This is a genomic window from Streptomyces sp. Ag82_O1-12 (assembly GCF_900182715.1).
Lineage (GTDB): Bacteria > Actinomycetota > Actinomycetes > Streptomycetales > Streptomycetaceae > Streptomyces > Streptomyces massasporeus.
The window spans coordinates 56,051-280,113 of the sequence record NZ_FXUW01000001.1; the positions used below are offsets into that span (position 1 = coordinate 56,051).

Below are 224,063 nucleotides of genomic sequence, written 5' to 3' on the forward strand. Positions count from 1 at the left end.
AAGGACCTCGACGTGATCCTCATGGGCGGCGGGGCGACGGTCGGCTCGGCGCTGGAGGCCGGCCTGGCCGACGTGCTGTCGCTGCACCTCGCGCCCGTCGTGCTGGGCGCCGGGACGCCACTGTTCACTGGTGGAGCGCCGCGCACGCTGGTACAGCGAAGCGTGATCTCGACGTCGACCGCCACGCACCTGACCTACGACGTCTCCGGGTGATCCGATGACCACGGTCAACGCCCAGGGAATCACCTTGGGCATCGAATCGTTCGGTGACGACAACGCGCCACTGGTCCTGCTCGCGGGCGGGACGACGATGCTCTCCTGGTCCGACGCGCTGTGCGAGCGCCTGGCCGCCGGCGGGCGCCACGTGGTGCGCTACGACCTGCGCGACAGCGGGAAATCCACGACAACGGATCCGCAGGCGCCGGCCTACACCCTGCGCGACCTCGCCGCCGACGCGGCGGCCCTTGCCGACGCGCTCGGCAGGGGGCCCGCCCATCTCGCCGGGATCGGCGTCGGTGGGATGGTCGCCCAAGTGGCCGTCCTTGACCACCCGAGCGCGTTCTCGGCGCTCACCCTGGTCGGTACCCGACCGGTTGCCCCTGGTCCGCCCGACGACGACCTCCCCGACCATGACCAGGCGACGATGAGCCGCCTGTTCGCACGCCCCATGCCCGACTGGGCCGACCGCGAGGCGGTTGCCGAGTTCGCCGCCGCCGGCGCTGAGATCCTGGGTGACGACCCCGTCGCCGCGCGGGCAATCGCCGCGCGCGTCTGGGACCGCACGCCCGGCACCGCTCCCCCGGTCCAGATGGCCAACCAGATGGGCATGGTGTTTTCCAGGCTCGGCTGCGCACCGCGCTGGCGCGAGCGCCTGCCCGAGATCGAGGTCCCCACGCTCGTCGTCCACGGCCGCCGCAACCGGTTCTTCCCCGTCGGCAACGGCGAGGCGATCGCGCGTGTGATCCCCGGGGCACGGCTGCTCGTCCTCGAGGAGGCCGCCACCGCGGTCCCCGATGCGGCGGCCGGCGAGGTCGCCGAGGCGATGCTCGCGCTCGGATAGTTGACGGCGGTCCTTGCGCGCTCAGCATCGTCGTCGTCTTCGCGATGCTCCACCTCGCGGCGGGACTCGTGATGCTCGCGCTCCCGAAAACCGCAGCCGAGCACGGCGATCCGTGAACCCACACGGGGAGAAGTGCACCACTCAGGTCGACTGACCATCCCCATCGTGTTCAGCACTGCCGGGCAACGACGTTCCAGTGACTTGCTAGCGTGGCACAGCAATTGCCTACTGAATCTGTGTCCGTCCGGGGGGAATCATGCGCCATGTCGCTGGAGCAGCTGTGCTCGCCGCAACCTGTCTGAGTCTTGCTGCCTGCTCTGAGGGTGACGGCACGAGTGATCCGCAGCCGAGCCCGCGCACCGCGCTCAGATTCGGGAAGACCGCCGACACCGTCGGCGCCGACGGGAAGGGCACCGCGCAGATCACCCCCGAGACCGTCGTCTACGTCGACAAAGCCGGCGCCGACGCTCCAGAGCACGGGCTCTTCGCTGTGGTCACGTTCAAAGCCGGAAATCGGGCCGAGGAGTCGGTGACGACCACTGCCGATCAGGGCGGCTTCCGGTGGAAAACGCTCGACGGGAAGACCATCAAGGCCGGAAACAGCAAAGGGGCACGAAGTGTCGCCCCCGTCGGCTTCAACGATGGCGGTGGCAAGCCAGCGGTGCGGGCCGACACCTACCAGGTCAACACCGTTGCGTTCGACATCGCCGGCGTCGAGAAGGGCGGCACCCTCGTCTACGTCGACGGCGACGGCGTCGCATTTCGTTGGAAGGTTCCGTCCACGGATTCAGGGCCCACTGCGAAGGCCCTGAAGTCCGCGTTGGAGTAGGTCGTCCCCGCCGAGGAGTCCTTGCGGCAGGCGGCAAGCCCACGTGGGCTGGACATCACCAGCAAGGCTGTCCGCCGGCCACCCAGGGCCCGTCCGGCGAGGGGTGCCCTCACGTCTCGGCGCGGTGGAACTTACGGTTTGTGGGTCACCCAGAGCAGTTCCGCCGGCCAGCGGTGTGCCCAGTCGGGTGGGTCGGTCTCGTTGTAGCCGTTGGGTGTGCCGCGTTCGGGCCGCGGCTCGATGAGGTCGTCGATGATGAGACCCGCGCCGCGCAGGACCTTGACCCAGTCGCCGTAGGTGAGCTGATAGCTGGTCGCGCCGCCGTCTTCGGCGATGGTGTTCAGCCCGAAGTAGTCCTGCTGCAACGTCGTGGTCACGCGGCCGGCGGCTTCGTCGTAGCAAGCTTCGAACCATGGGCTGGCGACGTTGAACACCAGGCGCCCGCCTCGGCACAAGACGCGTGCGGCCTGCGGGACGGCCAGGTGCGGAGGCGCCCAGCTGAGCCCACCGAAGTCGCAGAACACCAGGTCGAAACTGTCGGCGGCGAAGGGGAGTTGTTCGGCGGCGCCTTGCACCAGCGGGTAGCGGGCCCTTCCCATCGCGTCGGCCGCTGCGGCGAGTTGGGCTTCGGACAGGTCGAGCCCGACCACGCTGGCGCCCTCGGCGGCGAGCGCCCTGGACCACTGGCCGGCGCCGCAGCCGAGTTCCAGGACGCGCTTGCCGGTGACGTCACCCAAGGCGTGCAGGTGCGCGTCGGGGATGGAGTACATGCCCCACAGCCGGGGTGCGGCGCCGATGTGCGGGTCGTGCTCGTGCTGGTAGGCGCTGCTGATCCGGTTCCAGAACCGCCGGTTGGCGGGGATGCTGTCCACTTGCAGACTCCAGCACTGGCTGCCGCGGCGGTCAACCCGATTAGGGCTGCCCTCCGCCACTGCCGCGATCACGGCGCCTCCGGGAGAGGAGCTGATCTCTGATCATCTCGCCGCCGTAGCCCGCTTGACCGAGTCACCACGCACCCCGCCATGATGGACGGCCTGGTCACGATTCGTCCTCCCGCACCACCCGGCGGGGCGTGGGTACCAGCACGCGACACAGCGCCTCGCCCACGCGCAGCCGCCGGCCCTGCCGGCTGTCCTCCGCAAAGGCCGGTAGCTCGCTCGTGTCCACCAGCAGGCTCGGCCACTGACGCGACCTTGCCGACAGTGATCTTCTCTCCGGTGCCGTCCACGGACGCCGACGCTCGCACGGCATCCGGCACGCTTCCCCCGCACTCCGGCACCGCACGCTCCAGCCTGCTGTGGTCCGGGGCGCTCGCGGATCGGCACACCTGACGTCCCAGCAGCTTGGACAGCCGGGCATCCAGGTCGGGATCCCCAGCCGTGAAGGCAGTTCCGTCCGGCTGTTCGACCTCGACGGTGTCGTCCTCGGCCTCCCGGCTTCGACAGCCCGGTAAAGGCCCTGCGGTGTTTCCGGCTCAGCCGTTCAGGATGCCGCCGACCTCGGAGACGGGGACCGTGTCCGCGGACCGGGGCACCGTCACGCGGACCGGCTCACCTATGTCCGAAAGAGCCATGGTCAGCGTCGACCGGGCACCAGACATGTTCACGCTCATACGGGTCTGCACCAGCCGTCCCCGGCCGTCGACCCACGCGTCGGCGAAGACCGGGAGGTCGCTACCCAGGGTGTTGCGAGCCTGGTTCATCATCTTACGGAGTCACGCACAACAGTACGAAGCAGAACCAGGCGTCGGATGCCCGGTCCCTACCGCAGGCGCTGCGCTTGGCGGCGGAGCACGGCGGGATGGTCCCCCCTCCAGCCCGGAAGCCGCCTCGCTGTGTGCGCATCGGAGGCACTACAGCGAAGCCCAGTCCCGGACCAGCCATGTCAACGGTCGCCGCTGCGGTGTCAGTCTGCTGACGTATCCTTCCCGTCACCGCACACCGACTTCGAGGACCAAGAGAATTGACCGGCCTGTCTGCTTTCCCCTTGCCCTTTCATAGTTCCCGTTCGATAGCGTTCGCGACACCCCGCACGCTTCGGGAACTCCAGATGATGCAGTGCAGCGCACACATCCGGGCGAAGCCGGGGTGGGTCGAGAAGATGAACGATCCGGACATCGTCGCGAGGTGGACACGAGAAGCGGTCGCCCAGGGTCTCACCGAGGCGCAAGTTCGCTACGTACTTGCCGAACTCGTGCACTATGCCGCGCTGCGGGACGCGCAGACCGGCGTAGAGGTGTCCGCCGTCGACGGGGTATGGCAGTCGGACACTCTGGTCGACGACGAGCTCAGATCGCGACTGCGCAAGGCGGTTCAGGTTCTGGAGCAGGTCCCCGAGGCGGAACTGGACTGGCATCCCGGATCCGACCGCCAGGTGCTGGATTTGGTTCATCCCTCATTGTTCTGTCTGGTGAGAGAGGTGAGCGACGCACCCGAGCGAGCGTGGCAGAACCCGACGAACCACTACTCGAAGTACGAATTCTCGGAGAGGTTTCAGTGGCTGCCCACTGACGTCGACGTCAATGACGACGGCGATGTCGCCTTCCGCTCGTACGTCAACAACGTCCACCCCGACACTCATCGCGAACTGGCTTCCGTCCTGCCGGACTTGTTCGCGCGTATGCGCCCGCTGCTGGAGAACGTGCTCACCGATCTGCGTCATCCGCGGCCCCTGCGGATCGAGGCCGATCCCTACGGCTGGTACGACTCGGAGCCGGAGTATCCGGAGAAGTCATCCTACGGTGATGACGGGGCCTACGCAGAAGCCCTCCGTGCTTGGGAAATCGCGCAGGACGACTGGTGGGAAAACCGCCGGCCGATCATTCCGGACGCCCCGGCCTTCACTTCGCCCGAGGTGCCGGATGAATCCGCCCGAGTCGATCTGCGCGGCCGGCGTCTCCAGGTCATCGTCAAGCTCGCGACCATTCACCTCACGCCCGACAAACCCGAGTACACCGGTGGTTCCTGGCATGTCGAGGGCATGTTGAACGAGCGGATCGTCTCCACCGGCATCTACTACTGGGATAGCGAAAACATCACCGAAAGCCGGTTGAGCTTCCGAGCGGCACTCGACGACCCGCACTACGAACAGAACGACGACAACGGCCTTCGTGACGTCTACGGCCTGGAGGACGAAGACGCACTGAACCAGATGCTGGGATCGGCATCTACACCGGCGGGCCGCTGCCTGGCATTTCCGAACATTTTGCAGCACCGTGTCGACCCGTTCCGCCTCGTCGACCCCACCCGCCCGGGGCACCGCAAGATTCTCGCGTTCTTCCTGGTCGACCCTTCGGAAAGGGTCGTCTCGACCTCTGATGTGCCACCGCAACAACCATGGTCCGGCACCTCGACCATGACGCTTGAGCAGGCCAAGAACTTCCGCGAACAGCTCATGCAGGAACGCAAGTTCTTCGTCGCTGAACACAACGAGCAGCTCTACGAACGAGAGTTCTCACTCTGCGAGCACTGAGTGCGTATCCACCGGCTGATGATCCACACAGAGGAGCCCCGGCCGGGTCTCGGTGAGCGGCCGGGACGCACGGTGGATGCGGCGTCGCAGCGTGCAGCCGCCGCGGCGGGCCATCTGTTCCGTCGCGGTCAGCCGGGATGTCGCACGGACTCGTCGCGCGGCGCGCAGGCCATCCAGTCCACGATCTGTACCGCCGCCCCCGCGGCCTCCATGCCCCGGCAGTGGGTGTGGTGCCTGCGGGCGATGCCGTCCAGGTCGAGGTGGGAGCCGAACGCGGGGTGCGCCGCCAGCCGCCGTGCGTACGCCCACACGTGGGGGTGACCTGTGATGTGGTGCACCGCGGCGGCGTCGAGGTGGTGGCGGTGCACGGTGTCCAGTTGCACCAGCGACACCCACAAGTGGACGTCTGCGAGGGTGAGTTCGTCTCCCAGCGCGCACTCCTGGGAGGCGAGCCGCCCCTCCAGCAGGTCGAGCGTGCGCAGCAAGGTGGCCAGCGCGGCATCGCGCGCCGCCGAGTCCCCACCGGATTGCCCGGCACGCTGGGCGGTCCAGGTGATGCCCTGCTCGCAGAGCCGCCCGACGGTGTCGATGGCCTTCTCGGTAGCGCGGGGGTAGAGATCACGGCCCTGTCCGTCGAACCGCCGGGCCAGGTCCCGCAGGATGTCGGGAGTGTGGGTGCTGACGATCGTTCCCGTCCAGTTGTCGCTCAGGACCGGTGCCACGGCCGGTCCTGAATGCTGGTGCGAACTTGCTTCGTACAGCGGGCCCAGGGCCACGTGCCCGCCGTCCGGAGCGTCGGGCACAGCGGGCAGCAAGACCACTTGGAGGACGCGGTCGAGGCCGAGCAGACTGTGCGTGACGGCGATCTGCAAGGAGTCCGGACAGGACAGTGAGAGGTGGAGCCGGTAGCGCTGCGGCGCGGCGTAGAATCCGCCGCGCGTGTCACAGCCGATCCTGCTCCGGAAGGACGGGACAGCAGTCGGGGATGAGGCGGACATGCGTCTCCCTGGGTGCTCGGTCACAGACGTACGGGCATACGGGGACGGCGGCTCGTGGCGGCTTCGGCACGGCCGTAATCCGGTACTGGTGTGAGGATCAGGCGCGGGTGGACATGCATTCACCGCGCGGGGAGCTCGCCGCACTGCATACGCGCAGAAGGTCGATGTGGCGGCGGGACGTCAGCAGGGGCAGCATCCGGACGACGATGCGGACAGCCCGACGGCCGAGGTCCAGCACAGTGCAGCCCATCTTTCCCTACCGATTCACTAGGACTTCCTGTACTCGAGTGTCGTGTCGCGAACAGGCCTCGTCAAGAGTGGGGGTTACGCCCTCGCCGGAGCGTCTCATCACGTGAGAAGACCCGCAGGTGGAAAGGCAACCAGTGACGGGCCTATCCGAAGCGCTCTGCCTGCTGAGTGACCGGTGATGCCGGGCTCACGGGGCCCCAGGCGAAGGGTGGATCCGGGATCTCTCGACGCAGCACTGGGGCAACCTCGCACTGGAACAGCTCGAGGGAGGCACGGTGTTGAGCGTGCGTCAGCCCTGCGGCATCAGCGTGCAGGTGAAGCACGGTGTGCCCGAGCTGCTCGTGATAGCGGTGTACCTTTTCGATGACCTGTTGCGGGCTGCCGATCAGTGCGGAGCTGCGTGTGACGAAGTCCTCCAAGGTCTCGAAGACCACGGGGAGGCCCGCCTGCCTGGAGAACGCCAGGTTGGCCTCGAAGATGGGCCGATAGGCGGCCAGGGCCTGCTGGGAGGTCGGGGCCACGTGGATGCCGGCCGTGCCGGCGCCGACCGCGATCCGTGCCGGGTCACGGCCGTAGGACTCCCAGCGCTCGCGGTAGTACTGGATCAACTCGGCGTACGGCTGGATGGGGTTGGTGACGTTCGCCGAGAACAGCGGGTCGCCGTAGCGAGCGGCCAGGTCGACCGACTCCTTGCTGGTGGCGCTGCCGTGCCAGACCCGGATCGGCCGTTGATACGGCCGTGGCCACACCTCGGCGTCGGTCAGCGGGGGACGGAAGCGGGTGTCGGCGGTGACCTTGTCCTGGCGCCAGATGCGCCGGAAGACCTCGTAGCTCTCGGCGTTGCGGTCCCACTGGTCCTCGGACGTGACGTGGAACAACTCGCGCTGGGCGGTGCCGTTGCCCTTGCCGATGATCAGGTCGAGGCGCCCGTTGGACAGGTGGTCCAGGGTCGCGTAGTCCTCGTATGCGCGGACCGGGTCCAGCAGGCCGAGCGTCGTGACGGCCGTGAACAAGCGGATCCGCTTCGTCAGGGCGGCCACATGACTGAGCACGACGGTGGGGGACGAGGAGATGAACGGCCGCTCGTGCCGCTCCCCCACACCGAAGCCGTCGAACCCCAGTTCCTCGGCCAGCAGCGCGCTGTCGAGGACCTCACGGAAGCGCTCATGGGTCGGCTTTCGCACCCCGGTGATCGGGTCCGGGCGGTGCACGATGAGTGTGATGGCGAGGAACTTCACGACGCCACCCCCCGCTCACTCTGCGCGTCGTCCGGGTGGGCGAGGCCCAGATGGTGGCGGAGCGTCGGTCCCTCGTACTCGGTGCGGAAGACGCCCCGTTCCTGGAGCAGCGGGACGACCTTGTCCGCGAACTCGTCGAGACCGCCCGGGGTGATGTGCGGGACGAGGATGAAGCCGTCACTGGCGTCGCCCTGCACCAGCTCGTCGATGGTGCGGGCGATCGTGTCCGCCGAACCGATGAAGTTCTGCCGGTTGCCGGTCTCGATGACCAGGTCGCGGATCGACCAGTTGTGGGCCGCGGCGAGCTCGCGCCACTCGCGGGCGGTGGCCAGCGGGTCGCGGTACATGCGGACCTGGGCACGGCCCTTGGAGATGTGATCCTCGCCGATGTCGGGGTCGATGTCGGGGAGCGGCCCGTCCGGGTCGTACGACGACAGATCCCGGTTCCAGACGAATTCCAGGTGCTTGATGGCGGTGGCGCCGCTGACCTGCTGCCGGCGCACCTCCTTGGCCAGTTCCTCGGCCTCTTCGTCGGTGTCGGCGAGGACGAAACTCGCGGCGGGCAGGATCAGCAGCTGGTCGTGGTGGCGACCGTACTTGGCGAGGCGGTTCTTGACGTCCGTGTAGAAGGCCCGGCCCGCCTCCAGAGTGGCGTGCCGGCTGAAGATCGCGTCGGCTTCGGAGGCGGCGAACTCGCGGCCCTCCTCGGAGTCGCCGGCCTGGAAGATGACGGGGCGGCCCTGCGGTGAGCGTGGGACGTTGAACCGGCCGTGGATGTCGAAGTGCTGCCCGGTGTGGACGAAGGCTCCCGCCTCGGCGTCGCGCAGGAACGTGCCGGTGTCCTGGTCGGCGAGGATCTCGTCGCCGAGCCAGGAGTCGAAGAGCTCGTTCGCCGTGGCGAGGAACTCCTTGGCGCGGGAGTAGCGCTCCTCCTGCGGCAGGAAGCCTCCGCGTCGGAAGTTCTCGCCGGTGAAGGCGTCCCAGGAGGTGACAACGTTCCACGCGGAGCGGCCACCGGAGAGGTGGTCGAGGCTGGCGAACTGGCGGGCGACCTCGTAGGGCTCGTTGAAGGTGGAGTTGATGGTTCCGGTCAGGCCGAGGTGCTCTGTGACGGCTGCGAGCGCGGCGAGGATGGTGAAGGTGTCGGGGCGGCCGACGACGTCCAGGTCGTAGATCTTCCCGCCCTGTTCACGGAGCCTGAGCCCTTCGGCGAGGAACAGGAAGTCGAACTTGGCGCGTTCGGCGGTCTGGGCGAAGTGGGCGAAGGAGCTGAACTCGATGTGGCTGCCGGCTCGTGGGTCGCTCCACACCGTGGTGTTGTTGACGCCGGGGAAGTGGGCGGCCAGATGGATCTGCTTCAGCGGCTTGCTCATGGTGATCGTCTCTCCGTCCGGCTCAGGCCGCGCGGTAGCGGTTGGCGGGGCGGGCAAGGCCCAGCAGTCCGCGCAGGGTGTCTGCCTCGTAGGTGCGGCGGAAGGCGTCGCGGCGCTGGAGTTCGGGCACCAGGCCTTGCGTGATCATCGGAAGGTCATGGCCGGCGACGGCCGGTCGCAGCCGAAAGCCGGTCAGGCCCGCGGTCTGCAACTCGCCCAAGTGGTCGGCGAGTTGGGAGGGCGTACCGGTGAAGATCGGGGCGTCGCTCGTGAACGTCTGTTCCGCGAGCGCGTCGAGGCGCTCGCGGCGGGCTGCGGCCTTCGCGGGGGCGTCGTCCAGGAAGACCACGAGGTCGCCGAAGATGTGCAGCGGTTCGTCGACACGGCCGGTGGCCGCCTGCTCGGCGCGGATCTCCGCGACGATGGCACGGGCCTGGTCGGTGTCGTGCGGGGTGACGTAGCCGACGTCGGCGGCGCGGGCCACGAGCCGGTAGGGAATGGTGTCGTGAGCCAGGGCGGTGACGATCGGCTGGCCCTGAGGCGGCCGGGGGGTGATGGACGGGCCCTTGACACTGAAGTGGCCGCCCTCGAAGTCGATGTAGTGCAGCTTCTCACGGTCGATGAAGCGGCCGGTGGCGGCATCCCTGATCTCGGCGTCGTCCTCCCAGCTGTCCCAGAGACGGCGCACCACCTCGACGTAGTCGGCCGCCTCGTCGAAGAGGTCGGTCATCACCTCGCGGGCGGTGGGGCTGTCGTAGGCCTGGATGCGCGGGATGGTGCGGCGGCCGAAGTGCGCGGCCTCGTTGGGACGGGCGGTGATCTGCACGCGCAGGCCGGCGCGGCCGGTGCTGATGTAGTCGAGGGTGGATATCGCCTTGGAGATGTGGAACGGCTCCGTGTGGGTGGAGACCACGGTCGGCACCAGGCCTATGTGCCGGGTCGACGGTGCCACGCGGGAGGCGATGAGCACGGCGTCGAGCCTGCCGCGCACCTGGTCGGTGCGGCCGTCCGGGTCCAGCCAGTGGGAGGACTGCGGGCCGAGCCCGTCCTCGATGGTCACGAAGTCGAGCAGTCCGCGCTCTGCCTCGGCTACCAGGTCCGCCCAGTATCCGGCGGTGAACAGGTGCCGGGGCCGGGCCACCGGCTCGCGCCAGGAGGCGGGATGCCAGCCGGTGCCGTCCAGTGCCACGGCGAGGTGCAGGGTTGGAGGAGGAGTTGAGGACACGAGTCAGCGCCTTCCTGGAAGTCCGCAACGAGAACGCCGGATCCCCGTACACAAGGGTGCCGGCGGTGAAGGAACGGGTCAGGGGCAACAGAGCGCGGCGGCGACACGCTGGAGATCGATGTGGGGCCGGGAGTGGAGATGGACGGTGTGGAAGACGTGCGTCACGTCCGCAGCCTCCATCCGTCGGGGCGCGCGGCTCAGCGTCCCGCGCGTCTGGCCGTGCGTCACAGTGCCCTCACCTCGCGCGGTCTTCCCGGGCTGCGGACCAGGACGTCGTCGGGTCCGAGTCCTACCGCTTCCGGGGCGGGCTCTGCCCGCAGGGCGGTCTCCACGAGCTGGACTCCCGGACCGCCGCCCACGACGTCCCCTCCGCAGGGCACGTCGTCGACCCGCTTGAGCCGTACGGCGGCTCCGGGATCGACGGGCTCACGCAGATCGGCCCAGGCGGCCGGGTCGGTCGGGTCGGCGAGGGCGGCGAGGGCGGCGAGGGCGGCGAAGTCATAGACGTCGGCGGGGTAGCGGGCGGCGCTGCCCAGTCGTTCGGCGAAGCGGGCGTGCGGTCCGTTCAGTGCTGCCCAGACAGCGTTGCCCAGAGGCTGGGTGCTCCGGTCGGCCGGGGCTTCGCCACCACGAACCTCGATCGAATGCGTCACAGGGGGTGGAGTCCTTTGGGGTCGGCGGGCTGCCGCACGGCCACGGCCTGCGGTGCGGCACCTCAAGAGGTCGCCCCACCATGTCTAGCAGGCAGTTGACGCAGAGATCATTGCAGGTGCATGAATTTCAGGTCCGGCCCTCACGAGCTTGCATGTACGTCGAAACGCTCACCGCGATCCGCGACGGCAACCAATAGTTCGGCTACCACCTCGCCCAGCGCAGGCAGGGCCGCGGCAACCTGTGGGATGGGAGGTGGTCACCGAACTGATTCGACGGAGCACCCGGTGGTACGGACGCCCGAACACGTCGCACGCAATCGATGGCCGCCGGGCGGCGTGGCCCTGTGGGACAACCGCAGCACGGCCCACTACGCCAACCCTGACTACGGCGACCAGCATCGCGTCATGCACCGGATCACGCTGCGTGGTGACACTCCGGTCGGCCCCGCCTGCACGGGCCGCTGACTCACGCGTCACGCGGGTCGCCTGCATGCCGAAGGCGACCGCCCTTCATGCTCGGGCGGTCGCTGGGCCGACAGCGGCGGGACGACATCAGCGAGGGTGAGGGAGCCCCCTAGGCGATCACATGCGTCATCGGGGGGCTCCCGTGCCGGCGAACGGGACCTGGGCCGATGCCACGGCCTGTGGGAAGGGATGCTGCCACAGGCCCTGCGCCTCGAGCCTCGGCAGGACGCCCTCGCCGAACCAGTAGGCCTCCTCCAGGTGCGGGTAGCCGGAGAGGACGAACTCCTCGATGCCCAGCGCCGCGTACTCCTTGATGCGTTCGGCGACCTCGTCGTGACTGCCGACCAGGGCGGTGCCCGCGCCGCCGCGCACCAGGCCGATGCCTGCCCACAGGTTGGGGTGGATCTCCAGGGCGTCCCGGTTGCCGCCGCCGTGCAGGGCGAGCATGCGCTGCTGCCCCGCGGACTCGCTGCGGGCGAGTCCGGCCTGCACGGACGCCACCGTGTCCGGGTCGAATCCGTCGAGCAGCCGGTTCGCCTCCGCCCACGCCTGCTCGGCGGTGTCCCGGGTGATGACGTGCAGCCGGATGCCGAACCGGATGCTGCGCCCCTGCTCGGCCGCCAGCTTCCGGATCCAGGTGATCTTCTCGGCGACCTGCGCCGGCGGTTCGCCCCAGGTGAGGTACACGTCCACGTGACGGGCGGCGACCTCTCCGGCGATCGGCGAGGAGCCCCCGAAGTAGACCTCGGGGACCGGGTCGGGCACCCGGGCCAGCGTCGCGTCCGCCACCTGGAGGTGCTCGCCGTGCAGGTCGACGGTCTTGCCCTCCCACAGCGCCCGCACGATCTGCAGGAACTCGCCGGTGCGGCGGTACCGGGCGTCCTTGTCGAGGAAGTCACCGTAGGCGCGCTGTTCGTGGCTTTCGCCGCCGGTGACGACGTTGAGCAGCAGTCGCCCGCCGGTCTGCCGCTGGAAGGTGGAGGCCATCTGCGCGGCGAGCGTGGGCGAGACGAAGCCAGGCCGGAAGGCCACCAGGAATTTCAGACGTTCGGTGTGCTGGGCGACCATCGCCGTCGTCAGCCACGCGTCCTCGCACCACGCGCCGGTGGGCGTGAGCGCCCCGACGAAACCGAGGTCCTCGGCAGCGCGGGCGATCTGGCTGAGGTAGGCGACCGTCGGCGGCCGGTCCCGGCCGGACGCGGTGGCCGGGGTGCCGTGACCGCCACCGACGACATGGCGGCTGTCGCCGTTGGTGGGCAGGAACCAGTGGAACGTGAGGGACACGAGGGTCTCCGATCGTGAGGTGGGCGTGGTCAGAGCAGTCCGTGCCGGGGCGGTCTGGTGCCGTTGAGGACGTAGCGGCCGATGTGCTGGACCTTCCAGCGGACCGGGTCGTGCAGGGTGTGGGTGCGGGCGTCACGCCAGTGGCGGTGCAGCCCCAGGGAGTCGAGCGCCGAGCGGGTGCCCGCGACCTCGAAGAGGGCGCTGCCGACCTCGACGGCCGTCTCCGCCGCGGTCACCTTCGCGGTGGCCACCGCGATCGACGCCTCGGCGGCCGAGTCGTCGTTCAGGTCGTCCCGGGCGGCGTCGACCGCCCGGGCGGCCTCGCGCAGCAGAGCCTCGGCCGCGCGCACCCGGATCGCGAGCTCGCCGAACCGCTGGATCAGCAGCGGATCCTCCGCGGCCGTCTCCAACCCGCTCTCGAACCAGGGCCGGCTCTTCGTGCGGACGAACTCCACCGCCTCCGCCAGCGCGCCGGAGGCGATGCCCGCATCGATGGCGGCGTGCAGCAACTGGGCTATTGCTCCGTGGAGTTGGGGCCCCTGAAAGGTGAGGTGGTGGGGTACGACCCGGTCGGCGGGGACAGGCACCCCCTCCAGGCGGACGGTTCCGCTGGCCGTGGTGCGCTGCCCCATACCGTCCCAGTCGTCGACGACCGTCAGGCCGGGGGCATCGTGCGGTACGTACGCCACGTGCAGGGTGTCGTCGTCGGCGCGGGCCAGGACGGGTATCCAGTGGGCGAACAGCGCGCCCGTGGAGTAGTGCTTGACGCCGTCGAGTACGTACGAACCGTCCGGGCGGCGCGCGAGCCTGGTGCGGATGTCCTGCACATGCTTGGTGCCCGCCTCTGACTGGGCGTTGCCGAACCGCCGGCCACGCAGCACCTCACCGAAGAAGAACCTCTGCTGGGCGTGCGTCCCCTGGCGGCGCAGCACGTTGACGTAGACGAAGTGGCTCTGCGGGATCTGAGCGAGGCTGGCGTCGGCGGCGGCCAGCAGCCGGAAGATCTCGGCGAGCGTCCCGGCCCCGACGTCGGCGCCGCCGAACTCGGCCGGCACGCTCACGGCCGGCAGACCCGAGACGGACAGCCGTTCCAGCTCCGCGTGCGGCAGCCGGCGCCGGGCGTCCCGTTCGGCGGCCTCCTTGCGGAACTCCGCGGCCAGTTCGGCGGCGACGGCGAGAGCCTCGGCGTCATCGGCGATGACATGGACCGCGCTCATCCGGTCGCCGCCAACAGTGCCGTACGGCCCCCCAACGCGGCGGAGAACTGGTCCGTGACCTGGGCCAGCGCCTCGGCCGAGCCGGGTGCGACGGTCAGGGAGCCGTCGTCGCAGGCGGTGATGTCCTTGTCGAGGGTGAACCAGCCCGGGACGATGTGCGCGGCACCCATGGAGCTCAGCACGGGCCGCAGGGCGTAGTCGATGGCCAGGACGTGGGCGGTGGAACCGCCGGTGGCCAGCGGCAGGACCGTCTTGCCGGCCAGCGCGTACTGCGGGAGGAGATCCAGAAGGGACTTCAGCAGCCCCGAGTAGGCGGCCTTGTAGACGGGGGTGCCCACCACCACCCCGTCCGCCTGTTCGACCAGGGCGGTGGCCCGGACGATCTCGGGATGCCGGAAGTCCGCCCCGAGGAGCGCCTCGGCGGGGATGGTGCGGACGTCCAGCGGGATCACTTCGTGTCCCTGCGCGGTGAGCCGGGCGTCGAGGTGGCGCAGCAGTCGCTGGGTGCGGGAGGTGGCGGAGGGGCTGCCGGACAACGACAGGATGGTGGCCATGCGAGGACTTTCCCTTCGTGGACTGTTCGCGGGTGGGCGGCGTTCAGGCGTGGGCGGTGAGGGGCTCGGACTGCGGCTCCTGTGCCTCCAGCTCGCGTATGAGAGGGAGCACGCGCTTGCCGAAGTACTCGACTTCCTCGTGGTAGTGCAGGAAGCCGAGGAGGAAGAGGTCGACGCCGAGTCGCTTGTAGGCGACGATCCGTTCGGCGATCTGCTCGGGCGTGCCGATGAGCCCCGTACGGAAGCCGTCGTTGTACTGGACCAGGTCCTCGAAGCTGGAGTCCTGCCACATGCCCTTGCCGTCGGCGGTGGACGGCCCGGCCTGCCGGACGGCGTCGCGGAAGCCGTGGACGGCCTCGGTGTTGGCCTTGGCGACGATCTCGCGGAGCGTGTCGCGGGCCTCGGCCTCGGTGTCGCGGGCGATGAGGAAGCCGTTGAGACCGAACTTCGGTGGCGTACGGCCCGCTTGGGCGGCCGAGGCCCGTACGTCGTTGATCTGCTCGGTGACGCCGTCGAAGTCCTTGCCGTTGCTGAAGTACCAGTCGGAGACACGGCCGGCCATGGCGCGGGCGGCGGTGGAGTTGCCGCCCTGGAAAATCTCCGGATGCGGTCGTTCGGGTGTGCTGAGCGGCTTGGGCTTGAGGGAGAAGTCGCGCACCCGGTAGAAGTCACCGGCGAGTTCGGCGTGGTCCTCGGTCCAGATGGTGCGCAGAGCCGTGATGAACTCCTCGGCACGCCGGTAGCGTTCGTCGTGCTCCAGCCACGGCTCGCCGAGGGCGGTGAACTCGCCCTTGAACCAGCCACTGACGACGTTGACGGCGAAGCGGCCGCCTGACAGGTGGTCGGCGGTGGCGCCGAGTTTGGCGAGGACGCCCGGGTGCCACAGGCCGGGGTGGACGGCGGCGATGACCTTCAGCCGCTGGGTAGCGAGCAGCAGGGCGAGGCTGAAGCTGGTCGACTCGTGCTGGAACTCGGCACCGTAGCTGGCCATGTAGCGGACCTGGCTGAGGGCGTAGTCGAAGCCGTTGTTCTCGGCGAGGACGGCCAGTTCGCGGTTGTAGTCGTAGCCCCAGTCGGTGCGCTGCTCGATGGTGCTGGTGACCAGGCCGCCGCTGACGTTCGGCACCCAATAGGCGAAGCGGACGGGGTCGGATACGGGCGGTACGGACATGGAGGGACTCCTGGGGAGAGCAGAAATCGCGCGCGAAGAACGCAGGCGTCGGCACAGGAAGGTGCTCGCCGGAGGGAATTCAGGCGCGCCGGAGCAGCAGTGCCGGAAATGCCGTCAGCGGGACGGAAAGGGTCCGGGACCGCAATTCATGATCGGAGGAGGCGCAGAAGGCGAGTGGGAGGGTTTCCCTCGGATGCGCTGCGCTCAGACGCGGCAGCGACAGCAGGAGCTGCAGACACGCGCGAGGTCGACGTGGCGTCGTCGCGTGAGGTCCTGTCGCTTCATGTCAACAATCCAACCAAGCGTGAGTCCGACCGGTCAAGCAGAGCCGGAGGAGAATCCACATGGTGAGAGTCGGTATTCACGAGGTTGTGACAGGGATTCCCTTGAACCCGGCCCGCGGTCGGCACAGTCTCCTGTCGTGCGCATAGAACAACTGGAATACATCGCCGCCGTCACCCGGTTCGGTTCGCTGCGGCGCGCCGCGGAGGAACTGCACCTGTCACAGCCCGCGTTGAGCGAGACCGTGCGCAATCTGGAGCGGGAGCTCGGCGTGGACCTGCTGGAGCGCAAACGGTCCGGGGCCAAGGTCAGCGACGAGGGCAGGGAGCTGCTCCCGCACATCATGACGGTGCTGGACGCGGTGGACCGGCTGCGTGGCGCGGCCGGTGACCAGCACCGCATCAGCCGCATGGTGCGGCTCGGCACGGTCAACACCGCCACCGTCCCGCTGCTCATCCCGACCGTGCGGGAGTTCCGGTCCGCGCACCCGGCCACCCAGGTCGAGGTGGTCGGCGCGCAGCAGGCCGACATCCAGCGCGGACTGCTGGAGGGCGCCTTCGACCTGGGACTGGTGAACTATCTGCGGGGCGACGACGTGCCGCCCGGCTTCGACACGACCGAGCTGCTACGCGGGAGGCCCGTGGTGTGCGTGCGTCCCGACAGCCCGCTGGCGGCCCTGGACGCGGTGGATGTGGACAGCCTCCTGGCCGAGCCCCTCATCGTGATGCGGTCCGGCTATGTCATGCACCGCTTCGTCCACCGGCTCCTGCGCGGCAGGGCACCCTCCTTCTCGTACTCCACCGACGGCGCCGAGATGGGCAAGCTGATGGTCGCCGAAGGGCTGGGGGCCACGGTGCTACCCGACTTCAGTGTCATCGGCGACCCCTTGGAGCGGCGCGGCACCATCACGGTGCGGCCACTCGCGGAGGACGAAACCGACGTGCTGCTGGTGCTGCAACGCCGCCACGCCGTCTCCGTCCCCCGGGCCGTGCGTGATCTGCACGCGTTGTTCGTACGCAATGCCGGACGGCACCGAACGGAGTAGGACGAACACGATCTGCTCGCGGACCGGATCGGCCACTCCAGCGTCGTCTTCGTCCTGGCGCTCCTGCTCACCCTCGGCGTGAAGACCCTGGCCGGGCCGGTCCGCGACGACGGTTCCTGCGGCGGGCCCGTCCCTGAACGGCAGCGCCCTGGCCGCGGCCCTCGCCTGGACGGACGTGCCTCACGAGCAGGAGTGGCAGGCTACTTCGAGAAGGTCGCGCGCTTCCCGGACGAAAGGTGACCGATGAGCTGATCGTGGGCGGAGGCGGCCCGGCAGGCGCCGTCGCGGCCCTCGTACTGGCCGGCACCGCGACCGGACCCGGTTCGACGCGCTTTTGCGCGGGGCCGCCGAAGCGGCGGGTGCCGGGCCGAGGTCGTAGCGCATCCCACACGCACGGGCGACCGGCGCGTACTGATCCGCGCAGGCGGACGGCTCGGAGAGGAGCGCGGCGACTGGCTCGTGGACGCCACCAGCCGCCGCGCCGTGGTCGGCCGCCGGCAAGGCCGCCGCCACAAACAGGACCGGCTCGTCGCCGTGTGCACCCTGTTCCGACGTCGACTCTTGACGAAACCTTGCGCCTGCTCACCCTCTCCGCCGCTGAGGGAACTTCGCCCCTGCGGGGTTGGCCGCCGGTCGTGCCCTGCTGGATGGCCTTCCCTACTGTCATGACGCGGTCCGGCCTTCGGTCGGCCCCACGTGCTGCGGCGCACGATCGAGGGCGCTGCCCACTTCCCCCGGGTCGAAAACCCCCGAGCGGTTCGCGCGGCGTTCGCAGAGCTGACCGCTTCACCGAGCCGTGGCAGGTGACCGAGCGCCGCGCGGGCGCTTCCGGGCCCGCCAGCAGGCGACCCCTCACCGCCGCCGGCCCTGCGGAGTACGGGACGTGGGGCTGCTGTCCGCCATGGGGCAGCAGCCCCGGCCGCCGGGCTGGGCGGCGCGTTGCCGCTTCAGGCGTTCGTGACGAACCGCTCCCACGCGCGGTGCTTGGACATCGGCTCCTGCAACTGCTCCAGAACGGAGGTGCCGTTCTGGCCGACCACGACGCCCGGCGCGTCGGCGGGGATCCCGGCCGCTTGAAGAGCCGCGTCGCCGCCCGACCAGGCGCCGATCGCCTTGCCGTGGCGGAATGCCTCCGACAGCAGCAGGCTCACCCTCGGGTCGACCGCCCCGGGCGCACCGGTGGGCTGTGCCTTGGCGTCGCGGGAGCCGTAGGCGTCACTGCCGGCGGCGGGTGCCCCGGCCACGAGCAGAGCGTCGAACTCGATGGACCGGGCGGTCGCGAACGTGCGCTGTACGGTGACCGCGTCCTCGCCGCTGCCGAGCTTGCCGCCCGTGGGGGCGATGATCAGGGGCACCATGTCCGCGCCGAGCACCGCCTCGCGCACCGCACGCACGCCATCCAGGTCCCCGTCCGGGCCGGTGACGATGCCGATGAGGCGGCCGTCCGTGGGCCAGGACCGCCCGACCTGGGACAACGCCGGGCTCGGTTCGACCTCGGCCAGCGGCACGGTCGGCTCAGGGGCCGGCAGTCCCAGGCCCTCGGCGACGCGCGCGCACAGCTCCGCGTCGACGTTGGCCAGCACCTGCAGGGCCCGCTCCTTGATGGCCTGTTCGTAGCACTTGCCCAGCTCGAAGGTGTAGGCGGCGATGATGTGTTCCCGCTCCACCGCGCTCATGCTCAGCCAGAACCTGCGCGGCTGGCTGAAGTGGTCGGAGAAGGACTCGGGAGCCTCCCGGACCTTCGTCGCCTCCGGCACCCGTACCGGCGTTTCGATGTACGCCCCGGTGTCCGCGCCGGCCAGGAACGGGCAGCCGCCGTCGAGCGAGTTGGGGCGGTACGGTGCGACACCCCGGTGCACGGCGTCCTGGTGGAAGCCGTCCCGCAGCATGTCGTTGACCGGCGAGTGCGGCCGGTTGATGGGGATCTGGGAGAAGTTCGGGCCGGCCAGCCGGGTGATCTGGGTGTCCAGGTAGGAGAACAGCCGTCCGGCGAGCAGCGGATCGTCGGTGATGTCGATGCCGGGCACGAGGTGACCGACGTGGAAGGCGACCTGCTCGGTCTCCGCGAAGTAGTTCGACGGGTTCCGGTTCAGTGTCAGCAGCCCGATCGGCTGGACGGGGGCGAGCTCCTCGGGGACGAGGTTGGTCGCGTCGAGCAGGTCGATGCCCTCGAAGGTCTGGTCGGGGGTGTCGGGGAAGGTCTGGATGCCCAGCTCCCACTCCGGGTACGCGCCCGCCTCGATGGCGTCGGCGAGGTCGCGGCGGTGGAAGTCGGGGTCGACACCTCCTGCGATCTGTGCCTCCTCCCACACCAGGGAGTGCACACCGAGCTTCGGCTTCCAGTGGAACTTCACCAGCGTGGTGGAGCCGTCGGCGGCCACCAGGCGGAAGGTGTGGACGCCGAAGCCCTCCATCGTCCGGTACGAGCGCGGGATACCCCGGTCGGACATGTTCCACAAGGTGTGGTGGGTGGCCTCGGTGTGCAGCGTGACGAAATCCCAGAAGGTGTCGTGCGCGCTCTGGGCCTGCGGGATCTCCCGGTCCGGGTGCGGTTTGCCGGCGTGGATGACGTCCGGGAACTTGATGGCGTCCTGGATGAAGAAGACCGGGATGTTGTTGCCGACCAGGTCGAAGACGCCCTCTTCGGTGTAGAACTTGGTCGCGAACCCGCGGGTGTCCCGCACCGTGTCGGCGGAGCCCCGGGAGCCCAGCACCGTGGAGAAGCGCACGAACACCGGGGTTTCCGCGCCCGCCGCCAGGAACGCCGCCTTCGACACGGTGGCCGCGGTGCCGTAGCTCTTGAAGACGCCGTGGGCCGCGGCGCCGCGGGCGTGTACGACCCGCTCCGGGATGCGCTCGTGGTCGAAGTGCATGATCTTCTCGCGCAGGTGGTGGTCCTGCAGCAGTACCGGCCCGCGTGGGCCTGCCTTGAGCGAGTGATCGGTGTCGTACAGGCGCGTGCCCTGAGCATCGGTGAGGTAGGCGCCGGACTGGGCCATGCGTGCCTGGGCCGCGCCGGTGGCCTGCCCGGTGGGTGACATCGTGTCCGGGCCGCTCTGGTCGGGCTTCGGAGGCAGGGGCTCGCGCGGTTCCGTGGGCTCCGCGACGCCGGGGGATTCCGGGGCCGGCTTGCCCGGGATTCCTTCCTCCGGTCCCGTACCGGCGCTCTGAATGGCTTCGGTGACCTTGTCCGCCGCCCGCTTGATGGGATTGGGCTGGCTCATCGTTATCGTTCCTCCGCGTCTGACCGGCCACGGCCGGCGCGGCCATGTGCATGGGGGTGCCGTGAGATCCGGCGCCGGGTACCCGGTTGTGCCGTACTAATCACCGGTCGGGCTGGATGGGCACGGTCATCGCAACGGTTCCACGCGGCCGCGCCCTTCGCACCCGGCGGGTGTCAGGGGGGTGAGGGCGCCGTGCTGTGGGTGGGCCGGTGGTTCCTGCCGCTGCAGCGCAAGGCGGGCACGCCGCATCAGTCACCCGTCTGGAGCGCCTCGCGCATGGTGCGCAGCCGGCGGTGCTGGAGGTTGCCGTAGAGGGCGAGCCAGATCAGGAAGACTCCGGCGAGCACGGTCATGCCGAGGGTCTGCCTCAGGCCAGCGGTGAGGGCCATGAGGACCACGAGGGTCGCCCACATGACGGCGAGGACGATCTGGGCCGCGACACGGTGGCGGGTGCGGTGCAGACGTTGATCGACCAGGTCGCGCATGGCGTGGCGTGCCTGCGGATCGGTGGGCACCTCGCCCCGGCGCAGCATCCTGTCCAGCGACACGAGGTCGTCCGCCGAGCCACCTGCGGCGCGTTTCTCCTTCCTGCGTACGACCAGCAGAACGACGACACCGCCCAGGGATGCGACGGCCACGCGGGGCACGACCGAGACGGGCGAGCGCTCCGGGAACAACAGCCAGACCACGGCGCCGGCGACAAGAACGGACAGGAGGACCTGGAGCCACAGGTGCTTGCCGAGATAGGAGTTGACGCGTTCCATGAGCGGGCTCCCTTCCTATATCCGGGCCCGGCGGCGGACGACCACGACCCGCATCGCCAGTGCGACGGCCAGCAGCACCCAGGCTCCGACGCAGTAGCCCCACGCCGTCACCCCGCGCACGACGCCGACGGAGGCCCAGACTGCCCACAGGGCGACGAGGACCCACAGTGCGGTCCAGGCGATGTCGGCGATACGACTGGGCAATTGGGCGCGCTGTCTGGTACCGGGTTCGAGGTTTCCGAGCTCCGATGGCTGCGGCGTTTCCCGTCGTGTCATTGCTGGTTCCTTCGGGTGAGAGAGTGCGTCTCTGGGACAATTTCGAATTCCCCGAGGGTGATGCGGCATGCTGCCGCATTTGGTCCTCTATACGGAATATGAGGCTCCGTAGCGTACGCATGTCGTCTCAGTGGGACCTGGAGGAGATTGACAAGGTGTCCGGTACGCGAGCTCGGCTTCTCGACGCCGTGTCAATGGTCCGGTTGTGAACGGGCACGGCATGCTGCCGCCATGCCCCTCAAGACGAACCCTCCGCTCTCCCGCCGCACGTTGCTGCGCGCGCTGGGCTCCGGTGCGGCGCTCGGCGGACTCGCCGGGTGTGGTGTCCCGGCCGCGTATGTGCGGCCCGGCGACCGCGCCGCCGCCGATCTGTCCTCCACCGAACAGCGGCTCAACTGGGCGAACTGGCCGCTGTACATCGACACCGATGACGAACACCCCTCGGCGCGGCCCACTCTGGAAGCCTTCGAGAAGCGCACGGGGATCTCGGTCGAGTACGTCGAGGAGATCAACGACAACGACGAGTTCTTCGGCAAGATCAGCCCGGCACTGATGAACCATCAGTCCACCGGCCGCGATCTGATCGTCATGAGTGACTGGATGAGCGCGCGGTTCGTGCGGCTCGGCTGGGTGCAGGAGATGGACCGGGCCCGGCAACCGAACGTGACCCGGTACCTCGACCCGCAGTTGCGATCGCCCGCATTCGACCCCGGCCGCACATGCACGGTGCCGTGGCAGTCCGGCATCACCGGCATCGCGTACAACCGGCGCAGGACCGGCCGGGAGATACGGCAGGTCTCGGACCTGTGGGCGAGCGACCTGAAAGGCCGGGTCACACTCCTGTCCGGTCTGGACGAGGCGTTCGCGCTGCTGATGCAGGGCAACGGCGTCGACATCACCCGCTGGACGGCCGACGACTTCCACACCGTCTGTGACCAGGTGGAGAAGCAGGTGAAGGGGGGACAGATCCGACGCTTCACGGGCAACGACTACATCAAGGACCTGTCCAGCGGTGACGTCCTGGCCTGCCAGGCGTACTCGGGGGACGTGATCCAGCTCCAGGCCGACGACCCGGACATCGAGTTCGTCGTCCCCGACGAGGGCGCCGAGCTGTGGGCCGAGTCGCTGATGATTCCCAACCTCGCCCGCCACAAGGCGAATGCGGAGCGGCTCATCGACTACTACTACGATCCCGAGGTCGCCGCCGAGCTGGCCGCCTGGGTCAACTACGTCTGCCCGGTGCCGGCCGCCCGGGATGTCCTGGCCTCCGCCAGGGACGAGCAGAGCGCCGCCCTCGCCGAGAACCCGTTGATCTTCCCCGACAAGGCGATGCGCAGCCGGCTCGCCATCGCGCGGGACATCAACTCGGACGAGCGGGTGGAGTTCGGCAAGCGGTGGAATCAGATCGCGGGACTGTGAGGGCGGTGGCGGGCGAGGGTGGGAGAGATGCGGTTGTCGTCGGCCGGAAAGAGCCTCTTCCTGATGCTCATGGGGCAGAACGGAGATCGGGGCCTTCCCGGCTATACCGCTCCGCCGACGGTGAGCAATCTCGAGTACCGGGCTGCATGAATGCCTGGCTCTGTGCGAGCGAGAAGGAGTCGACCCGCGGGCTGCATGCCGGACGCACGTGGCGCACAGGACAGTGTGATTACGCGCGGAGATGACGAAGAAGCCCCGTTTCGGTGAGCGCGTCGCCCAGCCCCGTTCAGCAACGGCCTTCAGCCGAGATCGAAGGCATTCGGCAGCCCCAGGAGGTAGCGCGTGCGGTCATGGCGTCTGAGGGGCTCCAGTTCGGGGGCTCGGTACAGGGGGGTCACAGTGCAGCGTTGTGCCGTGGATCCGGATCGGTCCAGGAGGGCGTTGACGGCTTGCCGGGCCGAGGAGTTGGCGCCCTCCATGGTGGCGAGGTCGATGGGCACGGCCACGTAGTCGCCGGCCAGGAAGAGGTTGGGGATCTTCGTGGCCGACCGCGGGCGGTGGTGGAAGGTGCCCACCGGGTGGATGAGCAGCTGTTCGTCGTTGACGGGATGCGGCGTGCCGAGGCCGTCGACAGCGGGGTCGAGGAACCAGGAGTGCAGCACCGAGTCCTTCAGGACCGTACGGCCGCTGTCGTTGAGCGACGCCTTGAGCTGAGCCCACACCTCGCGTGCTACTTCGGTACGGGTGCATTGCTTGGCCGTCTTGCCGTACAGGACGCCCGGCCGGTCCCACTCGGAGACGTCCACGGACAGGCAGTCCGCCACCGTGCCGTCGCCGTAGTCGGCCTGGAAGTCGCGGCCGGGCCAGTGCTGGGCTTGGGCGATCGCGGTCAGCGACCACGGGGAGTCGATGAGGTCGAGATGGCCGTGCAGGATCGGCGTGCGTTCGGTCAGGTAGAATTGGATGCCGGTCATCCAGTCCGTCTCCAGCCGGTCGCACTCGGCCAGCTGGGGGTCGGCTGCGCGGACGGCGGAGTTCCATGTGCGGCGGGCGTGTTCGACGGGCATCGCCGAGATGTAATGGTCGGCGGTGACGGTCCGGCGCCCGCCTGAAGGGTCCTCCACGACGGCTCCGGCGATCGCCCCCGCGTCCAGGGTCAGGTCCCGTACGGTCCAGCCGACGCGGAACTCCACTCCCAGTGACTTCAGGTAGGCCACCCAGGGGTCGATCCATGCCTCGTTGGTGGGCGCGTTGAGGATCCGGTCCAGGGGGCCGTCCGCGCCCCGCCCCAGGAGGTTGAAGGCGAAGGCCTCCAGCAGCGTTCCGACCGTACGGGTGCTGGCCTCCTCCGCCTTGGTGGCCACGATGTTGCGGGTGACGCCGACGGCAAGGACGCGCTGGTAGTCGTAGGACATCTGTCCGGCCCGCACGAAGTCCCACCAGGGCGTCCGCTCCCATACGGCGTCGCGGCGCTGGTCGCAGCTGGTGAGGAAGACCAGGATGCGGTTGGCGAAGTAGAGGGCCTCGTGGAGAGGGAGGTTGAAGGCCGTGTCCAGAACGGCGGTGAGGGCGCGGCGGATCTCGTCGGGGGTGAGTTCGGCCGGTGTGCTGTCGGGCCAGGGCAGCGGGATCCGGATGTCCTCGCGGCCGCCCGCCCTGGCGAAGAGCATCTCCTTGGGGGCGACGAGGTTGTCGTGGACGCCGCCCGGGTTGCCGGGGAACGGGATGCGCCGCATCGTGTCGGGCAGGTTGTGGTAGATGCCGGGGATGAAGCGGAAGCCGTGCTCGCCCGGCAGGGGGCGTCGGCCGCCGGTGGCACTGTCGGGTACGTTCATGCTGCGGGCCTTGCCGCCCAGGGCCTTGCGTTCGTAGACCGTGACCCGGAAGCCGCGCTCGGCGAGTTCGTGGGCGGCCGTGAGCCCGGCGACGCCGCCGCCCAGGACCGCCACGGTCTGCGGTGTGGAGTTGTTCTCGGCCGAAGCCCGTCCGGGTGTTCCGAGGGCCACCCCGCCACCGGCGGCCGCGGCAGTGCCCAGGAACCCTCTGCGCGTGGTGCCGCTCATCGCCACCCCTTACCGTCGGTAACATCGGCCGCACGAGGATATGGGCGAGGCAACGATCCCGGAAGGCAGCCGACGCAACTTGGCCTGATGCACGCCACTTGGCTCGCTCACGGCGCGCCGGCGACCTGCCCTGGTGAATCGAGGTCACTCGGGAGGCCGTGACCATCCCCGGGAGTCCTGCTGATGCCGCCCTCCGCCGCCCGCAACTGGGTCAAGGCCTTCGGCACCGCCGCCAAGCGGGACGTGACCGCGGACTTCTACGACGAGGGTTCCGTGCGGCAGGTCGTGGTCCTGTACTTCGCCAAGAGCGGCCAGGTCAAGGAGATCGAGGCCCTGACGGCCACCTTCCCCGCTCCGCCTCTCGAGGACCGCACTCCGACCAACCGGGGTGCGGTCCTCCGCACTGTCTTCTCACCACTCATCGGAGGCGTACGAGGCGACCGCAGGCGGTCGTGGAGGGCCGCGAAGGCCGTGGAGGTGAGGGGGAGCGTCACGGCGGCGGCGACAGGACGCCGACGAGGACGGGCGTGAGGATCCCGGCGCAGTACGCGGCGAAGAAGTTGCCCGTCGCCTGTTCGAGATGGGGCGTACGAGGGGGTGCAGTGGCAGGGAACGTTCTGAAGGCATGCCTTCTGCACGTTCCGGGTCTGTTCCCGCGAGGACGCCGGCCTGACCGGGCAGGGCCTCTCTCGCAACTCGTGCCGCATCAGACAGTGTTTGCCTCGTCTGCCAGACTGCTCGGGTGATCGTCAGACTCGCGCAAGAGCAAGACTTCGCTGGCTTTACTGGCTGGCAGCTCAGGTCGAGCACTGGTTCGGTCCGATGGTCGGAGATCCCGGCTTCCATAGCGTCGTGGACAAGCATATTGGCCGGTCCACGGCGCTTGTCGCCGTCTCCTCGGGGTCGGATCTCCTCGGTGGCCTGTTGTTCGGTGCCAAGGCGCCGACTTACCACGTCCACTGGCTCGTCGTCTCTGAGAAGGAACGCGGGAAGGGCGTCGGTTGCGCGCTGATGGCGGACGCAACACGAAGGTTCGTGCGCGGCCCGGGCAGCATTGAGGTGGTCACCTTCGGGGCCGACCACCCGGGCGCCGTTGTCAGCGGCGCACGCGTCTTTTACGAGTGTCTCGGTTTCGCCCCTGCCGAGGCCGTGGATCCGGGGCCGGAAGGCGGTTCACGGCAGGTCTATCGCCGGGCCGTCACTTGATCCAAGCGACGTTGGCCCTGGCGACAACCTTGCGCAGGCGTTCATCGGGGGTGTGCTTGTTCCGCCGGGTGACGTAACGGCAGATCATGCTGCCCTGCTCTCTGTGGCTGGCGTGGTCGGTGCCGTCGAGGGTGAAGCAGCGCAGGGCGGTGAACTGGGCCTCGATGCGGTTCAGCCAAGAGGAGTCGGTCGGGGTGTAGGCGATCTCGACGTTGTGGGCCGACTGGCCGACATCAAGGCCGCTCAGATCCTGGTCGAAGCGAATGGGCCCGTCGGGTTGGACGCCGCGCCGCCGACCACCCGATGCCATCCTGGCCGACGGCGCTACGACTCCGCCGCCTTCCGCGAGTGGCTGCGCAAACGGATCGAACCGACCATTCCGCAGTGTGGGCGCTAGAAGATCATCGGACTCCGGCACCGTTCGCTGGGTGGTCGAACAGTCCATCGCCCACCTCCCCAGTTCAAGCGCCTCGCAGTCTGCTGGAACCGCCACCTGCTCATGCATGATGACTTCGTCAAACTCGCCGCGAACCTCGTCTGTTGGCGGCGCCTTGCCCTCAGCGTTCTACGCTTACGCCCTGAGCCAAGTGGCCCAGGTCGGCATGACCTCGCGCATCATGGCCATAGCGTTCACCGATTCCCTGAGTCTCTGAGTCTCTGCGTCTCTGAGCGAAGCCTTGCCGGCAGTCAGATTGAGGGCCCGCACCCCAGGGTGAGGGCCCTCAACATGTCCAAGCGCTTCACCTGGTCCTTGCGCCGCCACTGTTCCGGCGCGATCACGCGCAATGAACCGGCGCCGGTTCAGTCCGAGGGCGAGCAGAAGCCGCGATACGGTGCGACGGCTGAGCGAGTGCCTCTCGGCCTGGAGCTCAAATGCGATCCGGGATGCCGACCACTTCTCTGCCCGACGGAGTGCCTCGATCGTGGCCACGACGTGGGAGCCGGTCGCCGTCGGCCGGCGTCGAGGCGTGGAGGAACGGTCCAGCAGACCGAGTTCACCGTGCTGGCGGTGCGGTTGACCCATTTTGACGCGCAGGCACGGGAAATGGCCATTTCTGCGGCGACATGAGCGACCGGCCGTGTCTGGCACCGCTCGATCAACCGGCGCCTACCCTCTACGGACAGCGGTGCGTTCGCATGGGTCATGTATTGATTCGCCTTCTATATAGGTCGGGGCTTCGCGGGACAGGACGAGGCAGTTACACGAGCACGTCTCGTTGCGTGTCGGCGGCTGCGTGTCGGTTGACGGCCCAGATCGTGAGTGCGCAGAGGGCGAAGGCGGCGCCGAGGAGGCTGGATCCAGCCCACCCTGTGGCGGAGTACACCGCGGTGGTGCCGGTTGCTCCGACGGCTGAGCCGAAGGAGTAGAAGAGCATGTAGCCGCCGATGACGCTGCTCGTCTGGTGTGAATATGCGGCCGTGAGCAGGTGTTGATTGCTGACGTGTACTGCCTGCACCGCGAAGTCGAGGACGATCACGCCTACGACGACCGCCCAGAGCGACCAGGACGCTTGTCCGGTCGCCAACCATGAAACGGTCAGGAGCACAAGTGCACCTCCTGTGATGAAGCTGGCGCGGCCGGCGTCAGCCCCCCGCCCAGCTCGAGAGGCGCCCAACGCCCCGGCGAGCCCGGCGATCCCGAAGAGGCCGATCTGGGCCGTGCTCAGATGCCATGGCTCGGCTGCGAGCGGCAGAGCCAGGCCGCTCCACAACACGCCGAAGGAAGCAAACAGGAAGAATGCAATCAGTCCCCGTGAGACGAACAGGCGCTCACGGAACAGGCGACCCAGCGAGATCAGCACCGCGCCATAAGTGGCCCGGACGTCGTGCGGGTCGGATGGTAGGAGCTTCAGCACGAAGCAGGTGAGCGCGATGAGGAGCACGGCGAATACCACGTAGATGCTTCGCCATCCCCAGAGCGCGGCGAGACTGCCCGCGAGCACGCGCGCTCCGAGAATGCCGATGGTGACACCCGAGGTAACGGCGCCGAGTGTGCGGCCGCGTTCCGCTGCCGTGGACAGGTCGGCGGCGAAGGCCACTGTGGTCTGAACGACGACCGCGAACAAACCTGCGGTGGCCAGCCCGGCGAGCAGCAGCCATAGCTGGGCAGCGACTGCGGCCAGGGCCATGCCAACCGCGGCGAGGAGAAGATGCCCGGCAATGAGCTTGCGCCGGTCGAACATGTCCCCCAGGGGGACAAGAAGGGCCAAGCCGATCAGGTAGCCGAGCTGCCCCGTGGTGACGATCCATCCCAAGTCGGCTTCCGGCAGGCCCAGGTCGTCGCCGATCTGGGCCAGTACGGGCTGCGCAACGTAGATCGTCGCGACCGCGACCGCGCAGATCACGGCGAACAGCATCCTCCGGCCAGGCGTAAGACTCACCAACACCCTCCAATCAGTAGCACATTGCAACCAAAATGAAGGTACGGCAGAATGGTTTCGATCCGCAACTCTTCAGGAGGAGTGATGGCTCGCACAGCGCCCCGCGCCGAGGGGATGTCCTGGACAGACCCCGCCTGCCCCGTCGCGCGCACCCTCGACCTGGTCGGAGATCGATGGAGCCTGCTGATCATTCGCGACGCGATGGACGGTGCGCGAGCATTCACCGACTTCCAACACCGCACCGGAATCGCGCGCAACATCCTCACCGACCGGCTGCGTCGCTTGGTCGACCGAGGCATCCTCGATCGGCGGACCGCCCCGACAGGGCGGCGACAGAACTACGTCCTCACAGAGGCGGGCCGAGACCTCTTCACCGTCATCGTGGCTGCGCGTCAGTGGGGCGAACGGCACGCCTTCGCGCCAGCTGAAACTCACTCAGTTCTCGTTGATGACAGTGGCCTCCCGCTCCCCGAGCTGCGTCCCACCGACTCGGACGGCAGGCCCGTGGATGTCGATACGACCTCTGTGCTGCACGATCGCTGACCACAAAGGAAGCCACTGACACTTCCGGCTGCCGGCGACGTGTTCGGCCATCAACGCCGGGACAACCGCGAGAAGGTGGGTAACGCCTCTCGGTGGGTCACGGCGCCGTTGGCGCAGAGCAAGCCCGACTGCTGCGGCCCCGTACGGCCAGCGTCAACCACCTCCTGGCCCGCAACAGCTAGTCGACCAGTGCGCGCAACGTGAGGCAGGTGTATCCGCTGCGAACCGGTCAACTTTCAAGCCGTCGCGTCGATCACCTGGCGGTGATCACGCCACCGCCCGACCCGCCTCGGCGTCCGATCCGGCAACAACGGCTCTATGCGCCCACTGCGCGTCAGTCAACGGCACGACCGGACCAACGATCCGATGATCGGAGTGGCGGTCATCAGGCCGGGAAGATTCGGCCACACTGGTGCGATGAACTTCGGGGCGGGGCTTGGCGAGGGTGGCTGGGACGACGACGGATCTCTCCGGGCCGCGCTAGGGCGTACGGCCGAGGGGCTTGAGCTTGCCTTGCCCGAGTCGGTCGGGAAGTGGGGTCGCCTCGCAGAGTACGTCGACGCGAGGAGCGGTCGGCGCGTGATGGTCTATCCGCCCGGCGAGAGGCGTCGGACTTTCCAGGTGAACCTCCAGCACAACGGCACACCCTTGGCCTGTGGGTGGACCGCAGACCTGGCCGAAGTGGTCAGGGCGACGGCTGCGTGGACGGGCGGCGCGGGCCTCGAGGAAACCAGGACGCGCGCCCCGTTCATCCGGTTCAGGCCCTGGGCCCTCGTCCACGAGCGGGAGCCGTTCGGTGTCGTCGAGTTGAGGTGGCGCGTCAAGCTCGACCGCATCCACATGCCGCCGCACGACCGGCACCCGCGCCCCCACGCGGTGTTGGCAGCGGCGTACACCCAGCCGGTTCTCCGCCAGCTGATGCCGGTCAACAGTCACTTCAACCTCTGGTTCTCCACCAGTGTCGAGGAGTTCTGGAAAACGCGGGTCGGGTACACCATCTGCCCCTACGACGAGGGGCACTACGGGGTGCGGAACGAAGGCAGGCTGATTGCGCGCACCGAGACGCCGGAGGAAGCCGTCGCTTTCGTGGTGGCCGCCCTCCCGGCGGGGTTAGGGCCAGCGAGCTGAGGCTAGTGCCGCATCAGGCAACGTTCGCCCTGTCGACTACGGCCCGTAGCCGTTGATCGTCGGCGTGACGGTTTCGCCAGATGATGTAGCGACGGATCATGCTGCCCTTTGCCGTCAGGGTCGCGCAGCTCAATCTCACGCGCCCACGGAGCGTCCTTTGCCTGCACACCGAACTTGGAGGCAATGGCCTCGACACCACGAATGCGGAGGTAGACCAACGTGTCGGGACGGGGGCGTCGCCCTTGTGCTCCGACAAAAACAACCGCACCCCGCCGCGGGAGACCTCGACGAACGCGGGAAGTCCCGGTTCGAAGCGGTGTTCCCACTGCTTGGCGAAGCCCGGTCGCTCGTACCACGCGACCGCCGCCGCAGCGTCCTCGACGCGAAGAATGGGGATGACTTCGTCGTCCATGGAGTCATCGTCGCAGACCGCCCAGGGCGAACGTTGCCTGATGTGGCACTAGGTTTCCTGAGGCAGTGCCGCTGCGCATTCGGCGAGCAGCCCGCGCAGCCACTTATGCCCCGGGTCGCTTTCCCGCGCCGCATCCCACCAGAAATGTTCGGCGAGTTGCGGCAGCGGGCGGGGCAGCGAGAAGGTCTTGAGCGGAAGCGGCGCCGTGTCGGCGAGCCGGGAAGGAACGACAGCCACGAGTTCCGTGCCCGCGATGATTCCGGGCAGCGACGTCATGCTCTCCACCACGAACATGCCGCGGTCGCCCAGCCAGAAACTGCTCCAGGCCGGGTCGCCCACCACCACTTCGAACTGCTCCCGATAGCTGCGGACCCAGCGCAGCTCCCGCATGGCGGAGTCGTCCAGGGATCCGTCCACGGCGGCATTGTCGCGGTCGGCCACGCCCACCCACCTGTCGGTGAAGATCTCGGCATTGGACGTCATGCCCAGAATCCCGGGCGGCAGGATCAAACCATCGGTCTCGCGCAGGAGTTCACCGGCGCGGTCCGCGTCGACCCTGGGTGCGTTCAGCAGTTGGAGTTTCACTGCCGGGGCTCGCTCCATCAGTGATTTGAGCAGCGGTCCGCCCAGGACGTGCAGGACGTAGTCGGATGTCATGACGGTAAACTCGCGGCGTGAGGTTTCCGGGTCGAATTCAGCCGGAACACCCAGTACTTTCCCGACCCCTTCCAGGGCGCTGACGACAGCTGGATGGATGTCCGCCGCGAACGGCGTCAACCGGTAGGAACCTCGTTGCCGCACGAGCAATTCGTCGTCGAAGAGGCGGCGTAGTCTGCCGAGCGCGGCGCTCAGCGTCGGTTGCGAGCGGCCCAGCTTGCTCGCGGCACGCGAGACATTGCGTTCCGACAGAAGCGCCTCGAGCGCCACCAGCAGATTGAGATCGATATCGGCGAGACGACGTGACTTCCCCATCCCGCCACTATAGATGGTGTCAATAGTGAGTATCGGAAGATTGCTGTTGTGTCGATACCTCGCGGTGCCCAGACTGAGGCGGCAAGATCAAGAAGTGAGAGTGGGAAGGCAATTTCGTGCCTGCTGTGCAGCATGTACTCGTGATCGGCGCCGGCCCCGTCGGCCTCACCGTCGCCGCCCTGTTGGCGGACGAGGGTGTCGCCGTCGATGTGGTCGAGAAGCGTGAAGCCATCAGCGCCGTGGGCGCCGGACTGCTCCTCCAGAACAACGCGTTGCGAGTGATCAAAAGGGCCGGCTTGTTCAGCCGGGTGACAGAGGCAGGGCATGTACTGAACACCTTCACGATCCGTCGCGCTGATGCTGAGGGATCCGTGGTGATGCGGGAACCGTTCCCGCGTGCGTCCACGGACGCCGCCGTGCCGGGAGCGGTGGCCATCTCCCGTCCGCGATTCGCGCGGTTCCTGCAGGAACGCGTCGGCGAGGCGGGCGTCAAGCTGCGACTCGGCTGCACCTTCCGCTCCCTGCACCAACGAGGAAACAGCGTCCGGGTCGAACTGACGGACGGCTCCCACGGTGACTACGACCTGGTCATCGGCGCAGACGGAGTGGGCTCGGCGGTACGCGACGCAGCCGGCATCACCGGCGAGCGCATCACCATCAACGCGATCATCTGGCGTTTCCTCGGACCTCCCGTCGACGGCGTCGACGATCTCGACCAGATTCACGGCAGCCGAGTCGGAGGACTTCTCCCCATCGGAAAGGACGTCCTGTATGGCTTTGTGGGCGACAGCGCCACCGCACTGCCCAACTGGGCAAGCCTGAGTGCGGACGCCGCGGTCGACCGGGTCATGGGGATCATGGACGAGTTCCACGGGCCGTGGGACGAGGTGAGGCGGACTTTCGACCGCGGTTCACTGCGGCCCATGCTGCAGGACGCCTACCTGGCGGATGCACCGTGGAACCGGGGCCGGATCGTCGTCATCGGCGACGCCGCGCACAACAGCCCGCCCACCTTCGCGCAAGGGGCGGCGCAAGGCCTCGAAGACGCCTTGGTACTCGCCGAATTGCTGACGGGCAGGTCCTGTGTGGACGAGCACCTCTGGGCGGAATTCCACGCTCGGCGTGTCGACCGGGCGCGCACCGTACTGCAGGCGTCCGTCGCACGCGCCAAAGCCCCGGCCGGCCGAGGTCCGGAGGGGTTCATGGACGACGAAGCCGTCGCGCACATCATCGCGACCGCGACGTAGCTGTATTGCCCCGGACAGCCGGGGCGGCGACTGGGCCGCGGCCAACAACGTCGAGTTCGCCTACACACCTACGAACAGCTCGTGGCTGAACCGCATCGAGGCCCAGTTCACCGCCCTGCGCTAATTCACCCTCGACGGCACCGACCACGCCAGCCACAGGGAGCAGGGCAGCATGATCCGTCGCTACATCATCTGGCGAAACCGTCACGCCGACGATCAACGGCTACGGGCCGTAGTCGACAGGGCGAACGTTGCCTGATGCGGCACTAGGTCGACCGCACCCGGCAAGGCACAGCCCACCTCGTCGGCGCGATGGGCGGGCCGTGTCCTGCCGGGTCTCGTCTAGGGCCTGTCGTTTGGATCAGGTCGCAGACGCGGGGCCTGGCACGCGCATCTGCCGCGTTGTCGTCAGTCGCCGACTCCCCCACGCTCGGCTGCGCTCGCGCGGGAGGGACCCCCATCGCGTCGACTCCCTCCTCCGCCTTGCAGCTACACGCACCAAGCCCCGCTCACCGGCGTCGAGAAGCACCGCCGATTCCCTGCGACCTGATCCGAACGACAGACCCTAGCGGTCGTTCTTGGCTCAGCCGCCGCTCTTGCGCCGGAAGGACCGCTGGTTGGCGGCCGGGCCGTGCGCGCCGCGGATCTTTGACGCGTGGGGATTCGCAGCGAGGTCGGCGGCCTCCGCCTGCATGCCGCGCTTACGGGCCAAGGCCTCCCGGAACTTGCGCTTCAGATCGTATTGTCCGTCGGCGTCGGGCGTGAGGGCAGGGCTCTCGGCGTCAGCCGACTCCGAACCTTCTGGTGATGGAGACTCTGCGGCCATGGTGACCTCCTGGGCTCGGACGTTGGAGAGCACAGCTTGTCATGCCGAGTACCGCATGAGGCACCGCCGACTGGCATTGCCCGTCACTCCGGCTCACAGCCGGGGCTCAGCGGTAGGCGTCTCAGCCACGGCGAACCGCTCCGAGGTGGGCGCGGTGCAGGCCTGGCGCGGTGAACCGCTGTGCCACCGCGCGCAGGACTCGATCCATCGCCTGGGCGGGTGGGGTGGCGGGGCGGGCCGTGGCGCGGGCGAGGAGGATGCGGCGGGTGGGGGCCGGGACGTCGGACGCGAAGGGCAGGAGGCGTACGTCGCTGCGCCGACTGGTGAGGGCCAGGCGGGGGGCGAGGGCGATACCGAGTCCGGCGGCGACCATGGCCTGCGCCTCCTGGTAGTCGTGCGAGGAGTAGGCGATCCGCGGTTCGAATCCCGCCTGGCGGCAGCTGCGACGAAGGACGTCGGCGACGGGGTGGTTGTCGGCGCGGATGATCCACTCCTGGTCGGCGAGGTCGCCGAGTCGTACGGCGGGATGGGTGCGCAGGGGTGAGTCGGCGGGGACCACCAGCACCGTGGGGTCGTCCAGGAGGTGCGTGAGGGAGAGTGCCGGATCGTCGAGGCGATTCCACTCGTAGTCCCAGAGCAGCCCCTGCTCCACCTCCCCGGTGTGCAGCATCTCCCGCAGCTCCGCGAGGACCCCGGCACGCACCTCGATGCGGATTCCGGTATGGCGGCGTCGGAAACGGGTGAGCGCGAGCGGCAGCAGGGACGCACTGGCCGTGGGGAAGGAACCGAGCCGCAGCGTGCCCTGATCGAGGGCGGTGAAGGAGTCCAAGTCGGCCTGTGCGGCGCGTAGTTCACGGCGGATCGCCTGACCGCGCTCGGCCAGCGCGGCGCCCGCCGGGGTGGGGCGGATACCGCGCGGCAGCCGCTCGATCAGGGGCTGCCCGGCCTCCTGCTCCAGCAGGGACATCTGCTGTGAGGCGGCGGAGGTGGTCATGCCCAGTGCCTCGGCCGCGGCGGTGAGCGAACCGCGTTCGGTGGCTTCGGTGAGCAGCAGCAGTCGGCGCACGTTCAGCATGCCTGTGACTTTAGCTGAGCTAAAGCCATGTGAAGCGAACTGCGATTGTTCCGAAGTCACGCCTCTGCGAAGGTCTCCGCAATCGCCGAGCGGTTCACCGGCACGCAATGCGTCCTTCACCACCGACTCGGCCCCTCCCTCCCTCGCTGCCTCAAGGAAGAGCCTCAGACGTGCACACTCCCGCGACCCTGGTGCGTGGCGGCACCAGCAAGTGCTGGCTGTTCAATCAGGTCGACGTGCCCGCCGGCCGTGGCGAACTGGAGAAGCTGCTGGTCTCCGCGTACGGCGCGACCGATCCCGTGGAACTCGACGGCGTGGGCGGGGCGACCCCCACCACCTCGAAGGCCGCGATTGTCAGCGCCTCCCCCGAACCCGGCGTGGACGTGGACTATCTCTTCGCCCAGGTCGGCATCGGCACGGGCTCGGTCGAGTGGACGAGCAACTGCGGCAACTGCGCCACAGGGGTCGCCCTGTACGCGGTCGCGAAGGGCATGGTGGCGATCACCGGTGATCGGACTCGTGTCGTGATGCGCAACACCAACACAGGCGCGGTCCTCGAAGGGCTCGTGGGCACCACCGGTGGCGTCGTACACCACTTCGGCCGCCAGACCGTGCCCGGAACGCGTGCCGGCGGGGTCGCCGTCGGTCTCACGTTCCGCGATCCGGCCGGTGGCACCACCGGTTCACTGCTCCCCACCGGGCGGGCCGCGCAGGACCTTCCGGTCGCTGCCGCCGAACCGGTACGGGTGAGCATGGTGGACGCCGGAGCGCCCATCGTCCTCGTCGACGCCCCCGAAGCCGGCCGCACCGGCGCCGAGCCCCTGGAAAGGGTCAGCGCGGACGTGCCCTGGCTGCGCGCCGTGCGTCATACCGCCGCACCGCTGATGGGACTGCTCCAGCCGGGCGAGGAACCGGGCGACGCGGTGCCCAAGGTGGGCCTGGTGGGCCCGCCGGTGCCGTACACCACCACCCTCGGCGAACAAGTCGCGGCCGGGGACTACGACATCTCGGTGCGCATGCTCAGCATGAACGCCCCGCATCCCGCGATCGGGCTGACCTCCGCCGTGGCCGTCGCGGCGGCCGGGCTCGTCGAGGGCTCCGTGGTCTGCCGGATCACGGGCGGCCCGACCGACGAGTGGCTGCGGCTCGGCACACCCGCCGGCATCGTCGCGGTCCGCTGCACCGACGTACGGGACGGCATGCCGCGGCGGGTCACCGTGCAGCGCGCGGCACGGCTGCTGGCCGACGCCCGTATCTACGTCCCGGAATCAGGCCGTACGCAAGCCGCCTGAACCGGGACGGACATCACCTCGGTCGGCCGGTCCCCCAGCCGCACGCACCGGAATATCCTCGCGCCCTCGGGGCGCGCCCCTCCCTCATCGCACCAAGGACAAAGATGTCTGCTGAAGTGATCTCCATAGGCGCGCTGTTGGTGATGTTCGTGGTCGGCACGGTGCTGCCGATCAATCTGGGCATCCTCGCCTTCGTCGCCACCTTCGCGGTCGGCACCGCTTCGCTCGGCCTCACCGAGGACGAGATTTTCGAGGGGTTCCCGGCGAAGCTCTTCGTCACCATCGTCGGGGTCACCTACCTGTTCTCCGTCGCCCGCCGCAACGGCACCATCGACTGGCTCGTCGCGGCCGGGGTACGGCTGGTGCGCGGCAAGGTCGCGCTCATCCCCTGGGTGCTGTTCCTGGTGGCCGCCCTGCTGACAGCGTTCGGCACGTTCACTCCCGCCGCGGTCGCGATCCTCGCGCCGATCGGTATGAACTTCGCCTACCGCTACAAGCTCAATCCGCTGGTCGTCGGCATGATGGTGATCAGCGGCGGTCACGCGGGCGCCTTCTCCCCGCTCGCCGTGTCCGGTGCGCTGGTGCTCGGCCTGGTCGACAAGACCGAACTGCAGGTCTCCGCGGTGACGCTGTTCAGTGCCAGCTTCCTGATCAACCTGGTGCTCTCGGCACTCACCTACGCGCTGCTCGCCAAGCGTCCCGCCCCGCTGGCCGAGGGCTCCGAGGAAACGGCCGCGGACGAGGGCCTCGCCGTGTCCGGCAGGCCCGACTGGCGTCAGTGGCTCACCCTCGCCTGCCTGGTCGCCCTCGTCGTCGGCGCTCTCGGCTTCCACCTGGAGATCGGCTTCCTGGCTCTCGCGGCAGGAGCGCTGCTGGCCCTGGTGGACATGAGGCGGCAGGAGAAGGCCGTGGACGGCGTCAGCTGGTCCACCCTGCTGCTGGTCGCGGGCATGATGACCTACATCGCCATGCTGGAGAAGGCCGGGATCATCGAGAACGTCTCCGAGCACGCCGCGGGCCTGGGCGCACCGGTCGCCGTCGCCCTGCTGCTGTGCTTCACCGTGGCCATCACCTCGGCCTTCGCCTCCTCCACAGCGATCCTCACCGCGATCATCCCCATCGCCGTGCCACTGCTGCTCTCCAGCCACCTCAGCGCCGCCGGGCTGATCGCCGCGCTCGCCGTCTCCACGACGATCGTCGACACCTCGCCCTTCTCCACCAACGGCGCACTCGTCCTCAGCAACGCCCGCGGGGTGGACGGTCGTCGCTTCTACCGCCAGATCATCGGCTACACCGGTGGGATCGTCGTCCTCGGCCCTGTCGTCGCCTGGGGCGCTCTGGTCCTGCCCTGGTCGTAGCCGCACGGCAGATCACCGAGACCACTCCCCCGCCGTGGTAGCGCCGGCCGCCACCGGGCGCTGTACGCCCTGAGTTCACCAGGTGCCGCGCCGCCGGAGGCCGGGGTCGGCGTCAGGTCGGGCGGATCACACCCCTGATCGCCGACTGGCCGGCGTAGAACACCGACTCCTCACAGATGCGTGCTCCCGGGCCCGGTGCGTGAATCATCGTGCCGCTGCCGCTGCAGATACCGACGTGGCGGAGGTCGTCGTGGAAGAAGACCAGGTCTCCGACCTGAACGTCGGCGAGCGCGACCTGCGTCCCGGCCCTCCACTGGGCCTCGGCGGTCCGGGGAAGCGTGACGCCCGCGGCCTTCCACGCGGCCTGGGTGAGACCGGGCGCGTCGTACGATCCCGGCCCGACCGCGCCCCATACACAGGGCCGACCGATCTGCGCTCGGGCGAAGGCGATCACCAGCTCTGCCTGAGTCCTGTGGGCGGTGTCCGGGGACTGCCAGGATCCTCCGTAGGTCGCCGATGAGGCGGTGATGGAGGTGGTTTCCCAAGCCGTGGAGGTGACTTGCGTCGCCGGCATGGCAGCCGCTGTCGGCACCGCGAGGGCGGGTGCGCCGGTCGGCTCGGCGGGCCGTGCCGGAGCAAGTACCGTCGCGGCAGGCGTCGCAGGGATGTCCGGCAGACCGGTGCCATAGGTCGCGGTGAGGTCTGGACCGGTGGGCAGCGCCGCGGCGGGCTGTGGGGCGAGCACTGGGCCGGAATCCAAGACGGGAGATGGCTCAGGCTCGTACACCGGCCAAGGCGCCACCGCGCCGACGGAGGCCGCCCGCTCATCGGCACGCCAGGCGCTCTCGTCCCCTCGGGATTCGCCTGCGGCGCCCGGTGCGGCGGGCCGGACGGAGAGCTGTGGGAGGGGAGCAGTCGGCAGTGGTGGCAGAGCTGATCCGCCGGTCAGTCCCCAGGCGACGTCGGTGTGCGCCTCGGGCACCTTGGGCGTCCTGGGCGCTTCGAGGGCGAGGGGCTCCGCGGGCCGTTCGGCCGGGCGCACGGGGCGCGCCGCTCGCGGTGCGCGGTCAGGAACGGCCGGCAACCTTCTGTCCGGCAGCGACGCCGGCACCGTCGGGCCCAGCTTGGCGCGGGCTGCGTCGAACCACTGCCGGGCAAGGCCTCCGAACGCAGGCTCCGCGTCCTCCCGGGAACGGTCGCGGGTGGTCGTGCCCCGCTGGCGCGGGATCCCGGCGGCGCGGGTCGCGTTGAATCTGCCCGTGTCGCTCTCGGCCCGGTCGTAGAGGCTGTCGACATACCGCCGAATCTCGTCAGGGCTCGGCGCCTCGCTCTCAGTCGTCAACGCGGTCACCAGCAGACTGCGAGAGTCGGACCTCGACGGTGAGGGCCTCCGGGGCAAGGGAGTTGGTCCTGTCCGCGAAGCCGGTCACTCCGGGGCGCGAGGTTCGTTCCGACGCCATGAGATGGGCGCTCCTTTCATCCGTCAGTGCACAAGTCCACCTGTCGATCGATGGAACTCGTGCAGACAGTGACCAACTTAGCCACCTTGTGATCCTCTCGTGAAGATCGAAGCCGCAAATGCCCGATATACTTTTGTGACCTTGGTCCCTTGCTCAGCACGACGTCCCGCTGAGGCTTCGCCTCCCTCCGGGTCTACGGTGCCGCACTCGCCCTCGGCGCGCGCGATCTATCGCACAAGCTGCGCGCCACTCGCAGCCGTTACTCCCGTGGCAGTTTCAGTTTCAGCGGGCCGCAACCGAGGCGGGCAGCCTCGGCCTCGACGTATCGTCGAAAGAGGGCACGCACGTCCGCGGCCTTCCCGCTCTCGTCGGTCTGTACGAGGAACACTGTCGAGCCCGCCTGGCAACGGGCATGGAGGACGCCGAGATTGGGGCCGAGACCGCCGTAGCCGGCGGCGGAGCGCACTCGGTTGCCCTCATTCAGGGCCATCCTGGTGAAGATCGCGGCCAGCCGCGGGTCCTCGACGGTCATCAGTCGCTGCTTCGGCTGCGAACCGGTGATGTCGCGGTCGCAGGTGCGCACCGGGCCGTGTCCGTCAGTGATCATGGGGTAGTGGTACGGCTTGCGCTTCTTGCCCAGGGCCAGCCCCTTGATGCCGCAGAGCGCGTCCGGCTTCTCCGTGCGGGTGTAGTGGGCGGCCTTCGGGAGGCGTTCAACCGGATCGGCGATCGTGCCGGCGCAGTCGAGGTCCGCGCTGACCTTGTTGACGAGCTTCACGACCATGCGGGCCATCCCGTCCCGCTGCTCGGTACGCGGCTCCAAGTCGGTGATCCAGCGGCCCTGGGCGATGTCCACGACGGTCGGCCCGTCGACGTCGCTCGGGCGGCCCAGGCAGCCGTCCGGGATGGCGAGCCAGGCGCGGTTGTCCGAGGCCATGCCCAACAGGCCGCCGCCGAGCGGGGTGAGACGGGCGGAGAGGAACTCATCAGCCCACTTGCCGTCGTCGCCGGCCCAGTCGTTCAGCTGGTGCACCCGGGCGGTGAGCGCCCATCCGTCGCCGTCGCTGTTCGTCAACTGGCAACTGCCGGCGGGGCCTTCAGTGGAGCGTCCGCTGTGCAGCACGGGCGCCTCGACCGCCTTGACGTCCTCGGGCTTGCGGAACGTCGCAGCGAGGTCATCGCGGGACAGCGCGCCCCAGCACACCTCATCCGGCGCGAACGGCCCGGCCTGCGTCTGCCAGGCCATGCCGCCGACGCCGAGCAGCACCCCGGCAAGGCCTGCGGCCAGCAGCGGCCGGACCCGGCCACGCAGCAGTCTGCGCCAGTGCCACCGGCGCAGACGCCGCTCGCTGAGCAACTCCCGCTCGGCGGACAGGGGCTGCTCAGATCGGGTCGGCTCGTCCGCAGTGCTGCTCACCGGGCGGCTCCCTTGGGGGCGATGGGGGCGCAGCGCAGGCGGGCGGTGGCTGCGTTCGCGAAGGCGGCGAGGTGGCCGAGGTCGGTGGAGGCGCCCATCAGAAAGGCAGTGGGCCGGCCGGCGCAGTCGGCTCGTACGATCACGTGCTCCTCGCCGATGGTGCCCGTGCCGCGCCAGCCGCGGGCCGCGGGGCGTTCGCCCGCGATGTCGTCGAACACCGCGGCCAGCCGGGGCTGCGCGACCATCGCCAGCTCCAGATACGGCACGCCGTCGCGATCTCCACGGACGCTGCACGTCTGCAGGTCGCGGGTGACAGCGCCGGTCTGGTACTCGATGTCCTCCGTGCCGAGGTGCAGGCCGCGGATGCCGCAGACGTCTTCAGAGGTGCTGAAGACGCGCTCCCGGTCGCCCGGCAGGTCGTAGACGGGTGAGCTGACCTTGAGGGGCTCGTCCGGCGCGCAACCGGCCGCCGCCATCCCACGGTTGGCCGCCGCGACGAGCAGCTCCGCCGCCTGACGGGCGCCGCCCAGATCGGCCGGGTCGTTCCGGACGTACGAGGGCCCGCTGGTGTAGGTGCCGGACGCTTGCATCGTTACGACGGTCGGCCGACCGTCCTGTGTATCGCAGGACTCGGGTAGCACCAGCAAGCCACCGCGCCCGTTCACCGTACCCGGCAGCCCGTCCGGGAGCGGGACCATGTCGCCGCCCAGGAAACCATCATGGACCATCGCGAGCCGGGCTTCCGCGGCCTTGGGGACCGGGCCGTACTCGACGGACACCTGCTGGTCGGTGGAGACCTTGTCGCCGTCGTAACTGCTCTTGTAGTCGCTGGCGATGGTGACATCGCACCTGCCGGTCGGGCGCTCGCGGGTGGGCGCCGTCTGTTTGCCGGTGCGTGACCCGTTGTCATCGTCGTCGAAGGCCTCGTCGCTGAGGAAGCCTGGGCCGCTGTCTTCCTGCCACGCCCCCCAGCAGTAGCGGTCCTTCGGCCACGGCCAGGTGTCCGCCGCCCACGTGCCGAGCCCGGTGCCCGCAAGTACGAGCACCAGCGCGGATATCAGCAACAACCGGCCGCGCCTGCTGTGCGGCAACGCTCGGCGCAGCCGGCTGGGCGCCGCGGGCGCCACCAAGTCTGCCTCACTCACCCCGTGATCCCCTCCGGCGCAGGAGTCTATCTCCCGTCGTCAGTAAGGAGCAGGCCTACCCGTCCATGGGGATCTTGCCGTTCAGCAGGTAGTCGTCCGCGGCGGGCATCATCAAGTTGCCGTGGCTGTACGCGCTCCCGGCCCATGGCGCGGCCGTGGCAGGCCAGTCGTCCAGATACCTCCAGCACTCGGCGTGGCTCCAGGATGGCCAGTTGCCGGGCCAGCTGTCCCGCTCGAGGTGTGCGGGCAGGTGCTGGAGCTGGAGCCGGGCGGTGGCCAGCGGTTGGCGGGCGCGAGCGGATGCCGGCGAACGCTGCGGTGGCGTCTGCGTCGCGGGCGGTGGCCCGGCGGCCGCAGGCGTCCTGGTCGAAGGGCCAGCCGTCCAGGTCCGTGTTGAACTCGGTGAAGGTGTCCCAGGACGCCGGGCTCATCGGTGACGGCTTCGGCCAGCCGGGCGATGACGTGGGCCTGCGGTCCGGAATCCAGGGGCGGGACGGTCATTCGGTGCTCCTCAGGGTTCCCGGGCAACGGTTCCCGGTGTCGTCACGGGGAGACAGTCCGCGGTGCGAGAACTCATCGCTCGGACCCATTCCCGTGGTGTCCGGCCCCCTCCCAGGCACCACACCGCGATCACCGGGTCGCAGATCGCGCATCCCAGCGATGAGCCATGGGCGAACGGGACGATCGGGTTCCCCTTGATGTGGTGCACGACGTCCCACGCGGTGTGCAGCAGCCAGCCGATCCCGATGAACGTCCATGAGTCCAGGCCCCGGTAGGCGACGTACGTGGCGACCACGGTGAACGCGAACTCCCAGCCGCCCAGCCCTCCCCCACTGAGATAGGCGGCCCCCGCGCCGCCCACCATGACGGCGTTCAGACGGCGCCGGTGCGGTTCGCGTACGAGGCTCATGAGGAGGACGTAGGCAAGGCCGATGAAGATCGGCGCGACGTAGATCATGCCCCGACGCTAGATCGGCCGTCTCGTCCGTCCCAGCGGCATTACCGACAGGCTCCAACGGGTTCCCGCCGCCGCACGCGGATCTGCGGGGCATCTGCCCCATCCCGGCACCGGGGCCTCAGAGCTCGTAACACGATGTTGTCGAGGTGTGCTGGCAGGGCGTGACCGCTCCGATTTCACCACCCTGTCAGCTGGGCCCACTTCGTGAGGCCACGGGCCTGAAATGCGTATGTCAGGCGTCCGTCGCGTACCGCCAGAACTCCCGGATCACCGGTGCCGGCGTCGGACCCATCGCTGCCACCTGAGTCAGCAGGATGGTGACCGTACCCGTGGCCGGGATGATGTGCGCCGCTGTGCCCGTGCCGCCGACCCAGCCGTAGCGGCCGGGGACATTCCACGGGTTGGTCCGCTCGATGTCGACCGAGCCGCCGAAGCCCCAGCCTTGGCCCTCCAGGAACAGCCGGCCGATGTCGCGCTGCGCCGAATTCGTCTGGTCGCTGGTCATCATGCGTACGGAGTCGGCCGACAGCACCCGGCGGCCGTCGGCCGCCACCCCACCGGCCAGCAGCATCCGGCTGAAGGCCAGCCAGTCGTCCGCGGTCGAGGCCAGCCCGCCGTTGCCGAACGGTAGCGCGGGCGGGCTACTCCATTCGCCGTCCGGGCCGTCGGCGAGCTCCAGGCTGCCGTCGTCGCTTGGCCTGTAGAAGCTGGTGAACCGGTCCCGCTTGGCGGCCGGCACTTCGAAACCGGTGTCCGCCATGCCCAGCGGCCTGAAGATCCGCTCCGTCAGGAACTCAGGCAGTGGCTGTCCGGTGGCCCGCGAAATCAGCACCCCCTGCAGTACGGAGCAGGTGTCGTACAGCCAGGCAGCGCCCGGCTGATACAGCAGCGGGATGCGCTTGAGCGCCGCCATCCACTCGTCGGCCGGCGGGAAGTTGCTCGGCACCCGGCCGTCCTTTTGCACCGTGAACAACTCCTGTACCGCCGGCGGGGTGAAGTCGGAGGGGAATCCGTATCCGGCCTGGGAGGCCAGCAGGTCGAATACGGTGATGGGCCGGTCGGCCGGCACCACGTCGTCCACCGGGCTCGCCGGCGTGCGCACGACCATCGGCTTCCCCACCTCCGGCAGCCACATGCCGATCGGGGCGTCCAGCGCGACCCTGCCCTCCTCCACGAGGATCAGCAGTGCGGCGGCGGTGACGGACTTGGTGATCGAGGCGACCCGGAAGATGGAGTCTCTCGCCATCGGGGTGCCGTCACCGGCGTCCTGCGCGCCGACGGCCACCACCTCGACCTGGTCACCCCGGGCCACCAGGCCCACCGCTCCCGGCAACGTACCGGCACCGACGTGGGCTTCGAGCAAGTCGAGCAGGGGAGTCATGAGGCCACCTTCCAGGAGATCGCTGTCGAAGGTCAGACTCCCGCACGGGCCGGGAGTCATCGGCGTCGACAGGTCTGGTGGGCGGAGTCTCGTCGCAGGACGCCCCAGACCTCCTCGGTAACAGCATCCTGGCTGAGAGGGACTACCGCCCGCTGTTCCCCGGGTGGCCCTGCCTCACTTCAGGTGCCGGTCGAGGAACCGGCACCCGTCCTCCAGCTCGAACCACGGGGTGCCGGTGTGCCCTCCCAGGTTGGCGTGCAGCGTCTTCTCCTTGCTGCCGAAGGCGTCGAACAGGTCCAAGGCCCGCTGCCGCGGGTTGCCTTCGTCGTCCCACTGCAGCAGGAACAGCAGCGGAATGGTGACCTGCCGGGCTTCTTCCCGCTGGGCACGGGGCACGAAGCCGCCGGCGAAGAAGCCGGCGCTCGAGGACTCCGTCGTCGAGGCGCTGTTCGGAAGTGAAGTGCACGGTCGTGCCTTTCGGGAGGGCGCTGGAACGGCGCTCCCGGACGACCTATCGCCCGACCGTGACCCCGGAGGGGAGCACCCATGTCGATACTGCGTTCACAGGTACCACCTCCTCGTTCTGTCGCACGGCCTTCGGGAGGCTAACAGCGGTCGCCCTGGTCGGCCAACGGGTTTTCGCAGCGCCTCTGCGGTGTCTGGTTCACCTGAAAGGGTCAAGGGATGGCGTAGAAGGTGGCCGGGATGAATACTCCGCCACCAGCCGGTGAGACATTCGGCATGACCGAACCCTTACCGGACAGCCCGATTCCGGCGCTCGGCGTACCACTTTCCGCCCCGGTCGTCTTCACGGCCGACTTCACCTCCACCACCCAATGGGTCGCGGGCCGTTCGTGGGCCTATCCCGGCGGAGGCCCGGTCAATCCGCGCGATGACAAGCTCGACTACTTGGTTTCCGACGCCGCGTACAGCCGGACAGGCGTCCTCCGCGCCAGGCGACGACCGGACGGCCGGTGGAACACCGGGCTGCTCACCACCGAGGGAAGCGAGGAGGGATTCACCGTCCGCCCTGGGGACGTGCTGGAAGCCCGGGTACGGCTTCCCGAGGAAATCGGCGCCTGGCCGGCGATCTGGACCTGGCGGGACGGCGACCAGGAGATCGACATCTTCGAGTACCACCCGGACAACCCGGACCTCCTCGAATTCACCAACCACGTGCGCGGCGCCAACCGTTACCACCACGACGAGGCGGTCCGACCAGGCGCACAGGTGAACCTGCGCACCGTGTTCGGCTCCCGATCGGTGGAATGGTGGCTCAACGGCAGGCGGGTCTTCGCCGACGGACGAGGGGTGGGCCGCAACTGGTACGCCTACCTCATCGTCAACCTCTCCGTGTGCGCCGGGCGTTACCACCCACCACCCCAGCCGGAAACGACAGAGATGTCATACGAGGTGAGCCACCTGGTCGTGCGGCGGCCCACGACGTCGGGCACGCACGCCGGCGAGGATTAGTCGTTGTTTCGCGCTCGTCGCTGTCCCCCGCAGCCGGCAGGCCCCGGGATACACTGCTCCGCTCCCTCTGACTGGAGGTCAGCTGAGTGTTGCCAGCACGGATACTTGCCGGTGCTCCGTTGGCGCTGGTCATTCTCGCTCTTTCCGGCTGCTCTACCCCGTGGGGCTGCACCGACACGACTGCGGAGCGCGGTGCGGCAGATGTCAGGGTGCACGTCGAGGACACGTCCGGGCGGCCTCTCGGGGTCACCGCCGAAATCGTCGACTGGCGCCTCGAGCCCCACCCGCAGGTGCCCTCCGAAGGTGACCGGGTCCACTTCCACTACCGCTTCGACGGCGCCGACGAGACATCGGGTCCTGCGGTGGACGCCTGCGCGGTCGATGAGAAGCGCGTGGCGTTGGGGTGTCAGACGCTCTATTCGTCCCAGGCGTTCGGGCCGGGTGGTGACCGCACGGGTGATGAATGGCTCGCCGTCGAGCACCCCGGGCAGGTCGCCGGAGTGCTCCTGATTCCCAATGACCAGTCCTACGACCGAGGAACCTGCGAGCAGGACATCAAGGACGGTGGCGGGCTGCATCCTCCGGAACCGGTCGCCAGGGGGGACCAACTGTAAGCCGGCGGTCCGTCGTTTCAGTCTGTGAGCCGGTGGTCGCGCATGAGGGTCGTGGCGACGGCAGTGACAAGGACGGCGTCCTAGAACAACCGCCCCTGATACCCATGCCGGACGGGACGCGACGTGGGTCCGTCTGTTCCTGCCGGTACCGGATCGTCGCCGAAGAGAGGCGCCGTACCGCACTCGTCCAGCTCGGCGGGGATCCGTCCGTCCGCCTCCGGGCGGGGCGGCGCATCGCAGTCGAAGTCGTCCGGAGTCATGCACACCCAGTCGCGGCCGCCTTGCTCACCCACTCGTCGTCACCGCCTCTCCCCCAGGCCTTCCCCAAGAAGGCTTCCCTGGATCAAGTGTTGCCCATCCTTGATCAGTTCCACCATCGGGGCACCTACCCACCGCCTGGAGCCGGGGCGGATCCGCCGCGGGTACGGCACGATGGAGACGTGCGGATGCGACCAGTGCTGATCTTCGACGGAGACTGCGGCTTCTGCACCATGTCGGTGGACCTCGTCCAGCGTCTGGTGCGGCCCCGCTGCGAGGTTGTGGCATGGCAGCACGCGGACCTCGAGTCGCTCGGCGTCACTGAGGAGCGGGCCCGCCACGAGGCCCTGTGGGTGACACCCACCGGGCGGGTGTACGGTGGCGCGCAGGCCGTGGCGAAGGTCCTGCTGAGCGCGGGCGGCGTGTGGTCCGTCTTAGGTGCGGTCCTCACCCTGCCGCCCGTGCGCTGGGTCGCCCATGGCGTGTACCGGCTCGTGGCCGACAACCGCGGGCGACTGCCGGGAGGGACGGCGGCGTGTGCGGTGCCTGGTGCGAAGACTCGCAGGGAGTAACCTGCGACGTCACGACGTCCATGCCGTCCACGCCGTCCACGCCGTCCTCAGCGTCTCAGGAACCGCGGGATGGCTGGGTCGCGACGAGACGAGACGGGCGGCCTGTCGCGGGGCCTCCCGTCACGCCGCTCCGGCGTTGTCCCGTTGCAGTGCCGCACGCAGCCAGTCGTCCGCGGAGCCGGGCGTCGGCTGGGGGCTGCTGCCCGGCGGAGTCAGGACGACGGCGGTGAGTTCCCAATAGCGGTCCAGGCGCGGATCGGCCGACAGGCGGGTGTCGAGCAGGCGGCGGAAGTCGGGGGTGTCTCGGCTGCGGTAGGCGCTCGCGTATGCCGCGACGTAGGCGTCCAGGGCCTCGCCCGGATGCGGGTCGCGCGCCCTTCGCACATGGGGGGCGGCGAGTTCGAATGCCTCCACGAGGCCCGCGTACAGCAGGGCGGCGCCGCCGGCGCCCGCTGCTCGGTGCACTTCTGGTTGGGGCTGACGGTCGCCTGGGCAGGGAGCCGTCGTCATCGCGTGCAGCCGGGCGAAGGCGAGTGCCTGGGACGGGTGCGGTTCGTCGGGCGGCTGAGGAACGGCCACCTCCAGGAACGCCGCGGTTGCCCGGCGCGACATCCGTGGTGGCAGCCAGGTGCGCCAGAACCTGGCCAGTGGTGCGGTGCTCGGCGGGGTGTTCAGCGTGCCGAGCAGCCTCAGCCGGCCGGCGCGCTGGGCCGGCGGGCAGTCCCGCACCAGTTGGAGTGCCGCTTCCCGCCAGCGCAGGGCCTTCAGCTCGCTGCCGAGCTCGCACAGACGGCTGTCGACGGCGTCCTCCAGCGCATGGCCGGCTGCGTCTTCGTCCTCGAGGATGCGGCGGACCTCGGGCAGGGGCAGGTCAAGGGCGCGCAGGGAGCGGATCAGCTGCAGTCGTTCCAGCGCCTGGGGGCCGTAGCGGCGGTGTCCGCCACTGCTGCGGGCGGCTTCGGGGAGCAGGCCTTGATCGGAGTAGAAGCGGACGGTCTTCACCGTGGCACCGGCGCGCTCGGCGAGCTCCCCGATGCTCCACAACAGTTCGTGCGACGCGGACAGTTGAACCTCCCTTAAGGGGAGTTCCTACGGTACCGGTGCGCGGGGCAGGGCAGGTGCCGTGGCCCCGCGGAGGATGGCGTACGCGATCGGCGCGACGTCATGTGACGAGTCCGGGGAGGCTGTTGTGCAGGTGTTCATCATGGTGGCGGGTGTGTTCACCGGGGCCCATGTCTGGCAGGAGACGGCCGAGCGGCTGGTCGCGGCGGGCAGCGCGGCGCACGCGGTCCCGCTGACGGGCATCGACCCGGCCCGGCCCGCCACGTCGGCGCACGTCGGTCTGGAGACGCACATCGAAGACGTGATCGCGGCGATCGACGCGGTGGACGCGACGTCCGGGCCGGAGATCGTGCTCGTCGGTCACGACTACGGGATCCACCCGGTGCTCGGCGCCGCCGATCGGCGGGCAGAGCGCGTGGCACGCGTCGTGTACCTGGACTCCGGGATGCCGCAGAACGGTGTTCCGGCGCTGGCCGCCGTTCCGGACCAGGCGCTGCGTGCACAGTTGGCCGAACGTGCCGAGGCGGGTGAGCGCGAGGGTGTCCTGGCGCCGCCGGGTCTCGACGAATGGGGACGTTGGGGCAGTACCGCCGGTGTCGGCGAGGCGGCACTGAAGCGGCTGACCGCTCTGGCAGCACCGCAGCCGCTGGGCACCCTGTTCCAGCCGTTGCGGCTGACCGGAGCAGTGGCCGCGGTTCCCGTGACCGGCGTGCTGTGCACCCAGAACGGCGCCCGCATCGAGCTGGTGCAGAGACTCGTGGATTTCGGTGACCCCGCGCTGGCCGTCCTCACCGAACCTCAGGTCACCTTCTTCGAACTGCCCACCGGGCACTGGCCGATGCTGTCCTGCCCCGACGCACTGGCAGATGTCCTGCAGCGGGCGGCGACCGGTGAGGGGCACCGCCTGCGGCCTGCCGGCGACGGTGCGTCGGCGCCCGCCCACCTGCGCCCGTTCCCAGTGGACGTGCCCGAGTTGCCTCGCGACCGCCGAGGGCATGTCGATCTGTACGTTCCCGACGGCGATGGCCCGCGACCGGCCGTGGTCTTCGTGCACGGCGGACCGGTGCCCGCCGGAGCGCGGCCGCGCCCCCGTGAGTGGCCGACCCTGGTGGGATACGCCCGTATGGCGGCCGCCGAGGGCATGGTCGGCGTGACGCTCGACCACAGCCTGCACGACGTCGCGGACTACGACCGCGCCGCCGCGGACATCGCCGCCGCGGTGGAACTGGTGCGGGCCGACACCCGGGTGAACTCGGACCGGATCGCCCTGTGGTTCTTCTCCGGCGGCGGCCTTCTCACCGCGGACTGGCTGGCACGGCCACCCGCCTGGCTGCGCTGCCTGGCCGCCTCCTACCCTGTCCTGGCCCCCCTCCCCACCTGGGGGATGGCCGGCAGCCGCTTCCACCCCGCCAGGGCGGTCGTTCAGGCGGGGTCCCTGCCCGTCATCCTCCTGCGCGCCGGGCGAGAGGCACCCGAGTTCGCCGCGACCGTCGATGCGTTCGTGAGCGCGGCCAAGGGGTGCGCAGCGCGACTGGAGTTGGTCGATGTCCCGGGCGGCCACCATGGGTTCGAGACCATCGACCCACCGGAGGAGACGCGGCCGGCGATGCAGCGGGCGATGCGCTCGGTGGTCACCCACCTGACCAGCTGAGGGCCTGGCTGCGGTGTTCCCCCCACAGCATGGTGGCGCCAACTCCACCTCAGCTGGGGGGTGAACGCCATTCTGCCGCCGGAGAATGATCTGGATACTGAGCTCCATGAGCAAATCCATGGCGCTTCCGGTGAACCCGTCGATGCAAGGAGGACGACAGGAGAAGAACAGAGGAAGTGACTACTCCGAATTGTCTCGGCGTATAGCCGAGGCCGGGCTTCTCCGGCGTCGCCCTTTGTATTACACGGTTCGATTCGGACTGGTCGCCCTCGCCCTCGCAGGGTGCGTCGGCGCGTTTGTCGCACTGGGGGACAGCTGGAGCCAGCTGTTTGTCGCCGTCGCTCTGGCCGTGGTCTTCGGCCAGCTCGGACTGGCTGCCCACGACCTCGCCCACCAGCAGGTCTTCTCCCGGCGGCGGCCCAGTGAGGCAGGGGGACTGCTGGTCGCCGACCTGTTGCTGGGCATGAGTTACGGGTGGTGGATGAACAAGCACACCCGGCATCACGCGAATCCCAATCACGAGGGAAAGGACCCGGACGTCTCGCCGGACATTCTCGTCTGGTCGCGTCGGCAGGCGCGCCAGGCCCAGGGTCTGCCGCGTTTCGTCGGAAAGCATCAGGCCGTGCTCTTCTTCCCGCTGCTGACCCTGGAAGGTCTGAATCTGAGCTTCAGCAGCTTCCGCGCTCTGAAGAGTCCGTCGGTGAAGAGGCCCGCACTCGAGTGCACGCTGCTCGTGGCTCACTTCGTGGTGTACTTCGGCGGCCTCTTCGCCGTCCTCTCCCCGGCCAAGGCGCTCCTTTTCCTCGCAGTCCACCAAGGCCTGTTCGGCATCTACCTCGGTTCGGTGTTCGCGCCCAACCACAAGGGGATGCCGATGATCGAGGAGGGGACCCGGCTGGACTTTCTGCGCCGCCAGGTCCTCACGTCGCGCAATGTCCGCGGCGGTGCTCTGGTCGACGCCTTCATGGGCGGGCTCAACTACCAGATCGAGCACCACCTCTTCCCCAGCATGCCGACACCTGCACTCGCCAGGGCGCAGGTCATCACCGAGCGGTACTGCGCGGAGCTGGGCATCCCGTACCACCGGACGGGGCTGATCGCCTCGCACCGGGAGGCGCTGCGGCACCTGCGGAGTGTCGGCGAGCCGCTGCGCGCTCCGGCCCAGGGCTGAGCCGGAGCACGGTCCGGCAGGCACCGGACGGCCCCTGTGGCACCGCGCCGTCCCGGGGGGCGCGGTGCCGGTGCTCACCGGGCCGGCGGCGAGCCGAGGCCGTGTCGGATCGTGCTGTGGGCGTCAGTGCAGCGGCTTGTCCAGGACCGCCTTGCGGTGGCTGAAGGTCTCGATGGAGTAGCGGCCGTGATAGTTGCCCATGCCGCTCTCCCCCACCCCGCCGAACGGCAGGTCGGAGACGGTGAGATGGGCGAGCGGAAGGCCGTGACCGAGGCCGCCCGAGGAGGTCTCGGCGGCGAACCGGCGCCGCGTCCCGTCGGACTCGCTGAAGACGTAGAGGGCGAGCGGCTTGTCCCGGTCGTTGATGAAATCGATCGCCTCGTCGAGACCGGGGACGGTCACGATCGGCAGGATGGGGCCGAAGATCTCCTCCTGCATGACCGGCGCGTCGGGGTCGACGTCGGCCAGGACGGTGGGCGCGAGGTACTTCGCCGTCCGGTCGCTCGTACCGCCCACGACGGTGCGGCCGGAGTCGAGCAGGCCGGTGAGCCGGTCGAAGTGCCGTTCGTTGATGATCCGCCCGTACTCGCCGGAAGCGGCCGGGTCGCTGCCGTACAGCGCCTTCACGGCGTCCGCGAGCAGCGGCTCCAGGGCCGCCGCGGTCTCCGGGTCGGTCAGGACGTAGTCGGGGGCTACGCAGGTCTGTCCGGCGTTGAGGAACTTGCCTTGGGACAGCCGCTCCGCGACGACGGACAGGTCGGTGTCGCGGTCGACGAACGCCGGTGACTTGCCGCCGAGTTCGAGGGTGACCGGGGTGAGATGCTCGGCGGCGGCGCGCAGCACGATACGGCCGACCGTGCCGTTGCCGGTGTAGAAGATGTGGTCGAAACGCTCCGCCAGCAGGGCCGTGGTCTCGGGAACGCCGCCCTCCACCACGGCGACCGCGTCGGCGTCGAGGTAGGCCGGCAGCAGCCGGGCCAGGGTGGCGGAGGTGGCCGGGGACAGCTCGCTCGGCTTGGCGACCACCGCGTTGCCCGCGGCCAGGGCGCCGACGACCGGGGCGAGCAGAAGCTGGGCCGGATAGTTCCAGGGCGCGATGACGAGGACGACGCCCAGCGGGTCGTACTGCGTCCAGACCGTCGCGTCCGCGCCGAGGTGGGCCGGGGTCGGGGCGGGCTCGGGACGCAGCCAGTCCGCGAGGTGATCGAGTGTGTGGTCGATCTCACGGACGGTGAAGTCGATCTCCGTGCGGTAGGCCTCGGTGGCGCTCTTGCCCAGGTCGGCGTGGAGGGCGGCGGCCAGGTCCGCGCCGTTCTCCGTGAGCATGTCGCGCAGCCGGCGCAGCTGAGCCGTGCGCCACTCGACGGGCTTGGTACGGCCGGTGCGGAAGGTGGCGCGCAGCCGGGCGACGACGTCGGCGGGCTGCTCAGGGGCGGAGTGGTTCACGGGTTCCTCGCAGAGTCACAGTCGGATGTATATACCAACCTTCTGGCCGCTGCTCTGGATTCCACTGTTCCTGAATCACCTTCGTGCCGTGTGTCACAGCGGGTCGATCCAGGAGGTAATGAACAGACACGGCCTTGACGCTGCCAGGCGAGGGTGCCCGAGCAGGGCCATGGGCGGGATGGCGGATGTCAGCACAGCCATGCCCGCCCTACGACCTCCCGTCAGCCGGCGGCGAGGAGCTGCAGCGTGTCGATCACGCGATTGGAGAAGCCCCACTCGTTGTCGTACCAGGCGACCACCTTCACATGGCGGCCGTCGACACGGGTGAGGGCCGAGTCGAAGATGGACGAGGCGGGATTGCCCACGATGTCCGAGGAGACCAGCGGGTCGTCGGAGTACTCGAGGATGCCGGCGAGCGGCCCCTCAGCCGCGGCACGGTAGGCGGCGAGCACGTCGTCGCGGGTCACGTCACGGGCGACCGTCGTGTTGAGTTCGACGATCGAGCCCACCGGCACCGGTACGCGGATCGAGTCGCCCGACAGCTTGCCGTCCAGGCCGGGCAGGACCAGTCCGATCGCCTTGGCGGCGCCGGTCGTGGTCGGCACGATGTTCACGCCGGCGGCCCTGGCGCGACGGGCGTCGCGGTGCGGACCGTCCTGCAGATTCTGCTCCTGCGTGTAGGCGTGCACGGTCGTCATGAATCCGTGCTCGATGCCGGCGAGGTCGTCGAGCACCTTCGCCAGCGGGGCGAGCGCGTTGGTGGTGCAGGAGGCGTTGGAGACGATCGTGTGCAGGTCGGGGTCGTAGGAGTCGGTGTTGACCCCGAAGGCGAGGGTGACGTCGGCGCCGTCCGACGGCGCGCTGACCAGCACCTTGCGCGCGCCCGCGTCGAGGTGGGCGCGGGCGGCCTTGGCGGAGGTGAAGCGGCCGGTGGCTTCCAGGACGATGTCGACGCCGAGTTCGGTCCAGGGCAGCTGCGCCGGCTCGCGCTCGGCCAGCACCTTGATCCGGCGGCCGTCGACGACGAGGACCTCCCCCTCGACGGTCACCGGACGCCCGAGGCGGCCGGCCGTCGAGTCGTAGGCGAGCAGCCGGGCGAGCGTGGCGGGCTCGGTGAGGTCGTTGACGGCGACGATCTCGAGGGCGGTGTCGCGCTCCAGCACGGCGCGCAGCACGTTGCGCCCGATGCGGCCGAATCCGTTGATGGCGATGCGAGTCATGAGTGATGTCCCTTCGTTATCGCCCCCAGGCTCGCTCGCAGCTCACGCCGCCGACAGTGGCGCGATCGCCACGGTTCAAAAGGATCCCGCCAATCGGCCGACGGGCGGGGGCACCGGTGGACTGGACAGTGCCGGGAGGGCTGGCCGCCGCGCCCGCCACGGATCGCACCACGGATTCCTCCACCGGCTCCACCACGGATCCCGTCACGGATCCCGTCACGGATCCCGTCACGAATCCGGTCACGGATCCCGTAGCGGCTACTCGCCCCGAGTGAAGGTGCGTCGGTACTCGCTCGGTGTGGTGCCCAGGATGTGCTGGAAGTGCAGGCGCAGGTTCGCGCCGGTACCGAGCCCGACATCGGCGGCGATCTGTTCGACGCTGCGCTCGGAGCGCTCCAGCAGTTCCCGGGCCCGGTCGATACGGGCGCGCATCACCCACTGCATCGGCGTGTAGCCGGTCTCCTCGACGAAGCGCCGGGAGAACGTGCGCGCCGAGACTCCGGCCTGTCGCGCCAGCAGGTCGAGGGAGAGTGACTCGCCGAGCCGGTGCAGCGCCCACTCGCGGGTGGCGCCGAAGCGCTCGCCGAGCGGCTCGGGCACGCTGCGCGGCACGTACTGGGCCTGGCCGCCGCTGCGGTAGGGGGCCGCGACCAGACGACGGGCCGCGTGGTTGGAGGCGGCCACTCCCAGGTCGCCGCGCAGGATGTGCAGGCACAGGTCGATGCCTGAGGCGGCGCCGGCCGAGGTGAGCACGCTGCCCTCATCGACGAACAGCACGTTCTCGTCGACCTGGACGCGCGGGTGCCTGGCCGTGAGGGCTCGCGTGTAGTGCCAGTGCGTCGTGGCGCGCCTGCCGTCGAGCAGGCCCGTCGCGGCGAGCGCGAAAGCCCCGGTGGAGATGGCGGCCAGCCGCGCGCCGCGGGCGTGGGCGGCGATCAACGCGTCGACGACGGGCTGCGGCGGGTCCTCGAGGTCCGGGTGCCGGTAGCCGGGGACGAAGACGATGTCGGCCCACGTCAGCGCGTCCAGGCCATGGGCGACGTGGTACGCGAGTCCGTCGCCGCCGGTCACGAGGCCGGGCGTCGCCCCGCACACCCGCACCTCGTACGGCATGCTCGCGCGGGTCGTGAAGACCTGAGCGGGAATGCCGACGTCGAGCGGCTTGGCACCCTCGAGCACGAGGACGGCGACGCGGTGGAGACGGGAGGACGGCACGGAAGAGAGGCTACGGGGAGCGGGGCGCCGGAACGCCCACTGCCCGGGCCGAGCAGTCGACACCGTCCGCGCCGTCCTTTCTCGGCGCACTCCACACCCTGCCCCACCACCGCCCCGGCTGCCGCAGTGCGCAGGGCGTCGTCGGCGTTTTGGCCACCCCCGGTCGCAGCCTCGCCCTTTGCACGGCAAGGGTCGGTGCACTGCGCATGCTCCGCCGGGCGCTCAACCGCAAGGTTTCAGGTCCGTCCGAAACACAGGTGTTCGAAAACCTGGCGGGGTCGTTGAGCCACGTGACCAGCCGCGACGAAGGGGGAGCCACGTTGACTTCAGCTGAATCTCACAGGCAGCAGGACACCGCGCCGCCGCCGTTTCCACCGCCGGCGGAGATCACCTACAGCGGGCAGTATGCGGTCAACCCGCTGGCCGAAGTGTCCTTCGGGCGGATGTGCGCCCACATTCCCAAGGTGCTCGGCAGGATCGCCCGGTTGTCGTGGCGGACCGACCGGCGTGCGGTGCAGCTCCTGTTGGGCTGCCAGGTGATCACCGGTGTCTCGGCCGCCGTCCTGCTGACCGCGACCGCCGAGGCCATGGAGTCGCTCCTGTCCGACGCCGCCGTCACCGACCGGCTGCGCGGTGCCCTGCCCGCGCTCCTGGTGCTGGCGTTGGCCGCCTCGCTCGGCCGTGGGGCGGGCTCGGTGGCCACGTATGCCGAGCGGCGTATCACCCCCCGCCTGACGACGGAGACGGACAGCGCCCTCGTCGAGGCGGTGTGCCGGGTCGAGGCCGCCGCGTATGCCGTGGACGGCTTCTCGGACCGTCAGGAAGCCGCCGAGATGGGGGTGATCCGTACGCACGTGATGGTCACCGACGCCCAGCGATTCGTGTCCGCCCTGATCCGTATGGTCACCGCCGGCAGCGTCCTGTCGGTACTGAACGTGCTGATGCTGCCGTTGCTGCTGCTCGCCGTGCTCCCCGCCGGCATCGGAGCCGTCATGACGGCGCGGGTGGACTACGAGACGCACTACGCCAACGTGGCCGACCGCAACGTACGCGGCATGATGCGCTGGTGGGCCACCACCTCGAAGTACGGCGACGAAGTCCGCGCCAACTCGATGACCGACTACCTGACCTACTGGTACCGAGCCCTGTCGGACCGCTGTGACCGCCGCACCCTCGCCGCGACGCCACGGACCTTGCGGATCTCCCTGCTGTCCTCGCTGGCCGGCGGCTTCTTCCTCGTCGCCACGTGGGGAGCGCTGGCCTGGCTCGCCGTCAGCGGACGCATCAACCTCGCGGTCGCCGCCACCGCCGTCGTCGCCGTACAGACGACGCTCGCGGCCCTGTCCCAGGTCGTCGTCAACGGTGCAGCCGTCTTCCACACCAGCCTCTACCTCGGCGACACGCAGTCGTTCCTCGACGACGCCGCGGACCGCGCTCCCCGCCGCGGCCCCCGCAGCGTGACCGCCCCGATCGAGGAGATCACGCTCGAGGAAGCCGCCTACCAGTACCCGGGCAGGGACAAACCCGCCGTGGACGGCGTCTCCCTCAGGCTACGGCGCGGCGAGATCCTGGCGATCGTCGGAGCGAACGGCTCCGGCAAGTCCACCCTCACCCGGCTGATCACCGGGATCTACCTGCCGGACAAGGGCAAGGTCTGCTGGAACGGTACGGACCTCGCCGAAGTCGCCCCCGCCACCGTGTGGGCGAACACCGGCCTCGTGCCTCAAATTTTCGCCCAGTGGCCGCTGCGCCTCCGGGAAAACATCACGCTCGGGCAGCCACGCACCCATGACGACGCGGCCGTGTGGGAGGCCGTCGACGCCGCCGGCCTGCGTGAGGCCGTCGATGAGCTGCCTGCCGGCCTGGACACACTGCTCGCCCGCGACATCTTCGGTGGATCGGAACTCTCCGGCGGCCTGTGGCAGCGCGTCGCCTGTTCCAGGGCCCTGTACCGCAAGCCCGGGCTGCTGATCCTCGACGAGCCCACCTCCCAGATGGATCCGCGCGGTGAACACGGCATCTTCGAACAGATCAAGGCCATCGCCGCCGACCGCATCACCATCGTGGTCACGCATCGCCTGGAGAACACCAGGATCGCCGACCACATCATCGTGATGGAGCACGGCCGCATCACCGAGCAGGGGAGCTACGACGACCTCGTCCACGGCGGCGGGACCTTCTCCGAGCTCCTGGAGCTGTCCCAGGACCGCTGACCCGCGAGCTGGTCGAGTACACGCGGGGGACGGGGCCGCAGGAAGGTCCTGGACGAGGAGTCAAACGCGCGGCGGGTGTTCACACTCTGACCCTTGCGGGTCGGCGGCCGCGTGGCAGGCCCCGCCGAGCGATTGTCGCACTCATGATCTAGAGTCACCCTGCTCTTCCGGGGAGGGGATGACGCATGGTGCGTGGGGGTAGTCGGGTCGTGTGGTGCGCTGCCGTGGTGGTGGCGCTGGCGGCAGGCTGCGGGCGGGCGGAGGTGCCGCCAGAGCGGCGCCCGGCGTTCGAGAGTACGGAGGACCTGCCCGAGAAGCTCGGTGCGGACGGCACCACCATCATGGTCGGCGATCCCGACGCGAAGGTGAAGGTGCACCTGTACGAGGATCTGCGCTGCCCCGTCTGCGAGCAGTTCGAGACCTCGGGCGGGGGCCCGCAGTTGCGCAAGGCGATGCTCGACCGAACCGCGACAGCGCAGTACACCCTGGCCTCCTTCCTCGACGACGGCGTCGGCGGCAGCGGTTCCAAGAAGGCGGTCAACGCACTGCGTGCGGCGCTGAAGGAGGGCAAATTCCTGGAGTACCACGAGGTGCTCTACCTCAACCAGCCCGAAGAGAGCGTCGACGGCTACACCGACGCCTACCTGCTGAAGCTGGCCGGCCAAGTGGAGGGCCTGCGCAGCACGGCGTTCGACGCGGCCGTCAAGAACATGAAGTACCGCGACTTCGTGGCCGCTTCGCAGAAGGCCTACGAGAAGGCCGGAGGAGCGGAGGAGCCCGAAGGGCCGGGCACACCCACCGCGGTGATCAACGACAAGCGGATTCCTGCGGAAGTCAGCGGCGTTCTTCAGGACGGCACCGCCTTCACCCAGCTCCTGCAACAGATCCACGCCAATCCGTCGGAGTGGGACGCCACCACCTTGTGACCTCAACGCGGGTGCGAGCAGGTCCTACTTGCGCTTGCGGATCTGTGCCGCGCCGAGGATGACGAGAGCCAGGACGGCGATCCCGGACAACAGCCAGAGAGGTACACCGTCGAGCCCCTTGTAGGCCATTACGGTCGCATCAGTGGTTGCTGGCACGAGACCTCCCCGCCTCTCGCCCGTCGTCATGACGTTCAACGTGCCCCCGGGTCCGCGGTTGAAGCCCATGAAGACGCCGGTCCGCACGGCTGGCTGCGCAGGGCGTCGCTCCTTTCCCTGCGCAGCCAGGAACGCCTGCTTGAAAAGCGTAACGGCGGGGCAAAAGGATCCTCTGGAACAGGGAGGATGCCATGACCATGACGGATCGACCCGTCGAGCCGGAAGGCGAGAGCAGCGCGTGCTGCGCGCGGCACGACAGCCCGGGTGCGAGACCCGGCACCGAGGAGCCCGAGACACCGCGGGAGCGAGTCAACCGGCGCTGGAACGAGATACTGCAGGAAACACGCGTCACGCAGACGGGCGTGCAGATCCTCTTCGGCTTTCTGCTCAGCGTGGCCTTCACCCCACTGTTCAGGGAATTGGAGACGCTGGACCGCGCCATCTACGTCACCACCGTGGTGCTCGGGGCAGCGGCCACCGGAGCGCTCATAGCCCCCGTCTCCATCCACCGTTTCCTGTCCGGTCAGCGCATGAAGGACGACGTGGTCGAAGCCGCCGGCCGTCTGATGATGTGCGGCATGGTCCTCCTCGCCCTGACCATCGGCTGCACGCTCCTGTTGATCCTCCGTTTCGTCGTTCCCGGCGTGCTCGCCGAAATACTCGTCGCCGGGGTCATGCTGTGGTTCGGCCTCTGCTGGTACGCGCTGCCGCTGTATCTGCGTCGTCGCGGCGACCGGCGCTCCCGCACCACGGACGCGTAGGGGGTGAGAGCGCCGTGGTGCGCGGTTCTCGAGGGCCCCTACGCCGCCGCCATGCCGTTGTCTTGTCGGCCTACACCGTGTAGGGCACCGGACGCACGAACCGCTGCCACCCCGCCTCGTCACGCACCGGCGTGCACCCGGCAGCCAGTAGCCGCTCGGCCAGTTTCGCGCGCCGGGTCGTGTTGATCCTGAGTGCCCCCAGCAGGAACGCCGGGGTGAGGACGGCGAGGGGCAGGAGAACGGCGTACTTTCCGGTCAGCACGGCCAGCAGCAGGAACAGCACCGGCCCAGCCCACGCCATGGCCAGCAGTTGCTTGCGGTTGACGGCGGCGCCGGCCGCGTCGTAGCGGATGAGCGTGGTGATCAGGTCGACGTCCGCCTGCGCCTCGGGGACCGGCGTGAGCGAGCCCAGGTACATGCCCGGCACCGGGCGCCCGGGGCCGGGGTCGGGGAAGGCCGCGAGGTTGGCCGCCGCGCGCTGCTGCGCCTGTGGGTTCGTGTCCCGGACGAGGTGGATGTGCGCCACCTTGTGCTTGCCGACCAGGCGGACGTCGGCGTACCGGAATCCGTAGCACTCGGCGATGTACGCGAGCGCGCCGAACGTCTGCCACTCCGCGAAGGGGTGGACGAGTTCGATCATGTCCTGGGTCGCGATCTGCCGCATGAGGGCTGTGATGTGGCGGTCGGCGAGGCTCAAGGTCACTCCTGGCTGGAAAGCACTGCTGAATTTCTGGTTCCGCACACCAGACTGATCAAGCGGCCCAAGGGTTGCCCTCCTGATGGCAGAGAAACGTGTCCCCCGTCCTCCGTCCCAGCCTTTGCTTCACCTATCGAGATTCGATAGATTCCCATCGTGCGTCGATGGAAGGATGAGCGATGGGGAAACTGACACTGGGTGCGTTGCGTGCCGTGCTCGCGGTGGTGCTCGTCGGCACCGTGTTCGTGCAGGCGTCGATGGTGTGGGCGTTGGCAACCGACCCGGAGGACGGGTCGCTCCCGCTGACCCCACTGCGTGTGATCACGATCCTGGGCATGGTCGCGGCACAGGTCGCCGCGGTCTGCGTAGGACGGCTGGTGACGATGGTGCGACGCAGAACCGTCTTCTCCCTCGCGGCCTTCCGGTACGTCGATGCCGTGATCGGCGCGATCGTGACGGCCGCCCTCCTCTGGTTCGCCGTCACCATCATCAATGCGCCGGGGCAGCGGGAGGATCCGGGCGTCACCCTCATCATGGGCGGGATCGGCGTGGCCATCCTGGGCGTCGCGCTCATCGTGCTCGTGCTGCGGATGCTGCTCGCCCAGGCCGTCTCGCGTGATGTCGAAGCGTCACGGATGGAGGCGGAGTTGGACCAGGTGATCTGAGGGTCCACTTACGCCTGGCGCATCTTCGTGCGGGGTGCTGGACTTGCCGTCGAGGAAGTCGTCCAGGAAGGTCATGGGCGAAGGTTGGGCGGCGCAAGGGGGAGGCGCGTGGAACAGAGCGAGGATCAGATCCTGGTGGAGGAGCTTGCCGCGCTGGGTGCCATGAGTGGGGGCAGTGGTCGCTTGACCGGGCTCGTGGCCCGGCTGTTGAAGAAGAACGCCCACGAGATCGATCTTGTCGTCCCCTTGCCGTTCGACGATGCCGTGCAGCGCGTCGCCGGAGTCCTGGAGGGGGCAGGCCGGCCTGGGAGGTGCGCGCATATCGAATCGGGCAGGGACCAGGAGATGATCCGTGTCGTGGCCGGTGGCGGTGCCGGCGGGATGAATCCCGTAGTGGTCACTGCTCTGGTGGCAAGGGGCACGGGGAACCGCACGGAGGTCAAGCTCCGTGCAGCCGCCAAGGAAGGCCTGGTCAAACAGCGAGCGGGAGAGAAGACGGCGGCCCGTCTCGCTGCATTGCTGAATCAGTAGGAAGCAGCCTTCACACTCCCCCTCGTGTCTTCTTCGAGCCGACTGACATGACTCAGGTGGTCGGCCGGCGGAGCCTGTTCCGCCAGGTGATGAGTGGCTGGAGCGGGCGGGCGCCGTGGACCGCGGACTTCATCAGCTGCTTCACCGCGTGGACGTACTGCTCCGGAACCTGGTTCCCGCGATGAGTGCCATCACATTGGCCCGTTCGTCCTCCAGCCATTGCACGGCGTGCGCGCGGTCCCGGAAATCGTCCGGCAAGGGCCCGTCGTCATAGGTGTGCAGATGCGCGTTCGCCGCCTGCACGAGCTTTTGGCAGTGGTTCAGCAGACGGGCGAAGGCGGTGCTTCGCCACTTGGCGCTGTCGCTTTCGACCAGCCCGGCCGCGTAGACGCGCAGGAGGTCGTGCATGCGCCAGCGCCCCGAGCCCACCGGCTGCTCGGCCAGCAATCCGGCCTGGGCGAGCGCGGCGAGGCCGTTCCGCGTCCGGGCACGCGGCTGTCCCCAGAGTGCCGCCGCCGCGTCCGTGCTGGTGTCCGGTCCGGGATTCAGCGCGAATAGCCGGAACAGCTGGCGGTGGTGCGGAAGCAGCCGCTGGTAGGAGAGGTGGAAAGCCGCCTGGACCGCTGTGGTGTGTCCGCCGTCCTCGTAGCGCAGGACGTCCAGGCGGGTGTGAGCATCGGCGAGTTCGGCGACGAGTTCGACGATGGGCCGGCCGGGGTCGGTGGTGAGCAGGGAAGCGGCGATCTGCAGGGCGAGTGGATGGTGTCCGCAGTGCCCGGCGAGTTCGGCGATCGCGTCGGTCTCGCGCAGTCGTGGATCGTCGGGCCGGGCATGCCTCAGCGCCTCGGCGATCAGGTCCGCGGCGCCGCGAGGTGCCAGTTCGTCCAGGCCGAACAGCCGGGCTTGGAAGGAGGGTCCGGTGAGCAGGTGACGGGAGGTCACCAGCAGTCGGTGTGCGGAGCGAGCGGGCACGAGGCGTTCGATCTGCGCGGCGCTGGACGCGTCGTCGGCGATCAGCAGGACGGCCCTGCCCTCGTCGGCGAGCCGGTTGAGCGCCGCCTGGCACAGGCCCGTCTGCTCGTCCGGTGTCACAGCGTCGTCCACGCACAGGGCCCGCGCCAGCGTGCCGACGGCCTCCTCCGCGCCGACCGGACCGGCCGGGTCGTGGCCCCGCAGGTGAAGGAAGAGGGCACCGCCGGGGAACCACCCCCGCGCCACGGCCTGATGGGCGACATGAAGGGCCAGGGCTGTCTTGCCGATGCCGGGCAGTCCGGACAGCACCGAGACGACGGGGGTGGCACGCGCCCGGGACGAGGGAGCGAGCAGCGCCAGTACCGCCTCGGCTTCCTTCTCCCGGCCTGCCAGGTGCGTCGGCTCCGCGGGGAGGCGCAGCATCGGCGTCGGGTCCTCGGGGCCCGACGCGCAGACCGTATTGCCGTCGCCACTGACCTGGATCACATGGCCGTGTCCGGATGCCGTGGCGGCCTGGGACCGCGCGGCCCTGCTCCTACCGATCCCCACGTACGGGACCTGTCGTTCCGTCACTCCCGCCGACCTGGGTGATGTCGGCCCGGCCCGATGCCGTCGCGCGCTGCGTCACCCTGTCGGGGCGCTCCTCGGGACCGGCGTGTGCGGGATTTCGGTGCCCCGTGATCTGTGTGACCCTGCCGGCGTCCGACGCCGTCGCACTCTGCCGCACCCGGATTCCGGACCGGGGCGGGCCAGAGGTCTCCGGGGGGCGGTTATCCGTGGTGACGGTGCCGGGTCGCCCCCTGTCCCCCGCCCACCAGGCCGCCGCCGCTCCGACCAGCGTGGTCACCGTCGTCGCGAACGTCGTCGCCACCACCCATCGGTCGGCCTCCGCTCTGGGCAAGAATCCGAAAGGTGCGGCCCGGGCCGACCACAGACAGAGCACGAACGAGCCCGCCCCCGCGAACACCGTGACCGCCCAACGCCTTGCGCGCTGCATGCGTCCCCCCTTGTCTCGACGCGTGATGTCAGAGGTACAGACGGAAACCAGTCGCCCGGAGCAAAACGTGGAAAGCAGGGACAGATGCTCGCGCTTCGGCTATCGCATGCAACGAGGTGCTTTCCCAGGCAGGGGAGCAACGGCCCCGGGCCGGTCCGGAAGGATCTCAATCCCTTTCGGCCGTACGTCAGTTGGGGACGGGCACCCGTGCGCATAGGCATAGACCTTTCCATGATCACGGGCTAGGCTCTCCCGCGCGTATCCGAGAGCGCTCTCAAGCTCTGCTGTTCCACCCCCACTCTGCTGGAACAACGAAGGGGCATCCCTTGAGACGCACCACGACCCTGCGCACCGGACTGTCCGCGCTGCTGCTGCTCGGCACCTGGGCGACCGCCGGCGCCCTGCCGGCCTCCGCCGCCGACGCTCCCCCGCGCTCCACCGAAGCACCGGCCTCCTCGGCGCTCCTCTCCGCGATGCAGCGCGACTTGGGGCTGACCCGGGACGAGGCCGTAGCGCGCCTGGCCGCGGAGAAGACCGCGACAGCCGTCGCGCCCAAGGCGCGGAACGCCGCCGGTCCGGCCTACGGCGGCTCCTGGTACGACGCCGGCAGCGGCAAACTCACCGTCGCCGTGACCCGCGCCGCACACGCCGACGCGGTACGGGCGACCGGCGCGGCCGTGCGGCTCGTGCGGTTCAGCGCGCGGCAGCTCGACGCGGCGAAGAAGAGCATCGACGCGCTGTCCGCGCCCGCCGGGGTCGGGAGTTGGCACGTGGATCCGAAGGCCAACAAGGTCGTCGTGGACGTCGTCGCCGCGCGCCGGGACGACAACGATGTCCGGGCCTTCCTCTCCCGAGCCCGCGAGGCCGGTCCCGTCGCAGTGCGGGAGACCCCGGCCGCACCGCGTACCTTCGCCGCCGGCACCGTGGGCGGCGACCCGTACTACACCGGCAACGTCCGCTGCTCCATCGGCTTCTCCGTGCACGGCGGCTTCGTCACCGCCGGGCACTGCGGCTCGCCCAGTGCGGCGGTGTACGGCTGGGACCGGTCGTACACCGGCAACTTCCAGGGGTCGTCGTTCCCGGGCAACGACTACGCCTGGGTGAACGTGGGCAGCGGCTGGTGGACCGTGCCGGTCGTGCTCGGCTGGGGCACGGTTCCCGACCAGCTCGTCCGCGGCTCCGCCGAAGCGCCGGTGGGCGCCTCCGTCTGCCGTTCCGGTTCCACCACGCACTGGCACTGCGGCACCGTGCTGGCGAAGAACGAGACGGTGAACTACAGCCAGGGCGCCGTCCACCAGATGACGAAGACGAGCGTCTGCGCCGAGCCCGGTGACTCCGGCGGCTCCTTCATCAGCGGCGACCAGGCCCAGGGCGTCACCTCCGGCGGCTGGGGCAACTGCGGCAGCGGCGGGGAGACCTGGCACCAGCCCGTCAACGAGATCCTCAACCGGTACGGGCTGCGACTGCACACGGCCTGAGCACTGATCAGCACACCGAGCGGGCGCCGTACGCCACTTCGGCCTACGGCGTCCGCCCGGACTCCCGCTGACGGCCGGGCGGCACACCGACAGGCCGGTGACCGGCGGGTGGGTGACGAGCCTCCCGACGCACACCGCCAGGCGTCCGGGCGCGGGACGCAGAGCGCGAGGATCGCGGCGGCTCTGCGAACCAGGGCCCGGCGGACGTCCTCGGGGGACAGGACTTCGGCGTCGGGCCCGAAGGCCAGGAGTCTCTCGGCGCCCCGCGGCGAGCGGAAGCGCGGCTCGACCCTCGTCCAGCCCGGTTCGTCCTCCGCCTCGACCAGGGGCCGACCCGGTGTGGGATCGGCGAGATCGGGTGCGTGGGCGCGGAGGGACCAGGCCGGCACCTCGTCGCGGACATGGGCGGTCACGGTGAGCGGGGCGGGAATGTCGTCGATATGGTTGTGAGCGACCGGACAGCCGGTTGAGCCGACGGCTCCGGCCCGGCCGGCCGGGTGCCGCCCGAGGTGAGTCGCCTGTGCGGCCGGGCCGTCGCCGTCGTGGTCGCAGGAGGACTCCTTCACCGTCCCGGACGGTGCCGAACGTGTCATTCCGTGGTGCAGTCGGGTCATGGCATCTCCGCCCGCGGACGACCAGGGCTCCCCGGCGCCTGCCCGGCGTGAACGCCCGTCCCGACTGATCGATGTCGGCCTTGCCGTGCTGCTCCTGGTCGCGGACGCGGTCATCGTCGTTGTCGCCGGGTTGCTGTTCGTCGCGGTCGGGATGGGGGCCGCCCACGCGCCGCACTCCTCACGCCCCGTGCAGTCGAGCGACACCCCCGTCCTGGTCTGGTTCGTCGTCTGGGGCGTGCCGGCCGTGGCGGCGGTCGGCGCCTTCGTCTACGCCCGGCTGAGGATGCCCGTGACGGCCGTGGTGCAGAGCCTGTTCACACTCGTTTGCGGACTCCTGGCCGTCGCCTGGACGCGCATGCTGCTGTCCTAGGCCGGCGCCGGAACCAAGATCGATTGTCAGTGGTGGGTGAGAGGATTGGAGCATCAAGTCGGAACAAGGGGGAGCTGTGATGTCCGGAACCCAGAATTACATCAATCACGTTGCTCTAGTGCTGGATGCGAGCTCGTCGATGTCCCATCTGAGCCGGAAGGTCGTCGAGGTCGCCGACCAGCAGATCGCTTATCTCGCGCGCCGTTCCAGGGAATTGGACCAGGAAACCCGCGTCACGGTGTATGTCTTCGCCGACAAGGTGGAGTGCGTCATCTACGACAAGGACGTGCTGCGCATGCCGTCGCTGAAGCAGCTGTACCGGACCGGTGGAATGACGGCCCTCCTGGCGGCCGCACTGAAGTCGCAGCGGGAGCTGGCTCAGACGGCCCAACTGTACGGCGACCACAGTTTCCTGACGTTCGTGCTCACCGACGGGCAGGAGAACGCGAGCCACCGCTGCCCGGACTCCCCCGTCAGGAATCCACGCCAACTGGTCCAGGCCGTGGCCGAGATGATCGAGCGGCAGCAGGACAACTGGACGCTGGCCGTGCTGGTGCCCGACCAGATGGGCAAGCGGGAGGCCATGCAGTGCGGCTTCCCCAAGGACAACATCGCCATATGGGACGCCACCAGCACGCAGGGTCTGGAGGAGGCCGGGCAGGTCATCCGGCAGGCCACCGAGAACTTCATGATGGGCCGCACCCAGGGCATCCGGGGATCGCGTGCGGTGTTCTCCACCGGGGCGGAAGCGGTCAACGAGGACACCATCAAGGCGGCCGGCCTCACCCCGGTCGATCCGTCGAAGTACCAATTGATCCCGGTGGCCCGCAATGCGGGCATCAAGGAGTGGGTCGTCGAATGTGGACACACCTACCGGACCGGTGGGGCGTTCTACGAGCTCAGCAAGTCGGAGAAAGTTCAGGCACAAAAGCAGATCGCGGTGCTGGAAAAGAAGACGGACCGCGTCTATACGGGACCCGAGGCCCGATCCCTGCTCGGCCTGCCTGACACGGAAGTCCGCGTCAAGCCGGACCACAACGACCACTTCACCATTTTCGTGCAGAGCACCAGCGTCAACCGCAAACTCGTTCCCCACACGCGGCTGCTGCTCATGCTCTGACGATTCACGAAGCCGATGGGGTGCCGGAGGCTTCGCCGCCCCCGCTGTCCCCCTCACGGGTCCGTTCCACGGCACCGCCGGCAGGTCGTGTGCCCTCAGCGCATGGGCGGCGACAGACCGAGTTCCCGCTCACCGAGCGGGGTGAAGAAGCGCTCGACATCGGCGTCGGTGACCTCGCGCAGGGTCTTCGGTGACCAGCGCGGCCTGCGGTCCTTGTCGACGACCTGGGCGCGGATTCCCTCGACCAGGTCGGGTGTGTCCAGGGCCGCGCAGGAGACGCGGTACTCCTGGTTCAGGACCAGCTCAAGCGCGCCGAGCCTGCGGGCGCGGCGCAGGGAGGCGAGGGTGACCTTCAGGGCGGTCGGCGACTTGGCGAGCAGGGTCTCCGCGGCCTCCTTGGCGCCGGGGTCGCCGTGCGCGAGCAGCCGGCGCACGATCTCCTCGACGGTGTCGGCGGCGTAGCAGGCGTCGATCCAGTCGCGCCGGGCGGCCAGGGCGCCCTCCTCGGGGGTCCGCACGGAGCCGGCCAGGGCCTCCCCCACGGGCGACTCGGCAAGGGCGTCCAGGAGATCCGGCAGTGCGGCCGTCGGCACATAGTGGTCGGCGAGCCCGCACAACAGCGCGTCGGCGGCGTTGATCTGAGCGCCCGTCAGGGCAAGGTGGGTCCCCAGCTCCCCCGGGGCCACGGTGAGCAGGTGGGTGCCGCCCACGTCCGGCACGAAGCCGATACCGGTCTCCGGCATGGCGACCCGGGACCGCTCGGTGACGATACGGACGCTGCCGTGGGCCGAGACACCGACACCCCCGCCCATCACGATGCCGTCCATCACCGCGACGTACGGCTTGGGCCAGCGGGCGATGCGGGCGTTGAGGCGGTATTCGTCGCGCCAGAACGCGGCGGAGGCCGTGCCGTCACCGTCACGGGCGTCGTCGTGGATGGCGCGGATGTCACCGCCGGCGCACAGGCCGCGCTCCCCCGCGCCGGTGATGACCACGGTCTCCACGGCGGGGTCCCGTTCCCAGGCGGTGAGCGCCTCGTCGATGCGGCGGACCATGGTGTGGGTGAGGGCGTTGAGTGCGCGAGGCCGGTTGAGCGTGATGCGGGCGGCACGCCCCTGGGTGTGGAAGAGGACGGGTTCGCGCTCTTCGGGTCGGCTCATCGGGGCTCCTCCCCCGGGCCCGGCACGGGTTCGCGCGTGGGACGGAGCACCATGAGCGAGTCCTCCAGGGCCGCCACCATGGCGAAGGGGAACCGGTCGAGCTCGAGACAGAGTGCGACGTCGTCGGGGTGGGCTCCTTGACGTATACCCTCCGTCAGCTCGGCGGCGGCGTGCGACTCTCCGGCGCGGCGGAGGAAGTCGGCCGCGTCCGTCCGGGGCTCGGTGGCTCTCCGGGCGATGTACTCGGCGCACGCCAGGTCTTCGTCGGCCCGCCCGTCCTCGCCCGTGACCACGAACGTGACACTGCCGCCCGTACGCGTCCGCAGCAGCCGAGCCGTTGCCTCCGCCACCACGAAGCCGGCGCACAGCACCAGCGAGGCCTCCTTGACCGCCAGGGCGCCGACCGTTCCTGCCGTCGTCTTCTGCACGACGGTCCGTCCGGTGAGGTCGAGAGACCGCAGCAGGCCCGGCGAGTTGACCGTGTCGAACCCGGGCGCGGGCGGTCCGTCCTTGAGTGCCACCCAGTCCGGGTGGCGAGCCTTGAGGGCCAGGGCTTCGTCCAGCGACTCGGCGAGAACGATCTTTTCCGCGCCCTGGCCGAAGGCCCAGGCAGCGACCGTGAAAGCACGCATGACGTCGATCACGACCGCCACGGAGGGAGTTTCGGTCAACTCGATGATGCCGAGGAAGCGAGCGTCGTCCATCCCGCCATGATCGCGCATGCCCCGGAGGACGCGGTCAGGCAGTGACGCGCATCACCTCGACCGCCGACGGCGCCTCTGTGTCCCATCGCCAGTGATTCTTCACGCCCTCGCCCTGCGATCCGTCGTTCCATCGCCGGTGTTCCTCCGCGCCCTCGCCGGTGATCCTTCGCGGTGAGCCGGGCGCCGTTCGGCGGGCGGCGCGGGTGCGCTACATTTTGCCTCTCTTTGACCGCGATCACTCATGATCTCTACGCTTCGGAGTTGGCAACCCCATGAGCGACATCGTCAACGGACTCGGGCGGGCCACTGCATACGGCGGTCTGGGGCTGGTTCTGTTGGTCCTCGGCATCGTCCTGGTCGACGTGCTGACGCCCGGAAAGCTCGGCCGTCAGATCTGGGAACAGCGCAATCGCAACGCCGCCACGGTCCTCAGCTCCGCGCTGCTCGGTATCGGCGGCGTCGTGTTCACGTCCATATGGACGGCGTATGAGGACTTCGGCAAGGGACTGGTCTCGACCGCGGCGTTCGGGCTGCTGGGACTGGTGATGATGGCGGTGGCGTTCCTGGTGGTGGACCTGGTCACTCCCGGGCGTCTGGGGGCGACCCTGGTCGAGGAGGAGCCTCATCCTGCGGTCTGGGTGACGGCCTCCTGCAACCTCGCCGTGTCCGCCATCATTTCGGCGTCCATCGCCTGACCGGCCGACAGGTCCTGCGCGCCACCGGCTCGACCACAGTAGTGTCGGCGCATTCGCAGGGAGTAACTCTCGCCGCACAGTGAACGCACAGCCATCGTCCCTCCTCTTGCAGGGCGGATCCCTCCAACTGAGAGGAACGTGCTGTGCGTTCACGTAGACGTATGCGGTCGCGTCTGTACCCGGCCGGGTCGGTGGTCCTGGCCATGGCTGCCGCAGGATCGGTGCTGGCCGGGCCGGCCGGCTCCGCCTTCGCAGCCGACGCAGACGGGCGCGCGGATCTGCGGGCGGATGTCAACCGCGACGGGCGGATCGATGTCGCCGGTGGCAGTGACAGCACCGGCGAGGACGGCTGGTCCGTCGAGCGTGGGGCCGTGTATCTGCCCAACATCGATGACGACAGCAAGCGGTGTCCGGTGACCGGGCCCGGTGGCGCACCGCTGTCCGACGCCAAGTTGGCCGCCTGCAACGACGGCACGGACACGAAGGTCAACGGCGCCGAGGACGCCGCCGACCTCGCCCGAATCCGTTCCGTGCCCCTGCCGGGTCTCCCCGCCAACGCCACGGGCAGCCTGAAGATCGCCACGGGTGGCGCACACGCGCACCTCTTCCTCAAGCGCGCCGGGAAGTGGACCCTCGTGACGTCCGCGACCAGGTTGACGGCGGCCGAGCTGCGTTCGGGTGTGGAGTTCGGCGTCGAGGCCACCGATGTCGTCCGGGACAGCGCGAAATGGGACGGCCGCGCCGTGGTCCGCCTGACGGTGACGTCCGGGCGGAAGTCCACCTCCGACGCGGTCACCCTGCGCGTCGCGCCGCTGCTGACTCAGCATCACCTGCAGAACACACAGCAGGTGATGGTGTCCAAGGTCCAGGGCGATGGCCCGGACAGCCGCCTTCAGCGGGAGTTCGTCACGGCGCTCGGGAAGGAGGTCGAGAAGGCGGGGATCACCACGCCGCTGATCACCTTCGAGAAGTACGCCGACCGCTGGGTCCAGGACTTCGTCGAGCCGGCCTACGTCAGCATGACCGGGCCGGGTGGCGGGCGGCATGTGATGCGCGTGATGCTGCGTTCCGCACAGCCGGACCGGGACGCGGGCCGGGAACTGTTCGAGCGGGTGCGCGGCCGGGACGTCGGCGTCGTGCAGGTGAACGACCCGGCGGAGCCCGACGACTGGTCGCTCAACTCCATGGGAAACCTGGAGACCATCCCGCCCCACGCGCACGGCGGTCGCTCCTTCCCGGCGGGGCGGATCATCATGGGCGAGCGCAAGGACAGCGGGGCGCGTCCGTCGAAGGTGATGCGGACCCTGCTCAAGTCCCAGGGGATGCAGGACCCGCTGCTGCTGGACACCTCGTGGCTGAGCGTGGGACATGTCGACGAGTTCGTGCAGTTCCTGCCCGCCGACACCCCGCGCGGCTGGCGCATCGGGGTCGCCGATCCGCAGGCGGGGCTGCGGATGCTGCGCGACGCCAAGCGCGACGGACACGGCAACACGAAGATGTTCTCCGTCCCGGGCCGCAGTGACACCCCGGCGCCCAAGGAGACCATCGACCAGGCGCTCGCCTCCCGTCACCTGGTGGCCGACAACGAGATGGCGGCCCGGCGCATCGCGGCCAACCTGGACATCCTCAAGCGACAGACCGGGGTCACCGACGAGGAGATCGTGCGGGTGCCCGCGCTGTACACCCGGGGCTCGGACGCTCTGAGCGCCGACGGGCAGGAGATTCCCGTGCCCCGCCTGACGCGCATGGGCGCGGCCTCCGACCTCGTGGACGGCCTCGGGGACCATGGCCAGCAGAAGTGGCTCGCCGGGAACCCTGCCCCGCGGGCGGCGGCTCCGGCGACGGTGACGACCGGTGCGTACGTTCCCGGTGCGGTCAACGGCCTGCTCCTGGGGCGCGACCGCTACCTCGCGCCGCGCCAGTGGGGGCCCGTCGTCAACGGCAAGGACATCTTCACGGAGGCCGTCACCGCCGTCTACCAGCGGGTCGGCATGAAGGTGTCGTACATCGACGACTGGTACACCTACCACCTCGGCATGGGTGAAGTGCACTGCGGCACCAACACCCTGCGCGACGCGAGTGCCGCGTGGTGGCAGAACCCGGTGGTGAACCGCAACGAGTCGTAGACAGCGCCTTCAGCCGGCACGTCGGGTTACCTGCTGCGGGTGGGGGGCCGTCGTACCGCTGGTCGGTGACAGGCACGGCCCACCGGGTCTCCGGGGTGGCGTCGCCGGTGCCCTCCCACAGGGCGATGTGGTCCACGAAGCGGTCGGGGGCGGCACCGTGCCAGTGCTCCTCCTGGAGGGGACCTGTTCGCCGACATCGCCGTCGCCATCCTGCGCACCGAGGCCGGCCGCAATCCGTACGACAAGAACCTGCATGATCTCGTCGTTGAACTGTCCACCCGCAGCGAGGAGTTCCGCACCCGCTGGGGCGCCCACAACGTCCGCCGCCACGGCAGGGGGACCAAGCGCTTCCGGCACGAGGCGGTCGGAAAGCTCACACTGGCCTTCGAGGGCCTGAAGCCGGCCGCCGACCCCGGCCCGACCCTGACCGTCTACGCCGCCGAGCCCGGCTCACCATCCGAACACGCCTTGCACTTGCTCGCGTCCTGGGCCGCCACCGACGTCTCTGCCGCTCCGAAGGAACGCCAGAGTACTTCCTCGTCTTCGTCGACCCAGCCTGGGCCTCCGACCCTGCTGGTCCAGACCCGCAAGGGCGTGACCTGCGGCTCGCCGGCGGCCAGGAACGCCTCGACCACCGGGGCAAGGTCGTCGCAAACCATGGAGGCGTTGGTGAAAGGCCGGTCACCCGGCTCCGGTGTCGATGTCTCGTCCGCCACTTCGGCGATCCACGTCAACAGCACCAGACCATCCTCTCCCCTCCGAGGAAAGGCGGTGCTCAAGGGGAACAACCTGCTTCGTCGGTCCGTACCATCGCTACATCGAGGCAACTCGCGGCACATACGGCGTCCTACCGGGCCGCCGGGCCTGCCTCCCGGACAGGCAACCATCCGCAGTACGCCTCCAACGCCGAGGAAAGGCAAGCAGCATGTCCGAGACGACAACTCCCGCCACCGAACTGGCATCTCAGTACATCGCCCAGGTGACCGGCGACCTCGACGCGAACGTCAAGGAGCAGGAACGTGTCAGTGCGGAGATCGCGTCGCTGCAGGAGCAGCTTGCCGCTCTGCAGCGCGACCACGGCGTGCTGGTGAGCATGCACCAGGCACTCGGCATCACCGCGCCGCCGACCGAGTCCGCCTCCGACTCCCCGAGTGCCGTGGTGCCCTCTCCACGGCGGAAGAAGGACGGTGCCGCGGCCGGCGGGAAGCAGAAGGCACGCACGTCCGCCGCGCCGGCCAAGCGGGCAGCCAGGAAGTCCGCGGCCAAGACGACGAGCAGCGCCAAGGCAGCGGGTACCACCAAGGCGGCAGCTACCGCCAAGTCGGCAGATACCACCGAGACGGCAGGTTCCACGAAGACGGCGGCGGGCGCCGCCAAGTCCGGCGAGCCCACCCTCGTCGAGCTCATTCGCCGCCACCTCGCGGCGCAGAAGGAACCGCGCTCCGCTGCGGAGATCTCCACGGCGCTCGGCCAGGCCCACCCCCACCGTGACATCGCGGCCAAGGTCGTACGCGTGACGCTCGAGGGGCTCGTTGCCAAGAGTCAGGCCGAGCGTTCGAAGCAGGGCAGGTCGGTCTTCTACACCGCGCCCGCCGCACAGTCGGCGGCCGCGCCGGAAGCCGGGGCACAGACCGAGGACTCCGACAGCTGACGAGGCGGGGGCATGCCCGGACCCCGCCGGCTACGACGTGCCGGGAAGCCGGACCGTGACGACGAGACCGCCGGCGGGGCGGGCGACGAGGGCGAGGGTCCCGTCATGGGCACGGACGACGCTGCGCACGATGGCCAGGCCGAGCCCCACACCGGCATGCTCGTCGGTGCGTACGCGTTCCGTGCCGCGCTGAAAGGGTTCGGTGAGGGTCGGCACCAGTTCCGGTGGCACCGCCGGACCCGTGTTCTCCACGCGCAGCACGCTCGCGCCGTCCCGCGCCTCGGTATGGACGGACACGGTGCCGCCGACGGGGACGTTGTGAACTACGGCGTTCTGGACGAGGTTCGTCACCATCCGCAGCAGGAGCTCCCCGGAGCCGCTGGTCGGGGCCGCCCCGCCGGTGACGCCGAGCGTGATCCGGCGTTGTTCGGCGAGGGGCAGCAGCGTTTCGGCGGCCTCTTCGGCGACGAGGGAGAGGTCGACGCTCCCGCGGGCGAAGGCCCCGCCGTCGCTGCGGCTGAGCAGCAGGAGGGCCTCGATGAGGTCGATCGCCCGCGCATTGACGACTTGCAGGCGTTCGAGGAGTTCGTCGCGGTCGCGTGTGGGGTCCTTGCGCGCGACATCGAGCAGCGTCTGCGAGATGGCCAGCGGAGTGCGCAGTTCGTGGGAGGCGTTGGCGGCGAACCGCCGCTGCTCGGCGACATGCGACTCGAGCTGTTCGAGCATGGTGTCGAAGGTGTCGGCGAGTTCACGGAACTCGTCCTGGCGGCCCTCCATGTGGATCCGGTGGGACAGCGACCCGCTGCCGGCCGTCCGTGCCGCCTCGCTGATCCGGGTGAGCGGTGCGAGCATCCGGCCGGCGAGGAACCATCCGCCGACGAGGCCGAACACCAGCAGGAAGCCCATCGCCACGGCGGCGGCGCGACCGAAGATGCGCGAGAGGAGGAACCGGTTGGGGGAGATTCCGAGCAGGCCCTGGGAGTTGTCGGGCACGTAGCGCAGCAGGAACAGCCACACCACGGCCAGCAGGACGGTGCCGGTGACGAGGACGAGTCCGGCATAGCTGAGGGTGAGTTTCAGGCGGGCGCTGAGTCCCGGGCGTCTATTCATGTTCATGGGCACTGCCGGTGTCGATGCGGTAGCCGACGCCCGGCACCGTGGCGATGATCCACGGCTCGCCGAGCCGTTTGCGCAACGCGGAGACGGTGATGCGGACGGCGTTGGTGAAGGGGTCGGCGTTCTCGTCCCAGGCCCGCTCCAGCAGCTCTTCGGAGCTGACGACACCGCCTTCGGCGGCGACGAGGACTTCGAGCACGGCGAACTGCTTGCGGGTGAGCGCGACGTAGCGTCCGTCTCGGAAGACCTCCCGGCGGAAGGGGTCGAGGCGCAGGCCGGCGATCTCACGGACCGGGGGCCGGGCGTACGCGCGCCTGCGGTCCAGCGCGCGCAGCCGCAGGACGAGCTCGCGCAGCTCGAACGGCTTGGTGAGGTAGTCGTCGGCGCCGAGCTCGAAGCCGGACGCCTTGTCGTCGATCCGGTCGGCGGCGGTGAGCATGAGGATCGGGATGCCGCCGCCGGAGGCGACGATGCGCCGGGCGACCTCATCACCGGAGGGACCGGGAATGTCGCGGTCGAGGACCGCGAGGTCGTAGGAGTTGACGCTGAGCATCTCCAGGGCGGCGTCGCCGTCGCCCGCGATGTCGGCGGCGATCGCCTCCAGCCGCAGCCCGTCCCGGACGGCTTCGGCCAGGTAGGGCTCGTCCTCCACGATCAGTACACGCATGTCCGAAGCCTAGGCAGCGCCGCATACCGCCGACGTATGCAAAGACGAGGCACGGCGGACACACGACTCAGCGTGCCCCTACCGGCGTGGGCTGAGGCCGGTCCGCCGGTGCCTCCGTGGTACGCCACCAGCGGCGCGACGCCAGCGCGGCCAGCACGGCGCCCGTCGCGTTCACCAGGACGTCGTCCACGGAGGACACCCGGTCCAGTCGCAGGACGTACTGCGCGGTTTCGACCAGCACCGAGCAGCCCGCCCCGAGGGCCAGGACCCGCGGCACGGAGGCCGACGCCGCGAACCGCATGGGAGCGAAGAAGCCGAGCGCAGCAAAGACCAGCAGGTTGCCGCCGATGCCGATCGGACCCATCGTGGCCAGATCCCGCAGTGGTACCAGGCTCACCCGGGCGGGCACGGTGCCGGCCCCGCCGCCCGGCATCAGGGTCATCCACAGGAACGGCGCCGTCCCGTAGACCATGCCCACCTCGGCCATCGAGATCCGCCATGCCGACATGACACCGGCGGCACGCCGGTGGCGCGCCAGTGCCCAGACCACGAGCGCGGCCAACGGCAGCGCGGCCAGGGTGAGGAGCACGACACCGTTGAACGTGTCGAAGCAGCCGTGCCACCGGCCTGCCATGCACGCCGGGGCGGACATCATCAGCGGCCGCCGCACGACGAACACGGCGCACGCCAGGACGAGGGTCGCCAGGACGAAAAGCATGATGCCGCGCGTCCGGCGGGCCGGTGACGGCAGGGATGCGTTGGAGGTCATGCCTCCATTGCATGCGGAGGGCCGTTGCGGTGGCGTATGCGGCTTTCGATACGCCGGCGATACCCCACGCCGAGGCGGAAGATGACCGACACGCTTCGATCGCGGCCGCCCAGGGCTAGCGTGGGCCCATGATCGTATGGCTCAACGGCACCCACGGCGCAGGCAAGACGACGACCAGTGCACTCGTGCAGCAACTGATCCCGGATTCACGGGTGTTCGACGCCGAGAAGGTCGGCGAGACACTCATGGACATCAAGCCGGGGCTGCCTTCGACGAACAACTTCCAGCACTGGCCGCCCTGGCGGCCACTCGTGGTCGAGACGGCCCGTCGCGTGCTCGACTACACCGGCGGCACTCTGGTGATGCCCATGACCGTCCTGGTCGAGCAGTACTGGCGCGAGATCAGCGCGGGCCTCGCCGAGCATGCCATCGAGGTACGGCACTTCGTCCTCCATGCGGACCAGGCCACGCTCCGCCGGCGCATCGAGGGGGACACCGTTCTGGGCCCCTCCTCGTTCCGACTCGAATACCTTGAGCCCTACGCCGAGGCTGCCCGCACCTGGCTGCACGGCGAGGCCGAGGTCATCGACACCACACACCTCACGCCGACGCAGGCCGCCCTGGAGATCGCGGAGTCCGTCAAGAACGGCTGAGCACCGGGGACCCCGGCTCGGCGCGGGTGGCCGTTGACTCCAGGCGCAGCATGGCCGTCTCGTCCGGCGTGCCGGGCGCTGCCTGGTAGACCACCATGCGCTGGCCACCCGTCCGGGCCAGCCGCATGACCTCGTAGGTCAGGGTCATCGGGCCGACCTTGGGATGCCGGAAGGACTTCTGCCCGCCGCCGCGTTCGCAGACGTCGTACCGCTCCCAGAGGCGGGCGAACTGCGTCGACTTCAGCATCAGTTCGCCGACCAGTGCGGTCAGTTCGGGGCTGTCGGGGTCGGCCCCGCCGACCGCCCGCAGATGTGCGACCGACAGGGCGACGGTTTCCTCCCACGGCTCGTAGAGCGTCCGGCCTACCGGGTGGAGGAAGACGTAGCGCGTGAGGTTGCGCTGGTCCTCCGGCCAGTCCCAGAGACCGGGCATGAGCCGTCGCCCTGGCGGGTTCGCGGCCAGCACGCGGTTGTACCGGCTCACCACGTAGGCGGGCAGCGGGCGCACCGACTCCAGCATCCGCAGCACCGAGTCGCGCACGGTGTGGTCCGAGCAGGCCGGTAGCTCGGTGGGGCGGCCGGAGGCCAGTTCGGCCAGTTCGTGCAGGCGCTCGTATCCGTCGCCGCGCAGTCTGAGGGTGCGGCCGAGGGCGTCCACGACGGCGGGCGACGGGTTGGTCTCCCGGCCGCGCTCCAGACGGATGTAGTAGTCGACGCTCACTCCGGCCAGTGCGGCCAGCTCTTCGCGGCGCAGTCCGGGAGTGCGGCGCAGGCCCGCTCCGGCCGGGAGACCGACATCCTCCGGGCGTACCTGCGCTCTGCGGGCCTTCAGGTATCGCCCGAGCTCCGTGCCCCTCGCATCCGCTGCTGCTGTCATCCGGTCATTGTCTCAGGCGGTCAAGAGGTGTGGGGGGCCGTGTCAGGGCCTGGAACGCCGCACCCGGGGCAGAGCGCGGTCTGCCGTGCGGCGGCGCGCGAGCGCAGAGTTGATGCCGGAGCGGGCGGCCCGGCCGCCGGGGCCCAGGGGGTGCACGACACCGGACCGCGGCCCGGTGGTTCGCGGCCGCCCGCCCGATTCCCTCTTCCACGACCGTTCTTGCAGTTTCCGGGAGTTCACCATGCCGGCCACGCCTGCCTCGCCTCCGTCCACCGCCTCCACCCCCGGTCACGAACCGGAGCCGTCGACACCTGAGGGGCGAAAGACGCCTGATCCGGCGCGACCTACGCCGGCCCCGGTGGGACCGAGCGTGCCACCCGCCGAGACCGTCACCGGGCCGCGGCGAAGCGGCCTCGCGCTGGTCGCCTCGCTCCTCGGCTTCACGGTGATCACCGTCGACGTCTCGGCCGTGAACATCGCGCTGCCCGCGATCCGGGACTCCCTCAGCAGCGGAATGTCCGGTCTGCAGTGGGTGGTGGACGCATACACCCTGATGTTCGCGGCCTTGATGCTCTCGGCGGGCGCTCTCTCCGACCGCACGGGCGCCCGCCGCGCCTACGCCTGGGGCATCGCCCTGTTCACCCTCGCTTCCCTCGCCTGTGCGCTCGCGCCCGACATCGGCGTGCTGGTCGCCGCGCGGGTGGCGCAGGGCGCTGCCGCGGCGGTCGTGATGCCGGCCTCGCTGGCGCTGATCCGGCAGGCCTACGGGGATGCCCGGGCGCGTGCCCGGGCCATCGCGCTGTGGACGGTCGGCGGCTCGGTGGCGATGGCCGCGGGGCCGGTGCTCGGGGGGCTGCTCACCGACTCGGCCGGCTGGCGGGCGGTCTTCCTGCTCAACCTCCCCGTGGGGGCGGTGATCCTGGCCCTGTTGATCCGGGTACCGCGCTCCCCGCGCCGGCCCGCCGCGTTGGACGTCGGCGGTCAGCTCACCGCCGTACTGGCCCTGGCCGGTCTGGCGTTCGCCGTGATCGAGGGCGGCCACATGGGCTGGACCAGCGGGCCCGTCCTGGGCGCCGCCGCACTCGCCCTCGCCTCCGGGTGCGCCTTCCGCGTGGTGGAGGCCCGGCACCGTCAGCCGATGGTCCCGCCGGCCCTGCTGAGGGACCGCCGGGTGACCGCCTCACTCGCGGTCGGTTTCGCCGTCAACGCCGCCTTCTACGGCGGGATCTTCCTGCTCGGGCTGCACTACCAGCAGTTGCGCGGCATGTCGGCGATCGAGGCCGGGTTGATGTTCGTTCCCATGTCCGCGGTGGTGACGGCGACCAATCTGGTGTCGCCGCGACTGGCCGAGCGGGTCGGGCGGCGCCCGGTGATCGTCGCCGGGCAGCTGATCTTCACCGGAGCGATGCTGGCCATGCTGCCGCTGGCCGCGCACACCCCGGTGTGGCTCGTGCTCGTCCTGTTGCTGCCGCTGAGTGTCGGCGGGGCACTCGCGGTACCGGCGCTGACCGCGCTGCTCATGGACAGCGTTCCGCACGAGCGCGCGGGAACCGCCTCCGGCCTCCTCAACTCCCTTCGTCAGACCGGTGGCGCGCTCGCCGTCGCCGTCTTCGGCAGCCTGCTGGCCGGCCCCGCCGGGGCCTTCTCCCTCCCGGGCATGCGCCTCGGCCTCCTCATGGTGGCGGCCCTCCTCCTCGCCACCACCGTCCTGGCCCGCCTCCTCCTGCCTCGCGGCTGACGTGTGGTGCGACAGGATGAGGTCGTCAACCAGGAGGCTGTGAAGATGAGTTACGACCTGCGGGCAGTGATCGCCGGCCAGGACGTGCTGCGTGTCGGCACCCGGGATCTGTCCGTCGCCCGGCTCGCGTCGATCGGACAGGGTCTGTCGTTGATGCCGATGACATACGCGCTGTTCGAAGCCGTCACGGACGGCAGTGGTGACGGCACGTGGGGATTCCGGTGGTTCCCAGGAGGGTTCGAGAAGGTGCTCGCCGGCTGGTCGGCCGGGGGGCCGGTGGCGTACGTGGAGGCCGAGTACTTCGGCGGCGTCGGCGAGCAGCGGGCTGCCGTGTGGGACGCGGGCACCATGGCGCTCGCGCCGCTCCACGTGGACGAGGGCGAGCCCTTTCCGCCGGCGGGCAGTCCTGTCTCGCAAGCGCTTCGGAGATTGGGGGTGGTGGCAGGCGCAGCCGGGGACGAGTTCTCTGCCGTGGGGTTGGACCGGCATCGGCACAGCGAAGCGTGGGTCTCCTGACGCGCCCTGGTCGCGGCCGTAAGAGAGGTCGCGGCCCTCAGGTATCGCTGCCCGGGCCGTCGGCCAAGGGGATGCGGGCGGTGATGCGTTTGCCGACCGCCTCCCGCTGCACCGCGAAGTCCTCGGCCACGGCCTTCACGATCTCCAAGCCGTGCTGCCCGATCCTGTGGGGGTCGGCGGCCCGGGCCGCGGGCATGGTGGGGTCGCTGTCCCAGACGCTGACTTCCACGACGCGGGCGGTGACACGCAGGTCCAGCAGGACGGGGCCCGGAGCGTATTTGCGGGTGTTGGTGACGAGCTCGCTGACCACCAGCGCGGTGAGGTCTCTCGCTCGGGCGGAGACGGGCAGGTGCTGCTCGGCGCTCGCCCGGTCGAGGAAAGCGGCGGCGTGACGGCGGGCGTCCGCGATACAGCTGTCGTCTCCGTCCAAGGCATACCCGACGCGCATGAGATGCTCGTCAGGCGTAGTACAGCCGTCACCGTCGGCATCAGGTTTCACTGGCCTCGCCCTCACTCCCCGTTCAAGCGCGCCGGTACCCGTTTCGCTGCCCTACATGCCAAGAGGGTGCTGTTCGGCACAGCCGCCCGGGTGCATCCGGCCGGGGCGGTGGGGCACAATCGACTGCGCACATTCTGACCGGGCAAGCCTAAGCACAATCGAGGAGACGGTGTCCCAGCTCGAGGAAGCGGACCGGCCGGGCCGGCTCCACGCCGAACACCACATGACCGGAGGCGTCCGTGTCGTGACGCTTCGGGGCGAGATCGACCATGACGTCCGGCACGTGCTCAGCGAAGCCCTGCTGATCGAGGACGGGGCGGACCCGCCGCGGATCGTCGCTGATCTCAGCGGCGTGACGTTCATGGACTCCAGCGGCATCAACATCTTCGTCGCCGCCCACCAGCAGGTGAGCCGGGCAGACGGCTGGGTGCGCATCGCCGGAGCCCAGGAAAGCGTCCTGCGTGTTCTCCAACTGGTCGGCGTCGACACCCTCATCCCCTGCCATCCCACCACGGAGCAGGCCCTGATCACCTGACGCGTACGGGCAGCCCGGACCTCGCCAGGCTCCCCATGACTCGGACTGACGGGCATCAGACGGGTTCCGCCCGACCGCCGCGCTCCTCGACACTCCGCCAGAAGTCGAGCGGCGCGCCGTCACGAGAGCCTCGGGTGCCTCTTCGGCCCTGTGATGGCCGGACTCGATCGGGCCCCTCGAGGCGGTCGCCGGTCCAGTCGCGCCACACGGCCAGGACGTCGCCGTAGAGGTCGGCCATGTCGTCGCAGCGCCCGAGGGCCTCCCCGATCGGAACGGCGTCCAGCACCGTGACGCCGGAGACGGCCTCCGGATGGTCCCGGGCGAGCCGAGTGGCCACGTACGCGCACCGGTCGTGCCCGACGACGGCGAAGCGCTCGTGCCCGAGACGGCGCATGACCGCCAGTGGGACATGGCAGTTCTCGCGAGCCACCCCTCTTCGAGACGTCCCGCACCGATTCCCTCGCGGCCGCCGAATCCCACGCCAGGAAGCTGGCCATGCGTACCGCTGCGTAGTGTTGTGACCCCGGCTGACCACAACCCCGCGGCCCCCGACCCCCGGCCGGGGGTCGGGGGCCGCGGGGTTCAGAACCAGTGCAGGCAGTGCGGGGCGCGGTCGCTGCGGAAAAGGGCGTCGGCGAGGGTGGCCGCGTCCGGGCGGTGGGCCCGGACGCGGCCGGCGTGGACGAGCGTGGTCGGGGCGGTGCCGCCGAGGTAGACCGATCCCAGGTCCCGCACGTCCAGGGACAGGTCCGGCTCCCGGTCCGTCGGAACGCAGTCGGCCTTGCCGTCCCGGACGGTCAGCAGATGGCGGCCGTGCTCGCCGAGGAACGGATCCTCGACGTCGAGGACGAGCTCGCCGTCGGCGAACCAGCCGCGCGCGGTCAGCGCACGCGGGACGTCCAGCAGACGCACCCAGAGCCAGTCCATGTCGCCGCTCACCTCGCCCGCGCGGAAGTCCGCGAGCTGCCAGCGCAGCGGGTGCTGGGGCGGGACGTGCTTGAACACGACCCGCGAGACCAGGTCGTGGTTGAGCACGAACCGGGCCAGGGCCGTGAAGACGGCAGCGTCGGTCGCGATGGTCTCGTCGACCGTCAGAGTGGTCTCGGGCTCGCCGAGCGAGTAGCTGGCGTACCCGTCCGGGACGCCGTCGGCGTCACGATGGACGGCGACGTAGCGCGGCGCCGGAGAGATCGGGGGCTGCCCCGCGCGCAGGTCCCACCAGCGGTGCGGGCGGGACAGCGCTCCGGGCTGGGCGCGGCGGTACCGGTCGTAGATCTCTTCCAGGATCTCGCCGCACCCGGCGCTACGCAGCACCTCGACCGAGCCGTTGTCCGCACCGGTGTCCGGTGCGTCGGCCGTTGCGGACGCCCGGGGTGGAGCGAGGGCGGCCCGGTGGCGCGGCACCGTCAGCTCCTGAGTGTAGGTAGCCGGTCCGTAGCCGAACCTGCCGTAGATCGTGGCCTCGGAGGCGAGCAGCACCGAGAGGAACTCCCCGCGGGCCCGCAATTCACCGAGCTGATGCCGCATCATCGCGCTGAGCACGCCCTGGCGCCGGTGCGAGGGCAGGACGCCGACGGCCGTCACCCCGGGGGCCGGGACGATGGTTTCGCCGGGCAGGGTGAGCTCGAAGGAATGCGCGCCGGCGGTGCCGACGGGCCGACCGTCCGCCGTCAGGGCGAGCAGGCAGCGGTCCATTTCGAGCGCCGACCACCACTGCCCGCCACCCTCGACCGGGGTATCCGGGAAGCGCCCGAACGCGGCGTGGACGGTGTCTACGAAGACTTCGAGGTCCTCGTCGGTCGTGGGACGTATTTCCATCGCTGCCGCTGCCTCCTCGGGCCATCGGCACCACGGACGGTGGTGCCGATAGCAGCGTGCAGCGTCAACCTGTGGTGGAGGCAAGCGAATTAACGATCGCCCCACGCCCCCCACGGCCCGTCCCTCACGGCCCGTCGGGCACAGCCCGGTCAGGGCAGGATCTCGACGTACCCGTCGCTGCCGTGCACACGGATCCGCTGGCCGTCCCGGATCAGCCGGGTGGCCCGGTCGACGCCCACGACGGCCGGCAAGCCGTACTCGCGTGCGATCACCGCGCCATGGGTCATCAGGCCGCCCACCTCTGTCACCAGGCCCGCGATGCCGACGAAGAGGGGTGACCAACTGGGGTCCGTGAAGGCCGTGACCAGGATGTCGCCGGGCTCGAGATCGGCCTGCCCCATGTCGAGGATGACGCGGGCCCGCCCCTCGACGGTCCCGCCGGAAACCGGTAGGCCGATCAGGGCGCCGTCCGGCACGTCGTCGCGCCGGTACGCCCCGTTGACGGTCTCGCCCTCCGACGTGAGCACCCGGGACGGGGTGAGCGCGTGGTACGTCTGGAACGTCTCCTTGCGCTGGCGGACGAGCGCATCGTCCACCCGGTGCGAGCGAACGGCCTCGCGCAGCTCCTGGAACGTGAGGTAGAAGATGTCCTCCTTCTCCGGGAGCACCTTGGCCCGCACGAGGCGTTCGGCCTCCGCAAGCAGGGCCTGCTTGTAGACGAAGTAGCGGCTGACGATGTCGTACTTCGGGTACTCCCGGTAGCCGATGAAGGTGCGGACCCGCTCGATCATCCGCTGTGTCTCGTCGGCTTTGCTCTCCCCGTCGGGCAGGGCCCGCAGGCGGGTCAGCACGTCCTGTTCCTTCTTTGACGCCTCCTGCCGGCCGTGCTCGAAGCGCCGCTGGGCGGCGCCGGGTTCGAAGTTCCTGACGTTGTCGAGGATCGCCGGCACGAGTGTGCTGGGGCTCTCGCGCCACCGGGGCCTCGTGATGTCGATCTCGCCTGCGCAGCGCATGCCGTAGCGGTCGAGGTACTCCTCGATGGCGTCACGCGCTGTGGTCCCGCCCGCGTGTTTCGGCAGTTCGTCCAGGAAGTTGTCGTCCTCGACGCTCTGCAGGAACGTCACCACCTCCGGATGGGGGCGGATCACGTCCGCGACGTCGAGGAGCGCCAGGCCCATCTCCGACGTGACGTTGCCGGGGGCGGACAGGGTGAGCGTGTCAGCCGCGTTCTTCTCCCCCAGCCACTCGTGCAGCTTGTCGTTGAGCCACCACGTGGCTTCCATGCCCGCCATGATCGCCTGATGGCTGAGCGGATCGGTGAGGACTCGTTTGTGCTCCTGGAAGGCCTCCGTCAGGAAGTCGAACAGGGCAGGTCCGGTCTGCGTGGCGATGTCGCGCCGCAGTGCGGCGATGGACGCCTGGCTGCGCTCGATCAGCCCGTCGACGATGGCCGGATCGGTCTCGATCGGGGCGGGCGGGCCGCCGGCCGGGGATCCGCCGGGAGCCGGGTCCGGGAGCAGGGGGAGGAAGTCGTCGCGGTCGAGGACGGTCTCCAGCGCGTCCCGGGTCAGTGGATCGCCCCTTCCCACGAGGTCCAGGAGGCCGGCTCGGCCCTTGGGTGTGGACAGGGCTCGCGTGGCGTCGACGAACAGTCTCCCGCCGGCCTCGGTCATCGGCGCCATGGCCGTCAGCTTCCACATGGACAGCCCGAGGGGCTTCATGGGGTCGGTCATCATCTGCTGATGACCGACCGAGACGTAGATGCGATTCCCCTGGTCGGCGCCCTCTGGGATGGGGAACAGGGTCGTGATGGGCCGGCTCTGCACGATCTGGAAGTCGTCGTCGACCAGGCACCATTCGATGTCCTGGGGATGGCCGAAGTGTTCCTCGATCCGCCGCCCGAGATGGACGAGCCGCACGACCTGCGCATCTGTCAGTGCCGGCTGCTCCTGCCGCTGCGCGTCGATCTCCACCTCCTGTGTTCCGCCGGTCGGCAGGGCGTGGACGGCGCGCTGTTTGGCGGCGATCGTCTTCGCGACGACTTCGCCGTGACGCACCTTGAAGACGTCCGGGTTCACCAGGCCGGAGACCAGGGCCTCACCAAGACCGAAGCCGGCGTCCACGGTGGCGACCTTGCGGTTGCCCGTGACGGGGTCGGCGGTGAAGAGGATGCCCGACGCGTGCGGGAAGACCATCCGCTGCACGACCACGGCCATGTCGACCGTACGGTGGTCGATGCCGTTGTGCTGACGGTAGGTCACGGCCCGTTCGGTGAACTGCGAGGCCCAGCACCGGCTGACGTGCCGGAGGATCGCCGTGGGCCCCACGATGTTCAGGTAGGTGTCCTGCTGGCCGGCGAAGGAGGCCGTCGGCAGGTCCTCCGCCGTCGCGCTGGAGCGGACGGCGCAGGGGGTCTGCTCGCCGAGTCGGGAGAGCGCGCCGGTGATCGCCGCGGCGAGATCGCCCGGGATGGTGATCCCTTCGATGGTCCGGCGGATCTGCGCGCTGAGTGTGCGCAGTGCCTCCCGGTCGTCGGGGTTCAGGCGCGACAGCCGATCCAGCAGTTCCTCGACCGACGGCGCTTGCCCCATGATCTGCCGGAAGGCGTGTGTCGTCACGCAGAAGCCGCCGGGCACGCGGATGCCGTCGATCCTCGCCAGCGCGCCCAGGTGCGCGCCCTTGCCGCCGACGAGCGCGAGCTGCGTCTCGTCCACCTCTTGAAGGTCCAGCACGTACTGCTCGGTCATCGCGATACCTCCGGTTCTGCCGTACCGCTGGTCGAGCAGGTCTCAATCTCCGACACACGCACCTCGTGTCCCCGTTTCCGCAGGTTGTGGCTTCGGCCGATGATTCTGCGCCGAGACCCGGGCCTTGCCGCAAGCCCCCCGGTGCGCTATAAGTTAGGAGAGGCAAGGAGAGATCTCCTTGCCTTTGTGCTTTCCGGAGCGCCGGACCAGAGCGCTCGACGGGACCACTGGCCCGGGCGGCTGGAACCGAGCGGTTGCCGGCGCGGCGGCTGTTACTGTGCCAGCGACGTTGACCTTGTATCGAGGAGTCACAGACGTGGTGGGTGAAGACGACATCTCGGGGTGAGACCCGGATCTGACGGCCGCCGGGCGCGCTGAGGAAGCGCCGCCGAGGTGGCCGGTTCGTCGTATCTCCTTTCCCACGTCTGCCCAGGGCAGAGCTCTCTCTGTCCGTAGTACCCCGAGGTCATCTCCATGCCGGACGCCTCCGTCGTGTGCTCGAGTCTGTCCTTCTCCTGGCCCGACGACACCCCTGTCTTCAGCGATCCGTCCTTCACCGTCACGACCGGCCGTACGGGCCTGGTCGCCCCGAACGGTGCGGGCAAGAGCACGCTGCTCAAGTTGATCGCCGGTGAACTCCGGCCCCGTACCGGCTTGCTGTCGGTCGACGGGACGCTGGACCACCTTCCGCAGAGCCTCCCCCTGACGGGCAGCCTGGTCGTCTCCGAGGTGCTCGGCGTCGACGCTGTGATCCGCGCCCTGGACGCCGTCGAGTCCGGGGACGTCAGCGAGGGTGAACCGCCGGCGCGTCCGGCGGACGGCACGCTCACCGGGACGGGAGTTCCCGAGGTGTGAGCCGTCGGCGTGTGCAGTGGCCCGCGTCTGCGGCCGTGCGCCCGGCGGGCCGACCACCGATCACTCCTGGACGGATACCTGTGCCCCAGCATGCCCTGCTCGCCCACGACCTCGTCCGCTCCCTGGGCGGCCGACGTGTCCTCGACGGTGTCTCCCTGACCGCCTCCCCCGGCCACCGGATCGGCCTCATCGGGGAGAACGGCGTCGGCAAGTCCACTCTGCTGAGGTTGCTCGGCGGCCTGGACGAACCCGATGCGGGAACCGTCTCCCGCCCCGACGGCCTCGGTTTCCTCCACCAGGAGATGCCGTTCGACGCCGCGGCGACCATCGCCGCGGTGCTGGACGAAGCCCTGCGCGAGGCTCGCGAGGACCTCGCGGAGCTGGAACGGCTCGGCGAGGAACTCGCCCGGGTCCCGGAGGACGACCCCGGTCACCGGGCACTCCTCGACGCCTACGGCAGGCGGCTGGAGCAAGCCCAGGACCGCGAGTCCTGGGACGCCGACCGCCGCGCCGTCCTGGTGCTGGACGGCCTGGGTCTCGGCGCGCTCGGGCACCACCGCACGCTCGGCTCGCTCTCGGGTGGTCAGCGGGGCCGGCTGGCCCTGGCCGCCCTGCTGGTGCGGCGGCCTCCGGCGCTGCTCCTGGACGAGCCGACCAACCACCTCGACGACAGTGCTGCCGCCTTCCTCGAGGAACAACTCCGCGCTCTTCCCGGGGCCGTCGTGCTCGCCAGTCACGACCGTGCCTTCCTCGACGCCGTCTGCACCGACCTGATCGACCTCGACCCGGCGGTGGACGGCCCGGTCCGCTACGGCGGCGACTACAGCGCCTACCTGGGCGAGAAGCGCGCGGAACGGCAGCGCTGGGAGCGGCGGTACACCGAGGAACAGGAGGAGTTGGCGGAGCTGCGGCACTCGGCGGGGGTGACCGCGCGCCGCGTCGCCCCGGACCGGGCTCCGCGAGACAACGAGAAGATGGGCTACGGGCACCGGGCGGGCCGGGTCCAGAGCCAGATCTCCCGCCGTGTGCGCAACGCGGCCCGTCGGCTGGAGGAACTGGAGCGCGCCCAAGTCGCCGAGCCGCCCCGGCCGCTGCGCTTCGCGGCCGGGGAACTCGCCGCGCGTGCGCAGGAGAGCGAGCGCCCCCTGGTGTCCGTACGAGACGTGCGGGTGGCCGGCCGGCTCGCCCTGGACGGCCTGGCGGTGGCAGCGGGCGACCGGCTCCTGGTCACGGGCGGCAACGGGGCGGGCAAGTCGACGCTGCTCGCCGTACTCGCCGGGCGCCTTCCGGCCGAGGGTGAGGTGCACAGGCGGGCCGGGCTGACGGTGGGGCTGCTCACTCAGGACACCGAGTTCGAGCGACTCGACCGCACGGTCCGGGACACCTACGCGCTGGCGGTGGGGCCGGAACGGGCCGAGAAGGTGCCGATCGGCTCGCTCGGTCTGATGCACGAGGCGGACTTGGCCAAGCCCGTCGGGCACCTGTCCGTGGGGCAACGCCGCCGTCTGGCCCTGGCGCTGCTCGTGGCCCGCCCGCCGCACCTGCTGTTGCTCGACGAGCCCACCAACCACCTCTCCCCACGGCTGTGCGATGAGCTGGAGGAGGCGCTGGGCACCGCGGGCCCGGGCGCGATCGTGGTCGCCAGTCATGACCGCTGGCTGCGCCGACGGTGGCGGGGCCGGGAGCTGCGTCTGGGGCCGGATCGTGAGGAGCAGGAGGAGGTCCGGTACTGAGCCGGGGCAGCCTTCACGTAGCCCTACAGGCCACGTGACGCATTCCTCCAGGCACAGGTCGAGCGCGAGGCACGAGGAGTGCTTCCATGGGCCTTCGGGGCCGTACGCGTTCGCTCCGCCGCCCTGTGTGGCGTTGGCCCCTTCGACCGTGCCTTTGCCCGTCGCGCGTCACCTGTCCAACCGGTGACGCTTCCCCGTGAGCACATCAGACGGTGATGGTCTTGTACTCGGTGCAGGTCCCGAGGCCCACGGCGCCGTACCCGCAGATAGGCGTCGGCTGCCGAATCAGGCCCGCCGGCCGGCCCGGGTGAACCATCCCGCCGAGCCGTTCTCCTGGGAGATCAAGTGCGCGACCTGTCCGCGTCCTCCTCGCGCAGCGCGCTTCCTCCGGATCAGGGCGAGCGTTGCGACCATCCATCTGCCACATTGATGTATCACTTAACGTGGGCACTGCCACACGGATGCGCGATCGACGGCACGGAAAGCAGCTGAAACGGCACGTGGCCGGGGAGGGGTGTCACCCTCCCCGGCCACGTCGGCGTTCAGGACTGGCCGCGCCTGGGCAACCGCCAGTTCGGGCGCGGGAAGTGGCAGGTGTAGCCCTCCGGATAGCGCTGGAGGTAGTCCTGGTGCTCCGGCTCGGCGTCCCAGAACGGCCCTGCCGCCACCACCTCGGTCACCACCGGCCCCGGCCACAGACCGGACGCCTCGACGTCGGCGATGGTGTCCTGCGCGACGCGGCGCTGCTCGTCGTCGAGGTAGAAGATGGCGGAGCGGTAGCTCAGGCCGATGTCGTTGCCCTGCCGGTTGCTCGTGGTCGGGTCGTGGATCTGGAAGAAGTACTCCAGGATCGCGCGATAGTCGGTCGCGGTCGGATCGAACACGATCTCGATCGACTCCGCGTGCCGTCCGTGGTCACGGTAGGTGGGGTGCGGCTTGTCGTTGTCACCGCTGTAGCCGACCCGGGTGCGGATCACGCCGGGGAGCGACCGGATCAGCTCCTGCATGCCCCAGAAGCACCCACCCGCCAGCAGTGCCCTCTCCTCGACATCACTCATGGCGCATCACCTTTCCTGCCCGTGTCCGTCCCTGCGGGACCAGCCTCGCACATGCGCTCCCCTTACGCCGTCACCATCTCGACAGGTGACTGGCACCTCGCTCGCACTCGGCAAACAAATGCTACGCCGCCGTAGCATTTAGCACCCAGTTCGCGACATCGGAGAGGCGCTAGGTGCCGCAGGTTCCACAGGAGCTGGCTAGACTCGGCGGCGTGAGAGCTGACGCAGCGCGCAATCTGGAAGCCGTCCTGACGACGGGGGCACGCATGCTCGCCGCCGACCCCGGTGCGAGCATCGCGAACATCGCCACCGAGGCGGGTGTGGACCGGCGTACCGTCTACCGGCGGTTCGCCTCCCGCGAGGATCTCCTCGCCGCGATCTACGCCTCCCGCCTCGCGGCCATCGAGGACGCCATCGAGGACGCCCGGCTGCGCGAGGCCCCCGTCGCCGTCGCCCTGCACCGCTACGTCGAGAACATCATCGCCGTCAACCGCACCTGGCCGGTCGACCTCGCCCGCATGCTCGCCGACGACGTCCGCGCCCGCCGGGAGGCTTCGATGCGCGAGGTCGACGCCTTCCTCGAACGTGCCGTGGCCGAGGGACTCCTGCGCTCCGACCTCCCTCAGGGATGGGCGAGCGCGCTCCTGCCGCAGCTCATGCACCTCGCGTCCCGGCAGATGCCCGGGCTGAGCCCGGCACAGGCGGCGGACGTCGTGGTCGACACGCTGCTACGCGGCCTCGGAGCGGCCTGACGCGTGGGGTGACACGCAGGCCGGATCGCGGCGGATGGCCGAGAATCCCAGGGTGATCGCGAGCGAGGCAGAGGACCGCCGGGGACCGATACGCGCCAATGTCATCTTCCAGCACCGCGAAAACGGTCGGCAGCGTTCCGCCGGCACGGTGGGCCCGGATGCCGCCGACTGCCTGGGCGAATACCGACTCCGCCGCTCCTTCATATTTTCGACACACCTTGAACACGCCCTGAGCACTTCCAGCCGCATGGCGAGGAGCCTCGCACCGGGGGGCAGACGCTCCGCCCGGCCCCTGCCTAGCCTCCCAGGCCATGCGATCACCCCTGATGAGACGTTTCGGCCTCGGTGTCGTCCTTGCCCTCGCCCTGGCCGTGTTCGGCCTGGCCCCCGGCGCGAGTGCGGCGGACCCGGCGCCGGCGGAGCTGACCTTCGCCACCGACAGCGCGACCACCACGCCCGGCGGCTCGGTCAAGCTGTCGATGACCATCAAGAACAACAACACCTACGACGTCTGGTTCGTGTACCAGACGATCGAGCCGACCTGGCTGACCACCCAGCGCCCCGACCTCAAGTACAGCTTCTCCGGGTGCAGCCTCACCACCGCCGACGGCCCCGCCCCGTGCACCGGCACCGGCCCGGCCAACCTCGGCGGCAACTACGGCGCCACCATCCCGCCCGGCCAGAGCCGTACGGTCACCCTGACGCTGGACGTCGCGGCCGACTCCGGCTGCAACGGCAACATCGGCTTCTACTCGTACTTCTACGCCGAGTTCAGCGACTCCACGAACGTCAGCGGCGGCCCGGTGTACACGCCCGTGACGCGAGTGCTCTGCGCCTGACACTCCGTCCGGAGCCGACGGCGGTGACCTGAAAACCTCCATGCCCAGGCAGCCGCCCCGGTCTGGACCACTGGCACTCCGACCGGCGGGCCCCACAGGCCCGCCGGTGCGCCGCTCAGGCCCCGGACCAGCGTCCCGGGCCCCCGCGCCCACCTGCTCCGACGCCGGGCCGCGACCGGGAACGGCTCATTTCGCTTTCGGAAGCACCCCTTTCGACACCTGCGCTTTTCCGTCATGTTCCGCAACATGACCGCGAAATCTCCACACAGACATCACTATGTGACGCGAACGGATGCGTGACGAACTGGCTTCTGAGGGGGACGCCGGCGGCACGCAAGGGGGTGCGTCCGCTCCGCGGAGCAGTGCTCACCCCTGCCCGGGGAGGGGACCTCACCGCATGAAGCGGACCACACGCACCACCGTGCTCACGGTGGGCGCGCTCATCGCCGCACTGGGCCTGCCGGCCGGCGCGGCACACGCCGACACCGCGCCCCGCATCGATCTGCGGGTGCTGGTGGTGAGCGACGGCGGCCCGTCGACCGACGCCATAGCCGCCGAACTGGCGGCGGCGGGTACGCCGTACACCCGGATCGACCTCACGCGGTCCGGCCGGACCGTGATCGACGCCGACTTCCTCGCGGACACCGTGGACGGCCGGCCGCGCGCCAAGTTCCAGGCCGTCGTGCTGCCCAACGACAACCCGTTCCCGGCCGGCTCGTCCGAGATGGCGGCCCTGGCGGCGTACGAGCGGACGTACGACGTGCCCCAGGTCGACGCCTACACCTACGCGCGTCCCGAAGCCGGTCTGCAGTACCCGGTCCACGGCGGCTACTCCGGCAGCATCGACGGCAAGCGGGCGGAGGTGACCGCCGCCGGCACGTCGGGCCCCTTCGGCTATCTCGACGGGGCGGTGCCCTTCGAGGACAACGACCCGGCGATCGGCGAGAGTTACGCCTACCTGTCGAAGCCCGTGGCCGGGGCCGATTTCACCCCGTACGTCGAAGCGGCGATCCCCGGGCAGTCGGCCAAGGGCACGCTGGTGGGCGAGTACCGGCACGACGGTCGGCGCGAGCTGGTCGTCACCTTCGTCTACAACCAGTACCAGCAGCAGTTCCGGCTCCTGGCCCGCGGCATCGTGGAGTGGATGACCGGCGGCGTGCACCTGGGCGCCTCGCGGAACTACTTCGCCGTCCACGTGGACGACGTGTTCGCGGCGGACGACCGGTGGAACAGCCGGCTCAACTGCACGCCCGGTGACGTCGACTGCACGGACCCCACGGCGACGCCCGACCCGATCCGGATGACACCCTCCGACGTCGACCACGCCGTCGACTGGCAGAACAGCAAGAAGTTCACCCTCGACTTCGCCTACAACGGCGCGGGCAGCGCCGACCACCGCGAGGACAACAACGGCGCCGACCCGCTCGCCGACCGGCTGATCGCACGGCGGGGCGAGTTCCGGTGGATCAACCACACCTACTCGCACCCCTTCCTCGGCTGTGTGCAGGACACGTCCGTGGTGCCCTGGAAGTGCGCGACCGACGCCGACGGCAGCACCCGGTGGATGAGCCGCAACGACATCTCCGACGAGATCGCCATCAACCGCGTCTGGGGCGTGAGCGCCGGACTGCCGCTGGTGAACAGCGAGTTGGTCACCGGCGAGCACTCGGGCATGAAGGTCCTGCCGCAGCAGCCCGAGGACAACCCCAACCTGGCGCTCGCCCTCGACGACAACGCCATCGCCTGGCTCGGCTCCGACAACTCCCGTGAGCCCGGCCAGCGCCGGGTCGGTCCGTCCACGACCGTGCCCCGCTACCCGATGAACGTCTTCTACAACGCCGGCCGGGCCGCCGAGCAGGTCGACGAGTACAACTGGATCTACACCAGCCGCGCTCAGGGAGGCAGCGGCATCTGCGACGACAATCCGGCCACCACCACCTGTCTGCCGGCGCCGCTGGACACCGCCACGGGCTACGCCGACCACATCGTGCCGCTGGAGACGCGGATCGCCCTCGGGCACGTCCTGGCCAACGACCCCAAGCCGCACTTCATCCACCAGTCCAACCTGGCCGAGGACCGCATCGCCTATCCCGTGCTCGACGGCGTCCTGAACGGCTACGGGGCACTGTTCTCCGAGGACACCCCCTTGGTGAACCTGCGGATGCGCGACATCGGCGCGGAACTCGAGCGCCGAGCGAAGTGGCAGGCCGCGATCGGAGCCGGAGAGATCACCGCCTACCGCATCGGCGGCACGGTGACCGTCGACGCGCCGGACGGACTGGCGGTCACCGCGACCCTGCCCACCGGCACCACGCTGGCCGGTGCCGCGTTCGGCGAGGCCTACGCCGGGTCGGTGTCCGGCTGGACGCCCTCCACGGGCGCGCCGCTCGCGCTCACCCTGCCGGCCTCCGTCGTGGCTCCGGCCGCCGACGCCGCCGGCGAGACCGCCCCGGCCACCAAGCCTGCCCCGGACACCCGTGTCCCCGCGGGCGTCACCGACCCGGTGGGTCGCGGCACAGACGGCTGAACGGCGCATCCGCGCACGACCTGAAGGTCCTGGCCGCCCCGCGGCGGCCAGGACCGGCCCGAACCACCCCACACCTCGGCCGTGGAGCACATCGATGCCCGTTCCTCAGGGCGCGCGCCGTACCGGAGCGACGCGCGTCACCCTGCTCACCGAAGGCACCTACCCGCACAGCCACGGAGGCGTCAGCGTCTGGTGCGACCAGCTCGTCCAGGGCATGCCCGACCTGGACTTCGACGTCATCGCCGTCACCGGCACCGGCCGTGAGCCGGTCGTCTGGGACCTGCCCGCGCACGTCGCCGGCGTGCTGTCCGTCCCCATGTGGGGCGCCCCGCCCGAGGGCCGCCCGCCCCGGGGCCGGTCCCGCAACCAACTCGCCGCCGCCTACGAGCGTTTCCTGACCGCGCTGCTCGACCCGCGCGCCGAGGACGGGTTCGCGCCCGCCCTGTACGCGCTGGCACGGGCCGCGTCGGACGGAACGCTGAGCCCCTTCCTGCGCGGGGACCGGGTGATCGCGATCCTCACCGCGCTGTGGAACCGCCCCGGTCTCGCCGTGCGCGAGGCGCGGCCGACCCTGCACGACGCCCTCACCGCGACCGCCCTGCTGGAACACGCCCTGCGCCCACTGGCCGCCCCGGCGCCCGAGAGCGGGGTCGCGCACGCGGTGAGCGGAGGAGTCGCCGTCCTGCCGGGCCTCGCCGCCCTCGAACAGCACGGCGTCCCCCTGCTGTTGACCGAGCACGGGGTCTATCTGCGTGAGCGCTACGTCGGTTACCGCACCGCGCCCTACCGCTGGCCGGTGAAGGCCGTCGTCCTCGGATTCTTCCGGTTGCTCGCGCAGGAGAGCTACCGCCGGGCCGCCCTGATCACACCCGGCAACCGCTACAACCGGCTGTGGGAGGAGGAGGGCGGCGCCGACCCGGAGTCGATCCGCACGGTCTACAACGGCGTCGACCCCGCCGCGTTCCCGGCGGCCGGGCCCGAACCGGACTCCCCCACCCTCAGCTGGGCCGGCCGTGTCGACCCCATCAAGGACCTGGAGACCCTCGTCCGGGCCTTCGCCCTGGTCCGTGACCGGCTCCCGCACGCGCGGCTGCGGTTGTTCGGCGGGACCCCGCGGGGCGGAGAGGCCTACCGGGAGCGCTGCGAGGCGCTGGCCGCCGACCTCGGGCACGCCGACGCCGTCACCTTCGAAGGGCGCGTCGACGACATCAAGGACGCCTACGCCGCCGGGAACGTCGTGATGCTCTCCAGCATCAGCGAGGGCTTCCCCTTCACCCTGATCGAGGCCATGTCCTGCGGACGGGCGACCGTCTCCACGGACGTGGGCGGTGTCCGCGAGGCCGTCGGTGACACCGGGCTGGTGGTGCCACCGCGCGATCCGGCGGCGATGGCCGCGGCCGCGCTGGAGCTGCTGGGCGATCCCGGTCGGCGCAGGGCCATGGGTGAGGCGGCCCGGCTGCGGGTCATCGAGCAGTTCACCCTCCGGCAGACCATTGACACGTTTCGGTCCGTCTACCTGGAACTGGCCCATCCGAGCCAGGAGTTGACGATCGTGCCGACGGTCGGGCTGTCCGCGCCGGTCGTCCACGACACCGGAAGCCTCGCGCTGTGAGCGGGCCGATGTCCCTCGAACCCGGGGGCGCGGAGCAGGACACGCTCGCCATCCGGCTGGCCGGTCCCCACCCGTCGCGCCGTCGGCCGCGCTGGGCCCTGGACGACACCACGCTCGCCATCCGGCTGCCCCGGCAGGGCCCCGACGAGGAGGCGGTCAGTGAACTCGCCGCCGAACTCGCCGACCGCATAGGCCCCGCCGTCCACCCCTACGAGGTGGCGGCACTGCTGGAGGCGGAGGGACTGTCCGCCTCGCTGATCAACGAACGCTACGGCCACCCGAACCTGTTCTCCCTGGCCTCCGCCCTCTACGAGCGGGTGCCGCGCACCTTCCCCGAACCCGCCCCGGCGGCCGACCCCTGGCGTCCCGACACCCTGCGCTGTCTGCTGCGGGGGGTGCTGTTCGCCCTGCCGGGGCTCGCCTACCTGTTGACCGCGCCGCTGTGGCACGCCGGCGGGTACGCCCCCGCCCTCATCGTGGCCGGGCTCGTCTCCTGGGCGTGGGGGCAGGCGCTCGGCCACCGCGCGCACCTGCGGATGGCGACCGGACGCCGGGAGGCGGGCCGTACTCTCCTGTTCGGCGCGCCCGTGGGAGCGGTAGTGGCCACGGTGGCCGCCGCGCTGCCCGCCGAGGGCGGACCGGTGACCCTGGTGGCGGCCGCGCAGTCCTCTTACCTGGCGGCCGCCGGTGTCCTGCTGGTGCTGGGCCGGGAACGGCTGCTGCTGGCCGCGCTCAGCCCGCTGCTCCCGGGAGCGGCCGTCCTGCCCTGGTGGGAGCCCGGCGCCGCGCTCCGGGCCGGGCTGCCCCTGCTGGCGCTGCTCGCCACGCTCACCGTCACCGGCTGGGTCCTGCGGGGCGCCCTCGCCCTCCCGGCCGTCACCGACGCGACCCGCCCGCGGCTGCTGTGGTCGCTGCCGTACGGCCTGTTCGGGCTGGCCGCCGGCGTGCTGGTGCTGCTGGGAGGGCGGGAGGAGCCGTACGCGGTGATCGTGCTGACGCTGAGCATGGGGCCGGCGGAATGGCTGCTGTACCGCTACCGGGGGCTGTCGGTCGCCGCGCTGCGGGCCACCGCCACGCCGGCCGGGTTCCTGCTGCGCTCGGCCGGCATCCTCGGCCTCTGTCTGCTCGCCTATCTCGCGCCGCTGCTGCCCGCGGCCCTGCTCACCGGCTCCGACCCGGGCGCCCTGCTGCTGCTCGCCGCAGTCCTGTGGACCGCGCTGCTGCTCCAGGCGTTCGGGGCGGCCTGGTCGTCGGCCGGGATCTGCCTGGCGGCGGCCGCCGGGGCCGGAGCGGTCGTCCTGTTCCGGCTGCCGCCGGGCGCCGCCCTGGCCCTGCCACTCGCCTGCGGCGCCGCCGCCCTGTGTCTGGCGGCGTGCGCGCTGCGGCTGCTCGGCCGGCCCGCACCGCATGCCTGAGCCCCACCCCGCTCCCCCGCTCGCATCCCACCCAACCGAAGGGACACCGCAGTTGACCTCCGCACCGCTCGCCGCCGTCACCGGAGCCGAGGGCTTCATCGGCTCGCACCTCACCGAGGCACTGGTCGCCTCCGGCCACCGGGTCCGGGCCATGGCCCAGTACAACTCCTTCTCCTCCTACGGCTGGCTGGAGACCCTGCACCCGGACGTCCTGGACCAGGTGGAGATCGTCCTCGGCGACGTCCGTGACCCCGGCTCCGTCCGCGGCCTCCTCGAAGGCGCCGACACCGCCTACCACCTGGCCGCCCTGATCGCGATCCCGTACTCCTACCAGGCCCCGCACAGCTACGTGGACACCAACGTCACCGGCACCCTCAACGTGCTGGAGGCCGTGCGCGCCCTCGGCACGCCCCGGCTGGTGCACACCTCCACCAGCGAGACGTACGGCACCGCGCAGACCGTGCCCATCACCGAGGACCACCCCATCAACACCCAGTCCCCGTACGCCGCTTCGAAGGCGGGGGGAGACCGGCTGGCCGACAGCTACCACGCCAGTTTCGACACCGCAGTGGTCACCCTGCGGCCCTTCAACACCTTCGGGCCGCGCCAGTCGATGCGTGCGGTCATCCCCACCGTCATCGGGCAGGTCGCGGCGGGAGAGCGCACCATCACCCTCGGCGACCTGCGTCCCACCCGGGACTTCACCTTCGTCAAGGACACCGCGCAGGCCTTCCTCGCCGTCGGCACCGCGCCCGCCGGGCAGGTCGTGGGCCGTACCTTCAACGCCGGGACCGGTGGGGAGATCTCGGTGGGCGACCTGGTCGCGCTGATCGGCAAGGTGATGGACACCGCCCTCGATGTCCGCGAGGACACCGCCCGCATCCGTCCCGCGAACTCCGAGGTGATGCGGCTGGTCGCGGACGCGAGCCGGCTCGCCGCCGCCACCGGCTGGCAGCCCGCGCACACCCTGGAGGAAGGCCTGGCGGCCACCGTGGAGTTCTTCCGCGACCCGGCCAACCTCGCCCGCTACAAGACCGGCATCTACAACATCTGACACCGCACAGCGGATCTCGTCCGTCACGTCCGCGCACGTCCACGAAGCGTTCACGAAGGAGGAGCCCATGCACGCAGTGATCCTGGCGGGAGGCAAGGGCGTCCGGCTGCGGCCGTACACCACCGCGCTGCCCAAGCCGCTCGTGCCCATCGGCGACCAGCACGCCATCCTGGAGATCGTGCTGCGCCAGCTGTCCACGGCCGGTTTCACCAGCTGCACCATCGCCATCGGCCACCTCGGCGAGATCATCCGCGCCTACGTCGGCGACGGCTCCCAGTGGGGCCTGGCCGTCGACTACGCCACCGAGGAGAGCCCGCTGGGCACCATGGGCCCGCTGCTCACCCTGCGCGACCGCCTGCCCGAGACGTTCCTGGTGATGAACGGCGACGTCCTCACCGACCTCGACTACGCCGACGTCCTGCGCCGGCACCGCGCGTCCGGGGCCCCGCTGACCATCGCGACGTACGCCCGCAAGGTGCACATCGACTTCGGGGTGCTGACCACCGACTCCAGCAAGGTCGTCGCGTTCACCGAGAAGCCGAGCATGGACTACCGCGTGTCCATGGGGGTCTACGGCCTGTCCCGCACCACCCTCGACGGCTACACGCCCGGACTCCCGCTCGGTTTCGACGAGTTGGTGCTCGACCTGCTCAAGACCGACGACAAGCCGCACGCCTACGATTTCGACGGGTACTGGCTGGACATCGGCCGCCCGGACGACTACGACCGGGCCAACGCCGAGTTCACCACCCGCAAGTCGCTTCTGCTCAAGGGAGCCTGAGCACGCCATGCGCATTCTCGTCCTGGGCTCCACCGGCTATCTGGGCGCGCACGTCGCGGAGCGGCTGCGCGCCCTGCCGGGCGCGCAGGTCCTCGTCGGCGGCCGGTCACCGGCCGCCGATGTCGAAGTCGATCTCGCCCGCGCCCGCCCGGAGCAGCTGGCGAAGGCCCTCGCGTCGGCCGCGCCCGACACGGTCGTCAACTGCGCGGGCGCGACCGGCGGCGACGCCGTCACGCTCGCCGAGGTCAACGCGCGCGGTCCCGCGGTGCTGTGCGCGGCGCTGCGCGAGGCGTCACCCGCGGCCCGTCTGGTGCACCTGGGCTCGGCCGCCGAGTACGGCCCGGGCACGCCGGACACCCCGGTGACGGAGTCGGCGGCCACCCGCCCGGTCGGCCCCTACGGTGCGACCAAGCTCGCGGGCACGGTCGCGGTGACCTCCTCCGGCCTGGACGCGGTGGTGCTGCGGGTGGGCAACCCGGTGGGACCCGGAGCGCCGCCCACCGGGCTGCCCGGCCGGATCGCCGCGCTGCTGCGCGAGGCCGGCCCCGATGCGAAGGCGGTGCTGCGGCTCGGCGACCTGTCCGCCCACCGCGACTTCGTCGACGTGCGCGACGTGGCGCGGGCGGTGGTCCTCGCGGCCACGGCTCCGGGCCCACTGCCGCCCGTCCTCAACCTCGGCGGGGGCCGGGCCGTCCCGGTGCGCGACTTGGTGCTCGGTCTGGCCGGCCTGGCAGGCTTCCGGGGCCGGATCGAGGAGGGTGCGGCGAGCCCGGTCGGTTCGGCCCGCTCCGCGCAGGTGTCGTGGCAGTGTTCGGACATCTGCGCCGCCGCGGAGGCCCTGGGGTGGCGTCCGGCGCACTCCCTGGACGACGCGCTGGCCGCCCTGTGGGAAGGCGGCGGCACGCCGTGAGCCTGCTGATCCCGCTGTACGTCCATCCGGCCGAGGACCCGGGTGCCTGGCACCGGCTGATCACCGAGGCGACCCGCACCTACGGCGTCGTTCTCAACCCGGCGAGCGGTCCGGGCGAGGCCCCCGACCCGGCGTTCACCGCGGCGGCCGGTGCGCTGCGGGCCGCGGGGGCGCGGCTGCTGGGCTACGTCGACACCGACTACGGGGTGCGTGACCCCGCGGAGATCGCCGAGGACGTACGGCGGCACCGCGAGTGGTACGCGGCGGACGGCTGCTTCCTGGACCGGGTGACGGCGACGGCGGACGGGCTGCCGGCCTGCCGTCGGCTGGTGCGGACGCTGCGCCGGCTGGGCGTGGGTACGGTCGTCCTCAACCCCGGCGTCCACCCGGCCTCGGGATACGCCCGCCTCGCCGACCTGACCGTCACCTTCGAGGGGCACTGGTCGACGTACGTCTCCGCCTTCAGCCGGCCGGGGTGGACCGCACGACACGCACCCGAGGGGCTGTGCCATCTCGTGTACGGCGTGCCCGAGGCGCTCGTTCCGCTGGCCGTTCGCACGGCGCACGAGCGCGGAGCGGCGGTCTGCGGCCCGGTGACGGGCGAACCACCCAACCCCTGGGCCCAGTTGACGCCGGCTCTCACCGGGGCCGGTCGATGAGCGGGCGAGTCCTTTCCCGCGCGGCCCTGCTGACCGCGTTGACGGCCGCGGCGCTGACGGGCTGCTCCGGCGGCGCCGCGCCACCCGGCGAGGCGCACGGTACGGCCTCGCCCACGCGGGCCGTGTGGAAGCCCCGTCCGGGTCTCGCCTGGCAGTGGCAGCTCGACGGCAGGGTCGACGCGTCGGCCGACGTGCCGGTCTACGACATCGACGGCTTCGAGAACTCCGCCGCGGACGTGGCCCGACTGCACCGCGCGGGGAGGAAGGTCATCTGTTACGTCAATGTGGGCGCGTGGGAGGACTTCCGGCCGGACCGGGACGCCTTCCCCCGTTCGGTTCTCGGCGAGCCCAACGGGTGGTCGGGCGAGCGGTGGCTGGACATCCGGCGGTTGTCCGTCCTGCGGCCGATCATGGAACGCCGCTTCGACATGTGCCGCGACAAGGGCTTCGACGCGGTGGAGCCCGATCTGGTGGAGGGCTACGGCAACGACACCGGCTTTCCGCTCACCGCGCGTGACCAGCTCACGTACAACCGCTTGATCGCGGACATCGCCCACGAGCGGGGGCTGTCGGTGGGGCTGAAGAACGACCTTCCCCAGATCCCCCAGCTCGTGGGCCACTTCGACTTCGCGGTCAACGAAGAGTGCGCCCAGTACGACGAGTGCGGTGAGCTCTCCCCGTTCATCGAGGCGGGCAAGGCGGTGTTCCACGTGGAGTACAAGGAGCCGCGGAGCAGCTTCTGTGCCGAGTCCCGCCGACTGAGGCTGTCGTCGATGCGCAAGGAGCCGGAACTCGGGGTGTGGCGGAGTCCTTGCTGACAGCGCGGGCAGTAATCCCCGGCAGCACTGGCGGGCAGGCTGCCTCGCGAGCGCGGGATCGGACACCTGCTCCCGCAGGAGGAAGGCCTGGTGTGCGGGGCGGACAACGACTGAACAGACCCTGAGGGCTCCCTTCCCGTACGTACGGGAAGGGAGCCCTCAGGGTCTACTCGGATGTATTCGGGGGCGTCTGCCAGCGACCGGTCAGGCGTGGCGGTGCGAGCGCCGGTTGCCGGCGATGACGCGGTACAGGGCGAGCAGGATGAGGGAGCCGACGATCGCGGCGATCCACGTGGACAGGTCGAAGAACCCGTCGATGGAGTCCACACCGAAGATGACCTTGCCGAGCCAGCCGCCGAGCAGACCACCGACGATGCCGATGAGCATGGTGATGATGATGCCGCCCGGGTCCTTGCCCGGCATCAGTGCCTTGGCGATCGCGCCGGCGAGGAGCCCGATGATGATCCAAGCAATGATGCCCATGGTGCGTCTCCGCTTCGTCGTATAAGGATTCTGTTAAGTCATCGGGTGCGCCGATCCCGCCCGCCCAAACGTCTCCGTCGTGTATCAGCTCTGCGGGCCCTGTTCCGACGCCCGTTGACGGGTGGTCCGCCGGGAACCGTCGAGGGCGGCGACCGCGCGCACGGCATCCGCGACGGCCGGGGAGTCCTTTCTCAAGATCGCACCGTGGTTGGCGGCGACCTTGACGCTGTCGATGTTCGCGTTGCGAGCGGTCACCGCCTCCAGGCTGGTGCGGATCCGTTCCTGCTCGTCACCGCGGCTTCCGAACGACGTTCCCGAAGCGACGACGTACCGCACCGGGACGGTGATGCCGTCCAGCACGGGGCCCAGCTCATGCGTGCGGGAGAGCCTGCCGAGCTCGATGTTGCTGTTCGCCTGCTCCTCGGCGGTCATCCGCGGGGTGAGTCCCGTCGGGCGCAGCAGCGGCAGCACCCACCCCATCCGCCAAAACAGCTTCCGTATCCGCTGCTCCATGGCGTCGTCGAGCCAGTCGTAGGGAAACGCGCCGTCGACGAGGATCGCGCCCACGGTGCGGTCCGGATTGCGTCCGGCCCAGTGCGCCGCGACGACCGCTCCGTAGGACCAGCCCACCAGGAGCGCCCGGTCCACGCCTCTGGCCGCGAGGACGGCGTCGACGTCCCGGACGGCCGCCTCGAAGGAATAGTCCGCCGAACGCTTCGACTTGCCGCGGGCCCGCTCGTCGTAGGTGATGTGCCGCCACCCCGGCCCCAGTTCGGCGAGGGTGTGCCGCCAGTACCCCTGAGTGGCGAACTGGCCGTTGAGGTAGACCACCGGAGTACCGGGGCCGCCCGTGTCGGTGACGGCCAGGGCCGTGTCCTCGACCGGCACCATGCCGGTCCAACGCGCTTGCTTCGGGGAGGTGTTGTCGTTCGTCATGTCCTGGGCCTTTCGTGCGAGGCGTTGCCGTGCTCGTTCGGAGGGGCGGCGGGTTTCTAGAGGCTGCGGGCGGTGATGTCGCCCTGGGCGGTGGTCGCGTGGATGGCCAGGTCGGCGGCGGCGCCGTCGGCGTTCTTGAGGGCGTTGTGGATCCGGCCGTGGCCGGTGCCGGCGTCGAGGGAGGCGGAGACGCCGTGGGCGGCGGCTACGGTGATGTCGCCCTGATCGGTGCGCAGCGCGACGGTGCCGGATGCGGCCTCGGCGATGCGGAGGTCGCCCTTCTGGGTGCTGATCTCGGCGGGGCCGCCCAGGCGGCCGACGGTGATGTCGCCGGCGAGCAGGGTGAGGCGGGCGCTGCCGGTCTCGTCGAGCTTGACCGTGCCCTGGGCCGCGTCGAAGACGACGTCGCCGAGCCGTCCGACGCCGCGCAGGTCTGCGGCGGCGCCCTTGGCCTGGACGCGGGATCCTGCGGGCAGTTGGACGGTGACCTCGACGGATCCGCTGTGGCCGAGGATGCGGTTCTTGGCCGCGGGGGCCTCGATCCGCAGGACGCCGTCGTGGTGGGCGATCTCGATGTGCTGCGCCGCCTTGATGTCGCGGCTCCTGGCGGGGTCCGCGGGCAGGACCTCGACGGTGGTGTCGGTCCGGTCGGCGGCGATGAGGCGGATGCGTCCGGCGGGGATGTCCAGGACGGCCGAGACGGGGGCGGGGCTGTCGAACCTCTGCATCGTTGCTCTCCTTGGTCTGGCTTCGTTCCGTCGTTTCCAACGATGGAAACGCTACGTTGCATTCACACAGCAGGCAACAGCCTCGTTGCACACGAAGTCAGTCACCGCAGCTCAGAGCCGAGAATTCATTGCAACGACCTTGCCGCCTAACGCAACAACACGAGCCATTCCGTTGCAATGAAATGGAGGTGAACGCTCCGCGGACCGCACCGGGAGCCGTCGACGGGCCGTCGTTCCGTACCCTGACGGCATGCGCATGCGCCCCACCCTGAGCTGGACCCCTGCCGGGGACCTGCCGCCGGCGACCACGGATCTGGAGCCGGTCACCGATGCGCTGCGCGCCGGCGGAGTGCTGGTGCTCAGCGGAGCGGGCATCTCCACGGAATCGGGCATTCCCGATTACCGGGGAGAGGGCGGGAGCCTGAGCCGGCACACACCGATGACCTACCAGGACTTCACCGCCGACGCCCAGGCCCGGCGACGGTACTGGGCCCGCAGCCACCTCGGTTGGCGCACCTTCGGCCGGGCCCGCCCCAACGCCGGCCACCAGGCCGTGGCCGCCTTCGGGCGGCACGGTCTGCTCTCGGGTGTCATCACCCAGAACGTGGACGGCCTGCACCAGGCCGCGGGCAGCGAGGACGTCGTGGAACTCCACGGAACCCTGACCCGGGTCATCTGCCTCTCCTGCGGCGCCTTCAGCCCGCGCCACGAACTCGCCCTGCGACTGGAGGAGGCCAATCCGGCGTTCGCACCCGTGGCCGCCGGAATCAACCCGGACGGGGACGCCGACCTCACGGACGACCAGGTCGGGAGCTTCCGCGTGGTGCCTTGTACGGCCTGCGGCGGCACGCTCAAACCGGACGTCGTGTTCTTCGGCGAAACCGTTCCGCCGCAGCGGGTCGAGCACTGCCGTGAACTGGTCCGCGCGGCGACCTCGGTGCTGGTCCTCGGCTCCTCGCTGACGGTGATGTCCGGGCTTCGGTTCGTACGCCAGGCGGCGCAGGAAGGCAAGCCGGTGCTGATCGTCAACCGGGATCAGACCCGGGGCGACCAGCACGCCCTCACCAGGGTTTCCCTGCCGCTGGGCGCCGCCCTCGGCACCATCGCACACCGGCTGGGCATCGCCTAGCCATCACCCCGTCCAGCAGGGGTTTCCCACCGCTCGGGACCATAGACTGGGCATGACGGTCCTGCCCGGCACTTTCGGTGGGAGGTGGGCGTGATGACACACGGCAGCGAGCTGAGAGTGCGCCTGCGGCGCGCCCTGGACGGATCGCGCCCGACCGTGTTCCGGGAGCTGACCGATCCCCGGGAACTGGCCCGCTGGTGGGGGCCGGACGGGTTCACCATCCCGGGTGTCGAGAGCGATCTCCGCCCGGGCGGCGCCTACCGCATCGCGATGCGGCCCCCGGAAGGTGAACTGTTCTACCTGGTCGGCGAGTTCCTCGAGGTGCAGCCTCCGGAACGCCTGGCGTACACCTTCCGCTGGGAGGATCCCGACCCGGAGGACCGGGAGACGGTGGTGACACTGACGCTTCACGACATCGACGCCGCGCGGTCCGAACTGGTCCTCGACCAGGGCGACTTCGCCTCGGAGCGGCGGCGGGCCCTCCACGAGGAAGGCTGGAGTCAGAGCCTCGGCAAACTCGGCGAGCTGCTCGCCTCGCAACGGGGTTGATCCCGCCCGTCAGTGCCCGGCAGCCGCCTTCACCAGGGCGACGGCCACACCGATCGCGGCGTCCGCGAGGCCCGCCACCAGGGCCGCCAGGGCGCCGCCTCCCATACGCAGCCCACCCACACAGCCCCACAGGAAGAGGGAGACCACGCACACGCCCGCCGCCGCCAGCAACGCGGCGTGCAGGGTCAGGACGTCGAGTGCGGCCAGGGCGATCAGCACGGACGGGCCCGCGGCGCAGGACAGCAGTGGGCTGCTGACGTACAGCATGCGGCGCAGCTCACGGCCGGTGGCGAGGTGCCGGTGGACGGTGCGGTGGGCCTGCTGGTCGGCGACGAGCGCCGCGAGCCAGAGCCCCAGAGCGGTCGTCAGGACCGTGGCGACGGCACCGAGTGCGCTGACCTCGCCGACGGACAGACCGACCACCACGGCGATCATCGTGATCGTCGCGTAGATGCGTTCCTTCAAACGGTCCGCCCGTACACCGGCCTCCGCGCCGGGCGGCACATCGGCTAGCGGATCGTCCACCGGCTGATGTCCTTCACGCGGCGGAGGGCCGCCGCCGTCAGCCTGACCGGCGCCACGCGCAGCACCAGGGCGCCCCTCGTGCCGCTGCCCGGCAGCGGCTTGGCGTAGTAGGGGCGGCCGAGCCGGGACGCGCGAAACCACCGGGTGCCGGACAGTCCCCTCGCGGGCGGAACGGGGATGCGGCTGCCCGGGTCATCCGTGCGCAGGGTCAACGTCCACCGCCCTGGTGGCAGTTTCCGCACCGGCAGGCGGGCGGTGAAGGCGGGGCTGCCGTCGCGTGCGTACAGCAGGGGCACCTCTCGCACCGAGCCCGAGCCCTCCTCGGCGCGCAGGACGGTCACGGGGCGGCCCGCGGCATCGTCGGTCAGGCGGCCGGCGACGACGAGGGTGGCGGGTCCTGAGGTGTCCCAGGCGATCCCGGTCACGCGGCAGATCGGAGCGACCTCGGCTTCCCGGAGGTCCAGGGAGAAGTCGCCGTGGGGGGTGAAGAAGGGGCGCGCGATGGTGCGGCCGTGCCCGGCCCGGGGGCCGGGGGCCAGGTGCCGCTGTGGTGGAGCGTGCCGCTCGCCGTTCGCGTCCGTCCGGGCTCGCCGGAGCCTCACGGTTCGGCTCACTCCCTGGGCGCGGACGTCCAGGTAGAGGTCCCACCGGCCCCTGCCGAGCGGGACGCCCCAGTCCACGGTGTCCAGGTCCACGTCGGCCGTGAAGCCGGTCGCGGCGTCCTGGCCGTGGTGCGGGCCCGTGCCGACGGTCGTGGGCACATGGATGTCCGGGTGGCGGAAGCCGCTCGGGCGCAGGATCAGCCGGGTGTCGGACTGGAGGGAGCCGAGGGACTCGATATGGGCGTGACCGGCGAGTCGGAGCACATCGCCGTCGCCGGCCCAGGCGGCTTCGGCCAGTTCGTGGTGGACCGGGATTCGGCTCGTGGCGTCGAAGCAGGCGTCCGGGACCGCCTTCGCGGGGTCACGGAAGAAGGGGTGGGACCAGTAGACGCGGCCCTTGTCCACGACGTGGCCGCGTGCCTCGTCCTCCTTGGCGTGCCGGGCCACGGACATGAGGTCCTCGAAGCGGTCGGCGCGCAGGAGGTGGACGATCAGCCGGTCCTGCGGGGCGATCGACTGGAAGACGCCGTCGCTCACGTAGTTCCGCGCCCAGTGCCGGAACTGCGGGTAGAAGAGCTCCCGTGCCCGCTGTTCGCTCTCGCGGGGCAGCAGGGCACGCAGCGGCCCGCACAGTTCCCACTCCACGTGGCGGCGCATGATCCGGTCCTGGCGCGGTCCGGGCTCCAGGTAGCGGGCGACCGTTTCGAAGCACAGCCGGGTGCCGTCCATGCGGTGGACGAGGTCGGCCGCGGTACGGGTGAGGTTGTTGCCGTTCTGGCGGTTGCGGGAGTAGTAGCAGTCGTAGTCGGCGACCACGGAGATGCCGTCGGCGTTGAGGTAGGCGGCAGCCGTGAACGGCTTGTCCTCGCAGTTGCGGTACGGCGGGAACCTCAGGTTCAGCCGTTCGATCAGCGAGCGCCGGAACAGCTTCCAGCACCCCAGGGTGCGGTAGGCGGCGGAGGAGAAGACGTCCGTCCGGGGCTGGTTGTGCGAGAAGACCGCGGTCGGCACGGCTCGCCCGCCGACCGACACCATCTTGCCGAGGACCACGTCGGTGTGGTTCTCGTCGGCCATGGTGACCATCCGGCGCAGGGCGTCCGGGCCGAGGTAGTCGTCGGAGTCGAGGAAGAAGACGTAGTCGCCGGCGGCCCTGTCCAGGCCGGTGTTGCGGGGAACCCCGGCCCCTCCGCTGTTGGGCCGGTGGACGACGTGCATGCCGGAGCAGGTCTGTGCGAGGCGGTCCAGTTCGCGTCCGGTGCCGTCGGTCGAGCCGTCGTCGACCGCGATGATCTCGATCTCGTCCGGACCGAGCGTCTGCTCCATGACGGAGGTGACGCATCGCGTCAGTTCCGGCATCGCGTTGTACGCGGGGATGATCACGCTCACGCGGGGAGGGGTCGTACGGGGCATGGGGTGCTCCGGGCCGTGGAGTGGTGTGGTGCTGAGGGGAGAGGCAGTCCGGTTCCTGGCGGGGCCGGGCGACACGCGGCTCCATGGAGCTTCCGGCGGGCCCGCTCCCGCCGCCCCGCGTGAGGCGCCGTCCTACGCTGTCGGAGTGTGGGAACCACCCGTCCGGGTGCGTGTCGACCGCACCGGTGACGTCCTCTCCTCCGGTACCGGTACCGGGGTGTCCTCGGTGGAGGCACCCCGGGACCAGGCCGCCGCGTACTCCTCGACGCCCAGGGACGCGCGCACCCGTCGCTCGGCGGCGAGGTGCGCCTCCTGAAACAGGCGCAGGCCGATCAGCACCACCGCCCGTGTCCCGACGCATGCGGTGGGCGGCGCCGAGGAGCCACGCCGCCCGGCTGCCGTCGCCGATGGCCGCCACTGCCCAGGCCAGTGTCTCCAGGCCCCGGCTGTCCCCGATCGCCTGTTGTCGCGCCAGAGCCCGTTGCAGGGGGGCCAGGGCCCTCTGCGCTTCGCCGTGTCGCAACTCCACCACTCCCGAGCACCACTGGGCCCAGGTGCGGGGGCCCATTCGACTCCGCAGCGAGTCCCCGGCTACCGCCTGGTCGAACAGCTGCTCCTTCTGCGTCACTTCCGCTGCCGGCCGGAGCCGGTTCCGCACCGAAAGCGGCAGCGTGCCTTCCGTTTTGGCGGTGTGTGCCGTGTCACACCCTTTAAAAGTCGCCTAAGTTGTCTGCATCACAGCGGAAATGTCCATTTGGCATCCATGCTCGAACCGGACGCCGGCTCCCGAAGTGGGGCCCATCGGCATTCTCTTGGGCACGAAGTCCAAAGTGACCCATGACACAGCCCTCGTGACATTCTCCCCCTCGGAAGGTGCCCCATCGTGGCCGCATACCTCTGCCCGCCTGCCGTGATACACGGCGAGCATGCCGTGAAAACCAGCCAGATAGTGGCGGAGGTGAGCGACCGGCACCCGAACGCTGCGTGGGCGCCGCGGATCGACGGCATCGCGGCCAGTACCGGCATAGAGACCCGCGGGTGGATGCTGCCCCTGGAGACCGCGGTCGCACCCGGCAAGGGCAACGCCCTGCGCGCAGTCGGTGTCGAGCCGGCCCAAGAGGCGCTGACCCGGGACGGGTTCACCCGGCAGGACGTGGACCGCGTGATCGCCGCCCTGGAGACCGTACCCGCGCCCCAGACCGTGCAGGAGCGCACCGCACCGGCCTGGGAGGCCGTGCAGTCCTACGGGGAGCGCGCGGCGCGCGGGGCCCTGCAGATCGCCGGGCTGGACGCGGCGGACGTCGACTGCCTGATCACCAGTCACTCCACCACCCCGGCACTGCCGGGTCTGGACATGTCCCTGGCCAACAGGCTGTCGCTCCGCAACGACGCGATGCTGTTGCCGGCCACGCAGTGGGCCTGCATCGCGGGGACCCGCTCCCTGGCGCTGGCGGCCGACCTCGTGGCCGCCGACCCCGACCGGGTGGTCCTGGTCGTCATCTCGGAGGCCCTGAGCACGACCTACCAGCCCGCGGACGACACCCTCGAGTCCCTGATCGTCCGGTTGCTGTTCGCGGACACCGCCGTCGCCGCGGTGGTCACGGGCCGCCCGAGGCCCGAGTCGGTGCTGCGGCTCGACGCCGCCTGGCACCACACCCTGCCCGGCACCCAGGACCTGCACCGCCTGGAGACCCGGGAGGACGGCACCCACTTCGTGATGGACCGGCGTGGGCCGCGCGCCGTACAGGAAACGGTCACCGCGATGTGGGAGTGGCTGCGCACCCGGTACCAGGACGACCCCGACTCCTGGCACCCCGACGTACTGCTCGCGCACCCCGGGGGGACCCGCGTGCTGGAGTACATGGAGCAGACGATGCCCGACGCGTGGCCCTCGGGGCTGCTGGACTACAGCCGGGACAGCTACACCAGCGGCAACCGCGGAGGCGCCGCCGTGTTCGACATCCTGCGGCGGGCGCACGACGCCGGGCAGCAGAAGCCCGGCAACCGCGCCGTGCTGTACGCCGCGGCACCGGGACTCACCGCCACCGCCCTGGAAGGACAGTGGCTGTAACGCGCCGGACAGCGCCGTCGGCCGACGTGCGCGCCGCCCAGGCCTTCGCGGCGCTCTCCCGGGCCGGCCACAGCCCCGACGCCTGGCCGCGTCACCTCGCGACTTCCGCCCAGACGACCTTCCCGGTGTCCGTCCACCGCACCCCCCACCGGGTGGTGAGCCGGTGCACGATGCTCAGGCCACGACCGCCGTTGTCGAGCAGATCGGCCCGCCTCAGACGTGGCCTGCCGTTGCCGCTGTCGCCCACCTCGCACAGCAGGCCGTGGCGGGCCCTGATCAGCCGCACCGTGACGGGCCCTTCGGCGAAGCGCACCGCGTTCGTGACCAGCTCGCTGACCAGCAACAGCGCTTTGTCCCGGGTGTCGGCCCTGGTGCCCCACCGCGTCAGCAGCGCGGCGACCTGCGTGCGGGCCGTGGCGGGGGCGTCGCTGCGGGCGGGCAGCCGCCAGGACGCCGTGTCCTCCTTGCGGTAGCCGATCATCCGCGCGAGCAGCAGGGTCACGTCGTCGCGCTGCGGCGCGGGCGCCAGCGTGGAGACGATCCGCCGTGCGGCCTGCTGCAGGGTGTCCCACGGGTGCACCGTGGACACGATGTCCGACAGCCTGCCGATGCCCTCGTCGATCGACAGGTCACGGTCCTCCACCAGGCCGTCGGTGTAGAGCGCGAGCATGGAGCCCGGCGGCACGCCGATGGTGTACACGTCGAACGGCTCCCGCAGCGCGAACTCGGCTCCCAGGCCGGGGTGGGGCCGGATCGAGAGCGGGGCCGCGCGCCCGTCCGGGGAGACCAGGATCGGGGGGAGGTGCCCGGCGCTGGACAGCGTCACATGGTGGCCGACCGGGTCGTAGAGGGCGATGCAGCACGTCGATCCGAGGGCGCTGTAGCCGGCCGCCAGTCCGGAGTCCGCGTCGTCCAGCAGCGTCACCGTCTCGTCCAGGTGCTCCAGCACCTGGTCGGGCGCGAGTCCGGCGGACAGCAGCGCACGGGCCTCCATGCTCAGCTGGCCCATGGTGGCCGCCGCCCCCAGGCCGTGGCCGACGACGTCGCCGACGACCAGCGCGGTACGGCCGTCGGGCAGCGGGAAGCTGTTCACCCAGTCGCCGCCGACGCCCGCGCTGTCGGGGGTCGCGGGCTGGTAGACGCTGGCGATGTCGATGGTGTCGCCGCCGGTACGGGGCAGGAGCCGGCGCTGCAACGCCAGCACCTGGGTGTGCTCGCGCTGGTGCTGACGGGCCAGGTCGACGTGGTGCGCGGTCCTGGCCACCAACTCTTGCAGGTCGAACAGCTCGCCGTCGCGGAAGGGGCAGTCCGCCCGCCGCCAGACCTCCGCCACGCCCAGCACGACGGGCGGGGCACCGTCCAGGACCAGGGGTATGCACGCCAGACCCGCCGACCGGTCGCCGGGCACCAGGGCACGCACGACGCGTGGGCTGCCGAAGACCCGCTCGAGCGCCTCCCGGTCGGGTATGACGATGGTCTGCGGGGCGTCGTCGCGCAGCACCGCCTGCGCCAGCAGGCGACTGGCGTCCCCGGGAAGATCGTCGCCCGGAGTCATGTAACCTTCGGGCCACACCCGGTCCGGTACCAGGGCCGCCCGCCGCAGATGGATGCGCCCCTGTGCCTTTCCGGTGACTCCCTCGCCCGTCCACACGGCGAAGTCGAGGTCGACGGCGGCCACGTCTCCCCAGGCCAGCAGGGACTCCGCCAGCGACTGCGCCGTCTCGCCGATGTCCAGCGAGGTGCCGATCGCGGTCTCGGCGGCGTAGAGGTGCAGTCTCCTGGCCATGGCGATCACGGAGACGGTCAGGCCCTCCTCGGGTGCCGCGGCGGGCAGGATGCTCATGGAGACCACCAGCTCCGACCCGTCGCCCCGGCGCAGTCGCTGGATCCGGGCGACGTGCGCCTCACCGCTCTCGATGACCTGCCGCAACCGCCGGGTGACCGTCGGCACGTCACCGGGGGGCAGGAGATCGACGAACGGCTTCCCGGCGCCGGCGTCCATACCCGCGAACACGGGCGCTTCCAGATTGCAGCGGGTGATGGTCAGGTCCGCGTCGAGGTTGAGCGCGCCGAGAATCTGCTCCTGACGGCCGGCTGCCGGGTTCTCGGGGGTCCACAAAGGGGTGCGGTCGCCCTGAGCTTGGGCAGTGCCGACGGGCGTCGCCGCTCCGCCACGCGGGATGTAGCGCCCCAGAGCGCGGCTGACCAGGTCGAACGCCGAGGAGGACGAGGGCGAGGGTGTGGAGTCCATGCGGCTCTCTCAGCAATCCCCGGCGCGGGTGCCGGGGTTGTTTTCGGACCCGTGCGGTGGGGCCCCGAGTCCCTGGCCGCACACCTCATTGAAACACCGGGGGCCGCTTCGCACACACCAGCGATAGCGGAGTGGATGCGGGCGGTGCCGGTGCCGTGACGGATGGGCCCGTCCCGGCCGGGCTTCTCAGCTGGGTCCGGGATCCGCTCGGAGCGCGGTCAGTGGCCGCGCATGCGCGATGAGAAGGGCGACATCGTCATGGTCGTCGGGATGACGAAGTTGCTGGAGCAGCCGGTCGCAGGTGTCCTCCGCGGACGGGTGCGGTGGGGCCAGCAGGCGCAGGAGATGGTCCAGGCGCTTGTCGATGGGGGCGTCGCGGGTCTCGACGAGACCGTCGGTGTACAGGATCAGTTGATCGCCGGGGTTCATGGCGAGGGTGGAGGTTTCGAAGGGTCCGCTGCCCACGCCCAGCGGGGTGCCCGTGGGCAGGTCGAGTAGTTCGGGTGGCCCGCCGGCCCGCACCAGGACCGGGGGCAGGTGGCCGGCGCAGGCCACGTGCAAAAGGCGCTCGTGCGGGTCGTAGACCGCGTAGACGCACGTGGCGATGTAGGGGTCCAGACCCTGTGTGATCTTGTCGAGGTGGGTGAGGATCCGGCTCGGTGCCAGGTCGAGGTCGGCGAGGGTGGAGGTGGCGGTGCGCAGCCGGCCCATGGCGGTGGCGGCCGGGATGCCGCTGCCCATGACGTCGCCGACCGCCAGGGCGGTGCGGTCACCGCTGAGGGGGATGACGTCGTACCAGTCGCCGCCGACCTCGCTGAAGGCCTGCGCGGGCCGGTACCGGGCAGCGATCTCCAGGCCGGGGCGGCGGGGCGAGGGCCGGGGCAGCAGGCTGCGCTGCAGGGTCTCGGCGGCGCTGCGGATGTGCTGGTGCAGGATGGCGTTGTCGATGCTCAGCGCGGCGGACGAGGCCAGCTCCCAGGCGAGGGTGAGGTCGTCCTCGTCGAAAGGCTGCGGGTTGCGGGCGCGGGCCAGGCCCATCACTCCGATGATCTCTCCGCGGGCGATCAGGGGGACGGCCATGTCGGTGTGGACCCCGGCTTCGGCGAGCAGGCCTGCGGCGACGTCGTCGGCCGCGATACGGCTGAGCTCGCCGATCTCCAGGTGGGTGATCAGCAAAGGCTTGCGGGTGCGGAGACAGTGGGCCGCCGGATGGTCGGCGTGGTAGGCCGTGAGGTGGCCCGGGGCGATGATCGCCTCGGAGGCACCGGTCGGGTAGGCGGCCTTCACCGCCAGGGCGCGGAACAGTGGCGGGCCCTCGCCGCGGTCCGGGCGGCCCGTCCGCAGGACGGAGTCCAGGATGTCCACCGCGATCATGTCGGCCAGGTCGGGCACCAGGACGTCCGCCAGCTCCTGGGCGGTCCGCTCCACTTCGAGGGTGGTCCCGATGCGGGCCGAGCCGTCGGCCATGAGGCGCAGGCGCTGCTGGGCCCGGTCGGCCTGCCGGGCCGATTCGTAACGGTCGGTGACGTCCACGACCACGTTGGCGATGCCCAGCACCTGTCCGCCCTGGTCTTCGAGCCGGTAGAGCGACACGGCCCAGGCGTGGTCGTGGTCCGGGTCGGCACGGGTACGGCCCACCACCTGCTCGTCGACCAAGGGCAGGCCGGTCTCCAGGACCTCCCACATCTGGTTCTCCGCAGTCGTGAAGGGCGCGCCGGGCAGGATCTCCCGGAAGTGGCGGCCCACGTGGTCGGCCTCCGGGACGCCGTGCATCGCGGCCAGGGCCCCGTTGACGGCCACGTACCGCAACTCGGTGTCCAGGACGGACAGGCCGATCGGTGCCTGGGTGACCAGCTGGCTGGACAGGGCCACCTTGCGCTCCACCTGCCGCACGGTGGCCCGGTCCGTGGCGAGCCCGAGTGCGTAGTGGTCTCCGAGGTTGTCCGTCAGCCGCATGGTGCGGAACTCGACGGTCCGGGTGCTGCCGTCCTTGCGCCGCACGGGGAAGGGCCCCGCCCAGCCTCGGCCGGTGTCCATCACCTCGGCGAACAGCACGAGCCCCGCCTTCCGGTGCTCGGGATGGAGCAGCAGGGCGGCCGCTTGCTGCCCGACCGCTTCGTCGAAGGTGTAGCCGAACAGTTCCTCGGCCTGGGGGCTCCACATGTCGATCCGGCCGTCGGCCTCCACCAGCACTGCGGCGACGCCCAGGAGGTCCATCAGCCCGCTCGGGCCGGATGCCGCCTCCTCCTCCGGATCACCCTGCGGAGGCTGATTCGCTCGGCTCATCACATTCGCCCCTTAGGCCTGTCGACCTCACCGGCGCACCCACCTGCCCGGGCAGACGCTCACGGCCGTCTCCTTGCAGGTCAGCATCCCGTTCACGATGCGGCACGCGGCCTGCGTTCGACCAGGGGACGCGCCGGGAGAGCGCCGCGCCCTCGGCCGAGCCTCGCGACCGCGGGCGACCGGCACGGGATCCGCGCCGTGCCCGGCCCGCTGGGTCGGTCCTCACCCTTCCAGCCTTCCACACGTCCCGATTCCGGCCGGGAGGATCAGGTCTCCCGGGTGAGATCCGGAGAGTTCGTCCGGCCGGCCGTCGGTGGCGTGTCGTACGGGGCCGGAAGCTCCCGTCCCAGGCGGGCGAGCGGGGAGAGGGCCATCACCACGGGGGACAGCAGCATGCCCGCGGCCATCACCAGCAGTCCGGTGCGCAGCCCCCACTCCCCCGCGAGGAAACCACCGGCCAGGGAGCCGAGCGGGGTCAGACCCATGCCGGCGAACGTGATCGTCGCCGCCGCGCGGCCTTGCAGCCCGTCCGGAGTGACGGACTGCCGTACGGCCATGACCGTCACGTTCACCAGCTGGCCGCCGAACCCGAACACGAAGCCGACCGCGAGGAGGGCGGGAACCGTCACCGCGGAGGCGCCGTGCAGCGCGGGCACGCACAGGAACACGCCGTCGCCGAGCGCCGCCGCGCATACGAGGACCGTGCCGTACCCGAACCTGCTCGGCAGGCGGGCCGCCAGCAGCGAGCCCAGGAGCGCCCCCGGCCCCGCCGCGGCGAGCGCCAGTCCCACGACGGTGCCCGACAGGTGCAGTTCCCGCGGCAGGAACAGCAGGTAGACGGTCATCATGGCCGCGAAGGAGAACTGGAACGCGGCCGAGGCCAGGCACACGACCCGGAGCAGGGAGTCGCCGACGACGAAGCGCAGGCCCTCATGAATGCGCCGCCAGATCCGTGGGGCGGTGGTGCGGTAAGTCGTGCCGCCGTGGTCGTCGCCGGTGCGCGGCTCGTCCGGGCGCTCCGGCATCGTTTCGATCCGGCGGATCCGCCGGATCGACAGGAAGGACAGCGCGAAGAACAGCGCGCTGGAGGCGGCGGCGATCGGCGCCGACAGCAGGGACACCAGTGCTCCCCCGAGGACGGGACCGCCGGTCTGCGCCGCGGACCGGCTGCCTTCGAGTGCGCTGTTGCCACGCACCAGGTGGTCGCGTTCCACCAGTCGTACGAGCGACGCCTGGTAGGCCACATCGAAGAACACGGACAGGGCCCCGATGGCGAAGGCGAGCGCGAGCAGGCCGGACATGCCGAGCCCCCCGAAGAGGCCGGCCACGGCCACCGCGCCCAGAGCCAGGGCGCGGCCCACGTCCGTGAGGACCATGGTCGTGCGGGTGCGCCACCTGTCCACCCACGCGCCGGCGAAGAGCGACAGCAACAGGATCGGCGCCTGCCCCACGGCGCGCAGGACGCCCAGCTCGCCGGCACTGGCGTGAAGTGTCAGGACGGCCAGGAGCGGCAGGACCACCAGGCTTGCGTGTCCCCCGAGTTGGGAGGCCGTCTGCCCCACCCAGAGTCTGCGGAAGTCGGCGTCCCGCCACAGGCCGGACGGAGCAGGCCGACGGGAATTCGGTTCAGCGGAGGAAGCGGACGGCACGGGCATCCCTTGTGCTGGCGACGACGAGGCCCGCCACCGCACGCACGGGAGGTGCGTCGGCGGTCCGGGCAGGAGAGGGCTCGCTGTGCCGCGACATCAAGGGCAGCACGCGATGACAGGCCGGTCACGGCCGACGACGTCAACGCGCGCTCGGGACACCGACCATGTGATCGCTCCTCGTCGGGGGCTCGCTGTGCCCGAACTCTAGGCGGCCGGCGGGCCGGCACGGAAGGTGGCCGCTCCCGACTGCCCCGGTATCGCAGCGCGCGTTGCACTGCCGAGGCGGTGTCTGTACCGAGGTGTTGTGGCGACAGGCTCGTCAGGGTCAGGACCCGGGACGCGTCGGTGACGGCCAGGCATTGGGCGATGAGGCCGCCGAGGGACGCGCCCACCAGTCGGACTGTTCGCACGTCAGGGAGTGCGAGGCACCGCAGTTGCCGCGGTCGCGGAGCGCGCCGGTGCGACGCCCTCGGCCCTCATCCACCACTTCGGCAGCAAGGACGGACTCGTCCGGGCCGACCTGGAGGAAGCCGACCGGCGCGCGCTGCAGCGGCTGCCCGTCCCGGCCTACGCCGAACTCACCCTGGACGAGGCATTCGAGTCGTGATCGCCGCGGTGGTGCTGGTCCTCGCGGTGGTGGGCATGGTCGCACCGTCTCGGGAGAAGGCGGCGGTTCCGGACAGCCCGCAGGCGCAGCCGAGCGGCAGGTGCCGTGCTCCGGCGAGGACTGCCCCCGGGGCTGCCCCCGCGGACCTCCCGGCTGCCGGCGCCGGTCGGGTAGGAGGGGAGGGCCCTCGTCGAACGAAGGGGAGACGCGCATGCGTGCCCAGGCACAGAACCGCTCGAACGCCGACCACGTCGGCGAACGCCCCACGCCCCGGCCGGTCACCATCACCGCCCCTCCCCCGCTCATCGCGCTGCAACGGGCGGCGGGCAACGCCGCGGTGACCCGCGCGATCCAGCGAGCCCGGGACGAGCACCACCCCGAGGGAGAGCGCGGTGCGGCCGGGGAACGCGACGGCGACGGGCCCGTACCGGTCCAGCGGCGGCCCTCCGTCCTCGACGCCGTCGGCTCCCCCGGCCGCCCCCTGGAGGGCCGCATCCTTCAACGGGCCGAGCAGGCCTACGGCATGGACTTCGGCCATGTGCGCGTGCACAGCGGACCCGTCGCCCGGCGCTCGGCCGAGGAACTCGGAGCCCTCGCCTACACCACCGGCTCCCACATCGTGCTCGGCGGGAACAGTGTCAGCGACGAGGTGATGTACGAAGAGGTCGACCACGTGCGCCAGCAGGCTCTGGGGCCCGTGCCGGGCACCGACAACGGCAGGGGCGAGAGGATCTCCCACCCTGACGACCCGTTCGAGAGGAGCGCCGGGTCCAACGGCCGGAGGATGGCAAGGGGCGCCGATCCCGACCTGTCACTGCCGGGGGCCGCCGCACCCGGCGGAGTCATACAGCGCAGCGCCGACACGGGTGCCCCCGTCCCTGTCCAGCGGGCGGACCGGCCCGGCCCGGCGGCCACGAGCGCCGCCTCACCCCCGGCGATGGTCCGTCTGGCGCGGCTGCTCGTCGGCGGCAGCCAGGAGATCAGGAACAAGCAGGTACGCGATGTCATCCACAAGCGGGTGCGCGGCGGCCCGCGATTCACGGACGAGGAGCTCCAGGCGATCAGGGCTGTGGAGTCCGAGGACCCCAAGTGGCTGAAGACCGTGGGCCTCTGCACCCACGCCGAAGCGGAGGCCTATATCAAGGCGGGCGACTTCCGCGGCTGGCTCCAGCAGCCCGAGGGCAAGCGGCTGCTCGTGGCGACCCTGAGGTGGCAGCAGAACATCGAGGACCGCGCCCAGGGCATACCGCCGGCCAAGTCCACGCGGTCCGACTACCAACTCGGCCGCCACATGGCCATGCACGCCGAGGAGACTCCCCCGTCCGAGAAGGACCAGCTGGAGGGGGAACGGAACGTGCAGATCTTCCAGACCTTCGTCAAGACCTTCCTCCCTCCCGGCATCAGCGACGACGTACCGGACGCCGACCAGCACCGCCGGCGCGTCGAGCGCGGCACCGAGCTGCTGACCAGGATTTTCCTGATCCTGAAGGAGGGGCTCAAGGTCTTCAACCCGGAGGCCGGCATCCACGAGGACTTCAAGGACGACGTCGCCCACGCCCTGGCCTACGGCGGGCGCGTCAACGTCCGCATCCCGCAACTGGCCGACGGCCAGCACGGCTACGAGCTGCCCCAGTGGCTCCACATCACCAAGGAGGACCGGAAGGCCTGGGAGCCCCGGTCGACACCGGCGGCACCGGTGTACCGGCGCGGGTTCGGCACGCACCACATGGAGATCGGTGACAACGAGAAGGACGGGACGCGGGGCGGATTCGTGGAGAAGGGCGAGATCGGGGCCACCGTGCAGAACTGGCTCGACCCTCACAGCCACCTCTACGGCCTGCCCCTCGCCGTGGGCGGCATGGGAAACAACGACTACCACGGCGACACCATCCTCCCGGACGAGTCGTACGGGCACCTGTTCATGGGCTACAAGCCCCCGACCAGCAAGCGCGACGGCGCACTTCAGGTCGGCATCGAGACCGCCGGGCCGGGAGGCAGGACACCCGACGGCTATGAGCACGGCGTGACGAGCAGCGAGAAGAACAACAACCCCGTGAGTCACCTCGGCGGCCACAAGGACGACAAGCCCGGTGCCAAGGCCCCGCTCGGTTCGAGCCAGCGCCATGTCGACCTGCGGGAGTTCGGCGACTGGGTGCAGAAGCTGAAGCGTCTGGAGAAGGACTGGACGACCGAATTCGCCAAGGCCACGACCCATGCGGAACGCGCGGCCCTGTACCGGGACCTGATCGGCAAGCGCAACGGCCCCGGTTCGTGAGCCGTGGTCGGGACCGGTGCGGGACCCGTCCGGCACGCGGTCGGCGACACCGGCGCGTGGACGGACGGCACCGCGGTTCGCGCTCTCACCTCCGCGTCGGCAGGATGGGACCATGACCGAAATTCGCACGCCCCGCCTCCTCCTGCGCCGATGGCTGGAGGACGACCTCGTCCCGCTGTCCGAGATCCACGCCGACCCGGCGGTGATGCGCCGTATCGGCGACAGCGCGACGCGCTCCGAGGACCAGACCGCGCAGGACATCGAGGCGTGGGAGGAGGGGTGGGACGAGGAGGGCTTCGGGATGTTCGCCGTGGAACTCCTGGGCTCCGGTGAGCTGGCGGGCGCCGTCGGTCTGTCCGTGGCCGACGCTCCGGCGGAGATCGCCGGGCAGGTGGCGATCAGCTGGCGGCTCGGGCGGGTTTTCTGGGGCCAGGGCTACGCCTCCGAAGCGGCCCACGCCACCCTGGAATTCGCCCTGCAGGACCGCGGTCTCGACCGGGTGGTGGCCGTGCGCCGGATCGCCGACGCCGCCTCCGCGAACGTCCTCGACAAACTCGGCATGCAGGCGGAAGGCACCGCGCAGGACCCGGTCCACGGCCACGACCTCGCGGTGCACGGGATCGACCTCACGCAGTACCAGGACTAGCAGCCCCGGTGTCACCGCCGGCCGGCTTCCGCACTGCCGCGTCGAGGACAGGGCCCAGTTCCCGGGCCACGGTCGTCAGGGCCCGGACGTCCTGCTCGGCGCGGGCGAGGAGGATCGCCCCCTCCAGGCTGCTAATCATGAGCGTGGCGAGTGCGCCGGTCCGTTCCTCGGGCACACCCATCCCGGTCAGGGCCCGGGCGACCGCACCGGTCCAGGTGGCGAAGGCGGCGGACGCCGCCTCCCGCGTGGAGGGGACCGACTCCGCGCAGTCCACCGTGGCCGCCGCGACCGGGCAGCCGCCCGCGAAGCCGGCGGCCTCGTACTCGTCGGTCCACTGACGCACCATCGCGGCGAAGAGTCCGCTCGGTGCCGGCTCGGGCAGGGAGGCCAGGAAACGGGCGACACGGTCCGCCGCGTATCCGCCCGCCCAGCCCACCGCCTCGTCGACCAACTGCGTCTTGCCGCCGGGGAAGTAGTGCTGGAGCGAGCCACGAGGGGCCTCGGCGGTCACGGCGACCTCGCGCATGCCGGTGGAGGCGACTCCGTCCCGGCGGATGAGCTGGGCCGCGCTGAAGACCATCCGCTCACGCGGTCCCCGTTCAGCCTTCGCCACCCTCGGCCTCCCTCAGCTCTCACGCACGTCGGCTCCAGCACGTCCTTGTCGACTCCCACTCTATGACCGCTGTCATAACCGCGGCTACTATGACCGCTGTCATAGTCGAGGGCGGCGACGGCTCGGCTGCCGCGCGAGCCGCAGGAGGCGGTGCGCCATGTGCGTCGGATTCATCGGTCTCGGAGTCATGGGTCAGCCCATGGCCCTGAACCTCGCTCGTGCCGGGGCCCGGCTGGTGGTCTGGAACCGCACCCCGGAGCGCTGCGAGCCTCTGCGCGCCGCCGGGGCCGAGGTGGCGGCGAGCGCCGCCGGCGTGTTCCGCCGTGCCTCCACCGTGTTCCTCATGCTGGCCGACGAGACGTCCGTGGACGCGGTCCTGGGGCGCGGCACCCCGGACTTCGCCCCGCGCGTCGCCGGCCACACCGTCGTCCACATGGGCACGACCTCGGCCGAGTACTCCTGCGGCCTCCAGGAGGACATCCGGGCCGCGGGCGGGCGTTACGTCGAGGCCCCGGTCTCCGGCAGCCGCGTCCCCGCCGAGCGAGGCGAACTGGTCGGGATGCTGGCGGGCGACGACGACGCCGTGGCGGCCGTCCGGCCCCTGCTCGCTCCCCTGTGCCGGGAGACGTTCGGGTGCGGGGCCGTCCCGGGCGCCCTGCTGCTGAAGTTCGCCGTGAACCTGTTCCTGATTGCCGTGGTCACGGGACTTGCCGAGGCGTTCCATTTCGCCGAGCGGCACGGGCTCGATCAGCGTCTCTTCCGGGACGTCCTGGACGCCGGCCCCATGGCCAGTGCCGTCTCCCGGGTCAAGGCGCCCAAACTGCTGGAGCGCGACTTCTCGGTCCAGGCGGCCGCCGCGGACGTCCTGAAGAACAACCGCCTGATCGCCGAGGCCGCCCGCAAGGCCGACCTGGCGTCCCCGCTGCTCGACGTGTGCCACGCCCTCTACGACGAGACCGTCCGGCGGGGCCATGGCGGCGAGGACATGGTGGCCGTCCTGCACGCCCTGGAGGCCCGGACGGCAGGTGCTCCGGTGCCGGAGGACCGGAGCACCGGCGCCTCTGCTTAGGCGTCGTCGCATGCTGTCCGCGGCACCCATGGGTGCCGGGCGGGGCGTCGAGGACCGGGCAGCGCGAGGGTCAGGCGTGGGAGAGCGCGAAGGAGACCAGGAAGCCGCTGACCGTGACCAGCCCGATCGCAAGATGGGCTTCCTGGAACGCCTCGGGGATCATCGTGTCGGCGATCATGGCCAGGATCGCTCCGGCGGCCACCGCCGTCACGCCCGCGATCACGGTGGGCGAGAAACCGCCGAGGACGGCGTATCCGAGGATCGCGGCCACGGTGCTCGCGGCCGCGATGGCGCCCCACACCCCGAAGACGTAAGCCTTGCTGCGCCCGGACTTCTTCATCCCCGCCGAGCTGGACAGGCCCTCCGGGATGTTGCTGATGAACACCGCCGCGACCGTCACGAGGCTGACCGCCCCACCGTCGAGCAGGCTGACGCCGATCACCGCCGACTCGGGCACTCCGTCCAGGAGCGCGCCGAGGGCCAACGCCGTGCCCGAGCCGCCCTGTTGCTCCTCGGACGGCTGCGCCTGTTCCGTGTGATGGCCCGATCGCTTGCGATGGCGGGCGCCTCGGCGTGCCAGCCACAGGTTCCCCACGGTGTAGGCGACTGCTCCGGCCAGCGTCCCGATCGCTGCCGGACCCAGCCCACCCTGCTCGTAGGCCTCGCCGACCAACTCGAAGGAGACGGCCGAGAGGAGCACACCGGCCCCGAAGGCCATCACCAGCGCGATGACCTTCTGCGACACGCGCATCCCGTAGCCGAACACCGCTCCGAGCAGGAGGGCACTGCCCGCCAGCAATCCCCAACCGCCTGCTTGCATCACCTCGGACATGCAGCGCCGTGTACCCGCGCGAACGTGATCGGCACCTGAGGTCCTCGGTGACGGTGGTCGGCGTCCGTGGCGGTTGGCGCACCGAGCGGCGCTCGGGCAAGGTGACCCGCATGGTCTCGGGGGTGCAGAACGTGGCGATCGGCTGTACGGACGCCTGTACGGGAGGAGCACGGTGATTGGCCGTGTGACGTCTGTTCAGGGTGGGTGGTCCGCAATAGCGTGAGCGGCCTTCGCGTACTGGGGAGGTCTCGTGAACGGGCTTCGCGCGGTCGTCGTCTGCCTCGTGATCGCGTGTGCCGCGGTGGTGGCCCCGTCCGCCGCCGCGCCGCCGGGCTGGTCGGCACTGCCCGTGCCGGCGGCGGCCCCGCCCGTGACCGTCTCCGATCTCGCCGCGCGCGGGCGGGGCGAGGCGTGGGCGACCGGGTACGAGCAAGCAGCCGACGGGCCACGGCCGATGTTGTACCGGTGGGGCGGCACCGCGTGGGCCCGGGACACCGGCTTCCCCGGCGCCGGTGAAGCGGGCCTGCTCGGCAAGGTCCAGTTCGTCGGCGAGGAGGTGTGGATCTTCCACGACCGCAGGGGCACGGGAGAGCTTCTGCGCCGGTCGGCAGCGGGGTGGAGCGCCGTGCCGCTGCCGCAGACGCTGTGGACGTACCAGGACTTCACCGCCGTGGCGGGTGCCGCGTGGGTGGTGGGTGAGGACGACACCGGGCTGAAGGTCCTGCACTACGACGGATCCCGCTGGACCGCGCAGTCCGCCCCGGACGGTGTCCGGTACCTGATGGGAATCACCGCACGCACGGCCACCGACGCCTGGGCCTGGGCGGACACCGCCACCGGGGCCGGCGTCCTGCGCTGGGACGGCACGCTGTGGCGGGACGCGAAGGTGCCGCTGCCACCGGACAGCAATGTGCACACGATCCTGCCCGAACCGTCCGGCCGGGTCACGATCGGCGGCAGCCAGTACGTCGACGGCGCGCCCCGCACCTACCTGACGACCTGGAACGGACGCACCTGGCGCACCACGTACCCCCCGCTGGGCGACACCTTCGCCGGGGCCATGGTGCGCGGCCCGGACGGGGCACTGTGGCTGCCGGTGCGCAGCGACCGCGCGTTCCAGTCGAAGTACGCGCGGGTGGACGGCTCGCGCACCACCTTCTCCTACGGCCCCGAGCGCACCCACGCGATCGACGTCAAACCCCGTGCGCTGGCGAGGGCCGGGTTCTCGCTGCTGTCCTTCGGGACCGTCGAGATCTACGGCTCGAAGCCGAACCTGATGAGCGAGCGGCTGGGAGGCTGACCATGGCACGCCGACTTCTCCTCGCGGCCCTCGCCGTCGCCATGACCGTCACGGTCGGCATGAGCTCGGCCACGGCACAGACGCCGTCCTGGCACCACGTTCCCGTCCCGGCGCAGGTACGCCCCCAGGCCGGGTTGAACGAGGCCGTGGCGTTCGGGCCGGACCAGGCGTGGGCGGTGGGTGCCGACGCCGTCGGCCGCGAGGCGCCGGGCTTCCCGCTGGTGCTGCGCTGGGACGGAACGGCGTGGCAGCGCCGGGGCCTGCCCGGGGTCCGCTGGCAGGGGGAGCTGCTGTCCGTCGCCGCGACCTCACCGGCCTCGGTCTGGGCTGTGGGCCGCGACGCGGCGGGCGGCGCCCACCTGCTGCGCTACGACGGCACCACCTGGGGCGAGAGCCGGCCGCCGCGCGGTGTGGGGCTCACCAAAGTCGTCGCCGGCGGCCGTGAGACCTGGCTGATCGGTTCGCGGGACGGCGCGCAGGTGCTGCTGCGCTGGGACGGGCACGACTGGCGGGACGTGCCGGTGCCGCCGGGGGCCGTGTACGGCCTGCACATCCTGGCTGCCGACGACGTCTGGGCCGCAGGCGCCACCGACTCCGGTGCGGCCGTGGCACATTGGGACGGTCAGGCCTGGCAGCAGACGGTCGTGGACGGGTTTCCGCGGTCGGCCGTGGGCAGTGTGCTGGCGGTGTCGCCGACGGAGGTGTGGGCGGGTGGCACGGCCGGGTTCGTCGGCGGTCCGGTGGGCCGGCCGATTCCGCCCCTGCTGGTCCGCTGGGACGGGCAGGCGTGGAACCGGGTGACCGTGCCGGCCGACTTCGGTTCGGTCACCTCCCTGACTCCCACCGCATCCGGATCACTGGCCTGGGTCTCGGTGGCCCGCTCACAGAAGTGGGGTCCGCCGGGCAGCACTCCCCCGCTTGTCCCCGGGCCGGACTTCCTTGCCTGGAACGGGCAGTCGTTCACCGAGTACAGCGAACCGGCGGTGGCCGGGGAAGGCGAATCCTCGGTGCTCCGGCTGACACCGGTGCCGGGCACGGCGACGGTGTGGTCGACCGGCCGCGCCGACGGCCCCGGAGGCACCTTCGCTCCGCGCATCCTGCGGTTCGGCTGAGCCGACCAGCGAGGGGCGTGCCCGTTCCTCAGTGGCGGACCAGGCAGAACGGGTGCCCCGCCGGGTCGGCATAGATCCGCTGGCTCCGCCCGTCGGCACCGGCGTCCAACATCGTTGCCCCGTGGGCCAGTACCTGTTCCCCGGCCCGGTCCAGGTCCGCGACGCCGAAGTCGAGGTGGAACTGCTGCGGCCGGGACGGATCCGGCCACAGCGGCGGGTGGTGGTCGGCTGCCCTCTGGAAGGCCAGGACGACACCGGACGGCGTGTGCAGCGTCGCCCAGTCGTCGCTCAACGCCCACCGCCGGTCCGGCTGGTTGACGGTGCCGCCCAGGATCGACCGATAGAACGCGGCCAGTTCCACCGGTTCGGGACAGTCGAGCACCACACATTGCAGGTCAGCGATCACCGGCCGATCCCAGGACCCGCCGTCAGTTCCGCGAAGCGAGATACTGCTTGACGCCCGGGGCGATGTGGGCGTTCTCGACGTTCACGGCGGCTCCCACCGCCTTGGCGTCCGGCTTGTGCACATAGGTCGAGGTGCTCGCGGGCCGTGCCTTGTCGGAGAAGTTCTGCGGCGAGCCGAGGCCGACATCGACGCTGGACTGGGAGCGGTGGGCCCTGACCACGTCCTCACGGGCCAGACTGCCGTTCTCGCAGGCCTTCTTCAGGTCGGTGCCCGTCACCTGAGCGGCGTTGTAGCCGGAGAGCACGCCGGAGTCGACCAGGGAGCCCGGGTACTTCTTCTTGTAGGAGGCGACCATCGTGCGGACCCCGGCCACGTCGGAGCTGACCGCGGGGACCGCGCTGACCACGTTCAGCATGGCCGCCAGGGCCGGGGCGGCCGGTGTCTTCATCAGCTGCGGCGCGTAGCCGGGGGCGCTGCTGACGACGGGTACCTTCAGGCCGCGGGAGGCCGCGACCCCGACCAGTGAGGCCGTCTGGGCCGGTCCGGCGCTGATCAGGATCGCCTTGACGCCCTCCTTTCGCAGCGCCGAGACCTGCGCGGACAGGTCGGTGTCCGTCGCCTTGATCTTCTGGCCGGTGACCTTCAGGCCCGCCTTCTTCGCGGCCCACCGCGAGCCCTCCAGCGCGTTCGCGCCGTAGTCGCCCTCGAAGTAGACGTGGCCGATCGTGTCGCCCTTCGTCAGGCCTTTGGCGCGGGTGAGGAAGTCGACCGCGGCGATCATGTCGATGTCGTAGGTGGTGCCGAGGACCTGGACCGAGTCCCGGCCGAGCAGGGAGGCGGCCCAGGCCTGCGGGAAGGTGAGCACCTTGTCCCGTTCGATGTCGTCGAGCAGTGCGGCCATCACGGGCGAGCCGATGACCTGGGGCAGTGCCACGACGTCCGCAGAGATGTCGGCGTAGGCGGTGACGGCCTTCTGGACGTCGTAGCCATGGTCCTTGACGACGATCTCGATGCGGCGGTCGCAGATGCCGCCCCGGGCGTTGACTTCGTCGGCCCACATCTGCTGGGCCTGCACGATGCTCTTGCCGAGGGTGGCGTAGGGGCCGGTGAGGTCCGTCAGGGCGCCGAGTCTGATGGTCTTGTCGGTGACTCCGGGGCCCGTCTTGATGCCGTCGGCGCCGTCGTCCGTGCTCCCGGACGAGCCGGCCTTGGAACTGCATCCGGTGCCCGCGAGCAGCAGGGCCGCGAGGGTGGTGGCCAGAAGCGTTCTGGCGCGTGGAGCGGTGTGGTGCGTGGACTTCACGGGGTGGGCTCCTTGGCTCGTACGGCCGACGTGGGCGGCAGGGAAGGGGAGGTGGTGCCGGCGGGTGGCGGGGCGGTTCGGCGGCCGCGCGGGCGTGCGCGCAGGCGGCGGACCAGGCCGTGCAGGCCGTCGGGGGCGAAGAGGAGGATCAGGACGATCGCCGCTCCGTAGAGGTAGCGGGCGGCCTCGGTGGGGCCGACCGTGCCGTCGGTGGTGCCGGGGGCGGCCACCAGCGGGAGTTGGTCGGCGTAGCGGGTCATCAGCAGCGGCAGGGCGGTGACGAAGACGGCACCCGCGGTGGCTCCGGCCACCGATCCGAGCCCGCCGATGACGATCATGGCGAGGTAGTCGACCGACAGCACCAGGCCGAAGTAGTCGGGCACCACGCGGCGGAAGGAGAGGGCGAGCATCACCCCGGCCAGGCCCGCGTACATCGACGAGACGACGAAGGCCGCCGAGCGGTGCCGGGAGACGTTCACGCCCATCACGGCCGCCGCGGTCTCACTGTCGCGCAGCGCCACCAGGGCGCGCCCGGGACGGCCGCGCAGGAGTCCGCGGGCGGTGAACCAGGTGACCGCGAACAGGGCGATGCCCAGGTACCAGAGTCGTTCCTCGGCGCCGAACGGCACGCCCAGCAGGATCAGTTCGGAGTCGGCGGAGAAGGAGAAGCTGCCCAGTTCCAACGGCGGCACCGAACGGCCGTTGAATCCGCCGGTGACGGAGTCCGCGGTGAGCAGGACATGGTGCCCGAGGAAGACCAGGGCGAGGGTCGCGACGCCCAGGTAGACGCCGCGTACCCGGCCGGCGACGGGGCTGAAGAGCCCGCCGGCCGCCCCGGCGAGCAGGACCGCGAGCACGCCGGCCGCGGCGGTGGGCAGCCCGGGCCCGGGTTCACCGGCCAGCCACACGTAGCCGTAGGCGCCGACGGCAAGGAAGAAGGCGTGGCCGAGGGAGAGTTGGCCCGCTGTGCCGGACAGCAGGCCGAGGCCCACCGCGCCGATGGCCGCCGCCATCGAGAACAGGCCGATGCGCAGCCAGAACGCGTCGAGGTAGAAGGGCAACGCGCACAGGACGACGACGGCCGCCGAGGTCCAGCCGACGCGGACGGCGCCGGCACGGGAGAGTCGCTCAGACACGGACCGCCGCCCTTCCTCCGAACAGCCCGGTCGGCCGCACCAGCAGCACCAGGACCATCACCGCGTAGGGGGCGACGTCGCCGAACCCCTCGCCCAGGACGTGCAGGTCGGACTGGTAGCCCGCGACGAGCGCCTCGGTCATGCCGATGAGCAGGCTGCCCGCGAGGGCGCCCGGTGGCGAGGCCATCCCGCCGAGGATCGCCGCCGGGAACGCCTTCAGGGCGATCTGCCCCGTCGTGCGCTCCAGCCCCGGCGCCGGGAACGCGGCGAGGAACACCGCCGCCAGGGCGGCCAGCGCTCCGGCCAGGCACCAGGCGAGCATGCGGATCCGCACCAGCCGTACGCCCATCAGGGAGGCCGCCTCGACGTCCTCGGCCGCGGCGCGCAGCGACAGGCCCCAGGAGGTGTACCGGAACAGTGCGAAGACGCCGGCGATGACCACGCCGGAGACCACGATCGCGGCGATGCGGCTGTCCGCGACGGTCACCGGCCCCAGTGCGCTGACCGAGTCGCCCCAGGGGTCGCCGAGCGAGAGCAGGTCGCCGCCGATGCGCCGGGACAGGTCGGTGAGGACGAGGATGTCGACGCCGATGGTGACGATGGTCTGCACATGGGCGCCGTGCGGGTCCGGCCCGCCGGCCCGGAGCAGGAAGCGGTCCATGACACCGGCCACGGCCGCCGTCGCCAGGACGGACACCGCGAGGGCCCCGGCGAAGCCGAGGTCGTCGTGGAGTACGGCGGTGAGGTAGCCGCCGAGCAGGAGCAGGGAGCCGTGGGCGAAGTTCATGACGCCGGAGGCCTGGAAGATGATGACGAAGCCGAGCGCGACGAGGGCGTAGACCGCGCCCAGGGCGAGGCCGTTGAAGAGGGTGTCCAGGAGGGTGGTCATGCCGCGTCCTCCTGTCCGGCGCCGGTGCCGAGGTAGGCGCGCAGCACCTCGGGGTCGCCCCGGACCTCGTCGGGAGTGCCGTGCGCGATGGCCCGGCCGAAGTCGAGGACGGTGACCTCGTCGGCGAGCCGCATCACCAGGCCCATGTCGTGCTCCACCAGGACGACGGACAGGCCGAGTTCGGCGCGCACGGCGTGCACGACCTCGACCGTCCGGGCCCGTTCGGCCGCGTTCATCCCGGCGACCGGCTCGTCCAGCAGCAGGACGCTGGGCTCCAGGCAGAGGGCGCGGGCGAACTCCACGCGTTTGCGGTCGCCGTAGGAGAGCAGGGCGACGGGGCTGTCGAAGTGGCGTCCGAGTCCGGTGAGTTCGGCGATCTCGCGGGCCCGGGCGAGGTGTGCGCGCTGTTCGCGCCGCACGTGCGGCAGGCGCAGCGCGCTGGCGGCGAATCCGGCCCGGGACAGGGCGTGGCGGCCGAGCATCAGGTTGTCGGCGACCGTGCCCTGGGTGGTGACGATGTTCTGGAAGGTGCGGGCCACGCCGAGCGCGGCGATGCGGTGGGGCGCCAGCCGGGTCAGGTCGGCATCGCCGAGCCGTACGGTGCCGGTGGCCGGGCGGCACAGGCCCGACAGCACGTCGAAGCAGGTGGACTTGCCCGCTCCGTTGGGTCCGATGAGCGCGTGGACGGAGCCCGGGACGACGGTGAAGGACACCGCGTCGAGGGCGGTGAGCCCGGCGAAGCGGACGGTCACGTCCGTCACGGCGAGTTCGGGCGGTGCGGTGGTGCGGACGGTCACGCGGCTCCCTGCCCCTCGGTGGTTCCGGCTCTCTGTGCGGTCTCGGCGCCTTCTTCGGCGGCCTCGGCGCCGTCCTCGGTGGTCTCGCCCAGGTACAGCCGCTTCACGGCGTCCGTGCGGGCGAGTTCTTCGGCGGGCCCGGAGAGGCGTACTTCGCCGACCTCCAGGACGTGGGCGGTGTCGGCGAGGGACAGCGCCATGCCCGCGTTCTGCTCGACGAGCAGCACGGCGGTGCCTTGCGCGTTGATCTCGCGGACGACCTCGGCGATCCGGTACACCATCCGCGGGGCCAGGCCCAGGGAGGGCTCGTCGAGCAGGAGCAGGCGGGGCGCGGCCATGAGGGCCCGGCCGATGGCGAGCATCTGCTGTTCGCCGCCGGAGAGCAGGCCCGCCGCCTGCCGGGTGCGTTCGGCGAGGCGCGGGAAGAGCGTGAAGACCCGCTCCCGGGCCTCGGAGACCTGGTCCGGGCGGCGCCGCCCGAGGCCGAGGCCGCCGGAGCGCAGGTTCTCGTCGACGGTGAGCCCGGCGAAGATCCGGCGTCCCTCGGGGACCTGGACGACCCCGGCGCGCACCGCGGCGACCGGGTCCCGCCCGTCGAGTTCCGTGGCGCCGTAGCGGATACGGCCGGCCGTGACCGCGCCGCGGTGCAGGCGCAGGGTGCCCGACACCGCCCGCAGCAGGGTCGTCTTGCCCGCGCCGTTGGCGCCGAGCAGGGCGACGACCGTGCCGTGCGGGACGGTCAGGGACACGGAGCGAAGGGCGGACAGGGCGCGGCCGTAGGTCACGTCGAGGCCCTCGACGCGCAGGGCCGGCTCCTCGTCCGGTGGTGCTTCGGGCATCACGGCTCCTCGGATCCGTGCCGTCGGGCACGGGTGCTTCGGGGGAAGGGCAGCTCACGACAGCACGAGCGCGGAGGGGCGGTACAGGTGTCCGGGCCGGGTGGCTGCACGCTCCCAACGCGGGTGGGCGGGGATTGTGCGACTGCCCAGGGGTGGGGGCGACCCGGGCCAACCGGGGGGTGCTCGGCTGCCCGGGGGTGGGGGCGACCCGGGCCAACCGGGGGTGCTCGGCTGCCCGGGGGTGGGGGCGCGATCCGGGCCGGTGGGGACTGTGCGGTTGGCCAGGGGCGGGGTGCGCAACCCGCGCCCGGGGTTCGGTTGCGCACCCTGGGCAACCCCTGAGGAATCTCCGGTCAGCCGCGCGGCAGTCGGCGCGCCGTCAGCGCGAGGCTGATCTCCGCCACGTCGTGCGGGCGGGCCAGGGAACGGCCGATGAGCTGCTCGCAGCGGCGCAGGCGGTTCAGGACGGTGTTGCGGTGGCAGTACAGCCGTTCACCGGCGCGCTGGGCGGACCCCTCGCAGGCGAACCAGGCGACCAGGGTGTCCAGCAGTACGTCGCGGTCGGCCGGTTCCAGGCGGAGCAGGGGGCCGAGCACCCGCTCGGTGAGGGTCGCGCCGAGCTCCGGGCAGGAGACGACCAGCGCCTCGGGGAGGTGTTCGGTGAGCCGGACCGTGCCGCCTTCCGGTGGGCAGATGCTCAGAGCCAGGTCGGCCAGACGCCGGGCGTCGCCCACGGCGGCGAGTCCCGTCACGGCGCTGCCGACGCCGATCCGGCGGCCGGCCGGAGCGTCGGCGGTCAGGTCCAGGGCCGCGAGGGGGTCCCGGTCGGGCGCCCTGTCGCCGCCGTCGGCGACCAGGACGATGCCGTGGACCACCTCCACTCCCGAGTGGAGGTACGCGCTCGCGCCGGCCGGAGGATCATGCGGCGGGCCGCCGGCGATCGCGACGACGACGTACCGGCCGTGCTCCGGCAGGCTCAGCCTCTCGGCGGTCTCGGGCAGGTCCGCGATCCTGCTCGTGCCGTCCAGGAGGGCGGCGGCCAGCAGGCGCACCCTGTTCTCGCGCCGCCAGGCGAGTTGCCGCTCGGCCTGCCGGTAGGCGTCCGCCACGAGGGTGCAGTGCTCGTCGACGAAGTTCCACACGTCGGTGGCCACGTGCACCAGGAGCCGGATGTCCTCGGGCTCGGAGCGGGTGGTCTCCTCGACCAGCCGCTGCCACACCAGGGACCCGCCCAGCCGGAACGCGTGCAGCAGGGCGTCCAGCGGCAGCCCCTGCTCGGCCCGGACGACGCCGATCCGCCAGGTGCAGCGGTGGGCGGCCTCACGGGTGCCGCGCGGGTCGAGAAGCGAGGTCACGCTGTGTCGCAGCGAGCGGTGCACCTCCTGCCAGGTGGCGGCGTGATCGTTCTCCAGCGCGGTCCGGTACGCCGGTTCCTGCTCGCGCAGGACCGCCAGCAGCCGGTCGGTCAGGTCCGGCAGGTCGTCCAGCAGGACGCGGGCGGCCCGGTGCAGGACGCGCAGCGCGTCGGCGTCGATCAGCGACCGGATCCGCCGTGACCGCGGCTGCGGAACGGGTGTCGGTCCGGTGCGGAACGTCGTACGTGTGCGTGCGGCAGGATGCATGGCGGTCCTCCCCCGACTTCGGCCTTCCGGCGGCCCCCGGCGCCGTCCGGGCGCGGCGGCGTCCGGCGGGTGCGCCGGCCGTGCGGCCGTCGCACCCGTGTGGTGCTGCTTCGAAGGATGACATACCGTCCGGTCGGTCCCCAGGGTCGTGCGGCGTCTTCTCGATGCGGCCGCCTAGATTTCCGGGGGGCTCAGCGCTGCTCTTGATCGACCATGCGGGCCAGTTCTATGCGGGAGCGCACGCCGAGGGCGGCGAAGACGTTGCGCAGGTGATAGTCGACCGTGCGGGTGCTGACGGCGAGCCGATGGGCCACCTCCCGGTTGGTGGCGCCCTCGGCCACGTGGCGTGCGATGCGCAGCTGCTGCGGCGTCAGCCCCGACAGCCCCACGGCCCGTTCCTTCCCGGACGCGGCGCCGTTGGCGCGCAGCTCGCCGCGCGTCTGGTCGGCCCAGGCTCCGGCGCCGCAGCGGTCGAAGCCGACCAGGGCGGCTCCGAGCCGGCCGCGCGCCTCCCGCAGCCTGCGGCGACGCCGCAGCCACCGGCCGTACAGAAGCTCGGTGCGGGCGCGCTCGAAGTCGCCGCCGGACTCGTCGTGGAGGGCGAGCGCCCGCAAGTAGAGGTCGTCGGCTTCCCGGTCGTCCGCGGCGAGCAGGGCGCGGCAGCGCGCAAGCTGGGCGGGCGCGTGCGGATCGGCACCGAAGGAGGCCCACCGGGCGAGGTCGGAGACGACGCCGTGCGCGTCCTCCGGCTGCCCGGCCAGCACCGCGGCCTCCACGAAGCAGGGCACGGCGAGCATCCAGACGGCGAAGTGACCGCGCCGCGGGCCGGGACCGACCAGGGGCCCGAGCCGGTCGGCGGCGTCCAGGGGACGACCGCGGGCCAGGTCGGCGCGGGCGGTGGCCCACTCGGCCAGGGTCGCGGCCTGGGCCAGGCCGTGGCGGCGGGCGGTGGCCAGGGCGGCCGAGGCGTACCCGGCCACCGCGGCGGTGTCCCCCTCGATCGAAGCGGCCAGGGCGAGCATCGCGTGGTGGCTCGCCGCGGTGTTGCGGTGGCCGGCGACGAGCGCCGCGCGCACGCCCTCCTCGGCGTGGGCGCGCGCCTGCGCGTGACGCCCGGCGCGCAGTTCGCCGTAGGCCAGGTACTCCAGGGCGCGTGCTTCACACGCGGCGGAGTCGGTGGTCCGGGCGGCCGCGAGGGCGCGGGCCCCGGCGGTGCGGGCCGCGTGGACGTCCCCGAGCAGCAGGGCCGCCGAAGCCGCCCGCAGCAGCCGCTCCGGCCGGTCGTCGCGGCAGGCTCGGTCCAGCACGCGCCGCAGGGGCCCGACGGCGTGCTCCGGCCGCCGGGCCAGCAGGGCACGCATACCGTCGCGGTAGTCCCGGAAGAAGGGGTCCGGGGCATCGGTGAGGCTTCTGGCGTCGGGTGACAGCGCGCTCTCGCCGGAGAAGTCCTCGGCTGTGACGGTGCCCGGTGCGGCGTCCCCGTCGGGCCGCTCCGTGAGGCCGGTGCCGTCGAGGATGGTCAGACAGATCATGACGTCGCCGGATGCCCAGGCGGCGTCGGTGGCGCAGAGGCGTGCGGCTTCAGCGGTGTCCGGGGCCTCGGGGGCCAATAGGGACGCGGCCAGCAGCAGGGTCTCGCGGGCGTCGCCGACCGGACCGTCGAACAACTGGCGCTTGCCGCGAGCGAGTTCGGCATGGCCGCGGTCCTCGGTGGCCGATCGGGCGGCGTCGCGGCCGTTCCGGCTCCGTGCGCGGGGAGCCGTTCGCACCCTGCTGCTGTCTCCCGTCATTTCACGGAGGCTACTTGCGCGTAGGGAAGACCGGAAGGCTTACGTCCGCGCCCTCCGGCGTGCAAACCCTTGGCTCCACCTGCGCGTTGACCGGTCCCGACCGGTGGACGGATTGTGCGGCGGCCCAACGGACGGCCGCTTCGGGAGTGCCCGGGCACGCCACCGGCGGCGGACGCCTCGCGCGCGTCCGCCGCCGGTCCCCCTCTGCCACGGCCCCGGGCCCCGCGGCGCGGTGCGCGGGACGGGTCAGGAACCGTGCGGGCAGTTGCCCCGGTACTCCTCGATGGTCAGGCTCGGCCGGGGCACCGGGCACAGGAACTGCTCGTAGCGGGTGTCGTTGTCGATGAACCGCTTGAGCCAGGAAATGCTGTACTTCGCGATCGTCGTGTTCGACGAGTTGGGCGTGAAGTGGGTCGCCGAGTTCAGCTCCAGGTATCCCCGGTCCAGCGAGGAGGACAGGCTGGAGTAGAAGGGTTCGGCGTGGGAGGCGACCGGGGCGATGGTGTCGCCGTCGGCGCCGAAGATCAGGGTCGGGGTGGTGACCTCGGGCCAGGTCTTGTCGAGGTTCCACGGAGTCAGCGGGATCGCCGCCTGGAGGGCCGGACGCGACTTGGCGGCCTCCAGGCTGCCGCCGCCGCCCATCGAGTGGCCCATGACGCCGAGACGCGAGGCGTCGATGCGGGTCCGCACCGAGCTGCGGTCGGTGAGGTAGTCCAGGGCGGCCAGCAGCTGACGGCCGCGGGAGTCGGGCTGGTCGAGCGTGGTGAGGGTGTCGATGGTGAAGACCACGAAGCCCTGCGAGGCCAGGCGCGGTCCGAGCCAGGCGATGGAGGACTCGTAGGCGGTGTAGCCGGGCGAGACGGCCACCGCCCCGAAGGTGCCGTCGCTGGTGCTCGTGGGGTAGTAGATCGTGCCGCCGCCGAATCCTGTGACGGACAGCGAGGAGACGGAGGTCTGCGACACGGCGTACGGGCCGCGCAGCGCCTCGATGCTGGAGGTGGTGGGGGCCGGGCCGCGTTCGAAGGGATTGTCCGCAGCGTGGGCCCCCGGGTTGTTCAGGGGTCCCAGGCCGACGGCGAGGGCGAGTGCCGCGGCGGCGCCGGCCAGTCGTCCGGCACGGTGTCGGGCCCGGTGCCCGAGGGGGCCACGGTTGCGCGTGGGCGAGTCGGTGTGGGGGTGGAGTTGCACGACGAGTCGTCCTCTCTGTCGTGGCGGTCGGCCGTTCGCGGGCACACGGGACCTGGGGCGTCTGCCGCGTGCCCGCGGTGGGCACCGCCGTCGGGCTGGCCGTGCCACTGTCAGGGAGGGGCTGCCACGCGGGGACCGGCAATGTCACCGGTCTTGTACGGCCGGTGCCGGGGACACGCCCGTCGTTGGGGGCCGTCGTGCGGCGATCGCCCCGGGGCGCCTGTCGGCTGGTAGTGCCGACGACCGCGAGGCCGAGGCCGAACAGTGCGGCGCCCGTGGGCCGCCCGAGCGCACGGTGGACGCGGGGCTCGTGGCGGGCCGGCCCGGCCCTGGACAGCGGGGACACGGGGCTGCCCGGCCAGGCGAGGATGGCGTGGGGGCCAGTTGGGCAGCAGGCCGGTGCAGAACATCGCGATGTTCGACGGCGAGAACGGCAGCGGTCGAGGCGGCGGGCACGGGCGCGAGCGCACGTCTGCGGTGGGGGCCTGAAGGCGGGGTGGCCCAACTCGGGGTGCCTGCTCCGCGGGCTCGGGCACCGCAGCGGAAGGACGAGCGCGGATTCGACGTGCAAGCCCGGCCGGCTCCCCCGCCGTCCGATATGAGGGCAGGGGAACCGTCGCGAGCGAGGGTGCGGCGCCTTCTCACGCGCGGCGCCTTCTCACGCGCGGCGCCTTCTCACGCGCGGCGCCTTCTCACGCGCGGCGCCGCACGCGTCAGTCCACGATCACCTCGGTACGCATCGCCGGGGCCGACCCGGCGAGTTCGGCGCCGAAGTTCCCTTCGACCTCCGCCTTCTCCGACGCGTCCGGATACGGATTCGTGCACGAAGTGCCCGCGGAGGAACCGGACATCAGGCTCGAGCACGGTCCGGGCTTGCGATCCGGCAGGCCGAGGATGTGCCCGAGTTCGTGCGCGGAGATGCGGATCGTGTTGTAGCCCTGGTCGACGGCTTGGCGCCCGATGTACACCGTCCCGTTGCCCAGAGTGGTGGGCAGCGCGCGCGGCCAGCCGTTGTCCGCGAGGACCCGTATGTTCGCTCGCTGCCCGGATGCGACCGGCCGCAGCTCGACGGCGTCGACACTCTCGTTCCAGATTGCCGCGCCCCGCTCGACGGCGCTCTTGAACTCCGCGGAGCCGCCGGCGTCATAGGTCAGGACGCGGGCGGCGAGTGGTGCATCGGGGGCAGCGGCCGCGGCCTGGCCACCCGTCAGGGTCAAGGACACCAGACAGGCGGCGGCGAGGCCGCCGGTCAGCATTCGGACGTGCATGATCGACCTCCTTGTGGGGAAAGGGCAGTCGTGCTCATGACACTCTTTAGCCCATTGCCCGGCAAGGTCACCGCTGAATCCGTCAATTCGCGCCCGCGGACTCGGGCGCGCGCACCCGCGCAACAGGCCGCTGTCAGGCGACAGCCGCCACCGAGACGCCGAGGGCGATGAACAGCCAGCCAGTGGTCAGCTCCCAGCGGTGGCGGATCGTCGGCCTGGAGAGCAGGGCTCGCAGTCGCGCGGCGACGACAACGAGTGCGAACCAATAGGCGACGCCGATGACGACGTCCAGCATGCCCAGGAAGAAGATCTGCCGGGCCGGAGAACCGTCGCCCTCGACGAACTGGGGCAGGACGCTGAGGAAGAAGAGGGCGGCCTTGGGATTGAGCACGTTGGTGAGGAATCCCTGGGTGAATCCGGACCGGGGGCGTCCCCGGACGGGCCCGCCCTCCCGAGGGGTCTGAGAGGCGACCTCGTTGGCGTTCCGCCTTTCACGGGCGGCCCGGCGGGCGGCCAGTACGGCGCGCACACCGAGATACACGAGGTAGGCCGCCCCCATCAGTTTGATCCCGTCGTACACCAGGGGGGAACGGGTGGCGATCACCGAGAGACCGGCCGCCGCGGCCAGCATGTGCACGCACAACCCGGTCTGCGCGCCCAGCGCAGCGGCCCTGCCCTTCGACGGATCCTCGGTCGCCGATCTGACCACCACGAGGAAGTCCGGGCCCGGCACCACATACGCCACCAGCACAACACCGAGGAAACCGACCAGGTCGACCGTCATCCGCCCTCCACTCCCGCACCCTGCGAAACCACCCGCAGTCAGGGCCCGTTGACGCCTCTGCGCGCCGAAGACCGAGCCGCCGGCCCCGTCGAGTACCCCCATGCGGGCCGCCCGGACAGCCCGGCGGCCGGAACGAGGGCTGAACCCGCACCCCTGGACGAGCGTGATCTCCGGCGTTGACCTCGCACAGGAGGCACGAGCACAATCTGCGGGCCTGCGTCACCGCAGGCGAACAGGGGGAACCATGTACGACCAAGGGTCCTGACCGCGAGACGATCGATGCCATCGCGCGGAACCCGGCGGCACCGGTCGACGTACTGACCAGACTCCTGAGCAAGGAAGCCATCGCCGCCCGGGACGCGATGGGTTGGCGCGCTCTGCCGGGCGAGGTGGTCGACGCGATCGTCGCGCATCCCGACCACAGGCTGCGGTCGGTGTTCGCGGCGAACCCCTCGGTGACGCCGCAACAACGCGCCCGGCTCGTCGACGATCCCGACGCACGGGTGCGCGAGGCTCTGGCCTACGGACCCGACTGGTTCCGCATCCCCGTGGAGCCCCTGCCCGGGGCCGTCCAGAAGCGCCTGCTCGCCGACCGGGAAGCACGGGTCCGCCACAGCACGGCCAACTGCCGGTTCACGGCTCCGGATCTGGTCGCCGGGCTGGCCGACCACCAGGACCCGGGCCTCCGGAAGGCGGCGTGCCGCGCGTGGGGCCTGCTCTCCGACGACACCCGCAACCGTCTGCTCGGCGACGTCGACGAGGACGTACGTCAGGCGGCCATGACGAAGGCCTGCCGCGACGACGCGGGGTACACCGACCTCCTGCTCGACTCGGACCTCGGCTCCTTCGCCCGGCAGGAGGTGATCCGCCACGGTGCCATGAGCACGGCGACCGCCGAACGGCTCGCGGCGAGCGGCGAAGCGGCGGATCGGCGCGAACTGGCGGCCAACCTCGCCGTGTCCATCGACATCGTCCGCACGCTGGCCGACGACGACGCGCACAGCGTCCGGCTGGCCGTGTCGGTACGCCCCGAGCTGACGGAGAGCGAACGTGCCGCCGTCGACATCACCATCACCTCGTCCGACCGCCTGTATCCGGTCGAATGGGTGCGCCGGTGTGCCGATCCCGACGTGCTGCGCCGGTGCGCCCGGTCCGCCAACATCCTCCTGCGCCGCAGCGCCGCCTGCGCTCCCCACCTGCCCGCCGACGCCGTCGAGCTGCTCGCCGAGGACGACGACTACCCCGTGAGACTCCTGCTGTGCGAGAACCAGCCGAGCGTCGACGGCGAGGTCGTGCTGCAGACCTACCTGGACTGCAAGGTCATCACCAAGGGCGGTCTGCTCGGCCACGCCAACTTCCCGCGCACGGGCGCCGGGCGGCGCTTCGCCGACGACCCGGACCCGGAGAAGAGGTGGCTGGTGGGACTCGACGCGCAGGCACCGGCCGCCGTGGTGGTCCGGCTGCTCGCCGATCCCGACGGACGCGTACGCGGCATGGCCGCCGCGCACCCCGCCCTGCCGGTCGACCTCGTCCTGGAGAGCTGCAGGAACCCGGAGCTCTCCTCCCGGGCCCTGAGCAACCCCGGCCTCCCGGCAGAGGTCATGCACCAGTACCTCGACGCCCTGGGCATTCCCCGCTGATAGCGGCGTCGGTCAGCGCCGCGACATCAGCGCCGGCCGGCGGTCCTAGCCCGCCGCCCGCCTCTCGGCGCCCGGCAGCGGCGGCAGCGTCGTCCCGTGGATCCACGCCTGCAGCAGTTCGTCCACCGGCTCGGTCGCGAAGCGCGCCACGTGCGCGGTGAAGGCCGCGGTGGTGACCGTGCCGCCCCGGTGCAAGTGCCCCCAGCCGCGCAGCATGCGGAAGAAGGCGATGTCGCCCAGCGCGCGGCGCACGGCGTGCAGGACGAGCCCGCCGCGTTCGTAGAGCCGGTCGTCGAACATCGACTTGCGCCCCGGATCCGACAGTCTCAGGTCCTGCGGCAGCGACGACAGCAACCGGTGGGCGGCGGCCGCGAGTTGCTCCGCCGTACGCCCGCCTGAGCGTTCCGACCACAGCCACTCCGCGTACTTCGCGAATCCCTCGTTGAGCCAGATGTGCCGCCAGTCGGCGATCGACACGCTGTTGCCGAACCACTGGTGCGCCAGCTCGTGCGCCACGAGTCGCTCCGAGCCCCGTGCCCCGTCCACGTGGTTGGCGCCGAACAGCGACAGTCCCTGTGCCTCGACGGGCACGTCGAGCTCCTCCTCGGTCACCACGACCGCGTATTCGTCGAACGGGTACGGCCCGAAGAGCTCCTGGAACACCTCCATCATCTGCGGCTGGCGTGCGAAGTCCCGAGAGAAGTCGCCCAGCAGATGCGCGGGGATGTGCCCGTGCTGCGGGACCCCGCCCGGGCCCGGGTCGCCCAGCAGGACCGTCTGGTACTTGCCGATCACGAGGCCGACCAGATAGCTGGAGGTCGGCGCCGACTGCTCGTACACCCAGGTGGTGGTGCTCGCCTTCGTCGTCCGGGTCAGCAGTCGTCCGCCCGCCACCACCGCGTACGCCGACGGCGTGGTGATCGAGAGCTGGTAGGACGCCTTGTCGGCGGGCCGGTCGTTGCACGGGTACCACGACGGCGCGCCGATCGGCTGGCTGGCCACCAGCGCCCCGTCCTCCAGTTCCTCCCAGCCGAGCCCGCCCCAGGGGCTGTTCACCGGCTCGGGGTTGCCCGACCAGTGCACCTCGACCGTGAAGGGCGCCCCGGCGCGGACCGGCTTGGCGGGACGCAGGCGCAGCCTGCCGCCGCGGTGCGTGTAGTGCGGCTGGCGTCCGTCGACGCGGACCCTGCCGATCTTGTAGTCGGCCAGGTTCAGCACGAACTCGGTGAGCGGCGCCCGTCCCGCTATGGCGTTGACGCGGGCCGTCCCGGAGAGCCGGTTCGGGCCCGGGCGGTAGTCCAGCGCGAGCTCGTACCGGTGCACCCGGTACCGGGGGTCGCCGTGCTCCGGAAAGTACGGGTCCGCGCCCGCCGCCTGCTGGACTGCCACTGCCGTCTGCTCTCCCTGCGCTGCGCTGCTGCCACTGCCTGCCGGTGCGTCGCCTCCCGGCCCCGAGTGACCCGCGCTCAGGGGCGCCATGCCTCGATCGGGTTGCCGAGCCAGCGGGTGTCGTCGGGGACGGACTCCGCGGCCATGACGAGCGACGCGGGACCCAGCGTGGTGCGGGCCCCGATCGTGCTGCCGGGCAGGACGATCCCGCCAGGGCCCAGCGTCGCGCCCTCACGGAGGACCACAGTATCCGTCCGCAAGATCCGGTCGTGGAAGAGGTGCGTCTGAAGGACGCAGCCCCGGTTCACGGTGGCGGCGTCCCGGAGCGTCACCAGGTCCGTCTCGGGCAGCCAGTAGCTCTCCACCCACACGCCCCTGCCGATCCGGGCGCCCAGGCCCCGCAGCCAGGCCGTCATCACCGGTGTGCCCGGCACCGCGCCCGCCAGCCACGGCACGGCGAGGACCTCGACGAAGGTGTCCGCCAGCTCGTTGCGCCACACGAAGGACGACCACAGCGGGTGCTCCCCGCTGCGGTGCCGCCCCACGAGCGCCCACTTCGCGACGATCGAGACGAGGGCCGCGCCCCCGCCCGCCGCGAGCAGCACCAGCCCTGACAGCAGCGGCGCCCAGGCCCCCAGGGCGCACAGCGCGGCGATCGTCAGCACCGCCAGGCCCGCCGAGCAGAACACCGGCACGATCCGGCACAGCTCCACCAGGCCGCGCGCCCACAGCAGCCGGGCCGGCGGCTCGTAGGTGCGGCTCTGGTCTCCGTCGGCGGCGGCGCGCGGCAGCTTGACCGGCGGCAGCCCCAGGTAGGAGGTGCCCTTCTTGGCCTTCTTCGGGGTCGCCGACAGCACGCCGACCAGCCCGCCGTCCGGCACGCTCCGTCCGGGCGCCGTCATCCCCGAGTTCCCGAGGAAGGCCCGCCGCCCGATCTCGGCCCGGCCGATCCGCATCCAGCCGCCGCCGAGTTCGTAGGGCGCGGTCAGGGTGTCGTCGGCCAGGAACGCGCCCTCGCCGACGGTCGTCAGGCTGGGCAGTGCCAGCACCGTCGACACCTCGGCGCCGCGTCCGATCCGCATGCCGAGCAACCGCAGCCACACCGGCGTGACCAGCCCGGCGTACAGCGGGAACAGCGTCTCGCGGGAGCGGTCCATCAGCTGCGTGACCGTCCAGGCCTGCCACCCGATCCGGCTGTGCGTGGGGTGCGTCCCCTCGCGCAGGCCGAGGCTCAGCAGCCGTACCGCGATCAGGAGCAGCAGCGCGTACGCGAGTCCGTAGGTGAGCGTCGCCGGTACGACGGCCAGGGCGGCGCCGGTGAGGACCGATCCGGGGGTGACGAAGGCGCGGGCCACGAGGAGCGCGGCCAGCCCCGCGAGCACCGGGAGCGCGGTGAGTGCGAGGCCGGTGAGGCCGTACATCAGGCTCCAGTGCGTGCCCCGGCGCGGCCGTTCCTTCGGCCAGTTGCGCTTGGCCTTGCCGAGCTTGACCGCGGGCGCGCCCGCCCACCGCTGACCGGTGGGAATCTGTCCCGTGACGGCGGAGCCAGGGGCCACCTCGGCGCGCTTGCCCACCCGGGCGCCGGGGAAGAGCACGCTGCGGGTGCCGACGACGGCGTGGGCACCCACCTTGACCGTGCCGACCTCCAGCCGGTCGCCGTCCAGCCAGTAGCCGGACAGGTCCACCTCGGACTCCACGGCCGCGCCCCGCCCCAGCTTGAGCATGCCGGTGACCGGGGGCAGCGAGTGCAGATCGACGTCCGGGCCGACCTTGGCGCCCAGCGCCCGCGCGTACCGCTCCAGCCAGGAGCCGGTCAGCGAGGTCGCGCCGCTGAACTCGGCCAGCCGTTCGGCGGTCCACAGCCGCAGGTGTACGCCGCCTCCGCGCGCGTACCGGCCGGGCTTCACGCCGCGCAGCAGCAGTCGCGCGCCGCCTGCGGCCAGGGCGAGCCGCCCCGGCGGGCTGAACAGCGCCGCGGCTGCGACCGCGAGGAGCCACCAGGGGGCCGTGGGCAGCCACGCGTAGGCGGGCAGCAGATTGCCGAGTGCGGCCAGTGCCACGGTCCAGCGCAGCCCGAGGAGGGTGAAGAGCGGCACGAGGAGCAGTAGTTGGATTGCCTGGGCGCGCCTGGGCACAGGGGTGATCGTGCGCCTGGCCTCTTCGTCCCGCGCCGACTTCTCGAGCCGGCGGGCGAGCTTGCGCAGCACGGGCTGCTGGTAGATGTCCAGGACGGCCGCGCCGGGGTAGCGGGTGCGCAGCCGGGTGGTGAGCTGGGCGGCGGACAGACTGCCGCCGCCGATCGCGAAGAAGTCGTCGAAGGCGCTGGTGACCGGGATGCCGAGCACCTCGGTCCACTGCTCGGCGAGCCAGGCCTCGGTGCCGTAGAGCTGCTCGGCGGGGCCGCCCGTCTCCAGGTCCTTCAGCGGCCAGGGCAGGGCGCCCCGGTCGACCTTGCCCGACGTGCGGGTGGGCAGTTCCTCGACCGGGGCGAGCAGCGGCACGAGCGCGGCAGGCAGTTCGGCCCGCAGTGTGTCGACGGCGGTGGCGTGGTCCCAGCCGTCCTGGGTGACGACGTAGCCGACGAGGAGCTGGTTGCCGCTGCGGGCGGTGCGTACGGCGGCCGCGGCTGAGGCGACCCCGGGCAGGCCCTGGAGTGCGGCGTCGACCTCGCCGAGCTCGATCCGCCGCCCGCCGAGCTTGATCTGCTCGTCGGCCCGGCCGAGGAAGACCAGCCCCTCGGGCTCCGCCTTGACGAGGTCGCCGCTGCGGTACGCCCGCTCCCAGCCCAGGGGTTCCAGGGGCGCGTACTTCTCCGCGTCCTTCTCGGCGTCGAGGTACCGGGCGAGACCGACCCCGCCGATCACCAGCTGTCCGCTGCCGCCCATGGGCACGGGCTCTCCGGCCTCGTCGACGACGGCCAGCTCCCAGCCGTCCAGGGGCAGCCCGATCCGGATCGGCTCCTGACCGCTCATCAGCGAGGCGCAGGCCACCACGGTCGCCTCGGTCGGACCGTACGTGTTCCAGACCTCGCGCCCCTCGGTCACCAGCCGCTGGGTCAGCTCCGGCGGGCAGGCCTCACCGCCGAAGATCAGCAGCCGTACGTCGTTGAGGGTCTCCGGCTCCCACAGGGCGGCGAGCGTGGGCACGGTCGACACGACGGTGATCTCCTGCTCGACCAGCCAGGGCCCGAGATCGGCGCCGCTCCTGACCTGCGAACGCGGCACCGGTACCAGGCAGGCGCCGTACCGCCAGGCCAACCACATCTCCTCGCAGGAGGCGTCGAACGCCACGGACAGCCCCGCCATGACCCGGTCGCCGGGGCCGATCGGCTCCTCGGTGAGGAACAACGCGGCCTCGGCGTCCACGAACGCGGCGGCGCTGCGGTGGGAGACGGCGACGCCCTTGGGCTTGCCGGTGGAGCCGGACGTGAAGATGATCCACGCGTCGTCCCCGACGCCGGGGCGTGCGGCGGGGGTCTCGCCGGCACCGTGCACGGTGATCTCGTGTCCGGCGCCGACGACGGCCCGCACGTCCGCCTCGCCGAACACCAACTCGGCCCGCTCGTCAGGGTCTTCGTGGTCGACGGGGACGTAGGCCGCGCCGGCCGCGAGTACGGCGAGGATCGCGGTGTACAGCTGGTTGGTGCCGGACGGCACGCGGACTCCGACCCGGTCCCCGCGCCCGACCCCGGCGGAGCCGAGTTGTCGCCGCAGCAGCTCCACCTCCGCTGCGAGTTCCCGGTAGGTGAGGCTGGTCGTGCCGTCGTCCAGGGCGGGCTCCTCCGGATACGACCGCACGGAGGCGTCGAAGATGTCGACGAGGGTGCGGGGCGAAGCCGCCGGGCGTCCCGAGAAGCGGGCCGCGTCACCGAACTCCTGCTGGATCTCCGCGCCGAGCTCATCGCCGAGCAGGCCGAGAGCGTCGCTCTCCCGTATGGCTGCCATCCGGTCCTCGCGTCTCGAGCCCGGATGCCTCCGGGGCGCTGGCGGGCCCGCAGGTATGCCTGGGGTTGTCCGACTCCAGCTCGGTAACAAGCCGGAAATCTTAGTACGACGCTAGATTTGGGCGCTTCGGAACGCCACTTGGGGCAGCCGTACGAGGGTGGGACGGGGCCGACGGCACTGATGCTGACCAGGGGGTCTTCCGGCGAACGAGACTTCTCCCACACCGATGATCAGGTCGCCCTCCATGGACGGCCCGGTGAGCCGAAGCACGGAAGTTGTCACCAGGGGAGCCAGAAGAACCGGTGTACAGGACCGTCGGAGCGGCCTGGTTGTCACCAGCGAAGCACGCGGCTTGTCACACATGCTCACTCGGCAGCCCTTCTGTCACCAGGAGCGAGGATCGACAGCATCCGGCTCCCCGAGGCGGTTCCATGCGGCGACACTTCACCACAACCGCGTCCTGCTCCTGTGCGTCCTACCACTGAGCGCCGGCAGGAGCCGGCTACCCCGGGGGATCAGGACGCGAGTCATGCAGAAGTACGCGATCGTCCAGCACATCACACGGTTCTTCTGGCCTTGGCATGGTGCGAGGCGACAGCCGCCCACGTCCGTCCGGCGACTGGTGGTGCTCTGGCTGGTCGCGCTTGCCTTCGGTGCCGGGTTCACTGCGCTCGGCTGGGATGATTTCGACGGCAGCTTCGTCATGGCGATGCTGCTCCTCTTCTATATCGTCGACGACATCAGCGACGGGGTACCGCACCGCTGGCCAGCCGCACTGGCCGCTGTAGCAGTCCTGATGGGCGCCACCCGGCTCACCAGCGCCGTCCTGCCCGACTCCCTCGACAATGCCTGGGCGCAGAGCGTCGCCGCCGCTGTCGGTGTCACGCTCGGGTTGGCAGTGAGCGCCGCGATCACACGGCTTCCGGAGCGCCGACCACATCGGCCCGTCGAGGGACACGACTCCGGGGTCGGCGGACAAGACTCTCGGTAAAGGACATAGCCGCCGACCTCGGTGACAACAAACCTGCCTTTGTGACACCTATCGCGCTTCGGCTCACCCGGAGGGCGGCAACGGCTGCTTCCAAACGTCCTCTAGTAGTCGAGATCCAGGTAGTCGATGTCGTTGATGGCCACGTCCGACAGGTCCATCGCGCGGACGCCGCCGTCCTGGAAGTACACCTCCTTGAAGCCGTCCGCGATGATCTGCCGCATCTCCTGGTCGCCGGCACCGGTGTCGCGTGCCTCGAACAGGCGGCGGGCGTGCTCCGGTGTGAGGTGCACGGTGAGGCGGCGGAAGCGGCCGTCGTCGGTGGTGCCGATCGGTGCGGTGTAGCCGAAGCGGGCCCGCGTCTCCACGGTGATGCCGCCCGTGGCCGCGGCCTGCCTGCGCCGGCGCTTGCGGACCTGGGGCTGCCAACGGGACCGTACGGCCGTGTCGATCCTGCGCTGGATGTCCCGCGGCGGGTGCCTGCGTTCGCCCGTGCGGTAACGCTCCACCGACCGCTGGCTCACCCCGAGCTCCGCCGCCACCGCCCGGGTCGTCTTGAGCTGCCTCATCAGGAAGTTGATCTGGCCTTTGAGGGTCTTGGGCGGTTCCCGGGTGAAGGCCTCCTGGTCGGCGCGCTCGATGGCGTCGTCGATCTCTCCCACGGCGTCAGTTCCCTTCGCGAGTCGGGCCGTCAGGGTGGCGGCCCGGCTGATGCGCGGTCACGGTCACAGCCCTACTCCCCTTCGTCGAGGACGGCGTCGCCGCCCTTGATGTGGCGGGCCGGGTTGTAGCCCTTCTCCATCAGGTCCACTGCCCAGAGCATCTCCTGGACGCCTTCCGGTTTCGCCAGGCCCGGGCTGGGGCCGAGGCGGAAGCCGCCGGGCTGGGGCTTGCCGGAGGCCGCGTAGGGCAGGAAGTCCAGCGGGCTGGGGCCGGGGCTCGGGTAGACGACGCAGTCGGACAGCACCGCGAGCGGGTACAGGCCCGTCAGCTTCGCCATGTTCAGCAGTTTGCGGTGCATGTTGACCCGGGCCTTGGAGATGACGGCGGCGCGGATGTCGGGGCGCCAGGTCGGGCGTTCCAGGGCCGGCCAGCGCTCTCCGTCCCGGTAGCGACGGCCCTGGGGGCGCTCACGCAGCTTGCCGATGCCGCCCTTGACGGTGGCCTTGATCGCCCCGAGGACCGCGGCCAGGGCCGGATCGGCGTCCTTGTGCCGCTCCATCGCCGCGAGGAAGGCACGGTCGTCGAGGTCCCGGGTGACGCCGAGGTCGGCGAGGGTGTCGAGGTAGGCGGTCTTGAGCCGGTCGTGCCACGGATCCAGGTAGGCGCCGGTCTCGCGCCGCAGGTACGCCTCCAGCGGCTGGACGTTGTAGCCGAGTTCCTGGGCGTAGGCGACGGTGTGGGTCTGGTACCAGGCCGGGCCGTCGGGTCGCTCGCCGGTCGGCGTGAACGGGCTGGGCAGGCGGGGGTCCAGCTCCACGTGGGAGAGGTCGACCAGCCAGGAGCCGGGGATCTTCGGGTTGAACTGCGGGCCGTGGAAGTGGTCCGGTGCCGACAGGCCGACCGTGAGCCGGGCGGCGGCGGCGAGGAACGCGGTGTTCAGGTCCAGGCCGACCGCGTAGGGCAGATGGCACTCCTCGTCGCTCAGCAGGTCGACGTCGCGCACCCACTGGTAGGCCTCCTCGTTCAGGAAGCCGCCCTTCCAGCCGGAGCCCACGACCACGGGATGTTCCTGGGTGGCCTCCGGCGGCGCCGGGTCCATCGGTTCGGTGCCGAGGCTGCCCGGGTTGTGGCCGGCGACCCAGTTGCCTGTGGTCTCGTCCCGTACGGCGCGGGTGGGCGGGCGCAGGGCCGTCATCAGTTCCAGGCCCGAAACGGCGGTGGAGCCGCGCGGGGTGATGACGCGGCGGGCGTAGACGCCGAGGACGCGGGCGATGTCGGCCGGTTCCATCGCGGCGACGCCGGGCCAGGACCGCTCGTCGAGGGCGCCCCAGGAGAGGACGGCCAGCTGTACGCACTGTCGCTGAGTGCCCTGCGCCTTGCGGTAGACGCGCGCCCAGGGGCCGAAGCCGCGCTGGGTGAGCTGCCACTTCGCCTTCTTCACCTGCTGGACGACGGGGTGGTCGTCGGGCAGGCGTAGGTTGCGGCGCTGCTCGTGGCCTTCCAGGCGCTCCGGCAGTCCGAGCTTCACGGCGGCCGCGGCGGTGAGGACGATCAGCGGGTCGGAGTCCTTGCCGTTGCGGTGCAGGCGCGCGGCACCGACGCCGGACTCGTGCAGCGTCCACTCCACCAGCTCCGGGACGGAGGTGGCGGGGCAGTCGAGGACGATGCCGTCGACGCCGTACGCGGAACCGTCGGCGTCCAGCACGGCCAGCGGGCCGTGCGGGAAGCGCGCGTCGGACACGGGCTGCGGGGGCTGCTTCGCCGGGCGCCTCGATGACGCCGCCGGGCGGCGCTCGGGTGCGGCTGGGGTGGGCGCGGCGCTCCCCGGCTTCGGGCCCTCGGCCGCGGGCGGGACGACGACCGTCTTCGGCGCCTCCTGCCGGGAGGGGGCGGGCACGCCGTGCGCCGGGTACTTCTCCGACCAGCCGCGCAGCAGACGCTGGTAGGCCTCCAGACGCGGCGACTTGGGCTCGGAGCGGCCGTTCTCGTAGTTCTTCACCGTCTGCGTCGTCGTCTTCAACGCCTGGGCGAGACGGGCCTGGGTGATCCCGGCGGCCTCGCGCAGCCGGGCCCGCTCGGCCGGGGGCGGGAGCTGCGGCTCCTCCTCCAGCAGAGCGTCCACGCTCGCGAACAGCTCTTCCTCGGATGCCATGTCGGTCTACCTCCTCGCCGGGGAGCCTACCAAGGTTTACCCCACCACTTAACCCGTTCCCTTAACCCGTCTGCGGGAATTCACAGGGCGTGGTGTGGTCGCCGGACGTCACGGTCATCCCAGCGGGCAGCTTCGCCAAGGACTGGACCGAGGTCAGCGCTCTGCGGCCGCAGGAGAGCCATCTGCGCGTCGGTCGCTCCGCGGAGGTGCACCACGCCTGATCCCCGCTCGGGCACCATGTGCCCCCTTGGGCCCGGCCCGTCAGGGTGCGGGCCCCTTCAGGGTGATGTCGTCCAGCGGGGGGCTGTCACGGCCCAGGCGGTTTCCCACGCCACGAGGTTGCGGTGCCGGATGAGGCGGTGAACCGTGCCGTAGGCGGCGGCTGCCGCGACGTGGACGCCCAGGACGGCGATCAGCGCGGAGCCCATGGCACGGTTGCGGATCTGATCGGGGCTCAGGGGCGGATCGGTGAGTGCTCCGTCGGTGTCGGCCCAGACGCGGATGATGGTGCCCCTGGGCAGGTCCGGCTGGGCTTCGGCGTGAGCGGTGCGGATGCGTCCGTGGGGGTCGGTGAAGCGGACCTTGGTCGGGTAGAGGGTCTGTCTCGCCTCGGCGGAGCCGGGTTCGGGGTGGCTACGGGCGTCCTCGACGAGTACCGCGGTCGTGGGGTGCCGGGTGGCGGCCTGGTGCTGGGCGGTGCGGGCGTAGTGGCGGTGGGCGGCGTCGCCGACGAGGAACAGGGCGAGGGGGGTTGCCGCCAGCACGGCCAGGGTCAGGCCGAGGCCGGTCCACCCCTGGGCCAGGTCGCTGCGGCGGCGCAGGGGGTTGCGCCGCAGCCGCCAGAACATGACCCGGGGCAGCTCCCGCGGATGCGGCGGTGGGGGCTGGGGCGGGGGTGTGCGGCCGGGCATGGTTCCTCCTTTCGGCGGTGGACACGGCGCGTGCGGGGGGCCGACCGGGCACGAGGGGGCAGGGCGGGGTGGCCGGGAGTTCGTCGCGAAACGGGCGTCGGCGCGCGGTGGTCGGCACGTTCGTGACCGTCCTAGTGAGGGCGGACGCCGGGTGGGAGGGCCGCGGATGCCGAGGGGTGGCTGTGGGCGGCCTGAAGGAACCTGGCGGCGCCGCGGACGGCGGCGGTGTGCGGGGCCGGGACGATGCGCAGCCGCGCCTCGAGGCGCGTGGTGAGGGGGTGGGTGAGGTCGGGGCGCAGGGCTCCCCCGCCGGCCAGGAGCAGGCCGCGCCGCAGGGCTTCGGCGGTGAGCGAGGTGCGGTCGTGGCGGCGCAGCGCGGTCAGCATCGCGACCACCGCCTCGACGAGTTGCTCGGGCGTGTGCGTCACGTCGAGGTCGCTGGTGCCCACGGCCGTGCGGTGCGCGTCGGTGACCGCGCCGTCGCACAGCAGGACCACCTCGGTGAGATGGGCGCCGATGTCCACCACCACCAGGGGCCGGGACAGGTCCGCGTCGGCGGTCAGGGCGATGCTCCGGGCGCTGGGCACGGTCAGGACGGTGCGCGGCCGAAGCACCTCGACGGCGGCGCGGGCCCGGGTGCGGTAGGCGACGCCGTCCAGGACCGGGGTGTTGACGATGACCATGGGCCGGGTGCAGCGGGGCAACCGGTGAACGAGCAGACGCTGCAGCATCCGGGAACACCCCGGAACGTCGATGATGGTCCCGCGCTGCACGGGGTGGACCGCGCCGGTACCGGGGAAGGTGACGGTGGGCACGTCAACGACCCTGCCCTTGCCGGCGAGCCAGACGCGGGTGCGGGCGCTGCCCATGTCCAGCGCGATGCCGCAGCAGTGCCGGCACAAGGGCCACGGCCGGTGACGGGCGGCGTGACCGGACAGGTCGTGTGCGTCGGTCATGACTGTGCCTCCTTGACCTGCTGGCAGCGGGCGCAGTAGCGGGCCTGCGGCACGATCATGAGCCGTTCCCGTTCGACCGGGCGCCGGCACAGGTGGCAGGCGCCGTAGGAACCCTCGTTCATGCGGACGAGAGCTGCTTCGACGTCGGTCAGGACCATGCGGGCGGAGGCGGCGAGTTTGACGCGGACCTCGATCTGCGCGGCGGCCCGCTGCCGGATCCGGTCCTCCGCCCGGGAGGTGACCGCTCCGGCGAGCAGGCGCAGTTGCTCCTGGCGGAACAGGCGCTGCTCGTGGAGATTCTCGCGCAGCGCCGCGAGGTCCTCGGCCGACAGATGCGTCGTGCTCTCGTCGATGGTCTGGTGGTTCACCACGTCACCCCTTTGCGGCAGGGCGTAGGAGGTCGGTACGGGAGGGTCAGGCCGTGCGGCGCTGGCAGGCGACGCAGTGGCGGGTGTAGGGCAGGATCTCGAGCCGCTCCGCGGGTACGGGCTTCGCGCAGCCCACGCAGATTCCGTAGGTGCCGTCGGCGATACGGGCGAAGGCTTCCTCGATCTCTGCGAGGACCCGTTCCATCGCGGTCTTCTGCGCGGACACCAGATGGTCGTCCGTGCCGCGCTCGGTCTCGTCGAGGGCACGCAGCTGGGCCAGCCGGGAGGTGCGGGCGTGTTCCAGGCGCCGGCGGGCCTCGCGGGGGTGGGGTTCGGTCCGGGTGACATCGAGTGACATGGTCGGTCTCCTTCTCGGCGGCGTACGGCGGCGTGCGGCGGGTGCGCGGTGACGCCGGTCGGTCATACGCGGCGGGCGGCCCGGCGGCGTTGCCGGGCCGCCCGTCCGCTGTCGGGTGGTCGTGTGTTCCCCAGCCTGGCCGGGCGCGCGGCGGATACCCATCGGGCGCGGGCCCCATGTGCACCGGGTCGAGGGACCCATGCGGCCGCGCCATGGGTGGTGCGTGCCCGGGGAAATGGGGGCCAGGTCCCATGGACGGGGGCGCGGTGAGGGGACAGCCTGAACGCAGGCTTGCTCAAGTTGCCCGGGCCGCGAACGCCGTGGGCTCCGCGATGGCCGACAGTGGAGGTGAGACCGAGCTCGTAGAAGGGGAGGCGCAGGGACGGTGTCCTTGTTCTGGCGGATCTTCGCCCTCAACGCGGTGGTGCTGGGCACGGCCACGGCCCTGCTGCTGTGGGCTCCGGTGACCGTCTCCGTGCCGGTGCTCCTGACCGAGGCGGTCATCCTGGTCGGCGGCCTGGCCGTCATGCTCGTCGCGAACGCCGCGCTACTGCGGCTCGGTCTGGCCCCGCTGGACCGGCTCACCAAGCTGATGACCACCGTGGACCTGCTGCGTCCCGGCCAGCGCCTGCCCGCTTCCGGCGGGGGCGGTGTCGCCGAGGTGATCCGCACGTTCAACGCCATGCTGGAGCGGCTGGAGCAGGAGAGGGTCGCCAGCAGTGCCCGGGCCCTGCTGGCCCAGGAGGCGGAACGCCGGCGCATCGCCCAGGAACTGCACGACGAGGTCGGCCAGAGCATGACCGCGATCCTGCTGGGGCTCAAGCGCTCCGCGGACGACGCGCCGGAGCCGCTGCGCGAGGAGCTGCAGGAGTTGCAGGAGATCACCCGGGAGAGCCTCGACGAGGTCCGTCGTCTGGTGCGCCGGCTACGGCCCGGTGTGCTGGACGATCTGGGCCTGGTGAGCGCGCTGACCTCGCTCAGCGAGGACTTCGCCACGCACACCAGGCTGTTGGTCACGCGCCGCTTCGACGCCGACCTGCCCGCTCTGACGCCGGAAACGGAGCTCGTCCTCTACCGCGTCGCCCAGGAGTCGCTGACCAACGTCGCCCGCCACGCCGACGCCGGGCGGGTCACCGTCGCCCTGCGCCGCGCCGACGACAGCGTGGTGCTGACGGTGACCGACGACGGCAGTGGCATCGAGGCACCCCGCGAAGGCGCCGGCATCCGCGGCATGCGCGAGCGGGCCCTGCTCGTCGAAGGCAGCCTGGAGATCACCCCGGCACCGCACACCGGCACCCGCGTCCAGCTCACCGCGCCCGTCGCAAGGAAGCAGCCCTGACCATGTCCGACACGACCACGACCGCCCCGACGCCCCCGAGCACGATCCGCATCCTGCTCGCCGACGACCACGCGCTGGTCCGGCGCGGTGTGCGGCTCATCCTCGACCAGCAGCCGGACCTCGAAGTGGTCGCCGAGGCCGGTGACGGGGCCGAGGCCATCGAACTGGCCCGCACCAGCGAGGTCGACCTGGCCGTGCTCGACATCGCCATGCCGCGCCTGACCGGACTGCAGGCAGCCCGCGAACTGGCCGCCCTCAAGCCGGGGCTGCGGATCCTGATGCTCACCATGCACGACAACGAGCAGTACTTCTTCCAGGCTCTCAAGGCCGGCGCGAGCGGGTACGTGCTGAAGTCCGTGGCCGACCGGGACCTGGTCGCCGCCTGCCGGGCCGCGATGCGGGACGAGCCCTTCCTGTACCCCGGCGCGGTCACCGCCCTGATCCGGAACTACCTCGACCGGGCCCGCCACGGGGACGAGACGCCCGATCAGATCCTCACCCCCCGCGAGGAGGAGGTTCTCAAGCTGGTCGCCGAGGGCCACTCGTCCAAGGAGATCGCGGACCTGCTGTTCATCAGCATCAAGACCGTCCAGCGCCACCGCGCCAACCTGCTGCAGAAGCTCGGCCTGCGCGACCGCCTCGACCTGACCCGCTACGCCATCCGCGCCGGGCTGATCGAGCCCTGACCCGCCCGGCGGGCCCGGTCCGCACGCCACGACGAGAGAGGGGGGGGAAGGTGCGCCACACCGTGCATGCGGCGTCCGTCGGCGGCACCACCCGGCACCACTCCCCCGTCGGTGCGGTGCTGGCCGTCCTCCTCCTGGCGGTGCTGACCACACTCGGCATCGCCGCTCCGCGGCTCGGCACATCGGGCACGGGAGTGGCCGGCACACCCGTGGCCGCGGACCTCCACCGGTACGACGGGACGCGCGCCGACGACGGATGCGACGCCGTCTGCGTCGTCCGGGCGGTCACCCGTCACGAGCAGCCGCACGGCGAGCACCCGGCACCGCGCGGACACCTCGGCACCTGCGGCCGGAGCGCGGACACCACGCCGTTCCGGCTTCCGAGCCCGTGCGAGGCTCCGACCGAGCAGGTGCCCTCCTCGCAGCCGCACACGGCGCAGGACCGGGGGCGGGCTCCCCCGGTGTTCTCCGGCACCTGACGCCCCCTTCCCTTCACTCAACCCGCCCCGCAGCGGCCCACGACGGCCGCCGCTGTGGCGTGCCTGCCGGAGGCTCCCGTTGAACCGTTCCCTGCGAGTGAGGGCGCTGCTCGCCCTCGCCGTGCTCGCCCTGTCCGCGTACGTCGCCGCCACCGTGCCGATCCGGCTGGGACTGGACCTGCGCGGCGGGACACAGATCGTGCTCGAAACCCGCTCCACCCCCACCGCCGACGCCGACGGCGCGACCACCGACCGCACCCTGGAGGTGCTGCGCGGCCGCATCGACGCGCTCGGCGTCGCCGAACCCACCCTGGTGCGCTCCGGCGACCACCGGATCGTCGTCGAACTGCCCGGTGTACAGGACCCGAAGAAGGCCGCCGCCGTCCTGGGCCGTACCGCGCAGCTCACCTTCCACCCCGTGCTCGGCGCCGCGGACGAAGCCGACGACACCTCCCGGGTGCTGCCGAAACGGCCCCGGGAACGCGTCCTGCCCGACGAGTCCGGCACGCCGCTGCGCCTCGGGCCCGCCTCCCTGACCGGCGAGGACGTCAAGGAGGCCGCCGCCCGGTTCGACCAGCGGGGCGGTGCCGGATGGCACGTCACCGTCGGTTTCGAAGGTACCGGCCGCGCCGGCTGGGCCGACCTGACGGGTGAGGCCGCCTGCCATGCGCCGGGCGCCCCCGCACGGCGGGTCGCCATCGTCCTCGACGACAAGGTCATCTCCTCCCCGCAGGTCGCCCCGTCCCTCACCTGCGGGACCGGCATCCGCGACGGCGCCACCCAGATCACGGGCTCCTTCAGCCCCGAGGAAGCCCGAGAACTCTCGCTGCTCATCAACGGCGGCGCCCTGCCCGTGCCCGTCGAGACCGTCGAGCAGCGCACCGTCGGCCCCACCCTCGGCGCGCAGGCCATCTCCGCCAGTGCCTGGGCGGCGGCCATCGGCACCGCGCTGACCTCGCTGTTCATCATCGTCGTCTACCGGCTGATGGGCGGCCTGGCCGCCTTGGCCCTGGCCTGCTACGGCCTGCTCTCCTACGCCGCCCTGGCCGCCCTCGGCGCCACGCTGACGCTGCCGGGCCTGGCCGGTTTCGTGCTGGCCATCGGCATGGCGGTCGACGCCAACGTGCTGGTCTTCGAACGGGCGCGTGAGGAGTACGCCGTCCGCCGCCGGCCCAGCATCCGCTCCTCGCTCGCGGCCGGCTTCCGCAACGCCTTCAGCGCCATCGCCGACTCCAACCTCACCACGCTGATCGCGGCCGCCCTGCTGTTCTCCCTCGCGTCCGGGCCCGTGCGCGGCTTCGGCGTCACCCTCGGCATCGGGGTGCTCGCCTCCATGTTCAGCGCCCTGGTCATCAGCCGGGTGCTCGCCGAGTTCGCCGCAAGCCGCCCGGGCGTGCGCCGCCGCCCCCGTCTCACCGGCATCGCCACCATCGGCGCGGTCCGTGAGCGCCTCACTCGTCGCGATCCGCTCCTGACGCGCCGCCCGCGCCGCTGGCTGGTCACCTCCGCGGCGGTGCTCGCGCTGGCCGGTTCGGGCATCGTCGTGCGCGGAGTCGACCTCGGTGTGGAGTTCACCGGGGGCCGCCTCATCGAATACACCACCAGCGCCCCCGTCGACCCCGGCCGGGCCCGTACCGCGCTCGCCGACGCCGGGTTCCCCCGGGCGGTCGTACAGTCCTCCGGCGAGACGGGTCTGACGGTGCGTACGGATCGGCTGTCCGACGCCGAGGAGGACGAGGTCACCGGTGCGCTGCGCGACCTGGACGGCCGGGCGGACAAGGTCCGCGACGAACTGATCGGTCCCAGCCTCGGCAAGGAACTGCGCCAAGGTGCCCTGATCGCGCTGGCGGTGGCGCTCGGCGCGCAGTTCGTCTACCTCGCGGCACGCTTCCGCTGGATGCTGGGCTCCGCCGCGGTCGTCGCCCTGCTCCACGACGTGGTCGTCCTGCTCGGGGTCTTCGCCTGGCTCGGCAAGCCGGTGGACGGGGTGTTCCTGGCAGCCCTGCTCACCGTCATCGGCTACTCCGTCAACGACTCCGTCGTCCTCTTCGACCGGGTCCGGGAACTGACCCGGCGGGGTGCCGGGTCGCCGTTCGCCGGCACCGTCAACCAGGCGATCCTGCAGACCCTGCCCCGCACGGTGAACACCGGCATGGGCGCGGCGTTCATGCTCACCGCCCTCGCCGTGCTGGGCGGTTCCTCGCTCACGGACTTCGCCCTGGCCCTGCTGATCGGCCTCGCCGTCGGGACGTACTCCTCGGTGTTCACCGCGGCCCCGGTCGCGATCCGGCTGCACCAGCGCTTCCGTCCCGGAGAGCCGTCTCGGGAGGGCGGGGCGGTCACGAAGTGAGACGGTCCAGCGCGGCCAGGACCGGGGCGACACCGTCCTCCCCGGCCAGGTCGCGCGCCACCTCCCGGGCGCGCATGCGGTGGTGAGGGTCGACGGTGGCGCGGCGCAGGGCGGGGGCGAGGGCGCCGGCGGTCAGGCGCCGCAGGGGGACGGCCTCCGGGGCCGTCCCCAGGGCGACCAGGCGCGCCGCCCAGAAGAAGCCGTCGAACTGCACGGGCACCGGAATCGTGGGCACCCCCGCGCGCAGGACGGCGGCGGTGGTGCCGGCTCCGGCGTGGTGGACCACGGCGGCCGTGCGGGGGAACAGCACGGCGTGCGGCACGTCGCCCACGGTGATCACGTCATCGTCGCCGCCGCGGGCGGCGAGGCCCGCCCACCCCTGCTGGATGACGCCGCGCAGTCCCGCCGTCCGCAGCGCGCGCACGATCTCGGCGCTGACGTGCTCGGGGTCCGGCACCGTCGCACTGCCCAGTCCGACGAACACCGGCGGCGGCCCGGCGGCCAGGAACTCCTCCAGTTCGCCGGGCAGTGCGCGGGTGTCGTGCGGCCACCAGTACCCGGCGATCTCCAGCCCGGGGCGCCAGTCCTTGGGGCGGGACACCACCTGTTCGCTGAATCCGTGCAGCACGGGCCAGTTCGCCCGCTCGTGGGCCCGGCGGCTCGCGGAGGGGCCGCGCAGCGTCATGCCGTGCCGGGTGCGCAGCCGGTGCACGGCCTGGGTGAAGATTCGGTCGACGGCGGAGATGACGGCCCGTCCGCCCAGGTGGTTGCCCATGGTGCCGAGCGAGCGTCCGCCGAGCATGGGGGCGCCGAACTCGCGAGTCGGGTGCTGGGGTTGCAGGAACAGGCCCAGGCTGGGCAGGTTCAGCCCCTCCGCGATGGCGCGGCCCAGGGGCGCCACGGCTCCGGCGGCCAGGACGATGTCCGCGCCGCGGGCCGCCTGCACCAGGGCGTCGGTCATCTCCTCGGCCGCGGAGCGGGCCATCGACGCCGCGCGCAGCAGTTTGCCCAGGCCTGTGGTGCTGGCGTGCAGGTCGCGGCCCTGGTCGGAGTGGGACACGGCGTGCGGGTCGACCGGGGTCGGGTGGAAGCGCACCCCCGAGCCGGCGGTCAGGGGCTCGAACAGGGCGTGGGTCGCCAGCGTGACCTCGTGCCCGCCGCGCGCCAGCCCGGCGCCCAGCCCGGTGTACGGCGCGACGTCGCCGCGCGAACCCGCCGTCATGATCACCACGCGCATGGGTCCCAGTGTGGACCGGCCGGGCGGCGGACACACGGCGCACGGCCGCACATGGACGAAAATCGCCGGTGCGAGGGTCCTCCGGCCGGATCCGACCGCTCCGGGCCGGAGTCCGCCACGCGAGCAGGCGGGTGACGGCCTGGCACAGTCCGGCGGTGAGTGGCCGGTCGGCCGTCCCGGAAGCCTCGGGGCCGGGTCCTCCACCACAGCGTGGTGGAGGACCCGGCTCCCGGTGCGGCGGTGGATCAGGAGGACTGGGCGCTCTGGTACAGGTTCTGCGCGTCCGTGCCGAAGTACGGCCCGTACATGGCGTTCGGCAGGAAGTTGTACTTGAAGCTGTTCACCGAGGACTGCAGGCCGGTCCCCGTGGCCTCGCTGAACTGGGTGAACCAGGGGCCTCCGCTGGCGCCGCCGGTCATGTTGCAGGTCAGACCGTGGTCCTGGGACAGCAGGAAGTCACGGGTGGTGGTGCCGCTGCAGTAGATGAACTTCTCGCCGTCGTAGGGGGCGGCGGCCGGGAAGCCGAAGGAGTACATCGCCTTGGTGTAGCCGGTGTTGAAGGCCAGGCCCTGACCACCGACGACGTCGGTCAGCTTCTGCCCGTCCAGCGGGGCGACCACGGCCGCGCCGATGTCGTAGTTGATGTCCTCACTGGCCGTCCACTGCGGCGTGGAGAGGGTCTTGGACGCGGTCCAGGTGCCGTACGGGCGCTGCCCGTCGTGATAGCCGGGCACGAAGACCCAGTTGGTGTGCCAGGCGCCCTCCAGCTTCACGCAGTGGCCCGCGGTGATCACCGTGCTCTTGTTGGCGCTGGTGACGGCGTTGCCGGAGCAGGACGCGGTGCGGCCCTGGTAGCTGAAGAAGACCCGCCCCGCGGTCTTGGTGACCGCTCCCCCGCCGGACCAGGGGCCGCCGCCGTACGGGAAGGCCAGGGGGCCCGTGGCGGACGTCGGCGCGCTGGGGGCCACGACCGCCGCCTCACCCGTGCGAAGCGCCGGTGTCCGTACGTCGGAGCGGTCGACGGTCAGGAGGTCGAGCGGGGTGGCCTCGCGCATCCGCTGCGGGGTCCAGAAGGCCAGGGCGCGTTCCCGCGCCGAGGGGGTCATGACGCCGGGGTCCGGTGCGGCGCTCGCCGGTGCGGCGGTGACGCCGGTGGCCAGGAGCGCGGCGACGCCGGCGAGCGCGCCGAGGACGGACCGGCGGACGCGGGTGTCGCCACCGGTTGGGCGGGTGCTGCGGGGTTTGCCCATCACGCGGTCTCCTTCTGCTGTGGGGGCCGGGTGGCGGGAAGCCCGTCCACCCGGTCAGGCAGGGGTCTCACTGCGGACAGTCAGGAGGCAGCGTGCCATCGGAAGACCGATATGGACAGGTGCATGTCATGACGTTGGCCGAAAGTTCACGCCCTCTCCGCGTGGGGCGGGGCATGCGGGCACAGAAGAACCCGGCCTCACGAAGGAGGCCGGGTTCGAGGTGCGGCTGGTGTCAGAGGATGGGGCCGGGGCCGCTGGGGCCGCCCGGCTGGACGCGGCCGCGCCATGCGCCGGATTCGACTCCGCGCTCCTCGATGTACTGCTTGAAGCGATTCATGTCGCCCTTCACCCGGCGGTCGATCGCACCCATCGTGTCGGCGGCCTTCTCCACGGCTCCGCTGGGCTCGATTTCCATCACGAGCTCCACCCTGGTGTGGGTGTCGTCCAGGCGCTCGAAGCGGACGGAACCCCTCTGGTGGGTGTCCCCGCTGGTCGTGCGCCATGTGACCCGCTCGTCGGCCAGCTGGTCGACGATCTCGGTGTCGAACTCACGCCGTACCCCGCCGACCTTGGTGGTCCAGTGATTGTGGCGGTCGTCCAGTTGCCTGACCTCCTCGACGCCCTCCATGAAGTTCGGGAACTCCTCGAACTGCGTCCACTGGTTGTAGGCGGTATGGACGGGAACGTCGACTTCCACGGTTTCCTTGATGGTGCTCATCTGCATGCCTCCGTATTCACTGATCGACTGCGGGAGGCCCCTCGGCCCACACAGGTCCGGGCCTGTGGAGGACGAGTACCCGGGAAGCCCCGGTTGCCACATCGGAGGCGATCAGACGGTGGTCCGGGCCGTTTCCGAGCGAAAACCGTGGCCGACCTCGGGGGCCAGGCCGTGATAGTGGCGGAAGTTGTAGATGAGCGGGCTCCAGGCGGCGGGGTCGATGTGCCGGGTGCCGGGGACGACGACGCGCTCCGCGGCGTGGACGCGCAGCACCTCGCACTCGACGGTGACGAAGAGGCCCGCGCCGCCCGGGGTCAGCGCACGGGCCCGGGCCTCCAGCTGCAAGGCGCACTCGGCGACCCGCGGGGGCCTCACCAGGTCGGAGGCGGCCGGGGTGAGCCCGGCCGCGGCGAACTTGTCCCGCTCATGCCGGTAGACCGGCTGCTTGGCTTCCGGCACGGGGTCCGCCCCTGTCAGCGGTGCGAGGCGTTCCACGTGTTCCCACAGCTCGGGCGAGGCGACGTTGATCACGAGTTCCGGGCGTTCCGCGAGATTGCGCACGGTGTGGCTCTCGCTGCCGAGCCCCAGGACGAGGTGCTGCCCCAGGGCCCACGCGGAGGATATGGGGGCGAGGTTGCAGGTGCCGTCGGCGTTCTCGGTGGTCAGCAGGACCACGGGCGTGCCGAAGTAGAGAATGCTCGGCCGGATCACGAGGTGGGTGCGGGACGTCATGACCCGGGACGCTACGGGCGGGACGCTTCGACGCCCGCCGAAGCGTCGACCGGCGAGGCTGGGCCGGTGGCCGGTGTCGGGGCCCGCGAGGAGAGCGGTCCGGCCGCCCCCGAGCCTGCCGGTATCAGAACCGGTCGTGCTGCTGCGGCTGCCCGTACGCCTGGCCGCTCGGGCCGTTCGTGCTCTGGGTCTGCAGGTGATCCGCCTGCTCCTTGGTCACCTTCTGTTCCGCGCCGCAGAAGGTGCATTGCGTCAGGTACTTCGTCGAGATCGGGAACAGCGGAACGAAGAACAGGGTGAACTTCGTGAGGCGCTTCCTGAGCGTGTGGGCGGCGGGGTTTCCACACTGGCCGCACACCAGCGTCAGTATCGCCAGCTGGTACAGGTATCCCTTGGTGCCGAAGATGATCACGTGTCGGTCCTTCCCGGTCGGATCTTCACCCAGTGTCCTGTATCGCGGGCATGTCGGGCGCGCGGACCCCTCGTTCGTGTGGAGAGCCCGGCGGCGACTGGTCCACTCGGGTGACGGCGGACCGGGTGCCGTCAGGTGCGCCGATACGGTTCCGCGGTGACCTCGATCTCACCCGAAACGCAGTCCGTGTCCCCCGACGACCTGGGTTCTCTCGTCGTCCAGTCCTGGCGGGGCACGACCCCCGACGGGAACGACGTCCCCTATCTGCTGGCCTGCTCCCTCGGAGACGGGGCGAACGGTCCGGAGGGCACTGCGAAGGCCATCGAGCAGTTGCTGCTCGGCGCCGGGCTCCCCCTGGGCGAGGGCCTCGTCCACGCGGCCCAGCGGCCCAGTATGCCGGTGAGCCTGCTCGTCGTGCCCGGGTCGGCCGTCCTCACCGTGCAGCACCTCAAGTCCCAGTTCGTTCCGCCGCAGACCTGGCTGGAGACGGTCGGCGAGCTCGGCTTCGCCTACCTCATCTTCGCCACCCGGCCGTGGCCGGAGGGCGCCGAGCCCGGTGACGCCGAGGCGCTCGCCGCCTTCACCTCGGACGAGGACGCGATGGCCTCCGCGGCGCATGTCGTCCTGCCCGCCCGCAGCCTGCGCGGCTGACGGGCGACAGGAACAGCCCGGGCCCCGTGCGGTGGCCCGGGCTGTGGTGTGTCCGCGGTCAGGCCGACAGGGCCGCCAGCACGACGGACTTGGCCTCCTCCTGGACCCGGCCGAGGTGGTCGGGGCCGAGGAACGACTCGGCGTAGATCTTGTAGACGTCCTCGGTGCCCGAGGGACGGGCCGCGAACCAGGCGTTGTCCGTGGTCACCTTGATGCCGCCGATGGCCGCGCCGTTGCCGGGGGCCTCGGTGAGCACCGCCGTGACCGCGTCTCCGGCCAGGGTGTCCGCGCTGACCTGGGCCGGAGAGAGCTTGGCCAGGAGGGCCTTCTCCTCGCGGGTCGCGGGGGCGTCGATGCGGGCGTACGCCGGTTCGCCGAAGCGGGCGGTCAGCGCCGCGTAGTGCTCGGAGGGGGTCTTCCCGGTGACCGCCGTGATCTCGGAGGCGAGCAGCGCCAGGAGGATGCCGTCCTTGTCGGTGGTCCACACGGAGCCGTCCCGGCGCAGGAAGGACGCCCCGGCGGACTCCTCGCCGCCGAAGCCGATGGTGCCGCCGGCCAGTCCGTCCACGAACCACTTGAAGCCGACGGGCACCTCGACCAGCTCGCGGCCCAGGTCGGAGGCGACCCGGTCGATCATGGCGGAGGAGACCAGCGTCTTGCCGATGCCGGTGGTGGCCGGCCAGCGGTCGCGGTGGGCGTACAGGTAGGAGATGGCGACGGCCAGGTAGTGGTTGGGGTTCATCAGGCCCGCGTCCGGGGTGACGATGCCGTGCCGGTCGGCGTCGGCGTCGTTGCCGGTGGAGATCTGGAAGCGGTCGCGCTGCTCGATGAGCGAGGCCATCGCGTACGGCGACGAGCAGTCCATGCGGATCTTGCCGTCCCAGTCCAGCGTCATGAACCGCCAGGTGGGGTCGGTGTGCGGGTTGACCACGGTCAGGTCGAGGCCGTGCTGTTCGGCGATGCGGCCCCAGTAGGCGACCGACGCCCCGCCGAGGGGGTCGGCGCCGATCCGGATACCGGCGGAGCGGATCGCGTCCAGGTCGAGCACGTCGGGCAGGTCGGCGACGTAGGTGCCGAGGAAGTCGTATCGGCCGGTGGTGGGTGCGGCGAGGGCGCGGGCGTAGGAGACGCGTCGTACGTCCTTCAGGCCGCCCCTGATGATCTCGTTCGCCCGGTCCTGGATCCAGGAGGTCGCGTCGGAGGCGGCGGGGCCTCCGCTGGGCGGGTTGTACTTGAACCCGCCGTCGGCGGGCGGGTTGTGGGAGGGCGTGACGACGACGCCGTCCGCGAGGCCGGTGGTGCGGCCGCGGTTGTGGGCGAGGATGGCGTGCGAGACGGCCGGGGTGGGCGTGTAGCCGTCCGCGTCGTCGATCAGCACGCTCACCTCGTTGGCGGCGAACACCTCGAGGGCGGTCACCCGCGCGGGCTCCGAGAGAGCGTGGGTGTCGGCACCCAGGAAGAGCGGGCCGTCGATGCCCTGGCGGGCGCGGTACTCGCAGATGGCCTGGCTGGTCGCGGCGATGTGGTCGTCGTTGAACGCGGCCGCCAGGGACGATCCGCGGTGTCCGGAGGTCCCGAACGTGACGCGCTGCCCCGGGTCGTCCAGGTCGGGCCGGCGCGCGTAGTACGCGGTGACCAGCCGAGCGACATCGACGAGATCCTCGGGTCCGGCCGGACTTCCCGCTCGCTCGTGCTGCATGGGCCCGCTCCTCCGCATGGGTTGATCCTTCGCTTGCGGTCTCATCCTTCCTCTTCACGGCGGTGACGCGCGAGGGGGGCACCCCGGTGAGGGACGGATGTGCGCCAGGCCATGCGGATGGGAGCGGCTCGGAGCACGAGGAAGGCGGCGCTACGGGCCACCGGAACACCCGGTGGCGCGTCGCGCCGCCTGCTCCCTCGTGCCGGCACGTCCATCGCGCCGGCCGTGCTCAGATCCGCCCGCCGGTCAGGCGGGTGAGCGGGCCGTGCGCGCCGCGTTCCGCGCGGCGTCCGACGGCGTAGGACGCCGCGCTCAGAGCGGTCAGGCCGGCTCCGACGCCCGCGGCCACCAGCTTGCGGTGGGCGATGACCGTCCAGGCCGTCTTCGCCGTGGTCGCGACGTGACCCGAGGCCGTGACGACCGCCTGGCGGCCGGCCTCGACGCCCTTGGCCGCGGTCTGTGCGGCCGTCTTCGCCGTCTCGGCGGAGCGCTCCGCGCCGGACTTGGCAGCTGACGCCGCCTCACCGGCCTTGCCCGCGGCGCCCTTCGCCGCCTGGGACGCGGGCGCGGTGGCCTTGTCCGCCGTGCGGCGGGCCTTGGACTGCGCGGTCCGTACGGTGGTCGCCTTCTGATTCGTGCGCTTGTTCTCTTCAGTCATGGACACCGACTTGCCTCTGACTCCGGCCGCAAACACATTCGGTCGCGCGCCGAACGGGCAGCGGCGTGCCTGAGCACGTCGTCGGCAGGGTAGGCGCACTACAGGCAAGCGACAGAGCGACAGGAAGGAAGGTGCGTCATGGCCGGAATGCTGGACCGCATCAAGCAGTTCGCCCGGAGTCCGCAGGGACGGCGGGCCGTGGACCAGGCGCGGCGGGCCGCGGCCGACCCCCGAAAGCGGGCCCAGGCCCAGCGCCTGCTCGGCAAGCTCAGGGGCCGCCACTGACCGTGACGCCGGTTTCTCCCCGGTGTCCAACTCCTCGGCCCCACAGGTGTGTTCATGCCCAGCTTGGGCACTTGGGTCGCATCACACACCTGAGAGGAGCTGGTTCGATGGGCAGGGCGGGGAACGGCAGGCGGGTCTGCGCCTTAGGCGTCGCCGGGGTTCTGGCGGGGACGGTGCTGGTGGGCTGCGGCGACGACGGCGACTCGGGCGACGGCACGCGAGGCACCTCGGCGGATGCGAGCGCCGGCACCCGGGAGCAGGGCACGCGGGCGGTGCGTTCGGCCTACGACAGGACGGCCGAGGAGGACACCGCCAAGGTGAAGCTGCGGGTGCAGACCTCGGCCCGGGGCGCCTCGGAGACCGCGAACGGGCAGGGCGCGGTGGACCTGGACGACGGCGACAGCGTCATGACCCTCACGATGCAGGGGCAGCGGATCGAGCAACGCGTGATCGACCAGGTCCTCTACCAGAAGATGCCCAAGGGCCAGGCGCCGGGCGGCAAGCCCTGGATCAAGATCGACCTGGGGAAGGTCGCCGCACGGCAGGGCGCCGGCGACCGGTCCATGAGCGATCCGGCGCAGTCGGCGGCGTACGCCAAGGCGATCACCGACAAGGACGTGACCGAGAAGGGCTCGGCGACGGTCAACGGGGTGAAGACCACGCACTACCGCGTCACCGTCGACGTCGCCGAGCTTCCCGACGGCGACACCCTGCGTAAGCAGGTCGGCCCGACCCTGCCGATGGATGTGTGGCTGGACGACGAGGGCCGGATGCGCCGTCAGCAGATCGACATGACCGTCAAGGCCCCGAAGGCGTCGCAGCGGTCCTCCTCCGGCGCCTCGTCCGCGCCCGAGAAGGTCACGGTGCGCACGGTCATGGACTTCACCGAGTTCGGCACCGAGGTGGAGGCGGACGCGCCGCCGGCCGGGCAGGTCACCGACATGACCGGCAAGGCGCTGGAGCAGGGCAAGGGGCGGAGCTGACCCCCGAGGTCACCTCACCGCACGGCCGCGGAGACGTCGTACGAGGTCGTCCGCGGCCTCCGGCCACTCGGGACGCGCGAAGGCGAACCCCGCTTCGAGCAGGCGGCCGGGGACGACGCGGCGGCTCTTCAGCAGCAGTTCGGTGTCCGAGCGCAGGACGAACGCGCCGATCTCCGCCATCCAGCGCGCCGCGGGCAGGCCCACCGGGACGCGCCCCGCGGCGCGCAGGGAGCGCATGAAGGCGCGTTGCGGGAGGGGCTCGGGGGCGGCGAGATTGACCGGGCCCTCGATGTCGTCCCGGGCGACGAGGAACTCGACGGCCCGGGCGAAGTCCCGGTCGTGGATCCAGGACATGTACTGGGCGCCGCCGCCGACCGGGCCGCCGAGGCCGAGCCGGGCCAGTCGCAGCAGGACGTCGAAGACGCCGCCGCGGTCCGGGCTCATCTTGAACGCGTTCAAACATGATGGAGAGGCAGGCCTTAACCTGCGCAGATGCGCCATCGGGCAAGATGGGGCGCATGAGCGTAGTCAAGATCAACGTGCTGACCGTGCCCGCCGAGCAGCGAGAGACGCTGGAGAAGCGGTTCGCCTCCCGTGCGCACGCCGTGGAGAACTCCGACGGGTTCGAGTGGTTCGAGCTGCTCCGCCCGGTGGAGGGCACCGACACCTATCTCGTCTACACGCGCTGGCGCGATGAGGAGTCCTTCCAGGCCTGGATGGAGGGGCCGATGAAGAGCGCGCACCAGGGCGGCGGCGAGGGCGAACGGCCGAAGCCCGCGGCGAGCGGTTCCATGCTGTGGTCCTTCGAGGTGGTGCAGCAGGCCGCGCCGAAGGAGGCCTGACCTACGGCGCGACGCAGGAGGTCCCCCATGCCGCATGGTGTGGGGGACCTCCTGCGTGACGAACCCGGCGGGGCCCAGGCGCGCCCGGAACGCGCGTGCGTGACGAACCCGGCGGGACTCAGGCGCACCCGGAACGCGCGTGCGTGACGAACCCGGCGGGACTCAGGCGCACCCGGAACGCGCGTGCGTGACGAACCCGGCGGGGCTCAGGCGCACCCGGAACGCGCGTGCGTGACGAACCTGTCGGCGCTCAGGTGCGCCCGGAACGCGTGGGTACGGCGGTGCGGCCGACCGCGGCGGCCAGCTTGCGCAGCCGGCGCCAGTCGAGACGCGGGGGCGCCTCGGGGACACCGGGACGGTTTCGGGGCACCCTGACGCGCAGGGCGCGGCGCGCGACGCGGCAGTGGACGGGGGCGGGCATGGTGAGCGCCTCCCCGTCGAGGCCGACTTCCAGCTGCGGTTCGTCGGCGTCGACGACGACGTGCTGGGCGGTGAGCACGGTGAGCCCCTCCGGGCGCGGGGACAGCAGGAGTTCGGCGGCTTCCACGGCACTGTCCACGCGAACGGCGAGCACGCCCAGCCGCCCGGAGTTGAGCCGCTCGCGCCGGCCGAAGCCGAAGGGGTCGTCCATGCGGTAGGCGTTGTTGCTGACCAGGATCGCCTGCGGGTCGGCGACGGTGGTGCCGTCGGCGGTGGCCGTCAGACGCGGGCCGCTCTGCCGGGTGAGCAGGTCGGGCAGGCGTTCCAGGGCCGCCCCCACCTTGTCCTCGCGATAACCGGGGCTCTGGACGACGGCCCCGTACACGCCGAACGAGGCGTTGTTGACGAACGGGCGGTCGGCGGCGAACCCGAGGTCGACACGGAGTTCCACGCCGTCGGTGAGGGCGTCGAGACAGGTGGCGGGGTCGTCCCGGTCCAGGCCCAGGTCCATGGCGAAGTGGTTGCGCGTACCGGCGGCGATGACGAGGAACGGCAGGCCGTGCTCCGCGGCGACGGCGGCGACCAGGGCCTGGGTGCCGTCACCGCCCGCGACGCCCAGGAGGTCGGCTCCGTCGGCCACGGCCGCCTTGGCCAGGGCGGTGACGTCCTGCTGCTGGTCCGGGTCGAGCAGAACGACCCGGGCGCCCAGCGACTCCGCCTTCTCCCGCAGGTTGAACTTCTCGACCTTGCCGCCGCCGGAGCGCGGGTTGAGCAGCAGGAAGGGACGCAGCGGCGGCGGCGTGCGGTACTCCTTGACCCGGACCGTCCGCAGGCCCGTGCTGCGCAGGGCGTAGCGGCCGCTCCAGACCGCCCCGCACCACAGGAGCAGGGAGACGAAGACCACCCAGAGCAGATTCGCGGTGGCGAAGAGGGTGATGAGGCCGACGGGCGCGACGACGGCCAGCGCGGCCGACGCGATGCGGACCACTCCCCGCCGGGACAGCACCCACCAGAGCGCTGCCGCGGTCAGAGCGAGTCCCGCGAGGCCCGCCACGAGCAGGAGCAGCCCTCGCAGGCCGCCGGAGACGAGCGGCAGCAACGCCGCCAGCGCGGCAGCGGCCAGGGCGCCCCGGGCGGCCCACCTCTGCCGGCGGTGAAACCGCTCGTCCATCGCCGATCCCATCTCGTCCTCCGCTCGAAGGCCGGCGCGGGCGGACGCCCGCGGACCGTGCCCCGCCGTGACCATGGTGCCCGCCGACGCGTCGGCTCTGCCACCACCATCCTGGATGGCTCCCCCCGCCGCCGGGCCCGTCAGACGTGAAGATCCCTCCGGGCGGAGCCATCGGTAGCGTACGCGGCCCCGTCGGCGCGGTTCCGCGCACCGGGGCACATCCGCACGCCTCCTCACCCCACCTGACCGCAAGCGCTCTTGACCTGGTGAGTCTCATTACGCAACTCTGTGGGCACAGTCCCTGTCGACGAGGAGGCCGGCACGCGATGGAGTGGACGGGCGCGCGGTACGCGGACCAACCGACGGTCGAGGTGACGACGTGGGTCGCCGCCCCGCCGGGGAGGGTGTGGGCGCTGGTGTCGGATGTGACGCGGATGCCGGAGATGAGCGCGGAGCTGCAGTCGGCGCGGTGGGCCGAGGGTGCGTCCGGGCCGGCCGTGGGGGCCCGGTTCGTCGGCCGGAGCAGGCACGAGCGGTTCGGGGAGTGGGAGACGACGTCCACCGTCGTCGTGTGCGATCCGGAGCGGGAGTTCGCCTGGGCGGTCGGGGACCCGGCCGAACCCAGTGCCGTGTGGCGGTTCGGGCTCGAGCCCCGGGACGGCGGGACCGCGTTGTCGCAGGGGATGCGGATGGGGCCCGGCCGTTCGGGTCTGTCGTTCGCGATCGACGCCATGCCGGAGAAGGAGCAGAAGATCGTGTTCGTGAGGCTGCGGGAGTTCGAGCGGGGCATGACCGCGACGCTGGAGCACATCAGGCAGCGGGCGGAGGCGTGATGCGCGCGGCGACGACCGTCGAGGCGGCGGCCCTCGGCTCCTGGTCCCGGCAGGCCGACTTCGTGATGGAGGCCGAGAAGCTGGGGCTCGACGTCTGCTGGGTGGCCGAGGCCTGGGGTTCGGACGCTCCGTCCGCCCTGGGCTTCTACGCCGCCCGTACGGAGCGGATGCTGCTCGGCTCAGGGGTCATGCAGATCGGCACGCGCACGCCGGTCGCCCTCGCGCAGACGGCGATCACCCTGTCCAACCTGTCCGGCGGCCGGTTCCTGCTGGGGCTCGGCCCGTCCGGGCCGCAGGTGATGGAGGGACTGCACGGGGTGCCGTTCGCCCGTCCCCTGGCGCGGATGCGGGAGACGGTGGAGATCGTGCGGCAGGCCGTCGGAGGCGACAAGATCTCCTACAGCGGCTCGGAGTTCGGCATCCCGCTGCCCGGCGGGGAGGCGGTGCCGATGCGCCTGTCCCTGCGCGCCGAGCATCCCGTGCCCGTCTATCTGGCCGCGCTGTCCCCCGCCATGCTGCGGCTGACCGGCCAGGTCGCGGACGGCTGGCTCGGCACCAGCTTCGTCCCCGAGGGCGCGGCGGAGGCCTACTTCGCTCCCTTGGACGAGGGTCTGGCCGCAGCCGGCCGTGAGCGTGCCGGGTTCGACGTCTGCCAGGGCGCCGAGGTGGCGTTCGCCCGGGACGAGGAGGCGCTGGCCGCCATGGTCGGCGGGCGGAAGAAGGAACTCGCCTTCAGCCTGGGCGGCATGGGCTCCGCGTCGACCAACTTCTACAACCGGGCCTACAGTCGGCAGGGCTGGGCCGATGTCGCGGCCGAGGTGCGCCGGCGCTGGCAGGCCGGCGACCGGGAGGGTGCGGCCGGTCTGGTCACCGACGAGATGGTGCTCGCCACGACGCTCATCGGCACGGAGGAGATGGTCCGGCGGCGCCTGCGCGTCTGGCGCGACGCGGGGGTGGACACGGTCCGCCTCTACCCGGCCGGAGAAACCCTCGACGACCGGCTCGACACCCTCGGCAGGGCGATCCAGCTGGTCCACGAGACCTAGGCGTAGCAACTCGCAGGGTTGTTGACGCGGGGCCTGGCACCGAGGCGAGCGGGTAAGCTCCCCTGCTGATCATCGGCCGACACGATCAACAGGGGGGCTCCGTGCGGGCCATGGCTACCGTGACGACGACCGCGCTCTGCCTGCTGGCGAGCGTGGCCCTGGCCGGGTGCGGGGCCGGCGGCACCGGTGACGACAGGTCCGCCGGCGACATCCTCGACGAGGCCAACGCCAGGATGCGGAAGCTGGATTCCGTCACCGTCGACATCACCAACCGCACCACGAGCAGCGGCACGGTCACCAGCCACCTCGTGACCGACCTGGACGGCCGGTGCCGGTCGAAGACGACTTGGTCCAAGGGCGGCACGTTGGAGCAGATCCGCCTGGACGAGACCGACTACGTCCGTCCGGACCGGGCCTACCTGCAGAAGTGGAAGAACAAGCCGGGCGTCACCGGCGAGCAGAGGCTCTGGGTGAAGACGCCCGTGAAGCAGGCCGCCGCGGGCGGCGACGGACTCACCTCCTGCGAACGGCCCTTCGACTCGTTCGGCACGGCGAAGAAGGGCGACTCCACCCGCGTCGGAGACACCGAGGCCATCGAACTGATCGTCACCGACAAGGCGGACAAGGAAGGGACGTACACCTTCTACGTGGCCCGGGAGGACGAGCCGTATCTGCTGAAGACGGTCTACAAGAGCGCCGCACAGCAGACCACGACGTCGTTCAGCGGTTTCGACGAGCCGCTGAACGTACGGGCGCCGAAGCCGGGTGAGGTGCTGAGCGCGGGCGGCGCCGGCAGCTGACCTGTTCAGGCGGCGGCGAGGAGTTCGCCGACGGCTGCGCGGATGGACTCGTCCGTGACGAAGGAATGCCGGCCGCCGCCGAAGCGCAGGCGTTCCTCCCGGGCGAGCACGTCGCGCAGCGGGCCCGCGGCCCGGTCGGCCGCGCCGCCCATCCTGGTCAGGCAGCGCACGGCGGGAAGCATGGCCGGCAGGCAGGTGCCCTCCTCCAGCGGTCGAACGGCGGCCAGCAGGGGCTCGACCGCGGCTGCCGCGTCGCCGGTGACAGACCAGGGCGGGCGCGGCCGGGACACTGGTGATCACGTCGGCCGCTCCCCCCGGGATGCAAGGGTCGCGGTCGCTCAGCAGCGCGAGCACCTCGGGCAGGGCCCGTTCCCAGGCCGCGTCCCAGGCGGATCCTTCCAGCGAGAGGGGACGGGACCTGGGCCGCCTCTACGGCGAGTACGGCCACCAGATCGAGCACCGTACGTCGGCACGGCACGGCACGTCCGGACGGGTGGTGAGACGGAGCAGGAACAGCGGTGCGGCGGGGCAGATCCATCCGCCCCGGTGGAACAGGAGGTTGAGCAGATCGTCCGCCGCGGACTCGGCCTCGTCGGCCGGTCGCCGCGCGCATCGGCGCAGCAGGTCGGGTACGTCCCCGGCGGACCCGTAGTCGTGTTTCAGCCCTGCCCAGTCGACCTCGTCGAGCCCCTCCCTCATGGCGCGACCCTAACCGGGCCCCGGCCGCGCGACCGCCCGGATTTCCGTACTCTCGCGGCTCGTTGAGCCGAGGCCGGGGCGGGACGCGGGATACTTCCCGGCAGCGCTTTCCGTCGGATTCCCGGTGGCAACCGGCCGAGTGGGACGAATCGTCACACCAGGGCTTGACGGGGTGGAGTCGGGCTCGGCCTACTGGAAGGCGCAGCCGGCCGTGTCGGGGGGCAGGTCCGGCGTCGGCCCGGGTCGAGTCCACTCCGTGTTCCCCCGCCGGAACGCAGGTCAGGGGTCTGATGGTGCGGCGACGTTGGGCAGCGGTGGTGGGTCTGGTGGCCTGCCTGCTGTTGCTGCAACTCGTCGTCCCGGGGCTCGCGGGCGAGGAGCGCGCGACCGTCGTGGCCGCGGCGGCGTCGGACGCGGTGTGGAGTGCCGGGGCCGAAGGGGCGGGAGAGGCCGAGGAGCCGTGTCCGGGCGAGGAGGAGCCGTCCGGTCGGCGGCTCGCGGCACGGACGCCGCGGGCGTCGGGGGCGGCCGGGGTGAGCCCGGCGGTGACCGGGGCGTCCGTGCCGGTCCGGGACGGCCCGGACCTCCGTGCGGTGGGAACCGGACCCTGTCCGGGGGCGGTCGGATCCGCTCCGAGCGCTGCCCGGTTGCAGACCTTCCGCTGCTGAGTGACGGCAGTACCGACAAGGGCCTGCGCCGTACGGCCTGAGTACTGCCCTGGTGCCGAATCGCGGTGATGTGCAGGCCTTCGTGTGTCCCCATGCCGATGACACAGGAGGCAGAGTTGCCTGGACAGCACGTTCTCGTTCTGAGGCCGGACGAACTCGGTCCGAGCGACCAGAAGATGTGGCGGGAGATCCGGACGGAATCCGGCGCCCCGGCGAATCCCTTTCTCGATCCGGCGTTCACCGTTGCGGTGGGGCAGGTCAGGCCGGGAGTCAGGGTGGCGGTACTGCTGGACGACGGTTCCCCGGTGGGGTTCTTCCCGTACGAGGTGGGGGTGTTGGGGCGGGGCCGGGCCGTCGGCCTGGGGGTGTCCGACAGTCAGGGGGCCGTGCTGCGTCCGGGGATCCGGCTGGACGCGCGCCGGCTGTTACGGGTCTGCGGGCTGTCGTCCTGGGAGTTCGACAATCTGGAGGCCGGTCAGAGGGTGTTCGTGCCGCACGCGGTCGAGGAGCTGGCCTCCCCGGTCGTCGACATCGGCGAGGGTTTCGAGGCGTACACGCGGCGGCTGCGGGCGCAGTCACCGGGATTCCTCAGACAGACCCTGGCCAAGGAGCGCAAGCTGGTCCGGCAGGTCGGCCCGGTGCGGTTCGTGTACGACGCCCGGGACCCCGCCGCGCTGCGGGCGCTGATGGAGTGGAAATCGGCGCAGTACCGGCGGACCGGTCGGCGGGACCGGTTCGCGCTGGAGTGGATCACCCGGCTGGTGGGACTGCTCGGGGAGAGCGAGGAGCCGGAGTGCCGCGGGGTGCTGTCCGTGCTGTACGCCGCGGACCGGCCCGTCGCCGCGCACTTCGGGCTGCGCTCGCGCACCGTGCTGTCCTGGTGGTTCCCGGCGTACGACCGCGCGTTCGCCAAGTACTCCCCCGGTCTCGTGCTGCAGTTGAGGATGCTGGAGGCCGCGGCGGCCGACGGCGTCGAGACGGTCGACCTGGGGAGCGGCCCGGCCCGTTACAAGGACTCGCTCAAGACCCGTGACCTGCGGGTGTACGAAGGAGCGGTGGTGCGGCCGGTGCCGGGCGGAGCGGCCCACTGGCTGGGCCGGGAGCCCGCACGGGCCGCCCGTCGCTTCGTGCGCAACCGGCCCCGCCTGGCCGGTGCGGCGGCGCGGACGCTCGAGGAACTGGGCCGGTTGCGCGGCGGCTGAGGCCGGCCGCCGGGCAACCGGCCCGTGGCCCGTGCCCCGGCCGTGCCGTAGGAGTCCGGCCCGTGGATGTGACCTGGGCGCCCGGCCCATGGACCGACCCGCGCACCCGCCCCATGGCCCGGGCGCCCAGCCCACGGCCCCGGGCGCCATGCGTCAGCCCGTGGCGCTCCAGCCGTGGGCGACGTCCACGATGACGCGGTCGTCGAGCTGCTGCACCCGGAAGGGCAGCCGGGCCCGGACGCCGAGGCCGATCTGGGTCTCGCCCTCGAAGCTGCCGGCGAACCGGGTGTCCCGGAAGGTGCGGTACCCCGTGAGATCCACGCCCGGCAGCGGGCGCGCCACCCGGCCGGGGTACGTGGCCGCGCCGGTCTCCGGGTCGTAGGCGGGCGCGGACACCCGCACCTCGATGACAGCGCCGCCGGCCACCGCTATCTGGCGGCCCGAGCCGTCCTGGTAGAGCCGGTCGACGTACTGGACCCGATAGCCGACGCCGCTGCCCGCGCCGGGCACGTCGACGACCATCCGGTCGAAGCAGGTGTGCCGGCCGGTCCTGACGTTCGTCAGCGGTGCGACCGTGGCGCCGGCGTCGGTCTTGGCCAGGCTTCCCCAGCCGGTCGGACACGCCGTGGCGCGGGTGGTGGACTGCGCGCCGGCCGGCGCGGCGCCGGCCGGGACGGCCGCCACACCCACCGTGGCGCCCACGAGTGCGAGAGTCGCGCATGCTCTTCTGATTCGTACCATTGCCGCCCCCGAGGCTTGCATTGTGCTGGTACCGGGTGAGACGGCCGGGCGGACCGAAAGGTTGCACTTGCCGCGCCGGACCGCCGACCATGGCACATCCTGGTGGGGAGCGATTGGTGTCCGGTGCGTCCGTACCGGGAGGACGCGACATGGATGAGGCAGCCGCCGTACCGGACGGGCCGCGGTCAGCCGCCGGCCGGAGCCGGGACGGGGCTGACGGCCGGGTCCAGGGCGGGGACACGAGCCGGATCGAGGATGCCCTCACGGACCCGCTGGTGGAGGCCGTACGGGACCTCGACGGCTACGGCGGCCTGGTCTATCTGCGCTCCCGCGACCGGCGCTCGCTCGTGCTCGCGATGGTCACCGGGGTGCCCCGCTCGCTGCTCAAGAGCTGGTGGCGGGTGCCGGTGGGCGGTGCCCTGCCGATGGCGGAGGCCTACCGGCGCGACGAGACGCTGTGGCTGCCGGACGAGCGGGCCACCATGGTGCGCTTCCCGCACTTCACCGCCGGGCTGCCCTACTCCTTCGGCTCCGCCTACCAGCCCGTCCGGGCCGGCGGCGAGGCCGTGGGCGTCCTGGTCGTCCTGCGCTCGGCGGCCCGGCCACCGATGGAGGCGGAGGTGGTGGATCTCGCGCTGCGTCCCGCCGAGCGGGTCATGGAGGAGCGCCTCGATCACCTCGCCGCGAGCCGGCCGGGCCCGGGCGCCGACGTCTGTCGCGTCGAGTACGACGACGAGCCGATCAGCGTCCGGCTGCCCACCTCCGCCGCCCGCCCGGTCCGGGTCGGGCTCATCGACTGGGACCTGGACAGCGACCAGTGCTCGGCGGACGACGAGGCCCTCGAACTGCTGGGCATCGACCGGCAGGACTACGGCGGCACCATCACGGACGTGGAGGCCCGGGTCAGCCCCGACGACCTGCACGAACTGCGGGAGAGCCGATACGACGCCCTGGCCGACGGCCGGGTCAGGTCGCGGCACTTCCGGGTGCGGGACGAGTCCCGGGGCGAGGGGCAGACCGGATACCGGCCGGTCGAGCTGTGGGGCCATCTCGTGCACGGCGGCACCGGCTCCGCGCGGATCCTGGTGGGCGCCCTCGTCGACGCGGGCGGCGGGCTCACCGCGGCCGAAGCGGCCGAACGGCTGCCCGACGGGCTCTTCTCGCTGGACCAGGACGGCCGCCTGACGTACGCCAACCGCCGCTGCGAGGAGCTGCTGGGCTCCGGTCGCGAGGACCTCTTCGGCCGCTACCCGTGGGAAGTGATCACCTGGCTCCGGGATCCCGCGTACGAGGACCGCTACCGGGCGGCGATGCTCTCGCAGGAGCAGGTGTCCTTCCTCGTCCGGCATCCCGACGGGAACTGGCTGAGCTTCGTGCTGTACCCGGACGTGCACGGTCTGACCGGGCGGGTCTACCCGACCGGGCCGCCGCCCACCGGGGCCGAGCAGGGGCCGGAGGCCGGAACCGCCACCGGGCCCGGCCTCACGGCCGCCGCGCCGCCGCCCGGGCCGGTGGCCGCGGCGCGGGCCGGGGCGCTGTACCACGTGGTGCAGATGGCGAGCGTGCTCACCGAGGCGGTCACCGTGCAGGACGTCTGCCGAGCCGTGTCGGAGCAGCTGCTGCCCGCCTTCGGCGCCCGGGAACTCGCCCTGTACACCGTCCGCGACGGCCGGATGTACCTGCTGTGGGAGTCGGGCTACCCGGAGGGCTTCCTCACCCCGTTCGAAGGCGTCACCCTCGACACCCAGCTGCCCGGCGTCCACGCCCTGACCACGCGGCTCCCCCTGTTCTTCGAATCGCCCGAGGACCTCTCCGTCGCCTATCCGGGCATCACCCTGGACCGCATGAACGCCTGGTCGTTCATGCCGCTGATCGCCTCCGGCCGCTCGGTCGGCTCCTGCATCCTCGGCTGGGACACCCCGCACCGGTTCACCCCCGACGAGCGTTCCGCCCTCACCGCGCTGAGCGGCCTGGCCGCCCAGGCGATGGAGCGGGCGCGGCTCTACGACTCGGAGTCCGCCGTCGCCCGCGGCCTCCAGGAGGGGCTGCTGCCGCACCGGCTGCCCGCCGTCCAGGGCCTGCGCACCACCGGCCGCTATCTGCCCGGCACGCAGGGCATGGCGATCGGCGGCGACTGGTACGACGTGATCACCACCGGGCGTGGCGTGGCCCTGGTCATCGGGGACGTCGAGGGGCACAGTGTCGGAGCCGCCGCGGTGATGGGCCAGTTGCGCAGTGCGGTGCACGCCTTCGCCGCGAGCGGGCGGCCGCCGCAGGAGGTCATCACACACACCAACCGGCTGCTGACCGAGCTGGAGTCGGACGTCTTCGCCACCTGCTGCTACATCGAACTCGACCCTGCCACCGGACGGGCCCTAGCGGTACGGGCCGGCCATCCCCCGCCGCTGCTGCGCCACCCCGACGGGCGGGCCGAGACGCTGGATCTGGCGGGCGGCGTCATGCTGGGCGTGCAGCCCGACTCGGTGTACCCCGTCACGGCGCTCACCCTGGCCCCCGGCAGCGTTCTCGCCCTGTACACCGACGGGTTGGTGGAACGGCCGGGCGACGACATCGAGACGGGCATCGACGCGGTACGGCGCCGGCTGTCCGAGACCCCGGCGGACTCGGTCGAGCACCTCGCCGACCGGTTGGTCGGGACGGCCCGCCGGGCCCGGGAGCGGCCGGACGACGTGGCGCTGCTGCTGACGGCGTACCGGTGATCGGGGCGCTCGGCTCCGGGCATGCTGCCCGGACGCCCGGCCCCTGAGAGGAACGGCCGTACGAAGCGGCGCGGAGTACGGTGGGCGACACCGGCGAGCAAGGCGGTGGTGACGGTGGAGTGGCGGCGGTACGCCGAGCAGATGGCGCAGCTCGCCCGGGACCTGGTCGCGCAGGATTCGCTCCAGGCGACGCTGGACGCGATCTCGTCATCGGCGGTGAAGATGATCGAGGGTTGCGACGCCGCCGGGATCCTGACGGTCTCGAAAGGCCGGGCCGTGACCCTGTCCGTGTGCGGTGACATCGTCGCCGAGTCGGACCGGCTGCAGGGCGAGCTCGGCGAAGGTCCGTGCTTCGACGCCGCGCGCCGCGTGGACGGGGAGCGGCTGTTCCGCATCGCCGACATGACCCGGCCGCAGCCGTCCTGGCCGCGGTACAGCCGGGCGGCCCGTGACCTCGGTATCGGCAGCATGACCGGCGTGCTGCTCTACACCGACGAGGAGGACTTCGGCGCGCTGAATCTCTACTCGCGCCGCCCCGGGGCGTTCGGGGAGGACATCGAGGCCGCGGGGTGGCTGCTCGCCTCGCACGCCGCCGTCGCCCTGGCCACCGCCCGTACCGTCGACCAGCTCGAACACGCCCTGGACACCCGGCACGCCATCGGTGAGGCCTTGGGGATCCTGATGGAACGCCATCGGATGAGCGAGGACGAGGCATTCGGAGTGCTGCGGCGCATTTCCCAGAACCACAACCTCAAGCTGCGCGAGGTGGCCCGCCGGGTCCGGGGTGACCACTCCGGCCAGGTCTGAGGGTCCGCTTCGGCCTCACGCGGGTTCGTCGCGCAGGCGGGAGGCGCGCAGGAGGAGCACCGCGATGTCGTCGGTGTGCCGTCGGGTGGGTGTGGTGTGGCGGACGAGCCGGTCGATGAACCGTTCCAGGTCGGGTCCGTCTGCGGTGTCCAGGGCGCGGTCGAGGGCCTGGGCGATCAGGCCGGACAGCGAGGTGAGGACGGCGCGTTCGTCGGCGGTGAAGGTGTGCGGCCGGGCGTAGGACGGGATGCAGCAGCCGACCGGGCGGCCGGAGATGATCAGAGGGAGGAACGCCCAGGCCCGGCCGTTTCGTGCGAACGGCCGTGCACGCGGGCACCGGCTGGCAGAATCGGGAGCCCCGGGACGGCATCGGGAGGCCGCCTTGCTGACGCTGACATCGCAGGACCCGCTGGCCGTCATCGTCACGGAGGCGATCCGGACCGGGGATCTGCCCGGGCTGAGGCGGCTGCTCGCCGACCACCCCGGTCTGGCCACCGCGCGCGTCACCGAGCAGGGCGAGGACGGCAAGGGCACGCGCACTCTGCTGCACATCGCGGCCGACTGGCCCGGTCACTTCCCCAGGGGTGCGGAGGTCGTCGCGGCCCTGGTCGCCGCCGGGGCCGACCCCCGGGCCCGCTTCGAGGGCGCGCACGCGGAGACGCCGCTGCACTGGGCCGCCAGCAGCAACGACGTGCCCGTGCTGGACGCGCTCATCGCGGCCGGGGCCGACATCGAGGCGCCCGGGGCGGTGATCGGCGGTGGCAGCCCGCTCGCCGACGCCCGGGGATTCGGCCAGTGGCGCGCGGCGCACCGGCTCATCGAGCACGGCGCCCGCGTCACCTTCCAGGACGCCGCCACGCTCGGCCTCCTCGACCGGGTCCGGGCCTTCGTCGAGGCGGACGAGTCTCCGTCACCGGACGAGATCACCAGCGCCTTCTGGGGCGCCTGCCACGGCGGGCACCTGCCCACCGCGCAGTACCTGCACCAGCGGGGCGCCGACCCCCACTGGTGCGGCTACGACGGCATGACACCGCTCGACGTCGCCCGCGCCCAGGACGCCGACGACGTCGTGCGGTGGCTGCGCGACCTGGGCGCAGGCGCGCGGAGGAAGGCCTCCGGCGGGGCGCCTCACAGGCAGTAGCGCACGAGCCATTCGTCCTGGTTGTAGGCGGTGCGCGCCGGGTCGGGCACGCTCGCCGCCCGCTCCTCGACCATGTCCTCCGCACGCACCGGCTCCGGCAGTGTCCCGAAACGGGCCCGGCGGGCGGCGCCCTCCGCCTCGCTCCCCTGCTGCGACGTCGCCTCGTCCACGGCGATTCCCCTCTCCGGCTGGTCGGTCCGACCGTTCGGCCCTTGGTGGGCAAAGAGTTGACGTGTGAGAGGGGCGCTTGGTTCCCGCCGCGTCGCTCAGCCGTAGAAGTCGCGCTGCCGCCGGTGCCCGGCGAGGGTGGCGAGCTGCTCGTCCGCGAGCGGCCGGCCGTCGCTCAGGGCGGTGTTGCGCTCGACCTTGCGGACGCTGCGCATCCCGGGGATGACGGCGGTCGAGACGGCGGGGTGGCTCAGGACGAAGCGCAGCGCCGTCTCGGCCATGTGCGGTTTCGGTGGGTGAACCGGCTTGTTCGACCCTACGAACTTTCAACTCGGTTGTTTCCCTTGCGCCTTCACAGTGATAGGAAACCTTCCTATCAGTTGCACGGCCCGCTCTCCCAACCCCCCACTCCGCTTGGAGGCACCGTGAGACACCCCTCGGCCCCGGCCACCCGCCGCACCGTGCTGGCGCTGTTCGGCGCGGCCCTCGTGGCCACCCCGCTGCTCCAGCCGTCGCACGCCACGGCGTCCGCACGTGCGATCGGACTCGACGACCCGGCGAAGAAGGAGATCGCCATGCAGCTCGTGTCGAGCGCGGAGAACTCCTCACTCGACTGGAAGGCCCAGTACCCGTACATCGAGGACATCGGCGACGGCCGCGGATACACCGCCGGCATCATCGGGTTCTGCTCCGGCACCGGCGACATGCTGGACCTCGTCGAGCTCTACGCCGCCCGCGAGCCCGGCAACGTCCTCCAGAAGTACCTGCCGGCCCTGCGCGAGGTCGACGGATCCGACTCGCACGACGGGCTCGACCCCGGCTTCCCCGGCGACTGGCGCCGGGCGGCGCGGGACGCCGGGTTCCGCCGGGCCCAGGACGACGAGCGCGACCGGGTGTACTTCGACCCGGCGGTCCGGCAGGGCAAGGCGGACGGGCTGCGCGTACTGGGCCAGTTCGCCTACTACGACGCCATCGTCATGCACGGCGACGGCGGCGACCCCACGAGCTTCCGCAACATCCGCCAGCGGGCCCTGCGGACCGCGAAGCCGCCGGCGCAGGGCGGTGACGAGGTGACCTACCTGCACGCGTTCCTGGACGCGCGGGTGTGGGCCATGAAGCAGGAGGAGGCGCACAGCGACACGAGCCGGGTCGACACCGCCCAGCGCGTCTTCCTCAACCGGCGCAACCTCGATCTGAACCCGCCGCTGGACTGGAAGGTCTACGGCGACAGCTACCGCATCGGCTGACGCCCCGGCCCGGGAAGTGGTCCACCAAGCAGGCCCAGGGTGGACTCCTTCCCGGGCCGCTCCGCTGACTGGCGTCGCCCCCATGAACGCCACCACCGCCCGCGGAGCCCTGCTCGCCGCGCTCGCCTGCGTCCTCGTCGGAGGGTCCTTCACGCCAACGGCGTCCTGGGCGACTACCCGTACGCCGGCGGCCAGTTCCCGCGCTACGGACTGGCCTGTCTGCTACTGCTCCCGGTGGCCGGGAGTGTTCTCCGGCCTCGTCCCGGTCGCGGCGGCGTGCACCGCACCGCTCGTCGGCACGGGGCTCCTACGGGCCCCCGCAGGCGGCGGGCAGCGCACTGATGGGGCTCGGGGTGGCGCTCGGGTCGGGGGTGCCGAGGCGCCCGGGAGGCGAGCGTCGTTCCTGGGGGCGGGCCTTTCGGGGGAACGGGCGCCGGGAGTCCCACGGCCTCCGCGTGCCTGAAAGGCCGGAGTGATCCCGCGCGCATCTAATGGACGGCATTGACCTCCCGGCCGACACAGGAGACGACGTCCATGGCGCACAGCCGCACCGGTGCAGGGGACCAGAAGGCCGCGCGCGGGGGTGTGCTGCGGCGGCTGGGCGAGTGGTGCGCACGCCACTTCGCCCTCGTCATCATCGCCTGGCTGGTGGCACTGGTGGCGCTGCAGGTCGTCAGCCGTGAATTCGGAGGGGAGTACTCCGACAACTTCAGCCTGCCCCAGGCGCAGGCCCAGAAGGGCCTCGACGTGCTGAAGGCGCACGATCCCCAGGCCGGCGGCTACAGCAGCCAGATCGTGATGCGCGACGACCAGCAGCCCCTGACCGCGCTGAACTCCCAGATGTCGACCACGATCGCCGATCTGGAGAAGCTCCCGCACGTGCTGTCCGCCCAGAACCCGCTGTCCGCCCCGGCCACGCCGAGCGGCCAGAAGAACGTGGGCCCGTTGTCGGACGACAAGAAGACGGCCTACATCACCGTCCGTTTCAACGTCCAGCCCTCGACACTCGGCGACGACTACCTCAACGGCGTCGACACCGCCGTGCAGCCCTTGCGGTCGGCCGGGGCGGAGGTCGAGTACGGCGGACCGCTCGGCGAGCTCGCCCGGCCGGCCGCCGACGACCGGGTGAGCGAGCTGATCGGTTTCGGCGTGGCGGTCATCGTGCTGCTGGTCGGGTTCGGGAGCGTGATCGCCGCCGTCGTCCCGCTGCTGAGCGCGCTGATCAGCGTCGTCGGCGGGCTCGCCATCCTGGGGCTGCTGGCGGCGGCCTTCACCTTCGCGACGGTCTCACCGACCCTGGCCACGATGATCGGCCTCGGAGTCGGCATCGACTACGCCCTGTTCATGCTCACCCGGCACCGGCAGAACCTCATCGACGGCATGGACCCGGTGCGGGCCGCGGGTCAGGCCGCGAGCACCAGCGGCCATGCCGTTCTGGTCTCGGGCTGCACGGTGATCATCGCGCTGGCGGGCCTGTTCGTGTCCGGGGTCTCCTTCATCTCCCTGCTCGGTGTCGCCGCCGCCGTCACCGTCGTCTCGGCCGTCGTCGGCGCGCTCACCCTGGTACCGGCCCTGCTCGGCCTCATCGGCCGGCACATCGACCGCTTCCACGTGCGCCCGCCCATCGCCGAGACCGAAGCCGGGGCGGGGGACACGCCGCAGGGCACCTGGCACCGGTACGCGCAGCGGGTGGAGCGCAGGCCGTTGTCGTTCCTGTCGGCGGGTGTCGCCGTGGTCGTGGTCCTCGCGATCCCACTGTTCTCCATCCAGCTCGGGCACATCGGCGACGGAGCCGACCCGACCTCCTTCACCGACCGACGGGCGTACGACCTGATGGCCGACGCCTTCGGGCCCGGCTCGAACGGCCCGCTCACGGTCGTCATCGACCAGACGAACGTGTCCCAGTCGCAGCGCTCCGCACTGGCCTCGAAGGCCCAGCAGTCGCTCGACAAGGTCCAGGGCGCCGCCGTCGTCACTCCCCTGACGCCCACGCAGGACGGCGACATCCTGCTCGGCACGGTGTACTCGACCAAGTCCCCGCAGAACGCCACGACCACGGACCTGACCAACCGACTCGTCGACGACACGCTGCCGGACGCCGTCCAGGGCACGGACGCCAAGGGGTACGTCACCGGTACGACGGCCACCCAGGTCGACTTCCGTGACATCGTCGCCTCCCAGCTGCCCGTGATCATCGCCGTCGTGGTGGGCCTGGCGTTCCTGATCATCCTGGCCGTGTTCCGGGGCCTGCTCGTCGCCGTCAAGGCGGCCGTCCTGAACGTGCTGTCGATCGCCGCGTCGTACGGCGTGGTCGTCGCGGTCTTCCAATGGGGCTGGGGCGGTCCCGCTCTCGGGGTCCACGGCAAGGTGCCCATCGAGAGCTACGTGCCGATGATGATGTTCGCCATCGTCTTCGGCCTCAGCATGGACTACGAGATCTTCCTGCTGTCGCGTGTCCACGAGGCCTGGCTCCGCACCGGGGACGCCAAGGGTTCGGTCGAGCACGCCCTGGAGATCACGGCCCGCGTCATCACCTGTGCCGCCCTGATCATGGTGAGCGTGTTCGCTGCGTTCCTCCTCAGCGACAGCATCGTGGTCAAGATGCTCGGGCTGGGGCTGGCCGTCAGCGTGCTCATCGACGCGACCGTCGTACGGCTGCTCATGGTGCCGGCCGTGATGACGCTGCTCGGGCGGCACGCCTGGTGGATGCCGCGGTGGCTGGACAGGGTGGTGCCGCACATCGACGCCGAGGGGTCGAAGGCCGAGGCGCGCCCCGCTTCCTGACGGGACCGGGGGTCAGTGGAGCACCAAGTGGACGAGGGCGACGGTGCCGACCGACACGATCAGCGTGCGCAGCACGGCCGGGCTGAAGCGGCGTCCCGTTCTGGCTCCGATGAGCCCGCCGAGCGCCGATCCGGCGGCGATGAGCACGACGGCCGTCCAGTCGAAGTGGGCGAAGAACAGGAACAGTACGGCGGCGACGGTGTTGACGACGGCGGCCAGCACGTTCTTCACGGCGTTGAGCCGCTGGAGTGTCTCGTCGAGGAGCATGCCCATCAGGGAGACGTAGATGATGCCCTGCGCGGCGGAGAAGTAGCCGCCGTAGACGCTGGCCAGCGTCAGCCCGGTGAACAGCAGGGGTCCGCCGTCGGGGCGCACGGGGCTGCTCCCCGTCTCGCGACGGCGGCGCACTCTCTTCGCGATCCAGGGCTGGCACGCGACCAGGACGAGGGCGAGGCCCACCAGGACCGGCACGATCCGTTCGAACGCCGACGCGGGCAGGGTCAGCAGCAGCACGGCGCCCGCGAGGCCGCCCAGCACGGCGCCGATGCCGAGCAGCAGGACCCGCCGCCGCTGGCCGCGCAGTTCCTCGCGGTAGCCGATGGCCGCGGTGATGGATCCGGGGACCAGGCCCAGGCCGTTGGACACCGTGGCCGTGACCGGGGGCATGCCGGTGGCGAGCAGAACCGGAAAGGTGATCAGCGTCCCCGAGCCGACGACGGCGTTGACGGCCCCGGCGCCCGTGCCGGCGGCGAGCACGGCGGCCATCTCCCACGGCGTCACGCCGCCCCTCCGCCGCGTGTGCCGTTCCAGGTGAGGTTCATGGGGCCACGCTAGAGGGTGGGCGTTTCGGCTGCGGTCGAAGGGTGCCGGTGTGCGGCCCCGGCCGGACACGCGGAACGGCGGCGGGATCCGGTGGGATCCCGCCGCCGTCACCGCCGCACGCCGGGGCGTGATGTCCAGCCGCCTCACATGTGGCTGCGCCTCACCCGGCGGAGGACGACGAAGCCCGCGATGACCAGCACGGCACCCGCCGCGGCCGGCCAGAGCTGGGCGCCGGTGTCGGCCAGGCCGCCCCCGCCGACCGCCTGCGGCTCCGTCCGGGACGGGACCGACGGGGCCGGGGCGGCGCTGGTCGCCTGGCCGACGGCCTGGGAGTCGCCGAGGCCATCGGTGTCCTCGTCGTCGCCGTTCTTCGAACCGCCGCCCTGCTCGGCGGCGTTGCCGTCGTCGGCGGAGGCCGTCGCCTTCACCTCGGGCTGGGCGCCACCGGGAGCCGTGGACGCGTCGCCGGGCTCCGGCTCGGGGTCCGGCTCGTCCGCCGGGGGCTTCGCGGCCCCGCCCTTGCCGTCGTCACCGTCGTCGCCGTTGTCCCCGTTGTCAGCGGGCTTGCCGCCGCCGTTCCCGTTCTGCGGGGCGTCGGGCGTCTTGGTCGGCTCCTCCTGCGGGGCCTCCGGCGCCTTCGTCGGCTCGTCCTGAGGAGCCTCGGGGGTCTTCGTCGGCTCTTCCTGCGGGGCCTGCGGCGTCTTGGTCGGCTCCTCCTGGGGCTCCTCGCCCGGGGCCGGGTTCTGTCCGCCGTCCGCTCCGGCTCCGCACTTACGGCCGTCGTTGATGCAGTCGACCATCTCCCCCATCAGATCCTCGTCGAAGATGTTGATGAAGTCGCCGTGGTCCGTGACCGGCTTGTGCAGCTGCTCCGGGAAGGAGTCGACCGCGAACAGCGGTGTCGTACGGCCGCCGTCCTGCAGGCTCGGCGCGTCGATGTCGTAGACGATGCGCTGGACCAGCTGCGGGATGGGGCGGAAGCCGGACGGGCAGTTCCCGGCGGCGTCCGTGAACGCCACGTGGGTGCGGTGGTTGGCGCTGTCGATGTTGCGGCCGTCCCAGCAGCTCTGGAACTTGAAGGTCCGTACGACGTCGCTGCCCTGCGGGCACAGCGGGTACTTGTCCTTCAGCTGCCGGTCCTCGAAACCGGTGCAGCTCCACGAGGCGTTGGCGTTGGCCGGGCCGTTCACGAACGACTTGGCGTCGCCGGTGATGATGCGCAGCAGCCGCGGCATGGCCGTGACCTTCTCGCGCGGGTTGCCGACGAACGTCAGCGTGACCTGCTTGGGCGTGACGATCTCGCCGGCGTTGCCCTCGATGCCGCCGCCCGGCTTCTGGGCGTCCTGCTCCTGGGCACCGTTCTGCAGGCGCACGACGGGCCAGTAGTAGGACGACTTGTCGCCCTGGTCGTCGCAGCTGGTCTCGGCCTTCGCGAGGTCCTGGTCGCTGGCGAAGGCGTTGTTGGACTCGTTGCCGACGTAGTCGTGGAAGTGGTGGGCGCCGTTGGTGACGCCCGGGGCGGCGATGATGTTGTCGGAGTTGAACAGGCCGTTCTCGTTCACGCCGCAACTCGTGGCGAAGGAACCGCCGGACGCACCGCCCTCGTCGTTCGCGTTGGGCTGGACGCTCTTGATGTCCGCGAAGTCGGCGGCGACGGGGCCGTTGCCCACCTGCCCGCCGTTGGCGCCCTGCTCCTGACCGGCCTGGCCCTGCTCCTCGGCGGGCTGTCCGTCACCGCCGTCCTGGCCTTCGCCCTGCGCCGGAGCCTCGTTGCCGTCCTCGACGGTGCAGGCGGCGAGGGCCTCGAGTCCTTCGGGGCGGTCCCCGACGCGGTCGATGGCGATCGCGATGCGCTCGAGGGTCGCGGCCCGCTTCTCCTTCAACGGGTTCACGACCGCGTTGTCGGCGAAGCCGGGGTCCTGCCGCACCTGCTGGGCCGATTCGCTCAGCCGCTGATAGGCCTTGGCTATCTGCTCGTCGAGGAGGGCGAGTTCCTTGTCGACCTCCCCTCGCGCCTGCTCGGGGACCGAGGTCAGTCTGCTGCCGACGTCCGGGCAGTCGATCGTCGCGCCCGCGGTCCGAACCCCCGTGTCGGACCGCGTCTCGGCGGAGTCGCCGCCGGAACCTCCGTCTGTGGCGGAGGCGTAGACGTTCGCGGCCATCAGGCCGCCTCCGCCCAGGATCAGTGCGAATGCGGCGAAGGTCGCGCGTCGTGGGCCGGTAGGGCGTCTTCGCGTGTTGCGTCCCAAGGGTGCTCTCCTGCGCTTGTGGCGTGCCGGGCATGAAAATCCCCTCGCCCCATACGTACGGGAGCACCCGTGTGTTCACTCAGCTCGAAAACTTTCGGAGAACTCTCATGAAGCCCGCACAGACCCGGGCCCCGCCGGACGGTGCCGCCCGGCGGGGAAGCGCAGGTCAGCGGAAGTTCACGTCACTGCACAGGAAGTAGGTCTGGTCCATGTGCGAGGCCTGCCAGACCGTGTAGACGACGTGCCGGCCGCTGAGCCCCGAAGTGCTCACGGGGATCTCGTAGTTCTGGCTGGGCGCGTACCTGCCGGTGCGCTTGACGAGCTGGAGGTCGTTCCAGGTCAGCGGCTGGGTGGTGGGGTCGAAGCCCTGCCGTGTGACGTAGACCAGGAAGTAGTCGGCGCCGTGACTGGCCTGGTCGTGGAGCTTCACCGTGAAGTTGCCGGTGATGTCCGTGGTCTTCCAGGCGCCGACCGCGTCGAGGGAGTTGTACCGGCCGCCCTCGGTCCGGCCGCCGCTGCACAGCTGGCCGTCGGGAACGGCTGCGGGGAAGTTCCCGCCGGAGCCGTTGCGGTACAGGCCGTTCCAGTTCCACATGGCGTTGGGGTTGTCCTGCCAAGCCTGCCAGCACATGGGGTCGAGCCGGGCCATCTCGGGGTTCTGGAAGTCACTCCCCCAGCGCAGCCAGCAGCCGTAGTTGCGGGAAGCCGGGTCGACGACCGAGCCGTGGGCGACGGCGGTGCCGCTCCAGGGGAACAGGCTGAGCAGTGCGGCTACCAGGATGCTCAGGGCGAGTGCCGGACGTGACCTGAGCGTGGGGGGATGTGCGTCATGACCATGCCATTTCATGATCTCTCGCTTTCGGATGTGGGGGTGCCGTGCCTTTCAGTAGCGCTTTCGATCATGTTTCGGGGGTGGGAGCGCTCCCACCCCCACAGGCTGCACCCGATGACACGGGTCGGCAATGTTCGATTCTCGCCACTTCCGTATCGGTCAGGGCCGGTCGAGATCCTTCGTGGTGCGTCCGAGGTAGGTGGCCTCGCCCGGCTCGGGGACGTCGATCTCCTCGAAGCCCATCCGGTCGTAGAAGGCCCTGGCCCGGGTGTTGGCGGTCGCCATGGAGAGGTGGACGGCCGGCACTCCCCTGTCCCGGAGGGCCCCCAGGAGCGTCCGCATCAGGCGGCGCCCGTGACCACGGCCCTGCCAGTCGGGAAGCAGGTCGATGTGCAGATGCGCGGGATAGGCGGCCAGTTCGGGCAGCACCATGCGTTCGGGGTGGTGCAGCAGCCTCGCGATCGCCTCGTCCGGGGTGCGCGGCGGCCGGGGAGGTTCCGGGTAGCGGTCGGCGACCAGCGGCAGCCAGGTCGCACGGAAGGCCTCTGCGAAGCGCGGGGTGTCGGCCGCGCCGAGGATGTAGCCGACCGCCCGTCCGTGCCCGTCGTCCAGCACGAAGGCCAGGTCCGGCTCCAGACGCACGTACGGCGCGGCGAAGGTCACCGGAAAGATGCCCGGGTCCGCGTAGTGGGGGCGGCTGTCCTCGCCGTGGTGCGCGGTGCGGATGCAGATGTCGTCGAGAGCGGGACGGTCTTCGGGGCGGTACGGACGGATGGCGGGCGATGTGGTCATGGCTGCATCGTGCAGGGCATGGGAGCGCTCCCTCAACCTCTTTCGGAGCAGCGGAGGACTGCGGCTCGAACGAGCGCGGCTTAAGGGCCCGGCCCGGGGTTACCCGGCTCACATGGTGAAGCTGCATATTCCGGGACGTAAAGAGCACGACGAGGCCGAGGCCTCACCTCCGCAGAGCCCGGGCTCCGGGCCCGAGGCGGACCGCCGGGAGTCTCCCGAGGCCGAACGCCATGACGCCCCCGCCCCCGCTTCCGAGGAGCCCGGACCGGGCCCCGAGGTGGAGCGTGCGGCGCCGGACTCGCTGGCCGAGATGCCCCGGAAGTCGTGGGGCGCGGTATTGAAGGGCAGCCTGCGGGAGTTCAAGGACGACGAGCTGACCGACCGGGCGGCCGCGCTGACCTACTACGGCGTGCTGGCGATGTTCCCGGCGCTTCTCGTGCTGGTGTCGATGCTGGGCCTCACCGGCCGGTCGACCACGGACAAGGTCACCGAGAACGTCCGCGAGCTCGTGCCCGGCTCGGCGGGCGACATCATCACCCGGGCCGTCGACCAGTTGCAGGGCAACGCCGGCGTCGGCTCGCTGATGGCGATCGTCGGTCTGGTGCTGGCCCTGTGGTCGGCGTCCGGCTATGTGGGGGCGTTCATCCGCTCCGCCAACGCCGTCTACGACATGCCCGAGGGCCGGCCGGTGTGGAAGCTGCTGCCGATGAGGGTGGGAGTGACGGTCGTGCTGCTGGTGATGGCCGTCATCAGCGCGCTGATCGTGGTGTTCTCGGGCGGGCTGGCGAAGCAGGCCGGGGACGCCCTGGGTGTCGGCGACACCGCCTTGACGGTGTGGTCGATCGCCAAGTGGCCCGTCCTGGTCCTGTTGGTCGTGAGCATGATCGCGATCCTGTACTGGGCGGCACCGAACGCCAAGGTGAAGGGGTTCCGCTGGATCACTCCGGGCAGTTTCCTGGCCCTGCTGATCTGGATGGCCGCCTCCGCCGGCTTCGCGGTCTACGTGGCCAACTTCGCCTCGTACAACAAGACCTACGGCACCATGGCCGGTGTCATCGTCTTCCTCATCTGGCTGTGGATCACCAATCTGGCGATCCTGCTGGGTCTGGAGTTCGACGCGGAGACGGTGCGCCAGCGGGCCATCGCCGGTGGGCATCCGCCCGAGGCCGAGCCGTACACCCAGCCGCGTGACACCCGGGCGTGGGACGAGCAGGACCGGCGCCGGGTGGAAGAGACCTGACCCGGTCGGCCGGGTCAGCCCATGAGCCCGGCGGCGACCGTCGCGCCCAGTTCCCAACACCGTTCGAGGTCGCCCTTGTCCGGTTCGCCGGTCACGGTGACGGCCTCGGCGGTGCGGCGCCAGCCGAGGCCCGTGGTGACCGACTCGATCCCGCGCACCGCGCCGGTGACGTCGTTGCCGCCGTGCACCCAGTAGCCGAAGGGGCGTCCGCGCGTGGCGTCCAGGCACGGGTAGTAGACCTGGTCGAAGAAGTGCTTGAGGGCGCCGGACATGTAGCCGAGGTTCGCGGGGGTGCCGAGGAGGAAGCCGTCGGCGGCGAGGACGTCGGAGGCGGTGGCGGACAGCGCGGGCACGCGGACGACCCGGACGTCCTCGATGTCGGGGTCCGTCGCCCCGGAGACGACGGCTTCGAACATCGCCTGGCAGTTCGGCGAGGGCGTGTGATGGACGATCAGCAAGGTGGCCACGGCACCCGACCTTGCCGCCCGGACCCCCGTCACGCAAGCCCGGGCCCCGTCACCGCGTGCGGTGACGGGGCCCGGGCTTGCGTGACGCTGTAGCTCAGCGGTTGCCGCGACGGCAGGTCGGCCAGCAGGCAGACGACTCAGCGGTTGCGGCGACGGCGCGTCCGCAGGCAGACCTCTCAGTGACTGCCGCGACGGCGGATCAGCAGGCAGGCCACGAGAACGGCGCCCGCGCCCGCCAGCAGCGCGGCCCGGTGGTCGCGCACCTGCTGCGGGACCTTGTCCTGCCAGACCTGCTCGGCCTGTGCGGCCTTCTCCTTCGCGCCCTGAGCGGCGGCGGCGCCCTTCTGCTTCACCGGCTCGGGCAGCTTCTCCTCCACGGTGTGGGCGACCTGAGCTGCCTTGGCCCTGGCCTGTCCGCTCCATTCCTGGGCCTTGGCCCCGGCCTGCTCCCTGGCCGCGACGGCCTTCTCACGGGCGCGGGTCTTGACGTCGGCCCGGTCCGCCAGTGCCTGGACGGTGTCGCCGAGTTCGTGGCGGGTGTGCTCGACCTGCTCGCGCAGCTCCTGCTGGCTGCGGGCGGTCGGCTCGTCGTGCGGGGGCTGGGTCATCGCTGTGCACTCTCCTTGATCTCGGCCACGTCGGCCTTCACGCTGTCGATGGTCCGCTGCGGGGCGGGCGGGGTGGCGCTGCGCACCTGTTTGCGGCCGGCCAGCGCCGTGAGACCCGTGGCGACGGCCAGTACGCCCGTGACGATCAGCGCCGCCGCCCACACCGGCAGCGGTACGGCCAGGGCGGCGATCACCGTGGCGACCAGGGCCTGCAGGGTGACGAAGCCGAGGACGCCGGCTCCGCCGAACAGGCCGCCGCCCTTGCCGAAACGCTTGCCCTTCTCGGTCATCTCCGCCTGGGCGAGCCGCATCTCGCCGCGCACCAGCTCGGTCAGTTGCTCGCTGGCCCGCTGCACCAGCTCGCCCACCGGCTCGTCCCCGGCCGCCGGCGCGCTCCCCGAGCGGGGAGCCGCGGGGGCCGTGCGGTGCGTGTCCGTCATGGCGATCACCTCCCGTTCCGTAGTTCGGGGCCGGGTACCAGCGACAGCGGAAAAGACACCTGGCGAGACAAGTTGCGATGACGATGAGTGAGCGGCGCAAGATCCGGTACCCGTCCGTCGCTCACGTACGAGAGAGGGAGGTATCGCCTTGTCGCAGGTAGAGGAATCCATCGAGGTCCGCGTGCCGGTGCACACCGCGTACAACCAGTGGACGCAGTTCGAGTCCTTCCCCCAGTTCATGGACGGTGTGGAGCGCATCGAGCAGCGCACCGACACCCTCACGCACTGGGTGACGAAGGTCGGCGGCCAGGCGCGGGAGTTCGACGCGGAGATCACCGAGCAGGTCCCGGACGAGCGCGTCGCCTGGACCACCGTGGGCGGTGAGGCGCGGCAGGCCGGTGTGGTGACGTTCCATCGCATTCAGGACGACACGACCAAGGTCATGTTGCAGATGGACTTCGACCCCAGTGGTGTGGCCGAGACCGTCGGCGACAAGCTCGGGTTCGTGAAGCGGCAGGTCTCCGGTGATCTGGCACGGTTCAAGGAGTTCATGGAGGCCCGCGGAGCGGAGACGGGCGCCTGGCGCGGCAGGGTCTGACCAGGTGTGAGGAGGCCGCCGCCCCGGCATGGGGTGGCGGCCTCCCGCTGTGCCCGTCCGCTATGCCACGGGGGCGGCGACACCGCTGCGGAAGAGCTGCCGGGCCTGCAGGCTCAGGTCGCCCAGGCGCAGGGCGAGCTGTGCCGCGGCGTCGTAGAGGGTGTGGACGGCCTGCAGCCGCTCCAGGCGGGGGGCCAGGGCCGACAGGGCGATGGCCAGGGCGACGCCGGCCCAGGCGACGGGGCCGAGCGGGGTGCAGCCGAAGAAGTGGCTGACGCCGGGGGTCTGGACGAGGGCGGCGAGGACCGCGGCGGAGCCGAGGGCCGTGACCCACACCAGCGTGCTGTGGCGCCGTCCGGAAAGGGTCTGGACGAGCTGGGCGCCGACCACGCCGCACAGGGCCATGGTGGTGGACCGGCGTTCGGTGCCGGGGGTGAGGCGTCCGATGAGGTACGCCGCGACCGCGCCGAAGCAGGTGGTGATGCCGCGGCGGCGGATGGAGCGCAGCAGGGGCGCGCCGAGGGCGTCGAGGCTCATCGGCCCGGTCTCGGCGTGCTCGGCGGTGGAGGGGTCGCTGCTCGGTGTGACGGCCACGGCCATGGCCGGGAACATGTCGGTGAGCAGGTTGACCAGCAGCAGCTGACGGGTCGACAGGGGTGAGGCGCCGGCGAGCAGGGTGCCGAGGACGCTGAAGCCGACCTCGCCCGCGTTGCCGCCGATGAGGATGCTCACCGCGTCGGCGACGCTGCGCCACAGGGCACGGCCCTCGGCGACCGCGTCCACCAGGACGGACAGGTCACCGGTGGTGAGCACGAGGTCGGCGGCGTTGCGGGCGGCGGCGGAGCCGCGGGACTCGACGCCGACCCCGACGTCGGCGGCGCGGATGGCGGCGGCGTCGTTGGCACCGTCGCCGGCCATCGCCACGACCCGCCCGGCCTGTTGCAGGGCCTCGACGACGTGCAGTTTCTGCTCGGGGGCGACCCGGGCGATGACGCCCGCTCCGCGCAGGACCCGGACGCGTTCGCGGCGTTCCATGGCGACGAGTTCGTCGCCCGTCACCGCCTCGGTCTCCTCCGGCCAGCCCAGTTGCAGGGCGATGGCCCGGGCGGTCTCCGGGTGGTCGCCGGTGAGCATGACGGGCAGGATGCCGGAGCGGCGCAGTTCCGCGAGCAGGGCGTGCGAGGTGTCGCGTGGGACGTCGGCGAGGGCGACGAAGCCGCTGAACTCCAGGTCCGCGAGCGGCAGGTCGAGTTCGGCCTCGGCGTCGTCGGCCCGGCAGGCGCGGTGGGCGACGGCGAGGACGCGCAGCCCCTGCCCGGCCAGCTCGTGGGCGGTGTCCCAGGCGTGGCCGGGAAGGTCGCGGCAGGCGGGCAGGATCGTCTCGGGGGCGCCCTTGACGACGAGGAGTTCACCCATGTCGGGGTCGCCGTCCCGGCCGACCGCGGCGGCGTAGCCGCGGCGGGTCTCGAAGGGCAGTTCGCCGGTGGGAGCCCAGTCCTGGTCGGGCGGGGCGACGTCGAGGACGGCCTCGTCGGTGGCGTGCGCGACCCTGCGGCCCTGCCCCGTCTCCTCCTGCGGGCAGGCGCGCGCCGCCAGCCGCACGATCGGGGCGGCCTGCTCGTCGTCCGTGGCGAGGACGGTGCCGTCGGCGGTGGCGACGCGGACCAGGCGCAGCTTGTTCTCGGTGAGGGTGCCGGTCTTGTCGAAGCAGACGGTGTCGACCCGGCCGAGCGCCTCCAGGGTGCGCGGGGTGCGGACCAGGACGCCGCGGCGGGACAGCCGGCGGGCCGCCGCCATCTGAGCGACGGTCGCGACGAGCGGCAGCCCCTCGGGCACGGCGGCGACGGCGACCGCGACACCACCGCTGACGGCGCGCCGGACGGGGCTGCCGCGCAGCAGGGACAGCCCGGTCACGGCCGCGCCGCCGGTGAAGGTGACCGGCAGGGCCTTGCGGGTGAGTTCCTGGAGCCGGGCCTGGACGCCGGCGGGGGGCGGGGTGCGGGCGGCGAGGGTGACGGCCCGGCCCGCCTCGGTCTGGTCGCCGGTGTCGACGACGAGGGCGGTGGCCCGTCCGGCCACGACGGTGGTGCCCTCGAAGACCATGCAGGTGCGCTGGGCCACCGGCAGGCCGGGGGTGGCGTCGACGGACTTGGCCACCGGCAGGGACTCGCCGGTGAGCGCCGACTCGTCGACCTCCAGGCCGTCGACGTCCAGCAGCCGGGCGTCGGCGGGGACGACGTCGCCGGCGCCGAGGCTGATCTCGTCCCCGGGGCGCAGCCGGGCGGCGTCGACGGTGACCGTGCGGGTGCCGCCGTTCTGCTTGCGGGCCTTGGGCTGCTGCCGGGCGGCGAGCCGGGCCAGGGCCTGTTCGGCGCGCAGCCGCTGGAGCCCGCCGGTCACCGCGTTGAGGTCCATGGCGCCGACGACGAGCAGTGCGTCGACGACAGAACCGAGCAAGGCGGAGGCGACGGCGCCGGTGGCGAGGACGGGTGTGAGCGGGTCGTCGAGTTCGCGGCGTACGGCACCGGCCGCCTGCCACGTCCAGCGGGCGGGGGCGAGGACCGGGTGCCGGGTCAGGCGGGCGGCCTGCTGCTTGGAGTGGTCGGCGAGCAGGGCGAGTCCGCGGGGCTCGCCGTCGCGGTCGGCGCGCCCGAGCCGGTCGCGGGCCTCGTGGGGTTCCAGGGCGTGCCAGGGGATGTGCAGCCGGGGTGGCGGCGGGGTGGCCCGGGCGACCCGGACGGCTTCGAGCCAGCCGGTGAGCAGGGCATTGGCGGCGGCGATGTTGACGGGGGCGTGCCGGGTGAGGGGCCACAGGAGGTGACGGCCCGGGGGCTGCCCGCCGCGGGCGACGAGGAGCCCGGAGAGGGCCGCGCCGGCGCGGGCCAGGGTCTGCGAGCGGCGTCCGACGCGCCGGGCCGCGGGGATCGCGGTGAGCAGCCGCCATACGTCGGCGAGACCGCCCGGCGCCAGCACGTCGACGCCCCAGGAGACGGCCGCCCGTCCGTCGGCGAGGGCGATGGCCACGTCACCGGCGGGCAGCCCGGCCGCGACGTGCCCGTCGCCGGACTCGTTCAGGCGGGCGACGGTCACGACGACGCGCCCCTCGTCCTGGAGGGCCCGTACGACGTCTCCGAAGGGCTTGACGCTCGGGGCGACCTCGTCGGCGAGGCGGGTGATGTCCTTCAGGTCGGAGCCGCCGGCGATGACGACGTGCAGTCCGGCCCTGCGGGCGGCGTCCAGCACGGCCTCGGCGAAGGGGTGGACCGGGTCGTCGGGCAGGCCGTCGTCGGTGTCGTCGGGCCGCAGGCTGCGCAGGGCGTCGGCGTGCAGGACCAGGGCGTCGGCGATCTCCAGTTGGCGCAGGCGCTCCCCGTTGCGCAGGAGGATCCCGGCGTGGGCGAGGAAGGTGCCGAGGGTCGCGCCGAAGGCGGCGGGGCCGTACCGGGCCGCCTTCGGCGATCCGGCGAGGACCGCTTCGGCCGCGTCCCTCGCGTTGTGCGTGACGAGGAGGGTGGCGGCGGCCCCGGCGAGGCTGCCGGTGCTGGCGTGGGAGGCGTATTCCGCGGCGGGGGTCACCTTGAGCGGCGGCCGGGTGTCCACGGGGCAGGGCAGGCTGGTGCGCCGGTGGTGGCAGACGTCGTCGTGCAGCGTCTCGAAGGCCGCGGCCCTGGCCACGGCTTCGGTGAGCTGGTTGCCGCGCAGGACGCCGTCGAGCACGAGGGCGAGCGGGGTCTGGCCGATGCCGTGGGCGGCGGCGTTGGCCGCGGCGAGGACGAGTTCCATGCCGGACGTGCCGAACCGCTGGCGGAGCAGGGCCCGGAAGCGGGGGTTCTCGCGCAGCAGCGTGACGGTGGCGGTGATGATCCGCGAGGAGGGCGGCAGCCGCAGGGACCGGCCGGCCAGGGCACCGGCCGTTCCCGCGGCGTCCATCAGGATCGCCGCAGCGGTGACGCGCACCTCGGTGGGGTCCCCGGGGTGGCTGGTGTCCCGGGCGTTGGGGTCGTCTCCCTCGGCCAGGCCGAAGCGGGTGGCGAGCTCGGTGGCCCGCTCGGTGACGCGGTCGGTGGCGGCGTCCTCGGCCACGGTGACCACCAGGCGGGACAGTCCGCCGTCCCAGTACGCCATGAGCACGTCCGGGTGCTCGAGAAGTTCCTCGGCGACCTGGCGGGCGAGGGCCCCGGCCTCGCCGTCGGGGTGCCGCAGCGCGAGGTGGAGGCGCTGCCCGGCCTTCCAGTGCTGTCCGCCGGTCAGGGCGTTGCGCGCGACATTGCGGACGCGGCGCGTGGTGTCGTAGGCGGACGTCACCGACCGGGCGGCGCTGCGGGCGGCGCCTGCGGCAGCACCGGCCACGGCGCCGGCGAGCGGGGCGGGGTCGAAGAGTGCGAGCATCTGCTGCCGTCCCTCCTCAGCCGGTGGGGTGGCTGTCGCGCGCGTGCCCGTGGGGCTGCTCCTCGCCGTGGTGCGCGGTGGCCTCGGCGACCTGCTTCAGCGCGGAGGCGGTGGCGGTGTCGCCCACCTTGGCGGGCTGTTCGTGGACGTGCTGTTCCGCCTGCTCGTGGCGGTGGTGGGAGGGGGTGAGTCTGCCGCCCGGGCCGTGCGCGGAGGTGTCCTCGTCGTCGCGGCCCGTCCGGGCGGGGCGGTGGTCCCCGGCCCCGGCGGAGTGTGGGCCGCCGTTCGGTGACGCGCCGTCGGGCTGCTGTCCGGGCCGCGGCCTGGTCAGCCAGGCCACGGCCGCGCCGGTCACCGCCACCGGCCACTCCACGACTCCGGCCACGCCGAGCACCCCGGCGCCGGCGTAGACGGCCATCCGGCGCCCGCGCGGCGAGACCGCGCCGATCCTGTCCAGCGCGTCCGTGGCCACCTTGCCCACCTGCTCCGCACCCGGCAGGTGCCGCAGGCCCGAGGCCATGGCCCGCAACGGCTGCGGAAGTCCGGACGAGCGTGATGTCTCCTGGTTCATGCCGACCTCCACAAGCTCGTCGTCCAGCGGCGCCATCCGGTTTCCCACACTTTTGCCCCATATTCCGCCTTTGTCGGGTTAAGCGCTTGTCTTGTTCGGCCGGGATGTCAGAGGACCGTCTGGCCGTCGTGGACTCCGCCCATGCAGCGCTTGGTGTATCCCTGCGAGCCATCGCCCACGGCGGAGATGACGATCACGCCGCCGCCTGCGACGCACTGGCCCGCGGTGACGTCGGCGGGAAGGGCGGCGGCGGTCAGAGGCACGGCGAGTGCGGACGCGGCCAGGGCGGCGAGCAGGGTGAACGGCAGCTTGCGCATCGAGGCTCCCTACGGGTGAGCGGCCGGACCATCCGGCCCGGATCAGGGTCACCAGGGCGCGCCCGGGGCGCCACCCGGGGAGGAGCGGCCGGCCGGCCGGTAGATCGATCGATGTAGGGCCGCCTCGTCGGCCGGCACGATGTACGGCGCCCCGCGGCGGGCGAGCATGGTCTGCGGACGTCCTCCCGTACCGGCCCCTCACCTGCCTCCAGGAGATCCGTCATGCCCGAAACGCCCAAGGCGCCCGTGCCGCGCCGCGCCGCGGTGGTCGCCGCGGCCCTGCTGCTCGCCGCCGCCGGAACGACCGCGGCGGCACCGCGGCAGGGGCCGCCGCCGGTCGCGGATCTGCGCGCCGATGTGAACCGGGACGGCCGCGTGGATGTCGCGGGCGGGTCCGACGAGGCCGGAGAGGAGGTGTGGCGGCCGGGGCGCGGTGCGGTCTTCCTGGCCAACCTCGACGACGACGCGCGGCGCTGCCGGATGCGCCCCGGTGACCTGGACCGGATCGATCCGGCGGTCGACGAGCGGCTGGCCGCCTGCAACGACGCGGCGGACGAGAAGGTCGACGGGGCGCGGGACGAGGCGGATCTCGCGCCACTGCGCATCCCGCCGGCGGCGGTCGGCGAGGCCGCGTCGGGGCGGGTCGCGGTGGACGCGGCGCGGGCGCCGTACGTCCGCCTGTTCGTCCGGCGCGACGGGGAACTGCGGGCGCTGCGCGGTCCGCTGACGGCGCGGGAGCTGCGGGCCGGTGTCGAACTGGCCCTGGAGGGACGCGACATCGTGCGCGACCCGCGCCGCTGGAACGGCGAGGTCACCATCACCCTCACCGTGACCGACCGGGGCCGCGCCACGTCGGACCGGGTGCGGCTGAAGGTGGCGCCGGTGCTGTTCCAGAACGATCTGCAGCGCGCCGAGCGGGTCTTCGCGGCGAGGCCGGGTCCGGGCCGGGGTGTGGCGCCCGGGCCGTGGAGCGTGGGCGACGCGTACCGGCCGCGGGAGTGGCGGCCGTTCGCCACGTCGCTGCTGCGGGCGGCGGGCGCCGCGGGGCTGTCCCGGCGGGCCGTGACGTTCACGGCCGGGACGGAGCAGTGGTGGCGGGACATCTGGCGGCAGGACATGGTCGAGCCGGCCGTGGCGAGCGTCCCGGCGCCCGGCGGCGGGACGCACACCATGCGGGTGCTGCTGCGCGCTCCCGTGCTGTGGGCGCCGCCCGAGGGCGGCCGGGTGACCCTGAGCCGGTCGGCCCGGCTGCTGTTCCGCGACTTCCGCGGGCCCGATGTCGCCGTGGTGCAGCAGTTCACGCCGGGGCGGGCTCCGAGCGGCGTCGATCTGCAGAACTTCACCGGCAACTTCGAGTCCGTACCACCGTACGAGGGGCATCCGCAGGGGCGGGTGCTGTACGGCACGGCCCCGCGCCGGGCACCCGATCCGGCGTTCGTGCGGATGATCGAGGCGCAGGGCGCGCAGCCGCCCGTCACCATCGACACGTCGTGGCTGCTGGTCGGTCATGTGGACGAGACGGTCCATGTGGTGCGGGCCGGCAACGAGCGCGGCTGGACCCTGGCCGTCGCCGACCCGCGTCTGGCGGTGGACCTGCTGCGGCGTGCGCAGCGGGCCGGGGAGGGCGGGCAGCGGCTCTTCGCCGGCACGAGTGCGCAGCGCAGGCCCACGGTCGACGCGCTGCTCGCCGACCAGGACTTCCTCGCCGGCAACGAGCGGGCGGCGCGGCACATCGACGACCAGATCAGGGTGCTGTCGCGGGAGACGGGGCTGTCCCTCGACGACCTCGTACGGGTGCCGGTGCTGTACGCGACGATCTCCACGGACCGGGACGGGCCCGAGGGCGCGATCGCCTACTCCCCCGCTGTCGCCAACGGCCTGTCCCTGACGGCCCGTGACTACGCCGCTCCCGATCCGCACGGGCCCACGGTGCGCGGCCGGGACCTGTTCCGCGCCGAGACCGAGGAGGCCCTGGCCGCCGGCGGGGTACGGGTGCACTGGGTGGAGAACTTCGCCTGGTCGCATCTGGCGGGTGGCGAGGTGCACTGCGCGACGAACGCCCTGCGGGACACCTCCGGGGGAACTCCGTGGTGGCGTACCGCCGCCCCGGGTCACTGACGGGCGGGGTCCGGCACTCTTCGGAAGCCGTCCGTGTCGGGTCGGGCGCGCCGGGTACCCAGTGCAGGCACACAAGGCCGTCTCGGGTCCGGACACCGCACGGGAGCGGAGTGTCCGGTTCGGCGAAGGAGTTGGTCATGACGCAGAACGGTGATGACGCGACGCTCGTCCGGCGACCGGGGATCCCCGATCTCCGGTCGGCACCGGACGGGGACGAGCCCGCGCCACCACAGGACCCGCAGGCGGACCAGCCACTGCAGGAACTCCCCCAGGACCGCAACCAGGCGCTCCTGGAGGCGGCCAAGCAGGTCGGTGCCCTGCTCAAGCGCGAGGGGCACCTGTTCGCGCTGGCCGGCGGTGTGGCCGCCTACGCCCATGGCGGCGAGAAGAACCTGCAGCACGACGTCGATTTCGCGATCCGTCCCGAGGACGCGGAAGCGGTGGCCGCCACGCTCCATGAAGCCGGGCTGACGGTCTACACCCCGCCGGAGGACTGGCTGATCAAGGCCACGTGTTTCGGTCAGCCGGTCGACATCATCTTCGAACTGGCGCACCGGCCGGTCGGCGCGGACATGCTGGAGCGGGCGGAGGAGCTGTCGGTCGACTCGGTGCGCATGCCCGTGCTGGCCCCGACCGATCTGCTGTGGAGTCTGACCGCCGCGTTCTCCGAGCACCACTGCGACTTCGGGGCCGCCCTGCCCATCGCCCGCGCCCTGCGGGAGAAGGTGGACTGGGAGCGGGTACGGCGCGAGTGCGGGGACGAGCCCATGCCGGCGGCCTTCTTCTTCCTCCTGGAGCGCCTGAACGTCATCTGAAGGAGTACCCATGAGCACCCACGGTTCACAGGACGCGGGCGGCGGACCGCCGGCCGAGAACCTGGACTACCGCATCGCCCACCTCCAGGACCGCCTCGCCTCCGGTGAGCTCGGTGAACTGGGCGTACGCGTCGAGGCCCGCGGCCGGACGGTGCTGCTCACCGGCACCGTGCCCTCGGCGCCCTGCCGCGACGAGATCGTGCGCACCGTCCACGAGGAGCTCGCCGGGTTCCCCGTGCACAGCGACCTCGTGGTCACCGAGGCGTCCTCCCCCGACCACGCGGAGGAGCTCTCATGATCCGCATCGCAGCCGTCGGAGACATCCACATGGGGCCCGACAGCCAGGGCGTGCTGCGCCCCGCCTTCGAGACCCTGCCCGAGTGCGCCGACCTCCTGCTGCTGGCCGGGGACCTCACCCGGCACGGCACGCCCGAGGAGATGCGGGTGGTGGCCCGGGAGATCGAGGATCTCGCGGTCCCGGTCGTCGCCGTCCTCGGCAACCACGACCACCACGACGACCGGCCGGACGAGGTCACGGCCATCCTCCGGGACGCCGGGGCACACGTCCTGGAAGGGCAGGCGACGGTGGTCGAGAGCGGTGGTGCGCGGATCGGCGTCGCCGGGACGAAGGGGTTCGGCGGCGGCTTCGTGGGCCGCTGCGCCGGGGAGTTCGGCGAGCCGGTGATGAAGGAGTTCGTCCGCCACTCGCGCCGGTGCGCCGACGGCCTGCGGGCCGCCCTGGAGCAGCTGAGCGAGGAGGGCTGTGACGCGCGGATCGCCCTGACTCACTACTCCCCCGTCGCGGACACCCTGGCGGGCGAGCCGCTGGAGATCTACCCGTTCCTGGGGAGCTATCTGCTGGCCGAGGCGATCGACACGGCCGGGGCCGACCTCGCGGTGCACGGGCACGCGCACGCCGGCACGGAGCACGGCATGACGAGCGGCGGCGTGCGGGTGCGCAACGTGGCCCAGCCGGTCATCGGACGGGCCTTCCACGTGTACCACCTGCCGGTCCGGGAGCCCGCCGCGACCGGCGCCGCCGCACAACAGGCCCACTGAGCACACCTCTCCCCCTCCGCCGCCGGCGAACGCCGGCGGCGGTTTGCGTTGCCCGCCGCCACGCGCCCCGAACCGGCCGTGTACCGCCTGTGGTGTGAACCCCCCGCACGTCGTGCCCGTTTCAGGCATTTTGTCTGCTTAGCATGCGAACTCCGCGCTCCGCACATCGGCGATGTCCCCACGCGTCCGTCCGGGGCGCACGTGCCCCGTACGAGAGGACATCAGATGGCGCTGACGGGCCGTCAAAGACCACCCTCCGAGCATGCCTTCTCCCCGCACGACGCCGTACTGCGCAGCGCGGCGCCGCATGTCGCCCGCCGTCGCTTCCTGACCGTCACCGCGGCCGCCGCGATGCTCGCCTTCAGCACCAACCGGCCGGCGCGCGGCGCCACCGCCACCCGTGAACGCCCCGGGGCCCGGATCACCGACAACCCGTTCACCCTCGGCGTCGCCTCCGGGGACCCGCTCCCCGACTCGGTGCTGCTGTGGACCCGGCTCGCTCCCCAGCCGTTCGCGGAGGACGGCGGCCTCGGCCAGGAGCGGGTCGCCGTCTCCTGGGAAGTGGCCCTGGACGAGTGGTTCGTCATCGTCGAGCAGGAGGGCACGGCGACGGCCCACCCCGAGTACGCCCACAGCGTGCACGTCGACGTCAAGGGCCTGCAATCGGACAGTGAGTACTACTACCGGTTCCGGGTGGGCGCCTGGATCAGCCCCGTGGGCCGCACCCGCACCGCCCCGGCCCCGGGCAGCGACACCGACAGCCTGCGGCTGGCGGCCGTCGCCTGCCAGGCCTACCAGGACGGCTACTACACCGCCCACCGGCATCTGGCGCAGGAAGACGTCGACGTGGTCTTCTTCCTCGGCGACTACCTGTACGAGTACGCCGTCGACTCCGCCGGCGGGGCCCGCCGCTACACCGACCGCAAGCTGCCCGACGTGTTCAACCGCGAGGCGACCACGCTCGCGGACTACCGGCTGCGCTACTCGCTCTACAAGAGCGACGCGGACCTCCAGGCCGCGCACGCCCAGCACCCGTTCGTCGTCACCTGGGACGACCACGAGACGGAGAACAACTACGCGGGCGCCTACGACGAGAAGGGCAGCACCCCGGAGGACTTCCTGGTGCGGCGGGCCGCGGCCTACCGGGCGTACTGGGAGAACCAGCCGCTGCGCGCCGAGCAGTTGCCGAACGGGCCCGACGCCCGGCTCTACCGGCGGCTGACCTGGGGTTCGCTCGCCCAGTTCGACATCCTCGACACCCGCCAGTACCGCTCCGACCAGGCCTTCAGCGACCGGCCGCACGCGCCGGGCCCCGAGTCGGACGACCCGGCCCGCACCCTCACCGGTGCCGATCAGGAGCGCTGGCTGCTGGACGGCTGGCAGAAGTCGACCGCGCTGTGGAACGTGCTGCCCCAGCAGGTGTGCTTCTCCCAGCGCAAGTTCGACCTGACCGAACCGGCCCGGGTCTCCATGGACGCCTGGGACGGTTACCGGGCCTCCCGCGGCCGCGTCATGGCGGGCGCGAAGGCCGCGGGCATCTCCAACCTCATGGTCCTCACCGGCGACGTCCATGTCGGATACGCCTTCGACATCAAGGAGAACTTCGACGACCCGGCCTCCAAGACGGTCGGCACGGAGTTCACCTGCACCTCCGTCGCCAGTGGCGGCAACGGCACCGCGAAGCCCGCCGAGTGGGACACGTACATGAAGGCCAACCCCCACATGAAGTACTTCGACGGCCGGCGCGGATACGTCCGCGTGGACATGGACCGCGAGCTCTCGCAGGTCGACTTCCGGACCGTGCCGGCCATCACGACGCCCGGGGGCGGCATCTCGACGACCGCGTCCTTCGTCACGGAGGTGGGTTCGCCCGGCCTGAAGTCCGTGTGAGGCGTCCGCCGTACTGCACATGGCGCCGCCTGCCCGCACCAAAGCGCGAACCGGGACGGCCCGGGACATCACACCGGGCCGTTCCGGCTAGCCCATCCGTATCGAGACCGTACCGAACGCTGTGATCGAAGGAGACGCATCGCATGGTCCACAGACATGCCGTGACCGGCCGCCGGGTGGCGCTGACCGCGCTCGGCGCGCTCGCCGCCACCGGGATCCCCGCCGCCGTGGCCGCCGAGCCGACCCCCGCGGCGGGCCCTCTGCCCTCGGCCGCCCAGACCCTCGGCGCCGACCGGCCGTCGGCCCCGATGCTGCGCGCCCTGGAGCGCGACCTCGGGCTGACGCCGGCCCAGGCGTCCCGGCGGCTGGTCAACGAGGCGGAGGCGGGCACCCGGGCGGGGCGCTTGCGCAACGCCCTTGGCGACCGCTTCGCGGGAGCCTGGCTGCGCGGCACGACGTCGCAGGAGCTCATGGTGGCGACCACGGACGCCGCGGACGTGCCCGCCATCAAGGCGCAGGGCGCGAAGGCGGCCGTCGTGAAGAAGCCGCTGGCCGGTCTGCGGGCGGCCAAGCAGAAGCTGGACGCGGCGGCCGCCCGGGTCAGCACCCGCGAGACGCCCCTGTGGTACGTCGACATCCCGGCCAACCGGGTCGTGGTGGAGGCCGGGAGCAAGGCCGCCGCGGCCTCCTTCGTCAAGGCCGCCGGCCTCGACGGCAAGAGCGTGAGCGTGAAGGTCACGAAGAACCGGCCGCGGCTCATGGAGGATCTCACCGGCGGCGACGCCTACTACATCGACGGCACCGCCCGCTGCTCCATCGGCTTCTCCGTCACCAAGGGCGAGCAGGAGGGCTTCGCCTCGGCGGGCCACTGCGGCAAGCCGGGCGCCAAGACCACCGGGTACAACCAGGCGGCGCAGGGCACGTTCCAGGCCTCCACCTTCCCCGGCAAGGACATGTCCTGGGTGGCCGTCAGCGACCCGTGGAAGGCCACGCCCAACGTGAAGGGCGAGGGCGGGCAGACGGTGGAGATCACCGGCTCGGTCCAGGCGCTCGTCGGGGCGGCCGTCTGCCGCTCGGGCTCCACCACGGGGTGGCACTGCGGCAAGGTCGAGCAGCACGACACGAGTGTCAGCTACACCGAGGGCAAGGTGGACGGGCTGACCCGGACGACGGTGTGCGCCGAGCCGGGCGACTCGGGCGGGCCGTACGTCTCGGGCGTCCAGGCGCAGGGCGTGACGTCCGGCGGCTCCGGCGACTGCACGACCGGCGGCACCACGTTCTACCAGCCGATCAATCCGCTGCTCAGCGATTTCGGCCTCACCCTGAAGACCGCCGGGGCCGAGACCCCGGCGCCGCAGGGCAACGCCGCGCAGACCTGGGCCGCGGGCCGCGTCTACGAGGCCGGGGTCACGGTGACGCACGCGGGTGTGCGCTACCAGTGCCTGCAGACCCACCAGGCCCAGGGCCCCTGGGCGCCCGCCGGCACCCCTGCCCTGTGGCAGCGGGTGTGACGAAGGGTCAGGGCTGTCCGGCGCCGGAGCGGCATGTGCCGTCGGCGCCGGGCGGGCCCGGTCACTCCCCGGCCAGCAACGCGTACGCGGTGGCGACGAACGGGTCGTGGGCGCGGAAGCGGCGGGTGCAGACGGCGGCCAGTGCGGTGCCGGTGTCGGGGCGGAAACCGAGGAACGCCTGCTGGCCCAGGGTCGCGCCGCTGTGGAAGTACAGCGGTCCGCCGTCGGTGGGGTGACGGAACCAGGCGACGGTGTGCACGTGCCGGTGCGTCAGACCTCTGCGCAGCACGGGGCGGCGCACCGCGCGCAGGGCGGGCGCGAGTTCCGGTCGTGCCTCGCCCGGGTACAGATGCGCCTCCAGGAAGGTGAGCAGGTCGTACGGCGTGGCGCGCACGGCGCCGGCCGCCTGGAAGCCGCCCGCGTCGAAGGGGGGCACGGGCGTCTCGCCGTCCCTGCCGTGCCCGACGGCGTCGAGTCCCGAGTCGTCCGCGCGCAGGGTCGTGCCGTCGAGGCCGAGCGGGCGCAGCACCCCGTCGGTGACGAGGTCCTCCCAGGGGGTGCCGGTCGCGGCGGCCAGGGCGTGTCCGAGGACGGCGACGCCGTAGTTGGAGTAGCGCCAGCGGGTGCCGGGGCGGTGCCGCTGGCGGTGGCGCAGGTAGGCGTCGACGACGCGGGAGGCGGGGAAGCGGGCGTAGGGGTTGGTGTGCCAGGCGGGCAGGCCCCGGAGGAAGAAGCCGGCCGGGAGGGCGGGCAGTCCGGAGGTGTGGGTGATCAGGTGGGCGAGCGTCACCGGGGTCGCGCCGGCGGGTCGTCCGCCGTCCAGGAGGGCGGTGGCCGGTTCGCCTCCGGACAGCGCGCCGGCGTGGATCAGCCGGGCCAGGAGCAGGCCGGTGAACGTCTTGGTGGCCGAGCCGATCTCGTAGCGCAGGTCTTCGCGGGGCAGCGGCGGGGGCGGTGCGGTGCCGCCGCTGCGGATGGTGCGGTGGCCGTGGCGCGAGAGGGCGAAGACGACGTCGGGGGCGTCGGACGCGGTGACGGCGTCCGCGAGCAGCCGGTCGTCCGGGGGGACTTCGGCGGGTGCGACGGCCGGGGTCGGGATCGTGTCCTCGGTGTCGAGCGGTCCGGGTTCGCCCGGCCACGGGGGCAGCGGACGGGTCGTCATGACGCGTGGGCCAGTCCGGACAAGGCCCGGGACGTGGCCAGGACCGAGGCGAAGGCGGCGACCAGCGTCGGGTGGTAGACGATGTCGAACACCTCGTCGGGTGTGCCCTCGGGCATCGTGCGGATCGCCGGCATCGCTCCGTCGGGCTGCTGTGCGGCGGCGAAGGCCTGCCAGGCTCGTTCGTCCAGGGTGGGGCGGGGCAGGCAGGCGTCGACCACGAGGAGTTCGCCGAGCAGGTCCCAGCGCTCCAGGTCCAGCCAGTCGTCGATCCAGACCGGCAGCCAGGTGGCGAGGTAGTCGGCGATGTCCGGCGGCAGGCCGTCCGGGTTCTCGCCCCAGTCGGTGAGGTGGAAGACGGTGTGGGTGACGTCGTAGGCGATGTGGCCCTCGACGGTCCAGGGTTCCGGGGTGCGGGCCAGCCAGGTCGCGCCCACGAGGTCGGCCTCGGGCGGGCGGGGTGTGAGGCCGTAGCGGCGCTGGAACGCGGAGAGGCCGAGCCGCCGGGTCGGGGTCGTCTCGAACCCGATCCAGCTGTCCAGCCGGTGGTTCAGCACCGCGGCCCGCTCGACGTCGGGCTGGCTGTATCCCAATTCCCTGAAGGGGAGGTACACCTCGAACGGGATGGGTGAGATGGGTTCCGTCCGCTGCCCGCGGACCAGCATCGTGCCGCCGTCGAGGGTCTCGCGCCAGGCGTGGTCGAGCAGTTGGCGTGCGAGCTGTGCCTGGCGTGAGCCGGCCACTCCCTCGCGGAACAGCACCTTGCAGATCAAAGCCAGTTCACCGACGGGCTTGAAGCGCTCCAGGAAGCCGATCTCGGGGTCCACGTCGGGTTCCAGGCGGAATCCGTCCCGGTGGGCCCACAGCCACTCGATGGCGTCCACTCCGACGGTGTGGATCAGGCGGGTGTCGGTCATACCGGTGCTCCTTGTCCAGCGGTGAGCGCCGCCGCGAAGGCCGCCATGAGGGTGGAGTGGTAGTGGTGCGCGAAGTAGGCCTCCGGGTCGCCCGCGTCCCCCTCCTCGGGGAGCGCGCCGGTCGCGTCCTGTGCCGCCGCGATCCGGCCCCAGGCATCGGCCGGTACGGCGTCGTCCGGCAGGCCGGGCACGCTCGCGGCCACGGCGAGCAGCTCGCAGGAGAGGTCCCACATCCGCGCGTCCAGGCAGGTGTCGAGCCAGGGCGGCAGCCAGTCGGCGAGGTAGGCGGTCAGCTCGGAGGGGAAGCCCTGCGGGGCACGGCCCCAGTCGGTGAGGTGGAAGACAACGTGGGTGAGCGCGTAGCCGGCGGACCGTTCGAAGGTCCAGGGTTCCGGCAGGCCGCCCAGCCAGGTGCGGCGCAGCACCTGCTCGCCGGAGCAGTCCCGGTGGACGCCGCCCCGTTCCTCGGCCTTGAGGACGCCCAGGCGGCGGGTCGGTTCCTGCTCGGTGAGCTGCCAGCCGCGGGTGCGGGCGACCGTGGCGGTGGCGGCCTCGTAGACGGGGTGCCGGAATCCGGCCGCGGCCAGGGCGGCGTAGACCTCCAGCGGGTAGGTGGCGAAGGGCTCCAGCCGTTGCAGCAGCAGGAACAGCTCACCCTCGCCGGTCTGCCGCCAGGCGAAGGCCAGCAGGTCGCGGGCGCAGGTGTGCAGGGGATCGGCGGGAGGCGTGTGCCGGGTGACGCTCGCGCAGACCTGGGCCAGTTCACCGAGCGGCTTCCAGCTGCTGTTGACCTGGCCGTCGGCGGCCAGCGCGTCCTCGCCGAGGGCGAAGTCCGCGCGGTGCGTGGACGCCCAGGCCAGCGCGGCCCGCGCCACCTGACGTATCTCCGTGGCCTGTGTCGTCGTCACACCGGCGCTCCGGTGCGCAGGTGGCGCGCCGCCCGCACCTGGAGTGCGACGAGCGGGTCGTGGCCGCCCATCAGTTCCACGAAGTCCAGGCCCGCTTGAAGTCCCAGCGTGCCGGGGACGCCGTGCAGCAGGGTCAGCCAGCGGCCCGCGCCGGCGGCCTGCCGCCAGTCCCTGCGGCGCACCGCCCGTACGAAGCCCCGGGCGACGTCCACGGGGCGCCCTTGGGCCGCGCGGGCCACGGCGCTGTCCTCGCCGGGCAGGGCGAGGGGGGCCAGCACCGCCAGTTGATGGGTCAGGACCTGCCAGCTCGCGTCGTCGAGCCACTCGGCGCCGGGTTCCGTGCCGTCGGCGGTTCCGGCGGCGGACGGCGGGTCGAGCCGGCGCAGGGTGCGCGCCATGGCCCAGTGGCTCCACAGCACGGTGGGCGCCGCGTCGGCGCGGGGCGGGAAGGACTCCACGGACTTGCGGAACACGGCGAGTTCGTCCGGGTCGGGCGGGGTGCCCAGCAGGACGGCCGGCAGCATCGCGTCGGCTCCCAGCACGCGGACGGCCGCGAGTGCGAGGCCTCCCTCCTCCACGTCGACCGGCCCGGGGGCGGCCGCTCGCGCGTGGTCTCCGCCCCGGAGGGCGGAGACCACACTGGAGGCGAGGTCCTGCACCGCGCCCTGCAAGAGGGTCGAAGTGCCAGACTGCTCCATTGACTACTCCCGTCGACTAGCCCTTCTTCGGGCGCGGGGTCGGCGGCGACAGCAGCAGCTTGGTTGCCCCGGAGGACAGTGCCAGTGCTGCGCACTCGCGGCTGTCGCGGTAGACACCGTCGAGTTCGGTCGGGTCGAGCGCCGCCTCGATGTCGACACTCGGAACGCCGGTCAGTTCCTCGATGACCTTTTCCTTGGAAGGCATAGCACCATCTCCTTGAGCTGCGTGAGTACCTTCACCTTCCGGATCACCGGAATCGGACAAAGCATGCCAACTTTCTCAGAATTCACTTAAATAACTTCTTCAACATCTCACGCACATGTGTTCGCTCCCCGTGCCCACGCCCCGCAGGGAGCGCACGGTGGAGTCGGCCGCGTCCGGCATCTGCCCGCCGGGCGGGTAGGGGTTGGTCGTCTCCGCCGCGATCCGGCCGCGGCCCGCTCGGTGGGCACACGTGCTCGGCCGGGGCGAAGAACGCAGCTGTCCGGGGAGCTGCGCGACGAGGCGCGGGTACGGCACCCGTACGGGGTGACTGGTTCGGCTCCGGCTGGGGAACCCGTCGATCGCTGTACCCACCGACTCCCTGGAGAGGGCCATGAGTCTGTTGCGTGTGCTCGGCCGCCCCATGCTGGCCTCGATGTTCCTTACGGGCGGCATGAACTCCGTCCGCGACCCGAAACAGGTCGCCGACGCCGCCGAGCCTGTCGTCCAACCCGTCACCGAGCGCATCCCGGCCCTGCCGGACCGCACCGAGCAGGTCGTACGGCTCAGCGGCGCCGTACAGGTCGTCGCGGGGCTGATGCTGGCCACGGGGCGTATGCCGCGCCCGGCCGCGCTGGCCATCGCCGCCACGCTGGTGCCCACGACGCTGGCGGGGCACCGCTTCTGGGAGGTGGAGGACCCCGAGGAGCGGGCACAGCAGCGCATCCACTTCTTCAAGAACCTGTCCATGCTCGGCGGGCTGCTGATCACGGCCGACGACACCGGTGCCCGCCCCTCGGTGGCGTGGCGCGGCACGCACGCGGCCCGCGGTGTGCGGCGCGACGCCGGTCTGGTGCGCCGTTCCGTGCGCGCCACCGCGCGGCCGGCCGCCGCGGCCGGGTGGGTCCGGGCCAAGCTCCCTGCCTGAACCTCCGGTACGGCACCGGCCGGACCGGCGGGACCGCACGTTAACCCCCTGGGGCCGGGGGGACCCGAGCGCTGGAGGTGAAGGACATGGGACACGGAGGAAACGTCATCGACGAGCTGGTGACCGATCACCGCGAGGTCGAGGAGATGTTCGGCAGGATCGAGGCCCTGCCGTCCGGCCACCAGGACCGCAAGGTGTACGCCGACCAGGTCACGATGGAGCTCGTACGGCACTCGGTGGCCGAGGAGGCCTACCTCTACCCGGCCGTACGCGAGCACGTGGCGGGTGGGGACGCCCTCGCCGACCAGGAGCTCAAGGACCACGCCACGGCCGAGCAGATCATGAAGGATCTTGAGGGCTGTGACGCGGGCGACGCCGACTTCGACCGGCTGATGGGCATGCTGATGAGCGAGATCCGCTCGCACATCGCCGACGAGGAGGGCAACCTCTTTCCGCGGCTGCGGCAGGCCTGTCCGATGGACACGCTCAACGAGCTGGGCGACAAGGTGCGCAAGGCGAAGAAGACCGCTCCGACCCGGCCGCACCCGGCGACCCCCGACAAGCCTCCGGCGAACAAGCTCCTTGCTCCGGGCACCGGGATGGTGGACCGGCTGCGTGACGCGCTGAGCGGCCGGGGCAAGTTCGAGTAGGCCGGTCACCGCGCTGTGCGGGGCCCGTCACCCCTCCGGGCGACGGGCCCCGCTGTTGTGTGCGTGAGGCCGGTCACCGGGGGACGTCGTGGTCGTGCGACGGGGGACGTCGTGGGCGTGTGGCCGGGAGTCACCGGCCCCGAGCGCGTCCGCATCGCCACGACCGCTCGTGGGCGAAGACCCGAGCGTCGGTGTCATGACCGCAGCGGTTCCCTGACCGCCGGGCGGGGCGCGGGCGCCGGCTCGGTGCTCTGGAACGGGGTGTGCGGCCGGGCCCTGCGGTGTACAAGCCATCCGCGCAGCCAGTGCCAGGTCGCGACGGGCGGGACGAGGGCGCTGGTGACCGTCATGGTGAGCACCTCGTCGCGGGTGCCCGGTCCGGGCGTGATGCGGGCGAGGGCGAACTCGGTGGTGCCGGCCAGCCACAGGGCGGCGCAGGCCGTGGCGGCCCGGGGCCGGCCGAGCAGGGCGCAGCCGAGGGCCGTCACCCCCGCTCCGGTCACCGCCAGATGCAGGGGCAGGCGCCCGCGTGGGGTCTCCGCCCGGCGCCACCAGTGCCGGCCGTGCAGCCGGGTCATCAGTACGTCGTCGGCGTTGCCGGCCTGGAGCCGGACGGAGATCCAGCGCCCGGCCTCCCGCACGGGGTGGGTGGTGGTGCGCCGGCCGCCGGTGAGCGTCCAGCCGGCGTCGAGCATGCGCAGGGCCAGGTCGGCGTCCTCCCGGAAGGCCTGCCCGAAGCGTTCGTCGAATCCCCCGGTGGCCACCAGCGCGGCGCGGCGGTACGCCGTGTCGGCGGTGATCCAGCGGGCACCGGCGAGTCCGGCCGTGTCGCGTTCCCAGTCCGTGGGGCGCCGGTCGGCGGGCAGGGGCACGTCGATGCGGGCGGTGCTCCCGGCGGTGCGCCCGGTCGCCGCGGCCAGGTCCAGGATGAGGTCGTCGCCCCAGGTGGGGCCGGGGACGACGTCGTCTTCGAGGAAGACGATCCAGGGCACGTCACCGGCGGCCCGCCAGCCGAGGTTGCGTGCGGCGGCGGGTCCGCGCGCCCCGCCGGGCACGATGACGGTGCGCTCGCGCAGCGACGGCGGGACGGCGGCGGTGAGGGGCGTCCGGGCCGCTTCGGGCCGGTCGTCGACGAGCACCACCCGGACCGGGCCGGGCCCGGTCGCCTCGGCGAGGGCGTGCAGGCAGACTCCCAGGGCGGGACCGCCGAGGGTGGGGACCACGACGGCGTACGCGACGTCTCGGGCCACGGCGTGGGGTCGGGTCATCGCGGGACTCCGGCGTCGTCGGATCGGAAGCCGAGCAGGTGACCGACGGGCGGCCCGTCGGTCACCAGGATGTCGGCGGGCTGGTGGAAGCGGGCGCTGGTTCCGGGGAAGGGCATGGGGATGCGGGCCTTTCGGCGGTCGGGAGACGCCCGGGCGTGGCGGCGGGGCGGCGGGTCGGGAGGCACACCGTCGGGGCGGTGCGGGGCGCCCGGACGGTCAGTCCTCGGTACCGGCCTCGCGGAACCAGGCGATCGTGCGCCGCAGCCCCTCCTCGGCACGCACCTGCGGGTCCCAGCCGAGCTTGTCGCGGGCCAGTGTGATGTCCGGGCAGCACACGACCGGGTCGTCCACCGGGCGGTCGATGTAGCGGATCTCCGAGGAGGACTCGGCGAGTTCGACGACCAGGCGTGCCAGGTCGAGCATGGTGAGTTCGGTCGGGTTGCCGATGTTGACGGGGCCGCGCATGCCGTGGGCGGCGGCGGCCAGGATGCCGCGCACGGCGTCGTCGACGTAGCACAGCGACCGGGTCTGGCGGCCGTCACCGGTCACGGTGAGCGGCTCGCCGGCGAGGGCCTGCCGTACGAAGGTCGGCACCGCGCGTCCGTCGTGGCCGCGCATCCGGGGGCCGTAGGTGGTGAACAGCCGCACGATGCAGGTGTCGGTGCCCCGGGCGTCGGCGTGGGCGGTGGTCAGCGCCTCGCCGAAGCGCTTGGCCTCGTCGTGGACACTGCGCGGGCCGACCGGGTTGACGTTGCCCCAGTAGCGCTCGTCCTGGGGGTTCTGCCCCGGGTCGCCGTAGACCCCGGAGGTCGAGGCGAGGATGAAGCGGGCGCCGGAGGAGTGCGCGAGGTCGAGCGCGTTGTGAGTGCCGGTGCTGCCGGTCTCCAGGGTGTGCAGCGGCAGGCGCAGGTAGTCCGCCGGGGACTCGGGTGAGGCGAAGTGCAGGACGAGGTCCGGCGGCTGTTTGATCCGAAGGCTCTCGGCGACGTCGGCCTGGACGAGCGTGAACCCGGGCTGTTCGAGCAGCGGCGAGATGTTCTCGGGCCGGCCGCTGCTGAAGTCGTCCACACAGGTGACGGCCGTGCCCGCGCCCAGCAGGGCGGCGCACAGGTGGGAGCCGACGAACCCGGCGCCGCCGGTGACGACGGCGTGTTCCCAGTTCCGCGAGAGGGCAGTGGTCATGTCGGTCTCTCCTCCGTCGGCGGCGGCGCGGCACGACGGCCGCGCCTCGGGCCGCGCACACGGGCCGGAGGGCCGTCGAGCCACGCTCAGCCTCCGCCCACCGTGCGGGCACGGCACGGTCGCGTAGGGCAAACCGGTGAGTCACGGAGGGTGAGAGACGGTGGCTGGGGAGGTCCGATCGGGTCGGGTGTGGCCGCGCGGTGTGCGTCAGGCGATCAGCGCGCGGCCCGGGTTCAACCGGTCGAGGAGCTGGGCCTGGTGCAGGTCGGCGACGGGGGCGAGCAGGTCGGGGTGGCGCAGCAGGGCGGCGGCGTTCCGGTCGCTGTCGTCGGGGGCGACGAGCCGGCGGAACTCGGTTCGTGTGCCGGTGCTGTGGCTGCCGTCGGCGAGGGCGGCGACGGCCCGGGCCGCCAGTTCCGGGTCGGTGAGCAGGCAGGCGGCCCAGCTGGCCACGACCTCGTCCACCCAGGTGCGCCAGGCGTGTGCGTCCGTGTCGTCGCCGAGGGCCGCGTCGGCGCCGGTGACCCAGTCGAGCCGCCCGGAACCGCCGGGGCCCGACACGCCGAGCAGGGCGGCGTCCATCGCCGTCGGGTACCTGAGCCAGGCCGCGACGGTCACGGCCTGCCGGGCTTGGACCTCGCACAAGGCCGAGGCCAGCGCGCCGCCGGAGGCGGGGAAGGCGCGGGTCAGCCACTGGGCGGTCGCCGCGATGACAGGGGAGAGATCTGCTTGCACAGCCGGGCCGTCCGAGGGAAGGGGGCGGGGATCTGGTCGTAGACGGTAACCGCCGTTTGTCGTCCCCGGACGTGATCGGGACCTCGTCCAGGACGTGGCCTCGACCACATCACCGACGGCGCGAGAACGCCCCCCCCCGGACCGATAGGCGGGTCAGCGGAGGAACGGCGCCACTCGGCCTCGTCCGCCGAAGCTCCAAGGGACAGCCACTCCCCCGCCGCGCCGATGTCACCCGAGCAGTGGCACCCGGACCGACCCGCGCCGCCGAGTGGGAGGCCCCCCGACCCTCGGGACGCCGCGCGCAGCGTCGGCGTCCGTTTCGCCGCAGGGGCGCCGGGCACCCGGCCCGCGTGTTCTCTCACCGACCCGAATCCGCAGGTCCGGCCCCGCGTGCAGACCACCCGTCGCCGATGCGGGCGCTGCGTTTCGACGGCTGGATCGCCGGGATCGGCACGGCGTCCGGCGCGCGCGTGGTGCTCGGCCACTGGCCGCGTTCGCCGTTCGGGCCGTTCAGCGACGTGATGGTCGAAAAGGCCGACGGACGCCGGCTGCTGCTGGCGCCGACGCGTGAGACGGCCGACTTCGTCGCCGGCACCTATGTCTTCGACGAGGTGCGGGTCGTACCGGTCGAGGTGCGGGTCGCCGGCCGCCGCCACTGGACCGTCACCGCCCCGCCGCTCCACCTGCGGTTCGGGACCGGCCGCCGGAGCCTGCCGGGCCTGGCGCTGCGGGCGGTCCCGGGCCCGCTCGCCACCCGCCCGGGCTGGATCGCGCTGTGGGACCGGCCCGCCCGGCTGCTGCTGGGAGCGCACACCCACGCCAGTGCCCGGACCGGACGGCACCAGTGGTACGGCGCCCGGGATCTGCACCCGGTCACCTCGGCCACCGTCACCTACCAGGGCGACGACCTCGGCGCCCTCACCCCGGTCGAGCCCCCGGTGCGCTTCGGGTCCGGCTCGACACCCCGCCGTCCCTGCCTCGTACGGGTCACCACGACGGTGGCCGTGGGACAGGACCGGAGTACGACAGGAGCTGCGTCATGACGGAACAGCGAGCGGATTCCCCGGACGCCCGGCGTGCCCCGGCCACCGACATGTCCCTGCTGGGCATCTACCTCAACGACCATCTCGCCGGCGCCACCGCCGGGACCGCCCGGGTGCGCTACCTGCTGCGGTCGTGCGAGGGCACCCCGCTCGCCGACGCGCTGGCCCCGGTCGCCGCCGAGATCGCCGAGGACCGGACGAGCCTGCTGCACATCATGCGGCGCCTGGACGTGCCGGTGCGCCGCTACAAGGTCTACGCGGGCCGCGCCGCCGAGCAGGTGGGGCGGCTGAAGAGCAACGGCAGCCTGGTACGGCGGTCCCCGCTGAGCACGCTGTGGGAGCTGGAGGCGCTGGCGCTGGGGGTGGAGGGCAAGCTGGCGGGCTGGGAGACGCTCCGCGATCTGGCCGCCACGGACACCCGTCTCGACCCGCGACAGCTCGACGACCTCATCGAACGCGCCCGGCGGCAGCACGCCACGCTGGAGGGGCTGCGCCACAAGCAGGTCGAGGTCGCCTTCCGCGGAGCCTGAGAGACCGGCCCCGGCTCACCAGAACCTGCTGCTGAGCGCGGGCTGATGGGCCAGTTGCACCGCGTCGCGCAGCCGCAGCGCGACGCTGATGGTGGCGCGCAGGGCGGACGGACGGACGGTCTGGGCGGTCTCGGTGGCGAGGACCAGCAGACAGGCCGCCGCCTGCTCGACGACCGACACGGGCAGGGTGAAGTCGTTGTCGGCGGCCGAGCGGAACGCCTCGAGGGGAATCGCGACGCCGTCGATGGCCCGGTTCGCGGCCTGCTCCAGATGCTGTGCGGCCTGTTCGCACACAGGGGCGGGCAGGGCGATGGTGCGCTGGAACGGTGAACTCGTCATGACCCCAGTGCTTCCCCGGCGGTGGCCGGTTCTGTCGGTCGGCGGCGGGATTTCACCGCCCCGCGTGACCGGCGCGTGGCGAATGTCCGGGAATCGCAACAGCCCTCGGGGGCGGTGCAACGAGTGCCGGGGGCGAGAGGTCTACTCCTGCGATCGGCTCGCCGGGCGAACGGCCCGGGGAGCACGGAGAAGTGACCACAACGGGGGTATCCAGAATGTTCCGCAACGCCTCGCGCCCGAACCGCTGGAGTGTCGTCGCCGTCGGCTGTGTCGCCGCCCTCGGCATCGCGGCCGCCGCGGTTCCCGCCGCCGCCGCGTCGGCCACCGACATCAACGACCGCTACACCGCGCAGGAGATCCACACGTTCCTGGAGGACTTCTACGGGGAGCAGGGCCCCGGCGACTTCGCCCGCAAGTACGGCATCTCGCCGCAGCTCAAGGAGAAGGTCGCCGACAACCCGGAGTTCGACGTCCTGCTGTGCGCGCAGAACATCCCGGCGTCCATCGACATCGGCCCGGTCACCACGGCCCAGTCGGCGCGGGTCGGCTGGGCAACGGTCAGCACGTACTGGAACGGCGGCTCCGACAAGGTCGACTTCACCGCGTACGTCGACCTCGACGCCACGCGCCCGATCCAGTTGCTCGACGTGGATTGCGGGTCCGAGGGCTGAGCAGCCGTCGTCGTACTCTGGGTGCCGGTCGGGGCGCTGAAAGGGAGTACGTATGGCCGCCCGTGCGGAGGTCGTGGCCCGGCACACCGGCCGGGCCGTCAGGGACGAGAGTCCGCTGTCGGGGGCTCTCGCCGAAGTCACCCTCGACGACGGGCAGGTCGTGGTCGTCAAGCGGTCCGACGCGCCGGGGGCGGCGCGGGCCGAGGCGGCGGGGCTGCGCTGGCTGGCCGCCGCGGGAAGCGTGCGGGTGCCGGCGGTGCACGGTCACGAGGAGGGCTGGCTCGTCATCGACCGGGTTCCGCGGGGGCGGCCGGGCCCGGAGGCGGCGGTGCGGTTCGGCCGTGACCTCGCCGCGCTGCACGCCGCCGGGGCGCCCGCGTTCGGCGCGCCGCCGCCGGACGGGCCGGTGGACGCGTTCATCGGTCTCGCGCCGATGCGCAACGAGCCCGCGGCCGACTGGCCGCGCTGGTACGCCGAGCAGCGTGTGCTGCCCTATCTGCGGCGGGCGGTCGACCAGGGCACCGTCCGGGCCGGTGAAGCGACCGTCGTGGAGCGTCTGTGCGAGCGGCTTCCGGGGCTGGCGGGGCCCGCCGAGCCGCCCGCGCGGCTGCACGGCGATCTGTGGAGCGGCAACGTGCTGTGGGCGGCCGACGGACAGGTGTGGCTGATCGACCCGGCAGCGCACGGCGGGCATCGCGAGACCGATCTGGCGATGCTGCGTCTCTTCGGCTGTCCGCATCTGGAGCAGGTGCTGGACGGCTACCAGGAGGAGGCGCCGCTCGCCGGTGGCTGGACGGAGCGCGTCGGCGTGCACCAGCTGTTTCCGCTGCTGGTGCACGCCGTGCTGTTCGGCCGGGGCTACGCGGAACAGGCCCTCGCGGTGGCCCGTACGGCTCTGGCGGGGTGAGCGGTCAGCGGGTCACGACGTGCCGTGTGTCGGGGACGCAGTGGGTCATGGTGAGGCCCTCGACGTCGCGCGGCTTGTTCCTGCCCAGGTCGGCCAGGCGTTCGCGGTCGTCGTCCGTGAGGTCCTGGCTCGCCAGCGGCTCCAGCGAGGCCACGTCCTCCGGTCCGATGCCCAGCCCCTCCCCGACCCGCAGGCCGAGGTCGTTGTCGACCAGCAGGAAGTGCCAGACCATGCGCTCCTGGATCGCCCGGTCGCACGAGGACAGTTGACCGATGAAGTTCTTCACCAGGTCGTCGCGCTCCCAGTCCTCCAGCAGCTGGTAGCGCTGACCGGCCTGGAGGTAGTCGTTGGTGCGGGGGATGCGCTTGCGGGTCAGCCGGCCGTGGATCTCGGGGCCCTGCTCGTCGTGGGTCGGGTAGCGGGCCTCGCGCAGGCCACCGGTGATGGACGGCTCGTAGTTGACCTGGGGGTTCTCGCCTCCGCCGTCCACGTGGTAGGCCATCTGGCCGTCGCGCTGGTTGGTGTGCACCTTCGCGTTCTTGGCCTGGTTGACCGGGAGCTGGAGGTAGTTCGGGCCGACTCGGTAGCGCTGGGTGTCGCTGTAGGAGAACGTCCGGCCGACGAGCATCTTGTCGTCGGAGAAGTCCAGGCCGTCGACGAGGACGCCGGTGCCGAAGGAGATCTGCTCGTTCTCGGCGAAGAAGTCCTTCGGCATCCGGTCGAGCACCATCCGGCCCACCGGCCGCGGCGGGAAGTCCTGCTCGGGCCAGGTCTTGGTGTCGTCCAGCGGGTCGAAGTCGAGCTCGGGGTGGTCGTGGTCGTCCATCATCTGGACGAGCAGCTCCCATTCCGGGTGGTCACCGCGGGCGACGGCCTCGTACAGGTCCTTGGTGGCGTGGCCGAGGGTGTCGGCCTGGACGTTGGCCGCGTCCTCCTCGGTCATGCTGCGCACGCCCTGCTTGGGCATCCAGTGGTACTTGACCAGCTTGGTCTCGCCCTCGGCGTTCACCCACTTGTACGTGTTGACGCCGAAGCCCTGCATGTGGCGGTAGTCGGCGGGGATGCCGCGCGGGCTGAACAGGTTGACCAGCATGTGCATGGCCTCGGGCGTCTGCGACATGAAGTCGAAGATGCGGCCCGGCTGCTGCTCGAAGGTCACCGGGTCCGGCTTGAGGGCGTGGATGACGTCCGGGAACTTGATGGCGTCGCGGATGAAGAAGACGGCCAGGTTGTTGCCGACCAGGTCCCAGTTGCCGTCCTCGGTGTAGAACTTCACGGCGAAACCACGCGGGTCGCGGGCGGCCTCCGAGGAGTCGCGGCCGCCGATCACGGTGGAGAAGCGTACGGCGACGTCCGTGCGTTTGCCCCGCTCCTGGAACAGCTTGGCCCGGGTGTAGCGGCTGATCGGTTCGTCGCCCCAGGTGCCGTAGGCCTCGAAGTGGCCGTAGGCCAGGACGCCGCGGGCGTGCACGACACGCTCGGGGATGCGTTCCCGGTCGAAGTGGCTGATCTTCTCGAGGAACTGGTAGTTCTCCAGCGTGGCCGGGCCGCGGGCGCCGACGGTGCGCTGGTTCTGGTTGTCGTGGACCGGATGGCCCTGGCGGTTGGTGAGTACCTCGCGGTCGTCGCCCGGTGCGGGGCCGGTGCCGGATACGTCCGTCATGTGTGTGGGCTCCTTAGGCTCGTGGCCGCGGCCTGCCGGGTCGGTGCCGCGAGCGGCGCCCGGCCGGTCCTGGCGGGACGGGCCGGGTACCCGGAGAGGCGGAGTCACTCACGTGCCACGGACCTCGTCGGACGGCGGTGCCTCCCCGAGCCGGAGCCGGCACCGCCGCTACGCTCCGTCACGCATGGGGCCTGCGCCCCTGCTCCTGCCGCGGGAAGCGCTGCTGACCGGCCCCGTCCCCGCGTTCCCGATGCGTTGGCCGGGCATGGGAAACGGATGCCCAACAGCGACGGGTCTCGCGGCTCCTCGAAGGCCGCCGCGGGGCCCACCACGAACGGTGCCGCCCTCTGGAACGACCCGGACATGAGTGCGGAGTAGGGCGGCCGTTCGGGCGGGACGGCCCGGCCGACGGTGCGGTCCGCGTCAGAGAAAGCCCGGTGTCGCCGCCCCGCACAACCCGGCCCTCTGCCCGGCGAACGCCTCCGCGAGGTCCGGCCCGTGATAATCCGGGGAGCTCTCGACGTAGATCTGGCCGTAGTGCACATGAACCTCTCCCTCGACCGGCCTGCGCACGATCAGCTCCTCCTCGCACGGGGATGAGATGGTGAGTTCTCGGCATCGTGACATCCGGCACTGACAGCCGGCGGCGGCCACGGAGGAGGAGAGGCATGCGGCACGTCTACTGGATCGGCGGCGGGAGCGGCGCGGGCAAGTCCACGATCGCCCGCCGCCTGGCCGACCGGCACGGCTGGCGTGTCTACTCGACCGACGACGTGATGGCCGATCACGCGCGCCGGGCCACCGCCGATGATGCGCCGTTCCTCCATGCGTTCATGGCCATGGACATGGACGAACGCTGGGTCGACCGGTCGCCCGAGACCATGCTCGAGACGTTCCACTGGTTCCGGGGCGAGGCTTTCGGTCTGATCGTCGAGGATCTCGCACGCATGCCGGCGGGGACGCCCGTCGTCGTCGAGGGGTTCCGTCTGCTGCCGCACCTCGTGGAGCCGCTGCTCCCCGGCCCCGGACACGCCGTCTGGTTGCTTCCCACCCCGGAATTCCGCCAGTTCGCGTTCACCAGCCGCGCCACACCGGAGGGTCGGTTCACGCGGCGGACCAGTGATCCCGCGCGGGCCGATCGCAATCTCGCCGTACGGGACGCCCTGTTCACACGGCGACTGCGCGAGGAGACCGCACGCCGGGCACTGCCCGCCATCACCGTGGACGGCACGATGACGGCGGACGAACTCGCCGGGCGGGTCGGCGGGGTCTTCCGGCTCTGAGACTCTGAGACAGAGGCAGGCCCGGGCCCTGCCGGGTTCCGGGCTTGGCGCGCTCCGCGTCCTGGATGCAGCTCGACGACCGCCCCGTCACGATGCCGGGCCGGCCGGTCAGAACCACACGCACCACCAACTCCCCCCTTCTGTACGGCAATTCAGACAGTTGCCTCGGAAGCCCACAGACACCGATCAGTTTCGGAATGAAGTGGCACTCCACCGTGCGAGACCGGTCGATGACGGTGTGTACTGTGCTGCGGGTGGCTCGCCAGAGCCCCTCGGACCCAGCCCTGCCCGACTCCCTCCTGGAATCGACTCGATGATCGAAGTACCGGACCTGGCCGTCGGCGCCCTCGCCCTCGGCACACTGTCCGCGTTCGCCCTCGGCGGCGGGCTGCTGCGCTCACGACGGCAACTGGCCGCGCAGCGCGCCAAGACGACCGCGCTGCGGGCGCAACTCGACGGCACATCACGGACGTTCACTTCCGAGGTCGAGCATCTGGCGGCGCGGCGGCTGCCCGCCGCGGCCCGGCAGGCCGCACATTCCCATGTCACCGTGCCGGGCCCGCTGAACCCGCAACTGGCCGGTTCGCCCCTGGGTTTCGCCCTGGAACAGGTCCTGAACGGGCTGCACGCCGAGTTGGCCGCGCAGCGCACCCGGATCGACGCGGCGGCGCAGGCCGGGATGCGCGGGGCCACCCGGGAGATCCAGGCTGCCCTGTACCGGCTGCAGGACGCCCTGCGCGGGCTGCAACAGCGTTACGACGATCCCGAGTTGGCGCAGACGCTGTTCGAGCTGGACCACGAGAACGAGCAGTCGTTGCGGCGCGCGCAGATCGCCGCCGTGGTGTGCGGGGCCTGGGTGGGGCTCGCCCGGGAGGAATCCCACCTGGTGGACGCGGTCACGGGTGGCCAGGCCCGGCTCGCGGGCTACCGGCGCGTCCGGGTCGCCAACCACCTGGACTCCGGTACGGCCCTGGTCTCCCACGCCGTCGAGCCGGTCGCCATCATCGTCGCCGAGCTCCTCGACAACGCGCTGCGGCACTCCGCGCCCGACACGGACGTCGTGGTCAATCTCGAGGCGGTCCACCACGGTGTCTGTGTCACCGTGGACGACGCCGGTCTGGGCATGACGCAGGACGAGCGGGCCCGGGCCCAGCGGATGGTCGCCGGTTCGGATCCGATCCTGCTGACCGAGCTCGGTGATCCGCCGCGCATGGGGCTCGCGGCCATCGGCCAGCTGACCCGGCAGTTCGATCTGTCCGTGGACGTGTCGTCCCCGTCGCCGTACGGCGGGGTGCGGGCGGTGCTGCGGGTCGACAGTCACCTGCTGACGCGCATCGACCCCGCGGAGCTGCCCCCGGCGGCCAGCGCCCCGCGTTCGACCCGCAAGGCGGCGGTGCGGGGCTCGGGAAGCGGTTCCGGCACACCGGAGGGTTCGGCTGACGGCCTGCCCGGGACGCCCCCCGCGCCCCGGTCCGTCCCCGCCGCCCCACCACACGGGCCCGAATCCGTCGCCCCGCCGCACGAGCCCGAATCCGTCCCCCCGCCGCACGGGCTCGAATCCGCCCCGGCCGCCGAGCCCGACGGCTCCCAGCCGGCCGCCGAGCCCGGGACTCCCGAACCGCTCCCCGCCACCACCGCCACCACCGCCACCACCGCGAGCCACGAGCACGATCACGGCTACGGCTCGGAGCAGGACGCCGGCGACGACACCCCGGTCCCCGGTCACCACGGCCCGCGGGAGAGCGGCGGCCTCCCTCAGCGGCGTCGCCGCGGCCGCGCCACGACCCCGAGCGGCCCTGCCGCCGCCGAACCCGCGGCACCTGGCCGTCCCGCCGCCGGATCCGCGGCACCTGGCCGTTCCGCCGCCGAAGCGGCACCTCGCCGCCCCGCGGCCGAAGCTGCACCACCGCGCCGTCCCCGCCGCCCCGAGGAGTCCGCCGCCGCCCTCGGCGCCCTCCAGTCCGGCACCGCCGCGGCGCGTACCGCCGCCGGGCCGAACACCACAGCCGTTCCAGCCGTATCTGACGGTGCCCCGGCCGCGACCACGGCCGACGGGGCGTCCGAGGACACCGACAGCAACGACCACGAAGGGGGAACGGCTCGATGACCAGCCGCGCAGCGGGGGACACGGCATGGGTGCTCGAACCGGTCCTGGAGGTGCCGCACGTCGTGGCCGCCGTCCTGCTCACCCGGGACGGGCTCGTCACCGGTTACACCGACGCGCTGTCGCGGCCGTCGGCCGAGCGGGTCGCGGCCATCACCAGCACCGTGCAGGGTGCCTGCCGTACCGCGGCGGCCGCGTTCGCCGACACCGACCGGGCCGGCATCCGGCAGGTCGTCATCGAGTCGGAGCACGGCTATGTGCTCATCGTGCCGACGGACCACGGCACCTGCGTCGCCGCCTACGGTGACCCCGAGGTGCGGCTCGACCTGCTCGCCCACCGGGTGCACTCGCAGGTGGCGCGGCTGGGCGAGAAGGCCATGGCCGCCGGGCCCCGAGGTGCCGACGGCGACACGCCGGCATGACCGGCCGCCGAGGCGGCCGTCCCCTGGTTCCCGCGTACCTGTCGACCGGCGGCGTGGCGCGGCCGACCCGTGCCCATCTGGAGCGGCTGTCGGTCCTCACCGGCAGCGGTGAACAGGCCCCCGCGGACCTGCCCGCCGCCCAGGCGGCCCTGCTGGAGGAGCTGGAGCACGGGTCGCTGACGGTGCAGGAGGCCGCGGCCCTGCTGCGGCTGCCGGTCTCCGCGGTGCTCGTGCTGGCCGCAGACCTCCTCGACCGCGACCTGGTACTGGCCCGCGCGCCGATCCCGCCCGCCCGGCGCTTCGACCCCGACCTGCTGAAGAGAGTGGCCGATGGCCTCCGCGACCTCAAGCACCGTTGACGACCTTCCCGGCGCCACGGACATCCACCTGCCCGACACCGCCCAGGACTTGGTGAAGATCCTGGTCACCGGGCCGTTCGGGGTGGGCAAGACCACCCTGATCCGCTCGGTCTCCGAGATCCGCCCGCTGCACACGGAGGAGCAGCTCACCGAGGCGTCCGCGCAGGTCGACGATCTCGCCGGCGTACGGGACAAGTCGACCACCACGGTCGCCATCGACTTCGGCCGGATCAGCCTGCCGGGCGACGTCGTGCTGTACCTCTTCGGCACGCCCGGCCAGGAGCGGTTCCGGTCGCTGTGGGACGACATCGCCTACGGGGCGCTCGGCGCGCTCGTCCTGGTGGACGCCCGCCGGATCGACGCCTCGTTCGACGTGCTGGGGCTGGTGGAGGAGACCGGACTGCCGTACGCGGTCGCCTTCAACACCTTCCCGGACGCGCCCCGCCACCACACGCCCGAGCAGTTGCGCGCCGCCCTCGACCTGGAGCCCACGACCCCGATGGTGACCTGCGACGCGCGGGAGGCGGACTCCTCGATCGACGCCCTGCTCGCGCTGGTGCAGCACCTGATCGACCACCACCCCCCGGAGCCCCGGTGACCCACCCGTCCCCCGCCGAGCAGGCCTTCTCCCTCACGGCGCCCGTCCGCCTGTGGGAGGACGGCTTCGCCCGCGACCCCCACCCCTACTACGCCGCCCTGCGCGCCCACGGCCCGGTCGGCTGGGCGGAACTCGCCCCCGGTGTCCCGGCGTACGTCGTCACCGACCGGCGGGCGGCGCTGGAGCTGCTGCACGACACGGAGACGTTCTCGCACGATCCCCGGCCGTGGGAGGCGACCGTCCCCGACGACTCGCCGGTGCTCGGCATGATGCGCTGGCGGCCCAACACCCTGTTCGCGGACGGCGGCGCCCACCTGCGCTACCGCACCTCGCTGATCGACGCCTTCGACCTGGTGGAACCGCAGGATCTGCGGGCCAGGGTGCACCGGGCGGTGCACCTGCTGGTGAGCCGGATCGGGCCGCGCGGCGAGGCCGACCTGGTGGGCGACTTCACCCGGCCACTGATGGCGCTGGTGTTCAACAGCCTGTTCGGGCTGCCGGACAGCGCGAGCGACCGGCTCGACGCCGCCCTGGGCAAGCTGATCGAGGGCGGCGCCCAGGCCGCCCGGGGCGAGGCCGAGTTCGGCGGGTACGTGCTGGAGCTGATCGCCGCCAAGAGCGAGCAGCGGGGCGACGACCTGCCGAGCTGGCTGCTGGACCATCCGGCGGGGCTGACCCCCGAGGAGGTCACCTGGCAGGTGTTCCTCACCCTCGGCGCGGGGCACGAACCGACAGCCAACCTGGTGTCCAACGCGCTCTCCCGGATCCTCGGCAACCCGGCCTACTACTCGACGCTGACCAGCGGCGCCCGCCCCGTGACGGACGCGGTGCTGGAGGTCCTGCACCACGAGACGCCGCTCGCCAACTACGGCATCCACTACGCCCGTACGCCCGTCACCTTCCACGGCGTGTGGATCAGGGCCGCGGTGCCGGTGGTGATCTCCTACGGGGCGCTCGCCCAGGCCGCCGAGCGGGAGCGCGGCGCGGACCGGCACCCGTCCGACGCCTCGCACCTGTCCTGGTCGGCGGGCCCGCACGCCTGTCCGGTCAAGCAGCACACGCTGCTCATCGCCACCGAGGCGATCGAACGGCTCACCCAGTGGCTGCCCGACCTCGACCCCGTGCTGCCCCGCGAGCGCCTGACGTGGCGGCCCGGTCCGTTCCACCGCTCGCTGACGGCGCTGCCCGTCCGTTTCAGCCCCCGCTCCCCCGATCAGCCAGGAGGACGACCGTGACCGTCACCGACCGCATCGCTCTGGACCCGTTCGGCGCCGACATCGCCGCCGAGAGTGCCCGGCTGCGCACCTTCGGCCCGCTCGTGCCCGTGGAGCTGCCCGGCGGCATCCCCGCCTGGGCGCCCACGCGCTACGGCACGCTGAAGGAGCTCATCCTCGACCCCCGGGTCAGCAGGGACCCGCGGCTGCACTGGCGGCTGTGGCCCGAGATCGGCGAACACCCCTCCTGGGGCTGGATCCTCGGCTGGGTCGGCGTGGTCAACATGCTCTCCACCTACGGCCCGGACCACACCCGGCTGCGCAAGCTGGTCGCGCCCAGCTTCACGCACCGGCGCACCGAGGCGATGCGGCCCCGGGTGGAGGCGATCACGGCGGAGCTGCTGGCCTCGCTGGAGTCGGCCGACGGCGAGGTCGTCGACGTGAAGGCGGCCCTCGCCCATCCGCTGCCGATGCGGATGATCTGCGAACTGATGGGCGTGCCGGACGCGTTGTGGGAGGACACCGGCCGGCTCATCGCGGCCATCATGGACACCACCGACCCGAGCCCGGAACACGCGGCGTCCGTGCAACGGCAGATCGGGACGGTGCTGCCCGCGCTGATCGCCCACCGGGCCGAGCACCCCGGGGACGACATCACGACCGAGCTGATCCGGGTCCGCGACGAGGACGGCGACCGGCTGAGCGACGAGGAGCTGCTGTACACGCTGCTGCTGGTGATCGGCGCCGGGTTCGAGACCACCGTGAACCTCATCGGCAACGCGATCGTGGCCCTGCTGCGTCACCCCGAGCAGCTGGCCGCCGTACGCGCCGGGAAGATCGGCTGGGACGCCGTCGTGGACGAGACGCTGCGCGCCCACCCGTCCATCGCGTCGCTGCCGCTGCGGTTCGCCGTCACCGACCTGACCGTCGGGGACGTCACGATCCCGGCGGGCGACGCCATCATCACCACCTACGCCGCCGCCGGACTCGACCCCGAGCACTACGGGCCGGACGCCGACCGGTTCGATGCCGCGCGCGCCGCCGACGACCATCTGTCGTTCGGGATCGGCGTCCACCGCTGCATCGGGGCACCGCTGGCCCGGCTGGAGGCCCTCACCGCGCTGCCCGCCCTGTTCGAACGGTTCCCCGGTCTGCGCCTGGCCGAGGGGGACGGCGGCCTGCGGCAGGTGCCGTCGTTCATCGCGTTCGGCTGGCAGGAGATCCCGGTGCGGCTGCGGGGCTGACGCCACCGGGGGCACGCCGCCTCGCAGGGCGGCGCACGGGAGCGCGACCGGTCCCCCGTTCCGGTCGTGCCCCCGCGGTAGTTGAACTTACGTCCATGGCCGAGCCCTTGTGAACCGTGTCGATGCCCGCTACACGCTCAGCAGGGCTCAACCGTGCACAGCTGAGTCCGGATGGCCCCGGTTTCGTCCCGCCGGACCAGGCCAACGGGTTGCCCGAGAGGCACATCAGTCTCACGCGGGACGCCGGAAATCCGGCACGTCGAGGTCGCCCACGGCCAGGTGTGCGAGCACGACCTCGTAGAGATCGGTGCCCGCGGCGAGCAGCTGGCGCTCCAGGAGGGGTTCGGCGCTGCGGACGTGTTCGCGCACGGTCTGGGCGTGCACACCGAGGGCCTGCGCGGCCCGTTCGGCGTTTCCGCCGGCGGCGATCCAGGTGCGCAGCGTCCGGCGCGGGTTCCTGGCGTCGGCGTCCAGCCGGCTCAGCAGGTCCCGCGCCCACGTGCGGACGCCGGGGCCGGACAGCAGGTCGGCGAGCCGCAGTCCCGGGTCGTCGCTGCCTGCGTCGAAGCGTGCGTCGGTCAGGCCGATCTGGGTGTTGAGGGCCAGGTGGACGACCGCCCGGACCGTGAGGTCGGCGAAGTCGGTGCCGAGCAGGGTCTCGACGCGTTCCATGCGGGCGCGGACGGTGTTGCGGCTGACTCCGAGGACCTTGGCGGCGTTGACGGCGGTGAACTCCAGGCCGAGCCGGTTGGTGGCGAGGAGTTCGGCGCGGGTGTGGTGCGGCAGGGTGTCGAGCGGGCGCAGCACCCGGGACGTCCAGCCGCGCAGCGCCACCGGGTCCATGAGGCGCTCGGGGTGGGTGCGCTCGGCGTAGACGGCCGTCTTGTCGGGCCGGAAGTGCGCGACGGCCAGGGCGCTGACGGCCTGTCCGTAGGCGGTGGCGGTCCGGGCGAGGCTCTGCCGGACGCTGCCGCCGAGGAAGAGGTCCGGGTGCCGTCCCACCAGGGACCGCAGGGCGTCCCCGGTGGCCTCCCGGGGGCTGACGACGATCACGTGTCCGTCCATGGCGGGGCAGCGCACGACCAGGGCGTCCTCCCGGGTGCTGTCCAGGCACTCCTCGGCGACGCGGTCGCGTTCGGCGGGAGCGGACTCGACGACGTACACGCACGCCGTCTCGGCGTCGAGGAGCCCGGGCCAGAGTCCGGCGGCGACGCGGCGGGCCGCGATGGTGTCCTCGACCATCAGCAGTTGCAGGATCGCCAGGCGCAGGTCGGCGGTGGCCCGGCGCAGCCGGTGCCCGGCCGCGGTCGACTCGCCCGCCGTCAGGAGCAGCTCGATCACCTGGGCGGTGTGCGTGACGACCTCGGAGGCACGCCGGTCGAAGGGGTCCTGCCGGGAGACGGCCAGCACGCAGGTGTGGGACGGGTGCTCCACCCTGACCAGACGCAGGTGGCGCTCCCGGCTCTCCCAGGCCGCGGAGGCGAGCCGGCCGGCGGTGATGTGCGTGACCAGGTCCTCGTCCAGGGGCAGCCGGTGTCCGGCGACGAGGTTCCCGGCGGCGTCCTGCAGGGCCACGGTCGCGCCCACGGTGCCGGCGAGCCAGGCGACGACCCTGCGGATGTCGCGCCCTGCCGGACGCAGGTGCTCGAGCAGTTCCTCCGCCCATGCCGGATCCGTGCCGGCCTGCGTCTCCCGCTGCCGGTTGTCGTCCTCTCGGCCTGTCACCTCGGCCTTCCCCTCGCTCCTCGCGCCGCCTCCGGCGCACCGGTCGGGGACGTTACCTCACGTCCCTGGGTCTCCCCCCGGCCGAACGCAGGGGGCCAGCGTCCCCGGCCCGGCCCCCTCCTGCGCCGGCGACCCGCACCGGCGGCATAAGCTCGGCGGATGGCGAAGTACTACGACGTGCACCCCGACAACCCCCAGCCCCGCACCATCGGCCAGATCGCCGACAGCATCCGTGCCGACGCTCTTGTCGCCTACCCCACGGACTCCTGCTACGCACTGGGCTGCCGCCTGGGCAGCCGGGACGGCATCGACCGGATCCGTACGATCCGCAAGCTGGACGACCGGCACCACTTCACCCTGGTGTGCCAGGACTTCGCGCAGCTCGGCCAGTTCGTGCGGATCGACAACGACGTGTTCCGCGCGATCAAGGCGTCGACGCCCGGCAGCTACACGTTCATCCTGCCCGCGACGAAGGAGGTGCCGCGCATGCTGCAGCACCCCAAGAAGAAGACGGTCGGCGTGCGCATCCCCGACCATGTCGTCACCCAGGCCCTGCTCGCGGAGCTCGGTGAGCCGCTGCTGTCCAGCACCCTGCTGCTGCCGGGCGAGGAGGAGCCGATGACGCAGGGCTGGGAGATCAAGGACCTGCTCGACCACGTGCTGGACGGGGTGGTCGACTCCGGTGACTGCGGTACCGAGCCGACGACGGTCGTCGACTTCTCCGGCGGGGAGGCCGAGATCGTGCGGCGCGGCGCGGGAGACGCCTCACGGTTCGAGTAGACGGTAAAGCGGGAACCAAGGGTCGTTCACGGTTCAACCACGTGCCGGGGGTGGGCGAAATGCCCCCGGAACGGCCGTGCCACGATGAGCATGATCCGCCCGGTCACGCACGCGGACGGGTTCCTGGCCCCCACCCCCGCAGAGAGGCAGCCCAGCCATGACCGCCGTACAGGGAACCGTCGTCGACATCCCCACCGCGGACGGCACCGCCGACGCGTATCTGGCCCACCCCGACGACGGGGCCGCCCACCCGGCGGTCCTGGTCTTCATGGACGCCTTCGGACTGCGCCCGCAGCTGCGGTCCATGGCCGACCGGCTGGCCGCCGAGGGCTACACGGTGCTGGTGCCGAACGTGTTCCACCGGCACGGCCGCGCCCCGCTGTTCGACCTGCCCGAGTTCATCGACCCGGGGGCGCGCCCGGAGATTTTCCAGCGCATCGCCCCGGTCATGCAGGCCCTGACGCCCGACCTGGCGATGCGGGACGCCGGCGCGTATCTGGGCTGGCTGGACGGGCATCCGGCCGTGGCCGAGGGCCCGGTCGCGCTGTCCGGCTACTGCATGGGCGCCCGCCTCTCGCTGCGCACCGCCGGTACCTACCCGGAGCGGGTCGCCGCCGCGGCCGGATTCCACGGCGGGCGGCTGGCCACGGACACCCCGGACAGCCCGCACCTGGTGGCCGGCAAGGTCACCGCCGAGCTGTACTTCGGCCACGCCGACCAGGACCCCTCCCTGCCCGAGGAGCAGATCGAGCGCCTGGAGGACACCCTGACGGCCGCCGGCGTCCGTCACCGGTGCGAGGTGTACACGGGCGCGCCCCACGGTTTCACGCAGGCCGACACCGCGTCGTACCACCAGGAGGGCGACGAGCGGCACTGGTCGGCGCTGCTCGACCTGCTGAAGCGCACATTCTGACGCCAATCGGCCTCCCGAAAACGCGCGTTGACGGCCTACCGACGGTAAGGGCTTGCTTTCCCGTGATCCCTGCGCGTAGACCTTGCTGAAACCAGCCAGGACTCTGGGGGGAGTTGGCTCATGGACGGCACGGTCGACGGGTTCCGCTACGGCGCGGTGACCCCGGTGGCGGCCTATCTGATGGCCTGTTTGGGAGGGGCGCTGGGGCTGCGGTGCGTCGTGCGCTCGCTGTTCAACGCGCAGTCGTCGAAGGCGGGCTGGCTGGCGTTAGGCGCCGCCTCCATCGGATGCGGCATCTGGACGATGCACTTCATCGCCATGATCGGCTTCCATGTGGAGGAAACCCGGGTCCGGTACGACGCGGCCACGACGGTGCTCAGTCTCGTCGTGGCCGTCGTCGTGGTGGGCGTCGGCGTGTTCATCGTCGGTCACCGCGGCACGGGCGGCATCACGCTGGCGGTCGCCGGCGCGATCACCGGACTGGGCGTGGCGGGCATGCACTACCTGGGCATGGCGGCGATGCGGCTGAACGGCGAGGTCGGCT

204 protein-coding genes and 15 pseudogenes (2 of these 219 running past the window's edge) are annotated in these 224,063 nt (G+C 71.5%); 104 read left to right on the forward strand and 115 right to left on the reverse strand.

From position 1 onward, the window contains the following. From QOL88_RS00320 to QOL88_RS00330, 3 genes are all read left to right on the forward strand, one after another. Nucleotides 1-213: the final stretch of a dihydrofolate reductase family protein gene (locus QOL88_RS00320; protein ID WP_097214519.1), read on the forward strand. The gene continues 405 nt to the left of window position 1, outside the view; 213 of the gene's 618 nt are visible here — the last part of the coding sequence; its start codon lies off the left edge, out of view; its stop codon occupies nucleotides 211-213. 4 nt (nucleotides 214-217) lie between these two features. Then, a complete protein-coding gene (locus QOL88_RS00325) occupies nucleotides 218-1,060 on the forward strand; it encodes an alpha/beta fold hydrolase (protein ID WP_097214520.1) in 843 nt (280 codons plus the stop codon). A 280-nt stretch (nucleotides 1,061-1,340) separates the two neighbouring features. Then, entirely contained in the window at nucleotides 1,341-1,889 is a 549-nt protein-coding gene (locus QOL88_RS00330; RefSeq protein ID WP_097214521.1) for a hypothetical protein, read from the forward strand. Between the two features lie 131 nt (nucleotides 1,890-2,020). On the opposite strand, the gene QOL88_RS00335 is transcribed toward QOL88_RS00330, so the two are convergent. Further along, on the reverse strand, nucleotides 2,021-2,761 hold the full coding sequence (locus tag QOL88_RS00335; protein WP_097214522.1) for a class I SAM-dependent methyltransferase: 741 nt from the start codon (nucleotides 2,759-2,761) through the stop codon (nucleotides 2,021-2,023). A 602-nt stretch (nucleotides 2,762-3,363) separates the two neighbouring features. Then, the gene (locus tag QOL88_RS00340; RefSeq protein WP_097214523.1) at nucleotides 3,364-3,594 is read right to left on the reverse strand and encodes a hypothetical protein; all 231 of its coding nucleotides are present in this window, start codon (nucleotides 3,592-3,594) and stop codon (nucleotides 3,364-3,366) included. Nucleotides 3,595-3,851: 257 nt separating this feature from the next. Between QOL88_RS00340 and QOL88_RS00345 the strand changes: the two genes are divergently transcribed. Next, on the forward strand, nucleotides 3,852-5,360 hold the full coding sequence (locus QOL88_RS00345; RefSeq protein WP_097214524.1) for a DUF4246 domain-containing protein: 1,509 nt from the start codon (nucleotides 3,852-3,854) through the stop codon (nucleotides 5,358-5,360). Nucleotides 5,361-5,488: 128 nt separating this feature from the next. On the opposite strand, the gene QOL88_RS00350 is transcribed toward QOL88_RS00345, so the two are convergent. The 6 genes and pseudogenes from QOL88_RS00350 to QOL88_RS00370 all read right to left on the reverse strand — a co-directional run. Beyond that, nucleotides 5,489-6,358 carry a glutathione S-transferase C-terminal domain-containing protein gene (locus QOL88_RS00350; protein WP_097214525.1) on the reverse strand — a complete coding sequence of 290 codons (870 nt, stop codon included), beginning with the start codon at nucleotides 6,356-6,358 and terminating at the stop codon, nucleotides 5,489-5,491. Nucleotides 6,359-6,750: 392 nt separating this feature from the next. After that, a complete protein-coding gene (locus tag QOL88_RS00355) occupies nucleotides 6,751-7,845 on the reverse strand; it encodes an LLM class flavin-dependent oxidoreductase (RefSeq protein ID WP_097214526.1) in 1,095 nt (364 codons plus the stop codon). Continuing rightward, nucleotides 7,842-9,218, reverse strand: coding sequence for an NtaA/DmoA family FMN-dependent monooxygenase (locus QOL88_RS00360; RefSeq protein ID WP_097214527.1), 1,377 nt, complete (start codon nucleotides 9,216-9,218; stop codon nucleotides 7,842-7,844). Before QOL88_RS00360 ends, QOL88_RS00355 begins: the two co-directional genes overlap by 4 nt. Before the next feature lie 22 nt (nucleotides 9,219-9,240). Then, the gene (locus tag QOL88_RS00365; protein WP_097214528.1) at nucleotides 9,241-10,443 is read right to left on the reverse strand and encodes an LLM class flavin-dependent oxidoreductase; all 1,203 of its coding nucleotides are present in this window, start codon (nucleotides 10,441-10,443) and stop codon (nucleotides 9,241-9,243) included. 78 nt (nucleotides 10,444-10,521) lie between these two features. Then, on the reverse strand, nucleotides 10,522-10,623 hold the full coding sequence (locus QOL88_RS38550) for a putative leader peptide (RefSeq protein WP_349362279.1): 102 nt from the start codon (nucleotides 10,621-10,623) through the stop codon (nucleotides 10,522-10,524). Nucleotides 10,624-10,712: 89 nt separating this feature from the next. Next, nucleotides 10,713-11,096 (reverse strand): annotated as a pseudogene (locus QOL88_RS00370) (GNAT family N-acetyltransferase); the annotation flags it as partial. A 285-nt stretch (nucleotides 11,097-11,381) separates the two neighbouring features. On the opposite strand from QOL88_RS00370, the gene QOL88_RS00375 reads away from it, so the two are divergent. Continuing rightward, entirely contained in the window at nucleotides 11,382-11,561 is a 180-nt protein-coding gene (locus tag QOL88_RS00375; RefSeq protein WP_257027328.1) for a TauD/TfdA family dioxygenase, read from the forward strand. A gap of 126 nt (nucleotides 11,562-11,687) precedes the next feature. On the opposite strand, the gene QOL88_RS00380 is transcribed toward QOL88_RS00375, so the two are convergent. From QOL88_RS00380 to sfnG, 4 genes are read right to left on the reverse strand one after another with little or no spacing between them, the layout of a single operon-like run. Continuing rightward, nucleotides 11,688-12,845, reverse strand: a complete 1,158-nt coding sequence (locus QOL88_RS00380; protein WP_097214529.1) for an LLM class flavin-dependent oxidoreductase — start codon at nucleotides 12,843-12,845, stop codon at nucleotides 11,688-11,690. Nucleotides 12,846-12,874: 29 nt separating this feature from the next. Further along, nucleotides 12,875-14,062, reverse strand: coding sequence for an SfnB family sulfur acquisition oxidoreductase (locus QOL88_RS00385; protein ID WP_097214530.1), 1,188 nt, complete (start codon nucleotides 14,060-14,062; stop codon nucleotides 12,875-12,877). After that, a complete protein-coding gene (gene ssuE / locus QOL88_RS00390) occupies nucleotides 14,059-14,616 on the reverse strand; it encodes an NADPH-dependent FMN reductase (RefSeq protein ID WP_097214531.1) in 558 nt (185 codons plus the stop codon). Before ssuE ends, QOL88_RS00385 begins: the two co-directional genes overlap by 4 nt. Nucleotides 14,617-14,659: 43 nt before the next feature. Beyond that, nucleotides 14,660-15,787, reverse strand: coding sequence for a dimethylsulfone monooxygenase SfnG (gene sfnG, locus QOL88_RS00395; protein WP_097214532.1), 1,128 nt, complete (start codon nucleotides 15,785-15,787; stop codon nucleotides 14,660-14,662). A gap of 421 nt (nucleotides 15,788-16,208) precedes the next feature. Between sfnG and QOL88_RS00400 the strand changes: the two genes are divergently transcribed. After that, nucleotides 16,209-17,114, forward strand: coding sequence for a LysR family transcriptional regulator (locus QOL88_RS00400; protein WP_097214533.1), 906 nt, complete (start codon nucleotides 16,209-16,211; stop codon nucleotides 17,112-17,114). Nucleotides 17,115-18,061: 947 nt separating this feature from the next. On the opposite strand, the gene QOL88_RS00405 is transcribed toward QOL88_RS00400, so the two are convergent. The 3 genes from QOL88_RS00405 to QOL88_RS00415 form a co-directional block, all read right to left on the reverse strand. Beyond that, nucleotides 18,062-20,338, reverse strand: coding sequence for a catalase (locus QOL88_RS00405; protein ID WP_097214534.1), 2,277 nt, complete (start codon nucleotides 20,336-20,338; stop codon nucleotides 18,062-18,064). A 248-nt stretch (nucleotides 20,339-20,586) separates the two neighbouring features. Further along, on the reverse strand, nucleotides 20,587-21,102 hold the full coding sequence (locus QOL88_RS00410) for a hypothetical protein (RefSeq protein WP_097214535.1): 516 nt from the start codon (nucleotides 21,100-21,102) through the stop codon (nucleotides 20,587-20,589). Nucleotides 21,103-21,117: 15 nt separating this feature from the next. Beyond that, entirely contained in the window at nucleotides 21,118-21,306 is a 189-nt protein-coding gene (locus tag QOL88_RS00415) for a hypothetical protein (RefSeq protein ID WP_229829311.1), read from the reverse strand. Nucleotides 21,307-21,609: 303 nt separating this feature from the next. On the opposite strand from QOL88_RS00415, the gene QOL88_RS00420 reads away from it, so the two are divergent. Continuing rightward, nucleotides 21,610-22,797 carry an ABC transporter substrate-binding protein gene (locus QOL88_RS00420; protein ID WP_097214537.1) on the forward strand — a complete coding sequence of 396 codons (1,188 nt, stop codon included), beginning with the start codon at nucleotides 21,610-21,612 and terminating at the stop codon, nucleotides 22,795-22,797. 299 nt (nucleotides 22,798-23,096) lie between these two features. Here QOL88_RS00420 and QOL88_RS00425 read toward each other — a convergent pair whose 3' ends face one another. Next, nucleotides 23,097-24,860: a hydroxysqualene dehydroxylase gene (locus QOL88_RS00425; protein ID WP_097214538.1), complete on the reverse strand. Its 1,764-nt coding sequence runs from the start codon at nucleotides 24,858-24,860 to the stop codon at nucleotides 23,097-23,099. A 183-nt stretch (nucleotides 24,861-25,043) separates the two neighbouring features. On the opposite strand from QOL88_RS00425, the gene QOL88_RS00430 reads away from it, so the two are divergent. Both QOL88_RS00430 and QOL88_RS00435 read left to right on the forward strand, forming a co-directional pair. Then, entirely contained in the window at nucleotides 25,044-25,391 is a 348-nt protein-coding gene (locus QOL88_RS00430; protein ID WP_179878723.1) for a hypothetical protein, read from the forward strand. Between the two features lie 211 nt (nucleotides 25,392-25,602). Further along, nucleotides 25,603-26,066 (forward strand): annotated as a pseudogene (locus tag QOL88_RS00435) (GNAT family N-acetyltransferase). Here QOL88_RS00435 and QOL88_RS38555 read toward each other — a convergent pair. From QOL88_RS38555 to QOL88_RS00450, 3 genes and pseudogenes are all read right to left on the reverse strand, one after another. After that, a pseudogene (locus tag QOL88_RS38555) lies at nucleotides 26,059-26,289 on the reverse strand (transposase); the annotation flags it as partial. The pseudogenes QOL88_RS00435 and QOL88_RS38555 sit on opposite strands and share 8 nt — an antisense overlap. Before the next feature lie 561 nt (nucleotides 26,290-26,850). After that, a pseudogene (locus QOL88_RS00445) lies at nucleotides 26,851-27,212 on the reverse strand (helix-turn-helix domain-containing protein); the annotation flags it as partial. Nucleotides 27,213-27,265: 53 nt separating this feature from the next. Beyond that, the gene (locus QOL88_RS00450) at nucleotides 27,266-28,423 is read right to left on the reverse strand and encodes an MFS transporter (protein WP_097214540.1); all 1,158 of its coding nucleotides are present in this window, start codon (nucleotides 28,421-28,423) and stop codon (nucleotides 27,266-27,268) included. Nucleotides 28,424-28,531: 108 nt separating this feature from the next. On the opposite strand from QOL88_RS00450, the gene QOL88_RS00455 reads away from it, so the two are divergent. Together QOL88_RS00455 and QOL88_RS00460 are read left to right on the forward strand one after the other, a co-directional pair. Next, on the forward strand, nucleotides 28,532-28,990 hold the full coding sequence (locus tag QOL88_RS00455; protein ID WP_097214541.1) for a winged helix-turn-helix transcriptional regulator: 459 nt from the start codon (nucleotides 28,532-28,534) through the stop codon (nucleotides 28,988-28,990). A gap of 417 nt (nucleotides 28,991-29,407) precedes the next feature. After that, complete coding sequence (locus tag QOL88_RS00460; protein WP_097214542.1) at nucleotides 29,408-30,118, forward strand: DUF6193 family natural product biosynthesis protein; 711 nt, start codon at nucleotides 29,408-29,410, stop codon at nucleotides 30,116-30,118. A gap of 13 nt (nucleotides 30,119-30,131) precedes the next feature. On the opposite strand, the pseudogene QOL88_RS38735 reads toward QOL88_RS00460, so the two are convergent. The 3 genes and pseudogenes from QOL88_RS38735 to QOL88_RS00470 all read right to left on the reverse strand — a co-directional run. Beyond that, a pseudogene (locus tag QOL88_RS38735) lies at nucleotides 30,132-30,227 on the reverse strand (transposase); the annotation flags it as partial. A gap of 1 nt (nucleotide 30,228) precedes the next feature. Then, a pseudogene (locus QOL88_RS00465) lies at nucleotides 30,229-30,530 on the reverse strand (glyoxalase superfamily protein); the annotation flags it as partial. A gap of 48 nt (nucleotides 30,531-30,578) precedes the next feature. Then, nucleotides 30,579-31,502, reverse strand: a complete 924-nt coding sequence (locus QOL88_RS00470; RefSeq protein WP_097214543.1) for a LysR family transcriptional regulator — start codon at nucleotides 31,500-31,502, stop codon at nucleotides 30,579-30,581. A gap of 125 nt (nucleotides 31,503-31,627) precedes the next feature. Between QOL88_RS00470 and QOL88_RS00475 the strand changes: the two genes are divergently transcribed. Together QOL88_RS00475 and QOL88_RS38560 are read left to right on the forward strand one after the other, a co-directional pair. Continuing rightward, nucleotides 31,628-32,749 carry an FAD-dependent monooxygenase gene (locus QOL88_RS00475; protein ID WP_179878724.1) on the forward strand — a complete coding sequence of 374 codons (1,122 nt, stop codon included), beginning with the start codon at nucleotides 31,628-31,630 and terminating at the stop codon, nucleotides 32,747-32,749. Between the two features lie 19 nt (nucleotides 32,750-32,768). Beyond that, nucleotides 32,769-33,008: pseudogene (locus QOL88_RS38560) on the forward strand (IS630 family transposase); the annotation flags it as partial. A 324-nt stretch (nucleotides 33,009-33,332) separates the two neighbouring features. On the opposite strand, the gene QOL88_RS00480 reads toward QOL88_RS38560, so the two are convergent. Then, complete coding sequence (locus tag QOL88_RS00480; protein ID WP_097222779.1) at nucleotides 33,333-33,575, reverse strand: DUF5302 domain-containing protein; 243 nt, start codon at nucleotides 33,573-33,575, stop codon at nucleotides 33,333-33,335. Between the two features lie 121 nt (nucleotides 33,576-33,696). Beyond that, nucleotides 33,697-34,650: a LysR family transcriptional regulator gene (locus QOL88_RS00485; RefSeq protein ID WP_097214545.1), complete on the reverse strand. Its 954-nt coding sequence runs from the start codon at nucleotides 34,648-34,650 to the stop codon at nucleotides 33,697-33,699. Between the two features lie 170 nt (nucleotides 34,651-34,820). On the opposite strand from QOL88_RS00485, the gene QOL88_RS00490 reads away from it, so the two are divergent. Both QOL88_RS00490 and QOL88_RS00495 read left to right on the forward strand, forming a co-directional pair. Then, complete coding sequence (locus QOL88_RS00490; protein WP_097214546.1) at nucleotides 34,821-35,942, forward strand: PrpF domain-containing protein; 1,122 nt, start codon at nucleotides 34,821-34,823, stop codon at nucleotides 35,940-35,942. A 116-nt stretch (nucleotides 35,943-36,058) separates the two neighbouring features. After that, complete coding sequence (locus tag QOL88_RS00495; RefSeq protein ID WP_097214547.1) at nucleotides 36,059-37,300, forward strand: SLC13 family permease; 1,242 nt, start codon at nucleotides 36,059-36,061, stop codon at nucleotides 37,298-37,300. A gap of 112 nt (nucleotides 37,301-37,412) precedes the next feature. Here the strand turns inward: QOL88_RS00495 and QOL88_RS00500 are convergent, their stop codons facing one another. The 6 genes and pseudogenes from QOL88_RS00500 to QOL88_RS00525 all read right to left on the reverse strand — a co-directional run. Continuing rightward, on the reverse strand, nucleotides 37,413-38,651 hold the full coding sequence (locus QOL88_RS00500; protein WP_257027336.1) for a C40 family peptidase: 1,239 nt from the start codon (nucleotides 38,649-38,651) through the stop codon (nucleotides 37,413-37,415). A 368-nt stretch (nucleotides 38,652-39,019) separates the two neighbouring features. Next, on the reverse strand, nucleotides 39,020-40,177 hold the full coding sequence (locus tag QOL88_RS00505) for a hypothetical protein (protein ID WP_097214548.1): 1,158 nt from the start codon (nucleotides 40,175-40,177) through the stop codon (nucleotides 39,020-39,022). Next, nucleotides 40,174-41,322, reverse strand: a complete 1,149-nt coding sequence (locus QOL88_RS00510) for a hypothetical protein (protein ID WP_257027338.1) — start codon at nucleotides 41,320-41,322, stop codon at nucleotides 40,174-40,176. Before QOL88_RS00510 ends, QOL88_RS00505 begins: the two co-directional genes overlap by 4 nt. Nucleotides 41,323-41,833: 511 nt before the next feature. Then, nucleotides 41,834-42,280 carry a DUF6010 family protein gene (locus QOL88_RS00515; protein ID WP_097214549.1) on the reverse strand — a complete coding sequence of 149 codons (447 nt, stop codon included), beginning with the start codon at nucleotides 42,278-42,280 and terminating at the stop codon, nucleotides 41,834-41,836. A 232-nt stretch (nucleotides 42,281-42,512) separates the two neighbouring features. Then, nucleotides 42,513-43,661, reverse strand: coding sequence for a serine hydrolase domain-containing protein (locus QOL88_RS00520; RefSeq protein WP_097214550.1), 1,149 nt, complete (start codon nucleotides 43,659-43,661; stop codon nucleotides 42,513-42,515). A 174-nt stretch (nucleotides 43,662-43,835) separates the two neighbouring features. Continuing rightward, nucleotides 43,836-44,087, reverse strand: a pseudogene (locus tag QOL88_RS00525) (alpha/beta hydrolase); the annotation flags it as partial. 315 nt (nucleotides 44,088-44,402) lie between these two features. On the opposite strand from QOL88_RS00525, the gene QOL88_RS00530 reads away from it, so the two are divergent. The 3 genes from QOL88_RS00530 (at nucleotide 44,403) to QOL88_RS00540 (ending at nucleotide 46,578) form a co-directional block, all read left to right on the forward strand. After that, on the forward strand, nucleotides 44,403-45,134 hold the full coding sequence (locus QOL88_RS00530) for a LamG domain-containing protein (RefSeq protein WP_097214551.1): 732 nt from the start codon (nucleotides 44,403-44,405) through the stop codon (nucleotides 45,132-45,134). An 86-nt stretch (nucleotides 45,135-45,220) separates the two neighbouring features. After that, nucleotides 45,221-45,748 (forward strand): hypothetical protein, encoded by a 528-nt coding sequence (locus QOL88_RS00535; protein ID WP_179878725.1) that lies wholly within the window; start codon nucleotides 45,221-45,223, stop codon nucleotides 45,746-45,748. 440 nt (nucleotides 45,749-46,188) lie between these two features. Then, nucleotides 46,189-46,578 carry a thiol-disulfide oxidoreductase DCC family protein gene (locus QOL88_RS00540; RefSeq protein WP_097214553.1) on the forward strand — a complete coding sequence of 130 codons (390 nt, stop codon included), beginning with the start codon at nucleotides 46,189-46,191 and terminating at the stop codon, nucleotides 46,576-46,578. A 120-nt stretch (nucleotides 46,579-46,698) separates the two neighbouring features. Here QOL88_RS00540 and QOL88_RS00545 read toward each other — a convergent pair whose 3' ends face one another. Then, nucleotides 46,699-47,643 carry a helix-turn-helix domain-containing protein gene (locus QOL88_RS00545; RefSeq protein ID WP_097214554.1) on the reverse strand — a complete coding sequence of 315 codons (945 nt, stop codon included), beginning with the start codon at nucleotides 47,641-47,643 and terminating at the stop codon, nucleotides 46,699-46,701. Nucleotides 47,644-47,767: 124 nt separating this feature from the next. Between QOL88_RS00545 and QOL88_RS00550 the strand changes: the two genes are divergently transcribed. Together QOL88_RS00550 and QOL88_RS00555 are read left to right on the forward strand one after the other, a co-directional pair. Then, entirely contained in the window at nucleotides 47,768-49,291 is a 1,524-nt protein-coding gene (locus QOL88_RS00550) for an alpha/beta hydrolase (RefSeq protein ID WP_097214555.1), read from the forward strand. A 106-nt stretch (nucleotides 49,292-49,397) separates the two neighbouring features. Beyond that, nucleotides 49,398-50,462: a fatty acid desaturase family protein gene (locus QOL88_RS00555; RefSeq protein WP_179878726.1), complete on the forward strand. Its 1,065-nt coding sequence runs from the start codon at nucleotides 49,398-49,400 to the stop codon at nucleotides 50,460-50,462. A gap of 123 nt (nucleotides 50,463-50,585) precedes the next feature. Here QOL88_RS00555 and QOL88_RS00560 read toward each other — a convergent pair whose 3' ends face one another. The 3 genes from QOL88_RS00560 to QOL88_RS00570 all read right to left on the reverse strand — a co-directional run bounded on the left by QOL88_RS00560 (nucleotide 50,586) and on the right by QOL88_RS00570 (nucleotide 54,343). After that, nucleotides 50,586-51,908: an aldehyde dehydrogenase family protein gene (locus QOL88_RS00560; protein WP_097214556.1), complete on the reverse strand. Its 1,323-nt coding sequence runs from the start codon at nucleotides 51,906-51,908 to the stop codon at nucleotides 50,586-50,588. Nucleotides 51,909-52,129: 221 nt separating this feature from the next. Further along, the gene (gene gap / locus QOL88_RS00565; protein WP_097214557.1) at nucleotides 52,130-53,128 is read right to left on the reverse strand and encodes a type I glyceraldehyde-3-phosphate dehydrogenase; all 999 of its coding nucleotides are present in this window, start codon (nucleotides 53,126-53,128) and stop codon (nucleotides 52,130-52,132) included. Between the two features lie 258 nt (nucleotides 53,129-53,386). Then, on the reverse strand, nucleotides 53,387-54,343 hold the full coding sequence (locus QOL88_RS00570; protein WP_097214558.1) for a GlxA family transcriptional regulator: 957 nt from the start codon (nucleotides 54,341-54,343) through the stop codon (nucleotides 53,387-53,389). 320 nt (nucleotides 54,344-54,663) lie between these two features. Between QOL88_RS00570 and QOL88_RS00575 the strand changes: the two genes are divergently transcribed. From QOL88_RS00575 to QOL88_RS00585, 3 genes are all read left to right on the forward strand, one after another. Further along, nucleotides 54,664-56,556, forward strand: a complete 1,893-nt coding sequence (locus QOL88_RS00575; RefSeq protein WP_179878727.1) for an ATP-binding cassette domain-containing protein — start codon at nucleotides 54,664-54,666, stop codon at nucleotides 56,554-56,556. A 185-nt stretch (nucleotides 56,557-56,741) separates the two neighbouring features. Beyond that, nucleotides 56,742-57,482 carry a DsbA family protein gene (locus QOL88_RS00580; RefSeq protein WP_097214560.1) on the forward strand — a complete coding sequence of 247 codons (741 nt, stop codon included), beginning with the start codon at nucleotides 56,742-56,744 and terminating at the stop codon, nucleotides 57,480-57,482. 347 nt (nucleotides 57,483-57,829) lie between these two features. Beyond that, nucleotides 57,830-58,399: a DUF6328 family protein gene (locus QOL88_RS00585; RefSeq protein ID WP_097214561.1), complete on the forward strand. Its 570-nt coding sequence runs from the start codon at nucleotides 57,830-57,832 to the stop codon at nucleotides 58,397-58,399. 70 nt (nucleotides 58,400-58,469) lie between these two features. On the opposite strand, the gene QOL88_RS00590 is transcribed toward QOL88_RS00585, so the two are convergent. Continuing rightward, nucleotides 58,470-59,102 (reverse strand): hypothetical protein, encoded by a 633-nt coding sequence (locus QOL88_RS00590; protein WP_283445867.1) that lies wholly within the window; start codon nucleotides 59,100-59,102, stop codon nucleotides 58,470-58,472. A 173-nt stretch (nucleotides 59,103-59,275) separates the two neighbouring features. Here QOL88_RS00590 and QOL88_RS00595 point away from each other — a divergent pair, with 173 nt between their 5' ends. Further along, complete coding sequence (locus QOL88_RS00595; protein ID WP_097214563.1) at nucleotides 59,276-59,761, forward strand: DUF2975 domain-containing protein; 486 nt, start codon at nucleotides 59,276-59,278, stop codon at nucleotides 59,759-59,761. A 108-nt stretch (nucleotides 59,762-59,869) separates the two neighbouring features. Beyond that, nucleotides 59,870-60,292, forward strand: coding sequence for a hypothetical protein (locus tag QOL88_RS00600; protein ID WP_097214564.1), 423 nt, complete (start codon nucleotides 59,870-59,872; stop codon nucleotides 60,290-60,292). A gap of 141 nt (nucleotides 60,293-60,433) precedes the next feature. Here the strand turns inward: QOL88_RS00600 and QOL88_RS00605 are convergent, their stop codons facing one another. Next, on the reverse strand, nucleotides 60,434-61,813 hold the full coding sequence (locus tag QOL88_RS00605; RefSeq protein WP_143668829.1) for an ATP-binding protein: 1,380 nt from the start codon (nucleotides 61,811-61,813) through the stop codon (nucleotides 60,434-60,436). A gap of 774 nt (nucleotides 61,814-62,587) precedes the next feature. Here QOL88_RS00605 and QOL88_RS00610 point away from each other — a divergent pair. Further along, nucleotides 62,588-63,739 carry a S1 family peptidase gene (locus QOL88_RS00610; protein ID WP_097214566.1) on the forward strand — a complete coding sequence of 384 codons (1,152 nt, stop codon included), beginning with the start codon at nucleotides 62,588-62,590 and terminating at the stop codon, nucleotides 63,737-63,739. 179 nt (nucleotides 63,740-63,918) lie between these two features. On the opposite strand, the pseudogene QOL88_RS38740 reads toward QOL88_RS00610, so the two are convergent. Then, nucleotides 63,919-64,467 (reverse strand): annotated as a pseudogene (locus QOL88_RS38740) (WCX domain-containing protein); the annotation flags it as partial. On the opposite strand from QOL88_RS38740, the gene QOL88_RS00615 reads away from it, so the two are divergent. Together QOL88_RS00615 and QOL88_RS00620 are read left to right on the forward strand one after the other, a co-directional pair. Further along, nucleotides 64,352-64,723 carry a hypothetical protein gene (locus QOL88_RS00615; protein ID WP_143668831.1) on the forward strand — a complete coding sequence of 124 codons (372 nt, stop codon included), beginning with the start codon at nucleotides 64,352-64,354 and terminating at the stop codon, nucleotides 64,721-64,723. The pseudogene QOL88_RS38740 and the gene QOL88_RS00615 overlap by 116 nt on opposite strands. Before the next feature lie 79 nt (nucleotides 64,724-64,802). Continuing rightward, nucleotides 64,803-65,843: a vWA domain-containing protein gene (locus QOL88_RS00620; protein ID WP_097214569.1), complete on the forward strand. Its 1,041-nt coding sequence runs from the start codon at nucleotides 64,803-64,805 to the stop codon at nucleotides 65,841-65,843. Between the two features lie 95 nt (nucleotides 65,844-65,938). Here QOL88_RS00620 and QOL88_RS00625 read toward each other — a convergent pair whose 3' ends face one another. Next, the gene (locus QOL88_RS00625; protein ID WP_097214570.1) at nucleotides 65,939-67,003 is read right to left on the reverse strand and encodes an enoyl-CoA hydratase/isomerase family protein; all 1,065 of its coding nucleotides are present in this window, start codon (nucleotides 67,001-67,003) and stop codon (nucleotides 65,939-65,941) included. After that, nucleotides 67,000-67,707 (reverse strand): 2-phosphosulfolactate phosphatase, encoded by a 708-nt coding sequence (locus tag QOL88_RS00630; RefSeq protein ID WP_257027343.1) that lies wholly within the window; start codon nucleotides 67,705-67,707, stop codon nucleotides 67,000-67,002. The genes QOL88_RS00625 and QOL88_RS00630 overlap by 4 nt, the downstream gene beginning before the upstream one ends. Before the next feature lie 272 nt (nucleotides 67,708-67,979). Between QOL88_RS00630 and QOL88_RS00635 the strand changes: the two genes are divergently transcribed. From QOL88_RS00635 to QOL88_RS00645, 3 genes and pseudogenes are all read left to right on the forward strand, one after another. Then, the gene (locus tag QOL88_RS00635; RefSeq protein ID WP_097214572.1) at nucleotides 67,980-68,402 is read left to right on the forward strand and encodes a DUF350 domain-containing protein; all 423 of its coding nucleotides are present in this window, start codon (nucleotides 67,980-67,982) and stop codon (nucleotides 68,400-68,402) included. Between the two features lie 161 nt (nucleotides 68,403-68,563). Continuing rightward, nucleotides 68,564-70,528 carry a protein-arginine deiminase domain-containing protein gene (locus QOL88_RS00640; protein ID WP_097214573.1) on the forward strand — a complete coding sequence of 655 codons (1,965 nt, stop codon included), beginning with the start codon at nucleotides 68,564-68,566 and terminating at the stop codon, nucleotides 70,526-70,528. A gap of 171 nt (nucleotides 70,529-70,699) precedes the next feature. Further along, a pseudogene (locus QOL88_RS00645) lies at nucleotides 70,700-71,059 on the forward strand (MmyB family transcriptional regulator); the annotation flags it as partial. Here QOL88_RS00645 and QOL88_RS00650 read toward each other — a convergent pair. Beyond that, on the reverse strand, nucleotides 70,960-71,268 hold the full coding sequence (locus QOL88_RS00650; RefSeq protein ID WP_097214574.1) for a hypothetical protein: 309 nt from the start codon (nucleotides 71,266-71,268) through the stop codon (nucleotides 70,960-70,962). The pseudogene QOL88_RS00645 and the gene QOL88_RS00650 overlap by 100 nt on opposite strands. Nucleotides 71,269-71,453: 185 nt before the next feature. Between QOL88_RS00650 and QOL88_RS00655 the strand changes: the two genes are divergently transcribed. Next, complete coding sequence (locus QOL88_RS00655) at nucleotides 71,454-72,179, forward strand: hypothetical protein (RefSeq protein ID WP_097214575.1); 726 nt, start codon at nucleotides 71,454-71,456, stop codon at nucleotides 72,177-72,179. 30 nt (nucleotides 72,180-72,209) lie between these two features. Here QOL88_RS00655 and QOL88_RS00660 read toward each other — a convergent pair whose 3' ends face one another. From QOL88_RS00660 to QOL88_RS00670, 3 genes are all read right to left on the reverse strand, one after another. Beyond that, on the reverse strand, nucleotides 72,210-73,289 hold the full coding sequence (locus QOL88_RS00660) for a sensor histidine kinase (protein WP_097214576.1): 1,080 nt from the start codon (nucleotides 73,287-73,289) through the stop codon (nucleotides 72,210-72,212). Next, nucleotides 73,282-73,962 carry a response regulator transcription factor gene (locus QOL88_RS00665; RefSeq protein ID WP_097214577.1) on the reverse strand — a complete coding sequence of 227 codons (681 nt, stop codon included), beginning with the start codon at nucleotides 73,960-73,962 and terminating at the stop codon, nucleotides 73,282-73,284. Before QOL88_RS00665 ends, QOL88_RS00660 begins: the two co-directional genes overlap by 8 nt. 67 nt (nucleotides 73,963-74,029) lie before the next feature. Next, nucleotides 74,030-74,731: a VanZ family protein gene (locus QOL88_RS00670; RefSeq protein WP_097214578.1), complete on the reverse strand. Its 702-nt coding sequence runs from the start codon at nucleotides 74,729-74,731 to the stop codon at nucleotides 74,030-74,032. Nucleotides 74,732-74,859: 128 nt separating this feature from the next. On the opposite strand from QOL88_RS00670, the gene QOL88_RS00675 reads away from it, so the two are divergent. After that, complete coding sequence (locus QOL88_RS00675; RefSeq protein WP_097214579.1) at nucleotides 74,860-75,384, forward strand: AAA family ATPase; 525 nt, start codon at nucleotides 74,860-74,862, stop codon at nucleotides 75,382-75,384. Here the strand turns inward: QOL88_RS00675 and QOL88_RS00680 are convergent. Then, the gene (locus QOL88_RS00680; protein WP_097214580.1) at nucleotides 75,371-76,261 is read right to left on the reverse strand and encodes a helix-turn-helix domain-containing protein; all 891 of its coding nucleotides are present in this window, start codon (nucleotides 76,259-76,261) and stop codon (nucleotides 75,371-75,373) included. The genes QOL88_RS00675 and QOL88_RS00680 overlap by 14 nt on opposite strands. 241 nt (nucleotides 76,262-76,502) lie before the next feature. Here QOL88_RS00680 and QOL88_RS00685 point away from each other — a divergent pair, with 241 nt between their 5' ends. Continuing rightward, a complete protein-coding gene (locus QOL88_RS00685; protein WP_097214581.1) occupies nucleotides 76,503-77,999 on the forward strand; it encodes an MFS transporter in 1,497 nt (498 codons plus the stop codon). Between the two features lie 45 nt (nucleotides 78,000-78,044). Beyond that, nucleotides 78,045-78,515 (forward strand): hypothetical protein, encoded by a 471-nt coding sequence (locus QOL88_RS00690; RefSeq protein WP_097222784.1) that lies wholly within the window; start codon nucleotides 78,045-78,047, stop codon nucleotides 78,513-78,515. Nucleotides 78,516-78,552: 37 nt separating this feature from the next. Here QOL88_RS00690 and QOL88_RS00695 read toward each other — a convergent pair whose 3' ends face one another. Then, nucleotides 78,553-78,963, reverse strand: coding sequence for an ATP-binding protein (locus QOL88_RS00695; RefSeq protein ID WP_107426729.1), 411 nt, complete (start codon nucleotides 78,961-78,963; stop codon nucleotides 78,553-78,555). A 220-nt stretch (nucleotides 78,964-79,183) separates the two neighbouring features. Between QOL88_RS00695 and QOL88_RS00700 the strand changes: the two genes are divergently transcribed. Further along, the gene (locus QOL88_RS00700) at nucleotides 79,184-79,549 is read left to right on the forward strand and encodes an STAS domain-containing protein (protein WP_257027347.1); all 366 of its coding nucleotides are present in this window, start codon (nucleotides 79,184-79,186) and stop codon (nucleotides 79,547-79,549) included. Nucleotides 79,550-79,604: 55 nt separating this feature from the next. Here the strand turns inward: QOL88_RS00700 and QOL88_RS00705 are convergent, their stop codons facing one another. The 3 genes from QOL88_RS00705 to rph all read right to left on the reverse strand — a co-directional run bounded on the left by QOL88_RS00705 (nucleotide 79,605) and on the right by rph (nucleotide 84,114). Further along, nucleotides 79,605-79,943 (reverse strand): alpha/beta fold hydrolase, encoded by a 339-nt coding sequence (locus QOL88_RS00705; protein WP_373559263.1) that lies wholly within the window; start codon nucleotides 79,941-79,943, stop codon nucleotides 79,605-79,607. A gap of 188 nt (nucleotides 79,944-80,131) precedes the next feature. Next, nucleotides 80,132-81,367: a GNAT family N-acetyltransferase gene (locus QOL88_RS00710; protein ID WP_097214583.1), complete on the reverse strand. Its 1,236-nt coding sequence runs from the start codon at nucleotides 81,365-81,367 to the stop codon at nucleotides 80,132-80,134. Nucleotides 81,368-81,516: 149 nt separating this feature from the next. After that, a complete protein-coding gene (rph, locus tag QOL88_RS00715; RefSeq protein WP_097214584.1) occupies nucleotides 81,517-84,114 on the reverse strand; it encodes a rifamycin-inactivating phosphotransferase in 2,598 nt (865 codons plus the stop codon). Between the two features lie 474 nt (nucleotides 84,115-84,588). On the opposite strand from rph, the pseudogene QOL88_RS00720 reads away from it, so the two are divergent. Then, nucleotides 84,589-84,906, forward strand: a pseudogene (locus tag QOL88_RS00720) (ATP-binding cassette domain-containing protein); the annotation flags it as partial. Nucleotides 84,907-85,049: 143 nt separating this feature from the next. Beyond that, on the forward strand, nucleotides 85,050-86,702 hold the full coding sequence (locus QOL88_RS00725; protein WP_097214585.1) for an ABC-F family ATP-binding cassette domain-containing protein: 1,653 nt from the start codon (nucleotides 85,050-85,052) through the stop codon (nucleotides 86,700-86,702). A 542-nt stretch (nucleotides 86,703-87,244) separates the two neighbouring features. Here the strand turns inward: QOL88_RS00725 and msrA are convergent. Next, nucleotides 87,245-87,760 carry a peptide-methionine (S)-S-oxide reductase MsrA gene (gene msrA / locus QOL88_RS00730; protein ID WP_097214586.1) on the reverse strand — a complete coding sequence of 172 codons (516 nt, stop codon included), beginning with the start codon at nucleotides 87,758-87,760 and terminating at the stop codon, nucleotides 87,245-87,247. Nucleotides 87,761-88,026: 266 nt separating this feature from the next. On the opposite strand from msrA, the gene QOL88_RS00735 reads away from it, so the two are divergent. From QOL88_RS00735 to QOL88_RS00780, 10 genes are all read left to right on the forward strand, one after another. Next, nucleotides 88,027-88,512, forward strand: coding sequence for a TetR/AcrR family transcriptional regulator (locus QOL88_RS00735; RefSeq protein WP_097214587.1), 486 nt, complete (start codon nucleotides 88,027-88,029; stop codon nucleotides 88,510-88,512). Nucleotides 88,513-88,823: 311 nt separating this feature from the next. Beyond that, a complete protein-coding gene (locus QOL88_RS00740; protein WP_097214588.1) occupies nucleotides 88,824-89,351 on the forward strand; it encodes a hypothetical protein in 528 nt (175 codons plus the stop codon). A 397-nt stretch (nucleotides 89,352-89,748) separates the two neighbouring features. Continuing rightward, a complete protein-coding gene (locus QOL88_RS00745; RefSeq protein WP_097214589.1) occupies nucleotides 89,749-91,878 on the forward strand; it encodes a hypothetical protein in 2,130 nt (709 codons plus the stop codon). A 94-nt stretch (nucleotides 91,879-91,972) separates the two neighbouring features. Further along, nucleotides 91,973-93,490, forward strand: coding sequence for a GT4 family glycosyltransferase PelF (gene pelF / locus QOL88_RS00750; protein WP_097214590.1), 1,518 nt, complete (start codon nucleotides 91,973-91,975; stop codon nucleotides 93,488-93,490). After that, the gene (locus tag QOL88_RS00755) at nucleotides 93,487-94,905 is read left to right on the forward strand and encodes a hypothetical protein (RefSeq protein WP_097214591.1); all 1,419 of its coding nucleotides are present in this window, start codon (nucleotides 93,487-93,489) and stop codon (nucleotides 94,903-94,905) included. The genes pelF and QOL88_RS00755 overlap by 4 nt, the downstream gene beginning before the upstream one ends. Before the next feature lie 52 nt (nucleotides 94,906-94,957). After that, entirely contained in the window at nucleotides 94,958-95,959 is a 1,002-nt protein-coding gene (locus QOL88_RS00760) for a GDP-mannose 4,6-dehydratase (RefSeq protein ID WP_097214592.1), read from the forward strand. 67 nt (nucleotides 95,960-96,026) lie between these two features. Then, on the forward strand, nucleotides 96,027-96,740 hold the full coding sequence (locus QOL88_RS00765) for a nucleotidyltransferase family protein (RefSeq protein ID WP_097214593.1): 714 nt from the start codon (nucleotides 96,027-96,029) through the stop codon (nucleotides 96,738-96,740). 7 nt (nucleotides 96,741-96,747) lie between these two features. Further along, nucleotides 96,748-97,650, forward strand: a complete 903-nt coding sequence (locus QOL88_RS00770; RefSeq protein WP_097214594.1) for an NAD-dependent epimerase/dehydratase family protein — start codon at nucleotides 96,748-96,750, stop codon at nucleotides 97,648-97,650. Next, complete coding sequence (locus QOL88_RS00775; protein WP_097222786.1) at nucleotides 97,647-98,309, forward strand: spherulation-specific family 4 protein; 663 nt, start codon at nucleotides 97,647-97,649, stop codon at nucleotides 98,307-98,309. Before QOL88_RS00770 ends, QOL88_RS00775 begins: the two co-directional genes overlap by 4 nt. Beyond that, entirely contained in the window at nucleotides 98,306-99,127 is an 822-nt protein-coding gene (locus tag QOL88_RS00780) for an endo alpha-1,4 polygalactosaminidase (protein ID WP_097214595.1), read from the forward strand. Before QOL88_RS00775 ends, QOL88_RS00780 begins: the two co-directional genes overlap by 4 nt. A 204-nt stretch (nucleotides 99,128-99,331) precedes the next feature. Here QOL88_RS00780 and QOL88_RS00785 read toward each other — a convergent pair whose 3' ends face one another. From QOL88_RS00785 to QOL88_RS00795, 3 genes are all read right to left on the reverse strand, one after another. Further along, nucleotides 99,332-99,610, reverse strand: a complete 279-nt coding sequence (locus QOL88_RS00785; RefSeq protein ID WP_031113970.1) for a GlsB/YeaQ/YmgE family stress response membrane protein — start codon at nucleotides 99,608-99,610, stop codon at nucleotides 99,332-99,334. Between the two features lie 84 nt (nucleotides 99,611-99,694). After that, nucleotides 99,695-100,546, reverse strand: coding sequence for an alpha/beta fold hydrolase (locus tag QOL88_RS00790; protein WP_097214596.1), 852 nt, complete (start codon nucleotides 100,544-100,546; stop codon nucleotides 99,695-99,697). A 56-nt stretch (nucleotides 100,547-100,602) separates the two neighbouring features. Next, nucleotides 100,603-101,274, reverse strand: a complete 672-nt coding sequence (locus tag QOL88_RS00795; protein ID WP_097214597.1) for a DUF4097 family beta strand repeat-containing protein — start codon at nucleotides 101,272-101,274, stop codon at nucleotides 100,603-100,605. 250 nt (nucleotides 101,275-101,524) lie between these two features. Here QOL88_RS00795 and QOL88_RS00800 point away from each other — a divergent pair, with 250 nt between their 5' ends. Together QOL88_RS00800 and QOL88_RS00805 are read left to right on the forward strand one after the other, a co-directional pair. After that, a complete protein-coding gene (locus QOL88_RS00800) occupies nucleotides 101,525-102,403 on the forward strand; it encodes an NAD-dependent protein deacetylase (RefSeq protein WP_097214598.1) in 879 nt (292 codons plus the stop codon). 93 nt (nucleotides 102,404-102,496) lie between these two features. Continuing rightward, complete coding sequence (locus QOL88_RS00805) at nucleotides 102,497-102,952, forward strand: SRPBCC family protein (RefSeq protein WP_097214599.1); 456 nt, start codon at nucleotides 102,497-102,499, stop codon at nucleotides 102,950-102,952. A gap of 9 nt (nucleotides 102,953-102,961) precedes the next feature. Here QOL88_RS00805 and QOL88_RS00810 read toward each other — a convergent pair whose 3' ends face one another. Further along, nucleotides 102,962-103,477: a hypothetical protein gene (locus QOL88_RS00810; protein WP_097214600.1), complete on the reverse strand. Its 516-nt coding sequence runs from the start codon at nucleotides 103,475-103,477 to the stop codon at nucleotides 102,962-102,964. Then, the gene (locus QOL88_RS00815) at nucleotides 103,462-105,489 is read right to left on the reverse strand and encodes a glycosyltransferase family 2 protein (protein ID WP_097214601.1); all 2,028 of its coding nucleotides are present in this window, start codon (nucleotides 105,487-105,489) and stop codon (nucleotides 103,462-103,464) included. The genes QOL88_RS00810 and QOL88_RS00815 overlap by 16 nt, the downstream gene beginning before the upstream one ends. Nucleotides 105,490-105,634: 145 nt before the next feature. On the opposite strand from QOL88_RS00815, the gene QOL88_RS00820 reads away from it, so the two are divergent. Together QOL88_RS00820 and QOL88_RS00825 are read left to right on the forward strand one after the other, a co-directional pair. After that, a complete protein-coding gene (locus QOL88_RS00820; RefSeq protein WP_179878729.1) occupies nucleotides 105,635-105,805 on the forward strand; it encodes a hypothetical protein in 171 nt (56 codons plus the stop codon). 567 nt (nucleotides 105,806-106,372) lie between these two features. Continuing rightward, nucleotides 106,373-107,560, forward strand: a complete 1,188-nt coding sequence (locus QOL88_RS00825; protein ID WP_097214603.1) for a beta-ketoacyl-[acyl-carrier-protein] synthase family protein — start codon at nucleotides 106,373-106,375, stop codon at nucleotides 107,558-107,560. A 91-nt stretch (nucleotides 107,561-107,651) separates the two neighbouring features. Here the strand turns inward: QOL88_RS00825 and QOL88_RS00830 are convergent, their stop codons facing one another. The 3 genes from QOL88_RS00830 to QOL88_RS00840 all read right to left on the reverse strand — a co-directional run bounded on the left by QOL88_RS00830 (nucleotide 107,652) and on the right by QOL88_RS00840 (nucleotide 113,752). Then, nucleotides 107,652-109,811: an ATP-binding SpoIIE family protein phosphatase gene (locus tag QOL88_RS00830; protein WP_097214604.1), complete on the reverse strand. Its 2,160-nt coding sequence runs from the start codon at nucleotides 109,809-109,811 to the stop codon at nucleotides 107,652-107,654. Between the two features lie 186 nt (nucleotides 109,812-109,997). Beyond that, entirely contained in the window at nucleotides 109,998-112,097 is a 2,100-nt protein-coding gene (locus QOL88_RS00835; RefSeq protein WP_097214605.1) for a SpoIIE family protein phosphatase, read from the reverse strand. Between the two features lie 266 nt (nucleotides 112,098-112,363). Then, nucleotides 112,364-113,752: an MFS transporter gene (locus QOL88_RS00840; protein ID WP_283445868.1), complete on the reverse strand. Its 1,389-nt coding sequence runs from the start codon at nucleotides 113,750-113,752 to the stop codon at nucleotides 112,364-112,366. Nucleotides 113,753-114,164: 412 nt separating this feature from the next. Between QOL88_RS00840 and QOL88_RS00845 the strand changes: the two genes are divergently transcribed. The 3 genes from QOL88_RS00845 to QOL88_RS00855 all read left to right on the forward strand — a co-directional run bounded on the left by QOL88_RS00845 (nucleotide 114,165) and on the right by QOL88_RS00855 (nucleotide 117,274). After that, nucleotides 114,165-114,353 carry a helix-turn-helix domain-containing protein gene (locus QOL88_RS00845; protein WP_373559264.1) on the forward strand — a complete coding sequence of 63 codons (189 nt, stop codon included), beginning with the start codon at nucleotides 114,165-114,167 and terminating at the stop codon, nucleotides 114,351-114,353. 211 nt (nucleotides 114,354-114,564) lie between these two features. Next, the gene (locus tag QOL88_RS00850; protein WP_097214606.1) at nucleotides 114,565-116,628 is read left to right on the forward strand and encodes an eCIS core domain-containing protein; all 2,064 of its coding nucleotides are present in this window, start codon (nucleotides 114,565-114,567) and stop codon (nucleotides 116,626-116,628) included. A 112-nt stretch (nucleotides 116,629-116,740) separates the two neighbouring features. Then, a complete protein-coding gene (locus QOL88_RS00855; protein ID WP_097214607.1) occupies nucleotides 116,741-117,274 on the forward strand; it encodes a GNAT family N-acetyltransferase in 534 nt (177 codons plus the stop codon). On the opposite strand, the gene QOL88_RS00860 is transcribed toward QOL88_RS00855, so the two are convergent. Then, the gene (locus tag QOL88_RS00860; protein ID WP_441349292.1) at nucleotides 117,255-117,887 is read right to left on the reverse strand and encodes a TetR/AcrR family transcriptional regulator; all 633 of its coding nucleotides are present in this window, start codon (nucleotides 117,885-117,887) and stop codon (nucleotides 117,255-117,257) included. The genes QOL88_RS00855 and QOL88_RS00860 overlap by 20 nt on opposite strands. A gap of 157 nt (nucleotides 117,888-118,044) precedes the next feature. Here QOL88_RS00860 and QOL88_RS00865 point away from each other — a divergent pair, with 157 nt between their 5' ends. Then, nucleotides 118,045-118,956: an NAD(P)-dependent oxidoreductase gene (locus QOL88_RS00865; protein WP_097214609.1), complete on the forward strand. Its 912-nt coding sequence runs from the start codon at nucleotides 118,045-118,047 to the stop codon at nucleotides 118,954-118,956. 70 nt (nucleotides 118,957-119,026) lie between these two features. Here QOL88_RS00865 and QOL88_RS00870 read toward each other — a convergent pair whose 3' ends face one another. Then, on the reverse strand, nucleotides 119,027-119,788 hold the full coding sequence (locus QOL88_RS00870; RefSeq protein WP_097214610.1) for a ZIP family metal transporter: 762 nt from the start codon (nucleotides 119,786-119,788) through the stop codon (nucleotides 119,027-119,029). Between the two features lie 250 nt (nucleotides 119,789-120,038). Between QOL88_RS00870 and QOL88_RS00875 the strand changes: the two genes are divergently transcribed. After that, nucleotides 120,039-121,088 carry a hypothetical protein gene (locus QOL88_RS00875; protein ID WP_097214611.1) on the forward strand — a complete coding sequence of 350 codons (1,050 nt, stop codon included), beginning with the start codon at nucleotides 120,039-120,041 and terminating at the stop codon, nucleotides 121,086-121,088. A 2-nt stretch (nucleotides 121,089-121,090) separates the two neighbouring features. Continuing rightward, a complete protein-coding gene (locus QOL88_RS00880; RefSeq protein WP_097214612.1) occupies nucleotides 121,091-122,200 on the forward strand; it encodes a hypothetical protein in 1,110 nt (369 codons plus the stop codon). A gap of 28 nt (nucleotides 122,201-122,228) precedes the next feature. On the opposite strand, the gene QOL88_RS00885 is transcribed toward QOL88_RS00880, so the two are convergent. From QOL88_RS00885 to QOL88_RS00935, 11 genes and pseudogenes are all read right to left on the reverse strand, one after another. Then, on the reverse strand, nucleotides 122,229-122,606 hold the full coding sequence (locus QOL88_RS00885; protein ID WP_097214613.1) for a VOC family protein: 378 nt from the start codon (nucleotides 122,604-122,606) through the stop codon (nucleotides 122,229-122,231). 22 nt (nucleotides 122,607-122,628) lie between these two features. Further along, nucleotides 122,629-123,909: an ABC transporter substrate-binding protein gene (locus QOL88_RS00890; protein ID WP_097214614.1), complete on the reverse strand. Its 1,281-nt coding sequence runs from the start codon at nucleotides 123,907-123,909 to the stop codon at nucleotides 122,629-122,631. Then, complete coding sequence (locus tag QOL88_RS00895) at nucleotides 123,906-125,045, reverse strand: branched-chain amino acid ABC transporter permease (RefSeq protein ID WP_097214615.1); 1,140 nt, start codon at nucleotides 125,043-125,045, stop codon at nucleotides 123,906-123,908. Before QOL88_RS00895 ends, QOL88_RS00890 begins: the two co-directional genes overlap by 4 nt. Beyond that, a complete protein-coding gene (locus QOL88_RS00900; RefSeq protein ID WP_097214616.1) occupies nucleotides 125,038-125,934 on the reverse strand; it encodes a branched-chain amino acid ABC transporter permease in 897 nt (298 codons plus the stop codon). Before QOL88_RS00900 ends, QOL88_RS00895 begins: the two co-directional genes overlap by 8 nt. After that, a complete protein-coding gene (locus QOL88_RS00905) occupies nucleotides 125,931-126,731 on the reverse strand; it encodes an ABC transporter ATP-binding protein (protein WP_097214617.1) in 801 nt (266 codons plus the stop codon). Before QOL88_RS00905 ends, QOL88_RS00900 begins: the two co-directional genes overlap by 4 nt. After that, nucleotides 126,728-127,570 (reverse strand): ABC transporter ATP-binding protein, encoded by an 843-nt coding sequence (locus QOL88_RS00910; RefSeq protein ID WP_097214618.1) that lies wholly within the window; start codon nucleotides 127,568-127,570, stop codon nucleotides 126,728-126,730. Before QOL88_RS00910 ends, QOL88_RS00905 begins: the two co-directional genes overlap by 4 nt. 353 nt (nucleotides 127,571-127,923) lie before the next feature. Beyond that, entirely contained in the window at nucleotides 127,924-129,192 is a 1,269-nt protein-coding gene (locus tag QOL88_RS00915; RefSeq protein WP_097214619.1) for a PucR family transcriptional regulator, read from the reverse strand. Between the two features lie 191 nt (nucleotides 129,193-129,383). Then, a pseudogene (locus QOL88_RS00920) lies at nucleotides 129,384-131,003 on the reverse strand (LuxR C-terminal-related transcriptional regulator); the annotation flags it as partial. Nucleotides 131,004-131,228: 225 nt separating this feature from the next. After that, nucleotides 131,229-132,170, reverse strand: coding sequence for a bis(hydroxyethyl) terephthalate hydrolase (bdeA, locus tag QOL88_RS00925; RefSeq protein WP_097214621.1), 942 nt, complete (start codon nucleotides 132,168-132,170; stop codon nucleotides 131,229-131,231). 713 nt (nucleotides 132,171-132,883) lie between these two features. Beyond that, nucleotides 132,884-133,438 carry a snapalysin family zinc-dependent metalloprotease gene (locus tag QOL88_RS00930; protein WP_097214622.1) on the reverse strand — a complete coding sequence of 185 codons (555 nt, stop codon included), beginning with the start codon at nucleotides 133,436-133,438 and terminating at the stop codon, nucleotides 132,884-132,886. 133 nt (nucleotides 133,439-133,571) lie between these two features. Next, on the reverse strand, nucleotides 133,572-134,222 hold the full coding sequence (locus QOL88_RS00935; protein ID WP_097214623.1) for a LysE family translocator: 651 nt from the start codon (nucleotides 134,220-134,222) through the stop codon (nucleotides 133,572-133,574). Between the two features lie 176 nt (nucleotides 134,223-134,398). Between QOL88_RS00935 and QOL88_RS00940 the strand changes: the two genes are divergently transcribed. Then, nucleotides 134,399-135,862, forward strand: coding sequence for a hypothetical protein (locus QOL88_RS00940; protein WP_257027355.1), 1,464 nt, complete (start codon nucleotides 134,399-134,401; stop codon nucleotides 135,860-135,862). A gap of 45 nt (nucleotides 135,863-135,907) precedes the next feature. Here the strand turns inward: QOL88_RS00940 and QOL88_RS00945 are convergent, their stop codons facing one another. Together QOL88_RS00945 and QOL88_RS00950 are read right to left on the reverse strand one after the other, a co-directional pair. Continuing rightward, nucleotides 135,908-137,251, reverse strand: coding sequence for a M1 family metallopeptidase (locus QOL88_RS00945; RefSeq protein WP_097214624.1), 1,344 nt, complete (start codon nucleotides 137,249-137,251; stop codon nucleotides 135,908-135,910). Between the two features lie 77 nt (nucleotides 137,252-137,328). Next, nucleotides 137,329-141,195 (reverse strand): Pls/PosA family non-ribosomal peptide synthetase, encoded by a 3,867-nt coding sequence (locus QOL88_RS00950; protein ID WP_097214625.1) that lies wholly within the window; start codon nucleotides 141,193-141,195, stop codon nucleotides 137,329-137,331. 529 nt (nucleotides 141,196-141,724) lie between these two features. Here QOL88_RS00950 and QOL88_RS00955 point away from each other — a divergent pair. Next, complete coding sequence (locus QOL88_RS00955) at nucleotides 141,725-142,186, forward strand: hypothetical protein (RefSeq protein ID WP_257027359.1); 462 nt, start codon at nucleotides 141,725-141,727, stop codon at nucleotides 142,184-142,186. A 101-nt stretch (nucleotides 142,187-142,287) separates the two neighbouring features. Here QOL88_RS00955 and tpg read toward each other — a convergent pair whose 3' ends face one another. Continuing rightward, the gene (tpg, locus tag QOL88_RS00960; RefSeq protein WP_097214626.1) at nucleotides 142,288-142,845 is read right to left on the reverse strand and encodes a telomere-protecting terminal protein Tpg; all 558 of its coding nucleotides are present in this window, start codon (nucleotides 142,843-142,845) and stop codon (nucleotides 142,288-142,290) included. A 71-nt stretch (nucleotides 142,846-142,916) separates the two neighbouring features. After that, nucleotides 142,917-144,998, reverse strand: a complete 2,082-nt coding sequence (gene tap, locus QOL88_RS00965) for a telomere-associated protein Tap (RefSeq protein ID WP_097214627.1) — start codon at nucleotides 144,996-144,998, stop codon at nucleotides 142,917-142,919. Nucleotides 144,999-145,087: 89 nt separating this feature from the next. Between tap and QOL88_RS00970 the strand changes: the two genes are divergently transcribed. Then, complete coding sequence (locus tag QOL88_RS00970) at nucleotides 145,088-145,219, forward strand: hypothetical protein (protein WP_257027361.1); 132 nt, start codon at nucleotides 145,088-145,090, stop codon at nucleotides 145,217-145,219. A gap of 57 nt (nucleotides 145,220-145,276) precedes the next feature. On the opposite strand, the gene QOL88_RS00975 is transcribed toward QOL88_RS00970, so the two are convergent. The 4 genes from QOL88_RS00975 to QOL88_RS00990 all read right to left on the reverse strand — a co-directional run bounded on the left by QOL88_RS00975 (nucleotide 145,277) and on the right by QOL88_RS00990 (nucleotide 147,591). Beyond that, nucleotides 145,277-145,909 carry an Rv1733c family protein gene (locus tag QOL88_RS00975; RefSeq protein ID WP_097214628.1) on the reverse strand — a complete coding sequence of 211 codons (633 nt, stop codon included), beginning with the start codon at nucleotides 145,907-145,909 and terminating at the stop codon, nucleotides 145,277-145,279. Nucleotides 145,910-146,040: 131 nt separating this feature from the next. Continuing rightward, entirely contained in the window at nucleotides 146,041-146,865 is an 825-nt protein-coding gene (locus QOL88_RS00980) for a rod shape-determining protein (protein WP_097214629.1), read from the reverse strand. Beyond that, the gene (locus QOL88_RS00985; RefSeq protein ID WP_097214630.1) at nucleotides 146,862-147,236 is read right to left on the reverse strand and encodes a TraR/DksA family transcriptional regulator; all 375 of its coding nucleotides are present in this window, start codon (nucleotides 147,234-147,236) and stop codon (nucleotides 146,862-146,864) included. Before QOL88_RS00985 ends, QOL88_RS00980 begins: the two co-directional genes overlap by 4 nt. A 43-nt stretch (nucleotides 147,237-147,279) precedes the next feature. Continuing rightward, a complete protein-coding gene (locus QOL88_RS00990) occupies nucleotides 147,280-147,591 on the reverse strand; it encodes a TraR/DksA C4-type zinc finger protein (RefSeq protein ID WP_097214631.1) in 312 nt (103 codons plus the stop codon). Between the two features lie 385 nt (nucleotides 147,592-147,976). Between QOL88_RS00990 and QOL88_RS00995 the strand changes: the two genes are divergently transcribed. The 4 genes from QOL88_RS00995 to secD all read left to right on the forward strand — a co-directional run bounded on the left by QOL88_RS00995 (nucleotide 147,977) and on the right by secD (nucleotide 152,445). After that, nucleotides 147,977-148,930 carry a HAMP domain-containing sensor histidine kinase gene (locus QOL88_RS00995; protein ID WP_097214632.1) on the forward strand — a complete coding sequence of 318 codons (954 nt, stop codon included), beginning with the start codon at nucleotides 147,977-147,979 and terminating at the stop codon, nucleotides 148,928-148,930. 2 nt (nucleotides 148,931-148,932) lie between these two features. Continuing rightward, the gene (locus tag QOL88_RS01000; RefSeq protein ID WP_097214633.1) at nucleotides 148,933-149,616 is read left to right on the forward strand and encodes a response regulator; all 684 of its coding nucleotides are present in this window, start codon (nucleotides 148,933-148,935) and stop codon (nucleotides 149,614-149,616) included. Between the two features lie 62 nt (nucleotides 149,617-149,678). Next, nucleotides 149,679-150,095 carry a hypothetical protein gene (locus QOL88_RS01005; protein ID WP_218892907.1) on the forward strand — a complete coding sequence of 139 codons (417 nt, stop codon included), beginning with the start codon at nucleotides 149,679-149,681 and terminating at the stop codon, nucleotides 150,093-150,095. Between the two features lie 79 nt (nucleotides 150,096-150,174). Next, a complete protein-coding gene (gene secD, locus QOL88_RS01010) occupies nucleotides 150,175-152,445 on the forward strand; it encodes a protein translocase subunit SecD (protein WP_097214635.1) in 2,271 nt (756 codons plus the stop codon). Here secD and QOL88_RS01015 read toward each other — a convergent pair. The 5 genes from QOL88_RS01015 to QOL88_RS01035 all read right to left on the reverse strand — a co-directional run bounded on the left by QOL88_RS01015 (nucleotide 152,435) and on the right by QOL88_RS01035 (nucleotide 156,794). Continuing rightward, entirely contained in the window at nucleotides 152,435-153,682 is a 1,248-nt protein-coding gene (locus QOL88_RS01015; RefSeq protein ID WP_097214636.1) for a glycosyltransferase, read from the reverse strand. The two genes, secD and QOL88_RS01015, sit on opposite strands and share 11 nt — an antisense overlap. A 245-nt stretch (nucleotides 153,683-153,927) precedes the next feature. After that, on the reverse strand, nucleotides 153,928-154,932 hold the full coding sequence (locus QOL88_RS01020) for a trypsin-like serine peptidase (protein WP_097214637.1): 1,005 nt from the start codon (nucleotides 154,930-154,932) through the stop codon (nucleotides 153,928-153,930). 232 nt (nucleotides 154,933-155,164) lie between these two features. Further along, a complete protein-coding gene (locus QOL88_RS01025) occupies nucleotides 155,165-155,650 on the reverse strand; it encodes an SRPBCC family protein (RefSeq protein WP_097222789.1) in 486 nt (161 codons plus the stop codon). Nucleotides 155,651-155,761: 111 nt separating this feature from the next. Beyond that, nucleotides 155,762-156,382, reverse strand: a complete 621-nt coding sequence (locus QOL88_RS01030) for a flavin reductase family protein (protein ID WP_097214638.1) — start codon at nucleotides 156,380-156,382, stop codon at nucleotides 155,762-155,764. A gap of 124 nt (nucleotides 156,383-156,506) precedes the next feature. After that, nucleotides 156,507-156,794: a zinc-ribbon domain-containing protein gene (locus QOL88_RS01035; RefSeq protein WP_097214639.1), complete on the reverse strand. Its 288-nt coding sequence runs from the start codon at nucleotides 156,792-156,794 to the stop codon at nucleotides 156,507-156,509. A gap of 156 nt (nucleotides 156,795-156,950) precedes the next feature. Between QOL88_RS01035 and QOL88_RS01040 the strand changes: the two genes are divergently transcribed. Next, nucleotides 156,951-157,445, forward strand: a complete 495-nt coding sequence (locus QOL88_RS01040; RefSeq protein ID WP_097214640.1) for a DUF5949 family protein — start codon at nucleotides 156,951-156,953, stop codon at nucleotides 157,443-157,445. Between the two features lie 58 nt (nucleotides 157,446-157,503). Here the strand turns inward: QOL88_RS01040 and pgm are convergent, their stop codons facing one another. Both pgm and QOL88_RS01050 read right to left on the reverse strand, forming a co-directional pair. Continuing rightward, nucleotides 157,504-159,144: a phosphoglucomutase (alpha-D-glucose-1,6-bisphosphate-dependent) gene (pgm, locus tag QOL88_RS01045; RefSeq protein ID WP_097214641.1), complete on the reverse strand. Its 1,641-nt coding sequence runs from the start codon at nucleotides 159,142-159,144 to the stop codon at nucleotides 157,504-157,506. A 229-nt stretch (nucleotides 159,145-159,373) separates the two neighbouring features. Next, on the reverse strand, nucleotides 159,374-159,802 hold the full coding sequence (locus QOL88_RS01050) for a hypothetical protein (RefSeq protein ID WP_179878730.1): 429 nt from the start codon (nucleotides 159,800-159,802) through the stop codon (nucleotides 159,374-159,376). A gap of 138 nt (nucleotides 159,803-159,940) precedes the next feature. Between QOL88_RS01050 and QOL88_RS01055 the strand changes: the two genes are divergently transcribed. After that, a complete protein-coding gene (locus tag QOL88_RS01055) occupies nucleotides 159,941-160,087 on the forward strand; it encodes a hypothetical protein (protein WP_179878731.1) in 147 nt (48 codons plus the stop codon). Between the two features lie 107 nt (nucleotides 160,088-160,194). Continuing rightward, entirely contained in the window at nucleotides 160,195-161,070 is an 876-nt protein-coding gene (locus tag QOL88_RS01060) for an SCO4651 family lipoprotein (RefSeq protein ID WP_097214643.1), read from the forward strand. A gap of 9 nt (nucleotides 161,071-161,079) precedes the next feature. Here the strand turns inward: QOL88_RS01060 and QOL88_RS01065 are convergent. Then, nucleotides 161,080-161,523: pseudogene (locus QOL88_RS01065) on the reverse strand (DUF1731 domain-containing protein); the annotation flags it as partial. 65 nt (nucleotides 161,524-161,588) lie between these two features. Here QOL88_RS01065 and QOL88_RS01070 point away from each other — a divergent pair. Beyond that, complete coding sequence (locus tag QOL88_RS01070) at nucleotides 161,589-161,912, forward strand: antibiotic biosynthesis monooxygenase family protein (RefSeq protein ID WP_097214644.1); 324 nt, start codon at nucleotides 161,589-161,591, stop codon at nucleotides 161,910-161,912. 250 nt (nucleotides 161,913-162,162) lie between these two features. On the opposite strand, the gene QOL88_RS01075 is transcribed toward QOL88_RS01070, so the two are convergent. Next, nucleotides 162,163-163,515: a diacylglycerol/lipid kinase family protein gene (locus QOL88_RS01075; RefSeq protein WP_097222790.1), complete on the reverse strand. Its 1,353-nt coding sequence runs from the start codon at nucleotides 163,513-163,515 to the stop codon at nucleotides 162,163-162,165. A 314-nt stretch (nucleotides 163,516-163,829) separates the two neighbouring features. Here QOL88_RS01075 and QOL88_RS01080 point away from each other — a divergent pair, with 314 nt between their 5' ends. The 3 genes from QOL88_RS01080 (at nucleotide 163,830) to QOL88_RS01090 (ending at nucleotide 166,182) form a co-directional block, all read left to right on the forward strand. Further along, nucleotides 163,830-164,336, forward strand: a complete 507-nt coding sequence (locus QOL88_RS01080; protein ID WP_097214645.1) for an SRPBCC family protein — start codon at nucleotides 163,830-163,832, stop codon at nucleotides 164,334-164,336. Next, the gene (locus tag QOL88_RS01085; protein ID WP_097214646.1) at nucleotides 164,336-165,382 is read left to right on the forward strand and encodes an LLM class flavin-dependent oxidoreductase; all 1,047 of its coding nucleotides are present in this window, start codon (nucleotides 164,336-164,338) and stop codon (nucleotides 165,380-165,382) included. The genes QOL88_RS01080 and QOL88_RS01085 overlap by 1 nt, the downstream gene beginning before the upstream one ends. A 110-nt stretch (nucleotides 165,383-165,492) precedes the next feature. Next, nucleotides 165,493-166,182 carry a hypothetical protein gene (locus QOL88_RS01090; RefSeq protein WP_097214647.1) on the forward strand — a complete coding sequence of 230 codons (690 nt, stop codon included), beginning with the start codon at nucleotides 165,493-165,495 and terminating at the stop codon, nucleotides 166,180-166,182. 5 nt (nucleotides 166,183-166,187) lie between these two features. Here the strand turns inward: QOL88_RS01090 and QOL88_RS01095 are convergent, their stop codons facing one another. Together QOL88_RS01095 and QOL88_RS01100 are read right to left on the reverse strand one after the other, a co-directional pair. Then, nucleotides 166,188-166,472 carry a hypothetical protein gene (locus QOL88_RS01095; protein ID WP_097214648.1) on the reverse strand — a complete coding sequence of 95 codons (285 nt, stop codon included), beginning with the start codon at nucleotides 166,470-166,472 and terminating at the stop codon, nucleotides 166,188-166,190. Nucleotides 166,473-166,611: 139 nt separating this feature from the next. Beyond that, nucleotides 166,612-166,881 carry a hypothetical protein gene (locus tag QOL88_RS01100; protein WP_097214649.1) on the reverse strand — a complete coding sequence of 90 codons (270 nt, stop codon included), beginning with the start codon at nucleotides 166,879-166,881 and terminating at the stop codon, nucleotides 166,612-166,614. Between the two features lie 290 nt (nucleotides 166,882-167,171). On the opposite strand from QOL88_RS01100, the gene QOL88_RS01105 reads away from it, so the two are divergent. Beyond that, the gene (locus tag QOL88_RS01105) at nucleotides 167,172-167,549 is read left to right on the forward strand and encodes a hypothetical protein (protein ID WP_257027363.1); all 378 of its coding nucleotides are present in this window, start codon (nucleotides 167,172-167,174) and stop codon (nucleotides 167,547-167,549) included. Nucleotides 167,550-167,647: 98 nt separating this feature from the next. Next, complete coding sequence (locus QOL88_RS01110; protein ID WP_097222792.1) at nucleotides 167,648-168,751, forward strand: GNAT family N-acetyltransferase; 1,104 nt, start codon at nucleotides 167,648-167,650, stop codon at nucleotides 168,749-168,751. A 153-nt stretch (nucleotides 168,752-168,904) separates the two neighbouring features. On the opposite strand, the gene QOL88_RS01115 is transcribed toward QOL88_RS01110, so the two are convergent. Beyond that, the gene (locus QOL88_RS01115; protein ID WP_097214650.1) at nucleotides 168,905-169,492 is read right to left on the reverse strand and encodes an AMIN-like domain-containing (lipo)protein; all 588 of its coding nucleotides are present in this window, start codon (nucleotides 169,490-169,492) and stop codon (nucleotides 168,905-168,907) included. 149 nt (nucleotides 169,493-169,641) lie between these two features. On the opposite strand from QOL88_RS01115, the gene QOL88_RS01120 reads away from it, so the two are divergent. Beyond that, nucleotides 169,642-172,212: a SpoIIE family protein phosphatase gene (locus tag QOL88_RS01120; RefSeq protein WP_097214651.1), complete on the forward strand. Its 2,571-nt coding sequence runs from the start codon at nucleotides 169,642-169,644 to the stop codon at nucleotides 172,210-172,212. Nucleotides 172,213-172,353: 141 nt separating this feature from the next. Beyond that, entirely contained in the window at nucleotides 172,354-173,019 is a 666-nt protein-coding gene (locus QOL88_RS01125) for a GAF and ANTAR domain-containing protein (RefSeq protein WP_257028025.1), read from the forward strand. Between the two features lie 153 nt (nucleotides 173,020-173,172). Here the strand turns inward: QOL88_RS01125 and QOL88_RS01130 are convergent. Then, nucleotides 173,173-173,322, reverse strand: a pseudogene (locus QOL88_RS01130) (GAF domain-containing protein); the annotation flags it as partial. A 79-nt stretch (nucleotides 173,323-173,401) separates the two neighbouring features. Here QOL88_RS01130 and QOL88_RS01135 point away from each other — a divergent pair. Beyond that, complete coding sequence (locus QOL88_RS01135) at nucleotides 173,402-174,160, forward strand: ankyrin repeat domain-containing protein (RefSeq protein ID WP_257027364.1); 759 nt, start codon at nucleotides 173,402-173,404, stop codon at nucleotides 174,158-174,160. On the opposite strand, the gene QOL88_RS01140 is transcribed toward QOL88_RS01135, so the two are convergent. Continuing rightward, nucleotides 174,148-174,330 carry a hypothetical protein gene (locus QOL88_RS01140; protein ID WP_097214653.1) on the reverse strand — a complete coding sequence of 61 codons (183 nt, stop codon included), beginning with the start codon at nucleotides 174,328-174,330 and terminating at the stop codon, nucleotides 174,148-174,150. The two genes, QOL88_RS01135 and QOL88_RS01140, sit on opposite strands and share 13 nt — an antisense overlap. Before the next feature lie 96 nt (nucleotides 174,331-174,426). Then, nucleotides 174,427-174,609 carry an aldo/keto reductase gene (locus tag QOL88_RS01145; protein WP_373559265.1) on the reverse strand — a complete coding sequence of 61 codons (183 nt, stop codon included), beginning with the start codon at nucleotides 174,607-174,609 and terminating at the stop codon, nucleotides 174,427-174,429. A gap of 144 nt (nucleotides 174,610-174,753) precedes the next feature. Here QOL88_RS01145 and QOL88_RS01150 point away from each other — a divergent pair, with 144 nt between their 5' ends. The 3 genes and pseudogenes from QOL88_RS01150 (at nucleotide 174,754) to QOL88_RS01160 (ending at nucleotide 178,359) form a co-directional block, all read left to right on the forward strand. Further along, on the forward strand, nucleotides 174,754-175,575 hold the full coding sequence (locus QOL88_RS01150; protein WP_097214654.1) for a chitosanase: 822 nt from the start codon (nucleotides 174,754-174,756) through the stop codon (nucleotides 175,573-175,575). Between the two features lie 82 nt (nucleotides 175,576-175,657). Further along, nucleotides 175,658-175,818, forward strand: a pseudogene (locus QOL88_RS01155) (EamA family transporter); the annotation flags it as partial. Nucleotides 175,819-176,109: 291 nt separating this feature from the next. Then, a complete protein-coding gene (locus tag QOL88_RS01160) occupies nucleotides 176,110-178,359 on the forward strand; it encodes an MMPL family transporter (protein ID WP_097214655.1) in 2,250 nt (749 codons plus the stop codon). Nucleotides 178,360-178,371: 12 nt separating this feature from the next. Here the strand turns inward: QOL88_RS01160 and QOL88_RS01165 are convergent, their stop codons facing one another. The 4 genes from QOL88_RS01165 to QOL88_RS01180 form a co-directional block, all read right to left on the reverse strand. Beyond that, nucleotides 178,372-179,139: a sulfite exporter TauE/SafE family protein gene (locus QOL88_RS01165; protein WP_097214656.1), complete on the reverse strand. Its 768-nt coding sequence runs from the start codon at nucleotides 179,137-179,139 to the stop codon at nucleotides 178,372-178,374. Between the two features lie 185 nt (nucleotides 179,140-179,324). Then, on the reverse strand, nucleotides 179,325-181,343 hold the full coding sequence (locus QOL88_RS01170; protein WP_097214657.1) for a DUF1996 domain-containing protein: 2,019 nt from the start codon (nucleotides 181,341-181,343) through the stop codon (nucleotides 179,325-179,327). Between the two features lie 253 nt (nucleotides 181,344-181,596). Continuing rightward, entirely contained in the window at nucleotides 181,597-182,277 is a 681-nt protein-coding gene (locus tag QOL88_RS01175) for a lytic polysaccharide monooxygenase auxiliary activity family 9 protein (protein ID WP_097214658.1), read from the reverse strand. Nucleotides 182,278-182,421: 144 nt separating this feature from the next. Beyond that, nucleotides 182,422-183,054, reverse strand: a complete 633-nt coding sequence (locus QOL88_RS01180; RefSeq protein WP_097214659.1) for a GNAT family N-acetyltransferase — start codon at nucleotides 183,052-183,054, stop codon at nucleotides 182,422-182,424. 112 nt (nucleotides 183,055-183,166) lie between these two features. Here QOL88_RS01180 and QOL88_RS01185 point away from each other — a divergent pair, with 112 nt between their 5' ends. Further along, entirely contained in the window at nucleotides 183,167-184,294 is a 1,128-nt protein-coding gene (locus QOL88_RS01185) for a YihY/virulence factor BrkB family protein (RefSeq protein ID WP_097214660.1), read from the forward strand. Between the two features lie 14 nt (nucleotides 184,295-184,308). Here the strand turns inward: QOL88_RS01185 and QOL88_RS01190 are convergent, their stop codons facing one another. From QOL88_RS01190 to QOL88_RS01200, 3 genes are all read right to left on the reverse strand, one after another. Further along, the gene (locus tag QOL88_RS01190) at nucleotides 184,309-184,761 is read right to left on the reverse strand and encodes a flavodoxin family protein (RefSeq protein ID WP_097214661.1); all 453 of its coding nucleotides are present in this window, start codon (nucleotides 184,759-184,761) and stop codon (nucleotides 184,309-184,311) included. Nucleotides 184,762-184,937: 176 nt separating this feature from the next. Next, nucleotides 184,938-185,369: a DUF3618 domain-containing protein gene (locus tag QOL88_RS01195; protein WP_097214662.1), complete on the reverse strand. Its 432-nt coding sequence runs from the start codon at nucleotides 185,367-185,369 to the stop codon at nucleotides 184,938-184,940. Beyond that, nucleotides 185,366-185,809, reverse strand: coding sequence for a phage holin family protein (locus QOL88_RS01200; RefSeq protein WP_179878733.1), 444 nt, complete (start codon nucleotides 185,807-185,809; stop codon nucleotides 185,366-185,368). The genes QOL88_RS01195 and QOL88_RS01200 overlap by 4 nt, the downstream gene beginning before the upstream one ends. Nucleotides 185,810-185,957: 148 nt before the next feature. Here QOL88_RS01200 and QOL88_RS01205 point away from each other — a divergent pair, with 148 nt between their 5' ends. Further along, a complete protein-coding gene (locus QOL88_RS01205; RefSeq protein WP_097214663.1) occupies nucleotides 185,958-186,407 on the forward strand; it encodes an SRPBCC family protein in 450 nt (149 codons plus the stop codon). A gap of 60 nt (nucleotides 186,408-186,467) precedes the next feature. Here the strand turns inward: QOL88_RS01205 and QOL88_RS01210 are convergent, their stop codons facing one another. The 3 genes from QOL88_RS01210 to QOL88_RS01220 form a co-directional block, all read right to left on the reverse strand. Further along, nucleotides 186,468-190,796, reverse strand: a complete 4,329-nt coding sequence (locus QOL88_RS01210) for a cation-translocating P-type ATPase (protein ID WP_097214664.1) — start codon at nucleotides 190,794-190,796, stop codon at nucleotides 186,468-186,470. A 16-nt stretch (nucleotides 190,797-190,812) separates the two neighbouring features. Next, nucleotides 190,813-191,367: a hypothetical protein gene (locus QOL88_RS01215; protein WP_179878734.1), complete on the reverse strand. Its 555-nt coding sequence runs from the start codon at nucleotides 191,365-191,367 to the stop codon at nucleotides 190,813-190,815. A gap of 107 nt (nucleotides 191,368-191,474) precedes the next feature. After that, complete coding sequence (locus tag QOL88_RS01220) at nucleotides 191,475-191,684, reverse strand: hypothetical protein (RefSeq protein ID WP_097214665.1); 210 nt, start codon at nucleotides 191,682-191,684, stop codon at nucleotides 191,475-191,477. 222 nt (nucleotides 191,685-191,906) lie between these two features. Here QOL88_RS01220 and QOL88_RS01225 point away from each other — a divergent pair, with 222 nt between their 5' ends. The 6 genes from QOL88_RS01225 (at nucleotide 191,907) to QOL88_RS01250 (ending at nucleotide 199,077) form a co-directional block, all read left to right on the forward strand. After that, nucleotides 191,907-193,802 (forward strand): protein-arginine deiminase family protein, encoded by a 1,896-nt coding sequence (locus tag QOL88_RS01225; protein ID WP_097214666.1) that lies wholly within the window; start codon nucleotides 191,907-191,909, stop codon nucleotides 193,800-193,802. Between the two features lie 137 nt (nucleotides 193,803-193,939). Next, on the forward strand, nucleotides 193,940-194,617 hold the full coding sequence (locus tag QOL88_RS01230; RefSeq protein WP_097214667.1) for a nucleotidyltransferase family protein: 678 nt from the start codon (nucleotides 193,940-193,942) through the stop codon (nucleotides 194,615-194,617). Nucleotides 194,618-194,627: 10 nt separating this feature from the next. Further along, nucleotides 194,628-194,915, forward strand: coding sequence for a BON domain-containing protein (locus tag QOL88_RS01235; RefSeq protein ID WP_097214668.1), 288 nt, complete (start codon nucleotides 194,628-194,630; stop codon nucleotides 194,913-194,915). Beyond that, nucleotides 194,912-195,676 carry a metallophosphoesterase family protein gene (locus QOL88_RS01240; RefSeq protein ID WP_097214669.1) on the forward strand — a complete coding sequence of 255 codons (765 nt, stop codon included), beginning with the start codon at nucleotides 194,912-194,914 and terminating at the stop codon, nucleotides 195,674-195,676. The genes QOL88_RS01235 and QOL88_RS01240 overlap by 4 nt, the downstream gene beginning before the upstream one ends. 225 nt (nucleotides 195,677-195,901) lie before the next feature. Next, nucleotides 195,902-197,566 carry an alkaline phosphatase D family protein gene (locus QOL88_RS01245; RefSeq protein WP_097214670.1) on the forward strand — a complete coding sequence of 555 codons (1,665 nt, stop codon included), beginning with the start codon at nucleotides 195,902-195,904 and terminating at the stop codon, nucleotides 197,564-197,566. Between the two features lie 143 nt (nucleotides 197,567-197,709). Further along, nucleotides 197,710-199,077 (forward strand): alpha-lytic protease prodomain-containing protein, encoded by a 1,368-nt coding sequence (locus QOL88_RS01250; protein WP_097214671.1) that lies wholly within the window; start codon nucleotides 197,710-197,712, stop codon nucleotides 199,075-199,077. A 61-nt stretch (nucleotides 199,078-199,138) separates the two neighbouring features. On the opposite strand, the gene QOL88_RS01255 is transcribed toward QOL88_RS01250, so the two are convergent. Genes QOL88_RS01255 through QOL88_RS01275 form a run of 5 tightly spaced genes read right to left on the reverse strand, consistent with a single transcriptional unit; the run spans nucleotide 199,139 to nucleotide 202,964 of the window. Further along, nucleotides 199,139-200,239 carry a serine hydrolase domain-containing protein gene (locus QOL88_RS01255; protein ID WP_097214672.1) on the reverse strand — a complete coding sequence of 367 codons (1,101 nt, stop codon included), beginning with the start codon at nucleotides 200,237-200,239 and terminating at the stop codon, nucleotides 199,139-199,141. Next, nucleotides 200,236-201,153, reverse strand: coding sequence for a DUF6895 family protein (locus QOL88_RS01260; RefSeq protein ID WP_097214673.1), 918 nt, complete (start codon nucleotides 201,151-201,153; stop codon nucleotides 200,236-200,238). Before QOL88_RS01260 ends, QOL88_RS01255 begins: the two co-directional genes overlap by 4 nt. Continuing rightward, the gene (locus QOL88_RS01265; RefSeq protein ID WP_257027369.1) at nucleotides 201,150-202,061 is read right to left on the reverse strand and encodes a DUF6895 family protein; all 912 of its coding nucleotides are present in this window, start codon (nucleotides 202,059-202,061) and stop codon (nucleotides 201,150-201,152) included. The genes QOL88_RS01260 and QOL88_RS01265 overlap by 4 nt, the downstream gene beginning before the upstream one ends. Next, a complete protein-coding gene (locus QOL88_RS01270; RefSeq protein WP_097214674.1) occupies nucleotides 202,058-202,759 on the reverse strand; it encodes a hypothetical protein in 702 nt (233 codons plus the stop codon). The genes QOL88_RS01265 and QOL88_RS01270 overlap by 4 nt, the downstream gene beginning before the upstream one ends. A 16-nt stretch (nucleotides 202,760-202,775) precedes the next feature. Continuing rightward, complete coding sequence (locus QOL88_RS01275) at nucleotides 202,776-202,964, reverse strand: hypothetical protein (RefSeq protein WP_030853640.1); 189 nt, start codon at nucleotides 202,962-202,964, stop codon at nucleotides 202,776-202,778. 391 nt (nucleotides 202,965-203,355) lie between these two features. Between QOL88_RS01275 and QOL88_RS01280 the strand changes: the two genes are divergently transcribed. Together QOL88_RS01280 and QOL88_RS01285 are read left to right on the forward strand one after the other, a co-directional pair. Beyond that, entirely contained in the window at nucleotides 203,356-203,889 is a 534-nt protein-coding gene (locus QOL88_RS01280) for a DoxX family protein (RefSeq protein ID WP_097214675.1), read from the forward strand. An 86-nt stretch (nucleotides 203,890-203,975) separates the two neighbouring features. Then, the gene (locus tag QOL88_RS01285; protein ID WP_097214676.1) at nucleotides 203,976-204,539 is read left to right on the forward strand and encodes a hemerythrin domain-containing protein; all 564 of its coding nucleotides are present in this window, start codon (nucleotides 203,976-203,978) and stop codon (nucleotides 204,537-204,539) included. A gap of 194 nt (nucleotides 204,540-204,733) precedes the next feature. Here QOL88_RS01285 and QOL88_RS01290 read toward each other — a convergent pair whose 3' ends face one another. The 3 genes from QOL88_RS01290 to QOL88_RS01300 form a co-directional block, all read right to left on the reverse strand. Next, nucleotides 204,734-205,807: a glycosyltransferase family 2 protein gene (locus QOL88_RS01290; RefSeq protein ID WP_097214677.1), complete on the reverse strand. Its 1,074-nt coding sequence runs from the start codon at nucleotides 205,805-205,807 to the stop codon at nucleotides 204,734-204,736. Nucleotides 205,808-206,023: 216 nt separating this feature from the next. Then, complete coding sequence (locus QOL88_RS01295) at nucleotides 206,024-206,989, reverse strand: NAD-dependent epimerase/dehydratase family protein (RefSeq protein WP_097214678.1); 966 nt, start codon at nucleotides 206,987-206,989, stop codon at nucleotides 206,024-206,026. Nucleotides 206,990-207,196: 207 nt separating this feature from the next. Next, nucleotides 207,197-207,724: a hypothetical protein gene (locus QOL88_RS01300; RefSeq protein WP_097214679.1), complete on the reverse strand. Its 528-nt coding sequence runs from the start codon at nucleotides 207,722-207,724 to the stop codon at nucleotides 207,197-207,199. A gap of 410 nt (nucleotides 207,725-208,134) precedes the next feature. Between QOL88_RS01300 and QOL88_RS01305 the strand changes: the two genes are divergently transcribed. Together QOL88_RS01305 and QOL88_RS01310 are read left to right on the forward strand one after the other, a co-directional pair. Next, the gene (locus QOL88_RS01305; protein ID WP_097214680.1) at nucleotides 208,135-208,767 is read left to right on the forward strand and encodes a hypothetical protein; all 633 of its coding nucleotides are present in this window, start codon (nucleotides 208,135-208,137) and stop codon (nucleotides 208,765-208,767) included. Continuing rightward, entirely contained in the window at nucleotides 208,764-209,297 is a 534-nt protein-coding gene (locus tag QOL88_RS01310) for a hypothetical protein (RefSeq protein ID WP_097214681.1), read from the forward strand. The genes QOL88_RS01305 and QOL88_RS01310 overlap by 4 nt, the downstream gene beginning before the upstream one ends. Nucleotides 209,298-209,312: 15 nt before the next feature. On the opposite strand, the gene QOL88_RS01315 is transcribed toward QOL88_RS01310, so the two are convergent. Next, entirely contained in the window at nucleotides 209,313-209,636 is a 324-nt protein-coding gene (locus QOL88_RS01315; protein ID WP_097214682.1) for a hypothetical protein, read from the reverse strand. 215 nt (nucleotides 209,637-209,851) lie between these two features. On the opposite strand from QOL88_RS01315, the gene QOL88_RS01320 reads away from it, so the two are divergent. Then, entirely contained in the window at nucleotides 209,852-210,307 is a 456-nt protein-coding gene (locus QOL88_RS01320; RefSeq protein WP_097214683.1) for a hypothetical protein, read from the forward strand. 52 nt (nucleotides 210,308-210,359) lie between these two features. After that, on the forward strand, nucleotides 210,360-211,214 hold the full coding sequence (locus tag QOL88_RS01325; protein WP_097214684.1) for a fructosamine kinase family protein: 855 nt from the start codon (nucleotides 210,360-210,362) through the stop codon (nucleotides 211,212-211,214). 4 nt (nucleotides 211,215-211,218) lie between these two features. On the opposite strand, the gene QOL88_RS01330 is transcribed toward QOL88_RS01325, so the two are convergent. Beyond that, on the reverse strand, nucleotides 211,219-212,877 hold the full coding sequence (locus tag QOL88_RS01330) for a catalase (RefSeq protein ID WP_097214685.1): 1,659 nt from the start codon (nucleotides 212,875-212,877) through the stop codon (nucleotides 211,219-211,221). Between the two features lie 423 nt (nucleotides 212,878-213,300). After that, nucleotides 213,301-213,450 carry a hypothetical protein gene (locus QOL88_RS01335; RefSeq protein WP_306456165.1) on the reverse strand — a complete coding sequence of 50 codons (150 nt, stop codon included), beginning with the start codon at nucleotides 213,448-213,450 and terminating at the stop codon, nucleotides 213,301-213,303. 95 nt (nucleotides 213,451-213,545) lie between these two features. On the opposite strand from QOL88_RS01335, the gene QOL88_RS01340 reads away from it, so the two are divergent. The 7 genes from QOL88_RS01340 (at nucleotide 213,546) to QOL88_RS01370 (ending at nucleotide 220,101) form a co-directional block, all read left to right on the forward strand. Continuing rightward, nucleotides 213,546-214,160, forward strand: a complete 615-nt coding sequence (locus QOL88_RS01340) for a hypothetical protein (protein WP_097214686.1) — start codon at nucleotides 213,546-213,548, stop codon at nucleotides 214,158-214,160. Between the two features lie 313 nt (nucleotides 214,161-214,473). Then, complete coding sequence (locus tag QOL88_RS01345) at nucleotides 214,474-216,267, forward strand: ATP-binding protein (protein ID WP_097214687.1); 1,794 nt, start codon at nucleotides 214,474-214,476, stop codon at nucleotides 216,265-216,267. Beyond that, nucleotides 216,264-216,686 (forward strand): roadblock/LC7 domain-containing protein, encoded by a 423-nt coding sequence (locus QOL88_RS01350; protein WP_097214688.1) that lies wholly within the window; start codon nucleotides 216,264-216,266, stop codon nucleotides 216,684-216,686. The genes QOL88_RS01345 and QOL88_RS01350 overlap by 4 nt, the downstream gene beginning before the upstream one ends. Continuing rightward, a complete protein-coding gene (locus QOL88_RS01355; protein ID WP_097214689.1) occupies nucleotides 216,683-217,045 on the forward strand; it encodes a DUF742 domain-containing protein in 363 nt (120 codons plus the stop codon). Before QOL88_RS01350 ends, QOL88_RS01355 begins: the two co-directional genes overlap by 4 nt. Next, a complete protein-coding gene (locus tag QOL88_RS01360) occupies nucleotides 217,017-217,643 on the forward strand; it encodes a GTP-binding protein (protein WP_097214690.1) in 627 nt (208 codons plus the stop codon). Before QOL88_RS01355 ends, QOL88_RS01360 begins: the two co-directional genes overlap by 29 nt. After that, nucleotides 217,640-218,878: a cytochrome P450 family protein gene (locus QOL88_RS01365; protein WP_097214691.1), complete on the forward strand. Its 1,239-nt coding sequence runs from the start codon at nucleotides 217,640-217,642 to the stop codon at nucleotides 218,876-218,878. The genes QOL88_RS01360 and QOL88_RS01365 overlap by 4 nt, the downstream gene beginning before the upstream one ends. Beyond that, complete coding sequence (locus QOL88_RS01370) at nucleotides 218,875-220,101, forward strand: cytochrome P450 family protein (protein ID WP_097214692.1); 1,227 nt, start codon at nucleotides 218,875-218,877, stop codon at nucleotides 220,099-220,101. Before QOL88_RS01365 ends, QOL88_RS01370 begins: the two co-directional genes overlap by 4 nt. Nucleotides 220,102-220,332: 231 nt before the next feature. Here the strand turns inward: QOL88_RS01370 and QOL88_RS01375 are convergent, their stop codons facing one another. After that, nucleotides 220,333-221,826 (reverse strand): helix-turn-helix domain-containing protein, encoded by a 1,494-nt coding sequence (locus QOL88_RS01375; protein WP_097214693.1) that lies wholly within the window; start codon nucleotides 221,824-221,826, stop codon nucleotides 220,333-220,335. 159 nt (nucleotides 221,827-221,985) lie between these two features. Here QOL88_RS01375 and QOL88_RS01380 point away from each other — a divergent pair, with 159 nt between their 5' ends. The 3 genes from QOL88_RS01380 to QOL88_RS01390 all read left to right on the forward strand — a co-directional run. Next, the gene (locus QOL88_RS01380) at nucleotides 221,986-222,606 is read left to right on the forward strand and encodes an L-threonylcarbamoyladenylate synthase (protein WP_179878735.1); all 621 of its coding nucleotides are present in this window, start codon (nucleotides 221,986-221,988) and stop codon (nucleotides 222,604-222,606) included. Between the two features lie 157 nt (nucleotides 222,607-222,763). Continuing rightward, nucleotides 222,764-223,519, forward strand: a complete 756-nt coding sequence (locus QOL88_RS01385) for a dienelactone hydrolase family protein (protein WP_097214694.1) — start codon at nucleotides 222,764-222,766, stop codon at nucleotides 223,517-223,519. Between the two features lie 120 nt (nucleotides 223,520-223,639). Continuing rightward, a protein-coding gene (locus QOL88_RS01390) for an MHYT domain-containing protein (protein WP_097214695.1) crosses the window boundary here: on the forward strand, nucleotides 223,640-224,063 show its 5' portion. The gene runs 410 nt beyond the window's last position; the window shows 424 of its 834 coding nt (coding positions 1-424); the start codon lies at nucleotides 223,640-223,642; its stop codon lies off the right edge, out of view.

Bases quoted from the DNA above. Each gene is read 5' to 3' on its own strand.
- QOL88_RS00325 (WP_097214520.1), top strand. From the start codon at position 218: ATGACCACGGTCAACGCCCAGGGAATCACCTTGGGCATCGAATCGTTC.
- QOL88_RS00340 (WP_097214523.1), bottom strand. From the start codon at position 3,594: ATGATGAACCAGGCTCGCAACACCCTGGGTAGCGACCTCCCGGTCTTC.
- QOL88_RS00350 (WP_097214525.1), bottom strand. From the start codon at position 6,358: ATGTCCGCCTCATCCCCGACTGCTGTCCCGTCCTTCCGGAGCAGGATC.
- QOL88_RS00360 (WP_097214527.1), bottom strand. From the start codon at position 9,218: ATGAGCAAGCCGCTGAAGCAGATCCATCTGGCCGCCCACTTCCCCGGC.
- QOL88_RS38550 (WP_349362279.1), bottom strand. From the start codon at position 10,623: ATGGAGGCTGCGGACGTGACGCACGTCTTCCACACCGTCCATCTCCAC.
- QOL88_RS00385 (WP_097214530.1), bottom strand. From the start codon at position 14,062: ATGAGCGCGGTCCATGTCATCGCCGATGACGCCGAGGCTCTCGCCGTC.
- ssuE (WP_097214531.1), bottom strand. From the start codon at position 14,616: ATGGCCACCATCCTGTCGTTGTCCGGCAGCCCCTCCGCCACCTCCCGC.
- sfnG (WP_097214532.1), bottom strand. From the start codon at position 15,787: ATGTCCGTACCGCCCGTATCCGACCCCGTCCGCTTCGCCTATTGGGTG.
- QOL88_RS00405 (WP_097214534.1), bottom strand. From the start codon at position 20,338: ATGAGCCAGCCCAATCCCATCAAGCGGGCGGCGGACAAGGTCACCGAA.
- QOL88_RS00410 (WP_097214535.1), bottom strand. From the start codon at position 21,102: ATGGAACGCGTCAACTCCTATCTCGGCAAGCACCTGTGGCTCCAGGTC.
- QOL88_RS00420 (WP_097214537.1), top strand. From the start codon at position 21,610: ATGCCCCTCAAGACGAACCCTCCGCTCTCCCGCCGCACGTTGCTGCGC.
- QOL88_RS00425 (WP_097214538.1), bottom strand. From the start codon at position 24,860: ATGAGCGGCACCACGCGCAGAGGGTTCCTGGGCACTGCCGCGGCCGCC.
- QOL88_RS00430 (WP_179878723.1), top strand. From the start codon at position 25,044: ATGCCGCCCTCCGCCGCCCGCAACTGGGTCAAGGCCTTCGGCACCGCC.
- QOL88_RS00450 (WP_097214540.1), bottom strand. From the start codon at position 28,423: ATGCTGTTCGCCGTGATCTGCGCGGTCGCGGTCGCGACGATCTACGTT.
- QOL88_RS00455 (WP_097214541.1), top strand. From the start codon at position 28,532: ATGGCTCGCACAGCGCCCCGCGCCGAGGGGATGTCCTGGACAGACCCC.
- QOL88_RS00460 (WP_097214542.1), top strand. From the start codon at position 29,408: ATGAACTTCGGGGCGGGGCTTGGCGAGGGTGGCTGGGACGACGACGGA.
- QOL88_RS00470 (WP_097214543.1), bottom strand. From the start codon at position 31,502: ATGGGGAAGTCACGTCGTCTCGCCGATATCGATCTCAATCTGCTGGTG.
- QOL88_RS00480 (WP_097222779.1), bottom strand. From the start codon at position 33,575: ATGGCCGCAGAGTCTCCATCACCAGAAGGTTCGGAGTCGGCTGACGCC.
- QOL88_RS00485 (WP_097214545.1), bottom strand. From the start codon at position 34,650: ATGCTGAACGTGCGCCGACTGCTGCTGCTCACCGAAGCCACCGAACGC.
- QOL88_RS00515 (WP_097214549.1), bottom strand. From the start codon at position 42,280: ATGATCTACGTCGCGCCGATCTTCATCGGCCTTGCCTACGTCCTCCTC.
- QOL88_RS00520 (WP_097214550.1), bottom strand. From the start codon at position 43,661: ATGACTCCCCTGCTCGACTTGCTCGAAGCCCACGTCGGTGCCGGTACG.
- QOL88_RS00530 (WP_097214551.1), top strand. From the start codon at position 44,403: ATGACCGAACCCTTACCGGACAGCCCGATTCCGGCGCTCGGCGTACCA.
- QOL88_RS00555 (WP_179878726.1), top strand. From the start codon at position 49,398: ATGAGCAAATCCATGGCGCTTCCGGTGAACCCGTCGATGCAAGGAGGA.
- gap (WP_097214557.1), bottom strand. From the start codon at position 53,128: ATGACTCGCATCGCCATCAACGGATTCGGCCGCATCGGGCGCAACGTG.
- QOL88_RS00580 (WP_097214560.1), top strand. From the start codon at position 56,742: ATGGTGCGTGGGGGTAGTCGGGTCGTGTGGTGCGCTGCCGTGGTGGTG.
- QOL88_RS00585 (WP_097214561.1), top strand. From the start codon at position 57,830: ATGACCATGACGGATCGACCCGTCGAGCCGGAAGGCGAGAGCAGCGCG.
- QOL88_RS00595 (WP_097214563.1), top strand. From the start codon at position 59,276: ATGGGGAAACTGACACTGGGTGCGTTGCGTGCCGTGCTCGCGGTGGTG.
- QOL88_RS00615 (WP_143668831.1), top strand. From the start codon at position 64,352: ATGGCATCTCCGCCCGCGGACGACCAGGGCTCCCCGGCGCCTGCCCGG.
- QOL88_RS00620 (WP_097214569.1), top strand. From the start codon at position 64,803: ATGTCCGGAACCCAGAATTACATCAATCACGTTGCTCTAGTGCTGGAT.
- QOL88_RS00625 (WP_097214570.1), bottom strand. From the start codon at position 67,003: ATGAGCCGACCCGAAGAGCGCGAACCCGTCCTCTTCCACACCCAGGGG.
- QOL88_RS00630 (WP_257027343.1), bottom strand. From the start codon at position 67,707: ATGGACGACGCTCGCTTCCTCGGCATCATCGAGTTGACCGAAACTCCC.
- QOL88_RS00635 (WP_097214572.1), top strand. From the start codon at position 67,980: ATGAGCGACATCGTCAACGGACTCGGGCGGGCCACTGCATACGGCGGT.
- QOL88_RS00640 (WP_097214573.1), top strand. From the start codon at position 68,564: ATGCGGTCGCGTCTGTACCCGGCCGGGTCGGTGGTCCTGGCCATGGCT.
- QOL88_RS00655 (WP_097214575.1), top strand. From the start codon at position 71,454: ATGTCCGAGACGACAACTCCCGCCACCGAACTGGCATCTCAGTACATC.
- QOL88_RS00660 (WP_097214576.1), bottom strand. From the start codon at position 73,289: ATGAATAGACGCCCGGGACTCAGCGCCCGCCTGAAACTCACCCTCAGC.
- QOL88_RS00665 (WP_097214577.1), bottom strand. From the start codon at position 73,962: ATGCGTGTACTGATCGTGGAGGACGAGCCCTACCTGGCCGAAGCCGTC.
- QOL88_RS00670 (WP_097214578.1), bottom strand. From the start codon at position 74,731: ATGACCTCCAACGCATCCCTGCCGTCACCGGCCCGCCGGACGCGCGGC.
- QOL88_RS00675 (WP_097214579.1), top strand. From the start codon at position 74,860: ATGATCGTATGGCTCAACGGCACCCACGGCGCAGGCAAGACGACGACC.
- QOL88_RS00680 (WP_097214580.1), bottom strand. From the start codon at position 76,261: ATGACAGCAGCAGCGGATGCGAGGGGCACGGAGCTCGGGCGATACCTG.
- QOL88_RS00685 (WP_097214581.1), top strand. From the start codon at position 76,503: ATGCCGGCCACGCCTGCCTCGCCTCCGTCCACCGCCTCCACCCCCGGT.
- QOL88_RS00690 (WP_097222784.1), top strand. From the start codon at position 78,045: ATGAGTTACGACCTGCGGGCAGTGATCGCCGGCCAGGACGTGCTGCGT.
- QOL88_RS00695 (WP_107426729.1), bottom strand. From the start codon at position 78,963: ATGCGCGTCGGGTATGCCTTGGACGGAGACGACAGCTGTATCGCGGAC.
- QOL88_RS00705 (WP_373559263.1), bottom strand. From the start codon at position 79,943: ATGCGCCGTCTCGGGCACGAGCGCTTCGCCGTCGTCGGGCACGACCGG.
- QOL88_RS00710 (WP_097214583.1), bottom strand. From the start codon at position 81,367: ATGGAAATACGTCCCACGACCGACGAGGACCTCGAAGTCTTCGTAGAC.
- rph (WP_097214584.1), bottom strand. From the start codon at position 84,114: ATGACCGAGCAGTACGTGCTGGACCTTCAAGAGGTGGACGAGACGCAG.
- msrA (WP_097214586.1), bottom strand. From the start codon at position 87,760: ATGAGTGATGTCGAGGAGAGGGCACTGCTGGCGGGTGGGTGCTTCTGG.
- QOL88_RS00735 (WP_097214587.1), top strand. From the start codon at position 88,027: ATGCTCGCCGCCGACCCCGGTGCGAGCATCGCGAACATCGCCACCGAG.
- QOL88_RS00740 (WP_097214588.1), top strand. From the start codon at position 88,824: ATGCGATCACCCCTGATGAGACGTTTCGGCCTCGGTGTCGTCCTTGCC.
- QOL88_RS00745 (WP_097214589.1), top strand. From the start codon at position 89,749: ATGAAGCGGACCACACGCACCACCGTGCTCACGGTGGGCGCGCTCATC.
- pelF (WP_097214590.1), top strand. From the start codon at position 91,973: ATGCCCGTTCCTCAGGGCGCGCGCCGTACCGGAGCGACGCGCGTCACC.
- QOL88_RS00765 (WP_097214593.1), top strand. From the start codon at position 96,027: ATGCACGCAGTGATCCTGGCGGGAGGCAAGGGCGTCCGGCTGCGGCCG.
- QOL88_RS00770 (WP_097214594.1), top strand. From the start codon at position 96,748: ATGCGCATTCTCGTCCTGGGCTCCACCGGCTATCTGGGCGCGCACGTC.
- QOL88_RS00780 (WP_097214595.1), top strand. From the start codon at position 98,306: ATGAGCGGGCGAGTCCTTTCCCGCGCGGCCCTGCTGACCGCGTTGACG.
- QOL88_RS00785 (WP_031113970.1), bottom strand. From the start codon at position 99,610: ATGGGCATCATTGCTTGGATCATCATCGGGCTCCTCGCCGGCGCGATC.
- QOL88_RS00790 (WP_097214596.1), bottom strand. From the start codon at position 100,546: ATGACGAACGACAACACCTCCCCGAAGCAAGCGCGTTGGACCGGCATG.
- QOL88_RS00795 (WP_097214597.1), bottom strand. From the start codon at position 101,274: ATGCAGAGGTTCGACAGCCCCGCCCCCGTCTCGGCCGTCCTGGACATC.
- QOL88_RS00800 (WP_097214598.1), top strand. From the start codon at position 101,525: ATGCGCATGCGCCCCACCCTGAGCTGGACCCCTGCCGGGGACCTGCCG.
- QOL88_RS00805 (WP_097214599.1), top strand. From the start codon at position 102,497: ATGACACACGGCAGCGAGCTGAGAGTGCGCCTGCGGCGCGCCCTGGAC.
- QOL88_RS00815 (WP_097214601.1), bottom strand. From the start codon at position 105,489: ATGCCCCGTACGACCCCTCCCCGCGTGAGCGTGATCATCCCCGCGTAC.
- QOL88_RS00830 (WP_097214604.1), bottom strand. From the start codon at position 109,811: ATGGACTCCACACCCTCGCCCTCGTCCTCCTCGGCGTTCGACCTGGTC.
- QOL88_RS00835 (WP_097214605.1), bottom strand. From the start codon at position 112,097: ATGAGCCGAGCGAATCAGCCTCCGCAGGGTGATCCGGAGGAGGAGGCG.
- QOL88_RS00840 (WP_283445868.1), bottom strand. From the start codon at position 113,752: ATGCCCGTGCCGTCCGCTTCCTCCGCTGAACCGAATTCCCGTCGGCCT.
- QOL88_RS00850 (WP_097214606.1), top strand. From the start codon at position 114,565: ATGCGTGCCCAGGCACAGAACCGCTCGAACGCCGACCACGTCGGCGAA.
- QOL88_RS00855 (WP_097214607.1), top strand. From the start codon at position 116,741: ATGACCGAAATTCGCACGCCCCGCCTCCTCCTGCGCCGATGGCTGGAG.
- QOL88_RS00865 (WP_097214609.1), top strand. From the start codon at position 118,045: ATGTGCGTCGGATTCATCGGTCTCGGAGTCATGGGTCAGCCCATGGCC.
- QOL88_RS00870 (WP_097214610.1), bottom strand. From the start codon at position 119,788: ATGTCCGAGGTGATGCAAGCAGGCGGTTGGGGATTGCTGGCGGGCAGT.
- QOL88_RS00880 (WP_097214612.1), top strand. From the start codon at position 121,091: ATGGCACGCCGACTTCTCCTCGCGGCCCTCGCCGTCGCCATGACCGTC.
- QOL88_RS00900 (WP_097214616.1), bottom strand. From the start codon at position 125,934: ATGACCACCCTCCTGGACACCCTCTTCAACGGCCTCGCCCTGGGCGCG.
- QOL88_RS00910 (WP_097214618.1), bottom strand. From the start codon at position 127,570: ATGCCCGAAGCACCACCGGACGAGGAGCCGGCCCTGCGCGTCGAGGGC.
- QOL88_RS00915 (WP_097214619.1), bottom strand. From the start codon at position 129,192: ATGCATCCTGCCGCACGCACACGTACGACGTTCCGCACCGGACCGACA.
- QOL88_RS00930 (WP_097214622.1), bottom strand. From the start codon at position 133,438: ATGCACGTCCGAATGCTGACCGGCGGCCTCGCCGCCGCCTGTCTGGTG.
- QOL88_RS00935 (WP_097214623.1), bottom strand. From the start codon at position 134,222: ATGACGGTCGACCTGGTCGGTTTCCTCGGTGTTGTGCTGGTGGCGTAT.
- QOL88_RS00950 (WP_097214625.1), bottom strand. From the start codon at position 141,195: ATGGCAGCCATACGGGAGAGCGACGCTCTCGGCCTGCTCGGCGATGAG.
- QOL88_RS00955 (WP_257027359.1), top strand. From the start codon at position 141,725: ATGCAGAAGTACGCGATCGTCCAGCACATCACACGGTTCTTCTGGCCT.
- tap (WP_097214627.1), bottom strand. From the start codon at position 144,998: ATGGCATCCGAGGAAGAGCTGTTCGCGAGCGTGGACGCTCTGCTGGAG.
- QOL88_RS00975 (WP_097214628.1), bottom strand. From the start codon at position 145,909: ATGCCCGGCCGCACACCCCCGCCCCAGCCCCCACCGCCGCATCCGCGG.
- QOL88_RS00980 (WP_097214629.1), bottom strand. From the start codon at position 146,865: ATGACCGACGCACACGACCTGTCCGGTCACGCCGCCCGTCACCGGCCG.
- QOL88_RS00990 (WP_097214631.1), bottom strand. From the start codon at position 147,591: ATGTCACTCGATGTCACCCGGACCGAACCCCACCCCCGCGAGGCCCGC.
- QOL88_RS01000 (WP_097214633.1), top strand. From the start codon at position 148,933: ATGTCCGACACGACCACGACCGCCCCGACGCCCCCGAGCACGATCCGC.
- QOL88_RS01015 (WP_097214636.1), bottom strand. From the start codon at position 153,682: ATGCGCGTGGTGATCATGACGGCGGGTTCGCGCGGCGACGTCGCGCCG.
- QOL88_RS01020 (WP_097214637.1), bottom strand. From the start codon at position 154,932: ATGGGCAAACCCCGCAGCACCCGCCCAACCGGTGGCGACACCCGCGTC.
- QOL88_RS01025 (WP_097222789.1), bottom strand. From the start codon at position 155,650: ATGAGCACCATCAAGGAAACCGTGGAAGTCGACGTTCCCGTCCATACC.
- QOL88_RS01030 (WP_097214638.1), bottom strand. From the start codon at position 156,382: ATGACGTCCCGCACCCACCTCGTGATCCGGCCGAGCATTCTCTACTTC.
- pgm (WP_097214641.1), bottom strand. From the start codon at position 159,144: ATGCAGCACGAGCGAGCGGGAAGTCCGGCCGGACCCGAGGATCTCGTC.
- QOL88_RS01050 (WP_179878730.1), bottom strand. From the start codon at position 159,802: ATGACTGAAGAGAACAAGCGCACGAATCAGAAGGCGACCACCGTACGG.
- QOL88_RS01055 (WP_179878731.1), top strand. From the start codon at position 159,941: ATGGCCGGAATGCTGGACCGCATCAAGCAGTTCGCCCGGAGTCCGCAG.
- QOL88_RS01060 (WP_097214643.1), top strand. From the start codon at position 160,195: ATGGGCAGGGCGGGGAACGGCAGGCGGGTCTGCGCCTTAGGCGTCGCC.
- QOL88_RS01070 (WP_097214644.1), top strand. From the start codon at position 161,589: ATGAGCGTAGTCAAGATCAACGTGCTGACCGTGCCCGCCGAGCAGCGA.
- QOL88_RS01075 (WP_097222790.1), bottom strand. From the start codon at position 163,515: ATGGGATCGGCGATGGACGAGCGGTTTCACCGCCGGCAGAGGTGGGCC.
- QOL88_RS01080 (WP_097214645.1), top strand. From the start codon at position 163,830: ATGGAGTGGACGGGCGCGCGGTACGCGGACCAACCGACGGTCGAGGTG.
- QOL88_RS01085 (WP_097214646.1), top strand. From the start codon at position 164,336: ATGCGCGCGGCGACGACCGTCGAGGCGGCGGCCCTCGGCTCCTGGTCC.
- QOL88_RS01090 (WP_097214647.1), top strand. From the start codon at position 165,493: ATGGCTACCGTGACGACGACCGCGCTCTGCCTGCTGGCGAGCGTGGCC.
- QOL88_RS01100 (WP_097214649.1), bottom strand. From the start codon at position 166,881: ATGAGGGAGGGGCTCGACGAGGTCGACTGGGCAGGGCTGAAACACGAC.
- QOL88_RS01105 (WP_257027363.1), top strand. From the start codon at position 167,172: ATGGTGCGGCGACGTTGGGCAGCGGTGGTGGGTCTGGTGGCCTGCCTG.
- QOL88_RS01110 (WP_097222792.1), top strand. From the start codon at position 167,648: ATGACACAGGAGGCAGAGTTGCCTGGACAGCACGTTCTCGTTCTGAGG.
- QOL88_RS01115 (WP_097214650.1), bottom strand. From the start codon at position 169,492: ATGGTACGAATCAGAAGAGCATGCGCGACTCTCGCACTCGTGGGCGCC.
- QOL88_RS01120 (WP_097214651.1), top strand. From the start codon at position 169,642: ATGGATGAGGCAGCCGCCGTACCGGACGGGCCGCGGTCAGCCGCCGGC.
- QOL88_RS01125 (WP_257028025.1), top strand. From the start codon at position 172,354: ATGGCGCAGCTCGCCCGGGACCTGGTCGCGCAGGATTCGCTCCAGGCG.
- QOL88_RS01145 (WP_373559265.1), bottom strand. From the start codon at position 174,609: ATGGCCGAGACGGCGCTGCGCTTCGTCCTGAGCCACCCCGCCGTCTCG.
- QOL88_RS01160 (WP_097214655.1), top strand. From the start codon at position 176,110: ATGGCGCACAGCCGCACCGGTGCAGGGGACCAGAAGGCCGCGCGCGGG.
- QOL88_RS01170 (WP_097214657.1), bottom strand. From the start codon at position 181,343: ATGGCCGCGAACGTCTACGCCTCCGCCACAGACGGAGGTTCCGGCGGC.
- QOL88_RS01175 (WP_097214658.1), bottom strand. From the start codon at position 182,277: ATGAAATGGCATGGTCATGACGCACATCCCCCCACGCTCAGGTCACGT.
- QOL88_RS01180 (WP_097214659.1), bottom strand. From the start codon at position 183,054: ATGACCACATCGCCCGCCATCCGTCCGTACCGCCCCGAAGACCGTCCC.
- QOL88_RS01185 (WP_097214660.1), top strand. From the start codon at position 183,167: ATGGTGAAGCTGCATATTCCGGGACGTAAAGAGCACGACGAGGCCGAG.
- QOL88_RS01195 (WP_097214662.1), bottom strand. From the start codon at position 185,369: ATGACCCAGCCCCCGCACGACGAGCCGACCGCCCGCAGCCAGCAGGAG.
- QOL88_RS01200 (WP_179878733.1), bottom strand. From the start codon at position 185,809: ATGACGGACACGCACCGCACGGCCCCCGCGGCTCCCCGCTCGGGGAGC.
- QOL88_RS01210 (WP_097214664.1), bottom strand. From the start codon at position 190,796: ATGCTCGCACTCTTCGACCCCGCCCCGCTCGCCGGCGCCGTGGCCGGT.
- QOL88_RS01215 (WP_179878734.1), bottom strand. From the start codon at position 191,367: ATGAACCAGGAGACATCACGCTCGTCCGGACTTCCGCAGCCGTTGCGG.
- QOL88_RS01220 (WP_097214665.1), bottom strand. From the start codon at position 191,684: ATGCGCAAGCTGCCGTTCACCCTGCTCGCCGCCCTGGCCGCGTCCGCA.
- QOL88_RS01225 (WP_097214666.1), top strand. From the start codon at position 191,907: ATGCCCGAAACGCCCAAGGCGCCCGTGCCGCGCCGCGCCGCGGTGGTC.
- QOL88_RS01230 (WP_097214667.1), top strand. From the start codon at position 193,940: ATGACGCAGAACGGTGATGACGCGACGCTCGTCCGGCGACCGGGGATC.
- QOL88_RS01235 (WP_097214668.1), top strand. From the start codon at position 194,628: ATGAGCACCCACGGTTCACAGGACGCGGGCGGCGGACCGCCGGCCGAG.
- QOL88_RS01240 (WP_097214669.1), top strand. From the start codon at position 194,912: ATGATCCGCATCGCAGCCGTCGGAGACATCCACATGGGGCCCGACAGC.
- QOL88_RS01245 (WP_097214670.1), top strand. From the start codon at position 195,902: ATGGCGCTGACGGGCCGTCAAAGACCACCCTCCGAGCATGCCTTCTCC.
- QOL88_RS01250 (WP_097214671.1), top strand. From the start codon at position 197,710: ATGGTCCACAGACATGCCGTGACCGGCCGCCGGGTGGCGCTGACCGCG.
- QOL88_RS01255 (WP_097214672.1), bottom strand. From the start codon at position 200,239: ATGACGACCCGTCCGCTGCCCCCGTGGCCGGGCGAACCCGGACCGCTC.
- QOL88_RS01260 (WP_097214673.1), bottom strand. From the start codon at position 201,153: ATGACCGACACCCGCCTGATCCACACCGTCGGAGTGGACGCCATCGAG.
- QOL88_RS01270 (WP_097214674.1), bottom strand. From the start codon at position 202,759: ATGGAGCAGTCTGGCACTTCGACCCTCTTGCAGGGCGCGGTGCAGGAC.
- QOL88_RS01275 (WP_030853640.1), bottom strand. From the start codon at position 202,964: ATGCCTTCCAAGGAAAAGGTCATCGAGGAACTGACCGGCGTTCCGAGT.
- QOL88_RS01280 (WP_097214675.1), top strand. From the start codon at position 203,356: ATGAGTCTGTTGCGTGTGCTCGGCCGCCCCATGCTGGCCTCGATGTTC.
- QOL88_RS01285 (WP_097214676.1), top strand. From the start codon at position 203,976: ATGGGACACGGAGGAAACGTCATCGACGAGCTGGTGACCGATCACCGC.
- QOL88_RS01290 (WP_097214677.1), bottom strand. From the start codon at position 205,807: ATGACCCGACCCCACGCCGTGGCCCGAGACGTCGCGTACGCCGTCGTG.
- QOL88_RS01295 (WP_097214678.1), bottom strand. From the start codon at position 206,989: ATGACCACTGCCCTCTCGCGGAACTGGGAACACGCCGTCGTCACCGGC.
- QOL88_RS01305 (WP_097214680.1), top strand. From the start codon at position 208,135: ATGCGGGCGCTGCGTTTCGACGGCTGGATCGCCGGGATCGGCACGGCG.
- QOL88_RS01310 (WP_097214681.1), top strand. From the start codon at position 208,764: ATGACGGAACAGCGAGCGGATTCCCCGGACGCCCGGCGTGCCCCGGCC.
- QOL88_RS01315 (WP_097214682.1), bottom strand. From the start codon at position 209,636: ATGACGAGTTCACCGTTCCAGCGCACCATCGCCCTGCCCGCCCCTGTG.
- QOL88_RS01320 (WP_097214683.1), top strand. From the start codon at position 209,852: ATGTTCCGCAACGCCTCGCGCCCGAACCGCTGGAGTGTCGTCGCCGTC.
- QOL88_RS01325 (WP_097214684.1), top strand. From the start codon at position 210,360: ATGGCCGCCCGTGCGGAGGTCGTGGCCCGGCACACCGGCCGGGCCGTC.
- QOL88_RS01330 (WP_097214685.1), bottom strand. From the start codon at position 212,877: ATGACGGACGTATCCGGCACCGGCCCCGCACCGGGCGACGACCGCGAG.
- QOL88_RS01340 (WP_097214686.1), top strand. From the start codon at position 213,546: ATGCGGCACGTCTACTGGATCGGCGGCGGGAGCGGCGCGGGCAAGTCC.
- QOL88_RS01345 (WP_097214687.1), top strand. From the start codon at position 214,474: ATGATCGAAGTACCGGACCTGGCCGTCGGCGCCCTCGCCCTCGGCACA.
- QOL88_RS01350 (WP_097214688.1), top strand. From the start codon at position 216,264: ATGACCAGCCGCGCAGCGGGGGACACGGCATGGGTGCTCGAACCGGTC.
- QOL88_RS01355 (WP_097214689.1), top strand. From the start codon at position 216,683: ATGACCGGCCGCCGAGGCGGCCGTCCCCTGGTTCCCGCGTACCTGTCG.
- QOL88_RS01360 (WP_097214690.1), top strand. From the start codon at position 217,017: ATGGCCTCCGCGACCTCAAGCACCGTTGACGACCTTCCCGGCGCCACG.
- QOL88_RS01380 (WP_179878735.1), top strand. From the start codon at position 221,986: ATGGCGAAGTACTACGACGTGCACCCCGACAACCCCCAGCCCCGCACC.
- QOL88_RS01385 (WP_097214694.1), top strand. From the start codon at position 222,764: ATGACCGCCGTACAGGGAACCGTCGTCGACATCCCCACCGCGGACGGC.